The sequence below is a fragment of the Fibrobacter sp. UWB12 genome (assembly GCF_900142485.1).
Classification (GTDB): domain Bacteria; phylum Fibrobacterota; class Fibrobacteria; order Fibrobacterales; family Fibrobacteraceae; genus Fibrobacter.
In genome coordinates, this window is sequence record NZ_FRAZ01000008.1 from 1 (window position 1) to 212190 (window position 212190).

General features: G+C 46.3%; 176 protein-coding genes, 6 tRNA genes and 1 rRNA gene. 104 read left to right on the forward strand and 79 right to left on the reverse strand.

Annotation, left to right across the window (positions count from 1 at the left end):
- A 5S ribosomal RNA gene (rrf, locus tag BUA34_RS12255) occupies nucleotides 1–90 on the forward strand; the annotation flags it as partial.
- A 301-nt stretch (nucleotides 91–391) separates the two neighbouring features.
- Nucleotides 392–1330: a hypothetical protein gene (locus BUA34_RS12260; RefSeq protein WP_072830028.1), complete on the forward strand. Its 939-nt coding sequence runs from the start codon at nucleotides 392–394 to the stop codon at nucleotides 1328–1330.
- A 387-nt stretch (nucleotides 1331–1717) separates the two neighbouring features.
- On the opposite strand, the gene BUA34_RS12265 is transcribed toward BUA34_RS12260, so the two are convergent.
- A complete protein-coding gene (locus BUA34_RS12265) occupies nucleotides 1718–4138 on the reverse strand; it encodes a DEAD/DEAH box helicase (protein WP_072830031.1) in 2421 nt (806 codons plus the stop codon).
- A gap of 364 nt (nucleotides 4139–4502) precedes the next feature.
- Between BUA34_RS12265 and BUA34_RS12270 the strand changes: the two genes are divergently transcribed.
- Nucleotides 4503–4587, forward strand: a tRNA-Ser gene (locus BUA34_RS12270).
- Nucleotides 4588–5134: 547 nt separating this feature from the next.
- Here the strand turns inward: BUA34_RS12270 and BUA34_RS12275 are convergent.
- Nucleotides 5135–5207: transfer RNA gene (locus BUA34_RS12275), tRNA-Glu, on the reverse strand.
- Between the two features lie 259 nt (nucleotides 5208–5466).
- Nucleotides 5467–5539, reverse strand: a tRNA-Glu gene (locus BUA34_RS12280).
- 82 nt (nucleotides 5540–5621) lie between these two features.
- Between BUA34_RS12280 and BUA34_RS12285 the strand changes: the two genes are divergently transcribed.
- From BUA34_RS12285 to rpmB, 5 genes are all read left to right on the forward strand, one after another.
- On the forward strand, nucleotides 5622–7181 hold the full coding sequence (locus BUA34_RS12285; RefSeq protein ID WP_254794462.1) for an ATP-binding cassette domain-containing protein: 1560 nt from the start codon (nucleotides 5622–5624) through the stop codon (nucleotides 7179–7181).
- Nucleotides 7174–7812: a methyltransferase family protein gene (locus BUA34_RS12290; RefSeq protein ID WP_072830033.1), complete on the forward strand. Its 639-nt coding sequence runs from the start codon at nucleotides 7174–7176 to the stop codon at nucleotides 7810–7812. Before BUA34_RS12285 ends, BUA34_RS12290 begins: the two co-directional genes overlap by 8 nt.
- Nucleotides 7805–8983 (forward strand): glycosyltransferase N-terminal domain-containing protein, encoded by a 1179-nt coding sequence (locus BUA34_RS12295; protein WP_072830035.1) that lies wholly within the window; start codon nucleotides 7805–7807, stop codon nucleotides 8981–8983. The genes BUA34_RS12290 and BUA34_RS12295 overlap by 8 nt, the downstream gene beginning before the upstream one ends.
- Before the next feature lie 12 nt (nucleotides 8984–8995).
- Entirely contained in the window at nucleotides 8996–9928 is a 933-nt protein-coding gene (gene ispH, locus BUA34_RS12300; protein WP_072830037.1) for a 4-hydroxy-3-methylbut-2-enyl diphosphate reductase, read from the forward strand.
- Between the two features lie 67 nt (nucleotides 9929–9995).
- A complete protein-coding gene (rpmB, locus tag BUA34_RS12305) occupies nucleotides 9996–10217 on the forward strand; it encodes a 50S ribosomal protein L28 (protein ID WP_072830039.1) in 222 nt (73 codons plus the stop codon).
- A 218-nt stretch (nucleotides 10218–10435) separates the two neighbouring features.
- On the opposite strand, the gene BUA34_RS12310 is transcribed toward rpmB, so the two are convergent.
- Nucleotides 10436–11083 (reverse strand): 3'-5' exonuclease, encoded by a 648-nt coding sequence (locus tag BUA34_RS12310; RefSeq protein ID WP_014546603.1) that lies wholly within the window; start codon nucleotides 11081–11083, stop codon nucleotides 10436–10438.
- Complete coding sequence (locus tag BUA34_RS12315) at nucleotides 11080–11625, reverse strand: lysophospholipid acyltransferase family protein (protein ID WP_254794463.1); 546 nt, start codon at nucleotides 11623–11625, stop codon at nucleotides 11080–11082. The genes BUA34_RS12310 and BUA34_RS12315 overlap by 4 nt, the downstream gene beginning before the upstream one ends.
- 117 nt (nucleotides 11626–11742) lie before the next feature.
- Between BUA34_RS12315 and BUA34_RS12320 the strand changes: the two genes are divergently transcribed.
- Nucleotides 11743–11815, forward strand: a tRNA-Cys gene (locus BUA34_RS12320).
- A 127-nt stretch (nucleotides 11816–11942) separates the two neighbouring features.
- Here the strand turns inward: BUA34_RS12320 and BUA34_RS12325 are convergent.
- Nucleotides 11943–12584 carry a hypothetical protein gene (locus BUA34_RS12325; RefSeq protein WP_072830043.1) on the reverse strand — a complete coding sequence of 214 codons (642 nt, stop codon included), beginning with the start codon at nucleotides 12582–12584 and terminating at the stop codon, nucleotides 11943–11945.
- A 149-nt stretch (nucleotides 12585–12733) separates the two neighbouring features.
- Here BUA34_RS12325 and BUA34_RS12330 point away from each other — a divergent pair, with 149 nt between their 5' ends.
- Both BUA34_RS12330 and BUA34_RS12335 read left to right on the forward strand, forming a co-directional pair.
- Nucleotides 12734–13396 carry a DNA alkylation repair protein gene (locus tag BUA34_RS12330; RefSeq protein ID WP_072830045.1) on the forward strand — a complete coding sequence of 221 codons (663 nt, stop codon included), beginning with the start codon at nucleotides 12734–12736 and terminating at the stop codon, nucleotides 13394–13396.
- Between the two features lie 410 nt (nucleotides 13397–13806).
- Nucleotides 13807–14148 (forward strand): hypothetical protein, encoded by a 342-nt coding sequence (locus tag BUA34_RS12335; protein ID WP_139255942.1) that lies wholly within the window; start codon nucleotides 13807–13809, stop codon nucleotides 14146–14148.
- Between the two features lie 95 nt (nucleotides 14149–14243).
- On the opposite strand, the gene BUA34_RS12340 is transcribed toward BUA34_RS12335, so the two are convergent.
- Nucleotides 14244–15278, reverse strand: coding sequence for a CofH family radical SAM protein (locus BUA34_RS12340; RefSeq protein WP_072830049.1), 1035 nt, complete (start codon nucleotides 15276–15278; stop codon nucleotides 14244–14246).
- Between the two features lie 56 nt (nucleotides 15279–15334).
- On the opposite strand from BUA34_RS12340, the gene BUA34_RS12345 reads away from it, so the two are divergent.
- The 14 genes from BUA34_RS12345 to BUA34_RS12410 all read left to right on the forward strand — a co-directional run bounded on the left by BUA34_RS12345 (nucleotide 15335) and on the right by BUA34_RS12410 (nucleotide 30298).
- Complete coding sequence (locus BUA34_RS12345) at nucleotides 15335–16114, forward strand: transporter (RefSeq protein ID WP_072830051.1); 780 nt, start codon at nucleotides 15335–15337, stop codon at nucleotides 16112–16114.
- Between the two features lie 244 nt (nucleotides 16115–16358).
- Complete coding sequence (locus BUA34_RS12350) at nucleotides 16359–17798, forward strand: esterase (RefSeq protein WP_072830053.1); 1440 nt, start codon at nucleotides 16359–16361, stop codon at nucleotides 17796–17798.
- Nucleotides 17799–17894: 96 nt separating this feature from the next.
- Entirely contained in the window at nucleotides 17895–19232 is a 1338-nt protein-coding gene (locus BUA34_RS12355; RefSeq protein WP_072830055.1) for a hypothetical protein, read from the forward strand.
- A gap of 2 nt (nucleotides 19233–19234) precedes the next feature.
- Nucleotides 19235–20626 carry a hypothetical protein gene (locus BUA34_RS12360; protein ID WP_072830057.1) on the forward strand — a complete coding sequence of 464 codons (1392 nt, stop codon included), beginning with the start codon at nucleotides 19235–19237 and terminating at the stop codon, nucleotides 20624–20626.
- Between the two features lie 68 nt (nucleotides 20627–20694).
- A complete protein-coding gene (locus BUA34_RS12365; RefSeq protein WP_072830059.1) occupies nucleotides 20695–22158 on the forward strand; it encodes an ATP-binding cassette domain-containing protein in 1464 nt (487 codons plus the stop codon).
- A gap of 25 nt (nucleotides 22159–22183) precedes the next feature.
- On the forward strand, nucleotides 22184–22552 hold the full coding sequence (crcB, locus tag BUA34_RS12370) for a fluoride efflux transporter CrcB (RefSeq protein ID WP_072830061.1): 369 nt from the start codon (nucleotides 22184–22186) through the stop codon (nucleotides 22550–22552).
- 128 nt (nucleotides 22553–22680) lie between these two features.
- The gene (locus BUA34_RS12375; RefSeq protein WP_072830063.1) at nucleotides 22681–23268 is read left to right on the forward strand and encodes a DJ-1/PfpI family protein; all 588 of its coding nucleotides are present in this window, start codon (nucleotides 22681–22683) and stop codon (nucleotides 23266–23268) included.
- Nucleotides 23269–23417: 149 nt separating this feature from the next.
- Nucleotides 23418–24545 (forward strand): Mrp/NBP35 family ATP-binding protein, encoded by a 1128-nt coding sequence (locus BUA34_RS12380; RefSeq protein WP_072830065.1) that lies wholly within the window; start codon nucleotides 23418–23420, stop codon nucleotides 24543–24545.
- Nucleotides 24542–24838 (forward strand): DUF971 domain-containing protein, encoded by a 297-nt coding sequence (locus tag BUA34_RS12385; RefSeq protein ID WP_072830067.1) that lies wholly within the window; start codon nucleotides 24542–24544, stop codon nucleotides 24836–24838. The genes BUA34_RS12380 and BUA34_RS12385 overlap by 4 nt, the downstream gene beginning before the upstream one ends.
- Before the next feature lie 57 nt (nucleotides 24839–24895).
- The gene (locus BUA34_RS12390) at nucleotides 24896–25744 is read left to right on the forward strand and encodes a sigma-70 family RNA polymerase sigma factor (RefSeq protein ID WP_072830344.1); all 849 of its coding nucleotides are present in this window, start codon (nucleotides 24896–24898) and stop codon (nucleotides 25742–25744) included.
- 24 nt (nucleotides 25745–25768) lie between these two features.
- Nucleotides 25769–27490 (forward strand): tetratricopeptide repeat protein, encoded by a 1722-nt coding sequence (locus tag BUA34_RS12395; RefSeq protein ID WP_072830069.1) that lies wholly within the window; start codon nucleotides 25769–25771, stop codon nucleotides 27488–27490.
- A gap of 26 nt (nucleotides 27491–27516) precedes the next feature.
- Nucleotides 27517–29433, forward strand: a complete 1917-nt coding sequence (locus BUA34_RS12400) for a tetratricopeptide repeat protein (protein WP_072830071.1) — start codon at nucleotides 27517–27519, stop codon at nucleotides 29431–29433.
- Between the two features lie 7 nt (nucleotides 29434–29440).
- Entirely contained in the window at nucleotides 29441–29866 is a 426-nt protein-coding gene (locus BUA34_RS12405) for a septal ring lytic transglycosylase RlpA family protein (RefSeq protein ID WP_072830073.1), read from the forward strand.
- 195 nt (nucleotides 29867–30061) lie between these two features.
- Nucleotides 30062–30298 (forward strand): hypothetical protein, encoded by a 237-nt coding sequence (locus BUA34_RS12410; protein ID WP_072830075.1) that lies wholly within the window; start codon nucleotides 30062–30064, stop codon nucleotides 30296–30298.
- 70 nt (nucleotides 30299–30368) lie between these two features.
- Here BUA34_RS12410 and prmC read toward each other — a convergent pair whose 3' ends face one another.
- Both prmC and prfA read right to left on the reverse strand, forming a co-directional pair.
- Nucleotides 30369–31325: a peptide chain release factor N(5)-glutamine methyltransferase gene (gene prmC, locus BUA34_RS12415; protein ID WP_074209761.1), complete on the reverse strand. Its 957-nt coding sequence runs from the start codon at nucleotides 31323–31325 to the stop codon at nucleotides 30369–30371.
- Nucleotides 31326–31345: 20 nt separating this feature from the next.
- Nucleotides 31346–32413, reverse strand: a complete 1068-nt coding sequence (prfA, locus tag BUA34_RS12420) for a peptide chain release factor 1 (RefSeq protein ID WP_072830079.1) — start codon at nucleotides 32411–32413, stop codon at nucleotides 31346–31348.
- Between the two features lie 151 nt (nucleotides 32414–32564).
- Between prfA and BUA34_RS12425 the strand changes: the two genes are divergently transcribed.
- The 3 genes from BUA34_RS12425 to BUA34_RS12435 all read left to right on the forward strand — a co-directional run bounded on the left by BUA34_RS12425 (nucleotide 32565) and on the right by BUA34_RS12435 (nucleotide 36432).
- Nucleotides 32565–32939 carry a DUF805 domain-containing protein gene (locus BUA34_RS12425; RefSeq protein WP_072830081.1) on the forward strand — a complete coding sequence of 125 codons (375 nt, stop codon included), beginning with the start codon at nucleotides 32565–32567 and terminating at the stop codon, nucleotides 32937–32939.
- A gap of 152 nt (nucleotides 32940–33091) precedes the next feature.
- Nucleotides 33092–33886, forward strand: coding sequence for a tRNA (N6-threonylcarbamoyladenosine(37)-N6)-methyltransferase TrmO (tsaA, locus tag BUA34_RS12430; protein WP_254794465.1), 795 nt, complete (start codon nucleotides 33092–33094; stop codon nucleotides 33884–33886).
- A gap of 116 nt (nucleotides 33887–34002) precedes the next feature.
- Nucleotides 34003–36432: an HD domain-containing phosphohydrolase gene (locus BUA34_RS12435; RefSeq protein ID WP_072830084.1), complete on the forward strand. Its 2430-nt coding sequence runs from the start codon at nucleotides 34003–34005 to the stop codon at nucleotides 36430–36432.
- On the opposite strand, the gene BUA34_RS12440 is transcribed toward BUA34_RS12435, so the two are convergent.
- Both BUA34_RS12440 and BUA34_RS12445 read right to left on the reverse strand, forming a co-directional pair.
- Entirely contained in the window at nucleotides 36403–37473 is a 1071-nt protein-coding gene (locus BUA34_RS12440) for an SDR family oxidoreductase (RefSeq protein WP_072830086.1), read from the reverse strand. The genes BUA34_RS12435 and BUA34_RS12440 overlap by 30 nt on opposite strands.
- Nucleotides 37440–38012, reverse strand: coding sequence for an NUDIX hydrolase (locus BUA34_RS12445; RefSeq protein WP_072830088.1), 573 nt, complete (start codon nucleotides 38010–38012; stop codon nucleotides 37440–37442). The genes BUA34_RS12440 and BUA34_RS12445 overlap by 34 nt, the downstream gene beginning before the upstream one ends.
- A gap of 233 nt (nucleotides 38013–38245) precedes the next feature.
- On the opposite strand from BUA34_RS12445, the gene BUA34_RS12450 reads away from it, so the two are divergent.
- Genes BUA34_RS12450 through BUA34_RS12465 form a run of 4 tightly spaced genes read left to right on the forward strand, consistent with a single transcriptional unit; the run spans nucleotide 38246 to nucleotide 41780 of the window.
- The gene (locus BUA34_RS12450; protein WP_072830090.1) at nucleotides 38246–39061 is read left to right on the forward strand and encodes a TIGR02147 family protein; all 816 of its coding nucleotides are present in this window, start codon (nucleotides 38246–38248) and stop codon (nucleotides 39059–39061) included.
- A 12-nt stretch (nucleotides 39062–39073) separates the two neighbouring features.
- Entirely contained in the window at nucleotides 39074–39961 is an 888-nt protein-coding gene (locus BUA34_RS12455) for a hypothetical protein (RefSeq protein ID WP_072830092.1), read from the forward strand.
- Between the two features lie 17 nt (nucleotides 39962–39978).
- On the forward strand, nucleotides 39979–40896 hold the full coding sequence (locus BUA34_RS12460) for a hypothetical protein (protein WP_072830094.1): 918 nt from the start codon (nucleotides 39979–39981) through the stop codon (nucleotides 40894–40896).
- Between the two features lie 11 nt (nucleotides 40897–40907).
- Entirely contained in the window at nucleotides 40908–41780 is an 873-nt protein-coding gene (locus BUA34_RS12465) for a hypothetical protein (RefSeq protein ID WP_072830096.1), read from the forward strand.
- Between the two features lie 138 nt (nucleotides 41781–41918).
- Here the strand turns inward: BUA34_RS12465 and BUA34_RS12470 are convergent, their stop codons facing one another.
- Nucleotides 41919–43235, reverse strand: coding sequence for a polysaccharide deacetylase family protein (locus BUA34_RS12470; RefSeq protein WP_072830098.1), 1317 nt, complete (start codon nucleotides 43233–43235; stop codon nucleotides 41919–41921).
- A gap of 315 nt (nucleotides 43236–43550) precedes the next feature.
- Here BUA34_RS12470 and BUA34_RS12475 point away from each other — a divergent pair, with 315 nt between their 5' ends.
- From BUA34_RS12475 to BUA34_RS12485, 3 genes are read left to right on the forward strand one after another with little or no spacing between them, the layout of a single operon-like run.
- Nucleotides 43551–43871, forward strand: coding sequence for a GIY-YIG nuclease family protein (locus tag BUA34_RS12475; protein WP_072830100.1), 321 nt, complete (start codon nucleotides 43551–43553; stop codon nucleotides 43869–43871).
- 30 nt (nucleotides 43872–43901) lie between these two features.
- Nucleotides 43902–45128: a Rossmann-fold NAD(P)-binding domain-containing protein gene (locus BUA34_RS12480; RefSeq protein ID WP_072830102.1), complete on the forward strand. Its 1227-nt coding sequence runs from the start codon at nucleotides 43902–43904 to the stop codon at nucleotides 45126–45128.
- A gap of 18 nt (nucleotides 45129–45146) precedes the next feature.
- A complete protein-coding gene (locus tag BUA34_RS12485; protein ID WP_254794466.1) occupies nucleotides 45147–45932 on the forward strand; it encodes a hypothetical protein in 786 nt (261 codons plus the stop codon).
- A 31-nt stretch (nucleotides 45933–45963) separates the two neighbouring features.
- On the opposite strand, the gene BUA34_RS12490 is transcribed toward BUA34_RS12485, so the two are convergent.
- Complete coding sequence (locus BUA34_RS12490) at nucleotides 45964–47349, reverse strand: MATE family efflux transporter (protein WP_072830106.1); 1386 nt, start codon at nucleotides 47347–47349, stop codon at nucleotides 45964–45966.
- 84 nt (nucleotides 47350–47433) lie between these two features.
- Nucleotides 47434–48312 (reverse strand): GGDEF domain-containing protein, encoded by an 879-nt coding sequence (locus BUA34_RS12495; RefSeq protein WP_072830108.1) that lies wholly within the window; start codon nucleotides 48310–48312, stop codon nucleotides 47434–47436.
- A 342-nt stretch (nucleotides 48313–48654) separates the two neighbouring features.
- Between BUA34_RS12495 and BUA34_RS12500 the strand changes: the two genes are divergently transcribed.
- Together BUA34_RS12500 and BUA34_RS12505 are read left to right on the forward strand one after the other, a co-directional pair.
- Entirely contained in the window at nucleotides 48655–53370 is a 4716-nt protein-coding gene (locus tag BUA34_RS12500) for a fibro-slime domain-containing protein (protein ID WP_072830110.1), read from the forward strand.
- A gap of 97 nt (nucleotides 53371–53467) precedes the next feature.
- Complete coding sequence (locus tag BUA34_RS12505) at nucleotides 53468–53833, forward strand: SPOR domain-containing protein (RefSeq protein ID WP_254794467.1); 366 nt, start codon at nucleotides 53468–53470, stop codon at nucleotides 53831–53833.
- An 84-nt stretch (nucleotides 53834–53917) separates the two neighbouring features.
- Here the strand turns inward: BUA34_RS12505 and BUA34_RS12510 are convergent, their stop codons facing one another.
- Together BUA34_RS12510 and BUA34_RS12515 are read right to left on the reverse strand one after the other, a co-directional pair.
- The gene (locus BUA34_RS12510) at nucleotides 53918–57991 is read right to left on the reverse strand and encodes a hypothetical protein (protein ID WP_254794468.1); all 4074 of its coding nucleotides are present in this window, start codon (nucleotides 57989–57991) and stop codon (nucleotides 53918–53920) included.
- A gap of 94 nt (nucleotides 57992–58085) precedes the next feature.
- Nucleotides 58086–58955 carry a glutamate--tRNA ligase family protein gene (locus tag BUA34_RS12515; protein ID WP_072830115.1) on the reverse strand — a complete coding sequence of 290 codons (870 nt, stop codon included), beginning with the start codon at nucleotides 58953–58955 and terminating at the stop codon, nucleotides 58086–58088.
- Between the two features lie 165 nt (nucleotides 58956–59120).
- On the opposite strand from BUA34_RS12515, the gene BUA34_RS12520 reads away from it, so the two are divergent.
- Both BUA34_RS12520 and BUA34_RS12525 read left to right on the forward strand, forming a co-directional pair.
- Entirely contained in the window at nucleotides 59121–59708 is a 588-nt protein-coding gene (locus tag BUA34_RS12520) for a hypothetical protein (protein ID WP_072830117.1), read from the forward strand.
- A 6-nt stretch (nucleotides 59709–59714) separates the two neighbouring features.
- Nucleotides 59715–60281 (forward strand): 3'-5' exonuclease, encoded by a 567-nt coding sequence (locus BUA34_RS12525; protein WP_072830118.1) that lies wholly within the window; start codon nucleotides 59715–59717, stop codon nucleotides 60279–60281.
- 169 nt (nucleotides 60282–60450) lie between these two features.
- Here BUA34_RS12525 and BUA34_RS12530 read toward each other — a convergent pair whose 3' ends face one another.
- The 3 genes from BUA34_RS12530 to BUA34_RS12545 are packed head-to-tail and all read right to left on the reverse strand — an operon-like array spanning nucleotide 60451 to nucleotide 65419.
- Nucleotides 60451–61743 carry a glycoside hydrolase family 3 N-terminal domain-containing protein gene (locus tag BUA34_RS12530; RefSeq protein WP_083579787.1) on the reverse strand — a complete coding sequence of 431 codons (1293 nt, stop codon included), beginning with the start codon at nucleotides 61741–61743 and terminating at the stop codon, nucleotides 60451–60453.
- 13 nt (nucleotides 61744–61756) lie between these two features.
- Nucleotides 61757–64285 carry a DNA topoisomerase III gene (locus tag BUA34_RS12540; protein ID WP_072830124.1) on the reverse strand — a complete coding sequence of 843 codons (2529 nt, stop codon included), beginning with the start codon at nucleotides 64283–64285 and terminating at the stop codon, nucleotides 61757–61759.
- A 3-nt stretch (nucleotides 64286–64288) separates the two neighbouring features.
- Nucleotides 64289–65419 carry a glycosyltransferase gene (locus BUA34_RS12545; protein ID WP_072830126.1) on the reverse strand — a complete coding sequence of 377 codons (1131 nt, stop codon included), beginning with the start codon at nucleotides 65417–65419 and terminating at the stop codon, nucleotides 64289–64291.
- Nucleotides 65420–65739: 320 nt separating this feature from the next.
- Here BUA34_RS12545 and BUA34_RS12550 point away from each other — a divergent pair, with 320 nt between their 5' ends.
- Complete coding sequence (locus BUA34_RS12550; RefSeq protein ID WP_072830128.1) at nucleotides 65740–66450, forward strand: type 1 glutamine amidotransferase; 711 nt, start codon at nucleotides 65740–65742, stop codon at nucleotides 66448–66450.
- Nucleotides 66451–66732: 282 nt separating this feature from the next.
- On the opposite strand, the gene BUA34_RS12555 is transcribed toward BUA34_RS12550, so the two are convergent.
- Together BUA34_RS12555 and BUA34_RS12560 are read right to left on the reverse strand one after the other, a co-directional pair.
- Nucleotides 66733–68403, reverse strand: a complete 1671-nt coding sequence (locus BUA34_RS12555; RefSeq protein ID WP_072830129.1) for a LamG-like jellyroll fold domain-containing protein — start codon at nucleotides 68401–68403, stop codon at nucleotides 66733–66735.
- Nucleotides 68404–68464: 61 nt separating this feature from the next.
- Nucleotides 68465–70837 carry an Ig-like domain-containing protein gene (locus BUA34_RS12560; protein ID WP_254794470.1) on the reverse strand — a complete coding sequence of 791 codons (2373 nt, stop codon included), beginning with the start codon at nucleotides 70835–70837 and terminating at the stop codon, nucleotides 68465–68467.
- A 206-nt stretch (nucleotides 70838–71043) separates the two neighbouring features.
- Between BUA34_RS12560 and BUA34_RS12565 the strand changes: the two genes are divergently transcribed.
- Entirely contained in the window at nucleotides 71044–71979 is a 936-nt protein-coding gene (locus BUA34_RS12565) for a TIGR02147 family protein (protein ID WP_254794471.1), read from the forward strand.
- A 76-nt stretch (nucleotides 71980–72055) separates the two neighbouring features.
- Here the strand turns inward: BUA34_RS12565 and BUA34_RS12570 are convergent, their stop codons facing one another.
- Entirely contained in the window at nucleotides 72056–74695 is a 2640-nt protein-coding gene (locus tag BUA34_RS12570; protein WP_072830133.1) for a hypothetical protein, read from the reverse strand.
- A 126-nt stretch (nucleotides 74696–74821) separates the two neighbouring features.
- Nucleotides 74822–77212, reverse strand: a complete 2391-nt coding sequence (locus tag BUA34_RS12575) for a DUF4859 domain-containing protein (RefSeq protein ID WP_072830135.1) — start codon at nucleotides 77210–77212, stop codon at nucleotides 74822–74824.
- Between the two features lie 193 nt (nucleotides 77213–77405).
- On the opposite strand from BUA34_RS12575, the gene BUA34_RS12580 reads away from it, so the two are divergent.
- The 5 genes from BUA34_RS12580 (at nucleotide 77406) to BUA34_RS12600 (ending at nucleotide 83720) form a co-directional block, all read left to right on the forward strand.
- Nucleotides 77406–78257 (forward strand): TIGR02147 family protein, encoded by an 852-nt coding sequence (locus tag BUA34_RS12580; protein WP_072830137.1) that lies wholly within the window; start codon nucleotides 77406–77408, stop codon nucleotides 78255–78257.
- A complete protein-coding gene (locus BUA34_RS12585) occupies nucleotides 78247–79644 on the forward strand; it encodes a LamG-like jellyroll fold domain-containing protein (RefSeq protein ID WP_072830139.1) in 1398 nt (465 codons plus the stop codon). Before BUA34_RS12580 ends, BUA34_RS12585 begins: the two co-directional genes overlap by 11 nt.
- Nucleotides 79645–79761: 117 nt before the next feature.
- A complete protein-coding gene (locus BUA34_RS12590) occupies nucleotides 79762–80571 on the forward strand; it encodes a TIGR02147 family protein (protein ID WP_254794472.1) in 810 nt (269 codons plus the stop codon).
- The gene (locus BUA34_RS12595) at nucleotides 80571–81797 is read left to right on the forward strand and encodes a carboxypeptidase-like regulatory domain-containing protein (protein ID WP_072830143.1); all 1227 of its coding nucleotides are present in this window, start codon (nucleotides 80571–80573) and stop codon (nucleotides 81795–81797) included. The genes BUA34_RS12590 and BUA34_RS12595 overlap by 1 nt, the downstream gene beginning before the upstream one ends.
- A gap of 27 nt (nucleotides 81798–81824) precedes the next feature.
- Nucleotides 81825–83720: a glycoside hydrolase family 5 protein gene (locus tag BUA34_RS12600; RefSeq protein WP_072830145.1), complete on the forward strand. Its 1896-nt coding sequence runs from the start codon at nucleotides 81825–81827 to the stop codon at nucleotides 83718–83720.
- A 177-nt stretch (nucleotides 83721–83897) separates the two neighbouring features.
- Here the strand turns inward: BUA34_RS12600 and BUA34_RS12605 are convergent, their stop codons facing one another.
- Nucleotides 83898–85559: an Ig-like domain-containing protein gene (locus BUA34_RS12605; protein ID WP_254794473.1), complete on the reverse strand. Its 1662-nt coding sequence runs from the start codon at nucleotides 85557–85559 to the stop codon at nucleotides 83898–83900.
- 200 nt (nucleotides 85560–85759) lie between these two features.
- Here BUA34_RS12605 and BUA34_RS12610 point away from each other — a divergent pair, with 200 nt between their 5' ends.
- From BUA34_RS12610 to BUA34_RS12640, 7 genes are all read left to right on the forward strand, one after another.
- Entirely contained in the window at nucleotides 85760–86287 is a 528-nt protein-coding gene (locus tag BUA34_RS12610) for a YceD family protein (protein WP_014546668.1), read from the forward strand.
- A gap of 2 nt (nucleotides 86288–86289) precedes the next feature.
- Nucleotides 86290–86478 (forward strand): 50S ribosomal protein L32, encoded by a 189-nt coding sequence (rpmF, locus tag BUA34_RS12615; protein ID WP_014546669.1) that lies wholly within the window; start codon nucleotides 86290–86292, stop codon nucleotides 86476–86478.
- Nucleotides 86479–86492: 14 nt separating this feature from the next.
- Nucleotides 86493–87476: a phosphate acyltransferase PlsX gene (gene plsX, locus BUA34_RS12620; protein WP_072830149.1), complete on the forward strand. Its 984-nt coding sequence runs from the start codon at nucleotides 86493–86495 to the stop codon at nucleotides 87474–87476.
- Between the two features lie 328 nt (nucleotides 87477–87804).
- Nucleotides 87805–88533 (forward strand): 3-oxoacyl-[acyl-carrier-protein] reductase, encoded by a 729-nt coding sequence (gene fabG / locus BUA34_RS12625; RefSeq protein ID WP_014546671.1) that lies wholly within the window; start codon nucleotides 87805–87807, stop codon nucleotides 88531–88533.
- Nucleotides 88534–88580: 47 nt separating this feature from the next.
- On the forward strand, nucleotides 88581–88820 hold the full coding sequence (gene acpP, locus BUA34_RS12630) for an acyl carrier protein (RefSeq protein WP_014546672.1): 240 nt from the start codon (nucleotides 88581–88583) through the stop codon (nucleotides 88818–88820).
- A 211-nt stretch (nucleotides 88821–89031) separates the two neighbouring features.
- On the forward strand, nucleotides 89032–89844 hold the full coding sequence (rnc, locus tag BUA34_RS12635) for a ribonuclease III (RefSeq protein ID WP_072830150.1): 813 nt from the start codon (nucleotides 89032–89034) through the stop codon (nucleotides 89842–89844).
- 142 nt (nucleotides 89845–89986) lie between these two features.
- Complete coding sequence (locus BUA34_RS12640) at nucleotides 89987–91816, forward strand: extracellular solute-binding protein (protein ID WP_072830153.1); 1830 nt, start codon at nucleotides 89987–89989, stop codon at nucleotides 91814–91816.
- Between the two features lie 52 nt (nucleotides 91817–91868).
- Here the strand turns inward: BUA34_RS12640 and BUA34_RS12645 are convergent, their stop codons facing one another.
- Both BUA34_RS12645 and BUA34_RS12650 read right to left on the reverse strand, forming a co-directional pair.
- A complete protein-coding gene (locus BUA34_RS12645) occupies nucleotides 91869–92636 on the reverse strand; it encodes a hypothetical protein (protein WP_072830155.1) in 768 nt (255 codons plus the stop codon).
- Nucleotides 92637–92793: 157 nt separating this feature from the next.
- Nucleotides 92794–93624 carry a hypothetical protein gene (locus tag BUA34_RS12650; protein ID WP_072830157.1) on the reverse strand — a complete coding sequence of 277 codons (831 nt, stop codon included), beginning with the start codon at nucleotides 93622–93624 and terminating at the stop codon, nucleotides 92794–92796.
- 192 nt (nucleotides 93625–93816) lie between these two features.
- On the opposite strand from BUA34_RS12650, the gene BUA34_RS12655 reads away from it, so the two are divergent.
- From BUA34_RS12655 to BUA34_RS12665, 3 genes are all read left to right on the forward strand, one after another.
- On the forward strand, nucleotides 93817–99513 hold the full coding sequence (locus BUA34_RS12655; RefSeq protein WP_072830159.1) for a T9SS type A sorting domain-containing protein: 5697 nt from the start codon (nucleotides 93817–93819) through the stop codon (nucleotides 99511–99513).
- Between the two features lie 46 nt (nucleotides 99514–99559).
- The gene (locus BUA34_RS12660; protein ID WP_072830161.1) at nucleotides 99560–101188 is read left to right on the forward strand and encodes an SLC13 family permease; all 1629 of its coding nucleotides are present in this window, start codon (nucleotides 99560–99562) and stop codon (nucleotides 101186–101188) included.
- A gap of 298 nt (nucleotides 101189–101486) precedes the next feature.
- Nucleotides 101487–102527 (forward strand): hypothetical protein, encoded by a 1041-nt coding sequence (locus BUA34_RS12665; RefSeq protein ID WP_072830163.1) that lies wholly within the window; start codon nucleotides 101487–101489, stop codon nucleotides 102525–102527.
- Between the two features lie 85 nt (nucleotides 102528–102612).
- On the opposite strand, the gene BUA34_RS12670 is transcribed toward BUA34_RS12665, so the two are convergent.
- The 3 genes from BUA34_RS12670 to BUA34_RS12680 all read right to left on the reverse strand — a co-directional run bounded on the left by BUA34_RS12670 (nucleotide 102613) and on the right by BUA34_RS12680 (nucleotide 103886).
- A tRNA-Val gene (locus BUA34_RS12670) sits at nucleotides 102613–102686 on the reverse strand.
- A gap of 88 nt (nucleotides 102687–102774) precedes the next feature.
- Nucleotides 102775–103275, reverse strand: coding sequence for a hypothetical protein (locus BUA34_RS12675; RefSeq protein WP_072830165.1), 501 nt, complete (start codon nucleotides 103273–103275; stop codon nucleotides 102775–102777).
- Nucleotides 103276–103427: 152 nt separating this feature from the next.
- Nucleotides 103428–103886, reverse strand: a complete 459-nt coding sequence (locus BUA34_RS12680) for a DUF6941 family protein (protein ID WP_072830167.1) — start codon at nucleotides 103884–103886, stop codon at nucleotides 103428–103430.
- 71 nt (nucleotides 103887–103957) lie between these two features.
- Here BUA34_RS12680 and BUA34_RS12685 point away from each other — a divergent pair, with 71 nt between their 5' ends.
- Complete coding sequence (locus tag BUA34_RS12685) at nucleotides 103958–104830, forward strand: prepilin peptidase (RefSeq protein WP_072830169.1); 873 nt, start codon at nucleotides 103958–103960, stop codon at nucleotides 104828–104830.
- A gap of 14 nt (nucleotides 104831–104844) precedes the next feature.
- On the opposite strand, the gene BUA34_RS12690 is transcribed toward BUA34_RS12685, so the two are convergent.
- Nucleotides 104845–106146, reverse strand: a complete 1302-nt coding sequence (locus BUA34_RS12690; protein ID WP_072830350.1) for an efflux RND transporter periplasmic adaptor subunit — start codon at nucleotides 106144–106146, stop codon at nucleotides 104845–104847.
- Nucleotides 106147–106239: 93 nt separating this feature from the next.
- On the opposite strand from BUA34_RS12690, the gene BUA34_RS12695 reads away from it, so the two are divergent.
- The 3 genes from BUA34_RS12695 (at nucleotide 106240) to BUA34_RS12705 (ending at nucleotide 110241) form a co-directional block, all read left to right on the forward strand.
- Entirely contained in the window at nucleotides 106240–107169 is a 930-nt protein-coding gene (locus BUA34_RS12695) for a cation diffusion facilitator family transporter (protein ID WP_072830171.1), read from the forward strand.
- Nucleotides 107170–107594: 425 nt separating this feature from the next.
- Nucleotides 107595–108428, forward strand: coding sequence for an aldo/keto reductase family protein (locus BUA34_RS12700; protein ID WP_072830173.1), 834 nt, complete (start codon nucleotides 107595–107597; stop codon nucleotides 108426–108428).
- A gap of 544 nt (nucleotides 108429–108972) precedes the next feature.
- Nucleotides 108973–110241 (forward strand): hypothetical protein, encoded by a 1269-nt coding sequence (locus BUA34_RS12705; RefSeq protein WP_139255943.1) that lies wholly within the window; start codon nucleotides 108973–108975, stop codon nucleotides 110239–110241.
- Between the two features lie 94 nt (nucleotides 110242–110335).
- Here the strand turns inward: BUA34_RS12705 and BUA34_RS12710 are convergent, their stop codons facing one another.
- Together BUA34_RS12710 and BUA34_RS12715 are read right to left on the reverse strand one after the other, a co-directional pair.
- Nucleotides 110336–112528 (reverse strand): fibro-slime domain-containing protein, encoded by a 2193-nt coding sequence (locus tag BUA34_RS12710; RefSeq protein WP_072830177.1) that lies wholly within the window; start codon nucleotides 112526–112528, stop codon nucleotides 110336–110338.
- 312 nt (nucleotides 112529–112840) lie between these two features.
- Nucleotides 112841–113782 carry an aldolase catalytic domain-containing protein gene (locus BUA34_RS12715; protein WP_072830352.1) on the reverse strand — a complete coding sequence of 314 codons (942 nt, stop codon included), beginning with the start codon at nucleotides 113780–113782 and terminating at the stop codon, nucleotides 112841–112843.
- Nucleotides 113783–114353: 571 nt separating this feature from the next.
- On the opposite strand from BUA34_RS12715, the gene BUA34_RS12720 reads away from it, so the two are divergent.
- On the forward strand, nucleotides 114354–116489 hold the full coding sequence (locus tag BUA34_RS12720; protein WP_072830179.1) for a glycoside hydrolase family 9 protein: 2136 nt from the start codon (nucleotides 114354–114356) through the stop codon (nucleotides 116487–116489).
- Nucleotides 116490–116624: 135 nt separating this feature from the next.
- Here the strand turns inward: BUA34_RS12720 and BUA34_RS12725 are convergent, their stop codons facing one another.
- The 3 genes from BUA34_RS12725 to BUA34_RS12735 form a co-directional block, all read right to left on the reverse strand.
- Complete coding sequence (locus tag BUA34_RS12725) at nucleotides 116625–118112, reverse strand: hypothetical protein (protein ID WP_072830181.1); 1488 nt, start codon at nucleotides 118110–118112, stop codon at nucleotides 116625–116627.
- Between the two features lie 68 nt (nucleotides 118113–118180).
- Nucleotides 118181–119287, reverse strand: a complete 1107-nt coding sequence (locus tag BUA34_RS12730) for a serine/threonine protein kinase (RefSeq protein ID WP_072830183.1) — start codon at nucleotides 119285–119287, stop codon at nucleotides 118181–118183.
- A gap of 98 nt (nucleotides 119288–119385) precedes the next feature.
- The gene (locus BUA34_RS12735; protein WP_072830185.1) at nucleotides 119386–120225 is read right to left on the reverse strand and encodes an LOG family protein; all 840 of its coding nucleotides are present in this window, start codon (nucleotides 120223–120225) and stop codon (nucleotides 119386–119388) included.
- 111 nt (nucleotides 120226–120336) lie between these two features.
- Here BUA34_RS12735 and BUA34_RS12740 point away from each other — a divergent pair, with 111 nt between their 5' ends.
- A complete protein-coding gene (locus tag BUA34_RS12740) occupies nucleotides 120337–120549 on the forward strand; it encodes a DUF6812 domain-containing protein (protein ID WP_139255944.1) in 213 nt (70 codons plus the stop codon).
- 7 nt (nucleotides 120550–120556) lie between these two features.
- On the opposite strand, the gene BUA34_RS12745 is transcribed toward BUA34_RS12740, so the two are convergent.
- Nucleotides 120557–123130: a TIGR03960 family B12-binding radical SAM protein gene (locus BUA34_RS12745; protein WP_072830189.1), complete on the reverse strand. Its 2574-nt coding sequence runs from the start codon at nucleotides 123128–123130 to the stop codon at nucleotides 120557–120559.
- Nucleotides 123131–123258: 128 nt separating this feature from the next.
- On the opposite strand from BUA34_RS12745, the gene BUA34_RS12750 reads away from it, so the two are divergent.
- Together BUA34_RS12750 and BUA34_RS16225 are read left to right on the forward strand one after the other, a co-directional pair.
- Nucleotides 123259–124614: a GGDEF domain-containing protein gene (locus tag BUA34_RS12750; protein ID WP_072830191.1), complete on the forward strand. Its 1356-nt coding sequence runs from the start codon at nucleotides 123259–123261 to the stop codon at nucleotides 124612–124614.
- A 476-nt stretch (nucleotides 124615–125090) separates the two neighbouring features.
- Nucleotides 125091–125573 carry a type IV pilin protein gene (locus BUA34_RS16225; protein ID WP_072830193.1) on the forward strand — a complete coding sequence of 161 codons (483 nt, stop codon included), beginning with the start codon at nucleotides 125091–125093 and terminating at the stop codon, nucleotides 125571–125573.
- A 98-nt stretch (nucleotides 125574–125671) separates the two neighbouring features.
- Here the strand turns inward: BUA34_RS16225 and BUA34_RS12760 are convergent, their stop codons facing one another.
- On the reverse strand, nucleotides 125672–126874 hold the full coding sequence (locus BUA34_RS12760; RefSeq protein ID WP_072830195.1) for an ATP-binding protein: 1203 nt from the start codon (nucleotides 126872–126874) through the stop codon (nucleotides 125672–125674).
- Between the two features lie 92 nt (nucleotides 126875–126966).
- On the opposite strand from BUA34_RS12760, the gene BUA34_RS16195 reads away from it, so the two are divergent.
- From BUA34_RS16195 to BUA34_RS12780, 4 genes are all read left to right on the forward strand, one after another.
- Entirely contained in the window at nucleotides 126967–127092 is a 126-nt protein-coding gene (locus BUA34_RS16195; protein ID WP_256375031.1) for a hypothetical protein, read from the forward strand.
- Between the two features lie 327 nt (nucleotides 127093–127419).
- Nucleotides 127420–129132, forward strand: a complete 1713-nt coding sequence (locus BUA34_RS12770; RefSeq protein ID WP_072830198.1) for a glycosyltransferase family protein — start codon at nucleotides 127420–127422, stop codon at nucleotides 129130–129132.
- Nucleotides 129110–129766: a hypothetical protein gene (locus BUA34_RS12775; RefSeq protein WP_072830200.1), complete on the forward strand. Its 657-nt coding sequence runs from the start codon at nucleotides 129110–129112 to the stop codon at nucleotides 129764–129766. The genes BUA34_RS12770 and BUA34_RS12775 overlap by 23 nt, the downstream gene beginning before the upstream one ends.
- Nucleotides 129767–129839: 73 nt before the next feature.
- The gene (locus BUA34_RS12780) at nucleotides 129840–130037 is read left to right on the forward strand and encodes a hypothetical protein (RefSeq protein WP_072830202.1); all 198 of its coding nucleotides are present in this window, start codon (nucleotides 129840–129842) and stop codon (nucleotides 130035–130037) included.
- Between the two features lie 179 nt (nucleotides 130038–130216).
- On the opposite strand, the gene BUA34_RS12785 is transcribed toward BUA34_RS12780, so the two are convergent.
- The 6 genes from BUA34_RS12785 to BUA34_RS12810 form a co-directional block, all read right to left on the reverse strand.
- Nucleotides 130217–130609: a hypothetical protein gene (locus BUA34_RS12785; RefSeq protein ID WP_072830204.1), complete on the reverse strand. Its 393-nt coding sequence runs from the start codon at nucleotides 130607–130609 to the stop codon at nucleotides 130217–130219.
- Between the two features lie 95 nt (nucleotides 130610–130704).
- A complete protein-coding gene (locus tag BUA34_RS12790) occupies nucleotides 130705–130938 on the reverse strand; it encodes a hypothetical protein (RefSeq protein ID WP_072830206.1) in 234 nt (77 codons plus the stop codon).
- Nucleotides 130935–131411, reverse strand: coding sequence for a DUF3990 domain-containing protein (locus BUA34_RS12795; RefSeq protein WP_072830208.1), 477 nt, complete (start codon nucleotides 131409–131411; stop codon nucleotides 130935–130937). The genes BUA34_RS12790 and BUA34_RS12795 overlap by 4 nt, the downstream gene beginning before the upstream one ends.
- Nucleotides 131408–131620, reverse strand: coding sequence for a DUF3791 domain-containing protein (locus BUA34_RS12800; protein ID WP_072830355.1), 213 nt, complete (start codon nucleotides 131618–131620; stop codon nucleotides 131408–131410). The genes BUA34_RS12795 and BUA34_RS12800 overlap by 4 nt, the downstream gene beginning before the upstream one ends.
- 83 nt (nucleotides 131621–131703) lie before the next feature.
- Nucleotides 131704–132948, reverse strand: coding sequence for an alkaline phosphatase family protein (locus BUA34_RS12805; RefSeq protein WP_072830210.1), 1245 nt, complete (start codon nucleotides 132946–132948; stop codon nucleotides 131704–131706).
- Nucleotides 132948–134567, reverse strand: coding sequence for a hypothetical protein (locus BUA34_RS12810; protein WP_139255945.1), 1620 nt, complete (start codon nucleotides 134565–134567; stop codon nucleotides 132948–132950). Before BUA34_RS12810 ends, BUA34_RS12805 begins: the two co-directional genes overlap by 1 nt.
- Nucleotides 134568–134719: 152 nt before the next feature.
- On the opposite strand from BUA34_RS12810, the gene BUA34_RS12815 reads away from it, so the two are divergent.
- The 3 genes from BUA34_RS12815 to BUA34_RS12825 are packed head-to-tail and all read left to right on the forward strand — an operon-like array spanning nucleotide 134720 to nucleotide 137926.
- Nucleotides 134720–135865 carry a hypothetical protein gene (locus BUA34_RS12815; protein WP_072830214.1) on the forward strand — a complete coding sequence of 382 codons (1146 nt, stop codon included), beginning with the start codon at nucleotides 134720–134722 and terminating at the stop codon, nucleotides 135863–135865.
- Nucleotides 135816–136928: a glycosyltransferase family 2 protein gene (locus tag BUA34_RS12820; protein WP_083579789.1), complete on the forward strand. Its 1113-nt coding sequence runs from the start codon at nucleotides 135816–135818 to the stop codon at nucleotides 136926–136928. Before BUA34_RS12815 ends, BUA34_RS12820 begins: the two co-directional genes overlap by 50 nt.
- A gap of 11 nt (nucleotides 136929–136939) precedes the next feature.
- A complete protein-coding gene (locus BUA34_RS12825) occupies nucleotides 136940–137926 on the forward strand; it encodes a glycosyltransferase family 2 protein (protein WP_072830218.1) in 987 nt (328 codons plus the stop codon).
- A gap of 56 nt (nucleotides 137927–137982) precedes the next feature.
- On the opposite strand, the gene BUA34_RS12830 is transcribed toward BUA34_RS12825, so the two are convergent.
- The 3 genes from BUA34_RS12830 to BUA34_RS12840 form a co-directional block, all read right to left on the reverse strand.
- Nucleotides 137983–138783, reverse strand: coding sequence for a glycosyltransferase family 32 protein (locus BUA34_RS12830; RefSeq protein WP_083579791.1), 801 nt, complete (start codon nucleotides 138781–138783; stop codon nucleotides 137983–137985).
- Nucleotides 138783–139904: a non-hydrolyzing UDP-N-acetylglucosamine 2-epimerase gene (wecB, locus tag BUA34_RS12835; protein ID WP_072830220.1), complete on the reverse strand. Its 1122-nt coding sequence runs from the start codon at nucleotides 139902–139904 to the stop codon at nucleotides 138783–138785. The genes BUA34_RS12830 and wecB overlap by 1 nt, the downstream gene beginning before the upstream one ends.
- Before the next feature lie 144 nt (nucleotides 139905–140048).
- Nucleotides 140049–140981 carry a glycosyltransferase family 2 protein gene (locus tag BUA34_RS12840; RefSeq protein ID WP_072830222.1) on the reverse strand — a complete coding sequence of 311 codons (933 nt, stop codon included), beginning with the start codon at nucleotides 140979–140981 and terminating at the stop codon, nucleotides 140049–140051.
- Between the two features lie 32 nt (nucleotides 140982–141013).
- Here BUA34_RS12840 and BUA34_RS12845 point away from each other — a divergent pair, with 32 nt between their 5' ends.
- Nucleotides 141014–142075 (forward strand): polysaccharide pyruvyl transferase family protein, encoded by a 1062-nt coding sequence (locus BUA34_RS12845; protein ID WP_139255946.1) that lies wholly within the window; start codon nucleotides 141014–141016, stop codon nucleotides 142073–142075.
- Here BUA34_RS12845 and BUA34_RS12850 read toward each other — a convergent pair.
- From BUA34_RS12850 to BUA34_RS12875, 6 genes are all read right to left on the reverse strand, one after another.
- Nucleotides 142040–143242, reverse strand: a complete 1203-nt coding sequence (locus BUA34_RS12850; RefSeq protein WP_072830226.1) for a Coenzyme F420 hydrogenase/dehydrogenase, beta subunit C-terminal domain — start codon at nucleotides 143240–143242, stop codon at nucleotides 142040–142042. The genes BUA34_RS12845 and BUA34_RS12850 overlap by 36 nt on opposite strands.
- Entirely contained in the window at nucleotides 143239–144759 is a 1521-nt protein-coding gene (locus BUA34_RS12855; protein WP_072830228.1) for an oligosaccharide flippase family protein, read from the reverse strand. The genes BUA34_RS12850 and BUA34_RS12855 overlap by 4 nt, the downstream gene beginning before the upstream one ends.
- Nucleotides 144760–145169: 410 nt before the next feature.
- On the reverse strand, nucleotides 145170–146270 hold the full coding sequence (locus BUA34_RS12860) for a hypothetical protein (RefSeq protein WP_072830230.1): 1101 nt from the start codon (nucleotides 146268–146270) through the stop codon (nucleotides 145170–145172).
- Entirely contained in the window at nucleotides 146260–148224 is a 1965-nt protein-coding gene (locus BUA34_RS12865) for an AAA family ATPase (RefSeq protein ID WP_072830233.1), read from the reverse strand. Before BUA34_RS12865 ends, BUA34_RS12860 begins: the two co-directional genes overlap by 11 nt.
- Nucleotides 148221–148532, reverse strand: coding sequence for a hypothetical protein (locus BUA34_RS12870; protein WP_072830235.1), 312 nt, complete (start codon nucleotides 148530–148532; stop codon nucleotides 148221–148223). Before BUA34_RS12870 ends, BUA34_RS12865 begins: the two co-directional genes overlap by 4 nt.
- A gap of 27 nt (nucleotides 148533–148559) precedes the next feature.
- Nucleotides 148560–149573 carry a TIR domain-containing protein gene (locus tag BUA34_RS12875; protein WP_072830237.1) on the reverse strand — a complete coding sequence of 338 codons (1014 nt, stop codon included), beginning with the start codon at nucleotides 149571–149573 and terminating at the stop codon, nucleotides 148560–148562.
- Between the two features lie 437 nt (nucleotides 149574–150010).
- On the opposite strand from BUA34_RS12875, the gene BUA34_RS12880 reads away from it, so the two are divergent.
- A complete protein-coding gene (locus BUA34_RS12880; RefSeq protein WP_072830239.1) occupies nucleotides 150011–150334 on the forward strand; it encodes a type II toxin-antitoxin system RelE/ParE family toxin in 324 nt (107 codons plus the stop codon).
- An 8-nt stretch (nucleotides 150335–150342) separates the two neighbouring features.
- Entirely contained in the window at nucleotides 150343–151347 is a 1005-nt protein-coding gene (locus BUA34_RS12885) for a HigA family addiction module antitoxin (RefSeq protein ID WP_072830241.1), read from the forward strand.
- A gap of 72 nt (nucleotides 151348–151419) precedes the next feature.
- Here BUA34_RS12885 and BUA34_RS12890 read toward each other — a convergent pair whose 3' ends face one another.
- The 7 genes from BUA34_RS12890 to BUA34_RS12920 all read right to left on the reverse strand — a co-directional run bounded on the left by BUA34_RS12890 (nucleotide 151420) and on the right by BUA34_RS12920 (nucleotide 158152).
- Nucleotides 151420–152340, reverse strand: coding sequence for a glycosyltransferase family 2 protein (locus BUA34_RS12890; RefSeq protein ID WP_072830243.1), 921 nt, complete (start codon nucleotides 152338–152340; stop codon nucleotides 151420–151422).
- Complete coding sequence (locus tag BUA34_RS12895) at nucleotides 152341–153480, reverse strand: Gfo/Idh/MocA family protein (RefSeq protein ID WP_139255950.1); 1140 nt, start codon at nucleotides 153478–153480, stop codon at nucleotides 152341–152343. It abuts the gene before it with no gap.
- Nucleotides 153481–153576: 96 nt separating this feature from the next.
- Nucleotides 153577–154818 (reverse strand): ATP-grasp domain-containing protein, encoded by a 1242-nt coding sequence (locus tag BUA34_RS12900; protein ID WP_072830245.1) that lies wholly within the window; start codon nucleotides 154816–154818, stop codon nucleotides 153577–153579.
- Between the two features lie 33 nt (nucleotides 154819–154851).
- Nucleotides 154852–155985 (reverse strand): dTDP-4-amino-4,6-dideoxygalactose transaminase, encoded by a 1134-nt coding sequence (gene rffA / locus BUA34_RS12905; RefSeq protein WP_072830247.1) that lies wholly within the window; start codon nucleotides 155983–155985, stop codon nucleotides 154852–154854.
- Nucleotides 155986–156083: 98 nt separating this feature from the next.
- Nucleotides 156084–156569 carry a type IV pilin protein gene (locus BUA34_RS12910; RefSeq protein ID WP_072830249.1) on the reverse strand — a complete coding sequence of 162 codons (486 nt, stop codon included), beginning with the start codon at nucleotides 156567–156569 and terminating at the stop codon, nucleotides 156084–156086.
- 85 nt (nucleotides 156570–156654) lie between these two features.
- Nucleotides 156655–156728 (reverse strand) — tRNA-Ile (locus BUA34_RS12915).
- Nucleotides 156719–158152 carry a glycogen synthase gene (locus BUA34_RS12920; RefSeq protein WP_072830251.1) on the reverse strand — a complete coding sequence of 478 codons (1434 nt, stop codon included), beginning with the start codon at nucleotides 158150–158152 and terminating at the stop codon, nucleotides 156719–156721. Before BUA34_RS12920 ends, BUA34_RS12915 begins: the two co-directional genes overlap by 10 nt.
- A 158-nt stretch (nucleotides 158153–158310) precedes the next feature.
- Between BUA34_RS12920 and BUA34_RS12925 the strand changes: the two genes are divergently transcribed.
- On the forward strand, nucleotides 158311–159366 hold the full coding sequence (locus BUA34_RS12925; RefSeq protein ID WP_072830252.1) for a hypothetical protein: 1056 nt from the start codon (nucleotides 158311–158313) through the stop codon (nucleotides 159364–159366).
- 350 nt (nucleotides 159367–159716) lie between these two features.
- On the opposite strand, the gene BUA34_RS12930 is transcribed toward BUA34_RS12925, so the two are convergent.
- Nucleotides 159717–160847 (reverse strand): hypothetical protein, encoded by a 1131-nt coding sequence (locus tag BUA34_RS12930; RefSeq protein WP_072830254.1) that lies wholly within the window; start codon nucleotides 160845–160847, stop codon nucleotides 159717–159719.
- Between the two features lie 164 nt (nucleotides 160848–161011).
- Here BUA34_RS12930 and BUA34_RS12935 point away from each other — a divergent pair, with 164 nt between their 5' ends.
- The 4 genes from BUA34_RS12935 to BUA34_RS12950 are packed head-to-tail and all read left to right on the forward strand — an operon-like array spanning nucleotide 161012 to nucleotide 165577.
- On the forward strand, nucleotides 161012–161644 hold the full coding sequence (locus BUA34_RS12935) for a LolA family protein (protein ID WP_072830256.1): 633 nt from the start codon (nucleotides 161012–161014) through the stop codon (nucleotides 161642–161644).
- Nucleotides 161645–161661: 17 nt separating this feature from the next.
- Nucleotides 161662–163287, forward strand: coding sequence for a hypothetical protein (locus tag BUA34_RS12940; RefSeq protein WP_254794476.1), 1626 nt, complete (start codon nucleotides 161662–161664; stop codon nucleotides 163285–163287).
- Nucleotides 163284–164327 (forward strand): PorV/PorQ family protein, encoded by a 1044-nt coding sequence (locus tag BUA34_RS12945; protein WP_072830259.1) that lies wholly within the window; start codon nucleotides 163284–163286, stop codon nucleotides 164325–164327. Before BUA34_RS12940 ends, BUA34_RS12945 begins: the two co-directional genes overlap by 4 nt.
- Nucleotides 164324–165577 carry a DNA replication/repair protein RecF gene (locus BUA34_RS12950; protein ID WP_072830261.1) on the forward strand — a complete coding sequence of 418 codons (1254 nt, stop codon included), beginning with the start codon at nucleotides 164324–164326 and terminating at the stop codon, nucleotides 165575–165577. The genes BUA34_RS12945 and BUA34_RS12950 overlap by 4 nt, the downstream gene beginning before the upstream one ends.
- Nucleotides 165578–165678: 101 nt before the next feature.
- On the opposite strand, the gene mscL is transcribed toward BUA34_RS12950, so the two are convergent.
- On the reverse strand, nucleotides 165679–166128 hold the full coding sequence (mscL, locus tag BUA34_RS12955) for a large-conductance mechanosensitive channel protein MscL (protein ID WP_072830263.1): 450 nt from the start codon (nucleotides 166126–166128) through the stop codon (nucleotides 165679–165681).
- Nucleotides 166129–166215: 87 nt separating this feature from the next.
- Here mscL and BUA34_RS12960 point away from each other — a divergent pair, with 87 nt between their 5' ends.
- From BUA34_RS12960 to BUA34_RS12975, 4 genes are all read left to right on the forward strand, one after another.
- Nucleotides 166216–167085, forward strand: coding sequence for a DMT family transporter (locus tag BUA34_RS12960; RefSeq protein WP_072830265.1), 870 nt, complete (start codon nucleotides 166216–166218; stop codon nucleotides 167083–167085).
- Between the two features lie 25 nt (nucleotides 167086–167110).
- Nucleotides 167111–167722 carry a dephospho-CoA kinase gene (coaE, locus tag BUA34_RS12965; protein WP_072830267.1) on the forward strand — a complete coding sequence of 204 codons (612 nt, stop codon included), beginning with the start codon at nucleotides 167111–167113 and terminating at the stop codon, nucleotides 167720–167722.
- The gene (locus tag BUA34_RS12970; protein ID WP_072830269.1) at nucleotides 167722–168045 is read left to right on the forward strand and encodes a DUF3392 family protein; all 324 of its coding nucleotides are present in this window, start codon (nucleotides 167722–167724) and stop codon (nucleotides 168043–168045) included. Before coaE ends, BUA34_RS12970 begins: the two co-directional genes overlap by 1 nt.
- 338 nt (nucleotides 168046–168383) lie before the next feature.
- Nucleotides 168384–169394, forward strand: a complete 1011-nt coding sequence (locus tag BUA34_RS12975) for a hypothetical protein (RefSeq protein ID WP_254794477.1) — start codon at nucleotides 168384–168386, stop codon at nucleotides 169392–169394.
- Between the two features lie 141 nt (nucleotides 169395–169535).
- On the opposite strand, the gene BUA34_RS12980 is transcribed toward BUA34_RS12975, so the two are convergent.
- Genes BUA34_RS12980 through BUA34_RS12990 form a run of 3 tightly spaced genes read right to left on the reverse strand, consistent with a single transcriptional unit; the run spans nucleotide 169536 to nucleotide 174130 of the window.
- Entirely contained in the window at nucleotides 169536–172457 is a 2922-nt protein-coding gene (locus tag BUA34_RS12980; RefSeq protein WP_072830271.1) for a glycoside hydrolase family 44 protein, read from the reverse strand.
- Nucleotides 172458–172496: 39 nt separating this feature from the next.
- Nucleotides 172497–173087, reverse strand: a complete 591-nt coding sequence (locus BUA34_RS12985) for a ribonuclease domain-containing protein (protein WP_072830273.1) — start codon at nucleotides 173085–173087, stop codon at nucleotides 172497–172499.
- A gap of 59 nt (nucleotides 173088–173146) precedes the next feature.
- A complete protein-coding gene (locus tag BUA34_RS12990) occupies nucleotides 173147–174130 on the reverse strand; it encodes an acyltransferase family protein (protein ID WP_072830275.1) in 984 nt (327 codons plus the stop codon).
- Nucleotides 174131–174282: 152 nt separating this feature from the next.
- Between BUA34_RS12990 and BUA34_RS12995 the strand changes: the two genes are divergently transcribed.
- The 5 genes from BUA34_RS12995 (at nucleotide 174283) to BUA34_RS13015 (ending at nucleotide 178789) form a co-directional block, all read left to right on the forward strand.
- Nucleotides 174283–174528, forward strand: coding sequence for a TIGR03905 family TSCPD domain-containing protein (locus tag BUA34_RS12995; RefSeq protein WP_072830277.1), 246 nt, complete (start codon nucleotides 174283–174285; stop codon nucleotides 174526–174528).
- Nucleotides 174529–174555: 27 nt separating this feature from the next.
- Nucleotides 174556–174996: a very short patch repair endonuclease gene (locus BUA34_RS13000; protein WP_072830279.1), complete on the forward strand. Its 441-nt coding sequence runs from the start codon at nucleotides 174556–174558 to the stop codon at nucleotides 174994–174996.
- 123 nt (nucleotides 174997–175119) lie between these two features.
- On the forward strand, nucleotides 175120–176691 hold the full coding sequence (locus tag BUA34_RS13005) for a glycosyl hydrolase family 8 (protein ID WP_254794478.1): 1572 nt from the start codon (nucleotides 175120–175122) through the stop codon (nucleotides 176689–176691).
- 201 nt (nucleotides 176692–176892) lie between these two features.
- On the forward strand, nucleotides 176893–177846 hold the full coding sequence (locus tag BUA34_RS13010; protein WP_139255947.1) for a hypothetical protein: 954 nt from the start codon (nucleotides 176893–176895) through the stop codon (nucleotides 177844–177846).
- Between the two features lie 10 nt (nucleotides 177847–177856).
- On the forward strand, nucleotides 177857–178789 hold the full coding sequence (locus BUA34_RS13015) for a bile acid:sodium symporter family protein (RefSeq protein WP_072830285.1): 933 nt from the start codon (nucleotides 177857–177859) through the stop codon (nucleotides 178787–178789).
- Nucleotides 178790–178880: 91 nt separating this feature from the next.
- Here BUA34_RS13015 and BUA34_RS13020 read toward each other — a convergent pair whose 3' ends face one another.
- The 3 genes from BUA34_RS13020 to BUA34_RS13030 all read right to left on the reverse strand — a co-directional run bounded on the left by BUA34_RS13020 (nucleotide 178881) and on the right by BUA34_RS13030 (nucleotide 181066).
- Entirely contained in the window at nucleotides 178881–179615 is a 735-nt protein-coding gene (locus BUA34_RS13020) for an acid phosphatase (RefSeq protein WP_072830287.1), read from the reverse strand.
- A 59-nt stretch (nucleotides 179616–179674) separates the two neighbouring features.
- A complete protein-coding gene (locus BUA34_RS13025) occupies nucleotides 179675–180166 on the reverse strand; it encodes a hypothetical protein (RefSeq protein WP_072830289.1) in 492 nt (163 codons plus the stop codon).
- Between the two features lie 189 nt (nucleotides 180167–180355).
- On the reverse strand, nucleotides 180356–181066 hold the full coding sequence (locus BUA34_RS13030) for an MBL fold metallo-hydrolase (RefSeq protein WP_072830291.1): 711 nt from the start codon (nucleotides 181064–181066) through the stop codon (nucleotides 180356–180358).
- Nucleotides 181067–181126: 60 nt separating this feature from the next.
- On the opposite strand from BUA34_RS13030, the gene BUA34_RS13035 reads away from it, so the two are divergent.
- The 5 genes from BUA34_RS13035 (at nucleotide 181127) to BUA34_RS13055 (ending at nucleotide 185154) form a co-directional block, all read left to right on the forward strand.
- A complete protein-coding gene (locus BUA34_RS13035; protein ID WP_139255948.1) occupies nucleotides 181127–182074 on the forward strand; it encodes a hypothetical protein in 948 nt (315 codons plus the stop codon).
- A gap of 10 nt (nucleotides 182075–182084) precedes the next feature.
- Complete coding sequence (locus tag BUA34_RS13040; RefSeq protein WP_072830294.1) at nucleotides 182085–182489, forward strand: GNAT family N-acetyltransferase; 405 nt, start codon at nucleotides 182085–182087, stop codon at nucleotides 182487–182489.
- 67 nt (nucleotides 182490–182556) lie between these two features.
- Nucleotides 182557–183189 (forward strand): GyrI-like domain-containing protein, encoded by a 633-nt coding sequence (locus tag BUA34_RS13045; protein ID WP_072830295.1) that lies wholly within the window; start codon nucleotides 182557–182559, stop codon nucleotides 183187–183189.
- A 2-nt stretch (nucleotides 183190–183191) separates the two neighbouring features.
- Nucleotides 183192–183437, forward strand: coding sequence for a DUF3781 domain-containing protein (locus BUA34_RS13050; RefSeq protein WP_072830296.1), 246 nt, complete (start codon nucleotides 183192–183194; stop codon nucleotides 183435–183437).
- Nucleotide 183438: 1 nt separating this feature from the next.
- The gene (locus BUA34_RS13055) at nucleotides 183439–185154 is read left to right on the forward strand and encodes a beta-galactosidase (RefSeq protein WP_072830297.1); all 1716 of its coding nucleotides are present in this window, start codon (nucleotides 183439–183441) and stop codon (nucleotides 185152–185154) included.
- A gap of 52 nt (nucleotides 185155–185206) precedes the next feature.
- On the opposite strand, the gene BUA34_RS13060 is transcribed toward BUA34_RS13055, so the two are convergent.
- From BUA34_RS13060 to BUA34_RS13065, 3 genes are all read right to left on the reverse strand, one after another.
- Nucleotides 185207–186166 carry an ORF6N domain-containing protein gene (locus tag BUA34_RS13060; RefSeq protein ID WP_072830299.1) on the reverse strand — a complete coding sequence of 320 codons (960 nt, stop codon included), beginning with the start codon at nucleotides 186164–186166 and terminating at the stop codon, nucleotides 185207–185209.
- 3 nt (nucleotides 186167–186169) lie between these two features.
- Complete coding sequence (locus tag BUA34_RS15950) at nucleotides 186170–186343, reverse strand: hypothetical protein (protein WP_175545460.1); 174 nt, start codon at nucleotides 186341–186343, stop codon at nucleotides 186170–186172.
- 418 nt (nucleotides 186344–186761) lie between these two features.
- A complete protein-coding gene (locus BUA34_RS13065; RefSeq protein ID WP_139255949.1) occupies nucleotides 186762–187472 on the reverse strand; it encodes a hypothetical protein in 711 nt (236 codons plus the stop codon).
- A gap of 382 nt (nucleotides 187473–187854) precedes the next feature.
- Here BUA34_RS13065 and thrS point away from each other — a divergent pair, with 382 nt between their 5' ends.
- The gene (gene thrS / locus BUA34_RS13075) at nucleotides 187855–189792 is read left to right on the forward strand and encodes a threonine--tRNA ligase (protein WP_072830305.1); all 1938 of its coding nucleotides are present in this window, start codon (nucleotides 187855–187857) and stop codon (nucleotides 189790–189792) included.
- A gap of 341 nt (nucleotides 189793–190133) precedes the next feature.
- Here the strand turns inward: thrS and BUA34_RS13080 are convergent, their stop codons facing one another.
- Together BUA34_RS13080 and rd are read right to left on the reverse strand one after the other, a co-directional pair.
- The gene (locus tag BUA34_RS13080; RefSeq protein WP_072830307.1) at nucleotides 190134–192842 is read right to left on the reverse strand and encodes a TIGR02171 family lipoprotein; all 2709 of its coding nucleotides are present in this window, start codon (nucleotides 192840–192842) and stop codon (nucleotides 190134–190136) included.
- 107 nt (nucleotides 192843–192949) lie between these two features.
- Nucleotides 192950–193111 carry a rubredoxin gene (gene rd / locus BUA34_RS13085; RefSeq protein WP_072830309.1) on the reverse strand — a complete coding sequence of 54 codons (162 nt, stop codon included), beginning with the start codon at nucleotides 193109–193111 and terminating at the stop codon, nucleotides 192950–192952.
- 78 nt (nucleotides 193112–193189) lie between these two features.
- Between rd and BUA34_RS13090 the strand changes: the two genes are divergently transcribed.
- On the forward strand, nucleotides 193190–193873 hold the full coding sequence (locus BUA34_RS13090) for a 4'-phosphopantetheinyl transferase family protein (protein ID WP_254794479.1): 684 nt from the start codon (nucleotides 193190–193192) through the stop codon (nucleotides 193871–193873).
- A gap of 127 nt (nucleotides 193874–194000) precedes the next feature.
- Here the strand turns inward: BUA34_RS13090 and BUA34_RS13095 are convergent, their stop codons facing one another.
- Both BUA34_RS13095 and ybaK read right to left on the reverse strand, forming a co-directional pair.
- Nucleotides 194001–195131, reverse strand: coding sequence for a glycoside hydrolase family 16 protein (locus BUA34_RS13095; protein ID WP_254794480.1), 1131 nt, complete (start codon nucleotides 195129–195131; stop codon nucleotides 194001–194003).
- Between the two features lie 20 nt (nucleotides 195132–195151).
- A complete protein-coding gene (gene ybaK, locus BUA34_RS13100) occupies nucleotides 195152–195655 on the reverse strand; it encodes a Cys-tRNA(Pro) deacylase (protein ID WP_072830311.1) in 504 nt (167 codons plus the stop codon).
- A gap of 143 nt (nucleotides 195656–195798) precedes the next feature.
- Here ybaK and BUA34_RS13105 point away from each other — a divergent pair, with 143 nt between their 5' ends.
- Both BUA34_RS13105 and BUA34_RS13110 read left to right on the forward strand, forming a co-directional pair.
- Nucleotides 195799–196668, forward strand: coding sequence for a sensor domain-containing diguanylate cyclase (locus BUA34_RS13105; RefSeq protein WP_072830313.1), 870 nt, complete (start codon nucleotides 195799–195801; stop codon nucleotides 196666–196668).
- 25 nt (nucleotides 196669–196693) lie between these two features.
- On the forward strand, nucleotides 196694–197671 hold the full coding sequence (locus BUA34_RS13110; protein ID WP_072830315.1) for a Gfo/Idh/MocA family protein: 978 nt from the start codon (nucleotides 196694–196696) through the stop codon (nucleotides 197669–197671).
- A gap of 128 nt (nucleotides 197672–197799) precedes the next feature.
- Here BUA34_RS13110 and BUA34_RS13115 read toward each other — a convergent pair whose 3' ends face one another.
- From BUA34_RS13115 to rhuM, 3 genes are all read right to left on the reverse strand, one after another.
- Complete coding sequence (locus tag BUA34_RS13115) at nucleotides 197800–200274, reverse strand: glycogen/starch/alpha-glucan phosphorylase (RefSeq protein WP_072830317.1); 2475 nt, start codon at nucleotides 200272–200274, stop codon at nucleotides 197800–197802.
- Between the two features lie 127 nt (nucleotides 200275–200401).
- Complete coding sequence (locus tag BUA34_RS13120) at nucleotides 200402–201421, reverse strand: helix-turn-helix transcriptional regulator (RefSeq protein WP_072830319.1); 1020 nt, start codon at nucleotides 201419–201421, stop codon at nucleotides 200402–200404.
- Nucleotides 201422–201486: 65 nt separating this feature from the next.
- Nucleotides 201487–202389: a RhuM family protein gene (gene rhuM, locus BUA34_RS13125; protein WP_072830321.1), complete on the reverse strand. Its 903-nt coding sequence runs from the start codon at nucleotides 202387–202389 to the stop codon at nucleotides 201487–201489.
- A 214-nt stretch (nucleotides 202390–202603) separates the two neighbouring features.
- On the opposite strand from rhuM, the gene BUA34_RS13130 reads away from it, so the two are divergent.
- From BUA34_RS13130 to BUA34_RS13140, 3 genes are all read left to right on the forward strand, one after another.
- Nucleotides 202604–203263: a hypothetical protein gene (locus tag BUA34_RS13130; protein ID WP_072830323.1), complete on the forward strand. Its 660-nt coding sequence runs from the start codon at nucleotides 202604–202606 to the stop codon at nucleotides 203261–203263.
- Entirely contained in the window at nucleotides 203260–203934 is a 675-nt protein-coding gene (locus BUA34_RS13135) for a hypothetical protein (RefSeq protein WP_072830325.1), read from the forward strand. Before BUA34_RS13130 ends, BUA34_RS13135 begins: the two co-directional genes overlap by 4 nt.
- A gap of 108 nt (nucleotides 203935–204042) precedes the next feature.
- A complete protein-coding gene (locus BUA34_RS13140) occupies nucleotides 204043–205074 on the forward strand; it encodes a protein NO VEIN domain-containing protein (protein ID WP_083579793.1) in 1032 nt (343 codons plus the stop codon).
- 335 nt (nucleotides 205075–205409) lie between these two features.
- Here the strand turns inward: BUA34_RS13140 and BUA34_RS13150 are convergent, their stop codons facing one another.
- Together BUA34_RS13150 and BUA34_RS13155 are read right to left on the reverse strand one after the other, a co-directional pair.
- Nucleotides 205410–206363, reverse strand: a complete 954-nt coding sequence (locus BUA34_RS13150) for a hypothetical protein (RefSeq protein ID WP_072830331.1) — start codon at nucleotides 206361–206363, stop codon at nucleotides 205410–205412.
- 324 nt (nucleotides 206364–206687) lie between these two features.
- The gene (locus BUA34_RS13155; RefSeq protein ID WP_072830333.1) at nucleotides 206688–207311 is read right to left on the reverse strand and encodes a GNAT family N-acetyltransferase; all 624 of its coding nucleotides are present in this window, start codon (nucleotides 207309–207311) and stop codon (nucleotides 206688–206690) included.
- Between the two features lie 294 nt (nucleotides 207312–207605).
- Here BUA34_RS13155 and BUA34_RS13160 point away from each other — a divergent pair, with 294 nt between their 5' ends.
- The 4 genes from BUA34_RS13160 (at nucleotide 207606) to BUA34_RS13175 (ending at nucleotide 211868) form a co-directional block, all read left to right on the forward strand.
- Entirely contained in the window at nucleotides 207606–208682 is a 1077-nt protein-coding gene (locus BUA34_RS13160; RefSeq protein ID WP_072830335.1) for a histidine phosphatase family protein, read from the forward strand.
- A complete protein-coding gene (locus tag BUA34_RS13165) occupies nucleotides 208682–209428 on the forward strand; it encodes an NAD(P)H-binding protein (protein ID WP_072830337.1) in 747 nt (248 codons plus the stop codon). Before BUA34_RS13160 ends, BUA34_RS13165 begins: the two co-directional genes overlap by 1 nt.
- Nucleotides 209425–210966, forward strand: coding sequence for a sodium/proline symporter PutP (gene putP / locus BUA34_RS13170; RefSeq protein ID WP_072830339.1), 1542 nt, complete (start codon nucleotides 209425–209427; stop codon nucleotides 210964–210966). The genes BUA34_RS13165 and putP overlap by 4 nt, the downstream gene beginning before the upstream one ends.
- Before the next feature lie 155 nt (nucleotides 210967–211121).
- Nucleotides 211122–211868 carry a hypothetical protein gene (locus BUA34_RS13175; RefSeq protein WP_072830341.1) on the forward strand — a complete coding sequence of 249 codons (747 nt, stop codon included), beginning with the start codon at nucleotides 211122–211124 and terminating at the stop codon, nucleotides 211866–211868.
- Nucleotides 211869–212190 lie beyond the last annotated feature (322 nt).

The window sequence follows — 212190 nt, forward strand, 5'->3', positions numbered from 1 at the left end:
CACCCGTTCCCATCCCGAACACGGAAGTTAAGCCTCAGATCGCCGATGGTACCTGGCCCCCGGGCCCGGGAGAGTAGGTCGCCGCTGGATTCACGGGCCCCCTGAGCAAACGCTCGGGGGGCCCTTTCTTGTTTATACCGCTCGGCTCTATTGCAGGACGGGACTCCGTCTTCGCCTCGCTCTCGCGGCCACGGCGTGTTAGTACACGCCGCTTGTCGCTCACGGCCCTTGCCGAAACACGGCGAGCGGGGCTTTTTCTTTTTATACAGCACGTGGCGCTTCCCCGGGAATTCCCGTTCCCGCGCTGTCACCCCGCACCTGTTGCGGGGCCGCCCTGCACGGTTCCCCTTGCATACACGGTTCCAGTCGCAATTTTGTATATTCCGTACAAATGTCTAGACTTACCGCATACATCCTGTTCCTCTCTCTTTTCCTCCTTGCGGCCTGCGACAGCGCGAAGAAGGAATTCGAGACATTGAAAGAGGGTGAAATACTCATCGATGTCAACACAGAAGAGTATTCGCTGAATGGTAACGTTATCGGTAAGACTGCCACCGATATTTCCGCTTTTGATGATATATTTGGTGGTTTACTTGATGACAATCCTCTTCATAACAAATTGTGTGACTCAAGAGCAACGTTTCAAGAAGAAGCTTTAAGACGTGGTGAGCCTGCTGATGTCGCTGGTTTTGCCAAATTACATGTTGATGATAACCTTTCTTATGGGGCTTTCTATAACGCTTTCGCGTTAACGGTGTTTTGTGGATATTCGGTACTTAACATTGCGATTGGGGCTAATTATAAGGATGTTTTTCAGTTAAGTCTTCCTACAGTTGACTATATGTGGTGTGGTTTTGTTATTCAGCAAATGAAAGGTCTAAGATATAAGTATTTGCGTAACCGTCAAAGGTTATCGCTTGCTGAAATGTCAGAGATAGATGTTAAGGATAGAGGGTGCGTTGAAAATCATGAAACTTTGGACTTGTTATTGTCGTTTTATCGTACAGATGATGGCATCGCTTATGTCGTCAGTTTGAATGAAGCCTATTTCAGTAAGGGTAGCAGGTTTGATGGCTATAACTTCTATACATTTAATGATGAAAATGATTTGTGGAAGTTTATTGAAGATGTCCGTTCTAGAGTGGAACGCCAAACAGAAAAGAAGCCTGAAACAAAACAGGATAGAGTCTTAAGATTACTTATTGATGCCCTGGATGGTCCTAATAAAATAACGCTTGTTTTTGAAAAAGACGTGCTGATGAAAGATATTGCCCCCATAGTCAAAAAACTAAATACTTACGGGTATAGATTTGCTTTTGATTTGGATTAAAACTGCGCCATTATGCGGACCTGCAATATTTGGACTTTGAATATTCCAATTTACCACATTGATAAACTGTCCAAGAAGCATTCTGTTTTGTAGTTTATCCTTATCGTTCATGATTATACATTATGAAACGTAGACGAGCGATGTTGCTTGCCTAGGGTGTGAGGATAAGAACATGGAAAACAATGAAATCGAAATCAAGAAAGTTGGGCCAATTGTCGAGACCGTATGGGGTGTTCTTCTGTTGGTGTCTAGCTTTGCGCTGATTTTTATTGGCGGTTGAAAAATGATTAATATTTAAAGAGAGTCCGTTGTTGTTGGAAACGGGCTCTTTTTTTATTGGCATTTTGTAAATGCAAAAAAGGCGGCCATGAGGGTCGCCCATGTTTTTTAATGTCTGCCGAAGCGGCGAGTTTTGCGGAATGGCTTGTCGCCAAAGCTACGTTCGTCGTGATCCTTGCGGAAGGGCTTGTCATCGAACTTGCCAGGCTTGCGGTCAGCGAATTCGCGTTCACGGCGTGCCTTGCGGTTTTCGAACGGCTTGTCACCAAAGCGGTCGCCACCCTCGCGATTCTTGCGGAATCCACCACGGCGTTCTTCGTCGCGGAAGCCCCCCTTGCGATTGCGGTGGAAGCTGCGGCGTTCTTCGCGGCTAGCGTGCGGTCTTGTTCCCGGTGCAGGTCCCTCGGGCGGTTCGTCGGTCATCACGCGGAAGCGGGCGTCGTTGCCGCGAATGGTCATTTCAGACAAAATGTCGAGTACGTCTTGCGGGAGCGTGTTCGGGAGTTCAACGGTACTAAACTTGTCAAAGAGCTTGATACGGCCGATGTTGCTACTGTTGATATTTGCTTCACCGGCAATTGCTCCCACGATATCGCGCGGAGTTACGTGGTCGATGCGGCCAACGCCCAGATAGTAGCGCAAGAAGCCTTCTTCGACGCCGTTCAGGCCTTCCTTGCGTTCCTTACGCATGCGCTTCTGTTCTTCGCTGTTGAGGCCGAAATCTTCGCCATTGCCGAGAAAATCTCTGCCCGTGCGGACCTTTTCGCGACGTTCCTTCGGGGCTTCGAGCGGCGGGAGGTTCGGGAAGAGCGGCTGCTTTTTCTGGTACATCTTGATGACGGCGGCAGCGATGTCTTCGGCGGTCATCTCGTTGACTGTGCCGTCTTCGAGAACGACTCCGTCCTTCATATTGCAACCATCGGCAACGAGTGCGCGTACAAGTTCCTTGAACTGGTCAAGTTCACCGTAGCTCACGACGCTCTTCACTTTAGCCTTGAATGCATCAACGCGCTTCTTGCTAATTTGTTCGGATGTCGGCATTTCCATGGCTTCGATCGGCTGGCGGGTTGCCTTCTCGATGATTTTGAGCATGCGACGTTCACGCGGTGTCACGAAGAGAATAGCGTTTCCGCTACGGCCTGCACGACCTGTACGGCCAATGCGGTGTACGTAGGATTCCGTGTCGTACGGAATGTCGTAGTTTACAACGAGCGAAATGCGGTCCACGTCAATACCGCGGGCGGCGACGTCTGTCGCGACGACGATATCGAGCTTGCCCATCTTGAGGCGGTTGATGGTGCGTTCGCGCATGGACTGGGCGAGGTCGCCGTTGAGCGGAGCCACGTTGAATCCGCGGCTTTCGAGCTTTTCTGCCACTTCGGTGGTGTTCTGCTTGGTGCGCACGAAAATGAGTACGCCGTCAAATTCTTCGCCTTCCAAAACGCGGGCGAGAGCTTCAATCTTGTGTTCGTTTTTCACGAGCAAGTAGCGCTGGCAAATATTTTCGACCGTGGTCGTCTTGCCTTCGATGCGGGCTTCTTCGTATTCACCCAGGTGCTGGTCGATAATCTTCTTGACGCTGTCCGGCATGGTGGCGCTAAAGAGGGCGCGCTGGGCATCAGCAGGGATTTCCTTGAGGATGGTTTCCACGTCTTCCATAAAGCCCATGTCAAGCATTTCATCGGCTTCGTCGAGGACTATGGCCTTGACCGCTCCGAGCGAAATAGAACCGCGCTTGATATGGTCTATCAAACGGCCCGGTGTGGCAACGACGATGCTTGCCTTGCGCTTGAGGGCGCGCAACTGGATAGCGATATCCTGACCGCCATAAACCGGAACAACGCTTATGTTTTGCATCTTGACAGCGTATTGCTGGATGGCGTCCGAAACTTGGATGGCGAGTTCACGTGTCGGCGTGAGCACGAGCATGGACGTTTCGCGTCCGTTGAAGTTGATGCGCGAAAGGAGCGGGAGCGAGAATGCTGCTGTCTTGCCGGTACCTGTCTGTGCTGTTCCGAGAAGGTTTGCGCCCTGCAAAAGTGCCGGAATGGCCTTAGCCTGGATGGGCGAGGGCGTTTCGTAGCCTGCGAGCTTGACCGCGTCAAGAACTTCCGGAGAGAGACCGAGATCATCGAACGTTACCAAAGATTCATCGCCGACATCTTCTTCGTCTGCGGAGTCTTCATTTAAGGTTGCCGAATCAGTCGCGGCTGTTGCGTCTTCTGCGATTGTGTCATCTTCGGCTTGAATGGGCTTCTCTTTTGCTGCTTCACTTGCCGCTTCATCATCGTCGATAAATTCGACCTTTTCGCCTTCGCAAATCTTGGATTCTGCGCCAGCTTTGAGAACTTCGCCATTATCATCGACGATAACGCCGTTGGGATTGGTAGCGAGGAAAGCCGCTTCGTCGGCCTGGTCTTCGTCTGCTCCGCCTGCGATAGCGTTCAAGAACGCATCGGCTTCGAGATTCATGTTGGAATTGTTGTCTGGGTACAGATCTTCCGTATTGCTAGAAATATTTTCTGCCATAAGTCACCTTCGGGATCCGTAAACTTCATCTGCAGCGTTTGCCGCGTCATCACATTGCTCTGTCGAGCATTCAATAAGCCCCGAAGTGCACTCGCACTTATAAACCTGAAGTCTGTTGGGTCCCCTAATTTGTGCGCCAAATGTAGAAAATAAAGGTTTGAAATCAAAGGTTTTTAAAAGGCCGCTCTCTGAAATAAGTAAAATGGAATTTATGTTGCCATTAGTAGTGTAATTTATGGGATGGGTTCATTGCTTATAAAAAGTAATTTGTGCAAGGTTTTCTATAAAAGGGAGTAAAAGATTGTTGGAAATGGTTAATGAACATAGACATTTTAAATGAATTATACTATATTATGCAAACCTCGGAGAGATGCCAGAGTGGTCGAATGGGCCGGTCTCGAAATCCGGAGTCTGTCACAGGACCGAGGGTTCGAATCCCTCTCTCTCCTTGAAACAAAAAGCGAAGCCGTAAGGCTTCGCTTTTTGTTTCAAGTGAAATAATGGGTGGATGAGAACCCTCGCAGAGGGTTCGACAAACTCGCCGAGAGCGAAGCTAAAAACCAAAAAAATTCTCGAAAATTCATTTTTTCCTTGCTTGTTGCGTTTTTTTTCGGAATTTTTAAAGAAAATTTATACGAAAAAGTGGTGATTTTTAGCACTTTTTTGGTCAAAAAATGAATTTTTGTAATAAAAATGTATTCTTTTGAAAAAAATATGCTATATTTCTTACGTGAACGTATCAGAGGGGAGCTTTGATCTGTTTGCGAATATGCAAACGCAAATCCGCTTTTAAACGAAATAAACATCACGAGACAAGGAACCGTAAATACGGTTTTGGTGTATTTGGAGTTTATTCAAAAAGTCTCTCATTCCAACTCGTAAATTACTGTCGCCCTCCAATCGAGGGCGACTTCCCGTTTATAGGGCACGCGGCTTTTTCGTCGTGTTTGGCTTGTGGGTACAAAAAAAAGCCCAACCTTGCGGTTGAGCTTTTTATACCCCCAAGCGGTTTCGAACCGCTGTTGCGGGAATGAAAATCCCGAGTCCTGGGCCACTAGACGATAGGGGCGTTTTGTGTGGAGACAAATATAGGATTTTATAGAATAATGTCAAGGGTGGCTGATTAAATTTTTTTTGAGGAGGCTGCGCGGCATTTTGGAGTTGAAAAAAAGACCCATCTTTCGATGAGTCTTTTTATACCCTTTGATGCGGTTTGCTCGAGGGTAACGAAAAAGGCTTGCTAAAAAGCAAGCCTTTTCCTTATACCCTGTTTCGCGGTTTGCTCGAGGGTATAAAAAAAGAACTTGTCTTCCGACAAGTCCTTTTTATACCCCCAAGCGGTTTCGAACCGCTGTTGCGGGAATGAAAATCCCGAGTCCTGGGCCACTAGACGATAGGGGCGTTTTAGTGTGCGCCAAATATAGGATTTTGTAGAATTATGTCAAGGGTGTTTGTTTGATTTTTTTATTTTTCTCCCGTGATTTTGAAAAAAAGGCTGAAAAAGAATCTTTGGTGGTGCATTTTGCGCTTTTTGCCTGTGGCGCTCTTGGCGAGTGCTGCTGATGCTGCGTTGCTTTGGGGAATTCGCTCGTTTATGGGAATTCTTCAAGGTGAGACTGTGTTTTCGCTTGCGCAATGGTTGGCGCTGATGGTCGTTCTTTCTGTACTCCGTTTTGCCTTTTTCCTCTTGAAAATGAATGTTTCTGAAAAATGGCTTTTCGGAACAGGCGCTTATGTAATGGCCTGGTTCTTGTGGACTCTTCGGTCGCTTTCGCCGCGAGTGTTCCATACGCCGGAGGGGGATGCTAAGGTTGAGGCTGCTTATGAATCGACTCTAGTGTTGCAGTCCAATGGAGGCGTGTTTTTCCAAGCAGTTCAGGCCGTACTCCAATTGCTTGTGTTTTTGCCGGTTTTGCTCTATATCTCCTGGCCGCTTACGTTGTTCCTCTTTGTTGTCGTTGTACCTCTTGTGAGCTGGATGCAACGCTGCTTGCATAAGATGGGACCTGCAGAAGAAGGTGTTTTGACGGAACGCTCGAATTTTCGCGGCTCGCTTTATCTTGCTCGTAAAATTTTCCGTCGTTGGAGTTCCCGATTCGAACGTAAGGAAGTTTCAAATAATCTGGTAAATCAGTTGCGTGATCTTCGGGATGATGGCTTAGAAGTATCGTTCCGTAAGGGAACTTTATCGCTGGTGATGGAATCGGTATCGGTTCTCGCGATGATTTTTGTGCTTGCCTTTTGTGCACTTTTGATTTCGGAAGGCTGGATGGATGGGACGGGGCTTGTTTTGTTCTGCTCGGCCGTCCTCCTTTGTTATAAACCTGTGAAAGAATGTGCACGTGTAATGCCGCAGGCTCGTTCGGCGATGAGTGCGCTTCATGTTTTGGAAAGTTTCGAAGCGTTGCCTTCGAAAAAATCGGATTCTAGTTCGGTGAATTTCTGTTGCTCGTCAGATACCGAAAATTTGGAAATTGTCCATGGCGATTTTTCGTACGAAGGTGCTTTTGAAACACTGTTCAGCAATTTCTCTCTCTGCTGGAATACGAAAAAGCCTGTACTTGTACGTGGTCGCAATGGTGTGGGTAAATCGACGTTGTTGCGCTTGCTTGCTGGGCTAGAAGACTGGGATCATGGTAAAATTACTTGTTCTTTGTCTTTCAAAAATAATGTATTCTTTGTTGCGCAGGACTTGGAATTGCCTCCGCTTCACTTGTTGAAAAAACTTTTTGCACAAACAAATTCTGTTGCGGTTGTCGAATTTGCCCGTGCTGCCCGTGTTGATAAGATTATAGATAAAGAAGGAATGTCGGGCGGTGAACGTGCTCGTGTTGCTTTGGCCTGGGCACTTGCTTCTGATTGTGCTATGGTCTTGCTTGATGAACCTTTTGCGTCAGTAGCACTTGTAGACCGCGAACCTCTTTTGACGGCATTCCTCGATACGGCGGAACTTTTGCATAAATGGGTTGTCCTTGTAAGTCACGATGTTTTGACTCGTGAATTAGAACAACGTTTTGAAATCGTGGAGATGGATCATGCCTAGTGCAAAGCATGCTGTTTCTACTTTTATGTATCGTTTTCGCGGATATATTTTGGGGGTGATTGCTGTTGCTTTGGTATGTGCCCCTCCGAGTTTGTTTCCGGAACAATTCTGTATAAATGATTGTATCGTGGGCGTTTTTGTTGCGTCCCTGCTGTATGTGGCAAGTGCTCTATTGCGTGTTCGGAGTCGGCAGTTTATTGGCGAACATACTCGCGGTTACGTTCATGATGCAGATGCTCTGGTGACTTGCGGCCCTTATTCTTTGGTCAGGCATCCGCTTTATATATCCAATACCGGCTTTGCTCTTGGTGTTGCGTTTTTTCATTTGGGCGCATCGCTTTGGACTGTTCCGTTCATGGTTGTCGTTATTGCGTTTGAAGTTTTTCTTTCTCAAATTGAAGACCGTTTTTTGGAACAGAAATTTGGCGATGTGTGGCGTGCTTGGGCATTGAAAACCCCTGCGGTGTTGCCTCGCTTGAGTGTTTCGCGTGCTTTTTCTTGTGATTCAGTGCACGTTCCTCCGCAAAGAACCTTTTGGCAGGCTTTTTTTGCGGATTCCTCTACTTGGTTGTGGCTTTTGTTTTGTAATTTGTTACTTGTATTGAGAAAATTGGCGGCTTTCTATGTTTAAGGTAATGGACATTGCGCGTGAAGCTTTAGGGTCTGTAGCTAAAGTTGCAGCCAAGGTTCCTGTTATTGAAAAAAAATACCATGTGAAAGACCGCTTGCGTGGCCCGTGGCCTAAAGGTCCGTTCCTTTGGATGCATGGTGCAAGCCTAGGCGAATGTAAGATGCTTCTGAATGTGGCGAAGTATCTCAAGGAAGATTTGTCGAATTGTCCACGTCTTTTAGTGACAACGCAAAAAGTCGAAGTCCTTTCGTATATCAAGGAATCGGGTGCTGATGTTGCGGCGTGTATAGCGCCTGCAGATACGCCTACGACGATGAAATACTTTATTTCGTCTGTGAAACCGCTTGGACTTATCCTTGCCGAAAATGAACTTTGGCCCGGTTATCTCTCTTCGATGTTGCAAATTTCGATGCGCCCTTCCGTGGCCGTTATTTCGGGCCGTTTCCATAGGGCGATTCCTGGAATGGACTATTCGGCGATTGGCTTTGCGAGTATGCAAACCGGATCTGACCTTTCGCGCTTTTTTAGCGTCTCTGCGCGTGCGAACAATTCGCGCATGATGATTGGCGGTGACTGGAAACTTTTGCCGTGGGTGCGCTCTGGCGAAAACGTTTCGGCTCCTGAAAATCCGACTGTCGATACATCGTTTATCTCGATGCATATTCAGGAATGGGCAAGCGTTTACCGCATGATTGAATCGTCAATTAAGCGTCAGGAAGCGGTGGTGCTTGTGCCGCGTCGTCTTTCTGAAGTGGCCGATTTTCGCAAGTCGTTGTTGAATCAGGAAATTATCGTTGTTGACTGGCCTAAAGTGCAAAAGGGTGCTGTTTCCATCGTTTCGCAGTTTGGCGTGACGAAAGATGTTTTTGCGGTTTCTAAGTCGGCTGTTGTGGGCGGCTCGTTTGCGCGTGGCCTTGGAGTCCATGATTTTTGGGAACCTCTCCAGCGGGGCGTTGCCACTTGCGTGGGGCCGTATGCAGAAGGGCAAAAGGAAACGGTCGCGACACTTGTTCGTGAAGGCGTTATAGCTCAGTTGCAATCGACGGATGGATTCTCTCAACGGAATAAGCCCGATGTTCGCTTGGTACAGACTTTCCTTGCTCACGAAAGTGCGAAAATTAGCGACTCGTACCAGCAATTGATTGAATTTTTGAAAAATTTGTTAAAGTAAATTAGGTGAAGTATGAAAAAACTCGTTTTGGCTACCCCTCGTGGATTCTGTGCTGGAGTGGACCGCGCTATCCATGTCGTTGAAAAAGCAGTCGAAAAGTTTGGTACGCCGATATATGTGCGTCACGAAATCGTGCATAATAAGTTTGTTGTAGAAACACTCAAAAGCAAGGGGGTTGTTTTTGTCGATGAACTGGACCAGGTACCGGAAGGTTCCGTGGTGATTTTCTCGGCTCATGGTGTTGCCGAAAGCATTTATGAAGAAGCCGAGGCACGTCATTTGAAGGTGCTCGATGCTAGCTGCCCTCTGGTGCTCAAGGTTCACTTTAGTGCCAAACGTCATTTCAATGCCGGCCGCCATATTATTTTGATTGGACACGCTGGACATGCCGAAGTGATTGGAACTCTTGGACAGCTCCCGGAAGGTGCTATTACGCTTATTCGTAACGAAGCTGATGCCGAAACGGTGCAGGTTCCAGAAGGCAAGGAACTCGCCTACATTACGCAAACGACGCTCTCTGTGGCTGAAACGCGCAAGATTATTGATGCGCTCAAGAAACGCTTCCCGAATATTATTGGCCCAGAAGCGGGGGATCTCTGCTATGCGACGGGTAACCGTCAGGCGGCGGTCCTGGCGCTCTGTTCTGAGGTCGATATGCTTTTGGTCGTCGGGGCAAAGAACTCGTCTAATTCGTCGCGTTTGATGGAATTGGGGCTTGAGCAGGGCCTCCCAAGCCACTTGATAGCTGATGTGAACGACCTGGATTCGTCATGGTTCGATGGAATTGAAACGGTCGGACTTTCGAGCGGGGCTAGCGCACCGGAAGTGCTGGTTCAGGGTGTTGTCGATTGGCTGAAAGAAAAATTTGGGCCCATTGAAGTCCGAAATCTTGTAAAATTAGTGGAAAATACCAAGTTTAATTTGCCAAAGGCACTGCAAGATTAAACTTTAGCCTTGACAATTTTGAAATTTTTAGCTAAAATTGCTGCCTGTAAAAACAACGGAGTTTAATATGAGCCGCATTTGTGAAGTCACCGGCAAAGCCGGTCTCGTGGGCAACATGGTTTCCCACTCTAATCGTAAGAAGTTGATCAAGCAGCTTCCGAACCTCCAGAAGAAGCGCTTCTACATTCCTGAAGAAGACCGCTGGGTGACCCTCCGCGTTAGCGCTGCTGGTCTCCGCACGATCAGCAAGCTTGGTATCCAGGCTGTTGCTCAGGAACTCGGAATCTAATTTTTTAGATTAAAGGTTTGACGAAAGCCGCTATGCTCTGCATGGCGGTCTTTTGTGTATTTATTGACGTTGGCTTTGTCACCCCGCACTTGTTGCGGGGTCGCCTTTTTTATACAAAAAAGCCCCGGTGCTGAAACCGAGGCGGAGTTTGTAAAGAGGAGATTCCCGGTCAAGCCGGGAATGACAAACGCTTGTCGTTCGGGAATGACAAGTACTGTCTACTTCCTGATAAACTGCGGGACGCCTTTGTACTTGGCCATGGCCTGCATGATGCTGCCCATTTCCCATTCCTTTTCTTTCAGGCGGCGGCGGAGGAGGGCAACGAACACTTCCATGAGCATTTCGCAGTCGTACACGGAGCGGTGCATCTTTTCTTCATCGATGGTCATCGAGATTTCACCGCGCTTCATGAACATGTTTGCCATGAAACCGAGCTTGTGGTTTGCAAGTTCCGGCATGATGGTCTTGGAAATAGCAAGGCTATCGACGACGGGGTTGCCCGGCGTGAACTGCGGGTTCTGCTCGTAGGCGGTGCGCAAGAAGCTCGCATCGAAGTTTGCGTTGTGAGCGAGCAAGATGGAGCCCGGGCCGCAGAATGCGGTGAACTGCTTGAGCGCTTCGCCGACCGGAGGTGCGTTTTCGACCATCTTGTCGGTAATGTGGTTCACGTTCGTAGCTTCGGCGGGAATGAGCATGTTGGGCTTTACCAGCGTGTCAAATTCCGAGATGAGCTTCGGGACTACGCGACCGTTTTTCACTTCTACAGTGAACTTTACGGCGCCAATTTCAATGATTTCGTCTTTGCGGTTAACAAGACCAGTCGTTTCTAAGTCGAATGCGACGAATTTTGGAGGTAATGCGATCACGGCTGTGTTTCCTTATTTTGAATATTTTCGGGCAAAAGATACTTAATTTCGATGTCAATAGCTGTCAACGGGAGCGGAATTATGAAATTATCCCACCCGTTCAGTCGAAAATGCCTGCCGTACTTGATGCAAAAAAGCCAGAGGGGGCGCTCGCTTGCCTTGGAAAGCCAAAGCGATCCAGGTTTCACCTGGAGAGCCGGCCCGTGCGGGCCGTCGAGCGCCATGCCGACAAAGCGGCCTTCTTTGAGCGACTTGAGTAGGTGGCGGACGTTTGTTGCCCCGTGCGTGTCGGAACCGCGCGTGACTTCGTAGTGGAGTTGCTTGGCCGCTTGGGCGAAGAATTCCCCGTCACTAGATTCCGAGACGAGAATGTGGACGTTCTTGTCCTTGAAGGCTGCGCAGCTTGCGAGCAGGTCCTTGTGCCACAGTCCGAGGATGCCGGGCCGGAAGTCTTCTGGGACGCGAAGGCGGATGCGGAGACTCCTCATCCAGAGGGTGCCGAGCGTCGCAAGTAGTTTGGTCTTAATCGAGGGCTGTTTCACGCGTAAAAAATAGGTAATGGAGGGGGTCTAAACAATGAAAATGAAATTTTTTTGACTTTTTTTACTTTGCCCCCTTGTATAAGTTCAAATAAATACTTATATTGCGTCTGCAATTATGGCGACGTACCCAAGTTGGTAAGGGGCGAGTCTGCAAAACTCTTATTCGGCGGTTCGAGTCCGCCCGTTGCCTCTGAAAAGCCCTTCTGTGAAAGCAGAAGGGCTTTTTGTTTGTTTTCGCGGGAGTCGCGCATTCGGTAAAAAATATCTGCGTGCTCAAATAAAAATGCCCGCGCACTTAACGTGGCGGGCTGTGAAACTTATTCTGCCGGCGGAAGCGGATTCTTGCGGGGACGGCCGCGAGGACGCTTGACAGGCATTTCAGCGGCAGCTTCCGGGTGCAGAGCCTTGTTCTTTGCCATGAGCGCTTCGCGAATCTTTTTGGCGCGCTCTTCGATGCGCTGGCGTGCGAGGTCTGCTGCAGACACGATTACGGTTTTTGGTTTGTCGCCCGGTTTAACTCCGAACGAGCCCTTGAGGACGCGTCCAGAAGGTGGTTTGGGCGGTTCTGAAATGACGCTCTTGAGCACTCGTTTGGGCGGTTCTGTGGGCGTTGCTTGCACGGGGGCTTTCTTGACTTCGACATCTTCTCTCTTCGGTGCATTGGCGTGAATCTTCTTTAGGATGCTCTTGATTTCGGCATCGTTTTCAGATTCTTGAGACTTGGAAGAGTCTGCTTTGTTGTATTTGGCCACAAGCGAATTGAACTTGGCTTTTTCGTTTTGCTCTTTGAGCTTTTGGCGTTCTCGCTTGGACGGGCGTTTTGCGCCGTTGTGCTTTTTACCGATAAATTTTTTCTCTTTGCTTTCCGAGTTTTTGATGATTTCTTCATCGGAAAGACCACGCAGTTCGGGCGGAACTTCAGTGATTTGAAGAGCCTCTTTTCTAGTGGAATCAGTCATGATTTCTGGGTCTTTAAGCGGTTTTTAGCTTTGTCAAGGTTTTTTTTGCACTTTTTTTGCAAAAAATCTGAGAAAAATTTAAAAAAATTTGAAAAAAATGCTTGTCAAGGTCTAGAAAAAAAATTCTTTATGGACTATTTTTGGTGTACATGCTTCGGTTTACACAAGAAATATCTCTCGCTTTGCGCTCTATCGCTAATGAAGAAGAGTCGCATGAAATGTCTAAGAAGGCTAGGGAGCAATTTGAATTTCTCGGAATCAGATTGGTTCCCCGTCGTGAAGTCACGTACCCGATTTTCGACAAGTACCCGCCAAAGGACGGGGACGAACTCGTATCGAGGGTTGAGGACATGTGGGCACAGCCGTATAGGGAATTCCAGTACGCGGCTTGTGACTACCTGTTCCGTCATCGTGTGCTTCTCGGTGGCCAGCATTTGAATTTTTTGAAAAAGCTCATCAAGACTAGGGCTTGGCGCGACACGGTCGATACCCTCGCTTCTTGCGTTTTGGGTGACTTGGCGCTCCGTTTGCCTGCGCTGCGTACAAAAATTGCATCCTGGATCCGTGACCCGAATATCTGGGTTCGTCGTAGTGCAATCATCTTCCAGGTGCAGTACAAGGACCGCACGGACTGGCCGCTTTTGCGCCAGTTCTGCCTCACTTGCGCGAAGGACGACGACTATTACATTCGCAATGGCATTGGTCGTGCTCTTTCGGAATACGCACGAATTAATCCGACGGAAGTACGTCGCTTTGTCCAAGACAACGCGTTTGCTGAACAAACGGCTCAGGAAATCCTCCGCCTCATCTAGTAGTGGAAAAACAACATTTATAGAGACCCTCGCTCGGGGGTCTTTTTTTTATTTGCTTTTCTTTTCGCTTTTCGCCTTTTCCTTTAGCGGAAAGGCGAACTTGCCTTGAAGGACGCAACCTTTTGCACCGGGGTCACATTCCTGTTTGCGTTTTTCGCAAAACGTCTCGTTGAGGTATTTACATTCCCAGCTCATAAGAATCTCCTTCTTGAAAGAGGTGGTTGTGCTTGCTGCACATTATTAATTTAAACAAAAAGCGGGCAAATAAGCCTATAATTTTGAACTGAAAATGGTCTAATTAAAATGTATATTGCTTGTAAATGAAGAAAAAACAAGCGAAAAAATCGTACAAAGCGAAAAGTCTAGTGGGTGTTTGCCTTTTTTTAATACCTGCACTTTTTGTGTTTGTTGTGTTCGGAGTTCAAGTTGGTTACGATTTTATTGTAAATGATTTTGACGACATTAGAGAACATTTATCTATATGGTTCATTGTCGTATATTATGTTTTTATCGGTTTTATACTCTTTTTGATTTTGAACCTTAACCCGATAAAGATAAATGTTGATGGTGATGAAATTGAATTTGTCTATGTTTGCCGGAATAAAATCCGCGTGAATATTGATGATGTAAAAGTGCTGAGCTATGTGGACTATGGAAAAACGTGGTATGCCATAGTGCATGTGCGCATGCGATTGATGCGTATTTCTTCAGCGGAATTCCCGGCTTTGAAATTTTTGTTTGAAAAAACTTAAAACACTCGCCTTAGTCAAAGTGGCACTACTGACGTAGTGCGCTTTGTGGCGGCTCGGTCATAGGAAAATGTAAACATTTTCCTGCGACGCTCGCCTTAATCAAAGTTTAGACTTCGGCGGTAAGGGGTGAAACCGGCGTTTTTGATGAAATTTTCGGCTTGTTCGATGGTCGTGAGCCCGTGGTTCTTAAGCACGTTCTCTTCGATGACGATGCTGTTGATGTCATCGGCGCCAGCATGCAGCCCGAGTTCACCGAGCGAAAGTCCCATGCCAAGCAGCGAAACTTCAATGTGCGGGACGTTGTCGAGGTACAGGCGGCTAAGTGCGAGCAACTTGAGGTATTCGTCGCCGCGCACATGGCGGATGGGGAACTTGTCGGTCTGCGGCTGGAACGTCCAGACGACAAAGCTCTTGAATCCGCCCGCGATGTCCTGCGTTTTGCGCACGTATTCCAAATGTTCTATGACTTCTTCGGCGGTTTCGGCACTGCCAATGACGATGTTTGCACTGCCGGGGAGACCTTTCTTGTGGCAGGCGGCAAGTGTGTCGCACCACTGCTGCGCGGGGAGCTTCTTGGGGCTCAGAATTTGACGCATGCGGTCAGAGAGAATCTCGGCGCCTGCGCCTGGAACGGAACTGAGGCCTGCATCCTTGAAAATGTCAAGCAGTTCGTCGAGCGTTATCCCGTTGAATTCCGCGATGCGGACAAGTTCAACCGGCGAGAATCCGCGCACCTTGACGCCCAATTCTTGTGTGAGCATCTTGAGGACGTCGGTGTAATAGTTGAGCGGAATTTCCTTGTTGACGCCACCTTGCAGAAAAATCTGGTCGGCGCCTTTAGCTTTTGCTTCGATTGTCTTTTGGCGGATTTCGTCTAAACTCAAGACATATGCTTCGGGGCTGTGGGCACTTCGGCAAAAACTGCAAAAACTGCAAGTCACTTCGCAGACGTTCGTGTAGTTCACGATGCGAAATGCGGTATAACCCACGCGGTTTCCGGGGAGTTTTGCTTGGCGCACGGTATCGGCAGCCTCAACGACTTCTGTCCACGGCACGTTTCTCAAAATTTCGAGACCTTCCGCTTTCGTCAATCGTTCTTGATCAATAGCTTTTTTTAGCAAAGAATTCATTACATTGAATAATAGCAAAGTTTTGTATTTTTAAGTTGTAAGGAGGATACATTAACATGTTCAAAAAAATCGTTCTTGCGGGTACTCTCGCAACGGTTTCGTCTTTTGCCACTTGGGACTTGTTCCCGGTTCGTGAAAACCATAAGGGCCAGGTTAAAATCGGAGCATCTTTCTCTACGTATGAATTCGAAGACCGTGATTTCGGTGCTTTCGATGTTTATGCCGGTTTGCGAAGCTCTATATACCCCGGTTGGGAAATCGCGTTCAATGTTCCTTATCGCGTGTTTACGCACGAAAAGGGCTACGATGCGGAAATGGATGGTGTTGGGAATATCGGTTTTTCGACACGTTATCAATTTATCCCTTTTATGAACGCTTTTTTTGATGTGTCTCTCCCTGTTGGTGACAAGTCCTATAACGAGGATGACGATTGGAACTTCGATGTTGGTTTGCAATATTCCACGCAATTTAACGCATTGCTTAACTTCGGTTCTCAGCTTGGGTTCAATTTTGCGACTAAAGGCGAAAATGAAGAAGCTCCCATATCAATGAAAACAGCTGTAGAACTTGATTTTAAAATTATTCCAGAAGAATTTACTGCATACGTTGGCTTGGATTTTAATCTGTTTCTGGGTAGATTTACAGATCATGGTTACCAATATTCCCATGATGGAGGGGGTGTCTATCTAGGGCCCTATGCCGGTGTTACCTATAACTTTGAACAACTGGACATGCTTTCTGTTGATGCCTCGCTGCGATTCGGTAAATGTATCAACATGCATGATTACCCCGATAACCTTCTAATTGTTAATTTGGCTTTTTTACTCGATTTTTAAATGCTTGTTTTTCATTCGCGCCATTGACTAATTATCCATGATACTGTGTTTGTGCTTTGTGACTTGACTCACAAACGAAGATATATTACAAGTGGGTTTAGTTAGGAAGAACACTGGTGTGTTCATGCTTGGTTTTGTGCAGCCACGCAGTTACGTGGTGTATCTCCTTGCGTGTATCAAATCAGTTTGGAGGACTTGTCCCATCGGGAAAAAGAGTTAGGAATGATACAACAGGAGAACAAGTATGAAATATCTTGGTATGAAGTGTGCTGCGCTGGCACTTGCTTTTGCGGCATCGGCTCAGGCTTTTACGCTTACGGGTAAAGTAAGTGACGAAAGCGGCAAGGCCATTGAAAAGGCCTCTGTAGAACTTTTGAAGGAAGGTCTCAAGACGACGACCGATTCAAAGGGTGAATTTAAGCTTGCTAAGGAAACGATTGGCATTCACGCTGTGCGTCCGAGGCTCGGTTATGTGAGCGTGATGAACGGCGTACTTTCTTACTCTCAGAGTACAAATGAACCCGTCCGCGTGCAAGTTTTTGATGCCGTAGGTACCCGTGTCTTGAACGAAACCGTTTACGGCTCGGGCACTTTAGATATGCAGTCTGTCGTGCGTTCGCAGGGGGCGTATTTTGCCCGCGTGAGCGTTGGCAGTGCACAGAGCAACTTCCGTTTCACATCTAATGGCAATTACAAAGCCTCGTTCGGTGAAGCTGTTGCTCGTGGTCTTGCGAAAGAAGGCGAAGGCAACGAGCTTCGCGTGATTGCTACGGATTATGATACGTTGACAGTTGCTCTTTCTAACTTGGATACAAATGTGACGCTAAAGCTCAAAAAGACCGTCAAGCAGCCGGAATACGCTTACGGTTGGGGCCTCAAGAACGATCCAGTGCCGACTCGTGGTTGTGGCAAGGATACCAAGCTTGATTACAAGTATCGTGGCGACAAGCCCTACATTGATTTCAAGTGGAGTAAGGGCACGCGTACTGTGCGTCTTGATATCCCGAAGAGCTACAACAAGAACAAACCGTACAAACTCATTTTTGGCATGCAGTGCATGGGCGGCTGGGCCGGTGGCGTTCAGGACGAGGGCTACTATGGCTTGAAGCAGTTTGACAAGGATGAATCGGTTATTTTCGTTGCTCCGGAAGGCAATGGTAACCAAGCTCCGTGGGCACAAGATGACTACTTGCTCTTCGATGAACTCCTTGCATATTTCGAAGGTAACTTCTGCATTGACTCTTCACGCGTGTTCTCGACGGGCTTTAGCTATGGCTCCATGTTCAGTAACGGACTTTCCTGGAACCATCAGGATGTGCTCCGCGCTGTCGCCGTCTATGAAACTGCCGAACGCAACATTTGGCTCCCGCAGCGCAAGAATATGGGCGTTGGCTGGATGGGCGTGCTCGGCCTCGACGATAACCTCTGCACTCCGGAAATGGGACGTTCCGCTCGCGATATCATCTTGACGCTCAACTCTGAAGGAGGCAAGGCCAAGAATGAACGCGCCGAAGAAGCCCAGCGCAATGCTGCCCACAAGTGCTATGATTACACGACTGTCGAAGAACGTTTCCCGGTTCGCTGGTGCACACAGTCCGGTGGCCATATTTGGGACCACAAGGATCCGGGCCAACGAGAATCTTGGGTTCCGAAGACCACTTGGGAATTCTTCAATAAGTTCTAATTCATAAACATCTTTCCCCCTCACTTAGCTCTCGGTGTAACAGCCGGGAGTTTTTTGATTGCTATAATTAATCATTATTTGGAAGGAACTCTAAAAATGCGTAAGAAAAAGAATAATGTAACTGTTTTAAAGATTGTTTTGTCGATTGTAATAGCCTTGGTGGTGGCCGGTATTCGAATATATCTAGATAACAAATACTTTGAATATTGGGCGGTAGAGAACAAGGGAATGGAAGCCATGTATTTTTTTGAATCTTCCTTGGAATTGGAAAAAGGAATTTGGTGTGGGACAGGGCTGTCATATCTAGGGGCATTAAATGGAATTGAAAATGATTTGGAAATAGGTTCTGTTGTTGATGTGAACAACGGGAAATATCGATATGAAAAAGACTCACTTAAAGGTGACGAACGTTTAAAGTGGGGTGCGGGTGTTATAACTAGTAAATATTCGAAATATGATAGTTGCTTTCAGAGTATAAAACTCATTGAAGTGGATGATGCTGATTCTGTAAAAATTACGAAAATTGATAATGTATGGGGTGAAGCAACTAGATATATCGGAAAACGCCAAAATGCTATTGTGACGGAGTGCTCGGTTTGCAGAATGGAGAATGGCCTTTGTAAAGATACGATTTCTGTTGAACGAATCGAATTGAATCCAATATCAGGAAAGCGTGAAAAACGTTTTTATAAAACCAAGTATAGCGATAATACGGAAACATTCTTTTACGATAGTTTGGGGAGGCTTGTTGAAGTGAAAATGGATGAGAATGTTTATCGCTATGAACATTTTACGAATGATACGGCGGATCTTGATGTAAAAATGTTTGATAAAACAGGACGGGAGCTTGGCTTTTATAAGAGAACGTATAAAACGGATGAACGTCAAAAAACGGTTCAATACAAGAAAAAAAATAGCAACGAGGTAGTAAAAGAAATATATGAAAATGGAAAATTAAAGTTAAAAATTTCGGTTGAGAGTATTGCCTATGGTTTGATCGAAAATGTTTTTTATCGTTCAAGCGATGATTTTTACCGTTCAAATAATTTTAAAGCAACGTATTATGATTCTGTTGGTGCCGCCGTTTACGATTCATCTTATAGTGAACAAGAATATTTCTCTGACGAAAAATCTATAGCGATTTCGCATGTTGATAAGGTGAAACATGGAACCAATGGAAAAGTCGAAAAGATAGTGCATTATGAAGAGCCTTTTTATAGATCTAAGTCTAAATCTCCGTGGAAGTCTTTGGGGTTGAAAAAAATTGGAATTGACGAATTTAAATTTTATAAAGGGAATATTGAAAATATCAATGAGTGTAAAGAATCGTTAAATTTATCTAGGGGTTTTGAGGCGTTGTTTCTTAATCGTATGAAGGATATGAAAAAACAAAACTCGAAAAAATCGGACTCGTCAGATAATTCGCAAAAATAAAAATGCGTAAGAAGTTTGTCCTGAAAATCCTGCTAATCATTGCCGCTCCGTTTTTGCTTTTTACGGCATTTTGCGGTTATCACATTTTTCGCATGATTTCTCTGGATCCGGGATTCAACTTGTCGGGCGATAACTTTGCGGATCCTGAAAGTGCGCTTAACATGTTGCTCGGTTCAAGCTATTTGGCAAATGGAATTACTTGTGGAACGTTGCCAAGTCATTTGAGGGCTGATTATTTGGATCCGCTGGATTATTTGGAAGCGGGGTTTTCTGCGGAATATTTTTATCAGACGTATGATATCAATGAAAAACGCCTAAAATCTGAAATCACTCAACGATACGAAAAAGATTCGCTGGAAGGAGAACTTCGTTCGAGGTGGGGCAAGGGAACCGTAATTACCCAATATGTAAAAGAAGATAGTTGCTATCGCGCATCGAAAAAGATTAAAGCAGAATCTGCGGATTCTGCGGTCGTAGTCGAATTAGACAAACCGCTGGGTACATCCCATTTGTATGTGGGTAAACTCCAAAATGGAAAAATGACAGAATGTATTGTGTGTAAATTAAAGGACGGTCGTTGCGATAGTGTGATTAACGAAAGCCGGATAGAATTCGACCCTGTTTCGGGAAAATTGCTCAGTTCTTTTGTCAAAACGCGAGAGACCTATATCGAAGGAAGTTTGTATGAAGTGAAAAATGTTTATTCCGATAAGGAATCTTTCGATAGCTTGGGGCGACTTGTCGAATTGAATATGGACGGCAGGATCTTCCGTTATGAATATTCTTCAAGTGATACTGCAAATTACAGCGTGAAAATTCTTAATAAGTCGGGACGCAAGGTCGGCTTTTATAAGAGAAAATTTAAGGGTAATCGCGAAACGGTCCAATACGGAACGGACCGCCATGAAGAGGAAATTAATCGTTACTTTGAAAACGGAAAATTGGTCAAGGAAACCTCAAAGAATTTTGATTTTTACAGGTCTGTGATGTTCCGTGTAAAATTGTTTAATGTAACTGGCGACATTGTGCTGGATTCCGCTTTTTATGAAGATGCTTATTTCCCGGGGCTGCGTACGGATTCTTACGCTGATATCATCAAATGGGAATATGATGAAAACGGAAAACCCCAAAAATATGTGCAATTCGAGGAACATTTTATTAGACCGCTCCCGTTCGTATTTATCCCGCTACAGTCGGAATCAAGAAACGAGGTCGTAAGGTACGTGTTTGCCTACGATGATGATGGTCAATTGATTTCGATAACGGATGAAAGCGAAGATGAAATTCAGAAGGTACGGAATACATACCCGTATGGATTGCATCGGGTTGTCTATTCGAAGGGGAAACTCGAAAAAATCAAAGAGTGTAAAGAGCCGGAGAATCCGCAAGAATAAAAAAGTGACCTTTTGTGGGGGTGCCCTTTGTTTGCCATGGGGCGCCTCTTTTTTCTATCTTTGGGCGCATGGAATTCAAACGTTTTGAAGCTCTCATCGAGATGTTCCCGCAAGTGCAGATTTTCAGCACCGAAGGCGAAGACCTCGACCGAGTCATTACTCATTTCTTAAATCAGCGCGAAAAAGTCTCCACGATGTCGGAGGCTTTGCAACGCAAAATCCAGCATGCTCTTGCGCCATTCTTCCAGCAGCGCTTTATCAGCTTGCATGATGCCGAAGCACCGCTCGTGCGAAATCTGCTTTTGGACAAGAAGTTCTTTTTGCAGACGGACCGCTACATTGACGATATGGCGTGGCCGCTGACCGACCCCGAAAAGCTTGGCGAAGCTTTGAACATCGCTGACCTTGCCGAAGGGATTCTCGATCGTAAATTGTTGAGCCTTTCGAATGGTGAGTTGCGCCGAGTGCTCTTGGCCCGCATGTGGATGGAAAAGCCGGAATGGGTTTATTTCAATGACTTGTTTGGCGGACTTGATCCGGAGTACCGTGCGCATTTGGCAGGCTGCGTTGCTGACCTTGCAAAGCGCCCTGGCTTGAATGTTGTGGTGCGCCTCGCTCGCGAAGATGAACTGCTCCCGGAAATTCCGGCGTTTGTTTATGCGGACAAGACGTTCACGCAGTATGCGGGTGAACTCCCAAAAGCCGCTGCAACTCCGAAGTTCAAAAAAGCAGAACTCAAGGATTACGAAATTGTTGATTTGAGAGGCGGCGCGCATTGTCATCCTGAGCAAACGAAGTGCGTCGAAGGATCTCAAAAAGCTTTGGATTCTTCGACTTCGCCTAACGGCTCCGCTCAGAATGACACGGATGCTGAAATCCTCTTCGACCTTAAGCACGTGAATGTTCGTTTTGGCGATACGGATGTGCTCAAGGATTTGAACTGGACGGTCCGCAAGGGTGAACATTGGGCCGTGATGGGCGAGAATGGTGCTGGCAAGAGTACGCTTTTGGGCTTACTTACTGCCGACCATCCGCAGATTTACAACAACGACATTACGCTCCTCGGTGAACGTCCGGGGCATGGTCTTAATATTTGGGATCACAAAGCAAAGCTTGGTTTCTTCTCTCCAGAAATGGCACTCCAGTATCGCGAAGACTTGAGCCTTTTGGATGTGCTTTGCACGGGCTTTACGCCGAACCTCTGCCGTGCCGAAAACATCACATGGGAAGAGAAGGCGAAGGCGCGCGAATGGCTTACGTATTTGGGCTTTGAAGATACTTCGATTTCTATCCGTAAGATTTCACCGATTGACAAACGCTTGGTGCTGATGGCTCGTGCTGCAATCCGCCCGCCGAAAGTGCTGTTGCTTGACGAACCGACGCAAGGTCTTAAAGGCGAATATCGCGAAAAGTTGTTCCACCTGTTGCAATTGCTTTCAACGGAAACGACGCTCATCTTGGTGAGCCATTATGAAGAAGAATGGCCGCCCTGCATGACACATCTCCTTCGCATGCCGAAGTTCTCGTTGTAGTAGGTTGCTTTAAAAAGGTCCCGAAATGAATTATTTATACGTGGCAATCGGTGGTGCTCTCGGTAGCGTATTGCGTTACTTCCTCTCATTGGTGATTCCCAAGGTTGCGGGATTCCCGTGGCCGACCTTTGTCGCAAATGTCTTGGGTTGCCTTTGCATTGGAATTTTTTCGGGACTCTTCCTTAAATGCGGTAGCTTGTCGCCAAACCTCAAACTCTTTTTGGTGACGGGCTTTTGCGGCGGCTTTACGACGTTCAGCACTTTTGCAAACGAGAACCTTGCTCTCCTCCAAAGCGGAAAAGTCGGAATGTTCGCTGCATACGCACTTGCTAGCTTTGTACTTGGTGTTGCCGCCTGCGCTGCAGGCTTTTATATCGCAGGATTCAATCGTTAAATAGTTTGTTAAAATTTACAAACATGCGTGCTTTTTTATAACGTTAGATGTATTTTGTAAATTAATCATAATTTGATTGTAGAATACAAAATAACATTCTTAAAATAACGTTTCATAAGGAGTGCGTGATGGCAAAAGCTGCTAAAAAAGTTCTACTTCTCTGTGGTGATTTTACCGAAGACTACGAAACGATGGTTCCGTTCCAGTCTATGTCCATGCTTGGCTATCAGGTAGATGCCGTGTGCCCTGACAAGAAGGCTGGCGAAACTGTTGCTACTGCAATCCATGATTTCTTGGGCGAACAGACTTATTCTGAATCTCGAGGCCATAACTTTGCCCTTACGGCAGATTTCGATGCAGTGAATGTTAAGGATTACGAAGGCCTGTTCATTACGGGCGGTCGAGCTCCGGAATACATTCGCTTGAATCCGCAGGTCATCAAGATTGTGAAGGAATTTTTCAAGGCCAAGAAACCTGTGGCTGCTATTTGCCATGGTCCGCAGGTGCTTGCTGCTGCGGGCGTGCTGAAAGGATACAAGGCTACGGCTTATCCTGCTGTTGGCCCAGATATTACTCTTGCTGGCGGTAAGTATGAGGCTGTGAATGTTGACGAAGCTGTTGTGGACCGCAACTTGGTTACGGCACCGGCATGGCCTGGCGACACTGCTATTGTTCGCGAATTCGTGAAACTCATGGGTGCAAAAATCAAGATTTAATTTTTGCGCGCTTTTGTATTTTCATGGCGCAGAAAAAAAATGTTTTCTCCAAAATGACATGTACCATCGGTATATGTCTTTTTTGTTTTGTGAAAAAGTCTAAATTTCCGTCAAGAAAATCACTTCTTACAGTCTACTTCTAACAGCCTATGCAACTGAATGAACAAAATATTTTAAGTGCTTTGCGTGCAGTCCAAGATCCAGACTTGCACAAGAATATTGTAGAACTAAACTTTGTTCAAAACCTAAAAATTGAAGGCACTAAGGTTTCTTTCGATTTGCGTCTCACGACCCCGGCATGCCCGATTCGCGACCGTTTCAAGGACCAGTGCATTGCCATCGTGAAAAGCCTTGGTGCAACCGAAGTTGAAGTCTCGCTCACTTCTTCGCAGGGTCGCGTGGGCGAAGACAATTCCGCTGCAAAGGCTCCGCAGAATTCGCACATTGGCGAAGTTGCGCATGTGGTTGCAGTGGCGAGTGGCAAGGGCGGTGTGGGCAAATCGACCGTGACGGCGAACCTCGCTATGGCGCTCAGCCTTTCTGGTGCTCGCGTGGGAATTCTCGATGCGGATATTTACGGCCCCTCCATGGGTCTCATGTTTGGCATTGACAAGGCGCCTGAAGTTTTCGAAGACAATACGATTGCTCCTGTCGAAGCGAAGGGTGGCATTAGCATCGTCTCGATGTGCATGTTTGCAGACTCCGATAAGGCGACCATCTGGCGTGGACCGATGGTTTCGCAAATGATCCAGCACTTCATTCACCATGTGCGTTGGGGCAAACTCGACTATCTCCTTGTGGATTTTCCTCCAGGAACCGGTGATATCCAGCTGACGCTCACGCAGAATTGCCCGATGGCAGGTGCGGTTGTCGTGACGACTCCGCAAGAGGTGGCTCTCGCGGACTGCCGTAAGGGGCTTGCCATGTTCGATAACGTGGGCGTTCCTGTGATTGGCGTCGTCGAAAACATGAGCTATTTCATTTGTGATGAGTGCGGCAAGCATCACAATATTTTCCCTGCGGGTGGCGGTCTGAAAATTGCTGAAAAATGGGGCGTGCCGCTTATTGGCAAGGTCCCGCTAGAACCTGCTGTTGCGGGTTGCGGCGATGAAGGTACTCCTGCTGTGCTCCGTTATCCGAACTCCGAATCGGCGAAGGTCTTTATGGATACGGCAGAAACTGTAGTCCGCACTCTTGCCGTGTTTGAATCCGAAGGCGATGGAGTCCTCAAAAACTTCAATTACGATTTCGAACAGCTACCTGTGGAGGAAGTATGATCCAGCCAAAGAAAGTATTCAGGACAAAAGAGGGTAAACTTGGCTTTGAATGGAACGATGGAACTCGCACCGCATGCGATGTCCGCAAACTCCGCTTAGCTTGTCCGTGTGCGCTCTGCGTTGATGAACATACAGGCGAAAAGCTCTTGGACGAATCAACAGTTCCCTTGGATGTAAAGCTTGAACATATCCAGTCGATTGGCCGCTATGCAGTGGGGCTCTCTTTTAGCGATGGACATCGTTCGGGAATTTACCCGTATGATAAACTCAAGGAATTGACGAAATCTGCATAAAAAACCATATTTTAAACTGTCGATGGCGGTTTGTCCAAGACAAAAGGTGTTGTTTTTATGAGTGATTTTAACGAAGCTCTTTATTTTCGTGACTTGAATAGGTATCCTACGCTGACTCCGCAGGAGGAATCGGCGCTGTTGAAAATCATCAAGAACGGTGAAACCGAAGAAATTCGAAAGTCTGCCTTGCAGCGCCTTATCCGTGGTAACTTGCGATTTGTGGTGAGTGTTGCCCGCAAGTACCAAGGTCGTGGCCTTTCCCTTTTGGATTTGATTAACGAAGGTAACCTCGGTCTTTTCAAGGCGGCTAAGCGCTTTGATATGGACAAGGACGTGAAGTTTATCAGCTACGCCGTGTGGTGGATCCGTCAGTCTATCCAGAAGGCTTTGTTCGAACAGGTGGGCGCAGTCCGCATTCCGCCTAACAAGCTTGCTCTTGTAAATCGCTTCAAGCGCGCCTTGATGCAGAACGGCGGTGACTACGACAAGACCATCTCGATGGAAGAATTTGCTCCGTACGAACGCGACATCGTCGAAGTCATGGAAAAGATTGTTGATATTTCGCTCGATGCTCCGATTGGCGACGATGCCGGTGTTTCCAGTGCCGACTCCGTGAGTACGCTTATGGACGTGCTCGGTAGCGATGGCAATCAGGACGAGGACATGGAACGCGAAGAGCGCAAAAAGCTCATTCAGGAAACGCTTTCGTCCCTCCCGCAGCGTGAAGAAGAAATCCTCCGCATGTTCTATGGTCTCGATACCGTCGAAGATACGACCCTCAAGGACATTGGCGAAGATTTGAAACTGAGCCGTGAACGTGTCCGCCAGATCAAGAACAAGACTTTGCGCCGCTTGCAGAAGAGCAAGGAACACAAAGAAAAACTGGCTGACTTTTTGGAAATTTAATTAGAACTCTAAATAGGGATTCTGATGGCGAATACCTCATCTGCTTCTCGCACTGCGGCGTACCTTTTTCTGTTTTGCTTTTTTGGGGCGCTGATTGCGTATGGTGGGTACAAACTTTACAATAAATATGGTCCCTCAAAAATTGTAGTGGGGGAAATCCCGTTCGGGCTTGAATCTGGCACGTCTGTGCTGAATGGAGATGCTCCGAACTTCAAAGCCGATGTCGAAAGGCTCCCGGTGCAGGCTCAAGCCGAATTCCGCCGTGCAGGTGAACTCTCTCGTAGCGGGGCGACTAAGGCCGCTTATGAAATTTACGATGCGCTTGTACTTTTGTACCCGAATGTCGATGCTGCTGTTTGGGGCGAAGTCAATACGTTATTCCACATGGATTCCGTAACGGAAGTGATGCGCGACCGTGCCGAGCTTTTGATCGGGCGCCTGATGGCTCGTTACCCCAATACGGGAATCAGTTTTTATCTCGATAGCCGCAAGTCACTCCTTGCAGGGAATTTGACCGTTGCTGTTGAACTTGCAAAAATGGCAAGTAATCGCTCTCCGTCTATTTACGAAATCAGACTGTGGTATGCGGAACTCCTGCTCAAGAATGGAAACATGAGGGAAGCCGCAGGCGAATGTCGTGCTGCAATCAGTCTTTCTTCGGGCGATTCGCAACGTGCGTTTGAGCTTTTGGCCAAGATTTATCATGACGAAGGCGTGCTCGATAGTGCAGCCCTTGTTATCGATTATGCTTTGACGCAGTTCCCGCTTTCGTCGGATTTGCTTTTGTTGCGTGGACATCTTGCCGAATACAATGGCAAGTTCGATGAGGCCGAAAAGACGTACCAGCGCATTATCGCTTTCCGTCCTGATTTTGAAAAGGCCCGCCGCGCCATGGCGACGATTGGCGAAAAAACGCCTCCTGGAAAGAACGGAATGTACGCGGGGTCTTCTAGGGACCGTGCTCAGGTTGCATGCGACATTCTTGCTCCGCTCGTAGAACGTTACCCGGAAAACTTGCCGCTCCGCGAAGCGCTTGGAATAGCCTATACCAAAGGTCACATGTTTGATATGGCTCGCAGCCAGTTCAACTACATCCTCAAGAACGACCCGGAATACCCAGACATCAAGGCTCGCATCAGTGAACTTGAACAAGTCCGCAGGGCCGCCATTGAAGAATACAATAACGGCCTTACCGCTAACTTGAACCGCGCTGTGGATAGCCTTCGTGAAAACATGATGCCCGAAAAGAAACATGACTTCTCGACGAAATTGGGCCATTATCTTGTTCGTTACGGTGCATCTTCGCAGGAATTCTTTAGAAAGTATTCTCCGGCTAATTTTAAACAAGTGAAACGTTTTGTATGGCAGGAATCCTTCTATGAAAATCCTTACCACCATACCTATACGGTCGTCTTTGATTCGTTGAACCGCTTTAAGGAAGTTCATGTGGTTGTTTTTGATTCCGCATCGAATTCTAACCATTTGGGGGTTGCTCCTGAGATTTTCTCTCGTCTTCTCAAGCAGAATTCCAGAATTTCGGGAATCGGCAATAACACCGGTGAAACGGATTGTGGAAACGGCGTTGTCTTGGATGCAGCCGTTTGGGAAACCCGCGATAACTTCGAAATTTTGGCCCGCATTGTCGGAAAACCGGCCGAAGTTCGCATGGTTCGCCTCGATCGCAAAACTTTGCCCCCGTCAGGCATGAAACTTTGCGATTATCTGCCGCTTCTTATGGAATTTTAGCTCGCAATTATCTATTTTGTAGCTATATGTTCCGTGGTCGTTTTTTTGCTTTAGTTTTGTTTGCTGCGTTGTTGGAAGGTTGCACTTGCTGCGCCTACTTGAATCACATGTTCAATGCAGAGCGGCTATATGACGAAGCGACCGAACTCCGTACTGCGCGTTTGGATAGCGTCCCCGACGAAACTCAGTCTTACCCGGGCAGCGAAGAATCCCAGAAGTACGAAAAAATCATCGAAAAAGGTTCCCGCGTGTTGGAACGCTTCCCCAAAAACAAGAAGCGCACCGCCGAGGCCGTTTTCCTCATTGCGGAGTCTTACAGACATAAGGCCGATTGGCCCAAGGCTATCACCAAGTACGATGAATACGAACGTTATTTTGCCGATAACGATTCTATGCGCGCCGTAGAATACCAGCGAGCCTATTGCCTTTATCGTAACCAAGAATTCAATATCAGCCGTTTTGCGCTGGAACCCGTAGTTGCCGATAAGAACCACCCTTACTATTTTCAGGGTTTGAACCTCCTTTCGCTTTTGGATGAAAAATCCGAAGCGCCCGAGCAGGCGATTGCCGCTTTGGAAGCCGTGCTTGCCGATACAAGCGGAACTCCGTACATGAAGGGCAAGGCTCATTTCCGTTTGGCCGGGCTCTACTTCAAGATGGAAAATTGGGAAAAGGCCCACCATCATTATAATGCCAAGGAAATCGAAAACTTGAACGATCGCGAACGCCAGACGGCGGGCGAGCAGTCGGCGGAATGCCTTGTGAACTCGAAGGAATACCTCAAGGCCGCAGACGAATTCAAGCAACTGTACAAGAACGATGCTTATGAAAAGCAACGTGCAATTTACCTGGTCCGTATAGGTGAAACAACGCTTTGGGCCGGTCGCAAAGCCGATGCCTACGTGATTTTCAATAAGGTCAATACGGAGTATCCCAAGACGGAACCTTCTTCGCGCAGTTACTTTAACATGGGCGATTATGAACAGACGAAGACGCTGAATTACGACCTTGCCATGTCTTATTACGACAGCAGTTATATTGCAAGATCAATTAGCGAATATGGTAGAAAGTCCCGTGAACGTCGCAATGCATTGAGAAGCCTTGTTTCGATGCGTGACCGCAACGAGGAAATTCTCCAAAGCAAAGATTCTGTCCCCAATATGAAGTCGTTCTTCAAGAATGAGTTTATGATTGCGGAACTCTTTTTGCTCAAGCTTTCCGAAGCGGATAGCGCCCTTGCAAGGCTTACGAACGTGATTGAAAAGTCCGACGACACGGCAAGCGTGATGCGTGCTTCTTATGCACGAGCTTTTATCTATGATGAATTTTTGCATGATCCGGATACGGCCGAAGAACTGTACAAGGAAATCATCGAGAAATACCCGAATACGGATTACGCTAAGCAGGCCCAGGCAAATATTGGCATGCGCGTGACAATGAAAACGCGTGAAGACGAAGCTCGTGACCGTTACATGGAGGCTGAAAGCCTGTGGACGGTGGCTTCGGAAATGCCGGTGAACAAGATGGAGCTGGTGGACTCCGCTTATGCGACTGCATTCTATGCGTTTGACAATGTCTATAAGGACTATCCGCAGACTCAGTCCGGTGTGCAGGCTCTTTACATGAAGGCCGTTTATTTCCAGATGAATCCTGAAAGATTGGATAGCGCTGCTGCGATTTATCGATATCTTCGCGATCATCATGGTCAGACCGCTTGGGGCAAGCAGGCTGCTTACGTGCTTAATACGCGCCTTACGACAACGGATGATGACCTTGCCAAATTGCGCAAGCGTACTGCCAAAACTATTGAGAATTTGGATAGAAATTCTGCTAGATATTACGAAGAATTGAATGCCAAGCCCGAAGAAAAGAAGGCTGAAATCATAAGCAAAGAAGACGAAATCCTCGAGAATACATATAACAGCATGTACGATTTTGAATAAGGGTTGTATGCATTCTCTCCGTTTTGTCGTAATTCTTTTGTGTGTCATGTTCGCCTTTTCGGGGTGCAGTGGCGCCACTCACCGCAAAGGGTATACCCGCGTTACAAAAGCATCTCGAGTTCAGGAAAAGGCCGAAATAGGTTATACCTTTTCGGGTGATGCTAGTTTTTACGGTAAGGGGTTTGATGGCAAGAAAACTGCAAGTGGCGAAATCTTTGATAGGGATGAATTGACTTGCGCTCATCGAACACTCCCGTTTGGGACTAAGTTAAAGGTTGTCCGTGTTAAAACGGGGGCATCTGTTATTGTTCGTGTAAATGACCGTGGCCCTTATGCAAAAAAGCGTGTGCTGGATTTGAGCGAAGCTGCCGCAAAGGCCATTGGGCTTGATAAAGCCGGCCATGGACAAATCAAAGCTACAGTCGTAGAATAGGCGGCTTGTCACTACAGTCATCCCGCACTTGTTGTCTTTGACTACTTGCAGCTTTGCTGCTTAGTAGTCATGATCCGCGAATGGGGACGGGATCGCCTTACACATTTTTTTTGCGATTTGTTGAAATGTCAGCTTTTGACACCTTGTGATTCTATATTAGTGCTCGTAAAAACACTAAGTCACTGAAGGTGAAAAATGAAGCGCAAAACAGTTAAGGTCAATAAGCATGTAGTCGAAATCCCTGAACAGTCTCTTTGGGATGCTTCTTCGCAAGATTCCGGCTTTTCCATTTTCAAACGCCGCATTGGGGAACTGATGCAATTGAATGGCAATGACGATTCCGCAATAGACGACGATGATTTAATTCCGTTCTACCGCATGGGTGAAAGCGAAACGTTTGTTCTCTCCGCTCTCGGCTGCACCGGATACTAAAAAAGCGGCCATTGCCGCACGCATTATGACATGTCATTCCCCACTTGATGGGGAATCTCCAATGTTGTCGCTACTTTGCTTTATAGCTGACAAAGCGGATGTTGTTGCAGAAGTCTTTGTGAATCCCCGTGAATTCTAGCCACGGATATTTTTCTGCTTCGGCCTTGAGCATTTCGCCCTGTTCCGAACCGATTTCGAGCAAAATAGAAGCTCCTGGCTTGAGCTTGCCTTCGGTCTGCTGCAAAAGTTTGCGGACAAGGTCAAGGCCGTCAGCACCGCCGAACAAGGCGAGTGCAGGGTCGTACTTTGCGACTTCGGGCTGGAGCTTGTCTTTTTCGCTGTCCGGAATGTAGGGGAGGTTTGCGATAAGGCCATCAATTTTGGCAGAGGTGTCGCCAGCGACTTTCGCGATAACATCTGCGGTGACGGCGTTCAGCAAGTCGCCCTGGGCGAAGGTCAATGTGCTTGCTGCGGTTTGCGAGTCCGTCGGAGTGTCCGCGCTTCCAGCCGCGTCAGGATTGCCCGCGAGACCATTCGCTTCAGCGTTTGTACGTGCTAACGCAAGAGCGTCTTCGGAAACGTCTGTTGCAAGAACGCGTGCGCCCTTGATTTCTTTGGCGCAAGCAATTGAAATGGCACCTGTGCCGGTGCCGATTTCGACGATGAACGGATTTTCGATGCCTTTCAAACTGTCTGCCGCCATGTCAACGAGCGATTCTGTTTCCGGGCGCGGGATAAGCGCACGGCGGTCGCACTTGATAATGAATCCGCGGAAGCTGGTGTCGCCGATGATGTGCTGTAGCGGCTCACGCGTTGCACGGCGTGCAACCATCGTGCGAAGCACGTCCAGCTCCGCTGGCGTGAGCGGCTTTTCGAAGTTCAGGTACAAGTCCATGCGGTTCTTCATCTTGAGACCGTAGCTGATGATGTACTCGGCATCGAGACGTGCATCAGGAATGCCCTTCTTTTCAAAGAAGACCTTGGTACGGTTCAAAATTTCAAGAACTGTCATCTGCGGCTGTGGCATTGGACTTACCTCACGACCCCTTACGCGTTGAACTTTCCGAGCTTTTCCTGGGCGTTTGCCATCTGGAGACCGTTGATGATTTCATCAAGATCGCCTGTGACAACCTTGTCCAAGTTGTAAACGGTGAGGCCAATGCGATGGTCCGTCACGCGGTTCTGCGGATAGTTGTAAGTGCGAATCTTGGCAGAACGGTCGCCTGTACCCACGAGGGCCTTGCGGTTTGCCGCTTCTTCCTTTTCTTTCTTGGCGATGACGGCGTCAAGAATCTTGGAACGCAACATTTCCATGGCGTGGAGTCTGTTCTGCAACTGGCTACGTTCGGTCTGGCAGCTCACCACCACACCCGTCGGGATATGCGTCAAACGCACGGCGGAGTCCGTCTTGTTGATGTACTGACCGCCAGCACCCGAAGAACGGTAGGTGTCCATATGGATGTCGGCTTCGCGGATTTCCACGTCGACTTCTTCTGCTTCCGGGAGGATAGCGACTGTTGCTGCCGACGTATGCACACGGCCCTGCGTTTCCGTTTCCGGCACGCGCTGCACGCGGTGAACGCCACTTTCGAACTTGAGCGTTCCATAGACGCTGTCGCCTTCGATGAACACGCGGATTTCCTTGTAGCCTCCCACCGTGCCTTCGCTCAAGTCCTGGATGGTCATCTTCCAGCCCATCTTGTCGCAGTAGCCGCGATACATGCGGAACAGGTCACCTGCGAAAAGTGCGGATTCGTCGCCACCCGTTCCGCCACGAATTTCGAGCGTTGCGTTACGGTAGTCCCACGGATCCTTCGGCACCATCAAAATCTGGAGTTCGTCCGTCACTTCGGGGAGCTTCTTTTCGATCTCCGAAATTTCGGCCTTGGCCATCGCGACCATTTCCGGGTCGGAATCGCCGAGAGCGATCTTGTATTCTTCAAGATCGTCCATCATCTGCAGGTATTCCTTGGCCTTCAAAACAGCCTTTTCGATACCCTTGTACTGCTTATGAATCTTGTTGTAACGAGCCTGGTCACCGAGAACATCCGGGTTGCCGAGTTCCGATTCCAGTTCTTCGTACTTTTCAATGAGTTTTTTAGCCTTTTCTTTCATCGTGCCCAAATTTAGAATATTTCCCTTTTATTGACTTTTTACAAATTTTATATATATCCATATTTGAAACGTTAAAATTTTCGTAATAAGAATGTATCTTTTGGAAAGGAATTTTTTCGAAGTCTTAAACCATAATCACAAGGAGAAAAAAATGGAATACTTCAAAAACTGCATCCTAAAACATTATGCGGACTTTAACGGGCGTGCGAGGAGAAAGGAATATTGGTTCTTCGCCTTGTTCCAGATGATTGCTATCATTCTCGTCTCTATTTTGGGTGGCTTGGTGGACTATATTCTCGGAACAGCGGGCATTGTGTCTTCTGTTCTTATTGTACTGCTCTCGCTTGGCCTTCTTTTGCCGGCATTGGCAGTGCTCTTCCGCCGTTTGCACGATATTGGCAAGAGCGGCTGGTGGATATTCATTAGCTTAGTGCCTTGCATTGGCAGTATTATTTTGCTTGTATTCATGTTCTTGGATAGTCAACCTGGAACGAACAAGTACGGTCCAAATCCGAAAGGTGTTTAATTACAACGCTCCCCTCGCGGGAGCTTTTTTGCAAACTGTTGATTCGTCTATTCTGTCAAAGATTTCTCTTGTGGCGATCCTGATTTGGACGATTTAAAGCCTCGGTTTTGCCGGGGCTTTTCTCCTGTAGTGAATATTCTATATTTCCTTGCATGCAAATTTCTCCCATTGGTACATTTTTCGGCGATGCCGTTTACAAGTATGATGCTCCGCGCCAAGGGCGCCTTTTTGCTGGGCATCCTGGGCGCATTGTGCTGAATCCGGGACAGAATTTCGAAATGGCGCTTCGCGATCTTGATGGCTTTGAACGCCTATGGGTGATTTTTCAATTTCACGAAAATGCGGGTTGGCGACCGACAACGCGACCACCTGTACCGCCCAAGGGCAAAGACCGCGTGGGCACATTTGCAAGTCGCAGTCCTTACCGCCCGAATCCGATTGGACTCAGTTGCGTACGCCTTCTCAAAATTGAGGGTCTTACTTTATTTGTAGATGAAGCGGACCTTTTGAACGAAACTCCGATTCTTGATATCAAACCGTACATTCCGATGGCCGATGCATTCCCCGATGCGAAGGCGGGTTGGGTCGAAGAACAGGTCGGCGATTTGTGGGCCATCGAAAAATCCGATGTTTTTACAGCTCAAAATAGCTGGATTGCAGAACGCAGTGCGTTTGACTTGGAGAGCTTTGCTCAGGTGCAACTTTCGCGCGGAAATTTCTCGAAGGATGTCTTTGATAGCTCTCGCCGTCGTTTAACGGTTGACGAAAACGCAAAGACAGGAGTTCTTGCTTACCGCACGTTCCGTATTCATTTTTCCTATGACGAATCTTTACGCAAGGTCTGTCTGCAAAAAATCATGAGCGGCTACACTGCCGATGAATTGCAAAATGCAGAAGATAAGTACGGCGATAAACAGTTGCATCGGGGTTTTATCGAAAAATTCTAGTTTTTCCCTTAAAAAAGCGTTTTTTGAATGATTTTTGCCCATACTGGGGGGGGCAATACGGGCGAAAAAAGATTAGTTTTCTATTAGGTCGACCTAATAATGTCTGGGAGCGCATTATGGAAAATGGAAGTCTAATCACGTTTATCGCGTTGTCGATTATTGTTGTCGTTGCATCGCTATATGTGGGACTGGTTTCTTTGAAATCCAAAAAGAGCGACTTGAAGTGGATTACTGCTAGTGCGTGCTTTGGAGCCTTGTCGGTTGTCTTTTGTATTTGCCGAATCTTTTCCGATGAGAGTGGAGCGTTTATAACGCTATCGTCATTTAGCTTTACCAGCATTGCCGCTTCGATATATTTCTTTATGCTGTTCGTAAACGTTTACGCCCACATGGCTCGCGTTTATTGGATTCAACTTTTGCTTCGGTTTTTCTTAGTCGCGTTGCTTTTCGATGTGGTAATTTGGATTGTGAATCCGTTTTGTGGGTGGGCTTTGGGCTGCGAACCGAGTTCGGGTATTGCATTTTTTCAATCGGCTCACGAAGGTGCCCTTTATTATTACCATTTGATTTTGGCTCATTTGATATTCCTCTTTTCGATGGGAATGTTGTTCTATCGTTTCGTAAAAGCTCCGAAGGTTTTCAGAAAGCGTTATCAGGGCATAATTGTCTCGGTGCTGTTTTTTATTTTGCTGAATTTTTTACTCAAAAGATTTATTGAACTCGAGTATTCAATTCATTTTTACTGTTTGCTTCCGATAAGCGCGTATTGGTCTAGCCGGTATGCGGTAATGGATATCTTGAATTATTTTAAAGATAACGTGTTTGAAACAATAGAACAGGGAATTGTTCTGTTTGATTTTAAAGGTGCGTTGATTTTCCATAATGTCAGGTCAGAAAAACTTCTGGCCGGTATTTCGTTCGATGAGTTCCTGTCTCAAGATTTTTTTGTAAAATCCTGCAATGTTGAAATTCCTGATTCCAAGGATGTTTATTTTGCGCAATGCTACATTGACATAGATAATAAAATAAAACCGATGCGCATTGATTTTCACAGAATTAAAGACGGAAAAGGTCGTGGACTTGCAAATTTATTTGTTATCTCGGATCCTGCAGTGAAAACGGACTTGTTGACGGGGTTTAGCAGTTGGGATAGCTTCAAGAACTTTGCCGAGAAAGATTCCTTTGCAACGAAGTTACCTTTGACCATGATTGTTTGTGACTTGAACAACCTTTCTAGTTTGAATAACTCCAAAGGACGCGATGTGGGAGACCGCTTGTTGCGCAATTTGGCAGTGACTCTCAAGAATAATTTTCCGCAAGGTTCTTATTTTGTTCGTGGGGAAGATGCAAAACTTGTGGTGCTTGCGCCACGTATGAGTTTGAACTCTGTCGAACAAATTATGGCTCAAGTGAAACGCTCCATTAATTGCAAGTTACAGTATGCAGTTGATGAACTTTCAGCGAATAATTCTGATTTTGTTGTCGTTATAGAATCAGCCACGCAGACACTGAACCAGAAAAAACTGTTGGATAAAGGTTCTGCCCGTTCCGAACTTTTAACGTCGCTCGAAAAGGCTTTACAAGAATGTGATAGCGATACCGAGGCTCATGTTCATCGTACCCAGCGCATGGGGGCTGCTCTCGGAAAACGTATTGGACTTACCGATAAACAACAAAGTAGTCTTTCGCTCCTGTGCTTACTGCATGATATTGGTAAAATCGGTGTGCCGCTAGATATCTTGAATAAACCAGGAAAACTGACCGATGAAGAATGGAACTATATTAAAACCCACGTGCATAAGGGCTACCAAATTGCAAAGAGTTCCAAGGGCCTGAACGAAATTGCCGATATGATTTTGCACCATCATGAACGTTGGGATGGCAAGGGTTATCCGGATGGACTCAAGGAAGATGAAATTCCGCTGTTGTCAAGAATCATAAGCGTTGTCGATGCTTTCGATGCGATGGTAAGTAACCGTTCTTACAGGGCCGCAAAGTCTGTTGACGAGGCCGTTGCCGAGCTGGAACGTTGTTCAGGAACGCAATTCGATCCTTATCTGGTCAAGGAATTTGTACCGATATGTCGTGACATGGTCGGAAATGTTGTTCCCGACGAAGAAAAACTTAAAACTCCGGTGGATACGATTGTCGAAAAAACAAAAACACTGGTGCCTGACCACAGTGGCAGACATAATGTGCACAAAGTCGAATATAGCCGCTATGTGCTGAATTCGCGCAACGTTATCATAGATGTTGATGATAAATTTGAAAAAATTACGGGCTATTCTAGAGATGATATCAAGGAAAAAACGATGGAACAGCAGGATTTGGTTCCGGAAGAAGACCTGACGGAATACCTGTGTTTTGTATCGGAAACCTTGGCGAATAATCCTATAGCGTATTGTACGCATCGCGTTAAACGTAAGGACGGGACTATCATTAATGTTATTTGTGTTGGCAAGGTGGTGTACGATTCCGCAAGCCACGAAACGCGTTCTGAAATACTAATGTCGAATCTACAGGGGGTCAATCCCGTTGACGAGTAAATTTGTAATCGCTTCGTCGCTGCCCATTTTGCTTTTGTCTTTAATATTACGTCCAAAAGTCTTGTGCCAGTCGAAACTGTCGGGCACGAGCCAATCGAAAACAGGCCACGGCTTGATGAACCCTGGCGGCAATAGCTTGTAAAGCTTGCTCGAATTGATACTGATGTCGCCGACGCGCGGGGGCATGGGGCCGCCTTCGATTCGCGGCACGCCATGGAGAAGTTCTGCGGGGTAGCCGCCAACGGCATTCACGATTTGCCCGACGTTGTAAAGCGAAATGCGACGCGGCCCGCCGCAGTTGTAAATGCCTGCGGGAAATTTATGTTCAAGAATGTATTGCACGGTGCGGCAAAGGTCCGGGCCCGAAAGCGGGTTGCGAAATTCGTCCGTGAACAAGGTTGCCGGGCGACCGGGGCGGAACCGGTACGTAATCCAGTCAATGGCGCCGGCGCATCCGCCGGGCGCATAGTCCATCGGGAGCGGCACGCGCAAAATCACGGCATCGGGCTTGATGGCAGAAATCGCATCTTCAGCTTCTGCCTGGTGCTTGCCGTAATTGTGGATGGGGTCTTTCGGGTCGGTTTCGACGTAAGGGCGGTTTGGCTTTGTCTTTTCGTCGCCACTAAAGACCATGTCGGCGGAAATGCGGATGAGCGTTGCTTTGTAGCGGGCAGCGAATGTGGCGGCATCGACTCCTTGGCTGTAGTTCAAAAGGCGGCTGCGGGCTGGGTCGCATTCACAGGCTTTCAGCGCGCAGTTTCCGCTGGCGTCGATGACTGTGCCAAAGTGAAAACGCTCGAAAAGTTCGCCCAAGCGTTCCGTTTCTTCGGCGTCGATTCCGTAAACGTTGTCTCCAAAAACGCAAGGGTGTTTGATAGGGCGAACGCCGATAACGCCCGGCGCATTTGATGCTTTGGAAGGCGCATTCCCGGAAACGGTCACGCTGCCGTACAGTTTGTTGAAATGCCTAAAAAGCGCAAAGCCGGGAACGCCTTTCAGCCCGAGAATTAAGATCGGGAGGCGGATTGCGATAATTTCCACTTGAAGTAGCCTGCGATTTGAAGCGGGTGATTGAACGTACCGTCGGCAACTTTTGCCTGGAATTCCTCGTCTGTGTAGAGGAAAGTTTCGATATCTTCGGTATCATCAAAGTTTGTTTTGCCAAGGCGTTCCACGCCGTCGATAAACACCACATGGAATTTTCCACGATGCCTATCTGGATTCACCGGAAAAGAATCAAGATACATTGTCACCCCGGTCTTAGTGCCGGGGGCGCCTTTTACCCCGTACCCGCATTCTTCCTGTAACTCGCGGATTGCAGCCTTTTCTGGCGTTTCGCCTTTGTCAATAATCCCGGCAGGGAACTCAAGCGCAATCTTTCCCGTTCCGTGGCGATACTGTTCCGTCATGACCCACTTGCCTTCTGTGGTGCGAGCAAGAATTAAAACCCAGTCGGGTTGCCATAACGTATAAAAATCATCGATGACCTTGCCGTTCGGCAGTTCGCACGTTTCCTTTGCGACCTTCAGCCACGGCGCATCCACCAAAAATTCCGAATTTAACAGTTTCCACGGTTTCATACTCCAAATTTAGAAAAAAGCGTTGTCACCCCGCACTTGTTGCGGGGGCGCCTTACTCGGTTCCAATCTCACCTCTGATTCATCTGTATTCACTAGTGATTCATTAAATTTTAAAAATTTTCGAAATTTGCAGAATTTGCGAATTTCTGCTAAAAATCGAAATCTTTGTATCATTTTATCTATTGCAGGGCTATGTCGAATGAGGTATATTTGTGCCTGTAAGGAGGTCAAACATGAAACCGATAACAGAATATCAAGATTACCGAAAGTATATGCTTGATTATTTTGACTGGCGCAAAAGAACATCCGTGTTTTCTTGGCGCGAGTTTTCGAAACAGGCGGGGTTCTCTTCGCCATCGTATTTGAAACTAGTATGCGATGGGAAAAGTTCCCTGAGTCGCGTGGGTGTGCTGCAAGTGGCTGCCGCTATGGAATTGAGTGAATTTGAGTGTGAATATTTCAAGCACATGGTCGATTTCACGAATGCAAAAGACGATGACAAGAAAAAAATTGCCTTCCGCAAAATGGAAGAACTTGCGAACGAGCAGCATGCGCGTGTCTTGAATGCCGATGCGTTCGACTATTACGAATCTGCGGTGAATTCTATTGTTCGTGAACTTGCTCCGCTCATGCCGGGGGCGCTCCCAGGTGATCTTGCCAAAAAGATTAAGCACAATTTTACGGCTCAGGAAATCCGCGACTCGCTAAAACTTTTGGTGAAGTTGAATTTTCTAAAGACTAAAGGCGAAAATATTTACGAGCAGACGAATAAAGTAATTACTGGTTCTTGCGATTCCCTTGCACTTGCGCTTCGCTCCATGAACCGCCAGATGATTGATCTCGCTCGTGAAGCCATTGATAAAATTGATCCTGCCGAACGTAATGTTTCGGGTGTGACTGTTGGCGTCAATGCGGATGCTCTTAAGCGCATTACGGATGCTGTCAACGCTTGCCGCAAGCAAGTTGTTGACATTGCTAGCGAATGTAATAAAATCGATCAAGTCTATCGCTTGAATTTACAACTTTTCCCGCTTTCGGAAAAAGTGTAAGGAGGAAACATTATGAATATGAAAAAAATCATTCCGCTTTCGCTTGTTGCGTTGAGTGTCGTGGGGGCGTTAAGCGGTTGTTCTGAAAATCACGTTGCTGGTGCCGACATCCAGGATAATTCTATTTCGGATAAAAATGCCTATGATTCAAAGGCTATTCTGAAAAAAATGATATCCCGAGTGAAAGAACGTAAGTCTGAGGCTCCTATAGCAATTGTCTCTGATGTGGCTACTACACAAGTTTCGAACGATACTGCTTTTGTTGTAAATGTTTTGAAAAATGAGCTTGTTGAAGATTCTGTTACGGCTCAAGAAACATTTGATAACGTTGTTGATTCTTTGAAAAATAGCGGTGTATTTGTGAAAACGCCGGCTGTTGGAAATTTTGGGGATACAGTTCCTTACTTTAATGTGTTTTCTGGTGTATATCGCGATGAAAATAATGTTGTTCATGGCCCCATTGAACTGCTTGAAATGCATTTGAAACATAGATATGTCCTATGTGATTTAGCGCGTCTCGACAAGAGTTTGCTTGCTAAAACTGGACATTATGAATTGAATGTGCAGGCTGTAGAAGTGCCAACGGATGGCCTCCAGGCGCCAAGCCCCGCGAACGAGTACCGCGTAAAGAAATCTTTGATTATTTATGATTCTTCAATAGTGGAACAATTTGAAAATGATTGTTCTCTTGAAAATGGTTCCTTTGCGTATAGTGATTCTACCGCAACGTGCGCGTTTTCTGTTACACCAACCGAAGGCGATGTCGCTTATACGGACCCCTATTGGGAAAAATATGTATCGCAGGTTATAAACCGTTGTGTGGTTCCTGCTGATTCTTTAGACCTTTTAGAGCTTGATCTTTTTGATAATTCCGATAATTCGGAAGAGTCGGAACAATAATGTGAGGAGGAAACATTATGAATAACAAAAAAATCATACCACTTACGTTTGCTACGCTGAGTGTCGCGGGTGCGCTAAGTGCGTGTTCTGATACTGCCGTTGTCGGCGCTGATGTTCAGGGCAATTCGGTGGCTTTGAGTTCAAGCTCTGTTACTGAACCGGGCTCGTCAAATTCTCTAAATGGAATTCCGTATCTAAATGAAGAAGGAGCTTTGGCCGCTTTAAGAAGTGTAGGTAAAGGAACCGCAGTGACTTTTAGTCATGTGGCTGGTGAGTCTAGTTATCAAACGGATTCGGTTACGGCTCATGAATCTTTTGATAGGGCTGTTCAGACAATCCTTGATGTCGATCCAACTGTGCATCTTATTGATGAAGAACTTGTCGGTTATGATGCTTGGTATGGTATACATAAAATGAATCGTACAACCTACGTGGTAATGAAGGACGAGGAAGGTTTGGTTCATGGAGATATTCGTTTTAGTAAAGGTAGTATGGTTTTCCTTGAACGTGAAATAGACGTTGGCTGTGGAATTCCATATGTTGAAAAAAAAGACGGGAGCATTGTGCAAATGAGTTTCGAAGATTGCATAAATTCTGATGATTGCGATTTCAGTGGGGGATTTGGAACTCATTATGAAGTCTTTTTTAACGACAAATCGCATCCTTTCCATAAAGAACTTACTGCTATAAAATATTTGGTTACGATTGATTCTACTATCAAAGAGGAATTCGAAAAGGATTGCGCTCTCGAAAATGGTGTACTTGAATCTAATGATGATATCCAACAGGTTTGTTTAGTCAAGGCTGAATTGAAGGATGGTGTTGAAACTTACACAGATCCTTATTGGAAAAAGTATGCTACGTATATGATAGAACGTTGCGTATTAGCTCGAGACTTCGAGGAACTTATTAGCCTCCCTAAAAACTTTATGTAAAGGAGATGTTTATGAATATCAAAAAAATCATTCCGTTTTCGTTTGTTGCGCTGAGTGTCGCGGGTGCGTTATGTGCGTGTTCTGATACTGCCGTTGTCGGTGCTGATGTGCAGGGCAATTCGGTGGCTTTGAGCTCAAGCTCTGTTGTTGAACCGGGCTCGTCAAATTCTCTAAATGAATGGCGCTTCAAACGAGAAGAGACTCTGGCGGCACTTAGAAGTGTTAGAACAGGAACTGCGGTGACTTATAGTCATGTAGCAGGAGATGCCGATTATCAAACGGATACTGTGACGGCCCATGAATCTTTTGATAGGATTGTTCAATCAATTCTTGATTTCAATCCTTCTATACGTTATACTGAAAAGAGTTTTTCGGGGCTGTTGGATTCTGCAACCTACGTGGCAATGAAAGATGAGGAAGGTTTAGTTCATGGAGAAATTATATTTGAAGGTGGTGAACATGCGACTGAAAATCAAATAGAAGTTAAATGTGGAATTTCGTACGCTGTGGATGATGATGGAAATATCGTGCAACTTTTGACTGGCGACGAATGGTTAAAATATCATGGTTCCTTTGGGCCTATGTATGAAATTCATTTCAATTGGAAATCGCATCCAAATTATATTCCGAATAAAGCTGTTAAATATATGCTATCGGTAGATTCTACTACCAGAGAAGAATTCAGAAAAGATTGTGCTCTCGAAAATGGTGAGCTTTCTCACGATGACGATCTTCAAGTGGTATGTCTTGTTGAGGCTGAATTGAAGGATGGTGTTGAAACATACACAGATCCTTATTGGAAAAAGTACGCTAAGCATATTGTTGAAAGTTGTGTGTCAAGTCGAAAATTCGAAGACTTGTTTGCTGCAGACTTGTTTGAATGAGGTGGATTAATCCCATAGCTCCTTGAATAGAAAAACTCCCGCTCGGTTGAGCGGGAGCTATTCATGTTTACCCTATCAATAAACAAGAAGCCCGCTCCAATCGGAGCGGGCTTTCCCTAAACCACAAATTTTTTAGAACTACTTGATGTTTACGGCCTTGGCCTGGTTGCCGATTTTCACGACATACATGCCCTTGGCGCCTGTGTAGACCTTTTGCACGAAGCCGATGCCCTTCGTGGTGCGGACAACGTTACCGAGGCTGTTGAATACGGTAATGTTCAAGCCCTGTGCGCCCTGAACGGTGATATAGCCGCTTGCGTCTACGTATGCAGCGAGGTGGCGATCGTCAAATGCTTGCATCGGGAGTGCGCTTGTGCCGCTGGAACTTGATTCTTCAACCTTGCTAGAAGAACTTGCAGGCGGTTCAGAGCTGGAGCTAGATTCCGGCTTCGGAGCTTCACCGCCAGAAATCACGATGTCGCCTGCGTTCGGAACTGCGTCGAAGTAAACGTATCCACCGTCAATCTTGGATTCGAGCTTTGCATCGCCCTGTTTGACTTCGGCCTTGGAACCGTCATACTTCACACGGATGGAAAGCGGATAGTCGTATTTGGAAATATTGTCGGCGATGTTATGGGTGAGCTTGACGGTAATGTTTCCACCGCTGCTGCTTGCTTCGACCTTGGATGCTTTGCGTTCTTTGAGGTACATAGCGACATGGCCCATCGGGGCAACCCAGATGTCCTTATCGTTCTGCTGGGCCCACTTGAGGGCGCCATCGATGGCGTTGATATCCGTCGGCGAGTAGTTGGCGTTGCCGTTTTGCTTGCCCTGGAAACCATGGGTGAGGAATGCGGCCCAGCCGTTGCTCTGGATGACTTTCTGCATTCTGCCGGTAAAGTCGTTCGTGCTCTTGAGCTGGCCTTCGGCACCGGTCATAGTGGCAGGGACCTGGGCCCAGTTGGAGGGACCGTCCTTGCCCATTTCGTCGTTCATGCCCTTCCAGCTACCGTTGCAGATACGGCCCACGATGTAGTTCTGCTTGACTGCGCTTTCGTTAGGCACGTTGCAGTTCGGGTAGGCGACCGTGATGATGCCGTATTTCTGCTTGATTTTGCCTTCGATGGCCTTTTTTGAAGAGGCTTCTTCGCCACTCATGTTATTGCCGTGGCTATTGCTGTGGCTTGCGATTTCGTGCCCTTCGTCGGCCAGGCCCTGGAATCCGCTCCAGTTGGGGTTCCAGTTCACCACCACGTTGAAGGTAGCCTTGTAGCCATACTTCTTGAACATCGGACCAGCATCGGTCACGTGGCTCGGAGCACCATCGTCAAATGTGAAGGAAGCGGCGCCCTTGCGGAAGCCCGACCAGGTTGCAATTTCGGCATCCTGAGCGAAAGCAGAGCCTGCCGCAAACATTCCAACTGTAATCGCAGCGATAGAAATTTTGTTATTCATTATCCACACCTTTGAGAGTATATTATGTAACTCTAATCTAAGATTATCCATTTTAAATGGGCTTTGTAAATTTTCTTTTTGTTGTATAGTAGTGCAACAGCAGGCTTTGTCATTCCCGGCTTGACCGGGAATCTCCTCTTGTAGCGTTTTTGCATTGTCATTCCCCACTTGACCGGGAATCTCCTCTTGTAGCGTTTTTGCATTGTCATTCCCCACTTGATGGGGAATCTCCTTCTTGTAACATTTATTTATCAATAAATCTTGATCAATTTCTCTGAAAAAAGCGTGTTAAATAAGTAGGCATTAGGAGAAACAATGAATAATAACTATTACGTTTACATATTGACGAATAAATACAAGACTGTTTTTTATACTGGTGTAACTAATGATTTGCATAGAAGAACTCTTGAACATAAAATGAAATTAAATGAAGGATTTTCTGAAAAATATAATGCTGATTGCCTTGCTTACTATGAACTTTTTTTCAATATTACAGATGCAATAAAGCGAGAAGAACGGCTGAAACGATGGAATCGCAAGTGGAAGATGGAATTAATTGAAACGTTTAATCCTCAGTGGAAAGACTTGTTCGTAGAAATAGGAGATGCCTGCTCTGAGGCAGGCATGACAATGTAAATAGTTGTTCTAATAGCTATATTTCTCTCTATGGATTTGCAGTCGATTCTTTCCTCCGTTCTTGACGAAGTCTACGAAAAAAACGAATATCCGGCATTAGCCGCGCTCGAAGCCGAATGGTCCGAAACGCGCCCTTTCGAAGGGCTCCGTGTGTTGGTGGCGACCCCGATTTACCGCAATACGATGACTCAGTATCGCGCTCTTTTGGCGGGTGGGGCATCGCTTTTGGTCGGTTTTTCGGGTATGAACGATCCCGATGTTGTCGATTTTTTGAAAGATTGGGGCATTCCCGTCGTGACTCCGGCAGAAATGCTCGAAGCGGAGTCCCGTGGTGAATTTGTGGACTTGGTGCTCGACTGTGCGGGGCCTTTTGCCGTGCTCCACCCGAAAATTGGCTTTGTGGAACTCACCCGTTCGGGCGTACAGTATTATAAAGATGCCGAAAAACCGGTTTTTGTCGCCGATAGCGGCATCGTCAAGCGAATCGAGACGTCTTTAGGCACCGGTGATGGCTATTTCAGGGCGCTCGAAAAACTCGGTTTTGCTGGCGAAAATGTGTCCGGAGCTGGTTTCGAAGGGAAAAAATTAGTTGTTTTTGGCAGCGGTAAGGTTGGTTCGGGGATTGCCCTCCAGGGCGTGCGTCGCGGTTGTGCTGTTTCCGTCGTGACGGACCTGAATCGTGGACAATCCTCCGCCGCGCCTCTCGAAAAAACAGCTTCTTCCGCAACTCCCGAAACAATGCCCGCAGGTGATTTTTCGGCGGTTTTAGAGCAAAATGGTGTCAATGTGGTCGATTGCCATGACTATGCGACCGTCTCCGCGCTGATTGAAAAGGCTGACTTTGTGGTGACTGCAACGGGCATAAAAGATGCTCTTGCCGCCCCGGAACTTCAAAAATCGCTCCTTTCGACATCGGCTGTTCTTGCGAATATGGGCGTCGAAGATGAATACGGTGAAGCTGTTCCCGTCGAAAAGGTGCTCAATGCCAAAGGTCCTTTGAATTTTATTCTCGAAGAACCGACGCATCTCAAGTATATCGATACATCGCTTGCGCTCCATGCGGCCCTTGCCGAACGCTTGGTGCAGGAGGCTGCCGGCAGTACCCAAAGCGGTTCGGATTGCGCGGCTATTGATGAAGGTCTTCGTTTCCCTCCGCAAGAAATTGAACAGCGCTTGCTTACCATTGCCATTCAAAATGGTGTTATCGGCCCTGAAATTTGCAGCATGCTTGGCGGCATCCCCACAGAAATGGACTAAAATATGACCCCCGAGAACATGAAAAAGGTCGTAGACCTCTGCAATCAAGTTTCGAACATCACCTACGAGAATTTGACGAAAATCATCCGTCTGGAACAGACGGGGAGCGCGACAGGTGCGCGCAAACTCGACGATAGCGACCAGAATGATATCGATTCCTGGATGGGCGGGGGCACTTGCTTTAGCATGACGTGGCACATGTACCAAACACTCACGGACATGGGCTTCAAGCCGCGTCTTGTCATGGGGCACAAGCGCAAGGAACGTAACATCCACTGCGCGCTTATCCTCCCGGACCCAGATGCCCCAGACACCGTTCCGGGGTCACCACTCACGTTTAATTCCGAATTTTTGCTCGATCCCGGTTACTTGATTTTCGACCCGCTCCCGATGCCCCTCCCGCAGCCGTTTGGCACTGGCGAAGCCTTTTTCCCGTTTTCCCCGAACTGCGTGCGTCTCGTGCGTCCGACCATGGAATCCATGGAACTTTGGACGGGTGGCGCAGGCGCGCCCATGAAGCTTCGCTTCGAGTACCCTGTCGAAGGCGTCTCTGTTGAAGAATTCAAGCTCCACTGGAACGAAAGCTTCTATCGCGAAATGATGACCTACCCGGTCTTGAATCGCCTCGACCGCGAAAAGGGCGTGCAGTATTACTATCAAAAAGGCAATCTCGTCGTCCGTGATGCTACAGGCTCGAAAATGACGAAAATCGAGCCCGCCGACCGCGTCCAAACCCTCAGCGACATCTTCAAGCTCTCCCCGGACATCATCGAAAGAGCGCTGAAAATCCTAGAAAAAAGATAAGAGTTATGATGGGCGATGTGCCCTGATTAACTTACTTCAACTTTTTCAGTTCGTGCATCATCATTGCCATGCCGATGATGGCTGCACCTGTATCGGCAATGGGCTGTGCCAAGAACACACCTTTCAATTCAAAGTAGTGCGGTAAAACGAGCAGGAACGGAATCAAGAGAATCACCTGACGGCACGCGTTCAAGAACATAGCTCTGAGCGCCTTTCCTGTTCCCTGGAAAAAGTTTCCCGACACCATGCCAAAAGGAATCATGAAGAATGCTGCGGTGAAAATTCTCATCGCCCAAGCGGAAACTTGTTGCAATTCGAGATCGTTCGGGGCGAACGGGGCAACGAATGCTTCTGCTTTCCACATCACGGCGGCCCAGCAAATGAACATGAACGCGCCTGCATAAATAAACGAGAACTTGAGCGTTTCGCGAACGCGGCCATTGAGCCTAGCGCCGTAATTGTAGCCGATAATCGGTTGCGTTCCGTGGACAAATCCCAAGAGCGGAAGCACTATAATCGAAACAACGCTGTTAATGATGCCGAATGCCGAAATCGCCAAATCGCCACCCGAGAGAACTCCGGTCGGCTTGATGCTGATGTTTCCGTAAGTCGTGAGGCTCCAGGCGAGAATTGCGTTCATAAGGCTGTTGCAAATCTGCATTACCGAAGGCGGCAATCCCAAAATGTAAATCTTGCGGACGTAGGCGGCATGCAGTTTCATGTGGCGCCAGCGAATCTTGATGGGCGAAGACTTTTTTACGAAGAACTGCGTAATCAGGCTGCTTGCGACCAACTGCGAACAGATGGTTGCCCAGGCGGCGCCTTCGATACCCCAGTGGAACTTCATGATGAACAGCCAGTCCAAAATAATGTTGGTCACGGCGCCTGCGATTTCGCGGAACATGGCGGTTTTGGGGTGACCCATCGAACGGATAAAGTGGTTCATGCCGGGCGCGATTGTCTGGAATACGGCTCCGCACAGCAAAATGCGCATGTAGCTTTCGGCAACGGGGAGGGTCTGCTCGCTCGCTCCGAAAAGCTTGAGGAGCGGAGTCATGAAAACCTCGCCAAATGTAAAAGCGAGAATCGCCATGATAATCAGGAGCGAGAACGAATTGTTTAAAATGATGCTCGCCTGGATGTATTTCTTTTGCCCAAGGCGAATGGCAAAAAGCGTATTGCCGCCCACGCCCACCATCATTGAAAGCGCCATGATGAAAAGGCAGATTGGGAAGCAGAGCGTAATGCCTGCAATGCCCAAACTTCCGACGCCCTGGCCAACAAAGAATCGGTCTACAATATTATAGAGCGCGTTCACACACATGCTTATGATGGCGGGAACTGAAAACTGCAAGACAAGCTTCGGGATGCTTGCTGTGCCAAAAGAATTTAGGCGTTCGGAGTAAAATTCACTCATCGCGCCCAAATATAGCAAAAGGCGAGTGTAGCGCCAATACTTGTATTGGCATTACCGAGCCGAGCTATATTTTTACCTTTTTCGCTAGGGCGCAGCCACCTGGTTTTTCCCGCAGTTCTTGGCTACATACAGCAATTTGTCGCTTTGGGCGATAAGTTCGGTGATTTGAGTCACGTCGGCACCCTTCTGCGATGCAAGCCCAAGGGAAATCGTCACCGGGATAATCGTATCCATCCATGAGAAAATGTGGCGCTCGATGGTAAAACGCAATTTTTCGGCGCGCTTCTTGGCATCTTCTGGAGAAATATCGCTCATGAGCAGCAAAAATTCTTCTCCGCCGTAGCGGGCGAGCAGGTCGGAATCACGCTTTTCGTCGTTCAGCAACCGGGCCACTTCTTTTAAAATGAGGTCCCCGCATTGGTGCCCCCAAGTGTCGTTCACGTGCTTGAAGTTGTCTACATCGATCATCACGACATGGACAAACGTGTCGTTGCGGCGTGCAAATACAAGTTCTCCGGCCGAACGGTCCATGAATGCTTGGCGGTTCAAAATGCCTGTCAGCGAATCCATGGTCGCTGCTTCGTAGAGCTCACGGCTAAAAGCTTCTTCGCTCGGGTCCTTGTAGGCAACCTTTAAAACCATCTTGCCAATCTGAAGCCTGTTGTCGGAGTCGAGAATTTGCTTGTGGATGAAGTTCCCGTCGACGAACGTTCCATTTGTGCTGCCAAGGTCTTCGACCGTGACATTCTGTCCGTCAAACGAAAGGGAACAGTGCTTGCGGCTTACCAGTTCGTCTTCGAAACGAATGTCGGCATCTTGCCCGCGTCCGAGAATCACGGTCCCCTTTTCGAGAGGTATTTGTGCAAACGCGCTTTGCGGGTACAGAACTATTAAATGTGGATGAATGACCATCGGGTTAAACATGATGGTGTTGTCTTTATTGATGATGGTTTCATCTTCCATAATAATCCCTCGCGTTAGCGCTATCCCTATTTAAAATATAGAAGTAGTTTTAAGATTGGTTTGAAATAGTTTGAACTTTGAACTTCGAATTATCCATATAATACAGGCATGATACGCCTTGTTTTGTAAGTAGATTTTTACAATGTTTAAACAAATTTTCAAAACGTAAGTTTTGTGTTGAAAAGGTGTGAATAAAAGCACGGATTGGCTTACATAAATTTTTTTTCACATATCTTTACTAGAAAAAATTTCCTTTTTTCAATTAAAAAAGTAGATTTCATGCGGTGTAGTATATCAAGGAGGGTTTCTTCTTGATGTTCTGCGTGGTCAGAGAGAACCAAAATGGATAGAAATACAATGAAGAACACAATGAAATCCTTAAAATTATGGGTATTGGGCTGTGTTATGCTCTTTGCCGGTGCGCAAAGTGCGTCGGCTGCTCTTTCGGGGTGTGAGGGCACTGTTTATTTTAAACTGCCTGACGGCTGGAAAACTGCTTATGCTGTTGGCGGTGGTCAAAAAGCTAAATTTACCGAGAGTACCTATACAGGCTGGTTACAAATTTCCACCGCCAGCATTGGTGCTCCGAATGCACCAACAACTTTTTTCATCGAAGAGACTGGGGCAAACGACTGCAATAGCGGCCATTGCGCTACAAAGAGCGCTATTAATGTCAAGTACACGCAGTTTACTGAAACTGGTGTGAATGCGAATGGATTTACCTGCAAGGATTTTGGATCAAAAACCAACGAACTTTGGATCCAGCCGAGCTTCGAAGATGCAAATAAGCCATTAGTCCAGGGTGAACCGCCTGACGTCAAGTATTTCTATGTCTTCTTGCCGGATGATAAGGTTTGGAAGAGCTCTGTGCCGATGATTAGCGAAAACGGCAAAGATAAAGAAATGGATATCGATGCCGATAACTGCGGTTGGTATTACAGACGCTACGTGAATGAAGCGCTCCCAACTGAAGTCTATATCCATAGAGATGATGACGAAACGTTGCAGTATGCCATCGGTATGCAAGGTGAAGGTGCTGAAACGCTTGAAAAGATTGACTTGGACGGTTTGTTTAATGGTGTTTTCAATAGCGAACCGGGCTATAGTGGCGCATTGTTCTTTGTTGCTGACCAGAAGAAGGCTGCTGAACTTCCCAGCATAATGTCTGGGTGGTATGTTGAAAGACCGGCTATCAATGGTAGCTGCTCCTATAACCTTGCTGCTCGTATTTATGACTCCGATGCTAAGTTGCATCCGGCATTCTCTTGCTATAGTGGTCCTGGTGATGGCCCGGCTAATGACGGTTGCCAGAAAGTAGACCAAACGAATGCTGCTGCTGGTGCAAATCCGACTGTCGCTCTTAAGGCTATTTATGACTGTATCGGTGTGACTCCGGGCATTGTGGAATCGACTCTTGACCGCGCCACTAAGAAGCCGAAGCTTACAGCTGCTGGTAAAAGGTGCTTTATTGATGAGAAGTATTTCAACATGCTCTTCAATTACACTCCTGGTGTGAACGAAGTGACTTGCTTTGATATGCCGTTTACCCGTGCTGACGATGGCAAGTGGGAATTTGACTCTGACTTCTATACAAGCCCTGGTCTTGAAACCCCTGTTCAGGGTGGTTTCTACCCGGTTGAAGCTACCGATGAAAAGAAACTCAAGGATGCTGACTCTACGCAGCAAGCTGCTCCGTTAGCTCGTACAAAGCGTACTGCAGAAGGCCCTGTGTTCTATGGTCCGAATCTTCGTGAACTTCACCCGACTGAAAAGATTCCGATGATTGACGTGATTTGCAATGGCCCGGGTTGGAAGGGCGGTCATAAGTGCGATGGTCTCTTCGCTGATGGCGATGGCACCGAAGCCTTCTATACTGGCCTTAGCCCGGCTAACACTGGTGCTTGCGTCTTTGGTTGGAGCTGCCCGGATAAGGCTCCTGCAAATTGGGCATTCTTTGTGGATGGAACTGAAACTTCTGCTGCTTCGGGTAGCCCGCGTTGGAAGTCCGAAGAAGGCGGTAAGGGCAATGCCGGTCGTAACCAGCATTTCTGCTTCGAATCCCATGCTGAATTCCGCTTCAAGAAGGGACTCAAGTTCAGCTTCCGTGGTGACGATGACATTTGGGTTTATATTGATAACAAGCTTGCTGTGGACCTTGGTGGTACTCACCTTGCTGCTCCGGGCTATGTGGACTTGGATACGTTTATGCCCGAAGGCAAGCCGGATTCCACCTATGATATCGATATCTTCTTCTGCGACCGTCGTACTACGATGAGTAACGTCCGTATCAAGACGAACATGTTCATTGAACAGACCGTGGGTATTAAGGCCGAAGGTCACCAGAATAGCAACGAAGACTATAGGCTGACTGGTGGTAACAACAAGTTCAAGCTGAAGTATTCTCAGTCTGGTGGTGGTAGCTGCGCTGCCGCAAGAGGTACTGCAGTCGTGTTGGAAGGCAAACAGATTACGGATGCAGGCTATAAGATTACTTATACGCTCACCACTGATAAGAGTGGTTCTGACCCGACCAAGACGATTATTTCTGCAGAAGAATTCGAAGCTAATCCGGTTCAGTTAGATGGCATCATCGATGTCACAGAACCGGGTGAACCGATGATTAACGAAATCAAGTTGAAGAAGAGACTTACTCCGGATACGTACTATCTGCGCATTACGATTGGTACTGATGTCTATATTATGTCCTGGGAAATTAAGGGTAGCGTTGCTGTTGCTAACCGTGATGCCGTTATTGTTGACGCAACTGGTTACAAGAGCCCGGTGATGCCGTTCAAGGGTTCTGCAATGGCTACAAATGCTGCCGATGTTACGGTTGACCAGCTTATCCCGCTCTACATTGCTCCGATTACGGATCCGTGTGGTGGTACACCTTCTGCTACTTGCACCCAGCCGATCCAGTTGAGCGCTGCTGTTGGTTCTGAATATTCCTTGGATGTTAAGGACGCTGCAGGCAATGCTTCTACTCTGGTTACCTTCTACAAGTTGGAAAACGGACAACTTTCAATGGTTGACCCGGTCAAGTACAATCGTAAGATTGGTGCCGGTGGTGTTGATACCCTTTATGCAACTATCCCGTTCAACCAGTTCACGACATCTCAAAATGAGACTGTGGTCATCAGTGTAAAGGATAGTCCTTATAAGGCTACGCTCTCGTTCTTCGTGCCGACGATTGCGTTCGTTGAATCTGAAACGTCTTTGACTGTTAAGACTTCGGAACCGGATAACGTAACTCACTTGAAGTCCGAAGAAGTTGACTTCTACTTGATCGCTCTTGACCCGACTAAGAATAACTCTCCGTGCGGTGATGCTTGCAACTTTAAGGTGACTGCTGGTTCTGAACTCTCTAAGGGCTTGGAAATCCTTTATGGTCCTGATTCCACCGTTCACGTTGTGAATGGTCGTGCAACGGTTACCGTCAAGTCTTCTATGGTTTATGAATTGCCGACTTCTTCTGCAACTCTCCATGTGAAGGGCCCGAGTGCTACTATGATGCAGGCTAAGGTTGTCAACTTGCAGTTTATTGAACCGCCGGTTCCGACACCGCTCTTGGCCGATATCTTCGACGTCCATGGCGAACTTCCGGCTTCTTCGATGAACATCCCGGCTGAATACTTCAGCATGCAGACGGAATACCTCGATGGTATTGGTGACTCCCTTGCTATTTACTACTACCGTCCGTTTATCAACCACGAAGACTCCCTCCCGAATAAGATTGCAGTCTTCTGGGATGAAGATGAAAAGGATTCTGTGGTCTTTGAAAAGGCTGAAATTAAGGCTGGTACTGTTTGCGGTGCTGCTGCATCTCTGCCTGATTCTCTCTGCTTGCCGCGAATCACTCTCGGTGGCAAGAAGCTCTCCAAGAATGTGAAGACCTCTGGTAAGGGTAAGCTCAAGTCTTGGGCTACTTACACGGCTCGCGGTACTGTTGTGACGAACTTCTACTCTTGCGCAATTTATGACCGTATTGCCCCGATCATTGTCTCTGCAAGAGCTATGACCGAAACTATGGGCGGTGTTGACTTGGCTAAGCTCAAGATTGAATTCTCTGAACCTGTTCAGAAGACGACCGAAGGCGATGCTAAGGGTGATGCAGTTCTTTCCTTCTACATTAACAATGGAAAGCAGCCGCAGTTTACCGAATATATACCGCTGAACCCGGGTTCTTCGATTCCGCCTTCTACGAACTCGAACACTATGAATTTGCTTTACAGCGCAAATGGCTTGTTCCCGCAGTCTGGTGACTATATCCACTTCGGTAGCATTGCAGGTGTGGGCCTCTTTACGGACCAGTCTGACTATGCAACTTATCCTGGTGGCGATACTCTCCGTCCGGCTGATGATGCTACTTATGGTTGGAACATTGCTCCGGGCTATAATGCAAGTGGTCGTCTCCCGTCTCCGTGGGTATTGATCTCTGGTGATGTGAGTGCCTACGCTGTCAGAATCATTCCGTCCGCAATGGGTGGCATTCCGAGAACTCCGGCTGAAGCCGCTAACCTTGATGCGTTCGACATCTTTACCTACGACGCAAACAAGGATGACGACAACTTCAGAGCAGACATCCTTGCTGGTCAGGGCGAATTTGAAAAGTATGGCTTTATTCCGCATGGCTGGTATGTCAAGACCGATATGGGTGCCATGATCGAATCCAAGGAAGATTTTGTCAACTCCAACAAGAAGAACGTGTTCTTTGATTACGAACTCAGCTTCTTCACGAACTTGGGCTCTCATGTGGCAACAAAGAAGGGCCGCATCTTCTGCGATGACGACAAGAACTTTGAAGTCAACCAGAAGTACTACTTCGGTGGTGCAGGTCACAACTGCGTTGAAACCCGTAGGAACTTCTACATCGTGTGGAACATGAAGTCCGACAAGAACCGCCTCGTTGGTTCTGGCGCCTTCATCACCAAGCTCAAGACTTACGTCCAGCTTGATAACCACGGTAAGAAGAACAAGTTCGACAAGACCGAAATGTGGGGCGTCCGCCATAACGCAAAGACGATTGGCAGCTTCCCGGTCTACAAGGCCAATCCGTAATAGAGATCTTTAAGGTTTCAGAAAGCCTCCCTTCGGGGAGGCTTTTTCTATATTTCTATACATGCGAAAGTTTATAATTGCAGCTTCTTTATGCGCTATGGCTTGGGCCGGATCGCCAACTGATATGGACTCTCTTTTCCGCGGAAACGAGTACAAGCCGACGCTTAGTGCATCGCTCCGCGATACGACAAGCAATTCTGCAGTACCTGCCAAGGTCTCTGGCAAGAATGACAAGGGTGATGGGTTCTACATGCTCCAGTTCGAAGCTGTAGGCGATTTTGACGCCGCTCAGAGGCGCAAGGCTCAGCTCTCCGCTAGCACCGGCTATACCATCCAGGTCGTGTTCGATACGCCGTTCTACAAGCTTCGCGGCGGTGGATGGAACAAGCGCAAGGTCGCTGAGGACAAGGCTCGCGAACTCTCCGCGTACAATATCAACGCCTTTGTTGTAAAGATCCGATAAGCGCGTATAAAAGCGCTAAACGCACAAAGAGCAGGCTAGGCCTGCTCTTGTTGTTTTTTTAATTCAGAATAGCGCCGTAGGCGCCTACAGCACGCCAAGAATCTGCTTGATGCTGTGGTCGTCTAGCTTTAACAGCGCACGTTCCTCTGGGGGCACGTAAGCCATCTTGCGCTCGTTGTCGGGCCTCTTGGTGCGGTCTCGGAGCACAATCGCTTTGTTCTTGAGCGAGTAGAAGAATGGGCCTGTCTTGACAAATTGCTTTTGGTGCAGCGCTTGCTTGATGGCATCGCTTAATACGGCACTAATCTTGGGTGTCGCGTGTTCAACGTTGTGCAATTCCAGAAGTCTCTGCAACAATAATTCTCCATGGATCGGGGATTCGCTATCGACATAGAACTTTAGCTGTTCGATAAGCTTGTCCACCGGGAACTCTTGAAAGGGCAAATCGTCTCCGGAGCCTTCTTTTGCAAAGTGAACCACATTGTAAGGCTCGGCTTGAATATCGCTGTTCTGTTCCGCATCGTCAATAGAAAGGTCTTCTTGCGGTGGCGGTGCGACGCTCTGTTCAATTGCAATGGTGGCAATCAGATTTTCTTTTTCGTCTGCATTCGAAATGTTCCAGAGCGGAAGCCACATGGGGAGGACCTTCCAGCCGAGTCTCGTAAATGCATTCGGACGAGTGTATTCGCGATCTTCAATCGACTCGTTGTATAGTCCGTAGCTGCAATCGCTTTCGATTACTGCAAGGAAACGCTTGGAGTTGTTGGCGTCAACGATGACCGGCCCCACCGGTATGTTGCATGGGGCTATGTAGTCCTTAAACGCAATGGATTCAGCCTTGAGAACTTCTTTAATTTGTTTGTTGAACGGTGTGTCGATGACGTTGGTGGTGGCCGTTGCATTTTCGCTTGTGGACTTACTCTTGAGCGAAACAACCCATTCTTGGAATAGACCTTCTTTTTCTGTTAACTTGTCTGATTCTTCGTTGTTCAAGAACAGGCAAAGGCTCTGCTTTGCAAGTGTGGAGCCTATGGCGAGCTTGTGGCTTTCTGTAGCATTCGAGACATCGTCGATGTCTACGCAAACCAGAATTTCGTCACGGTATAAATCTACAGCGCGTTCAATGGTTTTGATGTAGAACTTGTTTTGCAGAGTTCCTTGGGTAAAGAACTTTGCAACGTTGGGATTCTTTTCTAAATGATTTTGTAGTGCGACTTCGATTTCTTTGCAAAGTGCCTGGCTAGAAGCTACAATTCCAAGTGTTTGGCTTGGATTCTTTGTCGCATGTTGGATAGCCTTTTCTGCAATGGCCGAAATCTTGTCGTGAACGACTTTTAAGGTCTGAGACTTGCCTGTTGTAATCGTTGAATTCGGGAATTGCGCAATTTCGTTGTTGTAAATTTTGTTATTTGCAAAACGGAACAACGCCGGGTTTGCGTATTGCATTGTATAACTGATAACGCGTGTAGGAATTCCCTTGCGAAGCGCTGCAGAAAGCACGTTGTCTTTAAAGAAAATCGATTGTGAAGAAACTTCCATATTGCAGGCGTCCATGGGGAGCGCCTCAAGTGTTGGCTCGCAGGGGTTTCCAAATAGAATGACTTTCTTGGAATTGAAAATTCCTGGCATGGCTTCGGCTATCGTCATGCAATCGGCATCCAATAGCAATGCGACATCAAATGATTCAAAGTCTGGATGGTATGATTGTGATAAAGTAACGATTTGCAATCGGGCGGGATTTTTTTCGACCGTTTCGTGCATGGCACGGAAGTTTGCGTTCGAGAATTGGTCTAGCAATGTTCTGTATTGCTTGCCCTGTTGCTTGCGGTTCTTCGAAGACGGGCTGAACAATTCCGGACATTCTGCGGTGGCCGCTTGCATTTGGCTGTTTGTCCATGAACGGGCAAATGCCATTGCAATGTCTTTACTAGCGTTCTTGGAATCCTTTACGAATTGCGCAAGATTTTCACATGGCGAATCGTTGATGTTTTCGATGTGCTCGCAAATCTGCAAGTAAACGTCTTGCTTGTCCCACTGGGTGGACCAACGCTCGATTTTATCTGTCCACAAATCAATATTTTGCGATTCCAAGGATTCGCTTAAATTGAGCGATTTGCTGATGCTCTGGAGCGCCTTTTGCAGTTCTTCGACGCTAGCCTGGATTTTGTCTAAATTCTCGGCAAACGGTTTGAACAAGTGCCATTTTGCAAGCAACTGCATCAGATAATCATGCTGGTCGCTGTTCTTGATTCGTGCGCGGAACACATAGTAATGGCGGATCTTGTTTGCTAAATCATTCCAGTCGGTCTTTTCGTATTTCCAGTCTTTACCGAACAGACGCGTGGCAAGTACAGAGGAATCTTTGTACTTGCGTCTATATTCTTGCATTTCGATAAGCTTGTCGATTTGCTCGATAAGCATGTCATCGGAGGTAATGCTCTTTGGATTCTTGAAAACGCTAAGCAAAATGCGCTTGGGTCTGCGGTAGTGATCCGAGAGCGACTTGAGTGCAGAATTGAGACTATCGTAAAATTCGTTGCGGGCTGCAACAATGTTTACGTCAATGGCATCTTCCAAAAAGATGTCGGAGCCCTTGCGGCGATAACTAGACCAACGGGCGCCTGCACTTGGCAAATCGTTGAGGTCATCTTGGTAGGCGATCCATCCGTTTGAATGGAGATTCCAGTCTTCAAGGCCCGGCATATCCTTGTCGAAATTTTTCTTGAAGACATTTATCAAAGTAAGAATGTCCGAAAGATTGAATCCATCGAGATAGAGCTTAGATTTGACGACGCTCTCGATGAATGGCTTGATGGTCTCGATTAAGTCTTTTGCTCGAGAAAGCTCTTCGCCAATCAAGTTCTTACGTTCTTTCGAAACTGCCGGCAACGTTATTCCTTGGAATGCGTTGTAGACTTCTATTCCGTTTTGTTCAAAAAATAGCTGCGTCATTTCTTCAAGGCTTGAATGTATTGCCTTGAATTTGTCATAACGGACATCTGCAATGTTCTTGAATAAGTCACTTGCAAATTTTGTCTTGACGGTTTTTAGTTTTGTAATCTCATCGAGCAATTCCGTGAGTGTAGCACCGCAGGGTTTGAGCGGGAAGTTGACGGAATCGTAGTACGTGACGAGTTTTGCACGGAGCTCGCTCAACGTGCTTTTAGTCGTATCGCGGTCGGGACCTTGAAACGAACGGAATGGCGGCTTCCAGGCGTTTTCAAAGTTAAACTTAGTGATGGCCCTACGGCTAATCACGCAGACCTTTTTCTTTTGCTGGATGAGCTCTGCGGCTATGTTTACAGCGGCTTTAGCCTTTTCTGCTCCTGGGAGCGTTTGGATGGCATAAGCTGAATATTTTTCATCTAGTGCATCGATGACAGCCTTGTTTGTTTGCGAATCCGTAATGTATGGGAAATAGTGTTCCGCTGGATTGAAAACGTGGTCGTAAGGTTCTTCGTCAAAGAGCGATGGCTGCGGCAAGAATCCTTCGTTTCCGATGGTCGCAATGAAAAATTCGTTATTGGCTGCTTTTGCGGTTGTCCAGCACTCGCTTGTGAGTTTCTTTTTGAGAAGAATTTTGTTTGTGCTGTAAAACGTGATGCAATAGCCGTTGCGTGTAAACTTCCAATCTGTTCTAGCTGCAATCTTTTTTTCGAGCGTGTCGAAAAATTTTTGGATGTTGAACGTCTTGTTCTTGTAGAAATCCGAGGCTATTGGGAACTTGATGTTTTTATCGAGCGATTGGAGCGCAATATTTTCGATAGGTGCACAATCTGAAATGGTTAATGTATCGTGCTCGGTATCGTAGGTAAGCGGGATAAGGATTGCTGGGGCGAGCATCTTTTCGCCGCACTTGATAAATCCCGTTGCCATGTACAGGTCTTGGTTGCAAAAGTCTTCGACTTTTGATTTTAGAATTTTACGGAAAGTCTCGAGATCTGCTGTTTGCCTTTCTTCGTTATATTTGGCAGAAACAGGGAAAAAATGCGCGAGAGTGCGAGGCTTGGATTCATTTTGCCAAGTCTCAAAAAATAGGTCTCCGTTGTCTAACAGCAGCGGGGATTGAAACTTGTTTTTTTGCGAGAAGCTGAGGAGTCGGTCTTTGGTTTCAAAGGCTGCTGCTTCTTCGCGAATTCTTTCTATGGTAGTAGACACAGACGTTGATGCCATACCATGAATATAAATTTTTTTTAACCCATGTGAATACTAGTTGTAGCCCGTATGTATGGATATAGCGTCAATGCTTTCGTTACAGGGGTGGGAGCGTGTTTGCCACGAGGGCGACGGCTTCTTCTAGCGAAAGGGGGGCGTTGTTTTGGGTGAGGTGCGCCTTGAAGCAGACTCGTCCGAAAAGCATTTCGGGAGTAATGCCGGCCTCTTTGTCTTGCCTTAAACTGTGTGCGAGCTCACGCTTGGAAAGTTTTTTATTGTTCTCGTCGACGATTAAGGGGTGGTGTAGGTAAATGGGGCGGTCTGTGCGTCCAAGGGCTTCCATTAAGGCGATTTGTCGAGCTGTAGAATTGCGGATGTCTTCGCCTCTCACGATATGCGTGATGTTTTCGTCGATATCATCGACACAGACTGCAAATTGGTATGTCCATTGGTTGTCCCGATCGCGGATAGGGAAGTCACCACATTGGAGTTTTGGATTTTCGTGAAAGTCTCCCAAACGGAGATCATGCCAGTCGATAACTTTATTTGGAACGATAAAGCGCAAATTGTGCGGAAGGGGGAGGCTGTGCGGTTCGTGCAAGCATTTTCCTTGATAAACGATTTCGCCTGTTTCGCTTTGCGGATTATCGGCAAGGAGTTGTTTGCGACTGCAATAGCACGGGTAAACTAACGATTTTTCTTCGAGCTTTTGGAGAGCTACTTTATAAACATCATTTCGTGCGCTCTGAATACTTTCTGAATCATGCTTGAATCCCAACCAAGCTAAATCTTCACGGATTCCTTCGATGTAGGCGGGTCGCGCACGACTTTGATCGTGATCTTCTATTCTTAAGTGGATCTTTAAGTTCCATTTTTTTGCAGCAGCCCACACATAAAGTGCCGAAAGTAGATGGCCTTCGTGGAGATAGCCCGTGGGGCTTGGTGCGAATCGAATTTTTCCTGACATATTGCTTTTGTATGACACATCACAAATATAAGTTGTAAAATTGTTACTAAAGTCACATATTTTTTATGAAAAAACATAAATATTTTGTTTTTTTCGTAAAATGCGATTTTGTTATATATATTATTGTCATTAAAGGGATGTGTATCCTTGGAAGACGGAGTAATTATGGGTGGAATGAGAATTCTTTCGAGAGCCTGTGTGGCTCTTTTCTTTGCCTTTGCAGCAAGTGCATTTGCAGAAGATGTTGTTGCAATGGCTTCTAACGGCTCGACTGTTATCTTGCATGACAATGGCCGTTGGGAATATCATCAGAACAACAGCAAAATTCGTGATGTGCGCGAGAGTGCAATTCCCGAAGATGCGAAGTTCAATGTGATTGTCGAATACGAAAAGCCCGAAATGGTGCGCAAGAACGTGCGACTTGCCATGGAGGCTGCTTTTGCGACTGAAGAAGAAATTCGTGACAGCTTGAGAAATGTACCGAAGGGCGGTTACATTTATTTTCAGGTAAAGACTTCACAAATCAAGAAGGGAATGCCTCGCAAGTTGACTTACTCCTTGTTCGATGGCAGCAAGAAACCTATATTTAAGAAAACGGTTTCTGATACCGAAGCGGTCCCGAGCGAACAGAGAGGAATATCGAATTTGCTCGTCGTTCCTGTGTATGGGCACCCCAAGTCCAACGTTATGTTGGCTCGTGTCGAGGCTCGTGACGGGATGGAGACGCTTGATATCGATATCCCCATTAGGTAATTTGCATTGCTAAAATTTGCGGTAGTCGATCTAGAAACGACCGGCGGACATGGTGAAGATAATCGAATAATGGAAATCGGAATCGCCCTGATGGACGGTTCCGAAATTGTTGGTACGTTCCACTCGCTTGTGGACCCCGGGCAGCCGATTACACCGTTTGTTCGGGAACTTACTGGCATCACTGACGACATGGTCAACGGCCAACCGCAATTTGGTGAGATTGCAGAACATGTGGCGGAACTTTTGCAGGACCGCATATTCGTGGCGCATAATGTGCAGTTCGATAACAAATTCATGACTGCTGAATTGAAGCGCTGCTGCATCAAGTTTAATCCTCCGAGACTTTGTACGGTTAAACTTGCGAGGAAAATATTTCCGGGACAACCGAGCTACAGTTTGCACAAACTCACGGAATCGTTAGGACTTCCGGATTTTAATCATCACCGCGCTTTGGACGACACGTTGGCTGCGGCTGCTATTTTGAAAGCTGCTTTGAAAAAAGTGGGCGAGGCTGGGGTGTTTAAAAATGTAGTGAATTTGTCTGTTGCCAAGAAACAGGCTATTAATAAGTAGTTGTTGGTCAATAGTCATTGGTTATTAGTCAATGGTTATTAGTCAATGGCTGTTGGTCTGTAGTTAGTGGTCGTTTGCTATTGCCCCCTTCACCATCCTGAGTGGCGATAAGTTCTATGCTCAGCCAACTGCGTGCGGAATCCCGGCTTGACCGGGAATCTCCTTTTTTCTACTTCAAAATTCCGGCTTTATATTTCAGCTTCAAGATACGAGCGGCGGATTCTTCGATGCGCTTCTTGTATTTTGAGTTCTTTTCGGAAAGTTCCATCATGATGTTGAGCATGTCCTTGGCTTTGGACGTGTAAGAAATCATGAGCATATCGTTGCCTGCATCGATGATGGCGGTGATGAGTCGCTTGAAGTCTTTATCGGGGTAGTTTTTGCGCGGTGGAATTTGCGTTTTGCCGCTTGCCCAGGCGCGAAGCGATGTGCCCCAGAGGTCATCGGTAAGCATAATCATGTCTGGGGAATACTTGCGGGCAATCTTGACGATGTTGGCGTCAAAGACGGCGGGGCGGCTGGAAATGCGCAAAAAGTGGACGCTCGACATCATCGTGACGGGGATGTCTTTGGAAAGAGTCCTGAAAAAGCTTATGTTCTGGTCGATTTTTTCTTTGGGCGATGCGCTGATGGCAATTTGATGGTCGCTGTTTGTCCAGGAATCATAACCGGGGAAGTGCTTTGAAACGCAGATGATGCCGTTGTCACGCATGCCATTGACGAATGCTCTTACTTTGTAAGCGTTTGTTGTGTCGTTTCCCCAAGAACGGCGGCTTTCTTCCATGAATGAATTGGACTCGCGATGGTCCTTAGACGGGTCCAAAACGGGTGCCAAATTCATGTTGATTTTGATGTCTTTAAGCGCGCGTCCGATTTTCTTTGCAAGCGTGTGAATTTTTGTGGAATCCATGCGGCGCATTTCGCGTGCGCTTGGGGTATTGTGCCAATGATCGGAATACGATGCCAAACGATTGACAAGGCCGCCTTCTTGGTCGATAGCGGTGAATACTGGAATTTTTAAGTTCGAGTTGATTTCTTCAACTTTGTGCAGGTAATTATCCGCTTCCTTGAGGTGCTTGCCGGTAATGAGCAATCCTCCGATTTCGTTCTCGATTGCAAATTCAGACGTTGTAAGGAATACCATAATCATTTGCGCCGCCTTTTGGCGGAGTGTCATGGATTCCCATAAGGGCATAAGAGCGTCTGGTAAACCATAAGGGTTTTTGCCGGACTTTGCAGCGGAAGAAGATTGTGCGATTGCTGAAGACGATTGTGCAATTGATGACGAAGACTGCACAAAACTTACAGAGTCTTTTATGGAACAAATTTGCGACTCGTTTTTGGGCAGAAGGGATTCTGTTAATGAATTTATTGGGGTAAAGCGGCGATCGGACATGTCGTCGGAAAAGGCTGCTGAAAAAGCTCCCAAAATTGTAATTACTAACAGAATATTTTTGTACATGCGGTAAAAACTGCTAACCACTAGTCTTCTTTGCAAAACGGCGCGGTTTGAATTCACGCGGAGGGAACTCGAACTTGAGCTTGCCTTTCACGAGTGTGAGGTAGGCGTCGAACAGGCGACGAGTCTTGTTGCTGCGGAAACCTTTGATAAGCGAGGTCTTTTCACCAGCGAGCAGTTTCTTGATGTCGTCTAGCGGGAGTTCCTTGCCTAAAAGAATCTTCGGGAGCGTGATGCCGCTTGGTTCCTTCTTCACATAGCTTTCGGAGACGTAGCCTGTGAGCGTTTCGTAAACGTCGGAACCGTCAACAGGCGATTTGCCGATAACTTCACCGAGTTCAATTTCTTCTGGCTTTTCGTCAAAGACAAATTCGATTTTGTTTTCGTCGTTTATGGTAAGAACGGCAGAAAATTCGGCACCTTTCTTGCTGCGGAAACCGGTCAGAGGGCCAATCTTTCGCTTTGTCAAAAGTTCGATGATTTCGCTTTCGGTGAGGTGCTTTCCGCCGACAATCTTGCGGATCACGATGCCATCTTCTGTTCTGTAACGGCTGACGGTTTCAAAAACCTTCTTGCCATTCACGGGGCTAAAGCTAGCTTCGTTTTCTGTATCGTCTTCTTTGAATCCCTTGATGTTTTTCACCATGGTCTTGGTCATTTCGACGATGCCGCTCATGAATGCTTCGCGCGATTCCTTGCCCTTCGAGATGAGGTCCATCTTGTATTCCCATTCGCCGGTGAGTTCCGGGCTAGTGAGGGCTTCGCAGTTCATGGCAGAAAGGACCTTGATGAGATCGAACGCCTTTGCGGTCGGAATCATTTCCTTGCCGTCGCGGATAACGTACTTGTCGCTCACGAGCTTTTCGATAATGGCTGCTCGTGTAGCCGGCGTTCCAAGGCCGCGCTCCTTCATGGCGTCGCGCAGTTCATCATCTTCGACGAGCTTACCGGCACTTTCCATCATCGAAAGGAGCGTGCTTTCGGTGTAGTGTGCTGGCGGCTTGGTAAAGTCTTCCTTGGCGTCAATTTCAAGCGTCTTGGCGGTGTTGCCATTGAGCTGTGGTATGTTCGATTCTTCGTCGGATTCCTTGCCGTAAATTGCCTTGAAGCCCGGATCCACAAGAATCTTGCCTTCGGTAATGAACGTTTCGTTTTCGACTGTCGTGATGCGTGTCGTGTTCAAGTACTGCGCTGGCGGGAAGAACACCGCAATAAAGCGCTGGCAAATCATCGTGTAGATTTTTTCTTCGGCTTCGGAGAGACCCTTCGGCACGACACCTGTCGGGATAATGGCGAAGTGGTCCGAAATCTTCGAGTTGTCGAAGACCTTCGGCGTGCGTTTGACGTAATTCTTGTCGAGTGCTTCTTGGGCGAACTTGGCGAGCGGGCCTTCGATTTTGCCGAGCGTTGCCTTTACCGGGGCCACGTAGTCTTCGGGCAAGCAACGGCTATCGGTACGCGGATAGGTCGTTGCCTTGTAATGTTCGTAAAGCGACTGGGCTATGGAAAGCGTCGTCTTGGCGCTGAATCCAAAGCGGTTGTTTGCTTCGCGCTGGAGCGTGGTGAGGTCATAGAGCTGACCGCATTTTTGCTGGCTCGGGGCGGTTGTCTCTTCGATGGAGCCTTTCTTCCCCTTGCACTTGGCGAGAATTTCTTGAGCGCGGGATTCGTCAAAAATTTGCTTGACGCGGTCCTTGCCGGTTTCTTTATCGACCATGAACCACTTGCCCTGGTAATCGGCGCCTGCGTTGTCGAAGGAGGCTTCGATTGTCCAGAATTTTTGCGGTACAAAGCGGTTGCGTTCTTCTTCGCGCTTTACGATGATGGCAAGCGTCGGGGTCTGCACGCGGCCGCATGGCGTAATCTGGAACCCGCCCATGGAACTGTTATACGCGGTGAGGCCGCGACTTCCGTTCATGCCTACAAGCCAGTCGGCTTCGCTACGGCAGAGGGCGGCGTTTCGCAAGTTCACCATGTCTTCTTCGGTGCGGAGATGCTCAAAGGCGTCCTTGATGGCGGCTGGCGTCATGCTCTGCATCCACAGACGCTTGAATGTCTTGCCCTTGAAGTTCCCCTTGAGAATGTAATCTACGATGTAATAGAAAATCAGTTCACCTTCGCGGCCCGCATCGCACGCGTTTATAATTGTCGTGACGTCCTTGCGCTTGATGAGCTTGCCGAGTGCGCTGAGGTGGCTTCTGGTCGTGGGGAGGGCAACGAGTGGGAATTTTTCCGGGAGCATGGGGAGCGTTTTCATGTCCCATGCCTTGTAACGTTCGTCAATATCTTTCGGGTCGGCGATACCTACGAGGTGACCTATCGCATGGCTTACGATGGTCGTGTCGCTTTCGTAATAGGCGGTTTCTTTTTTGAATGTTTTGGCGCCGAGTACTTTGACCAAGTCTGCTGCTACGCTCGGTTTTTCTGCGATAATAAGGGTCTTGCCCTCTGCAACCGGTTTTGCAGCTTTTGTTGCTGTCTTGGTGGCGGTCTTCTTTGTAGTGGTTTTGGTTGTCGCCTTAGTTGTAGTTTTAGTCGTTGCCATTTTTTATTTCCACTTGAATCGTCCGAACAGACCGAATAGTACGGCCAGTACGGTAAAGGGAGCGTGTATGAATTCAACCGGGATGCACCATTTGAGGAGGTGTTCCTGCTTGAATATTTTGAGCCCGCGAATAATAAGTACCATGTCGCCGACACTTTTTAACAAGAACGCAATTAAGGTGGCGACGAATATTTTAAAGCTGAAAATCGAAAGAAATGCGGTTACACAGAGCATCACGAGGAACATAAATACCATCGAGAGCACAAAGACGATTTTTGGAGTGTAGTAGATGGTCTTTGAAGCCCAACGTTTGCGCTGTTCCCAAAGTGCTTTGAGCGTTTCTTTGCCGCTAGTGGTGACGAACGTCGAAGGGGTAATGCAGTAACGCATGGCCCAGGGGCGGTCGGCTGCCAGTTTTTGCATCAGCAGGTCGTCGTCGCCGCTCTGGATTTTGATAACGCCCGTAAAGCCGTTTATGCTCTTGAAAAAGCTTTTGCGGTAGGCAAGGTTGTTGCCTGTACTTGTGAGCGGAAGGTGCATGGCGAGCCCTGCGGTCCCGGCTATGCGGTAAATGAGCGTTTCGACAGCCTGCATGCAAATGATAAATGGTGATTGGCTGTCGGTCGGAATATAGGAGTGCCCGGCGACAAGTTCAATCCCCGGTTCGAATTCCTTGATGATTCCCTTGATCCAGGAAGGCTGCACGATGCAGTCGGCATCCGTAAGGCAGAGAATTTCTCCGTTGCAGGCGTCAATGAGCTTGGAAAGCGCCTGTTTTTTGGGGCTTACACCTTCGGGAATGGAATCGATTGTAAGGATATGCAACTTGCTGAATTTGGCGGCGTATTCGGCAAGAATCTTCGGGGTGTCGTCCGTGGAACGGTCATCTGCCACCCAGACTTCCCAATCGCCAGCATAGTCTTGCGCTAAAACGGAGTCGAGCGTTTCGCGGATTCCTTCGGATTCGTTACGTGCCGCAATCAAGATGCTCACCTTTGGTAGCGGTTCTGGATCGGCATAGCCTTCGCGTACTCGTCCGAGTGCACGGTAGAACCGTACTTCTAAACCGAGATAGAAGAGCGCTAATATTGCCAAGAGACCGATGGCCACGTATGTCAAAATCGTTAGGAACATTTTTTCTTGGGCAAAATGTAATAACGTTTTTTTGAGTGTTTAAAACGCACTCTTAAAATCGCGGGGCATTTTTGCGTATATAATATAATAGTAAGTAACTGAGTGCTGAACGCGTGGGCAGTGTCCGAGTTGGCTCTGTCAAGTCAAACTGTATTTTTTTACGATTTTTACAAAAAAACTGCATTCCAACTGCATTTCCACTGCGGTCATGACCTCGGCTCTGTCAAGCCTTTTTGTATTACTGCGAACCTGCTGCGGCGATCCGACCGCCCAAAAAATTAGCCCGCGAGAAATCGCGGGTCTTTTTTATATTTGCGGTTATGGAAACCTATATTTTTCAGCATGTTGAATACGAAGGTCCGGGAGCGATTCTCCCCTACCTGCAGGCCAAGGGGCACAACGTTCATATCGTGCGCCTTTACGCCGGCGACCCCATTCCTCATGAAGACGACGTGGACTTCGCCATCTTGATGGGTGGGCCCATGAGCGTTCTGGACGAAACAAAGTACCCTCATTTTGTTCGCGAAAAAGAACTTTGCTGCGACATGGTGCAGCTGGGCAAGCCCCTTCTGGGAATCTGCCTCGGTGCCCAGATGATCGCAAGCGCCTTTGGCGCGGCCATCAAGAAAAATCCCGAAAAGGAAATCGGCTGGTTCCCCGTCACCTTCACCGGCGATGCAGTCGAAGAAATGAATTTGCCCGAAAGCCTGGACGTTTTCCATTGGCATGGCGAAACCTTTGACATTCCAGAACTACCGGGCATTGCAGAACCATTCGCCTTTAGTGAAGCCTGCCAGAATCAGGCATTCAAAATCGGCAGCGGAATCGCATTGCAGTTCCATCTAGAAGCCACGCCCGAATCCATGGAAAGCATGTTAAAGAACGGCGACGACGAAATCAAGGCAGGCATTGCCGCAGGTTTTGACTACGTTCAAAACCCGAAGGACATCCGCATTGCCGGTAAGACCGCCATGGGCCCCGCCAACGAATTGCTGGTAAAAATCTTGGATTACCTGTTGGAAGAAAAATAAGCAGGATGATTTTGAATAAAGGCAAATAGGTTCTGTGACCGTTGGCTCTGTCGGGCCAGACCGTACTTTTGGGTCGAAACTGCGAAAAAGCTGCGAAAATGACCCTTTGGCTCTGTCCAGTCATTCTGTACGGCTACGGAAACGCTGCGAAGTCGGAACCTGCCGAAATAGCCTAAAAACATCGGTCATGCAGCCGAAAAACAGTTTTGGAAGGGCTTACGGATTGAGGATTTTTTGCTAGCCGAGGTCGGGCGTACGGAATAGCCCGACAGAGCCTCCGAGTTATTTTCTCGCGGAAAGTTTTGGCCAGGAATTTTCGGGCATTTGATTTAAGTAGGTGAGGCGAGTCCAGGAATCGTCGCGGAATGCGCTACCGAGCATGAGCTCGTCCATTTTCCCGTTGAATCCGCCGATTTTAAAGTCTGCAAATTCTCGGTTGCCATCCCAATCGCTGCGGGTTTCTTCGGCTTCGATTTTAACGCCGTTGATAAAGAAACTTATTTGCGGTATGGAATGCTTGCTGAATGCAATGAAAATCCATTTGCCAGCTTCGATTCCTTTTGTGCCTGACGCCCACGTTTGTTTGTAACTTGCGGTGTCTGTGGCACCTTCATCGGCGGCATTTTCTGTGGCGATGTGATAGAATTCTACGACAAAGCCTTGTTCAGGTGAGTAGCGGAGTGCGTATTCATCTGCTTTTTCAAAGAGGGACTGTTGCTTTAGCGATTCGAGGTTGACCCACAGCGAAAAACAAAATTGCATGCCGTCAAAGGACAAATTAACCTTGCGGGAGGAATCTATCTTGGCGGAATTAGTTGCTGTGATAGATGTTGCTGCGTCAAGTGCAATAGATGTGCCGAGAACGCCGTCTGCGTTGAGATTTGCCACCGTTTCGGTTCTCGTTTCTGTGGCTGTTAGCGATCCGTCGAAATAGCCCTTTTCTGCATCGTCCTTGATGTCGGTTTCGCTATCGAAGTGGTACACGAGCGAATAGCTGCGGTTGGTCGGAAATACGTCGTGAGCGTAACCTGGTTCAAGCGCGTTGTTGAACGAAAGCTCTAGCGAGTCGGTGACGTTTAGCGAATCGACACTTACCCAGAAAACGGCTTCTTTTTCGTCAATGACTGAACTCGTGATTGGGAGCTTCTTGCTGCGTTTGCCGTCTTTTGAAATGCGTACAACTTCCCAGCGACCTTGCAAGTGGGCGAGTGAATCGATGCCGCTATTTTCGGCGGTCAGGCGGAGTGCAAGAGGAATGTCGCTTGCAAAAGACGAGAGCGTATCTTCGCCTTCGGGGAGTGCAAGTGGCGCGATGAAGGAGTATTCGATATGGGGATAGTTGACGAGCGTTTGGACTGTTGTATCCGATTTGACGTAGACATTCCCGTATTCCAATGTGTCGTTTTCTATATAAATTCTGAGGCCAAGCGTGTCGGTGGGCAAGCTGTCGATGGTGGCGACTTTCCCGTGGACGGTTACTTTGCGTAAAATGGTTGTTCCAGGGATTGTGACCACGGCAGATGTGCCGTCTTCAATGAGGCTGTTGAATGCGATTTCGACAGAGCCTGGAGCGCGGAGCGTATCGCTAACAGCGATGGAATCGTCTTCGGTGACGCTCACGTTCTGTACAAGAAGCCGCTTGCCGGATTTTTCGTGGAATGCTTCGACAGCATATGTGCCTGCTGGAATGGAATCGAGGCTGTAGTAGCCTGAGGAATCCGTTTTCGTGGTGTAGGCGGCGGGGAGCTCGCCTGAGGCTGCGTCAAAGTCGCTAGGGACGCAATACACGCGTGCAAATGCGGCGGGGTTGCCGTTATCCAAAAGGAAAATACCGGCGAGTTCCGGAGAACCCGTCTCGGCGCTGTTGCCTGCAATATGGCTGTCGGAGGAGCAACCTCCAAAAATTGCGGCGGACGCAATCGAAACAGCCAATATGTTTTTGCAGAACTTCATTGATACCAATATATATAAGATTTGCTAAAAGCGGGAGGGCTATTAATCGCTATAGTAATCGTTATTGGATATAGTGGCGTAATGTCTTGCCTGTTTTGGAGTATTCAATCACAATGACGTGTGCGGCGGGCATCTTGGCGGGCTTGCTGTTGCCGGAGTACAGCGGGCGTCCCTGAATGTCAAAGATGCGGTAGAAACCTGCTTCGGCTTCGGTGGCGCGCTGCATGGGGGAGGCGATGCTGGTTGTGCCACTGCTGCTAGATCCTTCGACTTCGCTCAGGATGACACTGGAAGAAGATTCCGCGACCGTTGTGCTTGAAGAAGATTCTGCGATTGCTGAACTGCTAACAGGTGCCTTGCTTGAGGAACTAGATTCTGCCGCACCTTCGACGGTGAACGTCACGTATTCCGACATCCATGTGAGCCCGGAATTGTCTGTCACGATAGCGACTGCGGAATGCGTGCCCGGCTCGAAACCGCTAGCGTTCACTTGATACGGCGCGGCGGTTGATGTTCCGACGAGCGTGTTGCCGACGTAGAATGCTACGCTTTTCACGGAGCCGTCGTTATCCTTGGCGTCGGCTTTTAAGGTCACGTCTGTGCTTGCAGTGATTTTTGCGCCAGCGGCAGGTGCGGTGAGCGTTACGCTTGCAGCCTTGTTGCTTTGACCAAATCCCTGGTTGTATTCAGGCATTTTGCCGTAGCGTCCGCCGACGCCCGAGAGGTTCGGAATTTCTTTCGGGAGGTCTGCGACATTGCGCTTTTCAAAACTGTAGCTCGGGTTGAATGTTTCTGCTTGCGGGACTCCGCTTTTCACGGTGCCGTTGTAGCGGTGCTGTTGCTTGGTGCCGTTCCCGAACGTAACTCCGCTAAAGTAAACGTAGCCGTTATCGCCCCATTCGGCGAGGTAGCCTTGACCATCGCTGATGTAGCTGTTTTCGTAGCGCACGTAAGCCTTGGCGTTTGCGCTGTGACCGTTTGCGCCTGCGACAAAGAAGCGGTTGTAATCGACGTACTGGTTGTACAAATGAACTTGCGAGCCGTTGTTTTCACCGGTGACTTTCGGGACGCGACCGTAAGTGTTGTGCCAGTAGTTGTTGGCGTAAGTTAAATGGGCGTCTTCAACGAGAGCCATGTAAGGGTCGGTACCCCAGCAGTTGTATTCGTTGGCTCCGTCAAAATCGAGATAACTGATGGTGGCGTTGTCAACAAATTCCATATCCATGCCATCGGAAATCCATTTGTAGCTGATATGGTCGGCCCAGAATTTGTCTACGTGCTTGCTGGCGGTGCCTACGGTTTCAAGGCCGTCGCCGCCTTCGATCAAGTGCGGGTTCACATCGTAAATGGCGAGGTTGCGGTAGATGTGGTTCCCAGAACCTTCGTTACTGCGCACGGCGATAGAAGCACCGCGCAGATTCGCACCACGGCCCATACCCACGAGGCTCTTGTTAGGCTTGGTGGTAATCCAGTTGCTCCACGCCTGCAGATTGTCCGATTCCTTCACGATTTCGAGTCCGGATTCACCGAGGCTCGCGCAACTGTTTTTCTCGAAGGCGATACGGTAGAACTTGTTCGTCTTGCCTGTCACGCGGTTCGTCTCGCCACAAGTCGTGCGGCACCAAGTACGCCCTTGCTTGTTCGCCTCGGTCACCGCATTGCGCATTTGCCTAAAGTCGTAAGTGCCTTCGGGCACGAGAATCGTGACCGCATCGTTGCTCTGCAAGTACTTGCGGATGCTTGCGGAATCGCTTGCAATGACGACTTTGCCTGCGTCGCCACCCGTTGTGGTGACACCGAAGCCTTCGGCCTTCACATTGAACGTGAAAAGGAACACTGCTGTTGGGTCGGATTCATCGCTTGTCCAAATCCATTTCGCTTGTGTGTTTGCGGCGAAATTTTCGAGCGCACCGCCACTCGGGAGCTTGTTGTTTGCGTAAGAAAGCGTTGTGGCGCCTCCCCATTGCGAGAGGTCGCGGCCCTTGTTTTTCCAGGAGTTGTTGCTGACAACGGGTTTTGACTTCCAGCTACTGCCGGAATAGTAAGATTTGTCGAGGTCGTCGATTTGCACGAGAACGCCCGGGGCGCCTTTGCCGTTCGCGCTCACGACAGAAATGGCGTTTTCGCCGGGCAGGAATGTCATCGGAATAAAGCGCACGCGGCCTGCTTGGTTGTCTTCAGCGAGGAGTGAACCGTTGTGGTAGAGCCTGTAACCGCCATCGGCGACAATCCAAATGCCTGGGCCTTTCCCGGCGTTGTACGTGGCGGCAATCAGCTGTGAACCGACTTTGTCGCCACCGCCGTAAGCGGCGTCGGACGGGAGCGTAACGACTTCAGAGGCTTGAATTTTTGCAGCCGCATCTGCCGCGTGTACTGCGGAAATTCCGAAAATTGAGACAACGCTTGCAAGAGCGATGTGACCAAAACCTTTCATACCCATTGTTCCTCACTTTTTTTTGCGATTACCCAACTTTTGGCTTGTTCCATCCCTTTATAGCAATTAAGCCAGGCGTTACGGGCTGGCGTTTGAAGCCCGTATTGGGGGTGATGGAAGACCGCAAGGCGGGCTGCAATCAGGGGGATTATTCCCCCATATTAATAATCTAAATCTTGCGGGGCATACCTCAAAGCGTTTTTATCGTGAAGGCGAATTTCTCGTTGTTTCTGGACAACGGGTATTTTGTCGCGGACTATCCTTTTTCGAGGGATTTTTCTTACATTTATGGCATGGGCGAAAAGAAACTAGGGAAAAAAATCTTCGAATACCTGGACTACCGGGAATTTTTGAAAGATTATTACAACGCAAAGAAGGAGGCGAACCCTGTCTTTTCGCTCCGCGTTTTCTCTGATAAAATCGGGTTCAAGGCCAAGGATTTCATTAGCCGCGTGATGAACGGCGACAAGAATCTTTCGAGCGCGAGCATCCCGAAAGTGGCTTCTGGACTGCGCCTGGGCAAGCACGAGACCGAGTTTTTTATTGGGCTTGTGAAGTTCAATCAGGCGGATACGATGGAGGAGCGCAATGCTGCGTTTGAAGAAATGCAGGCGGCGCTCAAGGTGGTGCGCTTTTCCGAGAAACAGCATATTCTCGGGCATGCGCAGTACATGGTGTATTCGCATTGGCGGCACCTGATTATTCGCAGTCTTATCGGCATGTTCGGTTTTGACGGCGATTACGAAGCGCTTGCGAAAATGGTCCACCCGCATGTGACGGCGGACGAGACCAAAAAATCGGTCAAGTTGCTCGAAGACTGTGAACTTATCAAGAAAGGGGATGACGGCAAATACGTGCTCACCGAGAGCGCGATTAGCACGGGGGACCGCACATCAAAACTTGCGCTGCGCGGTTTCCACCAGCATTGTCTAAAGCTTGCTGCGGATTCTATTGATCGCGACCCGCCGGGCTCGCGTCATGTTTCTGGGCTTACGCTAGGCATTAGCCAGGAAGGTTACGAACGCATCGTGGAGCGCATCAACGCCTTCCGCAAGGAAATTGCGATCATCGCCGAAGAAGATAAGAATTCAGATAAAGTTTTTCAGTTGCAATTTGCGCTGTTCCCTGTCGGCGGAAAATAATTTTTCTCTCTATCAAATCCTACAACGAAGCACCTCGGCGTTCGCCGAGGTGCTTTGGTTAGGTTGATGAGAATATTTAAAACATTACTCTGTATGGAATTTGCTTTTCGAAGCGGCGGCCTTTCAAGTCGTGGAAACCTTGCTTGCGAGGGAACAGACGTAAATCATTGCGTTTTGCCGCTTGTCGATTCATAATTGCGGTAGTTGTTGAATCACCGACTTCTGTGGAGTCTCCTGCAACAATAGTTGATATTGCGAGCTGTTGCGTCACGCCGATGTTGCGGCTAAAGGTGTCGCCAGCATTGTCCTTGAGCGTAAATTTGATGTAGCCCACGCCACCGAAGTTGTTGGCGAGTTTTATGGTGAGTTTGGATCCGCTCACGGTTGCGGTAACGCCTGTCGGAGTGTTCACGGTATAGGAGCCGTTGTCGTAGCCCTTGGTAAATTGAGCTAGGTCAATGACTTGGGTTTCACCTTTTGCAAAAGTATAGTGGGCGCGAGCCATCCATTCAAGATAACGTTCGAGTTCAGTCCAGCCGTCACCCAATCGGTCTTTGTTTGCGTCGCTAAAGTCACCGCTCTTGGATTTCGGATTGTAGCCGTACATATTTTCCCACCAGTCCGGGAGACCATCGAGATCGGAGTCGTAATCGTTTGCCCAGCTTGTGCTCGGATACGGTTCCCAGCCCTTGATATTCGCTGTGTCAACGGCGTCCGTTTCGCGGTCGGGAATTCCTTTGGTTTTGCCGACAGAACCCACGACGCTGTAAGTTCCGTTTTTGGTTTCCCTGATCATGCGCTGGTCATGATTGTCGAGAATGGGCATGGTTTGGCCTACATCGCTCAGCACGTCCTTGTATGCTGCCGATGCGCTTTGTACAGTGGCGTAAGAGGCGAAGAAAGGTTTGCTGTTCCATGGTTCCCAATCGAGAACTTGCCCGCCGCTCAGTGTGTATTCGCGTCCGCAGTTGTCGTTGTTCCCATTGCAAGTGAATGAACCGTTTGCAGCTTGCAAAATGTTGTTGTGGTAATAGTAAGCTTGCGAACCTTTGCCTGTTCCTTCAAATTGGGCGCGCAACGTATAGCCGTGAAGAGTTGTGCCTGCGCCTTCCTTGTAGTAGTTCCCGACAAAGTTTACTTCGTGCGCTCCGCCATCGGTCACGCGGCTTTTCCAGTTATAGACCACGTTGTTGAAAATGTCCAAACGACCTGCATAATAGCCGTTACCGTCTAGTCCGCCGCCAAGACTCCAGTTGCGCCCTGCGTTGTGCGCCAGCAAGTTGTGGTGGAAACTCCCGATGTCGCCGCCGATTGTTGCTGCGTATCCATGCCCTGTTCCTGCTGCATAATTTTGGTGGTCTGCGACATCCAAGGCTTCCGAAATCAAAGTGCGCTGTAGCGTCAGGTTTTTGCCGCCGCGACTGCTGAACGCTTCGTCAATTGTCCAGCTGATGCTTGCATGGTCCAGTATGCTGTGGTCGCCGCCGGTGAGCCCCATGCCGTCGTAAGTGGCACCGTAACCCAGGCGCACGCGCATAAAGCGGATAACCATATCCTTGCCCGTAAAGCCGATGGGAGCGCTCTTGATGGTTATTCCCTTGCCGGGAGCAGTCTGCCCCGCAATCGTCACGTAATCCTGATTGCAGACCAAACGACTTTTGAGTTGTATTACGCCTGCGACTTTGAACATGATGGTTCGTGGACCGATATCTGCTGTACACGCTTCGCGCAAACTGCCGGCGCCATCGTCGTTCAGATTTGTTACGTACACGACTTTTCCGCCACGGCCACCGACCGCGTTACGACCATAGCCCTCGGCTCCTTCAAACGCTAAACGCCCTGGTTTGAATGACCAAATATTTCCTGCTGTAACCGTTCCGTTCGCTTCAACTTCATCCACGCGCCAATAGTAGGTCTGCAATGGGTTTGTGTCCGAAACTTTGTATGTCGCTGCCGTCTGCTCGCCTTTGTAAACGTCGGCTGTCGAGGCTGTCGCCTTTAAAACCGTTGCAGAATCTGTCCCGAAATAGACGTGATGCTTTACGGCCGACTTCGCCGCCGTCCATGAAAGTGTCAAAGCTCCGTTTTCATGTGGTGCGTGGTAATCCAAATCCGTCGGAGAAGGGTTTGTTGCTTGTGCAGCCACATTGGGAACATTCAATTCAAAACCGTTTAGGGTAATCGTACTCGTGTTTAGCTTTATGGCAGTCGATGCGCTTGCGCCGCTCACGGAAAAAGTTACATACGCGATTGCTGATTCGGATGTCGAGAGCGCACGATTCGTGGGCTTGACCGACACCTGCTTCGAATTGTTCACGTAGACATCGATGCTGTTGCTTGCTGCAATTCCATCGACATTGTTCAGGTACAACAAGAGACTGTGCGTCCCTGCCGCAAGATTCGAGAAGGTGAGCGTAATCGCTCCGCCGCCTTCGACCATCACGCCGTCGCACACAAGGCGCGCATAGCTCGGAGACTGCACTCCGGCTTTGTACCAGTTCGCCTTGAGATTTCCGCTACCGGCAATTCCAATTTTTACACCAGAAATCGTCGTATCCTTGGAAGTGGCTCCCGAAACTACCCACGGCACATAATTCGGCTCTGTTACCTCGCTCGAATTGCGCCCGCTCATGTCGAAATCCACTTTGACGATTGGCGAACTCGCGAAGGCGTGCGCAGCAAGTCCCAAAACCAACAATGATTTAAAATATCCCATAACATATTCCCTGTGCATTTAAAAATACCCTCGATTCAACATCGAGGGTAGAACTCTTGAAATTTAAGGTTGTCCGTGGACTACGCTAGAACATAACCCTGTACGGGGGCTGCTTTTTTTGCTTGTTTATCTTGTGATGTTAATTGGTCTTGCTTCGCGGTAGCTGCCCGTTGTGATTTTCACGATGTAGGTGCCATGCGGCATTTGGCTCATGTTGAGCGAACGCGTGTGCGAGCCTGCGTTTTGCATACCCGTGATTTCTTGTGCGAGCAATGCTCCGAATCCATTGAATAGGCTTATCTTCACATTGTCTCGCTGTGGGAGCGTGTAGTAGATTTCGAGATTCCCATTACGGAGGGCTATGTCCATGTGTGTTGAAACTTTGTCGAGCCCATACATCAGAGCTGTGGTCTTTCCGCTTTCGTCACTGCCTAATCCATTGGTGATGTTGACCATGACTTTGAAAAGGACCGTTTTTCCGTTGTAAGAGATTCCCTGCGTAAAGTTAAATTTGTCACCATTGCTGACTCGGTTGGGGTAGTGGCCTATTGCGAGTGTACCGCTTGATAAATCTGTTTCGCTGAATATGTAGGCGGACTCGCCCCATTCCACCACCTTGCTGTCTTTACCAAACCAATGACCCGGAGCGGTAGCGGTACTGTTGGTCACCACGTTGCCGTCGCTTTCCTGGGCAAAGAATGTCGCCTGAGAAAGCGTCGCTGCAGTAAGTCCAAGCTTTTTTGCTACTTCGTCCACATCAAATTTTGCAGAAACGGTGGCGTAGTTGTCGTCAATCGGGAGTGTCGCTGTGATGTTGTATGTGGTTGCGCCGTCCGTGACGATTTTTGCGGAACTGCTGGAATTCGCGGGCATCTCGCTGCTGCTCGAAGATTCCGGCGATACGGAACTGCTCGAACTTATCGGCGCGTCTCCGATTTCGGGCCACTTGTAATCAAGCTTGAAGTCGTTGTAGTACTTGACGTTTGCCGCCCCTGCGCCGCTTACGCCTGCTTCGGGCTTCAGCTTATAATCGTAGTGCAACTTACGAATGCCCGTATTGCCGGTGTACTGGTAATCGGTATTCACGATGACCGCGAAAACCATCTGCGTGCTGTTCGTCGAAGATGGCGTCTTGTCCAGGCGAAGCGTCGCGGAACCTTCGCCCGTAATAGGTTCGCTGTACACAGGTGTACCGTCGGTCGCGCGGTAGCACAGCAAGAAATTCATGTTCTTGTTGTTGGAATTTGCGCCGTTCGGGTAGAAACTCACCGTCACTTCTTTAGCGCCGTTCTGCACTTTCAGCGGCACCACGTTCGAGCCAGACCAGCCCGGAGTCGTTTCCTGATTCGGTACAAGGTAACCGTTGTTTTCCGTCACCGTCTGGTAGGGCGTCATGGTCCAGGTGTAGCTTTTCCTGTTATTGTCCCACATGTCCTGTTCCCAGTAGGTGTCGCTTCCGAAATGCTGGTTCAGCAAATTCTTGATTTCGCCGGACCATTTTTTCATGTCTAGCATCGCAAGCCTTGCGCGAAATTCGGTAATGAGCCTGCGCACGCCCGCATCGCCAAGACCCTTGTCGAGGCCGTAAGTTTCAAGCAGGTACTTGGTCTTGCCATAAGCGTTTCCGTAAATCCAGCGGACAGCCCCCGTACCAATCCACGTGCCGATAAACGTCGGGAAGATGTTGCTGTACTGCGAGCCACCCAGCAGGTAACGCTGATTCTTGCCGGTCACGCCACCGCCATCGGCGCCGCCACCAGGGCCACCGAAAGTGCCGTCAATCAGCCAGCCCGAATAGGTTTCAATAGGCATAAACGGCGCAATAACCGTCGCCGCATTCAGAAATCCCATACCGCTGTAAACACCGTCGCGGTGGCTGAACATATCCTGCTGAATCCAGGTGTTACCCGCTTCCTGGAACCAGTGCGCATCCTTTGCGCCGGGGTAACCATTCGTCATCGAGTGGATTCCCTCGTGAATCATCGCATCCATCTGCGCCACACGATCACGGTAAGGGCAACTTGTATTGAAGCTATACAGCGGATAGAACGAAGCGGCCACGGCCGTGTAGCCCGCGACCCACGTCTGCCAACCGCCCGTAGTATCCGTCTTTGCGCCACCGGCACACGTACCCGAGCCGTAGTAATAAACGGCGCTGTACTGGCCTTCTTGCGCCTGGGCATCCGGCGCCCATCCCATCTCATTGTACAAATACTCAAAGTCAGTATCGTACTTCTTAAGAATCGAATCAATCGTCACATCGGTAATGCGGCTGTCGCGATCCTTGCCCCAATAAAACGCCCACCACTTACCGGCCTTCTTTCCGGTAACGCCCGAGCAATTGTTATTGAACTTGGTCGGCGGCTGGATATCGCCCAGATTCGATTTCGTATCGTAATCCAGGTCGCTGCGATAGCCGGGCCATGTGTAAGCATCACCCGACGCCGCATATACGTGAACACCTAGGGCAGCCGACAAAACGGCGCCCGGAATCCATCCCAAACAACTTTTTTGCATAACACACTCCATTTTTATGCTATTTAGAGAAATAATTTTTGGTGTGTCCTAATGCAAATTTTTAAGAAAAATGGAACGCTTTTCCGTGTTAGAAACGTGTAAATGTGTAAGAAAAAATCATTGACTACGATTATTTAACTATAATTTTGCTTAATTTATTGATTTTTGTGTAAAAATATTCTAGTTTAAAATCATGTGCATTGCGCTTGAACACTTGTTTGACTATGACGACTTCCGCAAGTTCCTGCAAGACTATTTTGAGGAACAGAAGAAAATGCGGTCGGTGTTTTCGCATCGATTTTTTGCGGCAAAAGCGGGATTCAGTAGCTCTTCTTATTGTCTGAATGTTATCCGTGGCCGTTTCAATTTGACTCCGAAATCCATCGAAAAAATTTCAAAGGCGATGGAATTCGAACCGTTGCAAAGGACGTATTTCGAAGCGCTGGTTCAGTACAACCAGGCGCAACAAATTGATGAGCGCGAAAATGCTTGGAATCAGATTGTCCAAATTCGCAAGCAGATTGAATTTACGCATGTCACCACGCGTGAACAGGGGTATTTCGAAAAGTGGTATTACCCGATTGTACGCGAATTGGCGGTGTCATCGGATTGGAAAGGTGACTTCCGTGTGCTTGCGCGTTCTGTTGTGCCGCAGATAACGACGGACGAGGCTCGCGATGCTGTGAAAAAACTGCTAGAATGGGGGCTCCTGAAAAAAGAGGGTGAACGCTATGTCGAAACATCGCAAATGCTCGATGCTTCGGAAATTCCGCCAATGGCTTTGCGACGAATTCGTCATGAGTATATGCAGCATGCGGTGGGTGCCGTAGAATCCATGCCCAAAGACGAGCGCTTTGCCGCATTCACGACTCTTGCGATGAGTGAAAAATCCTACAATTATGCGGTAGAGGTGCTGGAAGAAGCCCGCAAGAAAATTATTGCCCGTGCGGCAAATGATTCGGAAGTGGAACGCGTTTACGAAATGATGCTTGTGGCGTTCCCGATGAGCAAGAAAATAGGGAAGGAGGCGGAAAATGAAAAATAGACAAGTTTATCTAAAGTTGTCGCGTAATTGCGCTGCGTGCGTGATGTCGCTTGCGTTTTCTTTGACGTTCCTGGCTTGCTCGGATAGCGATGATGTGGCCGGTGGAGTGACCGATATCGGAAATTCAATTGCGGATTTGTCTGATACGCTGAGGTATTCCGGTGTAGTGCAGGACTTGCAGGGGCGTGCTGTTCCTGCTGCGCGTGTCGTTGCCTACTTGGATAATTCGAAAGAAATTGTGGATTCGCTTGAAACGGTCGCTGATTCTACAGGGTTCTTTAAGCTAGGTCCGATTCCAAGGATCTCGGCGAAAGGTTCTCCGCGTTTTTATGCGGAATCCAAAGGGCTGTCCGGTTTGCGTGGCGATGGACTCTCTGACGTAAGGTTGGATACGATTTGCATTGCTGCGCACAAAACTTTAAGCGGAAAAATCTCCGGGGCGACTTCTGGTTATATGCGCATTCAGGGAACGCATTTGCGTTCTCTTATCAGTGAAGATGGTTCGTTTGCATTTGATTCTATTCCGGCGGGCTATAGAATGGACCTTGTGTACGTGCAGAATGATTCGGCTATCGCTCAGTTCGAATTCACGGCGCTGGATTCGAAGGATTCGCTTAAGTTGCCTGAACTTTCGGTCAATGGGGAATGGCTTACGAGCAACGATATGCCTGTTATTGCGGATTACTATAGTTTCCATTATTACCTTCCGTATGATTATCCAGAAAATCTCCCGAATGGGTATGGCGACCCGGAAATTGAAGTTTATCTCGGCATGAACCGCGATATCAATGTGCTCAACCATGATTCTTCTGTTGCGGAAAACGTAAACTATGTAGATGGTTTGAGCGGCAAGGCGGTGCTTTTGGAACCGGGACAATTTATCGACTTGGATACGCTTAATCCAACGGGCGGCGACTTTACACTTTCGCTTTGGACCAAGTGGAATGGCCCCAACGGCGAACACCAAGTGCTGTTTAGCCAGCGTGAATATTGGAGTGATTCGACTTCGCGATTCCAGTGGCATTACGAGGTGAATAGCGGAACGTTTGCCGTAATGAAGGGTATGCCGGACTACCCTGGGGCAGTGTATTTCGGGGATTCGACTTCCGTGCCTGTCGGGGAGTGGGCTTTCCTTGTGCTCGTTTCCAAGAATCACAAGGTGAGCATGTATGTGAACGGTAAAGCGGTAGCGATCGCAGGTTCCGATGGAGCTGAATTTGCAAGGGAGTTCGTGCCGAACGACCTGAAACGCAGTGTTCCTTTCCGCATCGGTGGCGATGAAATCGAGACTGAAACTTGGAATGGTGTGATTGACGAAGTTCGCGTTGAATCAATCGCCCGTAGCCCTGAATGGATTAATGCCATGTATGAGCGGCTGAAGCCTTAAAATGTGTTTCCAAAAATTATGTATTTTGTAAATTATATATAAAAATTTACATTGAAAAATTGATAATAATTGCTTATATTTGGAAATATGATAGATGTTTCCAAAATTAGTGTATTTATGTATTTTGATTACCGCGATTATATTCGCGCTGTTTTGGAAACAATGCAGTCAAAGGGCCTTTCGCTCCGAGCGATTCAAGAAAATGCGGGTGTTTCCGGTTCTGCGTTTTTCAGCCGAATCCTAGATGGCTCACGCCCGCTGTCCATTGCGAATGCGAAAAATATCGCCAAGTCGTGGGGACTTCCCGATGATGAATCGGATTACTTTCTCGATTTGGTACGCTTCGGTAACGAAAAGAATGTAGATGTACGCGAAGAATTATTGCGAAAACTCCTTGCGGTCCGTGCAAATAATCAGGAATTTGCGTTGCAGGATTCTTCGCTCAAGTTTTTCGCGAAATGGTACTATCCCGTGTTGCGCGACTTGCTCCCGCTGCTTCCGCCAAATACGCCGGCGGAAAAAATAGGACGCATGTTTACGCCAGTGCTTCGTGCACCTCAGGTGGAAAGTGGTATTCGCTATTTGATGGAATCGGGATTCGTTACGTTAGATGAAAATGGTGTATATCGTGTGGAACAGCCTATTGTTTCAACTCCGCCTCGCGTGCGTTCTACGATTTTACGCAAATACCATCTAAAAAATCTTGAAGTGAATAGTGAAGTTTATGATCTGTTCACAAGTGATGACCGCAGCGTTACGAGTGTTACGTGCAGTTTGTCTAAAGAAAGCTTTGAAAAAGTCCGCGAAGAAATTGCGAAACTTCGCGAAAAAATTCTTGCGTTATCTCGTGAAGAGAAAAATCCAGACCGTGTTTGCCATGTCGGGTTTCAGTTGGTGAACCGCGCCAAAGTCAAGGAGGTAAAGTAATGTACCTCCGTAATGTTTTACGAAAACTGGCTTGGGTATTCCCTTTGGGTGTTGTGGCTTTTGTCGCAATCCTTTGTATTTCGCTTGTTGGCTGTAGCGAAAATTCTGACATCGCAAACGGCACGGGTAGTAATGCTGGTGAAACTGAAATTGCAGGGATTATCACGGCGACAAATCATGGGAAACCTTTGGTGAATGCGCTTGCTCGCGTGTGGATTTTGGACGAAGACTCCATGCATGTGGCGTATGAAGATTCTTTGGATAACAATGGTGTTCTTGAAATTAGGTCTACTGTTCTTGGTGAAAAAGCGCCTGTCCAGCTTTTGGAAACGCGTTCGGGCGACTCGTTATCTACAATGCGCTGGGTCAATCTCGAACGTAGTCCCGAACAAACCCTTTCTATTGCGGCAAGCGAATCCCTTAAGGGATCAATAACGAATAACGGTGCTGCTGTAGAAGGTGCAACTGTTTCCATTTTGGACAAGTCCGTCGTTACAGATGTAAACGGAAACTTTGAATTTAATGATTTGCCTGCGGGCGTGCATTACGCTTTTGTCGAAGGCTACTTCGGAAAGTTCTCGTACCAGATGGAAACCGGATTGAATGAAGGTGCGACAACGAACAACATTAATCTCGCAGATAGCATTTTTACGGTTGTCGAAGATTTTGAAAACTGGAAAAAGCAGACGTTTATCGGAAAAAGTTTTGGACAGGGCTGGTGGTTTATTTGCACAGACTCGTTGCAGGGTGGCGGAAGCCGTGTAAGCGCGGGTGTCGATAGTGAAAATCTTTTTGTTTCTGGTGATAGCGCTAAAAGCGGAAAAAGCTTGCACGTCTCATTTGATATAGATGAGGAAACTCCGGGGCATTATGGAGTTATCGGTTTTACGATTGGTGATGATTTTGATAAGGCTGAAATGTTTGCGTTCTATGATTTGCGTAAGGCGACTGCAATTTCGTTTGATGCCAGAGGTTCTGGAAAAATCTCGTTGCAGATTGCTAAACGCAGCGATAAAGGCGAACGTGAATATCACGAATCGTACTTTGTGACGCTTACGGAAAAATGGGAACATTTCACGTTTACGGCAGATGATTTCGATACAGAACTTATTGCAGTCAATGCAATCAACATTCTCGTTATTGACGATACCGAAATTTACCTTGACAATATCCGCTTTGACGGTATTTCGCCCAGTATGTGGCCGAGTCTCGGGATGCGTTTTTAAAATTCTTTTTCACGTATAGGAGAGAGTATGAAAAAGTCAAAAATGGCGATTGTCGCCTTGTGTGCGTTTGCCTTTGTGGGTAGCGCATTTGCAACAATTCAGCCCACGCGCGTAGGTCCCGTAAGTCAATACGGTGCTTTGCAAGCCGGCAAGAATTCCGCTGGCGAAGGCCGTATTTATGGAAGCGTGCAAGGCGTTAAAGATGGAGCCGAAGTTCAGGTGCGCGGAATGAGCCTTACCTGGAGTATCTTTTGGCCAAACGGAATGTCGTTCTACGGCAATTCCTTTATTGATTCGCTTGTAGGCGAGTGGAATGTTGAACTTGTTCGCTCTGCAATGGGTTCCGTTGGAAATTGGGGACAAGGGAATTACAAGACTCGTCCTGAATATTATTCCGCACAAATGGACACGGTCGTACAGGCGGCTATCAGAAACGATGTTTATGTTTTGGTGGACTGGCACAGTGAAGGTGGCTATTATAATTGCATTCACAAGGGTGTAAAACCGAAGTACGAATTTAACGATAATAAGGCTTGCTTTACGGCAAGTGATGCCGCGAAATTCTTTGGGACCATGGCTCAGCGTTATGGCAAATACCCGCATGTGATTTTTGAAATTTACAATGAACCTGTGAGTGAAAGTTGGAATGACCTCAAGGCTTATGCTGATACAGTTGTTCAGGAAATTCGTAAATATTCGGATAACTTAATTGTTGTAGGGACGCCGATGTGGTCTTCTGCGGCTGGCGATGCTGTTGCAAATCCCGTCGTTGACAAGAATGTTGCTTACACGCATCATTTTTATGCCAATATGCATAACATCAATGAAACATCGACTAGCCAGAATGCAAGCCCGAACAAGGCTATTGCTGCGGGTCTCAGTGTTTTCGTGACCGAATGGGGCTGGGTCGAAAAAGATATCAACGATGCCAAGACCAAGGCGAATGCCGATGCGTTCCTGAAATGGGTTGACGAAAAGAAACTTTCTACCGCCAAATGGGATGTCGAAAAACCGTATCTTGAAGATAATGATGACGACAACTATATCAAGGCGAACGTTCTTCCGCAAAAGACAACTTACACAAAGAACCTTGATTGGGCTTCGCAAATTAACGATGATCTCCCGTTTGCTCTCAAGACGACATCGACAGATGCTACCGGAGAATGGAGCTTTATTACGGATGTGAGCGGTAGCGATGAACAGGGTGACCACGGTAATTCTAGTTTCGAAGATAACTCCGAAAACGGAATGGTCAAGATGGATAAAATCAAGCTTGATACGGTCGGCACGGCTTTTGACTATGCACCCTATGTGAATGCCGATTTTACTTTTAGTTTTGATATTTCCAAGTGCAAAATGTTTAGCTACCGCTATAAAGGTACGAACCATCAATTTGTAGCCTATAGCGATTGGAATACGTCTACCGAAATTCTCGGTCAGGGACTTTGGGATTATCCGTTTGTCGGCATGCCTTATTCTCCGGAATGGACAACCGCTTATGTGGATTTTGGCTGGATGGTCAATAATGGCTGGCAGGCTGATGTACCGACAATTTTCTCTACAAAGTTGACGACGGCGCTCCGCTTTAGCGTTACCAACGTTGCGTTTGGCGATTATCTCTGGATTGATAGTCTCAAGTGCGTCGAAGATGTGTCCAATTACACGGTTATGGAAATCCCGGACGTTTTAAGTATCCCGACGGCGAGAATGGCTGCTCGCAATTTTGTTCGCGTGAATACTGACGGCTTGAATATCGTTGCGACGGGCGTTAAGAATGGAAGCCATTATTCGCTCTCCAATGTTCTTGGACAAACTTTGCGTGTGGGCGTGGCGAAAGCGGGCAATTTCTCGATGACTGCGCCGCGTGCTGGTCGCTACATTCTCCGCATTGGAAATTCTGTCTATCCGGTAACGGTAAAGTAATATTCATCTTTCTATCAAATCCTAAAATTGACTTTGCCAATAAAAAGCACCCAAGCCGAGAGTCGCGGGCAAGCTTGCTTGCCCATGACCGAGGCGCAGTGCTTAGAATTGACTTTGTCAATAAAAAGCACCTCGGCGTTCGCCGAGGTGCTTGATTATTTGAATCGATGAGAACAGTTAAAATAAAACCCTGTACTGAATATGCTTTTCAAAGCGGCGGCCTTTGAGGTCGTGGAACGTGTTCTTGCGCATTTGAGGCACGTTGCGGATTGCGCGCGCATTTTTGATCGCTGTTGTTGAATCTTGCGCAGTTTCGCTGGAGTCTCGCGGCGGATCGATAGCGCTCGCGGACTTTTCGACGAGCACTTCTATGCGGCCTGTGTATTCGGTGTTGTCGTTCCCTTTGACCGTGTACTTGAACGAGGCAAGTCCCTTGAAATCTTTGTCAGGAGTGAATCGGGCTGTATAGCCGTCTTTCTGTAATTCAACCGAGCCGTTTTCTGCAGCCGATACACTGTAGGTGGGCTTGACGCTTTGGAATCCGCGAGTGATTGTACGCAGGTCAAAATCGAGCGTTCCGTTGCCTTCGACTTGTGCATGCATGGCACCGAGCCAGTTGATGTATTTTTCAATGCGCACATAGCCGTCGCTTTCCTTGGTCATGGCGTCGTCTTTGGCGGTGTCGTAGCCCATGGCTTTTTCGAAGTAGTCGGGCATTCCGTCCTTGTCGCTATCTGAGGCTGCTTTTCCGGCAATCACTTCACCCCAGCCGTTGTTCGTTTTGATACCCATGGCGCCTACGGATTTTACGAGCGCGCCTTCCTTGCCGAGCGTGCCGACCTGGTGCCAGATAAGCGAATCAATGTCGTCGTAGGGGAGGACTCCGCTTTGCGAGGTGACGTAGCGCCAGGCGCTTGCCGCACTCAGCATCGGTCCTTTTGTCGTAAGCTCGTTCCACGGATTTTTCAGTTCTTCGCCAGGTCCCTGGTAGTAATAAATGCTTGTTGGCCCGCCATTGAGCACTCCGTCGCGGTTCTTGTCGATTAGGTTTCCGCTTGCGTAAATGCTTTGGTTTTTATCGACCTGAAACCACTCGTTTTTGCCTTCTGGACCATAGACAAAGTAGTTGTTCACGATGTCGTGCTTGAATTTTGCACTAGTGTGTGTCGTGAAACCGGCTTCGAAATTGTAAAGGATGTTGTTGACGAAAATGTCGTTGATTTTGTCAAGCGGATTTCTGTTGTGCGTATTCACGAAGGCGTTGTAGTACCACGCCCAAGTACCGTCAATGGATTCGATGTGGGCGCCGAACTGTTGGCCAATCGGGTTTGCAATGAGCGAATTCTGTACCGTGATGCCAGTGACACGGTAATCGGCGTTGTCCGAAGAGCCTCCGAAGTTATTCCACGGAGCAAGTTCTACCGAGCAATGGTCCACAATGACGTTTTTGGCATCGTAGAGGTTGAGCGCATCATCCTTGGTGCTGGCCGTGTTTTCGCCTGGGCGGATACGCAAGTAGCGGATAATGATGTTGTTCTGCTTTCCGGTCGAAAGTTTTCCACCGTGGATGGCAATGCCCTCGCCTGGGGCGGTCTGCCCGGCAATGGTGATGTTCGATTTGATGGAAACGGCGGTCTTGATGTTGATGATGCCGCCTACATCAAAAACGACAATGCGGTTCCCTTGGCTAACCGCATCGCGGAATGAGCCTGCGCCGTCATCGTTCAAGTTTGTTACATGGTAAACTGTACCCGCGCGGCCACCCGTTACGTTTGCGCCGAAACCAAGCGCTTCAGGAAACGCAAGCGGCTCGGCACTCGCTCCTATACACCAAAACATTGATAAGCTGAGTGCCGAAACCGCGAAATTTCGCTTAAAACCAAAAGAATATCCCATAAACAACCCTTATATTGCAATATACTGAAAAAATACCATTGTTTTGGTGAAATCAGCCTGCCATCATTATAAATGGTTGTCTATAGACAACGGTCGCCTAAACACTTGACCCCTTTCTTGCGTTTTACTACATTTGTGCCACTTTGAGAATAAATATCGCACAAAAACTTACTGATTCCGAAGACCAACGAGTGGTCTGGTCCCATGCCGACGCTCCTGAAATCTTCGACGAACTGCACCTCAAGGGCGATCTGGTAGCCGAGGTGCTGGTTAGCCCCGAAGGCAACGGCAAGTGCCTTGTGACCGGTACTATCTCTGGAGTGCAAACACTCACTTGTGTCCGCAGCCTGGATCTTTTTGACCGTCCGTTCGAAACCGAGATTGTTGTCGAGGTGGAACGCGGAGCATGCGCTGCACAGGAACTTCATGACGACGACGATGATGTTTTCGCCTATACGATTCCGCAGACACAGGACTTCGTAGATGTTTCCGAGTGCGTCCGACAGCTGGTGACCCTACAGGAACCCATTGCGCCCGTGAAAAATCCTGACGAAGATTTTATCTTTGTAACAAACAATCAAGCTGGCGACGGTGCCGATGCTGAAAAGCCGCTCGACCCCCGCTGGGAAAAACTCAAAGCTCTTAAGAGCAAAATGGAAAACAGGAGTTAAAAATGGCAGTACCTAAGAGAAAAACTTCGACCGCTCGTCGTGACAAGCGCCGCACCCACTGGAAGATGGAAGTGCCGGCTATGGCTACCTGCGATCATTGCGGTTCCGTGAAGCGTCCGCATCGCGTGTGCCCGGTTTGCGGCTTCTACAACGGTGTGGAAGTTGTTGACATGAAGGGTGCCGAAGCTTAATCTAGGAGGAATCCGTGATCAAAGTTGCACTGGATGCCATGGGTGGCGATTACGCCCCGAGTGTTTGCATTGAAGGCGCCGTTAGCGCAGTCAAGAAAAACCCCAATATTCATGTGGTTCTCTGCGGACCGGAGGCCGAGGTCAAGGCTTCTCTCGAGAAGCTTGGTTACACCGGCAATCAGATTTCCGTAGTTGATGCTCCGGACCTCGTGGCAATGGATGAACATCCTGTCATGGTGGTCAAGAAGAAGCAACATTCTGGCTTGGTGACTTGCGTTGCCTTGCAGAAGAAAGGTCTTGTAGACGCTTCCGTCAGTGCCGGTAACTCTGGCGCTATGATGGCTAGCTGCCTCATGATCCTCGGTAAGACTTGCGACGAGTTCTCTCGTCCGCCTATCGGGGTTGCACTTCCGACAAAGGATCGCCGCATTGTGTTGGTCGATGGCGGTGCAAACGTTGATGAACGCGCTTCCACTCTCGTTGACTTTGCCATTGCAGGTTCTGCATTCGCCGAAGCTTTCCTCGGAATCGAAAATCCGAAGGTTGGCCTCTTGAACATGGGCGAAGAAGAACATAAGGGCCCGGCTGTTCTCCAGGAAGCTTACCAGCTCCTCAAGTCCGCTCCGGTTAACTTTATGGGTAACATCGAAGGCCGCGACCTCATCGCAGGTAAGGCCGACGTTGTCGCGACTTCTGGCTATACGGGTAACGTTGTGCTCAAACTTTTGGAAGGCTTCTTCGAAATGCACCAGGAAATGTTCGGCACAATCGACACTCCGGCTGGCAAGCGCTTTGCCGAAATGTGGGACTACCGCGCTACGGGTGGCGCCTTGTTGCTTGGCCTCAATGGCATTGGCATCATCGCTCACGGCCGTTCCGACGCTCTCGCTATCGAAAAGGCTGTTGAAGTGGCTGCCAAGTATGCCGAAGCCGACGTTGCCAATAAGGTCAACGCTCGCCTCGCTGCAATCAAGTCCGAGGAAGCTCCTAAAGCATAGCTTTTGTCTGCATTAAGACTTTAGTTGCGATTAGACGGATCTAGTGAACGCTAGGTCCGTTTTTTTATTTGGTTCTTGGTCAATGGTCAATAGTTGTTAGTTTGAAACGCAGGTTTGTTTTTTTTGCATTCTATTCAAAGAGCATAGACTAATGACCAATGACTATTGACTGTACTCTAAACATCCTTCTGAAACTTTTTTTATCTTGAGTAACAAATAAATATGCTTTGGACGAACCGTCTGGCACTGGTGGTGTGACGGCTATTCTAAGCTTAAATCATTTGTATTCACCCATGACACTTAATGTCATACAGGAGGTCAATTTATAATGCCTACGAAGTCTATTGTGACTGGCGCATCTCGCGGTATCGGTCTTGCCATTGCAAGAGAACTTGCTGCTCGCGGCTCTGACGTTGTTCTTATTTCCCGTGGTGGCTGCCCGGAACAGGCCGAAGCTATTGCCAAGGAATTCGGCGTCAAGACGTTCACGTTCGCATGTGACGTGAGCAACTCCGACTCTGTGAAGGACGCTTTCAAACAAGCTATCGACGCACTGGGTGGCGTGGACTGCCTCGTGAACAACGCTGGCATCACCCGTGATGGTCTCGTACTTCGCATGAAGGACGAAGATTTCGATAACGTTATCGCAACGGACCTCCGCTCGACGTTCCTTTGCACCCGAGCCGTCCTCAGGACGATGATGGGCGCTCGCAAAGGCAGCATCGTGAACATTGCAAGTTTGAACGGTATCAGAACTCAGGCTGGCCAGGCCAACTATGCTGCTGCTAAGGCTGGCGTCATCGGTATGACCAAGTCCAACTCCATGGAATTCGGCTCTCGCGGCATTACGGTGAACGCTGTCGCTCCGGGATTCATCGATACGGATATGACCGCCGCCATGAGTGAAGAAACTCGTGCAAAATATGCCGCCCAGATTCCGCTTGGCCGCCTCGGTCAGCCGGAAGATGTTGCCAAGGCAGTCGCATTTTTGGCCTCCGACGATGCCAAATACATTACCGGACAGGTAATTGGTGTCGATGGGGGCTTGAACGCTTAACAACATTTTATTAAATTTGGACAAAACTTTTTCCCATGGAGAAAAAAATGAACGAAGAAATTTTCAAGAAGGTCACGGACGTGATCGTTGCTAAGTTGGAAGTCAAGGCTGAAGATGTCAAGCCCGAATCTGAATTCGGTAATGACCTCGGTGCAGACTCCCTGGACCGTGTTGAACTCGTGATGGCTCTCGAAGACGAATTCGATGTCGAAATCCTCGATTCCGACGCTGAAAAGTTCCAGAAGGTTTCTGACGTTGTTGCTTTCCTCGAAGCACACAAGAAGTAATCTAGTTTTACTTTAGCCCGCATCCGTTGGGCAAAGAATGAGCTTTGGGTCCCCGGTTCTGCCGGGGATTCTTTTTTTAGTCATTAGTAGTTAGTCAGTAGTCATTAGTTGCTTGTTGTTCGTTCTTAGTTGTTGCTAATAACCATTGACCAATGACTAATAACCAAATACTACATTTCATCTTGCATTTTAACCATATAAGGAGAATCTGTTGGAAGATCAAAATCTGCTCCACAAAATCCTAAAACTCTGGTTTCGCCAGAAGTCCGGTGACGGGCTTGAGGCTAAGCTTGGGTATAGGTTCCGCGATCCAGAACTGCTGGCTCATGCACTCGTCCACCGCTCGTTCCTTGTTGGCAAGGATGTTCCGTACGCAAGCAACAACGAACGTCTGGAGTTCCTCGGCGATTCCGTTCTCAACATGCTTACGACGGAATATTTGTACAGGACGTATCCGAGCGATCCGGAAGGCGAACTCTCCAAGCGCAAGAGCGCGATTGTTTCGGGACACGCCTGCGCCCAGTCGTCCAAGGAATGGAACTTGAGCGAATACGTGAAAATTGGAAAGTCCGAGGCCAAGATGGGCGGTCGCGGCAAGGAAAGCATCCTCGCCGATGCCTACGAAGCAGTGCTTGGCGCCGTGTATCTCGATGGCGGCCTCGAAGAAGTCCGTGCCATTTTGAACAAGTTCCATTTCCCGCGCGTACAAGAAATCATCAGTGCAACCGACTTTGTGAACTACAAAAGCGAACTTCTGGAATTTTGCCAGGGCAAGTTGCGCTGCTCTCCGGAGTACGTGATTGTCGGTGAAGAAGGTCCGGAACACCAGAAGGTGTTTACGGTCGAAGTCGTCGTGAATGGCAAATCGTATGCCCGCGGTCAAGGCCCGAACAAGAAGAAGGCCGAACAGGAAGCCTCCCGCTTGTCGCTTGAAACGCTCAAGGCCGAAGCTGCCGAAGCCGATGCTAAAAAAGCCGCTGCCCCCAAAGTCAAGCAACCCGCACACCACGTCGGATTGCCGTAGAAAAAGGTGTTAGGTAGTAGGTAGTAGGTCGTAGGAATAATATGTGCACTTCGTGCATCAAAAAAAGATGGCGAAGCCATGATTATAATCCTAAAACCTAACCCCTAAAACCTAATCCCTAATTTTATCTATCTTATCCCACATGAAAACTTTTTCCCTCCGTACTTTGCTTGCCGTCCCGATGGCGGCGGCTCTTGCTTTTGCTCTTTCCGCCTGCAATGAATCTGGCGATTCCAAATCCGGCCAATCTACGAAATCTTCGAAAAAAGGCACTCCTGTATCCGAAGCGGATTGCCCGATTCTTCCGCTAGATTCTACAGCGACTGGCGAATTTGACCCGATTGCATCTAAGGATGCTCGCGCTTGCGGCTCCATCACGCTTTGGGGCTCCGCCATGCCGAAGTCTTTCAACATGTGGGAAGACTACAATAGTTTCTCCGCTGAACTCATGAATATGATGTTCGAACCACTCGTGAGCTTGCATACCACCGAAGACCGTGAAGTCGGCATTCTTGCAGATAAATGGGAAGTTTCCGAAGACGGCAAGACGTTCACGTTCCATGTGGACCCGCGTGCCAAGTGGAGCGATGGCAAGTCCATCACCGCCGAAGACGTGCAGTTCTATTACGATGTCATCATGGACGAAAAGAACCTTACGCCGATTTTCAAAGTTGGTCTCAAGCGCTTTGACCGCCCTGAAGTTGTCGATAGTTTGACTGTCCGTATGACTGCCAAGGAACCGCATTGGGGCAACTTCTGGGAAGCGGCCGGCATGTTGGCGTTCCCGAAGCACGTGTGGGCAGGCAAGGACTTCAACAAAATCCGTTACGAGTTCCCGGTGGTTTCTGGCCCGTATATCATCAAGACGTTCCGTGAGGACCGCTATGTGGAACTTGGTCGCCGTGCCGATTGGTGGGGCTTCAAAAAGAACTGGAACCATGGCAAGTACAACTTCCAGAAAATCCGCTACCGCTTCATGAACGACCAGACGAAGGCGCTCGAAGCGTTCAAGAAGCAGGACTTCAACGCCTATGCGATTTACACGAGCAGCATTTGGATGAAACAGACCGACTTTGATGCCATCAAGAAAGGTTGGGCCGTCAAGCAGCGTATCTATAACAAGGAACCGATTGGATTCCAGGGCATGGCCATCAACCTCCGCAAGCCTCAGTTCCAAGATGTACGCGTTCGCAAGGCTCTTTCGTACCTCTTGAACCGCGAAGCGATGAACGAAAAGTACATGTACGGTCAGTATTTCCTTCTCAACAGCTACTATCCGGATCTGTGGGCAAATAACCAGAACCCGACGGCGCCTGTCTACAGCTACAATCCGGAAAAGGCCCGCGCTCTCTTTGCCGAAGCGGGCTACAAGGTGAATGGCGAAGGCGTTCTTGAAAAGGACGGCAAGCCGTTTGCAATTAACTTTATCACGAGCCAGGAAGACTTGCGCCACTTGACGCTGTTCCAGGAAGACTTGAAGAAGGTCGGTGTTGTGGCAACCATCGAACAGATGAGCCAGAGCACGCTCCGCAAGCGTTTGGACGATGCCGACTTTGACCTTTACTGGGTGAACTGGGGGGCAGGCCGCCTCCGCGATCCGGAAGCAAGCTGGATTTCTACAACTGCATTGGATAAGGGAACGAATAACCTTGCCGGCGTTCAGGATAAGGTTGTCGATAGCCTCATCAATTTGCAGAAGACGGAATTCGACCTCGCGAAGCGCAACGAAATCCTCAAGGCTCTGGATAACCGCCTCGCCGAAATCGTCCCGTACGTGCTGATGTGGCAATGCGACCACCATCGCATCCTCTACTGGAACCGCTACGGCACGCCCGAAAAGGTGCTTGACCAGTTCAATCGCGAAGATGCAATCCCGGTTTACTGGTGGGTCGACCCGGTCAAGTCCGCCGCTCTCGACAAGGCGATGAAGTCCGGCGAAAGCCTCCCGATTCCGGAGTATGACATTAGATAAAAAAGAAAAGTCCCAGCCTTAGGCCGGGACTTTTGTTGTTTTAAGTGTTCTATTAGAAACTTGCGGCGAATGCTGCTTCGATTGTTATAGGCACCTTGTCGTTGCCGTAGAAGTGCAAGAGGTAGTCTTCGCCAAAGCCGAACGTTGCGCTCACGTCAAACGAGAACATGTTGTTGATGGCAAATGTTGCGCCAACGTACGGGAATACACCTACGTCACCGCTTGTATCGCCAGACTTGTGACCATCATACTTCGGGTCGCCCAAAGCAATTTTGAGAATGATGCCGACATACGGAGAAACGACCTGGGAAACTTCCGGATCCAATTCTCCAATGAGTGTCAACTGCAGCGGGCCTTTGAACTTATCATCGCCTTCGGTATTGAAACCGAGTCCGATTTCAGAACCAAAGTCAAGGGTTCCGAATTTCTGAGAGTACTGGCCACCAAGATAGAAGCCAAAACCGTCATCGCTGATTCTGTCCTTGCCTGTCGGGAAGGTAAGGTCGAGGAAGGCGGCGAAGTTCGGGGCAATCTGGTAACGGCCACCGAAAGTCAAGTTGTGCATGCCATCGCCTTCGGTATCATGGCCATCCCAGCTGGTCTTCAGCGTGAAGGGGAGGGCTAACCAAAGTTCCAAGTTCTGAACCGGAACAAAGCGGCCCTTGAGCCCGAGGTCCCATGCCTTGCCCTTGTCCTGCATCGTGAAGTCGGTGTAGACCTTGACTTCACCGCTGTTTGCTTGCGGAACCGGGAACTGGCTGTAGGTTGCAAAACTGGATGTGGCGAGAATGGCTGCGCCCAGCAAGACTTGTTTTAACATATTAAATCTCCTTGTAAAGTTTTATTTTAATATAACAAAAATGTTACAAAAAGGTTATTTGAAAGAGCGAAAAAAATTCACTCAATAAAAAAAGCCAACCACGATGTGGGCTGGCTCACGTAATTTTCATGTTCTGCCAATGAGGGCAAAGAAACTATTAGAACTTGAATTCAACATCAAAGGTGAAACCGATAGCATCACCTTCCATTCCTATAGTGAACGGATCCTTTGACTTTTTCTTGATGTCTTCGCTACGTGCAATTATTTGGCCGTTGAGGGTTATGTTGCTGTTCACTGCAAAGTTAACGCCGATCCAGAACTTGAACTGGTTGGACCAGTCGTCATGCAAATCCACATCCTTGTTACCGTTGTCGTATTCAGACTTGAAAAGGCGCATCCAGAACTGACCGCCAAGAGCAAGTGTCAAAGGCATGGAGGGGAGGGTGTAGTCGAATTCGCCACCCAAGCGCAGTTCGAGGCCTCTTTCGACGTTATGGTGTTCAAATCCCCAGAACAAACCTGCTTCCGTACCAAAAGCCGCTCCCTTGATAGCTTCGATCTTTTGGCTGTGCTGAGCGCCAAAATAGAAGGACATTTCGTGGCGGCTCGGAGCCGTTGTGCCGAGCCCCTTAGCCTTGTCCTTGCCGATGGGGAGGTTAAAGTCCAAGAAGAAGTAAAGTTCCGGGTCCAGGGCGTAGCGCACGCCGATTGCCAGGTCACGCAGACCGCTACCGCCTTCAGCGCAGGCATCGCAATCTGTTTCACCCCAGAACTGGTAGCCGAAACCCTGTAAAGAGAGTTCCAATTGCGGCATAAGGTTCATTCGAGCGCCGACCTTGAGGCCCATTTGGGACCAGTCATCGTCTGTGTCGTAGTAAAGTCCGGCTTTGATGGAGCCTTGGTTGTTTTGCAAAAGAGGAAAGTAATCCCATGTTGCAAAGCTGGATGTGGCAATCGCTGCAGCGAGAAGAATAACCTTTTTAATCATCGTAACTCCTATGAAACGCCCTAACGGCTACAATCAATTTAGTAAACCTATAGCTCCGGGGCAATTAAATATTTGTAAGCAAATCGGCTATATCGTGTTTGTGGTCACAAATGATATTTTTTTCTTGCAGTCACGGTTGCGAATTTCTTCATAAAAATTATTTTTTACCATAGAAATTCCCAGAAGGTCGATATGAAGTATCTAAACCGTTTGCAAGTTCTCACCGCTGTGTTCCTCCCGATGTCCGTTTGGGCAGCACCGTTTGGTCCTATCACCCCTGACCCCGACGTTTATTTAAATCTTTGCTATGGTTCGGATAATACACTTTATTTGGAGCAGTCGGAAGTCGAGTGTGTTAAAAATATGCCGTATAGCATTGATGGAATTTCGGCGACTCTTACTTGCGTTGCTTCGGAAAAGATTGGGACCTCATTTTATGATGTGTTCAATAAAGTGCTTCGAATGTCTGGTGACGGCTTTACATCTCAATATAGGTGGAAATCGAGCGGCGCGAATGCGACTCAAATGCAATCTACGGTGTTGAAACTTGCTTCTGATATCGACTTGAAAGGAAACTGGGATGCTGAGGGGAATAGTTGCTCTAACCCGCATGACCTTCTTTATTTCTACGGGAAAACTTTAGATGGTCAAGGACATACCATTTCCAATTTCTGCCGAGTTGACAAGGGATCCATGGGCCAGCCGTTTGGATTGTTTGGTGAAATATCCGGAAGAACTATTAAAAATTTGAATATTTCGAATGTAACCTTTACTGTTACTGATAAACACACCGATCTGAGCCCTGCATCTACTGATGCTGGTGATTACCAAGCGGCAGGTGCTCTTGCTCCTACGATTTTTAGTAGTATAATTGAAAACGTCAAGTTGAAAGATATTTCTATACAGGCTCCACTTGCAGGTGGTCTTGCTGGTTTTATCGAAGGTTCGACCGTCAAGCACGTGTTTACTGATAATGGCTCTAATATTTCCATAACAAATGATAGACAAATTTTAGATGGTTATATCGGTAGCACTGTTTATACCGAATCCTATCCGAATAGCACCGTTTTTAAAGGATATAGATATGTATCCGGAGTACAGGAACAATACAAGGTTCTCTTGGGTGGCCTTGCAGGTGCCTCAATGTTTACAACCTTCCAAAATATCAACATAGCTGTTCAAGTCAAGAACAATGCGAATGTAGCCTTGTCTGGCTTGGGCGGCCTTGTGGGGCATTATGTTTATGCTCGTGCAACTAGTGAACCCGATGTTGTATTCAATGATATAACAATCCATGGTGTTGACGCAACTACGAAACTTATTGTTTCTGGTGGAACCGCGATGGGCGGCGTTTTGGGTGCTACAAAAAGATATGCTGAAAATAATTCTATCAAGGTAAAATTGATATTCAACAATGTCCATGTGGATGGGCTGAATATGCAGAATAGCAAAGTTTATATAAAAACTCCTTCAAATGTTCACCATGATTTGTATATGGGCGGCATTATTGGTAATAGTGGACTTTGCGGTGGCGGCATTCTTGAAATTTCGGAATCTACGGTCGAAAATATTTCAATTGATGAAACTTTGCCTGGAAATGCGACTTTCCAGTATTTTATTGGTGGCGTTGCGGGGTATGCTAGTTGTGAAAATATGAACAATTTTAATGATGACGTACAGGGCTTGACTCTTAAAAAAACAAATGCCAATGGCAGTATTTCGTTGAAAGGCGGTAAATCTAGTGGCAGTGGTGGAAAGGTTGGGTTGATAAATCGAGTTTCTGCCACAATAGGTGGCCTTGTAGGTGCTGCTGTTATATCTGTTGTTGAAAAAGCTGTTACGGAGAATAATTCCAGTGTCTCTATTGATTATAACGCCAAGAGAGTGTCTAGCGCAACAGAAGTCGATTCTGTGTTAGTCGGTGGTATTTTTGGTGCCGTTAGCATTTTCAATACTTCTATTGTTGAAATCGGCTTAACGAATTTGTCCTATAAAGGTTTAATCTCTGTTTTCGATGATGGGGTTACCTCTCGAATCGGAGGCATCATTGGTAAATTCCCGTTGCTTTTGTCAGGGGATCCTAGAATAACATTCGATGATGTTCATGCGGAAAGTGCCGGTAGTAAAGACTTGATAAAGTATACTTATAAGAGTGGAATGACTGAAGAAACTTCTTTATCCATGGGTGGCATTTGTGGTTTGTGCCATTCACCGAGGGTTGTCAGCGGCAGCACTGTTAAAGGAAACTTTGTATGGGATGATGAGAAGAGTTCTTCGACTACACCTGAAAAAGAAACGGATGTTGGTGGTTTGATTGGCTTGGCTCAGGGTAAGGCTGTTGTTTCGTATGAAGTAAAGAATAATTCTTTTGTGGGTGATATGTCGGCCGCATTTAATAAAGGCACTGGTAGGGCTGGCTATTTATTTGGAACTATGGTTGGTGATGGCTTCGGTTCTCAACCTCAAGTTATTTCGAATTTCCATTATGGTAGCGATAATGTTGGGGCTGTTGGTTATTTTAATAATTATGGAGAGTTCCGTAATGTCAAGTATTTTAATGAAGATGGATTCAATAAATTTGTAGCAAAGAACAATGTCCGTAATGCTACTGCAGAAAATCTGCAGGATGGAGAAAATGGCTCCACTTTAAACGGCACGGTTACGGCTTCTTATATGAAGTCTAAGGACTTTGCTGCTTTCCTGAACGGTCCATGGGAAGATGATGATCGAGTCTGGACATACGGAACTACTAGTGACTTCCCGTTTTTGGGCACCCCTGCGGTGTTTACCTTTACAGTCGTCTTTAAGGATGGTGACGGAGCTCAGATAGGGGAGGCGCAAGAACTTAGTTATGGTGCAGCAGCAGTAGCTCCGGATGCTCCGGTAGTTGCAGGTAAATGCTTTACAGGTTGGAGTGAGTCTTTCGACAAGGTCACGAAATCGATGGAGGTTGTTGCCCAATATAAAGCTGGTACTTGCACGTATGATGTTACGTTCAAAGATTGGAATGGAAACATTTTGGAGGCTGTGGCTGAGGATGGAACGCCGATTCCTAATCCTCAGCAAGTGGAAGAGGGCAAGTCTGCTATTGTTCCTCAAGGTCCTAAACATTCGGGAAATCGCTGCTTCCTTAAGTGGGATGATACAGATGCTCTTAATGACTATAAAAATGTGACACATGGGGGAATTGTTGTCACTGCGTTATATAAGGATTGTTATGAAGTCTTTTTCTATGGAATGGATGGTCATTTGATAGTTGATCTCAAGACGGAAGATGGAAAATCTTTGCTTAATCCGCAGATTATTGATAAGGGCAAGGCTGCAACCGCTCCGAAGGAACCTGAACCGACAGCCGATGGCAAGTGCTTTGCTTATTGGGATGAAGACTTCAGTAATGTGACTCAAAAGTTGCTTGTCAAAGCCCAATCAAAGCCATGCGAGTATACGGTCAAGTTTACCTATACAAAGAAAGATGGAACTACAGGTGAAAAAACGGAAGTTGTTGAGTATAATAAGTCTGCAACGCCTCCGAGTGCAGATGATGTTCTTCAGAAAACGGAAGATGGCAAATGCTTTACTGAATGGGATACAGATTTTACTCATGTGAAGGGTGGTTTGACAGTTCTGCCTGTATATGATGCTTGCAAATATACGGTGACATTCACTTATACAAAGAAGAATGGAACTGCAGGCGTAAAGACGGAAGTTGTTGAGTATAACAAGTCCGCAACGCCTCCGAGTACAGATGATGTTCTTCAGAAAACAGAAGATGGCCAATGCTTCTCTGATTGGGATAAAGACTTTGCTCATGTTATGGGTGATATGACCGTTGCTGCACAATATGAAACGTGCAAATATACGGTTAAATTCTATGTCATCAATGATAAGGGCGTTTCTGAACTTTTAGGTCAAGACGTTGTTGAACATGGCAAGTCCGCTACGGCTCCTGAAGCTCCAGCGAAAATGGGCGACTTGTGCTTTGAAACGTGGGCGCCTGGTTTTAGCAATGTGACCAATAAATTGGATGTGACGGCTAAGTATTCTGCCTGTAAGTCCTCCAGCAGTAGCTCTGATCAGCAGTCTAGCTCCAGTTCTTCTATTTCTAGCTCTAGTTCTAGCAGCGAAAACGCCTCGGAATCCTCGAGTTCTTCGAGTGTAGAAAATGGCGACAAGTCTAGTTCTTCTAGCGTTGGTAACGGTTCTAGCAGCAGTGCTGTCAATGACAAGTCTAGCTCTAGCGCAAGCGATATCTTTACGGTTGTTGCAAAACCGACCGCAAAACAAGACGGCAGTGCACTCCGCATGACAATCAACGATACGCTTCCGGATTCGCATGCCAAGGTGGATTACCACATTATTGTGAAGTCTGATGTAGGTACTTACCTCGATACGGTGGTCGATGGAAAAACGGTGGGTGACGTTAAGAACGGCACTTGGAGCTTGGATCCGGCCCCTGCAGGTGAATACAAGGTGCTCATTACGCTTACGAATGGCAAAGATTCCATTGTTGCCTACGATAGTATTTTCGTTGGCAGTACAGAAAAGCGAGTGGATCTGGTTTCGAATACCTGGCAGACGTATTCTCTGTACGCCTTCTGCAATGATAAGGGGGAAAATTGCAAGAACGACTTGAAGGATCGCTTTGCTCGTAAGGCCGAAATTAGGGCCATCGAAGAATGTCGCCAAATGAAGGAAGATCTTGCACGTTCGCCGGATGATGCTGACTTGCGTGAAAGCGTGGATGAAGTCTGCCGTGAAGCAATCGAATCGCAAAACGAAGTTGCAACATCTGTGTTCTGGTGGGATGAATCGAGTCCTATTGGCGATTACTGGCAGTATCGCAGATATGATGCCGATGATAAGTTCGATTCCACTCGCGGTTACTGGTACGGTTCTGTTGACGATGAACCGCTCATGCTCAGCTTGCAGACTCCGAACATGAAGGATGAAATCGTTTGGAAATTGGAAAACAAGTATACCGGTTGGAATTTGGTGGCTAACCCCTATGGTTGGTATGTCAAACTCCCGCAAAACGATGATGTCGTGTTCAAGAAGTGGAAAGCGGATATAAGTGACTACGACACGGTAAGTATACTTGGTCCTTATGAAGCTGTCTGGGCATACACCAGCAAGACTAGAGAATATCGTATTCCTTTGAAGGCTGCAATTGTTCTTGAAGGCGAAAAGAAGACCAAGGCGCTCTCCAAGAGCGCTATGTCCGAAAGTTGGAACCTCCGCGTTGTGCTTACGGATAAAAATGGCAAGCGCGATTATTGGAACGAACTGGCTGCGGGTAGTGTAGCCTCCTCGTTGAGTGAACCGCCTGCAGGCATGGGCGACCGCGTGAACCTCTCCATTGTCGAGGGCAAGCAGCGCTTGGCTAAGAGCGTCAAGAAAAACAGCGATGAACTCGAATGGAATCTCGAAGCAAGCGCTACGACAACTCGTGATGGCAAGTTGAACTTTGAAGGGCTCGAAAGTGTCCGCGCTAAGGGTATGCATGTCTTTGCAACGATTGGCGAAGAAACGTTTGAAGTTGTAAATGACCGTCCGTTGAGCGTAAAACTTTCTTCGAAGGCTAAGAATGTGTCTGTTCGAGTGACCAAGAGTGCAGTACCTGCTCAGGTGGCTAAGAATCTCATTTCGGGATTCCGCGTGAACCAGATGCAGAATGCTTTGAATGTCGGCTTTGAAGGTGTCTCGAAGCTTGCCGGTGCCAAGGTCAAGGTGAGTGTCGTGGGTATCGATGGCCGTGTGGTTGCTACGAGCGGAACAGTTGCTCATGAGGGCACGAACTCTATTTCGATGAAAAAGCCGAAACAGGGTGTCTATTTCGTTCGCCTCAAGGTTGGCAGCCAGAGTGCTGTTACCCGCATTATGGTCCGATAAATCAGTCTAGCCGAACGCAAGTTTAATTACTAAATTTGCGCTCGTTATGACAAAAGCAAAACTCATCAAACTCATTATTGCATCGGTGCTCGCCATCGCTGCCCTCTTCGTCCCGTACGAAGCCCTCGGCTTCGTTGGTGACCACGCGTTGAACACTCTCGAAATTCGCGTCATCGCAATCTTTGTGATGGCAGCCCTTTTCTGGATTCTTCAACCGTTTCCAATCTGGTCCACCTCCATGTTCGTCATCGTGTTGATGATTCTCACGCTTTCGAACTCGGCACTTATCCCGTTCCGCGTGGAAGGTGTTGAACCGCTCAAGTTCAAGGATATCATGGCAACGTTTGCCAATCCGATCATCATGCTCTTCTTGGGTGGCTTCTTCCTTGCTTCTGCCGCTTGCAAGTACAACATGGACAAGAACCTTGCCCGTGTGCTCTTGAAACCGTTCGGCAAGGACCCGAAGTGGGTGCTCCTTGGCCTCATGATCATTACTGCTGTGTTCTCCATGTTCATGAGCAACACCGCTACTGCTGCAATGATGCTCGCTATCCTCGGCCCGGTGCTCAAGCTCTTTGATGCCAACGACCGCGGTAAAGCTGCTTTTGCTCTTGCCATCCCGCTCGGTGCAAACATCGGTGGTATGGGTACTCCGATCGGTACGCCTCCTAACGCCATCGCTCTTGGCGCTCTCCAGTCCAGCGGCTTCAACATCTCGTTTGGCCAGTGGATGGAATTTGGTGTTCCGTATGTGATTGTTATGATGATTCTTGCTTGGTTCTTGCTCCTCAAGCTCTATCCGATCAAGATGAAGGAAATGAACCTCGATATCGAAGGTGCTGAAGGTTTTGACAAGAGCCCGCGCGCTATCATCGTTTACATTACCTTTGCTGTGTGCGTGATTTTGTGGGTGACGGGTAGCAAGGTTCACGGTCTTAACGACAACGTGATTGCTATGATCCCGATGGCTGTGTTTGCTTTGACGGGTGTGATTACTAAGAAAGACCTCAACGAAATGAGCTGGGACGTTCTTTGGCTCGTGGCTGGTGGTTTTGCTCTTGGTCTCGGTTTGCAGCAGACTGGTCTTGCAAAGGACCTCATCAACGCTATTCCGTTCAATACCTGGTCTCCGGTCGTCCTCATGGTCGGTTGCGGCTTCATCTGCCTCTTCATGGCAAACTTCATGAGCCACACCTCTACGGCTAGCTTGCTCGTCCCGATCTTCATCGTCGTGGCTGTGAGCTGCAAGGACAACCTCGCTCCGCTCGGTGGCGTGACCTCCTTGATGGTCGCTGTCGCATTCGCAAGCTCTCTCGGTATGTGCCTCCCGATTTCTACGCCTCCTAACGCACTTGCACACGCAACGGGTTACACGGATACGCGTGGCATGGCTATCACGGGTATCGTGATGGGTATCGGCGGTCTCGTTCTTTCCTGGATCATGATGTTCGGCCTTTCCAAGGTGAACTTCTTCGAAGATCCGGCTGACGTCGCTGTTGCTCCTGCCGCCGCCGCTGCCCCGGCTCCTGCCGCACCTGTTTATGCAAAGCCTGCCGAAGTTGCTGCTCCGGCCGAAACAATCGCTGAACCGGCCGCACCTGTTGCCGATAGCGCCGCTGTCGCCATCCCGGCTGACTCTGTTGCTAAGGTTGTGGTTGATTCCACTGCTAAGTAATTGAAATGTCACCCCGGCTTCCAGGTCGCTGAACTGGTATGCTGAGCCAGCCGAAGCGCCGGGGGCGCCATCTACGAAAATTCGCTCGGGTAATCCCCGGGCTTTTTTTGTATTCACTTCATCTATTTGTAAAAAGTCTTTCACAAATACCGGTGGTTTGAATAAGATATTATCTTCCAATGTTGTCTGTATAATCCCAAGAGGGGGTGATTTTTTATTCAAAATAACCCAAATGGGTTATTGTAATGTAATGTTGTTGTAAGTATTTTCTAAATAACTTAAACAAAGGAAAGATAAAATGGCTAAAAAACTGAAAAAAGCTGGAAAATTCTCTGTAAACGACTTGCTCCCGGGCGATATTTTAGTATTTAAGGGAGACATTGACGATGATATTAGTAAACTTATCATGAAGTTCACTGGTTCCGATGTGTCGCATGGTGCAATCTTTGTTCAAAATGAAGAAAGCGTCCTTGCTGAAGCGGGTCTTGAAGGAATTCATGCAACTCGAACGAGAGACGATTCTAGCGCTCGCGAAGCTTATGTGATGCGTCATAATAAGGCTAGTAAAAAGGGTGTTGAACCTGTTGTGCCGATTGCTAAGAATTATGTGCTCCAGGACTTGCCTTATCCGTTTTCTGATTTGATTCTTTTGGGCTTGATTCTTATCTTCAAGCAGAAGGTTACAAAACCGCTTGTATCTCGAGTTGTAGTTGAATTCTTGTGCTTGGTTGCTGCAGAACTCAAAAAAATCATCGAAGAAAAGAATACCCCGGGCAAGCATACGATGGTGTGCTCTTCGTTTGTTTACCAGTGCTACTTGGATGCATCCAAGAAAAATCCGGCTCTTAAGCTGAAGATTAAGGATGGTGGTGATGTCGGCTTTAAGGATCATCCCCTTATTGGTCGCAAGTCGAAGTCCTTCTCGCTCTTCGATATGTATGCCGATTACGTAGCATCGCATGAAGACGAATGTAAAAAGGACTTCAAGGCTAAAAAGCTTGAACCTGCAAAGAAGCTCCGTTCCAAAAAAGAAATTTTGGCCGATTTGGAAAAGCTTGTCTTAAATAAGGGTGCCGATAAGCTTCCGGAATTGACTCCTGAAACAATTTCTGTTCTCATAGATATCATTAATGCCATTAAGGATGTAATCCAAGCCTTGGTGACGTTCTTGAAGGGCGACCGAGTTTCGTTCTCCGAAATGATGAAGGTTGCAAGAGAACAACAGGCCATGTTTGTAACGCCTAATGATTTGGTCAAGAACGTGACTAACGCTACAAACGTTGGCATGGTCAAGCTTGGCCGTTATGGCGGTGAATACGACGACAACTGGAAAAAATAAGATTTAGCCCGCTTGGCGGGCTTTTTCTTTGCGATAAAATTCTATGCAATAAAAAAATCCTCGCTTTTCAGCGAGGATTTTTCAGTGGTCGATACAGAACTCGAATCTGTGACCTCTACCATGTCAAGGTAGCGCTCTAACCAACTGAGCTAATCGACCATTAAGGTAGCCCAATATTAGAAAAAGATTGGGCGCTTGTCAAGGGCGCTGGCCATAAAAATCAAAAAAAATCCCAGACGGGTCAGTATTACCGGTCATCTTCTGCAATCCAGTATTGCAACCGCCCTTTGAAGGTGATTGGAGGGAGACTGTCGTTGCAAACTCCCTGTCTGCAGTCTTTAAACTGCAAATTTAATGTAGCAGTCCACTTTATATCGTCTTTTTGGTCAATCGTTGCGTAATTGTCGTTGCCGACGAGTGGAGCCCTGGTCGTTGCTTGGATTTGTATCCATGTGTAGCTTGCTACAATTCCGTTTTTCCCGAGCTTGGGCTCGTTGACCATGATGTTCATTTGGTCTTTGCGTTCGCTGCGTTCCATGGGAACTTTAATCAGCAGGTAATGGTGACTGTTCCTGATGAATGGAATTTCGACATCGTTTCGTTCCAGTTCCTGCGTGATTTCGTCGCCACCGTTAATACTGTACTTGAGATAACCACCGCCTTTGACTTCCCAACTGTCGTTGATGCCGCTACAAGCGGTAAGGCCTGCAACGATGAACGGGACGAAAATTTTAAAAGTAGAGTGCATTTTATTAAGATAAAAATGATTGTTTAAAAACGTCATTCCGAGCGAAGTTATCCATTAAGGTATAAAATAGAAAAAACGCCGGGCATTGATGCTCGGCGCGTTTTAGAAGTAATACGAACCTTCCTACAGTTTATTGCCTGTTGGTTAAGTTGTTATGCTCTTCCGTCAACGGAAGAATCATTGGCCTGAGGCGGCTGGTTCTGCTGTGTAAGGCGCGGGTCTTCGAGAATGTACAGCGGGAGTGCTGCAAGTTCTTCGTTGTCTGCGACGAGGCGCACAATGTACTTGTCCGGACGCGTGAACTGCAAACGCTGCATGTTCAAAATCATGTTGACAGCGGCTGTGTCAAAGCCCGGAGCAACCGGCTGGAGTTCAATTTCGGACTGCATCGGCGGCACAATCGGGTGGCCAACGACATCTTCGATAGACAAGCTCAACTGATGCGTCCCTGCTTCGGCACGCTGGTAGCGCAAGCGGAATGCAGCAGAGCACTGCGGAATCACAAGCGGAAACTTTGAGAAAATGCGGTCAAATGCACCAAGAATGTTCATGCGTCCACCAATATCATTTGCAGTGGCGGCATCACAAATAGCGGCAATTTCAATATTCATTAAGGGATCTCCCAGTATTAGATAAATGTTTAACTAAATTATAATTATATTCGAAAAAAGACGAGGATTTTATGCAAGAAATTCCACTTTGGTACTGGTTAATCGTGTTTTTTGGCCTTGGCGCCTGTGTCGGAAGCTTCTATAACGTCATTGTGTACCGTATGCCGCGTGGAATTTCGCTTTTGAACCCTCCTTCGCATTGCCCTCTTTGCAAAAAGAGAATTCCAATCCGCTACAATTTGCCGATTGTCGGTTGGCTTTGGTTGCGCGGCAAGAGCGCCTGTTGCAAACAGCCTATTAGCGTCATTTACCCGATTGGCGAGAGTCTTTGCGGACTTCTGGGGGCATTTGCTCTTTATTCGGCTGCTGGTTTTGGGACAGACCTGACACGACCGGTGTTGGCGCCTGAAACTTGGGCGAACGCCGCAGCGATGTTCTGGCTTTTGCTTGGGGCTTATCCGGTATGCGCGGTGGATTGCAAGTATAAGCTCATTCCCGATTCCATCTCGGTGGGTGGGATTGTCGCAGGACTTTTGATTTCGCTTGTGCCGGGTGGTATTACGCCACTCCAGAGTTTACTCGGAGCGGTTCTTGCGGGCGGTGGACTGTATTTGCTTGGCTGGATTGCGACCAAAGTTCTCAAGAAAGATGCAATGGGTTTTGGTGATGTCAAGCTTTTGGCGGGTTATGGCGCCTTGATGGGCTTTACTGGTGCGGTGGAGACTCTTTTGGTAGCGGCTTTCCTTGGAATTTTTGTGATGGTTCCGTATGGAATGATTAAGAACAAAGCCGCAGAAAAGGGTGCAAAAAATAAAAATGCGCCCGAAAACGAAGAAAACGGGCAAATTCCATTTGGCCCGTTCCTTGCAATAGCTGCCCCGATTATTTATCTCTGGGGCTCAATGATTTTGGATGCTTATTTAAAGTATGTGCTTGGGGAATGACGTTGCTCTACCGACTACTTTTTCTTCTTTCCTGGTCTCTGTGGCATGAACGGGCTTTTGGCGTTTGGTTCGCTTGAACCCTTTGCCGAAACCGTTTCTTGACTTGTGACCACGGAATCTCCGACGCTCAAACCGCGCAAAATCTGTACGTTCACGCCGTCGCTAAGGCCTATCTTCACGCGGCGCGGAGCTGCCTTGCCATTGATGTTTATCCAAACATGGTCTCCTTCAAGTTTTGGCTTCTTGTGCTTTTTCTTGGCGCCTGTACTTGGTGCTCCACCCGGTCCCATGCCTGGAGGCGGGGGCGGGAAGTTGTCGCTTGCAACCGTGGAATCCGCAGTCTTGGGACGTTCCGGACGCGGCATATCTTTCGGGTCCATCATCGGGGTGCCTGCAGCCGGGGTGAACTTGAGAGCCTTGATCGGAATGGTTACGGCATCTGTAATCTCTTGCGTGACGATGGTGCAAGTGGCTGTCATGCCCGGTAAAAGTTTTTGTTCCGGGTTTTCGGCGGTAATTACGACCGTGTATGTCACCACATTGCTCGTTGTTGTCGGATTCAAGCGGACTTCTTGCACAGTACCATGGAATGTGTCATTCTGGAAGGCGTCGACTGTAAATGTAACGCGTTGACCGGTCTTGACTTGGCCGATGTCTGCTTCGTCAACTGCAGCCATGACTTTCATTTGGCTCAAGTCTTTTGCGATGACGAACAACGTCGGAGTGCTCATGGAGGCGGCAACGGTCTGACCTACATCGACGGCGCGTTTTAACACAACTCCGTCAATCGGGCTCTTGATGGTCGCGTAGCTTAAGTTCAGCTTGGCTTGTGCGACTTCGTTCTTGCGCTGCTCGACGGAGAGCTTGGCCGCGTTCAAGTTGTATTCGGCCTGTTCCAGTTCAACGGCGCTTGCGCTTTTGCTTTCGGCGAGCTTCTTGACGCGGTTGTACGTGCTTTGTTTGTAATTCAAGTCGTTTTCGGCACTCTTGTACGAAATAGTCGTCTGCTTTAACGTCGACTGCAACTTGGACTTGTCGAGTTCAGCAATGACCTGGCCTTTTTTGACCTTGGAGTTGAAATCGACGTTAATTTTGGCAATATCGCCAGAAACCTGCGTACCGACTTCCACTTGGTCAACCGGTTCAAGCGTACCCGTTGCCGAAATTGTCGTCTTGATGGTGTCTGTAACCACCTTGGTACTTATGAGGGCGCCAGCCTGGCTGGTAGCGTCCGTGTTGAAGAAGTACGATTTAACGCCGAGGGCAACGCCTGCCAAAACGGCGATAACGATGATGATTTTCAAAAGTTTTTTCATAAGCATTAGAAAAATAGAAACATTGATTTTTTATTACAGCAATTTTGATGAATTGTGGACGCATAAGGTTGCAAATTTTCTAGCTTAAAGGACATGACTCGCGTACGCAAAAAAGACGATAGTGCAGAAGTCCGTAAAGTGACTTGGGTGGGGCTCGGCTGGAACGCCACTTTGTCCGTTGCTAAGTTTGTCGTTGGCGTATTCGGGAATTCCCAGGCGCTTGTGGCAGACGCTATTCATAGCGCGTCTGATTTTGTAACCGATGTCGCGGTTATTGTGGGGAGCCATTTCTGGAACTCACCTCCCGATGCTGAACACCCTTATGGTCATAGGCGCTTTGAAACGGTAATTACTATAGGCATTGGTCTTGCTGTTGCCGCTGTGGGCGTGGGTATTGGCTATAACGCCATTTTAGCCTTGCTGTCGGGGGAGGCTTCGCACCCGGAAATGTCGGTGGCGATTATGGCTCTTGCCTCGATTCTTGTAAAAGAGATTCTCTTCCGCTATACACGAAATGCGGGTCGACGGATCCGCAGTCAGGCGCTTGAGGCGAATGCTTGGCACCACCGTAGCGATTCTTTCAGTTCGATTCCTGTGCTTGTGGCGGTCATTTTTGCCATTTTGCTTCCGCAATTGTGGTTTGCCGACTCTGTCGGTGCGCTCGTTGTGGCCTTTTTCATTTTACATTCTGCGATAGAAATTGCGGCTCCAGGCCTTCGACAGCTAGTTGACCGCGGTGCCAATCCCGAAGTTCTTTTGAAATTGAAAGATTTGGCACTTTCGCACCCGAAAGTCATCAGTTTACATGGGCTCCGTTCTCGTTATGTCGGGAGTGACTTGCATGTGGACGTGCACATTGTCGTCGATGACCAGATGACCTTGAAAGATGCGCATGATGTTGCCGAAGAGGTTGAGCAGTTGCTCATCGATTCTAACGAAAACGTTGTCGATGCCCTCGTGCACATTGACCCCTACAACGCCAACCGTGCTGCCCAAGGCGACATCAAAACAATAGAGAAATAGTTATTTAGTGCCTTCGGCACAGTTACTAGTTAATAGTTGGTAGTTACTAGAAGTTTCTACGTAAACATTTCAAGTAACTATGGTTATTGCGTCGTATTGTTTTTAAATGAATGTGTAAATGTTCGTCGAGAGAATAAAGCGTCGGCCAAGGTATTGTCTTCGCAGTAGCGTGCAAAACGAGAGTCGCGGGCGACTGCTTGCAGGCGCACATGACCGAGTGAAGCCGCTGACGCCGTAGGCGTCAACTCTGAGCTGGGGCCCCGCCCGCATGAAGTTCATTTTAAATTAAAAAGGCTTTGGGCGTAAGCCCATATCACTTTTCACACCAGTAAATATTCCAATGTGGTATTAGGTCTTTGGCGAAATAGCCTTGCCGTAACTTCGTTTCTAATTATATTAGTTTAGAACAAGCTGCGAGGTAGGATATGGTACTCGAAGAATTTTACAAGCTGAATAATGGTCAGCGAATCCCCAAAATTGCTCTAGGGACATGGCAAACCCCAAATGACGTGGCTGCGACTGCTGTTGCAACCGCTATTGATGCCGGCTATCGCCATATCGATACTGCTATTGCGTACGAAAACGAGGCTGGTGTAGGGGCCGGGCTCAAGGCCGCACTCAAGTCAACCGGGATTCATCGCGAAAGCGTCTTTATCACCACGAAAATCCCTGCCGAAGTCAAGAATTATGATGATGCGGTTCGCTGTATCCAGGAATCGATGGGTCGACTGGATGCGTTCCACATCGACATGATGCTTATCCATGCTCCTCGACCATGGGCCGAAATGGGTTCGACTTCTGGGAATCGCTATTTCAAGGAAAATCTTGAAGTCTGGAAAGCTCTTGAAGGGGCTTACGAGGCGGGTAAAATCCGAGCCATTGGCGTTTCGAATTTTGAAATTAGCGACTTGAATAATTTGCTGGCCGGTGCTCGCGTGATTCCCGCTGTGAACCAAATTCGCGTTCATGTTGGGCATGTGCCGACTGAATTGATTGATTTCTGTGAACAGAGCGGAATTCTGGTAGAAGCGTATTCGCCGAATGCTACAGGGCGCCTTTTGAAAGTGCCCGAAGTTTGTGCGATGGCTGAAAAATACCATGTTTCGGTGCCGCAACTTGCAAGCCGCTTTGTGCTGCAACTCGGGCTGTTGCCGCTCCCGAAATCAGTTCATGAAGAACGCATCCGTCAAAACGCCAAGCTTGATTTCGAAATTAATTCGAACGATATGGCCTCTCTCCTTGAAATTGATGGATTGTAAATAAAAATTATACTCAAAATTCAAAACGCATCAGAATGATGCGTTTTTTTGTATAAATAGAATTTTTTTTGAAATTAAAGAAATTTTGTACTTTATTTGCTTAAATAAATTAAATGATATTAAACTTTGTTTATAATAATTTATACAATCTTGTATTGAAAATGTAATTTGTTTGCGTTATATTATATGTACTGTTTAAAAAACAAAGGAAAAAGTAATGAAAAAAATATACTTGCCAATGATGCTTGCTGCATCATTTGGAATTGCAAACGCTACTCCAATGCCTACATATACAGGTAACTGTAACATTGATGGGTACGATCATTCAACTATTTGCGGTATTCCACCGTGGATTCATGTCTATGGAAGTCCCCTTGGTGTTTCTACGGATCATGCTTGCACCGATTATCAATTTTTTCACGGTTATGATGGCTACACTCCGGGTTTAGGCAAACCTTATGTAATTCATAACAATAAATCCCAATCGATTAATGGGTTTAAACTTTATTATTATTTTACGGCTCCTCCTTCACGACAATTTAATGTGAAGGTATATCGTTATCTTTATGCAGACAGAAACGATCGTGGTCGTGTGATGGTTGATAATTCTATTCAGCCTAATAGCATACAAATTGAAAACTTGTCCGAAACTCAGCACAGGGCCGTTCTTGATTACAGTAATGTGTCTATTGCTAAGTCAAGTCGCTTCCCTGCACAAGGTGGAATTTATATTAGGGTGGCTTCGACGGATTCTTATGGCATTGATGGGTATGAGCTGAATGGCTTTGTGATTGGATCAAAGTCAGGTACTGTTTTGTATGGCCCGGATTTGAATGATGAAGGAACGACAACTCTTCCTTTAACAGCAAGGCGAATTGGTGTTTTGACGGACGAATCGACGTGTCCTGATTATAGTATGATTTCGCTTGATGTGGAAGATTCGAATGATCAGACTTCTATCACTCATGTTGGTGGTGCCTCAGGAAGCCCTATAGGAGTTCAGAAGGCTGGGTCATATCTTCGTTTCAAGTATTGCGGACTTTCTTATAGCCGACTTCCTCAAGCCAGATTTGGCTATGCCGTATTGAAGCTTGATTCTGAATGCCCTGCTGGATCAGTTCCTATTATTCGTACCCATGATACGGAAGATTCTAATAATAATGACTCGTATACGGGTTATATATGGCCGAATTCTGTAGTTAAGGGACCTGCTCATACAGTACTGCAATATTGCTTTGTCTCGAGTAAGGCTGGCTCGTCAATCAAATATCCCTTTGAGAAAAAGTATGGTGTTTTTGCAAGTAATCGTGCTTATTATGGTGACGAAAATAATATTTCTGTTAGCAAGGTCTTTGTTGATGACGAAAACAATGGCAACCAAAATTCTTGGGACAGAAGTGGAGTTCCCCTCCATTTGCGCAGTTTGACTCAAGACGTTATGACTGGTTATGAAGATACTGAGTATTATGTTGCAAGATGGGTTGGACCTGAAAACGCTATGCTTTCTAAGTCTGCCGAAGTTGCTGATGTGCACCATTCTGTAAACAACTCGTATGTTGCAGCTGCTCCGCTTGCTCCGGCAATTAAGGGCTTGAACCGTTCTGCCGTAGCTGTTGAGCTCCAGTCTGCTGGTGACGCAAAGATTTCTATTGTCGGAATCAATGGTGCTGTTGTCGCTAATATTACAGAAAAAAATCTCCAGCCGGGCGTCCATCAAATCAAGTGGAATGCCGGGATGGTGCCGAGCGGTCGCTATGTCGTGAAAATTGAACAGAACGGTATGGTGAACGCCAAGAACGTTATTCTAAAATAAATAAAGTTCATTTGATTTGTGAAAAAGTGCCGCTCTAATGAGCGGCACTTTTTGCATCAAGGAGCCCTATGAAGGGCTTTTTTTGGAGTTTCTTTTACTTTATGTTTATGCGCTTGTAGTTGTTGCCCACTTTGACAATGTAAGAACCTGCGGTAGCAACCTTTACGCGAGTGTCGCTGCTGTTCAACTTGCCGTTCGAAATTACATGCCCGTTAATATCCATAATTGCGTATTGTTTTGCAATATTCATTTTTTCTGTGGTAATTGTAATTTCGAGAGCGCCAGATTTTGCAATGCTAAAGTTGTTTGTGATGCTAGCAGGAATTCTGCGTTCTGCGACAGATGTGGTACCTTTCACTTGGAGCTGCAAGACGTATTGATCGGAATCTATCTTGACGATTAAATAATATGTTCCTGGATTAAACGTTTCCTTCAGTTTGTTTTCATTAATTACGGGGCGCATTGGATTAGAAACGTCGAATATGCCGTTGAGCTGAATTGGGTTTGCTGTGAATTCTGCTTCGCTAATCAGAGTCTTTGTTGCATCGGTTCCAGTTTTGTCTGTAGTTAATTGGTAACGGATTTTCATTGTTTTCGGCGCGTCAGCGGTGTCGCAAACGATGGTCGTTGGTGTGCAAGAAGTTCCATCGCTAATGGCGCGGCAGACTTTATATGTGTTAAAATTGCTTACTTTTTGTGGGTCTGTGTTATATCGGCTATTTTCAACTCTAATACCAGAAGCAAATTTGGGGAATAGCATGCTTGTGCTGATTTTTAGGTCTCCAGATGTAGTACGGCGGTTGCAATAGAATATATCGATGTCGTAAAGTTCGCCGATTGTTGCGTTGGGCATAAACTTGTCTACATCTACGTAACCGGGGGCTGCAAGGTGAGTGCCTCCAATGTCGATGGCGAGTTTGTTATCGATGTAAACCCAAATATCGTCACTGCCGCTAATGCTGAATTTTAAACCGTTCTTGAATCTAAATGTAGAGTGCATTTCGGCGCAGAAATGTTGGTTGCGGCCTCCATTGCCTTCTGTGACGCTGACATTTGATGACCAACGGGGAACGCCTGCGGTTGCTTTAGTTTCTGAGCCTTCGGTAAACAGTGGCCAATTTGTAGGTGCCTGATCTGTGCAGCTCCAACCGAAAACGCAATCGATTGTGGAATTGATGCTCTTGAAGAATGTCTCGGTTTCGGCTGCGTCGGCGAATAATCCGTTGCAGTCGTGTCCTTTGTTCCAACCGGGGCCATTGCAAGTCAGGTCGAATACAGGGACGAATTCGGTGGAATCTATTTTGCGGAGCTTTTCGCCATGGAAAATGGGGCCTTCTGCATAATGCTTTGTACGAGCTGCGGGAGCGGGTACTTGATTTGCAAAGTATGATTTTACCAACTCGTTAGTTTTTCCTTCTACAGGGAAGAATCCTCCGGGTACGGGAATCCTAAGATTTGGACTTGTGAAATTGTCTGAATTGAATTCCCATTTGCCGTGGTTAGTGCGGGTGAATGGAATGTCGAAACAGGATGCTTCGTTTACGCCTTCGGTGTAATTAAACAATTGGTTGAAATACTTTTCGTCAATGAAGCATTTTTTGCCTGCTGCAGAAAGTTTAGGCTTTTTGATTGTTTTGTCCAAAGTGGAGTCGACAAGACCTGTTGTAACGCCTAAGCATGCGTTGATGGCTTCGAGGACTTTGGCTCTTTCGACGTCTTGCGCGGCTAATCCTGATTGAGCTTGACAACCTTCGCCGCCTGCAGCGTAGCAGGAGAATGACGGGTGCAAGCTTGCGTCTGTATCGTAAATAGTGGCTGCAAGGTTGAACGAGCAGGTGCCTGTAATCATAGGCCTTTCTGTGAACCAGCCTTTTGTAGCTGAAGGGAGCTCGCTTGCTCGATTTCCGTCTGCAACAAAATAAAGAGTGTTAATGAATGTGGCTTCGGAAGCGAAAACTTGAAAAACGTCGGCTAGAGGGATGGCTTGTAGAGAGTCGCTGTTTTCGCCACCCATGCCGATACTGTTTCTGAGTTCTTCGTCATCATCGGTATGGAATACAACTTTGTTTGGAATTTCTTCGTCGACGTATTTGCGGATGAACCATCCACAGTGATCGGGATCCGGCGTTAAGGCGTGGCTTTGCCCGTCTTCGTAAATCATTGGCGTGGAACTGTTCCAGGTTGCGTTGTCGGGCAAGAATACGTGAAGTTCACGGACTGTTTCTGCCCAAACGGTGGATAATCCTAACGCAATGATTGATGAGCCTACAATTCTAGTTAGTCTCATATGTTTCCTCCTTTGTATATAAATAATTTACTATGAAAATAAATTCTTTCAAAAAAGTTAGTTTGTTGCAAAAATCTGTTTTTATTCTGTTAATTGAAAATTAACGTACCGCCAAAGGCGGTCCGCGTATCATCGCTGTATCATATAAAGTATATGCAACATAGCGTTGCATTAAGACGAAAAAATCCCGTTCGTTTGAACGGGATTTCTTACTCGTGTCACCCCGGACTTGTTCTCTTTGACCACTTAGAGCTTTAGCTCTTACGTGGTCATGATCCGCGTATGGGGACGGGGTCGCCAATGTATTTTACTTTAGTCGTTAATCATGTGCTCGTAGAACTTACGGTACATGTCCTTTTCTTCGGTCTTGCGTACGGCAATTGCGTCTTGCGGATGGCGGTTGAGCATACCCGTAATCATCTGCGGGATGATGTAGCCCCATTCGTACTTGCTTTGCAACGGCAAGAAGAGTTCCTGAATGGCGTCGAGAACCGGGCGGAGATCATACTTCGGATTCTTGAGGAAACCGAGGAGGAGTTCCGTGGTGCAGTTTCCTGCGCCGCGGCCCATGCCGGATACGGAACCGTCGAGATAATCAACGTGGTTGATGATGGCCTGGATCGTGTTGGAGAAGGCGAGCTGTTGGTTGTTGTGGCCATGGAAGCCGAACTTCTTGTTCTTCACGATTCCCTTGTAGCGGGCGAGTTCCTTGTCGATGTCTTCTTGGTAGAAAGCGCCGAAGCTGTCGACGAGGTAAAGCACGTCGGCGTGGCATTCTTCGTTGACCTGGTGGAGCGCTTCATCGAGTTCCGGACCACGGTCGCGGCTCACGGCCATGATGTTGAGCGTCGTTTCATAGCCCATGTCGTGGAAGGCATTCACCATGCTGATGCCCTTGTCGATGTTCTTGACGTAGCTTGCCACGCGGAACATCTGGTACGGGCTTTCGGAAGCGGGCTTCACAGCGTCCATGTTGACGCGACCCACGTCGGCCATCACAGCCATCTTCATCTTGGAATCGATGCCGTCCTTGACCTTCCAGAGCAAATCATCGTCGCAGAACTTCCATGGACCATATTCCTTCGGGTCGAAGAGTTCCGGAGAGTTCTTGTAACCCATTTCCATGTAGTCTACGCCGGCTGCTGTGAGAAGGGTGTACAATCTACGCACGAATTCAAGAGAAAAATCGTGCTTGTTGACGAGGCCGCCATCGCGGATCGTGCAGTCGAGAACTTTAATTGTTTCGTAGTACATGTTTGTATCTTCTGTTTTTTGGTTATTGTAGTCTAAGACGTCGTTCTGAGCGATGAAATCGCGAAGAATCCAGTCATTTTTTCCTTGCCTCGCAAACATAGGTTTTGAAATTTGAATGGTCAATAAATTTTTTTAGGTTTCTGAAAAATAATTGTTATTTAACGTAAATTTTGCGTTAAAATGATAAGAAAAGGTCTTTTCACATTGATTTATGTGGATGCTTTGGGGTCGAAACCGCTCCGTTAAGAAGTTAATAGCTATAAAATCCCCTTAATAAATTGCAATTTTAGTTCGCTAGGAGAAGCCTTTCTGTAGGGCTAGAAGCGATTTATTTTATAATCTACGCTATAATTGCGTTGAATGTAACCCTTTGTCATTCCCGCGAAAGCGGGAATCTCCCTCTCGTATTAAAAGGAGATGCCCTCCCCATACGCGGATCATGACTACTAAGCAGCATAGCTGCAAGTAGTCAAAGACATTAAGTGGGGCATGACAGTTTTGCTTTGTCGTTCCATCTCGTATGAGGTTTATTTTACTTTTTTCCATAGCACCGCGAATCTATATTTAGCGCATGCGTATATATAAGCTTTCTCCGATTTTCTCGGCCGCGGTTCTTTTGAGCGCGGGCGTAGCCTCTGCTGAAACCAAGTTCTTCTACAACCAGGTCGGTTATGACGTTGGTCAACCGATTTCCGTGATTGTCAAGAGCGATAACCTCGCGGATGGCGCTGAATTTAGCGTGATGTCGAATGGCGCAGCCGTCAAGACGGGCAAACTTTCGGCAGGTTCAAATCCGGACAACTGGCTGAACAATGGCAAGTTTTACGTGGCGGACTTGACTGCCCTTGGCCTCACGGCGGGCAAGTACACCTTGCAGGTTTCCGAGAATGGCCAACCGCAAAATTCCGGCGAGTTTACGATTGAGGAAAATGCACTTGCAAAAAATACGCTTGCGACGGTTCTTGACTACTTCTACAATGACCGCGCGAACAATCCGACTGTCGAAGGTTGGGATAAGAGTTTGCCTGTGTACAAGTCCGATAAAAAGCTCGATGTGCATGGCGGCTGGTACGATGCTAGTGGCGATGTCAGCAAATACTTGAGCCATCTTTCTTATGCAAATTATTTGAATCCGCAACAGATTCCTTTGACCGTTTGGTCGCTTGCTTTTGCTTCGGAGCGCATTCCGAAATTGCTTTCTTCGACTTCAACCAAGGCGAAAACGGCGGACGAAGCCGCTTACGGTGCGGACTTCTTGGTGCGCATGCTCGACGAACAGGGCTTTTTCTACATGACCGTATTCGATAACTGGGGCAGTCCGTATTCGAGTCGCGAACTTTGTGCGTTCTCGGGTTCCGATGGAAAAAAATCGACGGATTACCAGACGGCCTTCCGCGAAGGTGGTGGCATGGCAATCGCAGCTTTGGCTACTGCCGCAAGACTCGGCCTTAAGGGTGACTTTACGAGCGAACAGTACCTCGCTGCGGCTGAAAAAGCTTTTGCACATTTGTCTGAAAAACAGAGCATTGGCGGCAATTGCGCTTATTGCGATGATGGCAAGGAAAATATTATTGACGACTACACGGCGCTTTTGGCGGCCACAGAACTTTTTGCAGCAAATCCAAAGCGCGAGTATATTGAAGCTGCTCGTAAACGTGCAAATCACCTGGCGGCTCGCGTTAGTGACGATGGCTATTTCTGGAGCGACGATGCTAAAACGCGTCCGTTCTGGCATGCGAGCGATGCTGGGCTTCCGCTAATTGCGCTTCTTCGTTTTTCCGAAGTTGAAAGCTCTATCAAGGGTGGTGAATTTGATGCGTGGATGTGTCTCGATTGCATTGGTTGCGGTTGCGTAAATTCGAATTTAGATGGAGCTTTCGATGCCATAAAATCTCACTACGAATGGCTTGTTAAAATTACGAATAAGGTTGATAATCCGTTCGGTTATGCCCGCCAAACTTACAAGACTCAGGATAAAATAAAAGATGGTTTCTTTATCCCGCATGATAATGAAAGCGGCTACTGGTGGCAGGGCGAAGACGCTCGCATTGCAAGCCTTTCGACTGCAATTTTGTATGCAAAGCAGGTTTTAGACGATAAAAACTTATATAAGGATGCGTCGAAATATGCTACGGATCAGCTCGACTGGATTTTGGGCAAGAACCCGTATGCGACTTGCATGATGTATGGCAAGGGAACGAAGAACCCGCAAAAGTATGATGGTCAGTCTGAGTATGATGCAACGCTTGAAGGCGGTATTGCAAACGGCATTACCGGCAAGAATCAGGATGGTTCAGGCATTGCTTGGACGGATGATGGTGTTGCTGCAGTGGGCTTTGATTCCATGAAGGAATCTTGGCAGGTGTGGCGCTGGGATGAACAGTGGCTTCCGCATAGCACATGGTTCTTGATGGCGCTTGTGGAACGCTATGACGAGGTGACGAAATCCGTGAAATTTACTGTCGGGCTCCCGAAGAGTATCGCCGCTGCTAAGATTGGCGTGTCGCTTGTGGGTAACACGTTGTCGCTGAGTTTGCCACGTTCTGTTGTCGGTGAACAAGTGAAGGTGATTGATTTGCGTGGACAAGTGCAAATGAAAAAGGTGGCGCAAAACGTGAACGAGACGATGGATGTAAGTGCGCTCAATCGCGGCGTTTACCTCGTGCAAGTCGGTACGCTACCTGCTAAGAAAATAATGCTGAAATAAAGTGTAAGGAGATTCCCGCTCGGAGGCGGGAATGACAATTGCAGATTGACATGTTTTGCGTGTGTTGTCATGCCCTGCTTGGCAGGGCATCGCCTTTTTTGTCTACTTCCTACTGTCTACTGCGACGAAGTCGCTCTAATTCGTGACTTTGAATTTCTTGGGGCCGGCGTAGGCTTGCTTTACAAGGATGTCTCGGCCTTCTTCCATGAGTTTCTTCGCTTGTTCGGCAAGCTTGTCATCATCTTTTTCCTTGATGACTTTTTCCAAGTGTTCCATTGCCGCATTTACATCAGCTTTTGTCTGGATGCGGAGCTCTGCGATGTCGAAGTGTGCACGGCGTAAAAGGTTTTCATCTTTTTCCTTGGTAATTCCTTTCTCGAGTAGTGCAATTGCTGCTTCGGGGATGTTCTTTTGCTTTGCCGTTGCACCCCATTCAATCCATTGCGTACTCGGGAATTCTGCATAGCAGCCTGCAATTTTGTTTGCTGCATCCTTTACATCTTGGAACTTGATGGGTTCTTCTTTTAACAGTGCCGTGAATCCGTATTGCAACAAACGAACTGCGTTTTCGTTTTCGCCATTGTTTGCGGCTTCCAATCCTTTGCTGATCATGTTTCGTGTGCGTTCACCGGGGGCTACAGAATCTTCTGCTTTTTGTGCAACTGCGGTTGCTTGTTGTGTGCTTTCTTCTACGCGATGAGGCATAAAGTAACCTGCAACTCCGCCCAAGGCAAAGAAGAACGGCGATTCTACAGCTACGGCGTTGAATATGCCGGGGTTCAAGAACCAGTCGATTGCCATACTTGCTACAAGTGCGAATTCCGAAATTTTGCAGATGTAAGAGGGAATGCTTCCTTTTTCTTTGTCAAACGTGTTGGCACCGAGCAAAAAGCAGAGCATCAGGCTCACGCCCATATAACGTTCTGTAGCAAATTGTGCAAAGAACGACGTGTTTACGAGCAAATCGACAAAGAACCCGCTTATAATTGCAATCACGATTGCGTATGCATAAACGAATAACGCGTTCCAGCGCTTTTCGAGCTGCATCAACGTGAACATGAAAATGACAACGAAGAAAATAAAGGACCATATACTCGGGATTAGTAAACTGCAAGTGAGTAAACTTTCTGTGTTGCCACGACTCGGAATGTAAGCCCAACGATAACGGATAAATTTATCGGTGTACTTGTTAATCCACTTTTTGAGTTCCGCCTCGTATTGCTTGTCGGTGGGGAATGAGCCGTGCTCCGCGGCATATTGCTCCTTTCCGCCTTGGTTTTCCCACCATTCGAGGAATTCGCCCTTCATTTCTTCGATGCGGTCCTCGATAATCGGGGTCGGGTTTTCGACTTTATAGCGTTCCTTGTAAAGCTCGAACTCTTGAGCCTTGATTTTTTCGTCGGGCGTGAGGCCCACGTTCTTGAATTCCTGGGCGCGTTCCTCTTGCCACCACTTGTCGAAAGATTCTTGGATGTCTTTTTCTTGACGCAACTGCTGGATCTTGGGGTCGAGCGTTGTCTCGAAGTTGAAAACACCAATGGCAATAATCGCCACGAATGTCAGATAGTGGTGGATTTTGAAAAAACGGAACGGTTTTAGAATTAGGCTCAATATTTTCTTCATACTAACGAATATAAACAAATCGTTAGTCGATAGTTAAGCAAGGGGCTTAAATGGGGGCAAAAGATGTGTTAAAATGTACGTTTACCGTATTCGTTCAGCTGATTCCACAAGAAATCGGTGTTCACGTCGCGGTAGCCGAGGGTGTTCACCTCTTCGCGGAGCTTGTGGGCGAGGGCGAACAAGTTGGGGCTCTTTTTCATGCGTTCGCTGGCATCGAAAGTGGTGAGCGCGTCAATCCAATCATGGATTTCCGGGAAACGGGGGTCGTTGAATACGTTTTCGCGGCCGTTCTCGATATATTCCATGTAGCGCTTGGTGATCAGGCGGCCTTCTTCGGTGTAAATGTCCTTGGCCTTGGGATAGAGTTTTACCCCGGTTAGGTATTCGTGCATGACGGCACCAAAGCTAAAGTAGTCGACCGCGTAGGAAATGTTTTCGCTAGATTGTGCAAGTTCCGGGGCGCTGTAGCTTGGCGAGAAAAGTCCACCGCCTTCGGTGACTGTTTCACGCATTTTAGCTTGGGCGTAGCCGAAGTCGCAAAGTAAAATCTTGTGGTTGTTCTTGTGCGCGGGGTTTTGGCAAAGGAGCAAGTTCTTGGGCTTGATGTCCTTATGCACAATTTGATAGTAATGGAGCTGGCTGATAGTATTGGCGAGGTAGGCTATTTGAGCTACTCGCTTTACGACTTCTTCTTCGGTGAGCTTGGGCTTGATGACCCTGTCGAGGGAACATCCCTTGATAAATTCCAGCTTGAGGTATGGGTGGCGGCCTGCGATGCCTCCGCCAAAAGTCTGCACTACGCCTTCGATATTTGTAGCGCGGATAAGGTTGTTGATGCGGATTTCGTCCTGAAATGCGCTCAAGAGCATGTTCAGGCGGTGCAGGCGGTTCTTACCGGGAGATGCCCAGTATTTGCAAATCTTTACGACGATTTCTTTTTCGTCATAGCGCTTTTCGTCGCGCGGGTGCTGGATCCAAAGTTTGGCGCGGTATAGCTGGTTCGTGCCTTCGAGCGAAAGAGGTTCGATGAGCTCGATTCGCTCGGCGTTGCCGTTGTGCTTAAAGTCCGGGTTATGGTCAAACCACCGCTGGTATTCTGCCATGGTGTAGTTTGGGCGTAACGCTAAATTGCGTGCCACCCTGTCCATCATTTCTGCCAAATTGTTCCAGAACATACAGAAAATTTAATAAAAAAGAAGATGCCCGCTCAGTGGCGGGCATGACAGAGAGCAAAGAGATGCCCGGTCGGAGCCGGGCATGACGAGGGTGTATTTTACTTTTTCTTGTTCTCGTCGGTGTGGCTTCGTGCGAATGTGACCTGCTCTTCGCTCTGTTCTTCGAGTCTGGAGGTGATGAAGTCGTAGGCTTCGTCGACCGTGTCGCAGAACTTGAAGAGCTTAAGGTCTTCGGGGTTGATCATGCCCGTTTCTGCAAAGAATTCCCAGTTGAGGGCTTTCTTCCAGAAGTTGGAATCGAAGATGACGACTGGCATTTGCTGTGCGTACTTATCGGTCTGGATAAGCGTGAGCATTTCGAAGGCTTCGTCGAGTGTGCCGAATCCGCCTGGGAAAATCACCAACGCACGGGCCATGCGCAAGAACCAGTATTTACGAATAAAGAAATAGCGGAACTGGAGGTTCAGTTCGTCATCAATATAAGGGTTGCAATGTTGTTCGAACGGTAACTTGATGTTCAAGCCAACCGAAGGCGTTCCCACGTCCGAGGCACCGCGGTTGCCTGCTTCCATGATGCCCGGACCGCCGCCAGTCATGATGGCGTAGCCGTGGTGACGCTTGTTGATCCACTTGCCGAGCTTGGCGGCAAGTTCACGAGCCGCGTTGTAGGAATCTGCCACTTTGGAGAGTCGGTCTAAGCGGGCAAGTTCCTTTTTGTCTTTGCAACCTTTACGGCGTTTTTTGATCTCGTCGGGCGGGAGAGTACGTGCCGAACCAAAGAATACGATAGAATTCTTTATGTCTTCTTGATCAAAAATCTGTGCAGGTTGGAAAAATTCAGAAAGGAATCGAATGGGGCGTGCTGCATCGCTTTCCAAAAATTCGGCATTGTGGTATGCCATTTGACCCGGAATCGGGTGGACTTTTTTCGGTGCCATAATAAACCTCTTTTTCGTTATATAGAGAATAATATACGATAAAATGGCTTTAGAGGCGAAAAAATAAAGTTTTTATCATCTTACTTGGAGTAACATTTATATATTAGGAGTATGCTAGTAAAAATGTGGACAGATAATTTTGTCATTACGGGCGAGATTGACACGCTGCGTGACGAACGTCTCACGGACTATATCCGTGAAAACAAGGATTTTATCGCAGTGACTCAAGTACGCGTTTGCGACAGGAATGAGAAGGACCTGTTCCGTACGCACTTCTTGAATGTCAGTACGAACCACATTGAAATAATTTTGCCGGCGGAATAAATGCCGGTTACCATTCAATGGCAATTTTCGCGACGAGGAATCGGCGTGCTATGTCGTCTGTTTTCGTCGGGTCAATATCGATACCGAGTAGTCCGGCGAGAATGACGAATGGGCTTGCGGTGGCGCCTTGGTTATTGCACATGACGCGCATGTAGATGGTGCCATCCTTAATTTCTAGCCCGCTAACCAATTCATTCAAATTCATCTGCTGACCGCGGTGGTTCGTCATGATAGGCAACTGCTTCTGTTCGAACTTTTGCATGAGGTCGGCAGGGATGTTTTCGGGCGTGTGGCGGTAAACGATTGCTTTCGGGAAATGCTTCGAGAGCTTTTCCTTGAGCGGTTCGATGTCCACGATTTCCATGCCGTGTGGGAACGGTGCGCTCAGCATTTCGATGGTCTTTTGTTTGCCTTCGGCGGAGATGTCGAGCGGCTGCAGCAATTCGACACTGATGATTTCGCAATAAGTTTCGAGCCCGAGCGGGAGTGCGCCCATGTTCACGATACGTGGCTTGGGGCTAAAGCCTTCGCTGAACTTGACGGGGATACCTGCACAGATAAACGTGCGCTCGAAGAACGAGATCATGTTGTGGTGCGGCAGGAATCGGCTGATGCCAGTCTTCTTGAAGGTAATCTTGTAGCCGTAGCTGACCTTTTGGCTCGGGCGACGGTCGGCAACGAGCTTCTTGATTTCTTCGGGGGTGCGGCTGGGCGCCTTGTGGCGCACAGGATCGTTCGCGAGAACGATTTCCTGGCCAAAGCCAGGAATGCCGCACTTTTGGCAGTCGCCCCACTTGCAGTTTGGCACTGGAGCAGACGTCGGGTCGAATGCTTTTTCCCATTCGCGGCGCAAGTACTGCTTGGACGTGCCTGCGTGGATAAAGTCCCACGGGAACACTTCATCCTTTTCGCGTTCGCGGTAGACCCAAGAGGTATCGTAGCCGCATTCTTCCCAAACCTGTAGCCACTTGTCAAAGTCAAATCGGTAACTATCGCTTTCGAAGATAATGCCCTTCTTGTAGGCGGCGTAAATGACAGGGCCGAGACTGCGGTCACCACGGCTGTAGACTGCCTCGAGGAAACTTGTTTCCCAAGCGGCCCAGTTGATTTTCACATTCGGGTGCTTGTAGAATTTTTCACGCACATAACGGATGTGACCGAGCGCCGTTTCTTTGTCCATAAACGGAGCCCATTGCAGGCCCGTGAACGATTTCGGGATGAGAATGCCGATTGAAACTGCGATTTGGATGCCGCGGTTGTACTTGCGACCAATCTTTACGAGATTGAAAATGAGCTCGCAGAATGCCTGCATGTCATCCAGGTTTTCGGTCGGGAACCCAATCATCGTGTAAAGCTTGATTTTGTTGAATCCGCTGGAGAACGCATGTTCGGCGGCATCATACATGTCCTGGTCGCTGATGGTCTTGTTGATCATCTTGCGGATGCGTTCGGAACCAGTTTCGGGGGCGAACGTGGCGCTGCGACCGCCCTTGAGCGCTGCAACCTTTTCAGCAAGACTTTGTCCAAAACTGTTGACGCGGATACTCGGAAGGCTCACGTCGACATTGTCGTAGAATGGGTCGTCGATGATGGAATCGGTGAGTGCTTCAACCGGCTTGTAGTCGGCGGTAGAAAGCGACAAAAGCCCAAGCTCGCGTTCACCAGTTGCCTGGATGCCCGCTTTGGCAATATCTAGAACGTCGTCCGGATTGAGTTCGCGGCATGGTCTGTACCAAATGCCGGCTTGGCAGAAACGGCAACCCTGCGCACAACCGCGCATCACTTCCACGCTAAAGCGGTTGTGGACAAGTTGCATATTTGCAATCAAGTTCTTGATGGGGTAGTCCTTCGGGTCGAGATACGGGATAAATTGACGGCGGACACCGTTCGTGTGCTCGTAAGAGCCTTTAGCGGGCTCTTTCGGAACGATAACTCCATATTCGTTTTTTACAACTTCGCGGAGGCTCGGTACATACACCCCATCTATTTTAGATAAATTCTCTAGAATCTCGGAACGCTTGAGACCAGCCTTGCGCCCTTCGCCCACACAACGTACAAATTCAACAATTAGCTTTTCACCATCGCCAATCATGAACGCGTCAAAGAAGTCGGCTACCGGTTCCGGGTTCCCCATGGCGGGGCCGCCCGAAACAACGATCGGGTCGCTCTCGGCACGGTCCTTTTGCCATGCCGGAATCCCCGCCAGTTCAAGTACGTACGGGACGTTCGTAAAATTCAGTTCGGTCTGGAGTGTAAGCCCTACGACCTCGTAATCCTTGACAGCCGTATAGCTTGCATGCGTGTAAAGCGGGATGTCGTACTTTTTCATCTCGGCGGCCATGTCGTCCCACGGAGCAAAGGCAACTTCGCAAAGCAGGTCCGGTTCGCGGTTGAGAACGTGGTACAATATGCGCAGCCCGTTGTTGCTCATGCCAATTTCGTAAGTGTCTGGGAACACGAACGCCATGCGAGCAAGCATTTTGCTATGGTCTTTGATGACGCTGTTTGCTTCGCCGCCCATGTAACGGGCGGGGCTTTCTACGGCGGGGAGTGCAAGAGCAAGTTTTTCAAGGATTGTCATGTAATTAAATATAGAATTAAGGAACCAAGACTTGTAATAATCTCTGGAATCGTGTTACTATATAAAATAGGGTGTTTTGCAGATTCCCTTATAGCCATACTACATAACATTTTAATATTATTTGTGTCATGAATATCGTTAAATATATCTTTTGGTTGGTCGCCTTTTTGATGGGCGTCATTGCTGCTTATGTAGTTCCCGAAGAAACGATGTCTTCTGGGGCGAAGTTTGTGTTTGTCGGAGCTTGGGGCGCTGTGCTCGGCTTTGTATTTTACACCGTCTGCCGTAGGCAGATAGAAGCAATCGAAAACGATTTTAACGAAGTGCTGAACAAGCCGCAGCCGAAGGACACGCAGTTTGTGTCGGTCCGCCTGCAAGAAGAAAAGAAAGATCCGCTCCCGCCGGGCGCCATCCCGGTCGCCGAGGCTCTCAAGCAGCCAGTGCCGGCCTCGATTAAAAAACTCGATACGGCAGCCCTCAAGGTTGGATTCCCGCTTGAATCCTGGAACGCTTTCAAAACGAGTGTCTTGCGCAACCGTCCGTTTACCGAAGTTATCGATGCCATGCAAAAACTTATGCCGGAACTTTTTCCGAATGCATCCGGCGTGCTTTATATGTACGGCGGTGTACAGACCGAACTCTCTCAGATTTTCCGCTTTGGCCCGAACGTCATTAGCGACGAAACGGTGACCCCTGCTGAATGTGCTAGCTTTAACGCCGGCGACATTGTTTTGACCGATTACAACTCTCCTGAAGTTCCTAGCGGCTGCACCCACTTGCACCACCGCCCGAAGGGCATTGCCGTGTGCTGCCCGATTGAAGGTCTCGAAGAACACTTTGGCATTTTGACGCTCCAGGTCGATAAACTCCCCGAAAACGAAACCAAGGAATACTGGCAGGCCAAGGTGAGCATCGTTGCTGCCGCGTTTGGTCTCTATGTGGCCAATCAGGACCTGAGCATGCGCTTTGAACAGCACAGCATCCGCGACTTGCTGACCGGTCTTTTTAACAAACGTTATATGGAAGAATCGCTCAACCGCGAAATCACTGCTGCCGTGCGTCACAAGTCGCCCATTGGTATTGCCATGCTTTACCCGGATGCCATCCCTGCCGTGCAGAACAAACAGGGCCGCCACGCCGTGGAACAGCTCTTCTGGGAACTCGGACAGCGCTTGCCGAGCTACATTCGCGGCGAAGATATTCCGTGCCGCTATTCCGATGACGTGTTCTGCGTGATTATGCCGGGTGCCGACCTCAATATTACAAGGAACCGCGCCGAACGCATCCGCAACGAAATCTCGCAGCTCCAGATTGCCTACGGCGAGGGCATTCTTGCCACAACGCTTAGCATGGGCGTAGCCGTGATGCCGACCCACGCAAACGACGCCGGATCGCTTATCTACACCGCCGAAGCCTCGCTCCACATGGCCATGCAGGCTGGCGGAAACCGCGTAGTGATAGCCGACTCCCTGATGAAGAAGTAAGGCTTTTAAAAAGAACCTTTGATAAAGGACTTCCTGTAAAGGAAGTCCTTTTTATATATAGTACTGAGTTCTCGCGATGTTCGCCGCTTTGGATTGTAGCCTTTCTTGCTGGCGGAGAACTAGTTTTTTCGAGGGAATCTTGCCAAAAGTAAAGGTTTGTTAACGAAAAATGCCGAAATGGACGTGACAAAAGTCACAAAATCATCATTTATATTCCAATTTGGAATATAAAAAACAGATGAAAATCCCTTTTTCGTAAAAAATTATCTATATATACTTCATCGGAAAGTTTGGTTAATATTTGCGAATTTTTGCGAAAAACGGCACTTTTGCTGACAAATAAACTAAGTCATGACACAAATGTGACAAAAGTTTGACAAAAGTATTGCTTTTCGAAAAAAAAGTGGATATATTACTGAATGTAAACGAGCAATAACGCTCAAAAAGAATGTGTAACAATAACAAGGAGATACACTATGAAGAAGCAAGGTTTTACCCTTATTGAATTGATGGTCGTGATCGTTATCATGGGCATCCTCGCAGCAGTCGCAGTTCCGAAACTCTTCGGTATGATTGCTAAGTCCAAGGCATCTGAAGTCGGTCCGGCAGCTGGAACCTACGTGAAGTTGCAGCAGGCATACTTCTCTGAAGCAAATCAGGCTGGTGGCTGGCAGTTGATCGGTTACATGGCTCCGGGTACCAATAGTCAAACGACTAACTTCAAGTATAACCCAGGCGAAATTGGTCCTAAAGAAAGTAACGCCCTTGCTTCTGGTACACCTAAGGGCTGGACTGCCGAGAATACCGCTAACTTGAACGAATGTCAGGCTGGTGTAAACTGGACTGTGTCTCTCAAGAAGGAGACTGGAACATCTCAGGATGACATTACCTTCATCGCTTCTGCAGGTGGTGCTGGCTGCGTCGCTCTTACTCCGACCTTCGATAAGATTGGTAAGTAAAAGCTCGCTGACATAAATATTCAAAAAGAGTCCTCCTTGGGAGGACTCTTTTTTCATTTATATGATAAAATACGAGCCGAAAGAGACTCTTTTAAAGACTATTGAATCGAACGATTGGACAACCATTCCGCCAAATCTACGATACGAATACCTTCGTATTGATAAGGTTCATGTTTTGTCCTGGCTATAACCATTTTAGGATATGCGTCGTTGATTTTCAAAAGAGGCGATACCTCACGATCAAAAGTACTTTCTGTGCTAATATCATCCGAAACCTGTATGTAGATTTTTTCATCTTTTTTCAAGGCGACAAAGTCTATTTCTTTTTTATAAAGAAATCCTGCATAAATCTCATAACCACGTCGAAGAAGTTCTATGGCGACTATGTTTTCATACGCCCTGCCATAGTCCATATTTTTTGTTCCAAGCCGAGCGTACTTAAAAGAATGATCTCCCAGATAATACTTGTCTTGTGACGCAAGGTACTTTTTTCCACGAATGTCGTACTTGCGAACTTTATAGAATGCAAACGCGTTACACAGATAACCCACATACGAGCCGATCGTTTTGTCATTAACGGGAACTTTACTACTAGTCAAAGCATCTGAAATGCTTCTTAGGGATGTTATATTGGATATATTGTCAGAAAGAAAGTCGCATAGCCGTTCCAATAAAACCTTATTCCGAATATTGTATTTTTTTACGATATTTCTTAAGACAAGCGAATCAAATACGTCCTTGATGTACTTATATTTATCCGTTGAATTGTTGTACACATAGGAACCGGCCATGCCGCCGCCCTTCAAATATCGGTCAAGTGCACCCTGAATATCTGTTAATTCATAATACCGCATAAACTCAACGAAGGAGAAGGGGAACATTTCTATAGCAAAGGTTCGACCGGTGAATAACGTGGAAAGATCGCTGCTTAAAAGAAATGCATTTGATCCTGTTATGTATATGTCAAATTTTTCTGTTGCATGCAAGCCATTAATTGCTTTTTCAAAACCTTTGCACATCTGAACTTCGTCAATGAAAACGAAATTCGGAACATTTTGTTTGTATTTTTTTTGAACAAAATCATAAAGCGCATGGTATTCTGCTAAAGGCTCTGATTTAGGATCGTTGAAATTCACATGAATTACGTTTGCTTTACGGTTCTCTTTTTTTAAACGCTCCATAAACATGTCCATTAGTTTGGACTTGCCACTGCGGCGAATACCTGTAATAACCTTGATGTCTGGAGTACCGACGACAGACAACAAGCGATTTATGTATTCGATTCTTTGGATTAATTTCATTAGGAAGCCTATTTCGTTATTTCGCAATAATAAAAATAATAAAAAATGCGAAACAAATTTAGCGTGGCTGTATTTTTTTACTTCATCACTACGTGAAGTTGCAAGACGCTTATGCAGGCGAAAGTAATCAGCTTGGCTCTTGGTCCCTCATTGGTTACTCTAGTCCGGGAACCTCCGCAGGTAGCGATACTACTAAGACCAATATCTTGGACTGTTAAAATTTCCGCAGGTAAAACTGGTGTTGTAGCCTATAAAGCTGAAATTCCTACAAATGCGGAAAAACTTACAGCCAACTTCACTCAGTTGAGCCACTAATTAAATTAAGCTTTAAAGAGTCGATGCAAATCTTTTAAAAGGACCTCCATTTGGAGGCCCTTTTTTGTATATCTGATTATTTCAATCTTCTAAATTTCACTCTTGACAATGCTTATAGGATTTGCTCATTTATGATTTAGTAAATCTAAAATGAGTAAAATATGTTTTGTGGTATGACATTTGAATAAATGGCTCGGTAATTTTGGAAAAGGCAAAAGAGGAAGTTGTCAATGAGAAATGTTTTTATATTTCATATTGTGAAGAAAAAAATAGATTTTCCCATTGCTATAGCAATTAACGTCCTGTTTTTTGTTTTATTTGCCTTTTTAGGCGTTTCACGTTATGGAGCTCTTGACGATTACTTTATGTCAACCGTGCTGACGGGGGCGTATGGTTCAGAATTTGACCCCCATTTGGTTTTTGTAAATGGGGCACTGGCCTATTGCTTGAAACCTCTTTATAATTTGTTCCCGAGTGTTGGCTGGTTCTATGTTTTTGAAATGTCGTCCATTTTTGGGGCTTTCACCCTATTTTCTTATAGCTTGATTCGACAATTGGGATTCCGTTTGGGTGTTCCCTTGGCAGTATTGTTGAGCTCTGTTGCTATTGAATTTTATGCATCTGTTTCTTTTACGATTTGCGCACCTTTACTTGCAGCGAGTGGAGCTATTCTATTTGTAAAAGGAAGTATTCGAAAAAAAACGTTGTGGTTAGCTGCAGGTGGTATTTTGCTAGTTCTGGGCGCGATGTTGCGCTTCCAGATGTTCTTGTTGGTTATTCCGTTTTTGGGAGCATTGCTTTTGTGGGCTCATTTCCCGTTCAAAATAGTACCGAAAAAAACGTTGATTGCTCTCGCTTTTTGCGGACTTGCTATTTATGGCATAAATACATTCGATGAAAATCTGTATAAAGATTCAGAATGCAAATATTATAAGGAATATCAATATAAACGAGCATTCTTTGGCGATGGCGCTCATTACGACAAAGAGGCTATATCTGATGAACTTGAAGAACGAGGGTTGAATTCGTTAGATTTCCAGTTGTTGTGTGCTTGGAATTTTTATGACACGCAGGTTTTTAGTGCTGATAGCTTAGATGCTATTATCAAAATTGCAAACAGAAACACCTATATCGAAAATAAAAAACGGTTGCCCGCAGCCGTCGCTATGGGAATTTCCAATGCTTTTACGCGGAATATGGCGTGGTGTTGGTGTTTTGTGTGCGTGCTCATTCTTTTATTTACAGAGAAAAAGTCTAGGTTGTACCCTTGGGTGTCGCTTGCGTTAGTGGTGGCTTCGTACATATATTTATTGCAATTGAATCGCCTTGTATCGCATGTTGAAATGGGAATTTGGCTTTATGCGGCCGTTATGGGAATCCCTCTTTTGCAAAGGGACAATGCTATTGTTGGTGTGCCTGGTAAAATTTCCAATCGTTTGCCGATAATAGTGTCGTTATTTGCGTTGGTGTTTTTGACGGGTACGATTCTTTCTTTGCCTAAAGAAAATCGGAATCGTGCTGTTTTTGCCGTGCCCGAAATGTCAAACGATTGGCGTGAATTTTTGGAGTATGCTAATGAAAATGTGAATAACGCTTATTTGCTTTCTTTTTATCAATATAAGGATCTTGGTTTTGTCAAAGACCCTCCGTATAGAGCCGCAATGCCTGGTAGTTGGCAAAATATAATCCCGATAGGATATTGGAATATCCATTTGCCAGGGATGAAACGTGAACTGGAAAAACGGGGTGTGGAAAATCCGTTACGCGATATTGTCAATAGCAATGTTTATACAATCGAAACAGGGAATAGTCCTAGTTATCAGTTGTTCTACAAAATCCATTATCATAAGAACTTGAAAGTGGATACGGTGCAAACGTTTGGTAATTTGATGGTGTTGAAATATCGCGAAGAGGTGAATAATGACAAAATCACAGAAGATTAATTTGGCGATATTTCTAGCGTTCATTGTATTTACCATTCCGCTTTCTTATGTTTTGGGTTCCGATTTTATGGGAAAGCAGGAAAAACCTTGGCACATGCAAGGTGCTGTTCACGAAGATTCACTATCGCAAGAATATCTCAGCAAATACAAAATTTTAGATAAAGTACCTGTAACGTTGCAGATAGAACGCCACAAAGAAAAACGTGTTTTGATTTTGATCGATGCTTGGGGCGTTCCGTTTGACGAACAAAAGCTAGCAAAAGAATTTGCAATATTTAAGGATGTTCCGCATGAATACGCTATTCATAAAAGGCTGAAAAATGTGACAAAACACGCAGAACTTGTAGAATTCCGCTCTGATTCCGCAGAATCGATTTTTGTTACTGATAAACTTATTAACTTGGATTCACTGTTGGAAAATTCGGACTATAAAACGATTGCTTTGACAATACATGATTCAAAAGAAGGTTCGGAAGAGAACTTGCGCAATGTTTTAAATGATATTGCCGAATTAATGAAAAAATTCCCTAATGTACAACTTATAGTGCAAGGGGCACATCGGTCAATTCTTGGAACTCCCGAAACACGCCGACAATATTACGCCCATTGGGTTCCGGTGGTAATATTAAATTGACTGTACTATAAATAATTATCGCAAAAATGTATATTATTGAGGACCGGATGAACTCTTAATCAAGCAGGCAAATATGAAAGATTTTCTCCATGCGTATAGTGACGCTATTGATGAAAGCTATGAAAAGGGACGCGATAATGAGCGTGCTGCAACAGCGATTGATATGCTTGCTGACAATGAACCTATTGAAAAAATCGTAAAATATTCGCATTTGTCCAAAGAAGAAGTGATTGAACTTCAGAAGACGATTGCGGCGAACACTGCTAAATAACAGGAATTAGCCGAATTTTTACACGCGAAGCCAATTCTTAAACGAGTTGGCTTCTTTTGCGTCTCCTCAATTCAATATCAAAAATGGTACTTAGCGCTTGTAATTAAAAAATATTACTTCATATACAAAAAAGGGCCTCCTATTGGAGGTCCTTTTAAAAGGTTCGCTATGCTAAGCTATTACTTACCAATCTTATCGAAGGTCGGAGTAAGAGCAACGCAACCAGTACCGCTATTTGCGCTTGCTGTTGCGGAAAAGACAACGTCAGCCTGGCCATTATTAGTTGCCGAACCAGCAGTCATGCCAATTTGCCAATGGTAAGTGCTACCATCACCAGTGCATTCATTGAGGTTTACCTTGTTAGCAGCCTGCCAACCAATCTTTGCGGAGGTTCCGAGTTCTGCACTACCACCAACCGCAATATCGGTACCTGGATGATAATTGAAATTTGTTGTCTGGCTATTGTTACCCGGAGCCATGTAACCGATCAACTGCCAGCCACCAGCCATGTTGGATTCAGAGAAGTATGCCTGCTGCAACTTCACGTAGGTTGTGGCAAAAAAGCGTACCACAAAAATCTAAAAAACAATTGTAAAACACCTAAACTTTGCAAGATTGTAAAGACGCTTTCACCGTTGCCGTTTTGGCGCAAAAATAGGTGGATATTTTAAATTTCAGTTTGAACTATTTTACCGTTCTTTAATTCGGAATCAAGCAAATCGTAATTGTAAGCGGAACTTTCCGAGCAAAGGCCTGTTGCCGGATTTTGGAGCAGCTCAAAAGTTTTTGAATTGTAGATGAGATTTAAAGCAGCTTGCAGTGAAAGCTTGCGTTCTTCCATTAGCCATTTGGCCATGTCGCCGACAATACCTTCAACGAGAAATTCTTGTTTAGGAGTCATACGCTCGGCCTCTTTTGCAAAAAGGATATCGCCTTGGGCGTTCTAAAAGCATATTGGTTATTCAGTTTACGAGATTTTAAACCATTCACTAATTCGTCTATTGTAATCACGTTAATTGCAAATGTTCTGAACAATGTAGCGATATCGTCGTTTGCCACAGGACCAATGATTAAGTCGAATTCATCTGCAGGATGCTTTTGTTTTCGACTTCTATTTGCCATCACAAACTCTGCCCATTCTCGATCTGGTTGTTCAAATTTTTTGATTTTTAATGATGATAGATCAGAATCGTCAAATTCAAAGGTGTTTACTATCGACTTGCCTCCAAATCTATCAGCTACTTTTTGCGACATTTCTCGAGCTTGCACTAATATTGTTGTTAAGTAAAAAGACTGCCCAAAATCCTTAAACGGTTTGCACATGGTTAAGTCTATTTTTTCAATATCGCAATTGGAACCGTGGTACAAGATCATTGAATCTGACCTCCGTTTCTTTGACAGATTGCTGTTAAATCTTCAATGGTGTCGTCAAAAGAAAGCAAATGCTCTGCTCCATAGTGCGCTTCTAAAAAATCCATACCTTTAAAAAGGCTCAGATAATTAAAAGCTTGCTTTACCGAAAGCGCTTTTGCTTTCGCGAATTCACTAATTGCAGCCACAGTCCATGTTATTTGCTTTTCCATATAGAGAAATATATAAAAAAGAACGAAATGGTCAAAGTATGCGACTTGAAAAGCGGATTTTCCTAACAGGTTGTCCCAAATACTCAATTCAATATCACAAATGGTACCCAACGTTTGTAAAAGCGTTCTTGGAATTTTATGGGTGAGAGAATTGGGTTGTGGTCGCCTTGAACAATGAATCTTGTTTTGGGGTGCTTACGCGCTAAATGAGCGATAGTCTGTAATGTTTGCTTCAATAGTTTCGTGTAGGTTGAATCTATTGCGCTTGCGTCGCTATTGTATATGCTTGAAAATCCTGGCAATGGGAATCTTGTATCGCAGGTGGTCCATGCAATAAAGTGCTTTTGTGTTGTGTCTGCTAGGATACTGTCTATTTTATTTGCTAAGGCGTTGTCGCTTTGATTGTTTCCGTAAAACGCTTCGTCAAAGCCAATGTTTGCTATGTATTTGTATCGCCTATGCATTAAACTGTCTTGGCCGAACAGGAACGTTGTTTTATAGCCGATGTCGGCGAATATCTTGGGTAAGAATATTGTGTCTTTGCGACCCAAGGAATTACGAGAAAATGACTGCATCAGGTCTTCGCGTTCGGCGGTACGGGTGCGGCTGTACATGCGATTATGTGCGCCGGCTTTTGTGGTGCTCTTTCCGAAAATATCCAATTGAGAATCGAAACGATTTATATCAAGAGGAATACCCCAACTTTCAACGAGGATAACGACGTTATTGCGAGAGGTGTCGATGAAATCTCTTGTAATTGTGACGGAGTCAGTAACGATATATTTGTTCTTGAATTCTTCACTGATGTTTGAACGAGAAACAGACTTTGCTGCAATTCGTTCGATGTAGTCAATGCTCGGTATTTCAGCAAGTGGCTGAGAAGGAAACTGGTTGCTTGCTGCTAGATGGATAAATAAAGCTGCAAATAAAATAAAGGATATTGTGTTGAATTTATAAGGCTTTATTTTCCAGACCATGGCAATGGAAAGCCCGCAGGTTGCAAAAGGAACTAGCCCATACCAACCGGTGCTCCAATTCTTGATAGCAAGCAGATTTTGCAAATCTATCCAAGCCACCGCAAACAATGCGAAAACGTTGATTGCGAGTGATAATATCAGAATGGATTGCTTCGCGTTTTTATAAAACGCTCGCAATGACGTAGTTTCGTTTGCTAATTTATTCTTGATGTAAATAATGAATAACAGTAGTGCAAAATATTCAAAGCCGAAAAGTCCTCGAATAATGTCTTGGCCTTTTTCGAAGGTGAGCAAAAAGGGAACAATTGTAATAAGAGCGCTTGCTATTAGTGGGTATAGGAGACGTTGCATTATTCGGCCTCCGTTGTTTGCTTTTGGATTGGGCTTACTAGGCGGTATTTATAGAATATCATTTCTCCAATGGCATTGATTGAGTCTATGGCTACGCTGTCGTAATAGTGGCGCTGTAAAAAGTCAACCAAATGAGGTTCGTTTAGAACAATGACGTTATCGTGTACAACATCGTTGATGGGATTGGTTATTCCGTAATCTTTTAGTGCTTCTGTGATTTCTGGCAGGTATGGAGTCCAATATCCAAAAGAAACCGTGTTACGATAGGAAGCAGTGGGTGAGGCAAGGTAAGGTGGGTTACGGTGGTGGCTGAAACGCATAAATGCGTTCATGCTCAGCAAAAACATTTTGTCTGGTTGCGAGTCGATGTATTCAAAGACTTTGTTATAGTCGGTAGTATCTTCAATAGCGAGTGTTTTCAGTTCTCCAGATGATGGGTTGCGGACTATTTCACCTGTAGTTGCGTATGTGTAGATGTTGAATAATGCAATGATCGTCAATGTTGCATAAATTATTTTTGATGGCAATATAAACTTGATTTGCCCAATTAGGGGAATGGCGAGTACCGCTGCATAAAGCCAAAATCCACTTTCGACGCGGTAAACCAAACGCCCGATATACATGAGATACGCCATTAACGAAAGAATTGCACCAAAAGAGCACCATAGATAAAAAAGTTTTTTCCGGTTGGTGCAGTATGCGATGATGCAGAATGTAAACCATGCCCAAAACATGGGGGAACGCAAAGAGTTCGATAGTGAGTTTAATAAACTGCGGGGGATTCTCCAAGATTCAATTTTATCTTTGTAAGGTGTGATTATGTCTGTATAGCGTTTGATGCTGTCAACGGAAAATACTTCTGTATCGTAAAAATTCCAGTCTGAGAGCATGTGATAATCGTTGCCGCTCAAACCGAGTTCTTCGGCATCTTCGTAAACGGCATTTTGGTTGTAACTTTTGTTGTCGGCTAAAGAAACGCGTGGCCCTTGGAATTTATTGAATGAATCGTATTCAGGAGACTTGTATATATTTTGATCGATAGAATGTAAGGCAAATGCTGATACGAATAGGATTACCAATCCGATAATTGTTTTACGCTTGTTTGCCCAACATTGCTTGAACATGAAAAGTAGGCAAATGCAGAAAAACGGCATGCCCATAAGGAATGCTTGCCAGCGCATTACGGAACCCCATAGCATTAGCAAAACGCCCAATGCAAAAGGAGTTGCTTTTAGAACGTCATTGCGAACCCCGTCAGGGGCGTGGCAATCCATTATTTTTTTTTCCGAAATAACTCCGTACGCGAACAGCAACATTCCTGCCGCGCTCAAAATAGAGGCGCACTGTGTAAATTGCACGACAAGATAAAAATCACTTGCGAAAAGTGCGGTAAATAGAGCTGCAAGTATCACGCCCCATCGTTCTCCACAACGTTGCAACAGTACATAACTAATGACGGTAAAAGAGAGGAATACTGAAAACATTTCGCCGATGTAATACCACCCGATTTTGGGGAACAGGTGGTATAGTGGTAACAGCGCATAGCCGTAAATGGCATTTACGAAAATCAAATGTGGGTTGTATTCTGTGCCCAGGGCGCCGGTGAGCCGGGCTGCCATAAAGTAATCATCGATGGCCCCAAATTTAAGGTCGCCAAAGATAAGGCAAAGTGCGAGAAAGAATAGATTAATAGCAACTGAAAAAATGAGAGCTCTTTTTATTGGCATGTGGAAAATATATATTATATAATTGAAGTATAGGTATTATTGTAATGTCAAATGTAATCTACACCTTGATAAACAGGGAAACGCCCCTTTGCGACTTCGTGATAGAAGGAGAGGGGGAACTTGAGCTTTGCAAGATTGTAAAGACGTATTCGCTGTTGCCTTTTTGGTGCGAAAATATCGATTCGTGGGTGGCTGAAAGAAGTGCTGCGAAACATCGTGCCCATGTGAACCGAATCTTGGAACTGTGTGGCGGAAAAACGAAGAGTGGTTTTATTGCGCTGACACATTGTCTTTCGCTGACCGACACGCTTTGGGTCAAGAGCGAACGAGAAAATGTTACGTGGAAAGATGTAAACTTGTACGAGAATAAATTTGATGAGGTTATCTCGAAACTCTCGTTCGATGGAAATGGTTTGTTTGGAATGCAGATGACGACCACTTCTCCGGAACTTACAACGGATGGTGCTTATGATAAATGCTGGTTGAATGAGCTGGATGGAATACATCTTATTAAAGCAGGAAGTTCAGGCGCAAGGAATGCGGGGCTAGAGCCTTATGGTGAGGTGCTCGCGAGCCAAGTCTTTGAAAAAATTTGCGATTCCGTGAAATATATTTTTAGAAGATTTGATGGTCGGGTTGTTTCGGATTGCAAACTTTTCACATGCCAGGAATTTGGTTACCGTCCAATAGCGTTGTTTTATAAGGAACGTTTGACGCTTCCACGACTGCTTGAAATTTATCGTGAGTTGGGTTGCGAAGATGCATTTAGGCGTATGGTTGTGGCGGATTGTATTACGCTCAATTCTGACCGGCATTTCGGAAATTTTGGATTCTTAGTGAATAACAAAACATTCGAGCGAACTGCAATTAATCCATGCTTTGATTTTAATATGGCCTTTGTGCCGTTGTCTGAAGAAGGTTTTGATTTTGGAAAGCATGTAGATGGATCGGATTGCGATTTTGACGAATACCTTTCAAAACGGGGGCCTGTAATTGGTAGCGACTACGTAGCTCCAGCTCGCGCGATCTTGACTCCTGAAATCAAGAAATGCGTAGAAGAAATCCGCGAAACATCGCTGACAGTCCCTTGCGATGAACGATTTACCGAAAAAAGGCTCTTGCAGATGAACATGATAAAGAATGTGCAATGCGAACGAATTCTTGGCTTTGATGCCAAGTGGAAATTTTAATTTTAAAATTATGCCTAATCCTTTGGTTTCTATTGTAGTTCCTGTTTACAATGCGGCGCAAACCCTTGAAAAGTGCGTTGGTAGTTTGACTACGCAGACTTTTGGCAAAATAGAGATTTTGCTTGTTAATAATGGATCTACTGATAATAGCTTAGATGTTTGCAAGAATATTGCTGCTAAAGATTCTCGTATAAAAGTTATAGACCACTATGAAAAAGGGGTGTCTACGGCTCGTAATCGAGGAATTGAAGTCTCTTCTGGCGATTATGTAATGTTTGTAGATGCCGATGACTGGATTGATACGAATGTCTGTGAAGTTTTTGCAAATTTGAATTCAAAGTACAATTATGACTTGTTCTGTTTTTCTGCTCAGTATAATAAAGGGAAGGAATCTGTAAAAACGTTCTTGTATGCGGAAAATGTAGATGTACTTAGTGCTCTTCAAAAAGAAGAGCTTCAAATTAAAGTGTTATCACCGCAGGCTCCAGTGTTGAAATATAAGGTGAATACGCGCTTTGCTGGCAGCGCATGTGGAAAATTTTATAAGCGGGAAATTTTAGAAAAAAATAATCTTTATTTCGCTGTGGAAACGATTATCAGCGAAGATTGCCTTTTTAACACGTTGGCTTTAGATAGCTTTCATAGAATAGGGTATACGAGAGATTGTTTCTATTATTATGAACAGCATGGCGATTCTGCTCAAAATAGTTATCGACCGAATAGCGATAAATATTTTGGTTTTGTTATAAAGCAAATGCAAAGGTGGCTGATAGAAACGCGTAAAGATCAAAGGTTTGTCGATGCTGCGAATTGTCTTTTTGTTCATTATTTATTTGGTATAATGAAAGAGGATATATTTCATAAAGCTAACAAGCTTTCCTTTATTACGCGAAAAAGTCATTTAAACGGAATTTTATCAAATAAAGTTTTTTATTACATTATCAATAGCGTGAATACGTCATATTTTTCTGTATCCGAGCAAATAGTTTTGTATCTGATGAAGAAAAAATGCTACTCTTTGTTGTCTCTTTTATTTTGGTTGTATTGTCGCAATGTTTTTTAAAAAGGTGTAATATGCATAATCCTCTTATTTCTGTTGTTGTTCCCGTATACAATGTCGAACAATATATAAGAGAATGCGTTGACAGCATTGTTTCTCAAACATATTGTCATTTGGAAATTGTTCTTATTGATGATGGGTCTCTGGATAATTGCCCTGTGATTTGTGATGAATATGCAAAAAAAGATAGTCGCATCAAAGTGATTCATCAAAAAAATGGGGGACTTGCGGAGGCGAGAAATGTTGGTATTGAAAATTCAAGTGGAGAATATATAACATTTATTGATAGCGATGACTATATTGCTTCAAATTACATTGAAATATTGTATAGGGGAATAATAGAAAACAATGCCGACGTATCAATAGCTTCGTTTCGATCGTTTGAAAAAAATAATACCGCTGTTATTGAAGATTCTTCTTGCCAGTTTGCAACAATATCGAAAAAAAGATGTTTTGAAAATTACACGTCTATTTTTACAAATCCTTTTGTCTCTGCTTGGAATAAATTATACAAAAGAAATTTATTTTTAAATATAAGGTTTCCAGAAGGGAAATTGTATGAAGATGCTTTTACGACGTATAAAATATTTGATGTCTCACAAAAAATTGTCTTCACTTCTTCTGTTCTCTATTTTTATCGATTAAACCCTGATAGTATTATGGGACAATCTTTTAGAAAGAAACATTTAGAAATGATAGACGCTTTTCGAAGCGGTTTCGATTATTTTGAAAAAAAAGATGAAAAAGACATATCAGAATTGTTTATTGCGCCATTGTTGATGCGTGAAATTTATTGCTGGTGGGGGGTAAAAAAACTTTTAAAAGATGATAAATTGGCGAAGAAAATATTAGGCGATTATAAAAAGGATTCTAAGAATTTAAAAAAAACAAATAATATAGGAATTCTTTGGTTCTTAATATTTAAAATAATAACATTTTGTCCATGGTTATATGTTTGGTACAGGAAATTAAGCCCCAGTTATATGGGGGATAGAAAATGAGTTTCAGCTGCAGAATACTTTGAATTTGCTTATTTGTAAGATGGCCATAATCAATTTTATTTCAATCGCCATCCTCCTCTTTTTTTTGAAAAATAAATAATTGTATTTTTTAATCCAGTTTTTTTTATTCGATATATTCCTATATAAATAATTATGATAAGTTTTGAAAAAAGGTTTTCTCCTAACTTTTTATAAATAGAAGAAATATCCTTGTTTAACTCTTTATCATAAGGTTCTACCCAACTTCCTGCAAAATGATGAATTGTATATGTGTTTTCTGTTAATGTGATTTTTCCGGTATTACAATTCTTTGGACAAAAATATTCGCTTGGGAAGAAAGTATAATTTGCCACAGTTTGGAATTTCCCATTGGATACAAATCCGTGCTTGAAACAATTATTTGTAATTCTTGTTACGTTTGTGGTAAAGTCAAGACTTCCATCAGTTTTTACAAAATGTTTTCCCTCATACTCGTCAAGCCATTCCTTAACAAGTGGGTGTGAATCGCGACTGGCCATCAGACCAGTCGGGATTTGAGTTGAAGATTCAAATCCCGACACTCCATCGTATTTTAAGAAGTCATCCAACGGCTTTAATACCTCAACATCAGTGTCCATATATATTCCACCTTCGGTATAAAGCGCGTAAAGACGCACTACATCTGTAACAAAAGCGAACTTTCTGTTTTCGTATGCTTCGCGAACATATGGATACATGTCAAGATCGAAATTCTGCTCGTTCCATTCTTTTATTTCATAATCAGGGCAATATTTTTTCCAAGATTCGATATATCGTTTAGCATCATCTGGAAGCGGTTTACCACCAAACCAGCAGTAATGTATTTTCTTTGGTATCATCAACTCAGTTCCCTTTTTAAAATATCCACAATTTGTTTACTTGTTGTTCCGTCTCCATAAGGATTCACCGCATTTGCCATTTTTTGATAAATGGCTGAATTTGTAAGTAAAAGTTCTACATTTTCAACTATAGCTTTGTAGTCTGTTCCGACCAGTTTTGCTGTTCCCGCATCAACACCCTCCTGACGTTCTGTAACATCACGCATGACAAGAACTGGTTTTCCAAGGGCGGGGGCTTCTTCTTGGATGCCTCCAGAATCGGTAAGTACAAAAAAACTTTTTTCCATGAGCCAGATAAGATACGGATAATCAAGAGGCTCTATCAAATACACATTAGTCTTGCTAGAAAGATATTTCTTGACTGGCGTGCGAACATTAGGATTGAAATGCATTGGATAAACAAATTGAACATCTGGATGGGCGTCAGCAATATGTGCTATTGCCTTACAGATATTTTCAAAACCGTCTCCAAAGCTTTCGCGTCTGTGACCTGTAACAAGAATGATTCTCTTTGAAAAATCAATAAAATTGAAAAAGGTATTATAGGTGCTTTCGTTTGAATTTTTGATTAAATTTAAGCCCAAATGAAGCGCATCAATAACTGTATTTCCGACCTTATAAACGTTTTTTGTAATTCCCTCTGTGTGTAGATTTTCTACTGCACGTTCGGTTGGGGCAAAGTGCCAGTCAGCAATATGCCCTGTAAGAATACGGTTTCCCTCTTCGGGAAATGGAGAATACTTATCACCGCTCCTTAAACCCGCCTCCAAATGTGCCACAGGAACTTTGTAGAAATATGAGGCTAGAGCCCCTGCAAGAACCGTCGATGTGTCGCCCTGAACAAAGACTAAATCAGGCTTTTCTTTTTCGAGACAATCTTGGAGTCCTAGCAAGCAGCCTGAAACTATATCAAAAAGCGTCTGATTCGGTTTCATTAAGTTCAGGTCATAATCACCGTTTATTTTAAAAAAAGCATTTATTTGATCAAGCATTTGACGATGCTGGCCTGTAAGACATACGATAACCTTAAATTCGTTCGGATTCTTTTGGAACTCTTTCACGAGAGGAGCCATTTTGATAGCTTCTGGTCGTGTTCCGTAAATGAATAATATTTTTTTCATTTCATGATCTCTTTACTTCTTGATTTTCAAAATATTAAGCGAACCTTTCGCGGCTTCTGTTTTTCTGATAAATGTAGAACTTATCAAAAAAATATCGTTCATGATGGTAAATATCAACTCCGTTTTTTATGAGATGATAAACGTTTAAACAATCTTTGAAATAATTGTATGCTGTAATTTCTTGAAATAAAAACGAATGATGAAATACATGTTAAGAATCCAAGGTTGTTTTGAACACAACAGAGTTCTTAAACTGGTCGGTTCAAATAAAGTAAAATCTGAATAGGTCAGGTATCCGTTTCTCAAAGCTTCCATTTTCACGTTAAAAGCGGCCATGTTAATGTCTGTTTTGAAACAACTAGGAAGAATTTTTTTTAGTTCATAAATGAATTTTTTTTGTTCTATATATTTTTCTATTGTGTAATTTCTTGTAATCGAATCATTGTTGTCTTGAACATAATGGTAGAAGGCTTTGGGTAAATAATTTATTTTAGGTTGTTGCTGAAAAAAGTTCGCCCAAAAAAGGACATCCTCACAATATCCCACATGTTCTGGAAATGCTGTTGGGTGTTTGTCGTAAAAATCTTTTCTAATGATTCTTAACCACACACTTCCAAGTATGTCTGCGTTGAGAATTTGACGTAGAATTGTTGATGGGGTTAATGATTTGGGCTTTTGTTTTCTTAAATATTTTTTTTTATTGACATTTACAAAAAAATCCATTGTTAAAATGTCTGTTTTTTGTTTATTTGCAAATGTATAACATTCTTGAGCCATGCTTGCTTCTATCCAATCATCGCTGTCAACGAAAGATAAGTATTCTCCAAGAGCTTGTTTAATTCCGTAATTACGGGCTGCGGAAACACCAGCATGCTTTCGTTTAAAGAACTTAAATCTAGAGTCTTTTTTGGTGTATTCTTCGCAGATGGAACACTCAGCTTCTGGAGCTCCGTCGGAAACAATAATAAATTCGCATTCTTGTAAAGTTTGGGCTACAAGTGAGTCTAAACACGCTCGCAAATATTCTAGCGGTACTTTGTAAACGGGAACAATAACGGAAACATTTATATCTTTCATATTGTTAATTGTTTAAAATATATATTTCTAGCATGAAAATAAGAATATTAACTCAGCCGTTAGGCCATAATATTGGCGGAATTCTGCAGAACTACGCTCTGATAACTGTTTGTAAAGCCTATTTCGATGACGTAAAATCGTTTAATATTCCTTTTTCAATTCCTTTTTTGTTTCCAATATTAAAGTATGGAGCTTGTGTTAAACGTCTTTTCATTAAGCTTTTTATTAATCATAATGTCGTGGTCCGTTGGTGGCTTGAAAATCGTATTCGGAAACCACAAAAAGGCGATTTGATTGATGTGGCGAGATTTAATTGGCTTTGCAATCATGATTTTAGCGATTCATTTTTTGTTTTTGGCTCGGACCAGGTTTGGCGCAAAGAAATGTCTCCGGACATTATGACTTTTTTTGGATCGTTCCTAAAAGATGATGTTCCCCGTATTGCGTACGCAGCTTCTTTTGGGGTTGATTATTGGCAATTTTCAACAGATGAAACAAAAAAAATTATTCCGTTATTGAAAAAATTTAGGGCCATATCGGTTCGTGAGGAAAGTGCTGTTCGTCTTTTGGCGGAACATGGTGTTGATTCACAATTGGTATTGGATCCGACAATGCTTTTGAAAGCAGATGATTATGCGCATCTGGAATCCGAGGTCAGCTGTGACTATGCAAAGGCAAATCACATATTTGTCTATTGTCTTGATGAACATTTAAATCAAAAAGACGTTTTATGTCAGTTAGAACAAACGCTAAACGTGCCACTCTTGTTGCTTAATGAGAAAAATTTACAAGTTGACATGTGGCTAAGTGCTTTGCGAACAGCGGAATATGTGATTACGGATTCTTTTCATGGAACCGTTTTTTCCATCTTATTCCATAAAAAATTTATTGTTGTGGCAAATGAATATCGTGGTTTGACTCGTTTGCAATCATTGCTAAAAATGTTTGGCCTTGAAAATCGATTGATAATGTCTTTCGAAGATTTCGATTGTGAAAAATTGGATGCTGAAATTGATTATAAATCTGTTGATGTTATTTTAAATCAAGAACGAGAAAAGTCACTTACTTTTTTGAGTGAAAGTCTTTCTTCTTAAAGTTTTTTGATAAAGATCCCATAACGTAATAACTATGGTACTTAAAAGTGTTTTGTAGAAAGGCTGATTGATTTTATACTTTTGAGCAAGTTGTTCTAGAGAATATTTGTCGAGAAATTCGAAAAATTCATCGCGTTTAGGATGTGATGGTGGTGTTTGTACAATGCATGGATTGCCTGCAATTGCGTAATCTAGTTTTGATTCGCATTGATTTATATCGTTTGATACGGAATCGAAAAATGTTTTGCCATGTTCTGTATTTATCAATATAACCGACGTTCCCTTATTATCATCCATCTGAGGGTGATGCATGATAATACCCCAATAATCTCCTAATGTAATATCGGCTATGCGTGGTAGTTTTCGATAATGGCAGTTTGCGCAAGACTTGTTTGAGAAAATATTGTTGAGCATTAGACTCATGAATAAAGACTTGGTATTACGAACGGAGATTGTTTTTCCTGATTTAAATAAGTGTGTTAAAGAATATGTATTCCAACCTTTTCTTTTGTCTCGAAAAAATATTTTTTGTAATGAGTCTTGTTGTTTTTGTTCGATTTCTTCAACATACTTCTCAAATACTTTTACGCTTGGCGTTCCGTGGCAAACAATGTCCACTGTATATAGATTAGGGGTATTTGCTTTGCTACCGAGAACGGCATAAAGTGCTGCGACTTGACAGGGCGTTCCTGAAAATAAGACCTTTCGACCCGATTTTAAATGGGTGCGAATTTCACGATATACAAATCCGACATCTGCTTGAACATATTTAGATCCTCGCAGTTTTTTCAAATCCGTCTTGTTATCAACAACGATGTGCCCGAAGCGGGTCGGAGCAGTTTGGGCAACACCGACAACCACGCCACCATCATCAAGAATCTTTTCGGCAAGTATGGTAAAAATTCCTCCGCTAGATGATTCTAGGCGGATGGATTCATCTTTGGCAAATGCAGCTATTGTTTGGGGTGTGCTGCTAGCAAGATTGGGATTGGTAACAATATTTGTCCATGGACATGTTCTTTCGCACAAACCACATTTGATGCATTTGCTAGTGTCTATTGTGGGACGGTAAAATCCTTCTTTATCGAGTTCCATTGAAATTGCATTATTTGCGCAAACGTTTGCGCATGCTCCGCAAGATGAACATTCTTCTACTGGGATGTTCATACAAATTTCCTTAACAATGATGATTTTGCTTTTAATACTAGGTCGCGTTCGTAGGAGTTCATCGAAAATTTAAAGAATAGAGGCACGTACAATGATAAATAGCATAAAATCGCAATAATAAGTTTGCTAACAGAATCTAATGAAATTCGTAATAGTATGTAGTAGCTTACGATACATAATAAAAGTGGAATAATAGACATTTTAAAAATTTCTTTCCAGAATTTAATAATATTTATTTTCTGTATTCTTTGGTAATAGACATTCATAACGATGCCTTGACCTATAGCTAGAGCTAGCGCGACGGAAATTGCGCAACCGATGCCTCCATATTTACGCGCAAGCGGAATTTGCAAGGCGAGGCTTGCTACCGAAATTCCTAAATATAGCAGACAGCGAAATTTCATTTGATTTCTCGCTTGCAGAATTATAATTCCCATGTTTTGAATCAATGGTATTGTAAGGGGTATGAAAAATAGTAGAGCTATGGTATAAGCCTGACTGTAACCCTCTCCGGCCCAAAGATTAATGAACTGTTGGCCGAATAAAATAAATCCAGATAAAATAAGGGCCATAACACAATATTGGATGCGGCCTATTTTGATGAATATATCAGAAATGATAACTTTGTTGTCGCCTTGAACAACTAGGGCTGTCATTTTTGGCAAAAGGACCCCGTTGATTGCCGTGGAAAAGTTCATGTAAAAGGTTTGGAGCTGAATTGCAATTGCGTATACTGCAACAACTGTTGTCCCTGCTATTGCTCCGAGGATAATCTGTCCGCTGCTCCAATAAATACAATCCATAATGGCGTTTAAGAATATCCAAAAAGAATAAATGGAAACTTCTTTAAGGAACGTCCATTGAAATTTGAAAAAGATTAACTTGATTTTCAAATTGTGCTTGCAATACCAAAGATTTATACCCAATGTTAAGATGTTGAATATTGTAGTGACTACAACCATAGCGATGGCTTTATAGCCTATATTCAAAAGAACAATCATTGTTGCTGTGTTTAATATGATGCGAACGATTGTTATCATTTTTTGGAACAAAAATTGCTCATATGCGGTAATGATTGAACTGAATAAACTGAAAGGGAATGTAATTGCAAGGTTGAATATCATTAACAGTAGAATGGTTTTCGTTCGCTCAAGTTCATTGATTGTTAATGACACATCAAAGATGCTTTCTGCGTTTAGATAGAGAATGGCTCCAATGAGTAAAGTAATTATACTTATCCCGCAATATAATAGGAAAAACATTCCGAACATTTGGTATTGTTCTTGTTGCTTATTTTCTGCTCTAAATTTTGCGGTGTAACGAACAATTGCATTGCCAAATCCTAAATCAAGGATTGTTAAATAGGCAATAACAGATGCTACTATTGAATATAGCCCATATTCAGATTTACCTAGCATTCTTAGCATAAATGGCGTGTAAAGTAACCCAACAAGGTTGTTGAGCGCCAAGGTTGCATAAGAAAGGATTGCTCCTATTTTGATTTGTGATATGGGCATGTTTGAAGGATTGCCTTTGTTATATCAGTATGTTTTGTTCTTGTTTCACGTTTGAAGCTATAATAGATAAATATAATATCTAGAATGGAGTGTCTATTTAGATGTCGCAAAAAGATCTGTGCCGAATCCTTTTTTATTCCCTTGTTTTTTTTATAAAATTCGCAGAATCTGGCTTTGATTGTTGATTCAAATTGTCGAGGCTGTAAGCCGCGTTTATTTTATAATCCGTAATAATGTCCCGAATACATCCTTGATACTACCCATACCCTTTGCTATCGCTAGACAAACCCTAAACCTTTGGGAGCGTGATAAGTTCTTGTACAGATTGAGCATTCGTGTTCTTGATCGTTGGTTGTTGTTTCGATAAGTCCTGTCTTTTGCAATACTTCGTATAGCAGAATGTTTCGGACTTAAGGTTTTATTTTCTGGGCTGTGGCGTCTAGTTGCTCGATGATGTCTTCTTTGAATTTGCGGAGAGGATATTGCTTGTCGCCTGCACCAAGAGGGATGCCGAGAATGGCGGCTCTGATGCGTTTGGTATAGGTACTGGCGATTTTTTGATAAAGGTTGTTTTTTTGTTTGTCATCAAGGCCTAAATCATCAAGATTGATTTTTTCATTAAGGATAAGTCGCGTAATTTCATCAATTTTAGGCTTTGAATAATTGCGATAGCGTGTAAAAAGGTCTTGAAGTTCGATTTTGTGCTCGTTGTATATTTCTTCAAGATGGAATGTTTTGATGGATTTGTGAGCTTTGGATTGTTTGTTGTGTATGCATTTTCCTGTTTTTAAAACATCGCAAGGTCTATCCTTGAAGAAGATGTGAGTGTTACTGATATCAAGAATGCTAGAATTTTCGGGGATTTCTTGAGCATATTTCGCTCTAAACGAAATATCCTTGCCAAAGTCTTCTTCGTAGGGATATATGATATTATTCTCTGCATTATTTTTGATGTTGTTGCAGATATGACAAGATGGAATAAAATTATAAATATTTAAGGACAGAAACGGATAAATGGATTTAGGATAAAAGTGATCTATTTCTGGCCGAGTTACACAATCTCTTGTTTCATCACGAACGGTAAAAACGTATTGACGATTGCAATAAGGACAAACCTCAACTTTTAATATTTCGCAGAATTTATATGCTCCCCACGTATTTTTGTTACGATTATCGAAATCGTTGTAACCAAAAGCTTCTAAGATCAAATCAGTTCTTTTTTTTATTTTCTTTTCATCTTTAGTTAGGTTTTTCTTTTTTGCGATGCCTTTGAGATTTATATTTGTTGAAATAAGTTTTTTTATGTCTTCAGATCCTCCAAGAATATAAGGGCGTATCTCTGTTTCGAAATTTTTCTCATCAAGACCAAGAATCTCCGAAATGTATTTTTTTCGAGTTATTTTTCGTCTGGGAGGCCTGATTATATTTTCAACCTTCTTAAGAAACCACTCCTTATGAAGCGTCTCTATCTTTGTTCGCGTGTCATTGTCCAATTCTATCTTAATCATCATTCGCCTCAATTTCTTCAATGAGACTACGAATGACAGGATCACCGATGAATGCTGTGATTTTGTCGGCCTGTTTCTTTTCGTCATCTGTAGCTTTTTTATTTTGCTTAATTCTAATAATTTCTTTTATTTTTTCTTCCGTTAAACATCCAATCGAACTTTTTAGAAAGAAGTTTTTTTCTAGAATATCATATATATTACTTGCGAAATTTTTTGATTTACTCGAGTTGCAATGCGTTATGCCAAATCTATGCCTGTCTTTATCATGGTCTCTTTGAAATGAAATCACATTTTCATTAAGAAAATCAGTTATCATGAACGGAGAATGTGTTGCGAGAATAATTTGAAATTTAAGTGGTGTCGAAATTATTTTTTCGTTAATTAGGTTGTTACTTATGATTTTTATTCCCTTTATAAAGACCGAAAGCCATTGTCGTTGCCATTCGGGATGTAAATACAAATCAACCTCATCAAGAAGTAAATGTATTTCATTGCGGGAATCCGTGTTTGCTGGTTTAGTTAGGGCACTATATAATCGGTAGAATAATTTTAAAAGAGCCGCTTCGCCTGAACTTAATGGTCGAATGAATTTGAAATCTAAAAAGGGCGTCAGTTTGGGAATAAGATCATAGATTTTATAGATGTCATGCAATTGTTGCGTATGTTGGTTTAGGTCAAAATAAACTTTATTATTATTCAGGTAGCCGAATTCTCCATGCTGAGAATATTTTGCAAAACCATTTTTATCTTCGATTTGACCATCAAATATTTTAATAATTTCGTCAATTTTTGCTTTGTAGTCGGGAAGCTTTTTCTCTTCCCATATTTTCGAATTTTTTAAATCAGGTTCATTTTTTTTATTGACTAACTTAGAAAGCTTTATGTCCACAAAAAAAGGTGCATAAGAATTGCTTGTGAAAGTTCTGTAATAGCAGGCTAATGCAGAAAATCTAAACTGTTCTGTAATGGGTTTTATATTGTCGAAAAAGTCAATGAAATTATCTCTAACATCTTTTTCTAATTCTTTTTGTTCCTCTTCACTTAAAATTTCTTCGCAAATTTCATTGATATTCTTATATTTTTCCCATTTCTTGTATTTTTCTGCTCTATAGCATTCTAGATTATTTTTTATAATATCTCCAGCAGAATTATTTTCTATATGATATTTGATAATTTCTTCTATTGCATTGAGAATGTTTGTTCTAAATACGGACATCTCAATGACTTGGGGTAGATTGAATAAATTCCAAAAGGCATTTGTATTGTCGCTATTTATTTTTAATAAGAAATCAATCTTCCTGTTTTGCTCCATTGTGTAATAGCATGATAGAGCGTCGGTTTCGTGATTTTTATAGTCAACAGATAAATTTCGATTGTTTAATGTCTCTTTATCTTTTATTAACAAAGCATCTGTTGTAATGTCACATGAGTCGGCCCAATCGCCCGTCAACGCTAAACTGTCAATTTTAAATTCTTGATCATCAAAACTTTCAGCATAACGAATGACATATGGAGATTTGTGGGGCTGAAAAAAAGACTGTTGATCATGGTCCAAATCCCAGTTTGCAGGTTTGCGTATTTTTTCATTAGAAAGTGAGGATTTTATTCTGATTTTTCCGTCGTCATTTAGATACACTAAAGTAAAATTGCTGATATTTTGAGGATCTATTAATCCGCTCGTAATAATTTGAAATAACGCAATGATAAAGGATGATTTCCCTGCTCCATTATCGCCAACGATGACCATTACATCTTCGATATTATCGGAATAGAATCCTATTTGGAAAGTGTCATTTCTGTTTCCATCAAGTGTTAAAATGCCATTTTCCCATTTATGCGAAATGTTGTATTCTGCAGAAAGTTTGGCTCCGAAATTAGAGAAAAGGTATTCGGTGTCTTTGCGGAACTCATGAAGAGGAATGTATCCATCAATCCAAAGATAGAGATATTTTTTCATGATCTTCTCATTGGGTTGAAATAGTTGTCTATTTCGTATTCTGTGAAGACCGTTTTTCCAGAAACACCCTTTTTCATGGTAAACCAGATCTTTGTTATGTATTTGCACTCGTTATCATACCAATCGTGATTATCCTCGTTTGAAGAATTATCTACGCTGTCAAGAAATGCAATCCATGTTTTTAAAATATTTTTATTTCCATAAAGAAATAATTTTGTTCGCAATTGAATATGTTTTTCCCTATTTTCTTGATAATTTTTTTCTTTGTTATCTAGGACACCATCTACTTGACCATCAATATTTTCCATCTTTTGCGTTCCTTGTTTGAAATAGCTTTATCTACCTTTTGGGAATACTGATTCATGCCAAAATTTAAAAGCCCTTTCATTTGTTTCGTTAATGTCTATTTCTTGATACCTTTCATGAATGATTTTGACAAGTTTTTTGATTAACTCACCCAATTTTAAGCATGATGCCGAAGCTACATGAAACTTTTTTTCGTCTTCAGTTGATTTAAATACGTCCATTGGAATATTCCATACAAGTTTTTTGGTGCTTGGATTATAAATGTACGGCGCATCTAAGGGTATGCTCTTGTTTAATGCTTCGTTGATATTTAAAATTAACGTTTCAAGTTCTTTGTCAAAAAAAATGAATAGTGGGTCTTTTATCTCGATATTAAGTTGTTGTTGAAAGTTGATGATTTCGTTGCTGACATATTTTGGACCGTTTTCGCAAAACGATTGAAGCTCTGAAAAAAAGAAATAGTTTAGGAGTCGTTCAAGTTTATTTGCGTCCCGGTTATGTTGAATATCTTTCGAATGATTCCTTTTTAAAATTTCTTTTTGGGGATTTTTGTCAAGTATCGAGAGAATCCCGTTATTCAGCTGTTCATATATACGCAACGTTTTCTGCTTGTTAGTTAGGCTTTCTGCGTCCTGAAAATTTAGACTATAACTCAGCGCTCTGTGGCTCCTTATGTCAAAGGGAAGGTTGCTTATGGGGGCATAGGCGGTGTTGACAATCAAAATTATCCGGTCCCAACCGAGAGTTGCTTGCGCAATCCCGAGTTCAAAAAGAACGTTGGGATTTGGGGTGGTCTTGGATGCTGCTCCGGCGTTAATTATTGTAACGTCGGCAACGAAAATATCCGCGTTTCGTATTTTTTCTTCAATAGTACTTGCGATGTCGGGACTTCCGCATCTTTCGGCGGTTGCTTCATCAAAAATGAGACTATTCTTTTTGCATATATCCCTAAGACAATTGCTGATTACATTGCGGTTGGTCTTGGCTCCTATATCTGATTGCCAAGAAAAGAATACTATAGGTTTGCTTTGTTTGGGTTGCATACTTATGGGTAATATAGATTATATGTTCCCCCAAAGGTTGAATTAGTTCGTTTTGGTCGATCAAATTGCTGAGTGTTTTCGCTGGGAATGCTTTTGCGTAAAACTAGTTGTCTCAAATGATGGTTGCTTGGCTAAATACAAAGTACACGAGCGAGTGTTCGAATATTACACCCGAGCCTACTCCCGCAGTGAGACAGGTTTCCCCCCTTTGATGTGGTTTATATGAATAACCTGCCGATTAGGGTCGCTTTTCTTTGACTAGTCCTGTTTTGGGGTCTAAACGTTCATTTTATTGATTTTCATGTTCAAAATGCAATATTCCCGAACGGGAAAATTTTGCTTGCTTATACCGGTTAATTTTTGAAAAATATTGCACCTCTTGCTTCTATTAAAATTTTGAATTATATTATAGGTGTATTAAAATTTTTGAGGTGAAAATGCAAGTTGTGTACGCAGATAGGGAATTGGCTCGCTGTGCAGGTGATAGGGCTTATGCTGTGCGAAAAATGGGGCAAAGACGGGCGGATGCTTATTCGACAAGAATAGATGCTTTGCATAGAGCGGTTGATTTAGATGCTTTGAAAAACGTGGCTGGTCGTTTTCATGAGTTAACCGGCAATCGTGCAGGTCAATGGGCTTGTGATTTGGACCATCCGTATCGTCTTATTTTCAAACCGGTTATGAATAGTGACGGAAATGTTATCGGATTGATTGTTGAACAAACTGTTTCTATTCTAGAAATTGTAGATTATCATGAGTAGGAGTATTTATGCAGGTTTATAGATGTGATGAATTAGCTGTAGTGACGCCGCCTGGGCGGCATCTTGCTGAAAAAATTGAAGAAATGGGCCTTGATGCCAATGATTTGGCAGCACGCATGGGCTACACGCCCAAGGCGGTGAATGACATTTTGCAGGGAAATTGCCGAATCACGCCCGAATCGGCCCTTTCTCTTGAAATGGTTACGGAAATACCTGCTGGGTTTTGGTTGCGTAGTCAGATGGCTTACGACGAATTTCTTTCGCGTGAGAAAATTAAGGCCTCGCTTATGGATCAGTCGCTTTGGAAAAAGTCTTTTCCAGAGGAACTTGATGTTCGCAATTGGGTCCGCAAGGGTGCTGATAAGGCGGATGATAAATCTTTAATGCCCTTGTTGAAGTTTTTTGCTGTGGCATCCCCGAAGGCTTGGGATGGCTACTATAAGAAAGCTCAGTTGAAGGTGGCGTTCCGTATTTCGCTTGCGGAGGTCAAGGATCCGTATGCGACTTCGGCGTGGATTCGCCGTGGCGAGATTCTTTCTGACCAAGATCCGATGGAAAAGTTGGGGCAACCTGCGGTGCGCAAAAAGCTTAAGGCGGCGCTCCCCGAAATTATAGCGTTTGCGGCTGCAAATAAGAAATTGCCAAAGCGCGAAAAGCGAATCACTTACTGGACGCCTGAGGCGGAAGTGGTTGACAATTGCATGACGGGTTTGCAGGAGCTTTGCCGCAAGATTGGTATTCGCGTGTTGTTTGTGCAGAATTTCAAGAGCTCGCCGATTCACGGCATGTATCGTTGGTACAAGGATGTTCCGCTAATCCAGTTGCATGACCGCTTTAAAAAGCGTGAAACGATGTGGTTCACGTTTTTCCATGAACTTGCGCATGTGCTTTACCATGGCAAGAAGGGAATCTGTTTGCAGAACATCGAAATCACGCACAACTATCCCGAAAAAGAGGATGAAGCCAACTGCTTTGCGCAGAAGTGCATGCTGGAGGCGGGTTTCGAGGTGTAGGATGTAGTCTTGGGGACTCGCAGTTTTTGAATGCTGCGAATATTGATGACTGCGTTTCTGATAAAGTTGTCCCTAGAACGTCCGCTTGCGTACTACGTATTGCGGCGACTGGTTGATGCTGATGTAGATTCGGCCGACGTATTCGCCGATGAGCCCGAGCAACAGCATAATCATGCCGCCGATAAAGAGTATGGTGGCAAGCATGCTGGTGTAGCCGATAGGAACTTCGGGGAACATCAGTTTCTTGTAAATGACAAAGAGGCCGGCAGCAAAGCCGATGACAGCGCAGATTAAACCGATAAATGTTGCGGCACGGAGTGGCTTTACGGAGAATGCGGTAAAGCCGTTAATCCAGAGTCCGAGAAGTCCTGCGATGGTGTAGCCGGATTCACCTTCGAGGCGGCGGCGGTGCTGGACTTCGACGTTGCCGAGGCTTTTGGTGGCGCGGAAAACGAGGCCACTGATGTAGGCGAATGGGTGGGGGTAGCGCACGATTTCATCGACGATGAACTTGCGCATGATGAAAAAGCTTGTGGTGCGCAGTGTTTTGGGCTGTCCGATGATTGCTTCGGCCATTTTCTTGTTGACCCATGTTCCGAAGCGGCGGAATAAATGTTGTTTGGCGTGCTTGTAGTAGCCGTACACAACGTCATAGCCTTCTTCTAGCTTGTCTACAAGTTTGAAGGATTCGCTGGCGGGGGTTTGACCGTCGTCGTCGAGGCTGATGATGTAATCGCCTGTTGCCTGGGCGTAACCTGCCATGAGGGCGGAGTGTTGCCCGAAATTTTTGGCGAGGCAGATTCCTTTAATGCGCGAATCGGCTGCGGCAAGGCGTTTGATAACGCTCCATACGTTGTCTGGACTGCAGTCGTTTACGAGAACAATTTCGTAGTTGGTGCCGGGGCGGGTTGCCACGGTGTCATAGATTTCTTTAACGACTGTTTCAATCGTATTTTCGCTACGGTAACAGGGGATTACAAAAGAGAGTTTCATCTAGAACCTTTGTTGAACGGATTCCCACTTGTTGCTTTGGGCTGACTTTGCGGCGGCTTGCATCATGGCGAGGCCTTCGAGCGATGTGCGGATGCCGCATACGTACTGGCTTGTAAAGCTGCCTTTGGCGAAATATTGCCCGAGGCAATCGGCGATGTCTTTGTAGTAGTTCGCGAATGCTTCGATGAATCCGGCGGGGTGGCCTGCCTTGAATCGGTTGTAGCGCTGCTGGTTTGCAATTTTTACATCGCCGGTGCGGTCGCGGAGGCTTACGTTTCCGCGAAGGTCGCATGTCTTGAGCGTTTCGGGTTCCAGCTGGAACCATTCGGCGCTGCCTTCGCTGCCATAAACGCGGATGCGGAGGCCGTTACGGTTGCCGAGTGCGGTTTTGCTGAACCAAATTTGTGCGCGGACGTTGTTCGTGTACTGCGCCAGTGCTCCAACGTTATCTACAATTTGCGGGAAAAGCCCAAATGTGGCTTGGTCGGCGACGATGTGTTCGGGGCGTTCGCCGGTTAAAAAGTAAATCATGTTGTGCAGGTGACTCCCGAGGTCTAGGGAAATTTTCGGGATCACGGTGTCTTTGAGTCGCCAACTTTGCGGCTTGGGGGGCTCGTTGTTGGCTCCCAGGCGCATAAAGCCTTCTTGCGGCATTTCGACTTGCACTTGCTGGATTTTTCCGAGTTTACCATCGGCGATGAATTGCTTGAGTTCGCGCACCATCGGGTAACCAGTGTAGTTGTATGTAGTGCAGAAGAAACCTTTGGTTTCGGCAACTGCTTTGGCGATTTCTTCGCCTTCGGCAACGCTAGTTGCAAGCGATTTTTCGCAAATGACAGGGAAGCCTGCCTTGAGGGCGTCGATGACAATGTCTTTGTGCAAATCGGTTGGGGCGAGGACCACGACAGCATCGAGTTTGCCTTTTTCGGAATTGAGCAAATCGCGGTAATTTGCATAGGTGCGCTCGGGGGCTACTCCCCAAGTTTTAGCCGTCTGCTGGTTTGTTTCTGTGTGGGTGCTGAAAGCGCCTGCAACAAGTTCAAAATGTCCGTCCATTTGGCTTGCGGCCTTGTGGACTTCGCCAATGGCGGAATTTATGCCGCCCCCGATAAATGCAATTTGGTAAGGTTCCTTCTTCATATTATGGAATATAGGATATTTCTTTTTGATTAGATGGCGGATGTGGTCCGCCATGGTGTTTTTAGTTGTCATTCCGGGCTTGACCCGGAATCTCCTTTATTCTACTATGATTCTCGCTAGTTCTGTCATTCTTGCGGTTTTATCTTGCATTTCGGCTAGCGAATTGAACTTGAAGAATACGATTCCTGCTTTGTATGTAAGCTTGTCTGTGATAAATTCACCGGGCTTGTACCACAAGAATTTTTCGATGATGTTCCCTTGGATTTCTGGTGCAAAAGTGACGTCGCGAACTATTCCTTTAATGGTTGCTCCGCATTTCGAGCTGTCGCCGGCTTGGCAATCTGCCATGATGCAGTGGCGTAGCCAAAAGCCTTGTGTCGGAACATCAACGATGCTGGAAATGTCCATGCCGGTTTCGGCCATCACGATGAATTTCGGGTAGTCGACACCTGTCGAGTACTTTACGAATTTGATGTAAAGGTCGCCAGGCGAGCGGCGACAAATTTCAATGATGACAGGCGTGCCGTCGGCTCGTTCGATGTACTGTATGTGCAAAATACCATCGACGAGGTTGAGTTCGCGGGCGATGCGCTCGCTGTAATCGCGGAGTTTTGCGAGCGTTTCGCCGTTAGATGTGCTTGGCGAGTTTGCGCCCGAGACCATGTACTTGTTGATATAGTATTGTTCGTTGTCGGCAAATGCGAATGCAACTTTGCCTTTTACGAGCATGGCGGAAAATCCGTGGTTTGTGCCTTCGACAAATTCTTCGACCACGATGTGGTCTTGCCGAGTGCGGCTTGTGGCGTCGCGGTAGGCTTCGTACGCTTCTTCGGGCGTGCATGCGCGGTGGATGCCTTTGCCTCCTGTGAGATCGACCGGCTTCACGATGATGGGGAAGGAGAGGGCGTTGTTGCCTGTAATGGCCGCTTCGAATTCGGCGGTATTTCGGATAACAACTGTGCGCGGCGTCGGGATGCCAAGGCGTGTTGCCAAGGCGCGGTATTTGTCCTTGTGGTGAATTTCAAGGCTTGTCGCGTAACTGTCGTGGCCTAGTAATCCTAGCTTTTCGCAAACGTAGACTGTAGAAAGTAACGCAAAATCATTGCATCCAGAACAAACTGCTTGTACCCCTTCGGACCGCGCGAGTTCGAGCATAGCTTCTTTATTGCTAAAATCTTCAAATACCGTCTTGTCGGCATGGGGGTGGCCAAGTCCATCGCGGTTGTTGCCTGTAGTTATCACATACCAACCGAGTTCCTGAGCTGCTTTAATTAGCGGAATTTCGGCATGGCTGCCACCTAACAGCAAAAGTTTCTTTTGTTGATTGCTTTGCTCCATTTTATTTCGCTTGTAATGACGTGTGTGTTCTTTTTACTTCCCGAAAAATTCCTTGACCTTGCTGCATACAAATTCGAGATCTTCGGGTTTTAGACCATAGAACATGGGGAGGCGCAAAAGGCGGTCGCTTTCTTTAGTGGTGTAAATGTCTTCGCCATGGAATCGTCCAAAGCGTTTGCCTGCTGGGGCGTTATGCAGCGGCACGTAGTGGAATACAGCGAGGATTCCATTCTTGACTAAGTGCGCGATGAGTGCGGTGCGTGTTTTGAGGTCTGCGACCTTCAGGTAGAACATGTGCGCGTTGTGCGTGCATTCTGCCGGAATGTACGGCAGCTGCAAATCACCTGCGTCTTCGAGCGGTTGCAAACGTTCATGGTAGGCGTTCCAGCTTGCTATGCGGTTGTCGTAAATCTTTTGTGCGTTTTCGAGTTCCGCGTAAAGGTAGGCTGCGTTCAGTTCGCTAGGCAAATAGCTGGAACCGAGTTCTACCCATGTGTACTTGTCGACTTCGCCACGGTGGAACTGCACGCGGTTCGTGCCCTTCTCGCGGATGATTTCGGCATGGTCGGCGTATTTTTTATCGGTAATGAGAATGGCTCCGCCTTCTCCCATGCTGTAGTTCTTGGTCTCGTGATAGCTGTAGCAGCCAAAGTCACCGAGCGCTCCGAGTGAACGTCCTTTGTATGTAGACATCATGCCTTGTGCGGCATCTTCGATGACGAATAAATCGTGGCGGCGGGCGATGGCGTTGATTGTATCCATTTCGCAGGCGACACCGGCGTAATGCACGGGAACAATGGCGCGGGTCTTTTCGGTAATCGCGTCTTCAATTTTTTTTTCGTCGATGTTCATCGTGTCAGGGCGGATGTCTACGAATACGCATTTGGCGCCGCGCATGGCGAATGCATCTGCCGTGGAGACGAATGTGAACGAGGGCATAATGACTTCGTCGCCGGGCTGAATCCCGCACAAAAGTGCCGACATTTCGAGTGCGTGTGTGCAACTTGTGGTAAGCAGTGCTCGTGCGGCTCCAGTTTTCTGTTCTAGCCAAGCATGGCATTTCTGGTTGAATTGCCCGTCACCGCAAATTCGGCCGCTTTCGACGGCTTTACGGACATATTCAATTTCTGGGCCAACAAATGGTGGCTGATTAAATGGAATTTTCATAACTCTATATTTATAATTATTTACATGAGAAATGCATAATTTCTCAAAAAAAATGCGAAATGCTGTTTTCGCGTTACGGTGCGAAAGGCTATTTGCTTTTATTCACCGGCTTTTGTGATTGGTGTTTCCGTTGTGCTCAATCTGCGGAAACTCGGAATCAAGGAGGCGAGACAGTTGGTTGCATCGTCTGTGGATGCCCAGTATTTCATGTCGTGTGGCGGGTTCAATTTATAGTTGACGAACCACTTTTTGCCTTTTTCGCAGTCGTTCAATGGAACGTTTGCTGCTGCGGTCCAGTTATGCACGGTTTGGTCTGCATCGTATTCGAAATTCGTGGTGCTCGCCTTGCCGGTGGAGTTGCCCGCGGGGGATTTGTAACCGATGTTGAACCAGGTCCCGCCTTGAGTGCGTTCATGGATGTAGGCTTCTTGCATTTTGATGTAAGTCCCTGCGGCCATAGTGATTTCGGTGGCTTTTGATTTTGCCATAAAACCGAACAGTTTTGGAACGGCGACCGCGGCGATGGTGCCCATGATTACGATTGTAACCATCAATTCAATAAGGGAAAATCCTTGCTTTTTCATGGTACTCCCCTGCTAAGCATTGCCATAAAAATAAGATATTTTTTGACAAAAAAATAGCACTATCTTTTGGAGATAGCGCTATTAGTGGGGCCTCCCGGACTTGAACCGGGAACCAACGGGTTATGAGTCCGCTGCTCTAACCGATTGAGCTAAAGCCCCAGCTCACCCAAAGTTAGTAAATATTTTGAAATTGTCTTCGCCCATTCGTAATGGAACCCGCTGTAGGCGTTCACTACGCATTTGTCCCAATCGGCGACTTCCGTGTTGTACACATTGATGGCGTCTTTTATACGACGTAACATCTGGTGCGGTGCGTTTGCGTCGTCAACGAGGAATGCGTTTGCTTCGCCAGCGGTCTCGAGGGTGTAGTCGGTGAGCATGCTTGCTATGCCAACGTTTATTCCAGTGAGCGGGAGCGTACCGGCGGCCATGGCCTTGAGGATAATCGAGGCGGACGGCTCCTGCAGGTTCGCTGCGAATAAAATGTCAGAAGCGGCGAGCGTGTCGCGCAATTTTTCTCTGTTGTTCGCTTCTTCGGAGTCGAACTGGAGGACGCGGACGTAGTTGCTGTACTGGTGCGAAACTTCTTGGTAGTAGTTCCATTCGGGGTGTTCCGGCGAAATGCCCACGATAATAAGGGCGTTCTGCTTTGCGATGTCCGAAAGGATTGTCGCAAGCGTCTCGGAGGCATTGCCCGATTCCATGTCCATGTGGCTGTAGATAATCAGTTTGTTCGAAAGATCCATGCCGAACTGGCGCCCGAGGCTCGCTTTCGCTCTGCGCTTTGCTTCTTTGATGGGGAGCTTTGCTTCGTCGTTAAAGTCCCAGAACTTGTAGTTCACGCCGAACTGGATACCGAGGAGTTTGTCTCTGTTGCGGTTGAGGAACCCGCTGAGCCCACCGGGGAGGTTCGTGTTAAGCATGGCGTCGCGGTAGCCCGACGACGGGAACAGCACTTTGTTGGCGTACAGAACGCCAGCCTTGAGGAGACTGACCTTGCCCCAGAATTCGTAGCCGTCCATGTTGAAGTCCTTGCGCGGGAGACCGATTTTTTCGATTTCGCTGGGCTGCACATGGAAGTCGTAGGTAATGTTATGGATGTTGAAGAAAAACGGGATGTTGTGGAATGCCTCTTGATAGACGGTATGGCAGAGAGCGCCGACGAGTGCTCCGCCCCATTCGTGACCGAGGATGGCCTGGAACTGGATGTCGCTTTGTGCGCAGTACGTGAGCACTGCCGAGGCGAACATGGCAAATCTCAGGTGGTTGTCGCTGTAGGGGAGGGAGTGTGGCGGGCCATAGACATAGGGACGCCCGAAATATTCCTCATTATATATATAGGTGTGGAGCGGGTCTTCGTCGGAACGCCATACTTCGAACGGCTTGTTCTGCAATGCCTCGACGCCTTTAAAAACACAATGATACTTGTCGGAGTCTATAATATGATCTTTGTAGAACGGCGAACAGGTGACAACTTGAGATCCGGCATTTGCGAATGCGGATGTCATGCAGTTCACAGCGGTCGCGAGTGGACTTGGTACCTTCCAGTTCCCCGCTTCTGGAGTTACGACGAGTATATTCATTGCTTTTTATACACTCCAAATAAAAATTTACCTATAAAAATAGGTATGTATAAATTTATTTATTTAAATTTCAACTGAAAGGGTGAATTTCATTTTTTAACCTGATAAAGAGTCCTTTTCAATATTTTCTGTTAAAAACTTCATCTGAAGGATACAAAATGAAGAAGATTTTCATTGCTGCTTTGGCTACCGCCGTCGCCTTGACGATGACTGGCTGTAAGGGTACGAACGAAAAGCGCGGCGACGAACACCTTAAGGAAGGCCGTTTCCGCAATGCAATCAACTCCTATCTTGAGGCTAAGAAGAAGGGCAAAATGTCCGATGAATTCTTTGACAATTTCACCCTCGCTCTCGTACGTGCCGGTGATATGGAAGCCAAGAAGGATTTGAGCAGCGACCTCATCAATAACTATTTTGAAAAAGCTGCATCGAATATCGGCAAGGTCAAGGAAGACGCTACTGTCGAAGAATACGTGAAGACTCTCGGTGAAATCGGTAAGCGCCAGGCAGCACAGGAAGGCGTAGACTACGCAACGATTATCAATGCATTTGCAAAGATCGACTCTGCAGAATCTGTCGCCAAGACCCGCCACATTGCAGAATCTGCCATCAAGAGCATCCGCGAAGAAACCGAAAAGCTTTATGTTGCTCGTAATTTGCAGGAAGCTACTTCTGAAGAAGATCCGGTCGTGAGCGAATACTTGCTCCTCCGCATGGCTGAAATGGCTCCGAATAACGAACAGGTCAAGGCTGCTTTGAACAAGAGCCGCAAGGCCACTCGTGGTTACTTCCTCATCTTCGGCGAAAACGTTCCGGATTTGAGCGGTAAGCAGCGCGTGGACAAGTGGGGCTACGTGATGGCCATGCCGACAATCAAGATTACCAAGAACTCCCTCTCTGGCGAACTCCAGTTCTGGGCTTCGACGGGTAACAACACGGAACTTGATCCGTCCCTCATCAAGCTTGTTTCTACTGAAGGCAAGGAAGTCTTTGCAAAGGGCAATACGGGCTGGTGCGAAGCTGAAGTTCTCGTTGGCAAGAAGGGCGACGAAAAGATTGAAAAGAAGCAGAAGAAGTTCAAAGGCAAGGGCAAGTTGATGAACGAATTCCAGTGCTCTGTGAATGTAAGCTTCTCCTTCCCGGGCGGCTTTGTTCCGGACTACATCGAATACAAGGACCAGTACGGCATTGGTCGTAAGTACCTCGGTCACTAATTCGTAACGGAATTAAAGAACTTTTAAGGGCTCGCCGCGGATGCGCGGCGGGTTCTTTTTTTGTGCGGTGATAGGGGCGCGTGCATCTCCGTCACCTTGAGACCCGTTAGGGGCGAAAGGTCCAGTAAAATCTTGACGTGCAAAAAAAATCCCCGGCAGTATTGCCGGGGTCGCCTTTTTTATCCGAGAAGGTGATGCCGGCACTAGGCCGGCATGACAAAGAGTCTGCTATGATGGTTTCGTCCAAAGGTGTGGAGATACAAAAAAGTCCCCGACGGGTGTCGGAGACTTTTAAACGCTTGTATTTTCCTGAGAGGAAAGCGCCCGTTCAGGGACGGGCGTGACAAATGCTAGAAATCGGCGTGTGCGCTCATACCGAGAGCAAACTTCGTCTTGCCGACGACCGGGTTCTTGTTCTTGCTGAAGTTGTAGCCGAACCAGAAGGTAACGTTCGTGTTGATGGTCGGGTAGAGGTAGAAGTTCATGCCGAGGAATTCGAATTCGTCCTTGCTGATTTCGGAATCCGGATCGTGGTATTCAAAGCTTACGCCCAAGGAGAACTTCTTCGTGATGTTGAAGCTCGGTTCGATGGCGAAGAGCATTTGGTCTTCGGTAAAGATTTGCGGTGCTGCGGTGTATCCTTCGCCTTTGTTAACGATAGCATAGAAGTAGTTGAGGCCCAAGTTGAAGATGCTGTAGTTCAAGCTCGGCTCCACAAGGAAGGAGTGAACGGCTTCGCCCTTGTACGGGTGGATGCCATAAGCGGCATAGACGCTATAGTTGAGGGTTTCGAGGCTCTTGGAGTAGTCGAGTTCTGTACCGAAGAAGTAGGTGTAGCCACGACCGACTTCGGAACCGAATACCCAGTCCACGCTCGGGGTGATGGTCAAGTGTTCGTCCGGGCGGTTCAAGAGCTTAAGGGCGTAGGTACCGAACACGGCAATTGCTGCCTTGCTGTCATCGGTAGCGCCAATGTAGAACTTACCGTCGCCAAACTTGTTGTTGCCGACTTCCACACCGAAACCGCGGAGGCTCTGGTCGCGAGAGATTGCTGCATAGCGGCTCGGGTCACGCCAGAAGTAGTAATTGAATGTACCTGCGTTGTAGGTCAAGTCACCGAATACGAGGCTTACGTCTTGGAACGGCTTCCAGCGGAGTTCGACGCCATCGAAATTGAATGCGGTATAGCGGTCATTGTCGCTTGTGATTGCCGTAGAGCGGGCGAGACCGTGACGGATTTCAGCAGCGCCTTCGCCGTTAGTGATATTGCTCTTGGTATTCGTGAAAACGGTTACAGAAACGTTTTCGTCGAGGTTTGCCGTCACAGACAAGTCGATGTCCTGGTTTGCGGCGTTAGTGGGGTCAAAATCCCTGTTGAAGTAGCTAGCGAAGTCAAAATCGACATTACCGTGGATTTCGATGTCGGCGGCCATGGCAAAACCGGTAGCGGCAAGGGCAATCGGCAAAATGAGTTTACGCATACAATCCTTCCAAAAAAAGATTTGTTTGAATTTTACGTGCAAAAGATAGAAATATCTTTGATTTGAAACCAATGTTTTGTTCCTTGAAGCTCAAAAATACGGTTATGCTTCGTCTTAGTGGCTTCAGTTTTGTAAATTTAGTAGCGTCTTTAAAAGAGGTGGATATGAAATTCTCCCCCCGTTTTTTTGTTTTTTTATCGCTTGCCTTAGTGCAAGGTGTTTTTGCGTTGACCGCGGACCAGGTTTTGGACAAGTCCAAGGCTTGGTTCAAGTCGGGCAAGGCCTGGAGCCTCAATTTTAGGGCGCAGATGTTTCAAGTGGATTCCCCGGATGTGAATACGCAATCGGGAACGCTTGTTGTCGCCGAAGGGGACAAGTTCAAGCTTGACCTTCTGGGAATCAAGTTTTACAGCGATGGCGAAAGCCTTTGGCAGTGGAATGTGGAACAAAAGCAAGTTCTTATAAAGGCTGTGGAAGATTTGTCGAGTTCGCTCCATCCGTCGGAACTGTTGTTCAAGTATCTGAACTGCAAGGCGCTCGAAATGAGCGAAGGCGAATTTGCCGGAAAAAAGCTTTGGGTGCTAAAACTCGACCCTGCAAAGTATGCGGGGCAGTTTACCAAGATGGAAGTTTGGCTATCGAAAACGGATTATTCGCCGGTGAGACTTTTTACGGAAGACCCGTCGGGTAATGCCACGTGGTATGGCATTCTGGACATGAAGGTGGTCAAGAAAATTTCTAATGATGATTTCAAGTACAAGCCTGTTGCAGGTGTTGACGAAATCGATATGAGGTAATCGTGAAATTGGGCAAAATGAAATCAGTCGTCGCGAGTCTCTTTGTCGGGGGTGCCTTGTGCGGGAACGCCTTGGCGGGCGAAACGCTGTTCAGCAACTATGTGTATGCGGTTGCCCCGGCAGGCGAATATGGAAAGTTGTGGGCTTTTTCGCGCGACAATTCTTATAGCGGTGTAACGCTTTTGAATTTTACTGTTTCGGATAAAGGTTCTATTGTAACTGAAAAACCGCAGCAGGAAAAGGTCTCGGATACATTGACTGCCGTGCAGGATGGAATTTTTGAAGATGATCTTGCCGAGCGTAGGCGTATTCCTGCGGTGTATGCGGGCTCAAAGCTTGGTCTTTTGCTCCCGATGGTTGCGATGAACAATGATGACCGCTACTTGCAACCGGCAGGTTATTTCTCTATACGCGACTTGAGAAATATTGTTGAATATCCGGTCGATGTCCCGTCTGCAGCGGATGCTCTGGAAAAGCCGATGCAGTACGCGATGAGTGGCTTTGCATACGATTCAACGAAGCAGCGTTTGTGGATTGCTCGTGGTGCCTTGGGCGTGATGGTTCACGACATGTCCGGAAAAAACGGTGCAAAAGATACGACGTTTGTCCTGAATGCAACGTCGGGTGAACTTGAGGAATTCAAGAAAGATTCTGAACTGGATTTGAAAAAGAATCCTGAAATTTTCGATGTGCGTCTGCACCCCAAGACGGGCGATCTTTGGCTTGCAACGGCTCAGGGCGTTTGGGTCAAGTCTTCGAGCGGTTTAAAGAACGTTTCGGAATCGTTGAAATCGTCCCGTGTGACGGGCCTTTGGATGGGTGGTGAACCGCTCCAGATTATTGCCGAGACAAACTCTAAGAAGGACGACAACATCAATGGCGGGCTTTGGCGCCTGTATGGCGAAAAGGCAAAAGATTTTTCAAAGGTGGATTTCTTGGATACCGCAGGCAAGGTGCAAAAGAAAGATATCTATGATGAATCGGATTACACCGTAGGCGATGTCGCGTTTATTGGAAAGACCGCTTTTGTGCTTGTCCGTGCCGTTGGCAGTAGAATGATTAGCGGTTACCTCAAGCTGGATTCGCTTGGTGCGCATGCTTGGGAACAGGATGATGATGGCAAAAATCAATGGCTGTACGGGTACGAAACGGGAGCGACCGACCGCAAGATGACGATTATGTCGATGTGCACGTTCCCGCTTTCGAAAAACCGCGTGGGGCTTGCGATTGCGACCGAAGGTAACGGTGTCTCGGTATCGGCGGATTCTGGAAAAACTTGGAGTGTCATTTTGAATCGCGCAAAGCTCGACAATAACTTGGGCTCTGTACGCATGGTGCCTTCGGTGATTGCTCCGGGTGACGGTGACAGCGATGTATCGCTTGTTTCGTATAAGGTGGGGCGCGAATCTAAAGTGACGATTGAAGTGTTCAGTTACGATATGCGCAAGGTGCGTACGATTGTGAAAGACGCGGTGCGCAATGCGGACCCTTCACGTAGCTCGAATCCGAAAGAAGATTTTTGGGATGGTCGTGACGATCACGGCAAGGATTGTACGATGGGTGTTTACTACGTCAGGGTAAAGGATAACCATGGGCATATTGGCTGGGGCAAGGTGATGACGCTTGGAGGTAACTTCAGATGATTAAAATGAAGAATCTTGTAGTTGCAGCTTTGGCGGTCTGTTCCTTTGTTGGTTCTGCGGTGGCCGGCCCCTTTACGAAAAAGTCAGAATTGGGCGGTTTTGATGGCTTTGTTGAACGTATGGGCGCTGGCGTCCGTGAAATGGGTCGTGGTAACACGGGCTCTGCCGATACGGCATCGATGCCAGGTGCTTACTGGAACCCGGCATTGCTTGGCTTCCGTGAAAATCTTGGCTTTACGATAAATTTTGAAAAGCGTGACTTGGACCGTTTGGGCGGTTCCTTGGGTGTCGAAGGTAAGGTCGGAAAGCGCATGGGCATGGGCTTTGCTGTGCTTTATCGTGGCGATACGGATTTCAAGGTTATTGATAATGATGACCAGACTTTGGGTGAAGCGGAACCGTTCTTTACGATGTTCTACTTGGGCTTTGCTTTCCGTGCAACACGTCAGGATGCATTTGGCCTTTCGCTTTCGATGAGCTACGACAATTTGGATATTGCCGAATTTTATGATGGCGTTGAAGAATCGTTCCGCAGCCCGGTGACGATCAACTTGAGCTGGTTCCGCCAGTGGAATCGCAAGTGGTCTTCGTCTGTGGTAATCCGTAATTTAAGTTTCAGTAAGAATTTGTCTGCGAAGTGGACGAAAAACCCGAGCAAGGATAATTCGCTTGCATCAACAGAAGGCGTGCGCCCGAAGGTGTTGCAAATTGGGCTTGGTTACCGTTCGCAAATTATGGGCAAACCGGTTTATGCTTGGATGGAAGCTATCGATTATCAGGTGGCCGATACGCTTTTGGCGTTTGACCCGCAGCTCCATGTTTGGACGGGTCGCGTAGGCTTTGAATGTGAAGTTATTCCAAATGCTACACTTCGCGTGGGTATGGATGATTTGGACTGGATGTTTGGTGCCGGTTACAAGTTCGATATCCACATTGGCCGCAAGAAATATCCGATTGAAGTGAACTATGCGTTCCTTTACGAAACTCGCGCGGGTATTTGGACTCCGTTTACCCTTGGTTTGAGGGGATACCTTCCTTGATTTCTAAGGTGTTCATTTCGAAGGTGCGCAGTCTGGAATCGATGGACTGCAACTTCGATGCTGGCATAAATGTAATTTGTGGGCCTAATGGTTGCGGCAAGACGACGATTTTGGAATCGATTCACTTGCTGGCTCAAGGCTTTTCGTTCCGGTCGCGTGACTTGCGCGAACTTATCACGTGGAAGAATAATGAACTGATTTTGCGTGGCGAGTTTGAAGATGAAGGTCGTTCGAGAACGCGCGCATTGCGTGTTCACTCGCGAGGGAGTGAAGTGCGCGAAAACGGCGAATCGCTAAAATCTCCGACGGCTTTTTTTGGAACATGCCCGGCTGTGATTATGCAGCCTTCGGATATTGAACTTTTGCGCGGCGGGCCGGAGGTGCGCAGGCATTGGCTCGATGAAATTCTCTGTTACCGTTCATCGGCAAATGCGCAGGTCTTGCGTCGTTATAAGCGAGTTTTGCAACAACGTAATAAGTGGCTCAAGGAGTTTAAGCAAAACGGTGCTGCTGTTGGTGGCGAGGATTTGTTCCGCGTTTTGACGCAACAACTGATTGATCTTGGGGCTAAACTTTGGGCGGCGCGCATTATGCTCTCCAAAGAAGTTTCCGAAATTATCACGCGATATTACCGCAAGCTTTCGGGCGGTGTGGATGAAATCACTTGTGCGTACAAGAGTTCGATTCTCAAGTCGCTAGATGCGCTTGATGTTGCGGATTCAATGACGGACGAGATGATGGATGAAATCCCGGCGGGCGCGACTGTTGCTAGCGAAAGTGGTGTTGGAATTGCTTGCGGGGAGTGCGCGGAAAGTTCAAGTTCTGTGAATGCTGATGGAAATGCCGCGGATGGCTCAGATGCGCCTAGTGAAGAAATGCTCCGTAATGCGTTTTCGCGTAAGCTTGCGGATTTGGAATTCGTGGAACGCTTGCAGGGCATGACGATGGCTGGCCCGCATCGTGATGATTTGGCTCTTTGCGCTTCGGGTTACGAGATGCGTTCTGTCGGATCGCAAGGGCAGTGCCGCTCGGCTGCGGTTGCCATGCGCTTTGCCGCGGTAGATGTGGCTTCGCGCTACCTGACAAAACCGATTTTGCTGTTGGACGATATTTTTGCAGAGCTTGACGTAAACCGCCGTGATGCGGTGGCGTCGCTCATTCGCGAAAAGCAGTGCCAGGTGGTGATTGCTACGCCGCAGGCGGAAGATCTGCCGTTTAAAGCGGATGTAATGATTCAATTGAAGATTTAGCTGAAATGGTGACCCCGGCTTGGTGGCCGGGGTGACAATACAAAAAAACGCGCAAGGGATTGCGCGTTTTTTGCACCGGGGCGTTGCGGGGCCCTTTTATATTACTTGTTCTTGAGCAAGTCGCGAATTTCGGTGAGGAGCTTTTCTTCGGCGCTCGGTGCTGGAGGTGCTGCCGGTGCTGCTGCGGCTTCTTCTGCTTTTTTCTTACGCATGTTCTGCATAAAGCCGAGGAACTTCTTCATCATGAGGAACACGGCGAATGCGACAATGAGGAAGTTGAGGACTTCACCGATGAACGTGCCGTACGGAATGGCGATGCCTTCGGAGGTTGTGTAAACGAGGGTCTTGATTCCTTCGCCGGCGTTCTGGCCACCGCACTTTGCAATGACTGCTGTGACGAGCGGCATTACGATGTCGTTCACGAAAGAGTTGACGATTTTACCGAAGGCGGCACCGATGATGATACCGATGGCCATGTCAACGATATTGCCCTTGAATGCGAATGCCTTGAATTCTTCAATGAGTGAAGCGGCTTTCTTTTTGATGCTCATTTTATTTCTCCTTGTTGGAATGTTTTATGTTTAAATAATTAGAAAAACCTTTAAAGTTTGGCATGCAATTTTTAAATTTGGCGCGCTATGTCATGGTTATTATTGGCTTTTGCCTCCGCTGTATTTCTCGGTTTTTACGATTTAGCCAAGAAAAAATCTGTTCAAGATAACGCTGTCCGACCGGTTCTGTTGCTTTGTAGCGTTTTTTATGCGCTGCTGATGCTGCCGGTGCTTTTGACCGGGCATTGCGAGCCGCTGACTTTGCATGACCATCTGTTTTTGATGGTGAAGTCGGTGATTGTCGGCGGAAGTTGGCTTTTCACGTATAGCGCGATAGCCCACATGCCTCTCAGTATTTCGACGACGATTCGTGCGCTTGCTCCTTTGTTTACAATCATGATTGCGGTGGGATTCTTGGGCGAACGTCCGCAGGTGATGCAATGGGTTGGTATTGCGGTTTGCATTTGTTCGTATATCGGGCTTAGCCTTGCCGGGCGCAAGGAGATGGGGCACTTCTTTAGCAACGGCTGGGTGGTGGCCATGCTCTTGGGGACGATTCTTGCAGCTTGCAGTGGAATTTATGACAAGTTGATTTTGCAACGCATGAACTTTGAACCTTTGACGGTGCAGGTTTGGTTCAGCATTTACATGTGCGTGGTGCAGTTCTTGACGACAATGTTTACATGGTACCCGACTCGTAAGAAAACGACTCCGTTCCAGTTCCGTTGGTCTTTCTTGGCGGTGGCGGTCCTTTTGATTGTGGCGGATCGTTGTTATTTTTTAGCTGTAAGCGATTCGAGTGCGTTGATTTCTGTCATTACAGTGCTGCGTCGTTCGAGTGTGTTCATCAGTTTCTTGGCGGGAATTCTTATATTCAAGGAACGCAAGAGCAAAACGAAGTTTTTTGCGATGTTGGGCGTGGTGATTGGACTTTGCCTGATTTCGCTAGGGCGTTAGCGCTGGTGCAAAAGGCGGGGGCGGTATGCTAAAGATTGGAATTACGGGTTCTATTGGTGCGGGCAAATCCTTTGTAGGGAATTTGCTACGTGCTCGTAATTTTCTGGTGCTTGATGCCGATCGTAAGGTCCATGAACTTTACAGGGATTGTGCTGAACTCCGTGCAGAAATGGCAGCGTTCTTTGGCGAAGCATGTTTAACGCCGACAGGTGTGAATAGCGCTTTGATTGCTGACCGCGTTTTTGCGGATGCTTCTGCTCGCGAAAAATTGGAAAAGATAGTTTATCCGTATTTGACTCGCTCGGTTGCAGAATTTTTCGCAGGGGATGCTGTGGGCGTTTCTAATGAGAATGCTGCGGACAAGTGCCGTTTTGTAGAGGCTGCGCTTTTTTCACGCGCTCCATCGCTTGTTGAAATGCTGGATGAAATCTGGATTGTCGATGCACCCGAAAGCGTTCGATTGCAACGCCTTGTCGCTCGCGGACTTAGCGAGAATGATGCTGCTCGACGTATTGAAAATCAGCGTGGCGCCTGCGCACCGGAACTGTTCCCAGGCAAGCGGATTCGTGCAATTACGAACGATGGGGACCGTTTTCGCGTGGAATCGCAACTGAACGAGTTGTTGGAGGTTTTATAATGATGCCTTATATTCACCAATTTGCAGGTTTTTTGCGTGTCCACCTGACTTCTATTTCTGTGGGGTTGGTGGCAACGCTTCTTATTCTTTACGGCTCTTACATTAACGATTATTTCAAACGGATTACAAAAAGCTTACCTTTTGTAGTTCGCTTTGCGTTATTTGTTGTTCTTTGCAGCGTGGGTTACGCTTTTGCTAGCTCGCAGCTTGTTCGGCTTTTAAGGCTTGGCTTGCGCCAACTTTCGGATTTTCCGCTGATTTGCGTTGTTATCGGCAGTTTTGTGCTTTTGGCGTTCCTTGCAAAAAGAGAAAAAGATATCTAAGCGGCCTGTTTGTGTAGTGGTATGATTTATATCACTATGTAAAAAAGTATAAAATGATGTTTTTCTTACATCTGAGCGGTCCCCTTTTTAAAAATCTATCTTAAGATTCAGAAAAAAACAGAAGGGTATTACTATGCAGAAAGAAGATATCATCGTATTAAGGCAAGTCGTGATCTTTTCTTTAATAGCCATTGTTCTTGGCTTTATTTACGGCTAGTATTAAAAAATTGGTGTAATATGGTGTAAAGCTGGTGCGGTATTTACTGTGCCGGCTTTTTTTGTATGCAAAAGATGTTATATTGTTCTTTGCTTGTAAAAGTTTAAAAAGGGATTGAATAATGCCAGCCGAAATTAAAATTCTTGAAAGAGCTGAAATGTATCTGAGAAAGCTTTCTTGCGGAGTGAATCCTCTGACTGAGGAATCCTTGCCAGAAGGGGACGCATGCCGACAGGACCGTATTAGCAAGTGCCTGACTTATGTGGCCGATTATTTAAAGCAAAAAGTGATGCCTGTGATGGAACGTCAAGAAAAGGCTAAGGCACCGAAACCGCCGAAAATCTTGAAACCGCGCATGGTTCGTGATGCGGCTGATAAAGAACTTGTCTTTACTCCTGAAATGTTGTCTAAGTTTGAAGTTTCGGAAGAACCGGTTTCTGTTTCGGGCATTGTTCGTCGCTTGAATTTCTTAATTCCGCAGGATAGCGGAATGATGCCGCTTGTTTATGCGGATGTTGCCGAAGTGCTTTCGAAAGAGGGCGTCCTTTTGAAACAAGAAGGCGATAAGGGTAAAGATTTGAATTTGCCGACTCCGCATGGCGAAGAACTTGGCTTTGCTCGTGTCGAAGCCGATATTCGTGGGCATCATTCTGTTTATACGAAATGTAATGTTGATGCACAGAAGTTTATTTTAAATAATATTGACAAATGTGTTGCACAGGCAAATGAACGTTTGGCAAAGCGCAGGGAACGTGCTGAACTTGGTGAAACGGGTCGCGTTGGCAAAGAAAAGTTCCATGTTACAGATGATCAAATCAAGAATTATCCAGCAGATGAAGCTCCGGTGCCGGTAAGCGAAATTGCAAGGCGCTTGAATGATTTGCTCCCGCAAGATTCCAACGTCGAAAAGATTTACTTCAAGACGATTCGCGATTGGTTTGTGTCGCAGAATTATCTCGAAGAAAAGAAGAATGCGCTTGGAAAGATTTTCTTTGTGCCGACGGAAACGGGGTCGCAGAATGGTATTGTGACGGAATCTCGCGTGGGCAAGAACGGCGAAAACTATGACGCGGTTTTGTACAATGGCGCAGCGCAGAAGCTCGTGCTCGACCACGTGAACGAACTCGCGTAATTAGTCATCCTGGAGCCGAAGGCGATAGGATCCATAATATGAAAAGCGCCGTCCCTGCTTATTGCAAGGACGGCGTTTTCGTTATGCAGTCATCCCGGCCCTAGTGCCGGCATCACCATTCACGTCTCGAAATACAGATATTTACCTGAGTCTGCGGAGCCCTCTGGGCATAGGAACTTCCTTACCATCTTCGCCAAGCAAGTAGATGTTGTCGAGGTTGATGAATCCCTTGCCGCTGTGGCGGGCGCGGAATGCGAAGTTCTTAATTTTGGTCGGGTCGAGCTGCGGAATTGTTTTGCCCCAACCTTCTTGTTGCATGTTTTCCCAGATGAGCGTGTCGCGGACCCAGTTGCCGCGAGTGTTCTTGAGGCGAATCATAAATTCATCGTAGTCTTCGACCTGGCTCGACATGATTTGCAGTTCGATGTAGCCTTGCGGATTGTTGTGCGTTGTGGCGTAATCGAAAACGATGCCGACCGATTTTTTGACTTCTTCCGGGACGGTGTAGTAAGCACCGGAGTAGTTCGGCCAGCCAAGTTCAGGAGGCTGCTCCACGATAAAGTCGTGACGGATATAACCACCGAGTGGCGGATTGCCGTTGATGATTTTTGCATCCATGGACGTGGCGTTGTCGCCATTGACGACCGGGAACCACGATACGTTGTCTAAACCGTTATCGAAGTTCTGCATGACGCTTGTGGTGCGGTATGCACCGCGAATGCGGAATGGAACTTTGAAGGTTGCTTTCTTTTTGTTCTTGCCGATAAGCGTAATCTTGAGTTCTTGGGCTTCCTTGATAACTTTATCTGTGACAGGAATTTTGACATGGAAACTTTCGATAGAAGAATTCCACTTGCTATCGTCTGGCGTAGCATGAATTGTGAGCGGTTTCTTTTCCCATTTGTCAATTTGAATGTCGGCTCCTGCGAGTTCCCCGCCATCTTGTACAGCAGTCACGAAGAGGTCGAGCGTATCGCCTGCGGTCATGACCTTCTTTTCGAGCGCTATGGCGAGCACTTCGGGGGCGTTGTTTGCCTGTGCAGGCGGGTTCATGCGGACGACAACTGTTCCGAACGGAGGAATTTCGATGTCGGTGTTTTTGCCTTCGAGACGGCGACCGCTCGGGCCCATTTTCGGATACGGGAATGCGTTTCTTTGGTCGCCAATCCACTTGAATTGATCTTCGCCGAATACGTCAACTTCTACGCGTGCATTGCTCGGTTTTCTCTTTTCGCTCTTGCGGTCAACCTGCACAATTTGCTTGGTGTCGGTGAGGTTCACGAGAAGCACGTTGCAGCTGTTGCCTTTGCAAATGGCGTAAGGAACTACATCTGCGGTAGTGCTCTTGACAGGAACCACTGCGTAGCCGTTTTCGAGGAATCGTTTGAATGCCATGTAGACACCGAAATATTCTGCGGTTGGCTCAAGGCTTGCCCAGCGGTTCCATGAACCTTCTTTCAAAAGTGCGGTCATGCTGATGGTACCCCATGTGTGGTCAGGACCTTCAAATACGTTGCCGAAGGCGTCCCACGGGAGCGCTTGGAAACGGTCACCGAAGCGGACGGCGTACTGTGCGAATATGTTCGCGATGCCGGCGGCTTGCGGGTAGTCCATCCAAATTTGTGAGCCTTGCACGGATGTACTGAATTCCGAGAGGAATACGCGGCGCTTGCCTTCGAGGTACTTGTTCATCCAAGCGTTGAGCGTGTCGGCATTCTGGGCTACATCAAGGCTAGCCTTGAGCATGTCCTTGGCGTTCAAGTTTTCGGGGGCCCAGTACGGATAAGTGTGCAAGTCGACAACATCGAGATAGCGCTTGCCATCGGCTTTTTCTGCTTCTCCGACGATGCGCAAGAATTCGGCCATCCAGTATTTTCCATCGTTGAGGCCGGCGCCTTTTTGTAACATCTTGTGCGTGCTGAATAGCGGACCATGCAAGATGATACTTGGATCAACAGCCTTCATGGCACGAGCGTATTCGATAAAGCGGGCTGCATATTGCCTTGCCGAAAGCGGACCGGATTCTTCCCATTCGCCATCGAGTTCGTTGCCGATTTGCCATTGCTTGATGTTGTATTTTTTGACTTTATTTGCGTACTTGACCCAGGCGGCTGCTTCTTTGGACGTGCCTGTGCCTGCGTTGACGCAAATAACGGCTTGAGCCTTTTGACCGTTCACCAGTTTCGGAAGCTGGTTGATGTAGGTCATGAATTCTTCGAAATGCCACTTGATATTAGTCCAGTCGGTGCGCGGCTTATCGCCGTTGCGGGTGGACATGGCAAAGAACTTGTAATCATTCCCGGCGAGTAAATCGTCAGAACCGCTGTAGAGCTTCATTTCACGAATTTGCACGCCCTTAGACGGCAAGTCGGTTGTCTTGAACTTTACGGCAACGTAACGTGCTCGCGTTGTTGGAAATTTGTACTTGGTTTGGTTACCCGTAACCTTGACGGTGCCCCATCTCTTCAACTTGTTTTCTGCATGCTGATGAACGCCCGGATAATCGGCGTAGTCTTCGGTCCAATACGAGAGTTCAAAAGATTTCGGGCGGAGATTGCCCCAGTCGATGACGATGGAATCGAGGTCTTTCTTTTCAGGGAACTCGATGACAATCCAAGGCGGATCTTTCGGGTCGAGGATTTCTCCCCACCACATGGTGTTCATGTTGTTATCGGCAAGGTGGCTGCGACGAATGAATCCGTAGTTGTCCTTGGTAGTGCCACGGTAAATTGTTTCGCCGAGAAATCCTGGTGCCCAGTCTGTGTCGCTTGGCGTCCAAAGACCAGTGCTGTCGTATTTGCCGGCACCGTTCCAATGGTAGTCATTGCTCAAGCTCCCGTTCGGGAAACGGAAAATCGTGTAGCCGCCATCGACGAGGGCTGGCGTCATGTCGTAATAGCGGGAGGGCGGGTTCCAGATGGCAAGATCTGCGCCCATCATGTTCTGCTTGTTGATGACGATACCGGGATGGGTGTCGTCGATTTCGATGGCGTTCTGAGCAGCGAGAGCGGAGGTAGCAGAAATTGCGAATGCAGTGCTGTACAAAAGCTTTTTGAATTTCATAAGAACTCCTCGAGAGTGGGGTAGGTTCGTCGTAAAAATTTACTGAATTTCTAGCTTGCTAAAAGTTTCGTAATGGTCTGCGGTATAGTAAATAACGCAATCGCTTTGATAGACGAGTCGCTTGGTGCCGCGATTCTTGGCGGAGTATTCAACATCGGCTTCGTGATAAGAGCCTTCTGGCAAGGTCGCATGATAGTTGCTTGCGTTGGAGGCATAATTATTGAATTTGTCGCCACCAATCATCACGCCGATAGTTGTCCACGGGTTGAAATTCCACTTTTCGAAGGTCTTGCCGGTCTTGGATTCGTAAAGTTTTTGACCCTCGTTTTTGCCCACGTAATTGCTTGGCAGCTTGTCGAACTTGCACAAGTACGCGGCAACGGAATCACGTGTGGTGTATTTGCCGGATTCTTGAACGGCTTTAAGGATAGAAGTGAAATAGTCTGCTTGGTTAAACGCATCTTGTGCACAAATGATATTTCCGCATTCATCGTGTGAATATTTATAACACTGTATATTGTCGTAAGATACCTCTTTGCAGTTGTCCTCTGGTGCAGACGTTGTGCAGGCAGTTACAAAGACAGAAATTGCAACTGTGATGTATAGCTTGAAAAATTTCTTTAGATTCATGTTTTAAAATGTAATAAAAGCGGTTTTGCAACACGGACTTCGTGCAACCTCGAATAGCGTCAAGGCCTGATTCTGATGTTGGTTCTTCTTGACAAGACTTTTTTATTGACAATGTACAGTAAGTATGCTGCAAAAAATGAAATGAGCATGGTGAGAATATTCGAAGAATCCTTGTCGAGAAAGTCTATAAAATCAAAAAATAATTTGTATATAAATATGTGGCACAAATACAATTCTAATGACATTAGCCCAAAGACGGTAAATATTTTATCAATAGTTTTGTATTTGTCAAAAAATATTGCAAGAAGTATGCACAGAACGGGAGTTATGATAATGTAAGGGAGATAGGCTAGGGAGCAAGTTTGCAATGCGTAGAAAAAATAGGTTTGAAATATAACTAAAATAATTGCAGCGACAAACGCGGCGGTCAATCCAATTGTTTTTAGTTTTTTGCTGAGTTCAATATTGCAGCCGTCTTTTGCCCAGTGACCAAAAATAGCGCCTATGAAAAATATGGGGATTCTTGCGTAAGTTAAAATGATGAAACCCCCGTAGTTCTTGTTGTTGTAGCAAAGAATACAAGTTAAGGCGTAGATTAACATTAAAGAAAATCCTGCTCCGATAAAATAGAAGGATGCTTTAATTCCGTATTTCTTGAATAACTTAAAGTAAATTGGGTATATTGCGTATAAAAATAAAATGCAAGAGATAAACCAAGATTCGTCACGATAACCAATCCAATAGCCAAGTGTTGTTGCTTTGCAAATCAATGAGTAAATAGCTCTGGTGCTAAAATCCATTTGTGCTAAGAAAACAACGCTTAGTACAACCCAAAATTCTGGAACGATACGGAAAAACCTGCTCTTGTAATATTTCTTTAAATCAAAATTTTTTCTAGATAGGGAATAGTAAAGACCGAAACCGGATAAAAATAAAAAGATATCCACACCGCCATAACCAACGGACCTGATAAAATCAATGACGGCCAAATCTGTAGGAACGCGCAAATGAAACAGCATAATCCATAATATGGCAAAGCCCATTATGGCACTTCTGTGTTTTGATATTAATTGAAGTATACTGTTCACTTTATTAATATACTCGTTTTTATGAAATAACGATATCAGTTCTTTTGTGAAAAGTGTAAATAATCTATATTCATGGTATGTTTAACGCTTGTCAAGCAGGTTCTCGGATGGAAGAAATTTTCAATACTAAAGGCACGTGTGCCACGACGATTCAATTTACGCGCGATGGCGATAAAATTCGTAATATTCGTTTCACGGGTGGCTGCAACGGAAATCTCAAGGCGATTGCAAAACTTTGTGAAGGTATGACCGCCGAAGATATTGCTGCAAAATTGCTCGGTAATACATGCGGTGGCAAGCCGACATCTTGCGCCGACCAGCTCGCTAAAGCTGTTCTCGGTCGCGAACCGTAATTTACCGATGGCCCACGCATCAGGACAATGAAACGCCGGCGCAAAAAACGCTCTTCTATGAACCGCTCGCAGATGATGCAGGCGGTTCGTTCCGAAGATACAAAACCGGAAATGTTGGTGCGCCGAGCGCTTTTCAAGGCTGGTTTTCGCTACAAATTGCACCGGCGCGATTTGCCGGGGTCGCCTGATTTATTTGTACTGAAATATAGTGTGGTCGTGTTTGTAAATGGTTGCTTTTGGCACCAGCATGGCTGCAAATTTACGAGTCGCCCTAAAAGTAACCCAGAGTTTTGGAATACAAAATTTGACAATAATGTTGTACGCGATATCAAGACGAATTGGGAATTGTCCTTGCTCGGTTACCGCGTGGTGACTGTTTGGGAATGTTCCATTAAATATGATTTTGACCGCTCTATAGAACGTCTCAAAGCTTTTATCGAAAGCGACGAAGAAACGATTGAAATTTAAAACGTCAAAAAATTGCATTTTTTGACAAATTTTGGCGTTTAAAACAATACAACAAAAAAAACTTTGCATAGACCCAATTGGGATTAGTTGCTTATATCTTTTCTAATAACAATGAGGAGTACTATGAGGAGTTCAAAAATAATTCCATTTTTGACCGTTTTCGGTCTGTTTGCATTCGGGGCTTCTGCCGTAGCTCAAGAGTCAGCTACTGCGGAAAAAACCTTCCCAACCCAATTCTTCGACAAGGATGGAGCCTATTATGGCCCGGATTGCGATGAGACCAATTACAAGGGCGCTTATTACACAGGCGATTACACAAGCCCTTTCAAGACGGTCCTAGGCAAAACCGATGAAGATATACAAAAGAAGTTGGACCAATTGTGGAATCACTACTTCGGGGGACAAGCGGATAAAACAGTGTATTACGAAGATCGGGATGGCGGGTACATTGTTGATATTAACAATAATGATATTCGCTCCGAAGGAATGTCGTACGGCATGATGATTGCGGTGCAGACGAACCATAAAGATGAATTCAAAAAACTTTGGAATTGGGCCAAAAGTCATTTGTGGCACGATCCCGCCAGAGGTGGCAACGGCTATTTCTCTTGGCAAGCGAATCGTGATGGTTCTACACGTGATCAGGGAAATGCGCCCGATGGCGAAATCTATTTTATGATGTCGCTTTTGTTTGCTGCAAACCGTTGGGACAATGCTGACTACATGAAGGACGCGCAAACAATTTTGAAAGCTTGTTGGAAAGGCAATGGCAATTCTTTGTATAGCGAACAGTCCTATATTGCTACGTTCCAGCCAACTGATGGCAACAACACTTGGGGCGATGCTTCTTACAGTTTGCCGGCATTCGTTGATTTGTTTAGCCGTTGGTCTGATACCAATAAGGATAAATGGCAAAAGGCAACAAAGGCTACGCGAGACCACATTTACAATTCCGCAAACTCTAAATCGGGATTGTGCACCGATTACAGCAACTTTGACGGAACTCCGCATTATGCGTTTGGCAATAATTCGAAGCGATATTCGTTCGATGCCATTCGCTGCCCCATGAATTATGGCATGGATTACTATTTGTTCGGCGCGGATGCGGAACGTCAAACAAAAATTGCGAAGCTCATTACAGATTTCTTTGAAAAGGATAATTACAGACATGGCCATTTTGAATGGGACGGCTCTGATCCGACAGGCGCGTTCACGATTGGGCAGGCAGGCGCGAATGCCGTGGCGACTTACGCCTTGCTCGACGTACCCGAATACAAGGATTTGGTCAAGAAGGTATTACAGAAGGCGTGGGATGCAAAGCCCATCGTAGGCAACGAACGCTACTATGACGGTTTGGTGCATTACCTGGCCATGCTCCATTTGACGGGAAACTTCAAGATTTGGAAACCCAAGCCGAAGAATGTCAAGGAAAAAACGGAACCTGCAGGCAAATACAATGGCGCTACGTATAAAGAAGGCGATACCATTGACGCATTCGAAGATTGCGAACTTTACAAGATTACGTTTGTCAAGGCCGCCGAAGAGAAAAAGGATTCTACTGAAGCCATTCGCAATGTAGTTCTGCGGAATAGCGAGTACAAGATGCAGCGCGATTACAACCTCAAGGGCTGCAAAGTTAATGGTGAAAAAACTGCTCGCGGTGCTTACTACGGAAGAATTGTTCCGGTAAAGTAAATGTATCGGTGAACTGCGCGCATCGTGAAAAAAAACTGCGCACGTTGCAAATGGAAATGCGCGCGATGTAAATGAAAATGCGCGCAAATTTGATCGTTATCCCCGAATGAACCTGTCTTGAGTGGCAGTCGAAGGAATCGGGGACTTCTTTTTTATAAAAAAGACTATTTTTTAATGTACTTGCGAGAAAAGGGAGGAATTGTGAAAATAAGATTCAATACAGTGTTCTGTTGGCTATTGTGCTTTTTTGTTTTTCCTCTTTGTGCCGCCGCCCAAGAAATTACGGCTCTTGGTTTTGTTGAAGATAAAAAGGCTTACGAACATGATGGAGATTATATTCGCTTAGCATTCGTAAGGACAGATAAAGGGTGGTCTCCGTCGTGTGATTTTACCGAAGGTGACAATGCGGGTGGAATTTTTAAAAACATAAAGTCTTGTTCGCATAAAATCATGAAACAATCATGGCAAGTGATTAATGCCGACGGAAAGCGTGTGGATGCAGGAACGTTGGAGTTTATGCGTCGCAAATGGAGTGAAATCGGACTTGCAAAAAGTTCCATTTCGTTAGAAAATAAAATTCAATTTGATTCTTTAAATCGCATCCTAGAAACCTGGAAAGAAAATGGAAAAGGGATGCCGCCGTTACTTGCGGTTCCGCTTGGAACGAATGTCGAAAAAATAGAACCGGTTGCGATTGATGGTTCTGTTGAACAAAAAATAAAGGATAAACTTGTAAAGCAATACTTTAGAAAGAAACGGACTATTTGCAAATGTGATTATAACGAAAATCTTATCTCTGAAAGAGATGCCAAGTCAAGCGATGTCGTTATCAAACCGTTAGTAGGGTACAAGGATAACGTATCTTTTTATGAAGTGCTTATCCCGGACACTTCTGGTTGCGGCATTATGGATGACGAAATGGAATTGATGGCCGTAAAGAATGGCAAAGTCGTAAATCTTACGGAATCATCTGGAATGGCAGATGATCGCCCGACTACAACTGCAATGACCCTTTTCAATAGATATGTCATTTCAACGAAAAAATTGCAGGATACCGTATATGTGTTCTTTGCGGGTGGTTATAATATTGACGGCTACGTTCTGCTAGATTCTAATTTGAAAGTAAAGGCTGTAAGCACCTGGAATTATCATTAGGAGAAACTTAATGCACATTCTTGAAAAGATTAGTGAATTTGTTGGCAAGTGGATGGCTGTTGTCGTGCTCGTGATTGCGGCTCTTTCGCTGTTCATTCCGAAATCGACACTATGGATTGAACTCTCGTGGGTGAATTACCTGCTGATGGTTGTGATGTTTGGCATGGGGCTTACGCTCAAGCTGAGCGACTTTGCTCTGGTGTTTATGCGACCCAAAGAAATTACGATTGGATGTGCGGCGCAGTTTATCGTGATGCCGGCTCTTGCGTTTTTGCTCTCCAAGATTTTTGGCCTTGATGCAGCGCTGATGGCGGGTGTGGTTCTCGTAGGCACGTGCCCGGGAGGCACTTCGAGTAACGTTATCACTTACCTTTCGAAAGGGGATGTGGCGCTCTCTGTCGGTATGACCAGCGTGAATACGCTGCTCGCTCCCGTGCTGACTCCGGCAATTACCTATTTACTGCTCCGCACGACGGTGAACGTCGATGTGATGGCAATGTTCCTTTCCATCGTGAAGGTCGTCATCGTGCCGATTGCGCTGGGGTTTGTTATCAACAAATTCTTTGGCAAATGGACAGCGCGAGCTGTGAAGGTTTTGCCGCTCGTTTCCGTGATTGCGATTGCGATGATTGTTGCGGCCGTCGTTTCGCATAACGCTGCGAAGATTCTTTCGACCGGTTTTATCGTGTTCGCGGTGGTGATTTTGCACAACCTGCTCGGTTACGGCTGCGGCTTTGGCCTTGGAAAATTGCTGAAATTCTCGACGCCCAAGACAAAAGCGCTTTCCATCGAAATCGGCATGCAGAATTCTGGGCTTGCCACAAGCCTTGCGGCGACTGCGTTTTCTTCGCTGGCGATGGCAACCGTCCCCGGTGCCATATTCTCTGTATGGCACAATATCTCCGGCGCAATCCTCGCGAATGTTTATCGTAGAAAAGAATAAAAACTCGGTAGAGTTAAACGTTACGTCCCTCTGTCATGCCCGCCTTGAGCGGGCATCTCCCTTTTATGACTAAAAGTTAAAAAGTTTAAAATTACTTCTTCTTTGCAGATAACTTCTTGAATTCGGCACGAGCCTTTTTCATGTCGGCAAGGAACGTTTCGTCGTTGTGCAAACTTGCAAACGCTCCTGAAACAAGAACCTTGGAGGCATCAACATCGCTTTGCCAATGGAACCCGGCGATTACGCGACTTTGACCCCATTCATAGGCGTACTTCAACAATGCGTCTTGCGCAGCGGGGTTCACCTCGACCAAGAGCAATGCCATTGACCAAGCGCGAACGGTATGTCCCGACGGGTAGGAGCCATTCGTTCTCAGCCGCTCTTCTTCGGCAGGGACAAGAGTCGATTCGTTGAAGCGGTCATAGGGGCGGCGCCTCATGTAATGCCTCTTGGGCAGGCTCCCCACCTGCTTAAGCGTCCGGATTCCGCGTTCGAGCATGTTCATGATGGCGGGCGTCTTCTTTGCCGAAATTTCCATGCCAAAAGGTTCGCTGAACATCTTGGCCATGTCCTCGATCGTTTCTACCGCCTGCGCCACGGCCAGGGCGGCACGTGCGGAATCCGCTCGCATTGCCTTGCCCCACATGTATTGCGAAATATCGTACATGAACTGGACGGACGTTGTTTCGGGCGGTGCAGGGTAGAAGTTGAGCGCGTTCGGGAGCGCGTCTGCCTTGACGTATGGCTTTGCGTCTGCCGCAAAACTGCAAAGAGTTGCTCCGCAAATGGCAAGAGCGAAAACAGATTTTTGGAGAAGTGTAATCATATTTTAAAGATATATTTTTAGAAAACGCGTGAACGTTTATTACAGTAATGAAATGCGCACTAATCGCGTCCGTAAAAAAGCTGCGTGTTGCGATGCCATGCTACTTTACGATAAGCAGGCTCCAACAGCGAATCGTTTTCGTTCATAAAGAACGTGTGCTTTTTCGTGCACATGGACACCAATTGCACGCAATAACGCGCAGTCGCTTCTGTGTGGTGCTTTCTGTGGAAGCACGAAAGCGTAAGCAAGTGGTCGTTTTCCATCGCTTTTTCAACAGCGCCACGATAAATGCGGGGGAGGCTGCACCCGCGAATCCAGACCGCAAACGCTCCGTTCGCAAGCGCGATATCTAAAATGCGACGCTCCGCATCCGAATGGAACGTGCCCACAAGACATTGATGATATCGTCCCATTTCTGTGGCCCATTGCTCCAGTCGATAATCATCTGCGTCAAAATCTCTCGACGCGAAAACACCGATTTTCGTTTCTGGCCCATACCACAAGCGTTTTGCCCCTGCTGTGTTGATGCCGATAAGTTTGATTCTGTTCATGTTTTTGCTCCCTTAAAAAATAAAGACCGCCCCGCTTGCGCGGACTGCGATCTAATAACATCACCTTTTCTGGTGCTAAACGTAATATACAATTAAAATTTGAGAAAAACAAGGTCAAATAAAACGGTCAAGTATCGGACGATATATCACTTTTAATAATCGGATAGACCGTGTGAACGCCACTTGTCACTATAATGGTCGTAATTTTATTTTATCTATACTTTTGATAAATCTTTTCAAATCGTTCACGTCAAACGGTTTGCCATGCGATGGATAAATTTTGGCGGGATTGAAAGCAATCATCTTTTCCCATGATTTGCGGTAATCTTGCAGATTTTCTATCCAAATGATATTGCGCTTGATACTAGGAAATCCGTTCATGGCGGCATCACCGCAAAATAGAATTCCTCCTTTCAAAAGAGAAATATGGTCTGCGGTATGGCCCGGCGTCTCAAAGGCTTGAATCGGCAAATTCAGATTGCGAAATTCTTGCGAATCAGTGGTAATCAAACGATTTAAATATTCATCTTTGATTGGCGGGAACTTGTGTCCAGATTTTCCGAACAGTGCGAACAGCTTGCAGAAAATGTAGGCGAGCATGCTTGAACATCCGCCTTCGAAAGAATTTTGCCCGCTTTTCAGTCGCTCGATTGCTTTGGGGTGCAAAATCACTTTTGCATTTGTGATGGCAAGAACTTTGTTCAAAAATCCTGCGTGATCGTCGTGCGCATGTGTTAAAAAAATGAATTTAATTTCGCTTGGCTGAATATTGAGCTTTTTGAGGTTTCTTTGAAAACGCGCAAAACCATTCTCGTATCCCGTGTCAATGAGAATGTACCCTTCATCAATTGCAAAAAGATAATTGTTGACGACCCGATTGCCAATATTGTAAATGGTCATGCAAGAAATATAGTTATATTCTATATTATTACACGCTCTTAGTCTATTTGTTTATAGTGCATGAACTTTACAAGAATTTTCACACTCTTGATTATAATGCTTCTGTTGCCAGTTTGCTCAATTGGTGAGGAAGTTTCCGCAATTGGGTTTGTGGAAGACCCCAAGGCGTATGAACATGATGGATATTATATCCGCTTGGCGTTTGTTCGTACGGATAAAGGATGGTCTCCATCGTGTGAGTTTCTCGAAGGCGAAGATGCTGGTGGAATTTTCAAAAACATAAAGTCTTGTTCGCATAAAATCATGAAGCAATCATGGCAAGTGATTAATGCCGATGGCAAGCGCGTCGATGCAGGAACATTGAAGTTTATGCGTCGCACATGGCGTGAAATTGGACTTGCAAAAAGTTCCCGTTCCCTAGAAAATAAAATTCAATTTGATTCTTTAAATCTCTCTCTGGAAACATGGAAGGAAAATGGAAAAAGGATGCTCCCATTACTGGCGATCCCGCTTGGAACGAATGTTGAAAAAATAGAACCCATTGCAATGAATAGTTCTGCTGAACAAAAAATAAAGGATAAACTTGTAAAGCAGTATTTTAGAAAGAAACGGACTATTTGCAAATGTGATTATAACGAAAATCTTATCTCTGAAAGAGATGCCAAGTCAAGCGATGTCGTTATCAAACCGTTAGTAGGGTATAAGGATAACGTATCTTTTTATGAGGTACTTATCCCGGACACTTCTGGTTGCGGCATTATGGATGACGGGATGGAATTGATGGCTGTAAAAGGTGACAAAGTTGTAAATCTTTCGGGAATGTCTGGATTCGCAGACGACCATCCGACTACAACTTCATTGAGCCTTTTCAATAGATATGTCATTTCAACGAAAAAAATGCAAGATACTGTATATGTGTTCTTTGCAGGCGGCTATAATCTGGATGGCTACGTTCTGCTGGATTATGAATTGAATGTGCGCGGAATTAGTACGTGGAATTATCATTAAGAGAAAAAAAATGAGCATTACTTATAAAAACACTCACGACTTCTCTGAACAAGACTTAAAAGACCTTTTCCTCTCTGTCGAATGGTCCTCGGGACATTTCCCTGACAAGCTTGTCGTTGCAATGAAGAACTTCAAGACTGTCATCTCCGCCTGGGACGGCAATAAACTCGTCGGCATGATTTGCGCTATGGATGATGGCATTATGAATGCGTATGTGCATTACCTGCTCGTGCGCCCCGAATATCAAGGCCAAAGCATTGGAAAAATCCTCGTCGATAAAGTTCACGAAAAGTACAAGGATTACCTCCGTATTGTCGTGGTCGCCTACAACGAAGAACTCGCCTTCTATGAGCATTGCGGTTTCAAGAAGGCGGATGATGCAAGTGCAATGTTTATTACGAGTTTGTGGACATAGGTGGAAAAACGTCATTGCGAGGAAACGTAGGTGACGCGGCAATCTATGGATTAAAAAAGGAGAAAATATGCCATTTGATTTTAAAAAAGAATTCAAGGAATTTTATCTGCCGAAGAACAAACCGGAAATCGTCACGGTGCCGAAAGCGAACTTTATTACTGTTCGCGGCAAGGGTGACCCGAATGAAGAAGGTGGTGCTTATCAGCGTGCGTTGAACGTACTTTATGCGGTTGCATACACTCTTAAAATGAGTTACAAGACGGACTATAAAATCGAAGGCTTCTTTGAATATGTCGTTCCGCCGCTGGAAGGTTTCTGGTGGCAAGACGGAGTCGATGGTGTTAATTACTCCGACAAGTCTTCGTTCAATTGGATTTCTGCAATTCGCCTGCCAGATTTTGTAACGCAAAAAGATTTTGATTGGGCTGTAGAAACAGCAGCGAAAAAGAAAAAACTTGATTGCTCGCTCGCAAAATTTGAAACTATAGACGAAGGTCTGTGTGTACAAATGATGCATCTCGGTTCTTATGATGATGAACCCGCTAGCGTAAAGCTCATGGACGATTTTATTGCGAAAAATGGCTACGTGAACGACATAAATGGCGACCGCCTTCATCATGAAATTTATCTTTCCGATCCGCGAAAAACTGCGCCAGAAAAGTGGAAAACTGTGATTCGCCATCCGATCAAGAAAGTGTAAAAATGGACGACAAAAAGATTCTGCTCGACAATATCGAAAAAGTCCACACGACTGAAATGGGCGTGGACCGCATCAAGCGTAATCTAAAGCTTGGTGATATCGATGTCGTGGAATTCTGCAAAGGCAAAATTCTAGATAGCCGCTGCAATATTTACAAGCAGGGCAAAAACTGGTATTGTGAAATTGACGGTATCAAAATAACCGTAAACTCGTTCAGTTATACGATTATAACTGCGCATAAGGTGTAAAATGAAAAGATTCGCGTTGCTTGGAGTGCTTGCTTTTGCTGCTGTTGGGATCGTTGCTTGTGGTGACGATGGAAATGGTGCTGCACCTGTGAGTGGCGAAAATAGTTCGTCGTCTGTCGCGGAATCTTCGGCGACGGTTGTTGAATCTTCTTCTTCGATTTCGTCAGCGGCTGAATCCTCGGCGGCAATGTCCTCATCGGTGGTTGCGAATTCGAGTAGCTCGGTGGCACAATCTTCGTCTGCGGAAATCTCGTCGAGTACATCTGTCGATACGCTCAGAATCACTTATGCACTCAAACCTTTTGATGGGCCGCTGGCCAACCCGCACAAGGGCTTTACAGTCCCGACGGAAGGTACATGGGTTTTTGTCCCTGAATTTGAATATGGCCCTTACGGTTCCTTGAACAATAGGGCTTGGGACTTGGTTACTTACGGATCCGGTTACCAAAAGTGGAATAAATTAAATCCTGCCAAAGATGTTTACGATTGGACGGAACTAGACAAGTTGTTGGATGCGCTCGCGGAACATAACATGGGCTATGCGCTGCGCGTGCTTCCGTATTCGCCGTCCTTTGTCAAGGGCAATGACGCGCCTGAAGAAGATTACGACTGGACTCCGAAATTTGTTTATGAATCGGGTGCGAAGAAAATTACCGCCACTGTGCAGTGGAACGGCTACCGCGCCACGGTTCCCGTTTGGGACGATCCGGTTTATTTGCAGGCGGCAAAAGATTTTGGAACCGCCTTGGCGAAAAAGTACGATGGCGACCCGCGAATCGAATACATCGACATACGTTCTTTTGGCGAGTGGGGTGAATGGCACGCTTCGCACCTGAACGGCAGCGAAATGCCTTCGGAAGCGGTTCAAATAGAGATGTTGGACCATTATGCATCCGTATTCAAAAAGACCTTGTTGGTTTTGCCATCAAGCGGTATGGGGAATGTCTATACGCATGCGCTTAGCCTCGGCATCACCAAGCGCGATGATGGATTCATCAGCATTCCCGGCAGGCCCGACTCGTTGGTGCGTGCCTACGAAGCCAACTTGCCGACCATCGCCGAGAACCAAGCCGGTTACGCCACCATGCTCAACAACAATGATATCATTCCCGGTGGGTATCTCAAGTGGACGCCGCAGCGTTGGGTGGATGCCATCACGACGGCTCATTTGACCTATTATGTGCTAGATCAGGATAGCGACGAAGGCTACAAATTCTACAAAGAAAACAAGGCTCTCGCCGATTCCATGAGTAAAGTGATCGGGTATAATTTTAGAGTTGTGAGTGCGGAACTTGTGAGCGTTACGGGTGGTGCAAGGAACGCAGCGGAGAATGCCGCGAATGCTTCTATTGCAAGTACTGCCGCGACGAGCATGCTGAACATAACTGTAAAAAATACAGGCGTGGCTCCATGCTTCTTTGATGTGTACCTAGTTGCGGAATTTGTCGATAGTACAGGAACTGCATTGGCTCAGCTCGGAAAAACGTTGCGCATTCCTAAGGGAACCTTTAAGGATGGAATGTCGCAGAAATTTTCGTTCTCCGGCAACCTCCCTGCTGATGGTACGGCGTCATCGGATGCGTCTGCGCAAACCACCATTCGCATCGCGCTTTCCCTCTACGAAAGTGAAGATGCCTTTAAGAACGGCAAGAATCCCACCGTTCGTTTCGACAACGACGGCCTTTTGCAGAATGCCAAATTGCTGCTGAAAGAGTGATGTTCAAGGTCACAATTTGTGACCTTAAAGTTTTAGGAAAGAACAACATTCATCATCTTAGATTTGCTAAAATCATGGGAATTAGCATCTTGGGGTCATCCATCTTGCTAAAGGCAAAGCATTGTTTACCCAAGTCCTTCAGTGAAGCACCGATGAGATAAAGATCCTTGTTGTCGATAATCAAAAAGCGGTCGTGCATCTTTTGGGTATAGTCCATAGATGCTGTCGGATACTGCTTATTGAACTGTTCAACATCAGCCTGCCGTAATTCCGCTTTCGGGTGCGTATAAATCTTGACCGAGACATTCTTTTGCTTTACAGACAATCTCTCCAAAACAGATAAATCTACATATCCGTCAATAAGGACGATTTCTTTTTTTACCGTCTTGATGATGTTCTGGAAGAATGCGTAAGCATCGAAAATTTGTCCCTTGAAGAAAACGCCTTCCTTCGCCTTTTGAGGTGACGAATCCAACACATGGAATATCTTCGAAAAGTTTTCGTCAATCTTCCTGAATTTAGTTTCATGCTCCAAAAATTTCGCATCGACCTTATTTTCTACCGCATCCAGGCGACTTGCAATTGCGATGTTCCTATGCAAATAATGGCGCATCTGGACAAAGGCATTCATAATTTCAATGCTGACCTTAATCGCCTTTTCGCTACGAAGAACCGCCGAAAGCATGGCAACGCCCTGTTCCGTAAAGGCATAAGGGGCATAACGTAATCCTTTTTGGTCTGATTTGGAGGTCGCAAATTGCGACCTCCAATGCGCGAACTCCTCGTTATCCAATTGGAACATAAACATTTCAGGAAATCTTTCGCTATTTCGATTTACCTGTTCTTTCAAGCGCTTCGTTTCCACGCCATACAACTCCGCAATGTCTCGGTCAATCATTACTTGAACATCGCGAATAACCACAATTTTGCTCGCAATTTGCGAATTGGCCAATTTGGAGGTCGCAAATTGTGACCTCCAAACGGTTTCAGATTGGACAATATTCTTTTTCATTTTTTATCCTCTCGGATAGCGCAATTTCGTTCCACACTTAGGGCAACGCAGAACAAGTTCCTTAAGCCTTTTGATTTCGGCATCCTTTTCTTCCAGCACCTTGGCGAAATCTCCGATAGCGTTTTGCCCGCCAAAATTCGGCCCGCCATTAAATTTTCCGAAAACATCTTCAAACATGATTACTCCTTATAAATTTTGGTTAAACATCGCCATTGGGCGATATTTTGACAGGCCGTTGCGATTACGCTAAAAAAACAGCGCACAACATGCCCTTGCTTATTTGTTATGTATTGAAAATTTCCACGCCCTGCGCGGAATGGGATGATCTTGCAATCCTGTTGGCGGGGGCTTTCCCCGGCGTTACCTGGCACCCGCCTTGGCGAGCGCTCTCGAGTAGGTCATGTTCCTACCAGCTATCCAACAGGACCATCAAGAAAGTTGATGGGCCCCGCCGCGAATGCACGTACGGACCCAAAGGTCTATGTCGACTGTCACGAGGATTATCGAATATTAGCTACAATATATACAAATAGATTGTCGAAGTCAAGGGGCTTCCACTTTCAATTTGTTAAATGTCCCGTAACGCCCTGCGGCTTTACCCTGAGCCAAATAGACCTAGTTGAACAAAGAACCTGTATTTGAAATCTTCGGCGAAGTTCTTTTCGAAACGGATTCCCGTGTCCAGAAAATATCCCGTTGTTCCTCTAGAGGGTTTCATTGAAAATCGTAAACTTAAATCGTTTGTATAAGTAAAGCTGCGCGCATGGAAGCCTTCTTGAATCACATGCGTTGTAAAATGGTTTTGGTCGTTAATACCAAGCCATGAACCCGGTACAAGGGGGATGTAAACCATTCCGCACCAGATAAAGAGTGGTGCCAAAACCAAAAAGCCAGGGCCATCTGATTCGGAACCCGTTATTTTCCTAGCAACGGCATCAATTCCATTGAAAAGAAACCATCCTCCTGCGGCAAACAGGGCGTCATCGGAAGCTCCGAAATCGTCAACCCTTAAATGGAGGGGCTCGTATCCGACATGGATACTATATCCATCTGTAATATTGATTGGTAAAACGTCAAGAAAAGTAAAAATGGAAAAGTCAAATACATTAGGTGTCGCATAGCCGGCACTAAAACCAAGAGCTCTGGGCATGTAACGCTCGTTATGATGTTCGAGCATTTTGTCCAATTGTTCTTCTTCTTTCGAGGCGTTTATTTCTTGGGCCATGACATTGTTGCAAAAGCAAAGGACGATAATGCCTGCAATTCGCAGCAAAAATCGTTGAGTTTGTATGTGAAGTACTGCCATGCATTTAAATATAACAATGGAGTTGGAGTCTTAGGGGTGTCCCCTAGGCGAAGGGGTTGCGGAAAACGCCGAAGGCGGTTGAAGCGTGGGGACAACTGTCCAAGGCGAGAGTCGCGACAGGTTACTTGCAAACTGGCATGACCGAGCCGAACAGTTGGGGATTGAGCGCAGCGAAAGACCAAGGCTTTCCCCTCCCTTTTTGTATGGATTGCTTCGCGACGCTCGCAATGACGTTTTTCGGGTCAATTTTCGATTACATTCCCTAACCACTAATCACCAACCACTAGCCACACTAATAGTCTTTTTCTATCTTACCGCGCACCGCCAGATGTCGTATTTCTGGGGAACCGGGCGAGAACCGCCCATGAAAAAGGAAATTATTATGTCTCAAATCGAACTCACTTTCCCCGATGGCTCCGTACGTTCCGTAGCATCGGGCACAACCGGCCTCGAAATCGCAAAGAGCATTTCTGAAGGTCTCGCACGCAAGGCTCTCGGCGTTAAGCTCGGTGACAAGGTCCTCGACCTCAAGCGCCCGCTCACAGAAAGCGGCGCTATCAAGATCATCACCCCGAGCAACGACGATCCGGATGCATTGATGCTCCTCCGCCACAGCTGTAGCCACGTGCTCGCCGAAGCTATCTGCGACTTGTTCCCGGGCACTAAGCTCGCTTACGGTCCGGCTATCGACAAGGGTTTCTACTACGATTTGATGACACCGACCCCGATCCAGCAGTCGGATTTCGAGCGCATCGAAAAGCGCATGAAGGAAATCATCAAGGAAGACCGTCCGTTCGTGCGTTGCGAAGTCAGCGCCGAAGATGGCCTGAAGCGCACTGAAGGCGACAAGTACAAGACCGATAACGCTCAGCGCGCACTCGCCCGCGAAGGCAGCGACGGCACGCTCAGCTTCTACGTGACTGGCGAACCGGGCAAGAACTTTGAAGACCTCTGTGCCGGTCCTCATGTGCCTTCTACTGGCAAGCTCAAGAATTTCAAGGTGCTTTCCATGTCCGGTGCTTACTGGCATGGCGACCAGAACAGCGACCAGCTGACCCGTGTGTACGGCACCTGCTTTGCCGACAAGGAAGGTCTCGAAACTTATTTGAAGTTCCTCGAAGAAGCCGAAAAGCGCGACCACCGCAAGATCGGCAAGGAAATGGACCTCTACCACATCGAAGACCATTCTCCGGGCATGGTGTTCTGGCACCCGAAGGGCACCAAGATGGTGAACGCCCTGAAGGACTACATCCGCGGTAAGATTGACCGTCGCGGCTACCTGGAAGTGATCACGCCGGAAATCGTGAACAAGACTTTGTGGATCAAGTCCGGCCACGCCGACAAGTACAACGAGAACATGTTCAAGACGCTGGCTGGCGACGTGGAAATGGCTGTGAAGCCGATGAACTGCCCCTGCCACATCCAGATTTTCAATACGGGTCTCCGCAGCTGGCGTGACCTTCCGATGCGCCTTGCCGAATTCGGTAAGTGCCACCGTTACGAACCTGCCGGTACGATGCACGGCCTGATGCGTGTGCGCGGCTTTGTGCAGGACGATGCTCACATCTTCTGTACCGAAGATCAGATTGCAAGCGAAGTGGCTGACTTCTGCGCCCTCGTCAAGGAAATCTACCACGACTTCGGTTTCGACGAAATCGTCGTGAAGTTCTCCACCCGTCCGGAAAAGCGCGTGGGTTCCGACGAAATTTGGGACAAGGCTGAAGCCGCCCTCGCCGAAGCAACGAAGCTCGCTGGCCTCGACTACATCCTGAACCCGGGTGAAGGTGCCTTCTACGGCCCGAAGCTTGAATTCACGCTGAAGGACAGCCTCGGACGTGACTGGCAGTGCGGTACGATCCAGGTCGACTTCAACCTCCCGCAGCGCCTTGGTGCTGAATATGTCGGTAAGGACAACCAGAAGCACATTCCGGTGATGCTGCACCGTGCCGCCGTGGGTTCCATCGAACGCTTCCTCGGCATCCTTATCGAAGAATTCATGGGCGATTTCCCGCTGTGGCTCGCTCCGGTTCAGGCCCGCGTGCTCCCGATTTCCGAGAAGTTCGTTGACTACGCGAAGTCCGTGGAAAAGGAACTCGTGAACGCCGGTGTCCGTGTGGAAGTCGACGAATCCAACGAGAAGCTCGGTTACAAGATCCGCCAGTGCGAACTCCAGAAGGTGCCGTACCTCCTCATCGTCGGTGAGAAGGAAGTGGCCGATGGTGTTGTGTCTGTCCGCCGTCGTAAAGAAGGCGACAAGGGCAGCATGACTGTCCAGGCCTTCCTCGACATGACCGCTGACGACAGAAAAGTTGTTCGCTAATCAATAACTGATTACAATTACAAACGTAGGCTTTCTTTGAGCCTACGTTTTTTTGTGCGTAAGCGTAAGGAAGGCGATTACCGCCCAAGCCGAGTGTCGCGACGGGGTGCTTGCACACCGGCATGACCGAGGCGAGCGGGAAGGACTCCGAAGGAGTCCCCAAGGGTCAGATGACCGTTGCCCAGTTCCTCGAAATGACTGCAGAAGACCGCAAGGTCGTCCGCTAGTCAATAACCGAATGTCTTTCGCAAACGTAGGTTCCTTTGAGCCTACGTTTTTTTTGTGCCGTTTTCCTGTAAAATTGACATGCGTCTGTACGAAGATAATTGACCGGCATCCCCTTATTTCAAATCAATTTTAAGCGCTTTTATGAGCGAATCTAAACGATTTGTGAATTTTTTAGCTCCCGTGTCCGAAAGATGGTCGCAGTTGAGGGCGTCAATGTCTTCGTAATCGTGATTTCCCATCTTGTTTTCGTCCATCAATTTAAAGTTCGAGTATTTTTCTTCGTACTTTTGAATTTTTTCAATCATTTCCTTCGCGACTGAGCGACGGAGCCCATATCGCCCGAATGCCCCTGTTTCCTTGTAGCCGGGGGATTGCGGGAAGATGACTCCGATGATGAAAATATTATGTTCTTTGGCTTCTTGGATGAATGCTTCCACTTCTTCGAGCAACATATCGGTGGGGTGCTTATTTGCAATGTCCATGTATGTGGAGTCCACATAAATGGGGCTTCCTTGCCATCCTTCGCCGGGGCCTTCGACATGGCCAAGCATCTCTTGTTCCGTTTCTCTGATTTCGCTGTTTTCGCCGTAGGAATCGCGTGTGAGTTCGTATAAGCCTTTGGGGTATCCTTCGGGCCAGAATTTGTGAGATTCGTCGTAAACGAATCCGGGAGAGTGAACAAAAATGAGATCCCAGAAACTGGGCATTTCGTAATGACGCCAAAATAAAATGTCTAGGTCAAGCGAGATAACCGCAACTTTGAATTTGGGTAAAAGGTTGGCTCCATATCCAAAGAAAATTCTTCTTGCAACGGACAAGTCTACTGCGGCATTGGACATGTTGATTGAGAAGATATTTTTGTTCTTGTTTAAAATGATCGGGTTGATGCCTGCCCATGGTCTAGAGGAACCCGAAATTAAAACATTGATGGAATCGCGGTGCTTGTAAAGTAATTCCAAATCGTAGCGGGTCATTGTTGTGCTCATGTCGCCTGAGTAGGGACAGTTGAGCTCGTATTGCCCGGCACTGTCAACGTCCAATGATGTTTCGAAATTCTGGAGTTTGCCAATCCAAAAATATGGATGCCACAGTTCCGTGCCGTTTGCAATTTCTGTAATGCTGGAATCGTTTGTATTTACCAGGACAATTTTAGGATGTTCGCCGTTTATGTTTGTGAGTGTTGCAACTGCAAGATTTTCGCTGTTGTGTACCCATTCTGTATGGTCGAATGTGTAGCCTTTCGGTGCAGGAATCATCTTTATAAGTTTGCCTGTGCTATCGGCAATCAATAACTGTTCGTGGGTAGTGTACTTGTGTCCCGAGAATTCCTTTCCGGTGTTTCCGCCAAAGTCCAAGAATAAAGTCTGCTTTGTCAATTCAGAGAAGGAGGCGTTGCACGCTTGTTCTTTGTTGTACCAAATTTCGTTCTTGTCGTTGATATGTGCACGGAGCAATCTTGCTCCCGAGACGGCGAACTTTTCGTCGGTGCTGAGGCCTCCATTGAATGTCCCGTCAAGAATTTTTCTTGGCTTTCCGAATTTTCCGCCAGCAAAAGGAACACTCCATGTAGCTTCTTTTTTCCATGCCGTTTCATCGGAATTATTTTCGGTGCTTGACACATAAACGATTTCGGTGTCGGCTCCGACTACGCGCCAGCGCGGAATTGCAGCGCTTTCTACATCGAGCTTGATTTTGTCGGCTTCAATGGAATCGAGTCGTTGAACGTAAAGCGAGGAATTTCCAGAAATACCCTCGTACTTTGTTGAAAATGCAACAAGGTTCCCGTTGGGCGAAAGCGTGGGATGGTAGGCGTCAACCGAGTCTTCGATTTCTTTGACAGTGGGCGTTCCGTTTGCAAAATTGACAAAAGCAATGTTTCCTGTTTCGTCATTGCGGAAAACGAGTTTGTTCTGGTATGTTTTCGTCGATTTTTTCAGCAATGCAGATGTCGTGAGAACATTGATGGGTGATGCTGTGGCAATGCCCTTGGCGTTCATCCAAACTGCGTCAGGAATTTTTCCGAAGGCGAGTCTGAATCCAACATAGTTGGCCTTGGTTGATGAAGTGACTGTATAAACATCTCCGCGGTTGTCAAGTAACGTTGCCGCGGCTTCATTTCGGTAGCTGCCGCCTTTTACGACGCGCTCTCCGACATTTCCACCATCCGGTGCTCCTGCATAGTTTGTAATGGTTGTGTCGTGGAGAACACCCATCCAGTCGTTTACCCATTCCATTGCGTTCCCAGCAAGGTCGCAAAAATCGCTTTGGGATTCTGCTGTACAGGGCTTATGTAATTTGTAATCGGAATTGTCTGCGTTCCAGCCTTGTTTCGGATCCCATTGTTTTGAGGCAACTAAAGTCCACTCGGCTTCGGTCGGAAGTCTGTAGGCGTCATTTTGGGCATTGAATGTGTAACCTGCTAAATCGGTGCAATGTCCTTCAGAATCAAAAGTTGCCGCGGTGTAGCTGTAGGCTGTGTCCAGTTTATCGTTTTTGCTTTTTTCGTTGGCGAAAAGCACTGCATCGAAAAATGTCACGTTGGTTACAGGCAATTCGGGATTGTCGCATTTTATTTTCTTGATGAACTTTGTGAAATCACCACAAGTGACTTCGTGCTTGTCAAGAGAAAAATCGTATGTGAATTTAACAGTCTGTTTTGGACCCATCTTGACCGATGCGTTCGTTGCGTTTACGCGCATCATTCCGGCGTGGTTGTTGTCGCTGCGTATGGAAAATTCGTTAGAATTGCTCGAAGATGTTCCACTGTCGGAACAGCAGACCAATAGACTTGCGACAAAAAACAACACAGACTGTTTTTTCATAAAACCGAATCCTGATCTAAAGGGTTATATAAAAATACAAATTTTGAACAGGTCAAAAAAGCCGGGAAGCTTTATGCACCCGGCGCATCAACAAGTGAAACTTTCAATTATCCTTCTTTTGCGAATTCTTCTTTGCCGACACCGCAAATGGGGCAAACCCAATCTTCCGGTAAATCTTCGAAGGCGGTACCCGGTGCTACTCCGTTATCGGGGTCACCAACTGCAGGGTCATAAACGTAACCGCAAGTTTCGCATTTGTATTTGGCCATGATTTTCTCCTTGCTTTATAGTGCTTTTTTTAAACTATATAAATAAAAGAGAGAACGTTAGATTTTTATATTTTTTTTGTGCTTGAAACGACTCGAATTTACATTGCCGATATTTCTGTATTGAAGGATGCTTCCGTTTTTGAAAGTTTTTTGAAAAAAGTTCCTGAATATCGTCAAAAAAAGGCAATGTCCTTTAAATTTGAAAAAGGTAAAACGCAGTCGTTGGGCGTTGGAATTTTACTCAAAATGGCTTGCGAAGAATCTGGTTTTTCGGGTGCTGATGAGCATATTGTGTATGGCGAAAACGGAAAGCCTTTTTTCGCTGATTTCCCGGATGTGCATTTTAATTTGTCTCATTCAGGTGAACGCGTGATGTGCGTTATTTCGCCTTTTGAGGTGGGCTGCGATGTCGAAATTATAAAGGGCGACCGTGGCCGCCTTGCCGAACGCTTCTTTAAGCCTGAAGAATCAGCTTGGATCAAACATTTCGAGACACTTGAGGCGCAATCCGAGGCGTTTTACAGGTTGTGGACTCTTAAAGAATGTTATATGAAAGTAACGGGACGAGGCATGTCCCTTATGCCGGACATGTTTGCGTTGCATGTGGATGAAAACGAGAATGTTTCGCTATTTCACGATGGCGTGCGTCCGGAATATGCGTTCCGAGAAATCGACTTGCATGACGGCTACCGTTATGCTTATTGCATAAAGAACAATGGCAAAGACGCTCCGCAAGAAGTGAAGCGTGTAGATTTGTTTTAAAACGATTTCTCTTGCTCAGTCATCCCGGACACCGTTCTCTTTGACTACTTGCAGCTTTGCTGCTTAGTAGTCATGATCCGCGAATGGGGACGGGATCGCCTTTTTCCTATTGTCTACTTTCTTCCGTTTACTGGCTAACTCTTATATAATCGACGAGCATTTCGTTCGGGAACTGTGAATCGTCTACTTCAAAGCCGGGCCAGTTGCCTGCTACGGCAACGTTCAGCAAGAAGAAAAATGGCTTGTGGAATTCTTCGGTGTCTCCCTCATTGCCCTCGATTAGAATCTCATGGTACATGAAATCGTCGACGAACATGCGAATGTATTTCTCGTCCCACGTGAATTTATATGTGTGGAACTGCGTAATGTCAAGTTCGAATTTCTGATCGCGGTAATTGCCGGTGTTATTTTCGTAGGTGGCATATTCGGCACCGTTTGCCCAATGGTTTGTGCCGTAGATTTTGTTTTCACGGTTGACCGCTTCAATGATGTCGATTTCACCGCAGGCGGGCCATCCGACGGTGTCGAAGTTTTCGCCGAGCATCCAAAATGCGGGCCAGATTCCCTTGCCGGTTGGGAGCGCAATGCGGGCTTCTACAGTACCATATTTGAATGCAAACTTGCCTTTGGTAAGCATGCGTGCGGAGGTGTACTTTTGACCTTCGTAGTCTTCTTTTTGCGCGCGGATGTGCAAGACACCGTCCTTGACATAGGCGTTTTCCTTGCGGTCGGTGTAGTATTCCCATTCATTATTGCCCCAGCCGCTTGCTCCCGTGCCGATGTCGAATGTCCATTTGGTGGGGTCAATGGATTCACCATCGAATTCATCGTTCCAGAGGTATTGTGCAGTGGGCTCCGCACTGCTTGAAGATACCGCTTCCGCGCTGCTCGAAGAACTCGTCACGGCGGGCTTAGACCCGCCATCGGAGCTACTAGACGATGCAGTTTCAATGCTACTTGATGATTGAACAGCTATGCTGCTTGAAGATGCCGCGGAGCTTTCAATTACGCTTTCGCTAGAGCTCGAAAGGAGATTCCCGCTCGAGGCGGGAATGACAAAGGACGAACTCGTTTCAGCGGGAATGACAGAAGAGGAGGACTCCGCGGAACTTTCGATGGTGTTTTCACTAGAGCTTGTTTCTGCGGGAATCGGTGGTTCGCAGATTTTGTCCCCAGAACATGCGGCCAAAGCGGCAATTCCTAATAGGGCGATTCCCGTTGCGAAACTTTTGAGAATTACTTTGTACTTATATGCCATAAAACCAACCCCTTACTTTTTTACTTTGCGTCCGGATCTTCCGGGTGGACACGTGCGATTACGCCAACCGTTGCTCGCGTTGCCTTGATCAAGTCTGCCGGCGCTACTTTCAACTGCAGACCACGTTCGCCTGCGCTCACGTAAATGTACGGGAACTGCATCGCTGTTTCGTGAATGAAAATGGGGAAGTTCTTCTTGAGCCCGAGCGGGCTGCAGCCGCCACGAATGTAACCTGTCAACGGGGTCAAATCCTTGAGCGGAACGGTGTCGATTTTTTTGTTGCCGCTCACCTTGGCTGCCCCCTTCAAATCGACTTCGAGATTGCCCGGCACAACGCAAATAAGATAACCTATCTTGTCGCCATGCACAAGAATCGTTTTGAAAACCTGGTTGATATCTTCGCCCAAACTATCGGCCACATGCTGTGCTCCAAGGTCATTTTCGTCAACCTTGTATGGGATTAGTTCGTATTGAATCTTCTGTCTGTCCAAAATGCGTGCGGCATTAGTCTTTTTGATTTCCATAAATTCCTCAATAGCGGGTATTTTACCCTTGAATATTCCATTTTCAAATATAAATCTTTGGAGTGACCGGTTGCAATAGTCCTTAGTGAAAGCTAAATTAAAATAGTATGGTTGTATAGTATTTGGTGTAGAAGGAGTATTCTATGGACGTGATGAAGATTGACTATGACTTGTTCAAGAAAATCTTGAAAGAGATTCCGTCGAATATTTTCTTCAAGGACACCGAATGCCGTTACGTTTTTTCGACGCATTACTGGCGCCATCTTCAAGGAGCCGAGGATCCGTCGTGGGATATTGCCGGTAAGACTGACCTGGAAATCCGTAAAGATAAAGAAAATGCGAAACTCGCGATGGAACAGGATCGCGAAATCCTTCGCACGGGCAAAGGTACGCAGTACGTCATTGAAATTAATCAAGATGGCGTGACGGAATTTTTGGAACTTATTAAGAATCCGGTTCGCGATGACGATGGCAATATTATTGGTATTGTCGGTCTTATCAACAACGTAACCGAAAAAGTTTTGCTTGAAAAAAAACTTGAGATGTATGCCCACACTGACATGCTCACGGGCTTGTACAATCGAAATTATTTCGAAGAATGGGTTTCAAATTCTGTCAAGCCTGAAATGTGCCCTATGTGCGTAATTTCAGCGGATTGCGATGGCTTAAAGAGTACGAACGATTCGTATGGTCACGTTATTGGTGATGAACTGATTCGTTTGACTGCATCGCTGTTCCGCGTGGTGCTCCCGGAAAAGGCGGTGATGTTCCGCGTGGGTGGTGACGAGTTTTTCCTTGTGCTTCCGAATACGACGCAAGAGGAATGTAAAAAGTATATCGATAACATGAATGAAGTTTCTCGTGCGCTGCTCTTGAAGGGTAAGCCAATTTGTGTTTCGTTTGGCTCTTGTGAAATCCAGTCGCCATCGCTTAGCTTTATGCAAGCTATGGAAATTGCAGATAAGCGAATGTATATGGAAAAAAGTACGAAGAAAGCTGAACAGAAAGAGTAATTGACGTTTGAACGATAGAAATTCCATGAAAAAAGAATACAAGGCGGTGCTATTTGGTAATGGCACCATGGGCGAACGCCATCGCAAGTTTTTTGAATATTCCGGTGTACGTTTTTTAAGAATTTTTGATTTGGACGATTTGGATAGCGCCGGCAACATGCGTACTTCGCTCGTTGATGAATTTATTTCGAATGAAAAAATTGATTTTGCCGTGATTGCGTCTCCGGCTACAACGCATTACCAGTATGCAAAGCTTTGCCTTGAACGGAATATTTCGGTGTTCGTGGAAAAGCCGCTTGCAACGCTTGGCGAACAAGCGCAAGAGCTCGCGGATTTGGCTATCCGCAATAACGTGATTTTGTTTGTAGCGCAGTCGGAATGTTTTAATTCGGTGTTCTTGAACTTCCGAAAGCATTTTATGGCGGAACTCGGTGACGTTAAGAATGCCGCCCGCAATTTCCGAGATGAAGTACGCTTGAATGAATGCGCTGAATTGAATAAGTGCGCGAAATCCCCGTTCCGCTTGGAATTCCGCCGTGAACACAAGTATTCAGCGCGTTGCCGCGATGTGAACGTGGCGCTAGATTTGCTAGTGCATGACCTAAGCCTTTGCCTTTCGATGTTCCACTATGATGATTTGAAAGTGGAAAAGTTCACGATTTCAAAAAATGAAGACCGTGCGCAAATGCAAATAAGCATTGTAAAAGGTGCGCATGCTGGGGCTGAACTCGACTTTATTGTAGACCGCAATAGCAATGTCGATGTGCGGACGATCTCTGTGGAATTTGCAAGAGGAGATGGTGGCCCATCATGCGATTACTCGGTGAGCCTTGCGCCGCATAACGAAAATGGCGAAGTTATTCACATCTCGGATTCGCTCGAAAATGAGCACAAGTTCTTTTTGAAGTTAATGGCCGGAGCCTGTTCTGAATGGGGTAGGCGTGCTGCGCAAAGCGCCGCGAACGCCGTCAAGCTCGCGACAATTTCTACAGCGTCATCCTAAACGAAACAATTATTCGTCACTAAAAAAGTCCGCGACTTTCATCGCGGACTCTTCTGTAATAACGTTTTAACCTGCGTCTACTTTCGTCTTTCGTCTGTAGGACCGCAGGTCCGTTCTTTCGTCTAAGCTTACAGCGTAATGCTGCACGGCTTGGCGTTCCAGATTTCTTCGGCGTACTGCTTGATGGTACGGTCTGAGCTGAACTTGCCCATGCGAGCGACGTTGAGGATTGCCATTTCTGCCCAGTGCTTCTTGTCCTGGTAAGCTTCAGCAACCTTCTTCTGCATATCCACATAGCTGCGGAAGTCTGCGCAGAGCATGTACGGGTCATGCGACAGGAGCTTTTCAGCAATGTGCTTGAAGGTTTCCGGATGATCCGGGCTGAAGAAGCCAGAAGCGATAAGGTCAATTACGCGGCGGAGATCGTCGTCATGTTCGTAGAAGTCGCGCGGACGGTAACCCTTGGCGAGAAGGTCCGTCACTTCTTCAACAGTGAGGCCGAAGATGAAGATGTTGTCGTCACCGACTTCTTCCTTCATTTCCACGTTAGCGCCGTCGAGCGTACCGATGGTGAGAGCGCCGTTCAAAGCAAACTTCATGTTACCCGTACCCGAAGCTTCGGTACCGGCGGTAGAAATCTGTTCGGAGAGGTCTGCGGCCGGAATGATCTTTTCGGCGAAGGACACGCGGTAGTTCTCGAGGAACACCATCTTGAGCTTGCCCTTGCATGCCGGGTCTGCATCGATGATGCTTGCCACTGCGTTTGCAAGACGGATAATCTGCTTAGCCATCCAGTAACCCGGAGCGGACTTACCGCCAATCATGATGGTACGCGGCATGATTTCCTTGCCGTCCTTCACCTGGATGTAAAGGTGGATGGCGTGGAGAATGTTCAAGAGCTGGCGCTTGTATTCGTGAATACGCTTGACCTGCACGTCGAAGAACGTGTTCGTGTCGACATCGACATTCTGCGTTGCCTTGAGGTACTTGGCAAGGCGTTCCTTGTTCTGCTTCTTGACCGCCATGAATTCCTTCTGGAATGCTGCGTCCTTGGCGAACTTTTCGAGCTTCTTCAGATCGTCCAAATCCTTGACCCAGGATTCACCAATCTTAGAAGAGATGAGTTCGGACATAGCCGGGTTAGCCTTGCGGACCCAGCGACGCGGCGTCACGCCGTTTGTCTTGTTGTTGAACTTTTCAGGCCACAGTTCGTAGAAGTCCTTGAAGAGCGTCGTCTTCAAAAGGTCGGAGTGGAGTGCTGCCACGCCGTTCACAGCAAACGAACCCACAATGGAGAGATATGCCATGCGGACCATCTTGCAGCCGCCTTCTTCGATAAGGCTCATGCGGGCGAGACGGTTGTTGTCGCCAGGCCACTTCATGGAAACCATGCGGAGGAAACGTGCGTTGATTTCGTAAATAATCTGGAGGTGACGCGGCAAGAGCTTTTCGAACAAGCTTACCGGCCACTTTTCAAGAGCTTCCGGCATGAGCGTGTGGTTCGTATAAGCGAACGTGTGTGTCACGATGTCCCAAGCTTCGTCCCATTCGAGGTTTTCAATGTCGAGGAGGATGCGCATCATTTCAGCGATAGAAATTGCCGGGTGCGTATCGTTCAACTGGATGGCGACCTTTTCCGGGAAAAGCTTCCAGTCGTTGTTGTGGAGCTTCTTGAAGCGCTTGATGATGTCCTGCAAGGAGGCCGAGCAGAGGAAGTACTGCTGCTTGAGGCGCAGTTCCTTACCGTTCATGGAGGAGTCGTTCGGGTACAGAACCTTCGAAATCGTTTCAGAAAGTTCCATGTCCTGCACAGCGGCGATGTAGTCGCCGTTGTTGAAATAGCTGAGGCCGAAATCGTCGGCGGACTTCGCGCTCCAGAGGCGGAGGTTGTTCACCGTATTGTTCTTGTAACCCGGAATCGGTGTGTCGTAGGGGAGGGCAAGCACGTAGTCCTTCGTTTCCCAGCGGTTGCGGAGACGACCGTTTTCGTCCATCCAGCTCACCACGTAACCGTAGAACGGAACCTTGATGGCGTTTGCCGGGCGGGCGATTTCCCACGGGTTCGGAAGGCGCAGCCAGTTGTCCGGCTGTTCTTCCTGTTCACCGTTCACAATCTTCTGGCTGAACATACCGTATTCGTAACGGATGCCCATACCCGTTGCTGGGAGTTCGAGCGTTGCCATGGAGTCGAGGAAGCAAGCGGCCAAGCGGCCAAGACCGCCGTTGCCGAGACCTGCATCCACTTCCTGTTCGCGGAGTTCTTCGAGCGTCATGCCGATTTCGTCAAGAGCTTCCGTCACGGCGCTTTCGACGTCGAGGTTCAACACGGAGTTGCCGAGCGTACGGCCAATCAAAAATTCGAGAGAAAGGTAATAGACGCGCTTGACGTCTTTTTCGTAATAGGTATTCTGTGTCTTGATCCAGCGGTCAACAAGACGGTCACGCACGGCGTAAGCCACGGCGAGGAACTTTTCGTGGTCCGTCACCGTGTAGTTGCTGCGGGCGAGCGTGTGGTGGATGTGATCGGTAAATGCCTTGCGGAAGGCTTCCGCGTCGGTACCGAGCACTGTGATATCACTTGCGTTCTTGGTTGTTTTAGCCATAAATCTAACCTGCCTGGTATTGTTTATTCAATCCAAGGAAAAGTTTAGAAATTTTTACGAGATTTGCAATACGTTAATTCTGTAAACCATAGTTGTAAGCCTTTTCAGGATATGTAAATGATGTGGGCTATCTATGGGAGTATGTGCTGTGGAGGAAGTATGAAAATTCGTTTAGGCGATTGCGGAGAGAATAAGGCTTGATGACTTCGGCGGAATCTGCGTACGAAAGAACCCAGCGGTATAGTAATTCGTTCGCTTCGACCTTCATCGTGACGCGTAATTGTCCGTTCTTTAGCTCCTCGACTTTCATTGAGCGGTGGAACGGCTTTTCATCAAGGTAGAATTTGGCGCTTGGGTCGAAAATTATTTCGACATCTTCGGCTTTCGGGTCTTGCGTGCCTAAAATGGCGGAACCGAGCATGACGCGCTTGCGGAGCGTTTCAATAACTTTTGGATTTTCCTGGAATGTTTCTTTGGTGAGTTCGATGCTCTTGATGCGACGGAACTTGAGAACGTACGTCTTGCCTGGATTGCTTTGTGATTCGCAGCCGATGTAAATCTCGTTTTGATAAATGATGATCATCAGCGGAATGCGCACTTTCTTTTCCACTTTTTCAGGAGTGGCGTATTCCACCAAGATTTTACGGTGGTCGTGAATGGCTCGCAAAATGGTCTTGAGTTTGTCGCTCGCGTCTTCCTCGAAATTAGGCGGTGTCCCCATAAAGAGAATTTTTGTATTCAGGGCGTCGGAAACTTGCTGGAGCGCCTTTCGTTCGCTTGCTGGCAGAGTCTTGTTGATCTTTTCAAGCAATGCGAAAATCAGTTCGCTTGTCGCGGGGTAGATGTTGGCAATGCGCTGCAAGAATACGAAATGCAGCATCGTGTTTTCGAAATTCGGGAACAGCAGGCGGTCAGCCGTCTTGATGGCGGACTGATAGGCGAATGAACGCCCTTTGCCGTGCGTTTGTATGTACGCTCCGTTGTTCATGGACACGAGAAAGCTCATGTCGCGCTGCACATTGCGGCGTTCTCCCTCTGGAATCTGCAACACTTCCATCAAATTACTGATGGAATAGCTCTTGTCTGGATTCGAAATCAAGTGCGCAAAAAGTTGAACGGTACGTTCCCCGCGAGTTTTCTCTGCCATAATAAACCTCTACGGATTAATATAAATATTTATCGTGACAAATGGTGACATGATGTGTGGCAAATTTACTTTACCATTTTGAGCAAGTCGTCTTTGGTTATGAACTGTAATACAGAAAAAGCTGTTAGCGAGTTCCCTAAATCCTTGATAGAAGTACCAATATGGTAAATCGTATCGTCAATGATTATAAATCGGTCGTGAACTTCACGCATATTTCGCAAATCTACATGAGGCAATTGTCGATTAAGCCTATCGCATTCGGCTTTCATTGTTTGGTTTATGCGGGCTGAATAGATAATTGCGTTTACTCCAGGGGCTCTCTTGAACATAAGCGACAAAACTGTATCGTCTGCAAATGGATCAATGATGATAATTTCTTTTTGGGCGGAACGTACTAGCTGTACTGCGAATTCATAGCCGCTCCAATAAGCTTTTGCTTGTAGCATGCCTTCTTTTGGCGGAAGCTTCGCTTTTACGAAAAAATCTACCTGTTTTTCGAGATTTATCATGCGTGAATCAAGATTTTCCAGCTTGTTTTCGTGAGAAATAAGGCGCTGGTTCACGCTGAACCCTTTAAGCATGTGCTCTTTAAGGATTTTGTTTGCCCAACGGCGAAATTGAGTACCACAAATTGAGTTTACTCGATAGCCTACGGAAATTATCATATCAAGATTGTAGAAAGGAATTGATCGTGAAATTTTTCTTCCACCTTCTGTTCGAACTTGTGCAATTTTTGCACAGGTTGAATATTCTTCCAATTCTTTGGTTTGGTAAATATTCTTGATATGTCTTGTGATGGATGTTCGGTCTGTACCAAACAACTCCGCCATCTGCGCTTGAGTTAGCCAAACTGTATCCTGTTCTACGCGAACTTCTATATGAAATTCGCCCCCTTCTGGCTGATATACGATGATTTCATTCTTTTCACCATCGGCGTTGTTGATGACTGCAATCTGATGATTGTTCATCCTTTTCTCCTTCCCCCGCGGACACGCAAAAACAGCGAGGCTTTAAAAAACTGTGAAATGCTCGTATGAGCACTAGAAATGTAAATCCGTAAATGACAATTGTCAAGAGCTGCGAGAAAAAATTTCCCTATACTTAAATTACGACATTATTTGTCGCAGTAAAATAGTATTTTTAGCGAATAACAATTTTACGAGAAAACTTAAAAGAGGCTTTATGAGAGGGCATTACATCTATCAATTGGCGGCGACTATCCTGCCGAACGGCTTAGGGCACGATACTGTCGTTCACGACTTGGGTGTTTTTACATCACTTCGCACCGCTGAAAAAATTATGCGCGAGTATGTTACGGAAGGCGACTTCTATTGCCCCGTCTACAGTTTTTCCATTATGTTCCTCCCGGTGAACGATGATTTGGAATATGAGTCCGAACGCCGAATCAATATCTATTCGCCTGCGGGTGAATTACAAATTTCGGAATTCAACATGATTTCTTGCAATGGCGCTTGGAGTAACCGATTGAATATTGACATCAGAGCCATCATTGATATTGGACCGTTTAAAAAGCCGTATTTTGTTCTGTACAATCATTGGCGTCGTGGGCTTGCGACCAAGTGCGCCCGCATTTCTTTTTTGGAGCCTAAATACGAACTGGGTGCATCGTACAACAAATCGGTTTGGTTCCTGGATGAAAATGAGAAAAAGATGCTCGTCAAGTTTTTGAAATCGGGGAAACATTTTGGTTTTGAACCAAAACCATCAAATAATTGGCGGTGTGCCATTGGAGCTTTCAACAACGAAGTCCAATGCGATGACGAAAGTCGCTTTTTACCTTATGACCTCCCGATTCCCGACTACACAAAACTGGAGCCATGATGACTAGAATTTTATCACGTGCACCGCGGTGGGATATCCTCGAAAAATTCTATCGCGTTTTCGATAAAGGTCGCAAACGCGGCTGCGTTGAACAGTGGCAAAAAGAAATGCCCAAAAGCCTTTTGGAACAGGAACTATTCGATACCAAAATTCACATCGAATTCCTGAACGACCGTCGAGAAAAATTGAACAAGGAATTCCGCTGGACATTCGCAAACATGAAAAAGCTAATCACGATTGACCAGCGTATTCGTGAACTCAATAACGAAATCAACCGCACCTTCAACGCCACGAAAAAGGACATCGCTGGGCTTGTCGCGCAAAAACACGAGTGGTATAAAGAATACGAACTCGAAGCCGAAATTTGCCCCGCAAACGATTGGAGCATCATGGGCGAACACGAATATATCAGCGATTTACTTTTCTGGTATGTCAATTGGGATGCCATCAACATTCTTGCAAATACAAACGAAGATCATCACGAACGCCACAAGGCTTACAATGTTCCTGCCTGGAAGCAGATGATGCTTATAGACAAATTTGTTGAAGGCGGCGTCACTTGGGAACTTGATGCTTTGCTCTATGATACCGATGCGAGTTTGTACAGTTTCAAGGATGTTGTGCGGTTCCGACCGGAACAATTTGAAGTGCGATATAAGTTGAGCTTTTGATAGTGAATGCGTTGAGAAACTACAAGTTGGAATAAGAATCTTTGTTTTTTGATGAATATGAGTATAGATTTAAAAGAAGGCTTGCTTTTAAAAAGGGGATGATGAATTATGAAAGAAAGTAATAAAAGAATCAGAATGATTGCTGAAGAACTTGCAGACCAAATGATTGAAGTTGCCGTTAAGTATGCTAATAAGTGGGGCCGCACGAGTGGTGTTGGTTTTGTCACGATTTTTAGTCCGAAGTGGACGGGTATTACCGTTATGGATAGAAACCAACTTGTTAAGCACCTCGAAAAGCAGAAATCTAACTTGATTAAGATTATTGAAAATGGCGGGTTTGTTGAAAAAGGTGTTGTTGAAGGACCTATTAAGAAGGGCACGAAATTTGACCTTACTAAAGGCTTTCCTGAAAAAGTTGTGTTTGACATTTACCTCCGTAACTTAGTTCGCCTCGGCATTGCTGTTTCTAGGAAAGATGGTGAAAAGGTTCTTCTTGATGTGTTCAACAAGATCATGTACTTCAGGACTGGCGGCGGTGATCTTGTTTCTAAGGAAAATGGAGGTATTTCTTCTAAAATTTCTGCTATTGCTCGTTTCACTCCGACTAATCTCAAGCCTGCTTTCCATGATGGTATCACTGGTTGGGAAAATATATTCAAAAAATTGGATAAAGCTGCTAAATTAACAGAAAAGTATGAATTAAATGACGAGGATGAAAATGAGAATCTAGATGCTACTGCATATGTTCCGGTACTCCCCCCAAAAAAATATACTCCGCCAGAAACAGAAATGAAAAAAGAGATTGAGGATACTGCTGTTAAAATAGCATCGGAATATTATGAAGAAAAAGGTTTTTCTGTTAAAAGCGTGGAAAAAGAAAATTGCGGATGGGACTTGACTGTTATTAAAGGTGATAAGGAACGCCATATAGAGGTCAAGGGGACAAGCCGGAATGATTATCATTTCTTCTTATCCAAAAACGAATATGAAAAAATGATAAGCGATCCTAAATGGCGACTTTTTGTGGTGAAAAATGTACTAGAAGATCCTGAGCCGGATTGTATTGTTATTCGTCGTCAAAATGTTGAAAAGCTATTCGACTTAATTCCTTTTTGTTTCGAAGGAACGTGGAAGGAGTAGGAAATTAAATCATAGTGCATTATGCAATAGAATCAATTTCAGTTGAATCCTGAAAAATGAAAATTTATCGAGGTCAAATATTTTGACCTCGATACAAATTCTCATGGCGCCCATTTTATAAAATTAAATCTATTTTGAGAAGAAATCCTCTTCTATAATTTCGAAGGCTTTAGGCTCGCTTTGTTTTACATACCATGGTCCGTAATGTTTTGTGCCTAACGATATGTCGATTGGAACTGATAAATTTAATTCCTTAATGCAATTAATATTTTTTTCAACAATGTCGTTAACGCCATCCCAAGCCAAATATACTTTTTCATCTAAAATTGAAATTATTAGGTCGCAATCGTCTGACATCTGTTGTAGATAGACGGATTCGGCAACTTTATTTGGGAGTATTTTGTTCTTTCTGCACAAGACTGAATTTTTGCCGAAGTCACGAAGTTGTTTTTTGGGGTATCTCCATTACAATAAATGGTTATGTTGTTGTAAGCCTTTGATTCTAGGTATTTTTGTATGAGTATATCCGTGTCATCGCTATCGCCAACGAGAATTTCGTCTTTGTTTTTGATGATGTAGTCAAGAATCGTTTTGGCAAAATTGGGTAGTTCAGCAAAGGATTTTCCGTAAACAAAAATCTTTATGTATGATCTTTTTCGTAAAATTGTTGATTCCGCCAAGTCTTGCAACTGATAATAATTCCGCGAAAAGATGTAATCAATTTCAGGAATGATTGCTGCGTGGATGTTTTTGTGCTTGTACGATTTAAGGTGTCTTGCCAAAGGCGCTGATGGGTCGAATTTTCCGAAAACGAACGTCATCATTTCTCCTTCATAGTTTTGGACGCTTCGACATATTTTTCTCGTATAGTATGCGAGTTGAGGGTTGATTAGCAAAAAACGACTAATCTGAGGAAAGGATGTGTGCCCTAAGCATCCAACGGTAGCTCCTTGAGAGATGCCTATGAAATAAATCTTGGTCGCATCGGTGATTCCGATTTCTGACGAGACGATACATGCGAGTTCAGCCATTTGATCACTGCATGATGATGATGGAGCCACATTGCTCGGAGATGGTGTCGATGCGCTCACTACCGTGAATCCGTATGAGTCTCGCAGTTCGTAGGCGAACTGTATGTATTCACTTTTGTAGCCATAAACGGAATCTTCTAGATCTGTTTTGATTATAAGAATTTTCTGATGATCACGACCAAAGATGATTCCGTAATCTATTTCGTTGTTAGATATGTGTGTAATTATCAAATCAAAGGATAAATTTGATTTTTTCATGGGTTTTCCTTTTTGTTATATCTCTAAAAATAGACATTTACTGCGACAAATAATGTCGTAATTTAAAGAAAGTGAAAAATAGAATTTTAGGAATTTGCAAAATATGCAAATTGCTTTTTTACTTCTAAGGTGTAAAATTTGCGCCTTAGAAAAGAAATTTGATAATTGTTAATAATCAAGGTCGAAATTTTCGGCCTTGAACCCCAAAAAACAACTTGAAGTCAAAATTTTTGACTTCAAGTTGGGTGGAATACTTGTGTTGCAAAAAATCTTGATTTGCAAAAAAATGCACATCAAGATTTGTTTCTTGTTGGGCGTTTTCTATTACAATTGTCCGGGGAGTACTAGCTTTTCCTTAGGCGGGAAGTTTGCTTCGTACTTCTCGAATTCTTCGGGCATTCGTTCGGTTACGAAGTAGCCCTCGGGGTCTTTGTACGAGCCCGTCACTCCGTCCAAGAATCCCTCGTCGAGTTCCTTGCACAAAAAATATGGCGCGTCGCTGTTCGGGTCGTCGGCGTAGCGGATGCCCTTGGTGTAAGCGGGCGTAAATCCGCTCTTGCCGTAGAATCCGATGTTCCCGACGATGAGCAGGCAACCTGCGCCCATCTTGCGGGCGAGTTCCATGGAATAGTCGAGGAGCGCCTTGCCGTATCCCTGTCGCTTGTAGTTCGGATGGATGCTGATGGGCCCGAAGGTCATCATGCGGATTTTGCGTCCGTCGTCGGCATCGATTTTCGACCACGCGTACATCACGTGTCCGATAATTTGTCCGTCAACTTCCATGACGAGCGAGAGTTCCGGGATAAAGCTTGGGTCGTTCCTGTAATGGTGGAGGACAAAATGCTCCACGCAGCCGGGACGGTAAACGTTCCAGAATGCTTCTCGGGTGAGATTTTCGACGATTTTAAAGTCGCGCGGTTGTTCCGTGCGGATTGTGTATTTTTTCATTGTTTATCTCCAAAATTTTTGTGTGAATAGGCACAATCACCTTGGAAGACCGCCTTGAAAACATTCGTCTTCCAAGGCACTAAACAATGAACCAGTATTTACTAGATAACATCCAGCCTCTGATAAAAGTGATGCCCTAAATATACATAGTTTTGCCGTGTTTGGGGCGAAAATGCGCTTTTTTCAGACAATTCACGAATTTTAGGTGTTGTTGTGTCGTGTTTATGAAACTTTTACGAGGAAATTTTTCGGAAAAATCTAAATTTCAATGTTAGTATATGAGGATTTTTGAATATGAAAAATATTTCCGCTAAGTATCTTGTGAGCGCCCTTTTTGTCGGGCTTTGTATGTTTGCCGGTTGTGGCGACGATTCGTCGAACTCTTTCCCGGCTGCTCCGAATACGGGGGCCGTTTCTTCGTCTAGTGTAGATCAGCCGCAAAGCCAAGCTGGCGATACCCAGTCCTCTTCTAGCGAAATTGATTCGAACCCCATTGCTAATGCTTCTAGTTCTTCGGAGACTGCTCCTGTTGTCACGACAAGCTCGTCCGATGTCGCTTTGTCGTCGAGCTCTGCCGGGACTGTTGTGAACGGTCCGTTTACTTTTGCAACGACTCCGGGTACACTTGCTTTGGCTCCGGATGCCGATGGCTTCTATGATATGGGCGATGTCTATAAGGCTGTGCCCAAGACTAGCAAGATTGCTTTTGTGATTCGCCATTCCAAGCGTCAAAAGAATAATTTGGGAACAGAATCGACGCTGACTCCCATTGGTATTACAATGGCTAAGACCCTCGGTGAAAAGCTGGTGGGCGATGAATCGTTCTATTATGCTTCGACAAACTTCTTGCGTACCCGCGCAACTTGCGAAAACATTGCCGCAGGCCGTGGCGAAACCGCTGAAGTCGTGACGTGGGATGGCATTAATGGTGGTTATTTCTTGACCGTGCCTAGCGATTCGCTGGATGCGCTTGTCTCTAAGAAGGGCGGAAATCCGAAGTTCATTGCGCAATATTCTTATGGCGTTCCATTCTCTTATGCCGCTACGATTGGCGCAACTCTTTCAACTTATTTCTACGATTTGTATCCTCGCGGCAATCAGTTCGTGAACGAAGTTATTGTAGCGAACATGCCGAATTGGAAGCGCGTGAGTGTGCTTGTGAGCCATGACATGTTGGTTGAACCGCTGATTGTGTTTGTCTCGAATCGGACCATCAATTTGAAAGCTTATGAATCTCCGTTCCACTGGGTCAACTATTTGTCGGGCATTGCCGTGATTGTTGATGAAGCTGGCGCAGTGACGGCACTCCCGGTTCGCGGTGATGCGGTTGGCTGGATGATTCCGAGCCAAGAAGTGGACGAAGGTGTTTAATGAAAGTCGCTCTTCTTGGTTCAACAGGACTTATCGGGAAGAGCGTCGCTCAGTTGCTTTCCCGTTTAGATGACGTGGAATCTGTTTTTTGCCTGGTGCGTTCGGTCCCTGACTTGAATGCGTTGGGCATTTTTAATGGCGTATCGAAGTTCAATTTTGAGGCGGTGGATTTTAACGCACTTTTGAGTGCAAGGCCCGAAGAGCAATGGGCGTCTAGCGTTTGCAAGAACTTTACCGGCTGCGATGCGGTGATTTGCTGCCTAGGGACGACGCTCAAGCAGGCGGGGAGTAAGCCCGCTCAAGAAAAGGTCGATTTGCGTTTGCCGCTTACGCTTGCAGCCCTTGCGAAGCGCCAAGGCGTCAAGCATTTTCTGTGTGTGAGCGCCATGGGTGCAAATTCCCATTCGCCGTTCTTCTATAATCGCCTAAAGGGGCAACTCGAAGAAGGCCTCACGATGATGGGCTTTGATTCTCTTACGCTCGTCCGTCCGTCGCTCCTCCTCGGAAAGCACAAGGACAAGCGCTTTGGCGAAGAACTGATGCAAAAGCTTTTCGGGGCGCACCCGGAATGGGTGCCGGCGCATTTCCGCCCGGTGCCTGCAGAGACTGTTGCCGCGCATCTTGTGGCGAACATGCTCAAGCCGCCCGTAGACCACGTTTGTGCAACCGATGGTGTAAAAGGCAAGCGCATTATCTATAACCGCCAATTTTTTAATTTTTATAAAAACAATTCGGAGGTCTCATGACGTTAGTCGTCTTTATCCTTTATTTGCTAATGATGCTTGGCATCGGAGCATATTTCTCTCGCAAGGCGAACAGCCTGAACGCCTATTACCTTGGCAACCGTGGCATGAACAAGTGGGTGGTTGCCATGTCCGCCCAGGCCTCCGACATGAGCGGCTGGATGCTAATGGGCCTTCCGGGTGCCGTGTTCGTGAGCGGTTTTTCCGAAGCTTGGATCGGCATTGGCCTTGTCATCGGCACGTACTTCAACTGGAAAATCGTCGGTCGCAGGCTCCGCAAGTACAGCCATTTCTGCGGCGACTCGATTACTCTCCCGGACTTTTTCTCGAACCGTTTCCGCGACAATAAGGGCATCATCCGCGTGATTGCCTCGATTTTCATTCTCGCGTTCTTCTTGTTCTACACAGTCTCGGGCTTTGTCGCCTGCGCTAAGTTGTTCGGAACTATCTTTGGAATGAACTACACGACGGGCCTTATCCTTGGTGCAGTCGTGGTGGTGAGCTACACGTTCATGGGCGGCTTCTTTGCCGTATGCTGGACTGACTTTATCCAGGCTTCGATGATGCTTGTCGCGGTCCTCGTGATTCCGCTGATGATCATGAGCGGCTCGGGCGGTTTTGCCCCGACGATGGATGCGGTGAACGCTCAGAATCCGTACTTGATGAGCCTTTTCACGAACGCAACGACGGGCAAGTCCATTGGCCTTATCGCGCTTATTTCTAGCCTCGCTTGGGGCCTTGGCTACTTTGGCATGCCGCACATCCTCGTGCGCTTTATGTCCATCAAGAACGCCGAAGAAATCAAGGATTCTCGCCGTATCGCCATGACTTGGGTGATTATCTGCCTTGCTGCAGTCGTGATGATTGCTCTCCTCGGTCGCTATTACGTGACGGCACACGGCATCACCGTGGATGACCCGGAACGCATTTTCATGATTCTCTGCCAAGCTCTTTGCCACCCGGCCATTGCCGCCATCCTCATGGCTGCTATTCTCGCTGCAATCATGAGTACTTCCGACTCCCAGCTCCTCGTGTCTGCATCCGCTTTCAGTAACGACCTCTATAAGCACCTGTTCCGCAAGAATGCAAGCAACAAGGAAGTGATGTGGGTGAGCCGCGGCGTGGTTGTTCTCATTACGCTTATCGCCGTGATTGTCGCTATGCAGGGCGCTCCGAGTGCCGATGGCGTGAAGCATGGCAAGAGCTTCCTTGATGTGGTGATGAGCCTCGTGAGCTTTGCTTGGGGCGGCTTCGGCGCGACCTTTGGCCCGATTATGTTGCTCGCACTCTTCTGGAAACGCACGACTCTCGCTGGCGCTGTCAGCGGTATGCTCGTTGGTGGCCTTACGACGTTTATCTGGAAGTTCTACCTTTCCGGATTCTCCGCCGAAATCTTCCAGATTTATGAACTCGTGCCGGGCTTTATCCTCTCCTTCGTTACAATCGTCGTCGTGAGCCTTTTGACCAAGGAACCCTCTGCCGAAATCCAGCTGGAATTTGACAGGGTCGAAAGCACTCGCCTGAGCGATATGAAACTGTAATTAGTCAATCAACTGCTATTTGAATATTTAGCCCGGTTCAAAAGGACCGGGTTTTTCTTATTTGAAAAAGTATAATGAATTACTTTTCTGTAATTTGTTTGTTTTGTATATTCCCTGATGAAAAAATTAATTCGTTAGAAAAAAGGAGATTTTATATGTTGAAAAAGGCTTTCCTTGCTGCAACGCTTTGTGCGACTGCAAGCTTTGCAACTTGGGACAAGTTCCCTGTCCTTGAAGACCACAAGGGTGAAATCATAGTCGGTGCTGAATTTATCAAACAGGGTGAGCCGATGCAGCTCACGCCTTATGTCGGCTCCCGTTATACGGTCATGCCGAATTTGGAATTGGGCGTGATTCTCCCGTATTATGTGAATTTGAACATGAACAACGAAAACGGCCTTGCGAATCCTATATTTATGGCTCGCTACCAGTTTTTGCCGATGATGAACGCATTCTTGGATGTTCGAGTCCCTATAAGTAATGACCCCTACAATAACAGTGAATGGTCCTTCAATTTTGGTGCTCAGTATTCCCAGAATCTTGGCGTTGTAGATTTCGGTGCGGAATTGAGCCTTAAAGTGAATACTAGAGGTGATGACAAGGTGTCTCCTCCGTTGAGGCTGAATTTTGGCGCTGAGGCCGATTTTAATTTGGGAATTCCATTGACCCCGTTCATCGGTGCTGATGGGCTTATGATGATTGGCAAGTTTACTCATGAAGGGGAAAATTTTGGCAGGAGCTATACAGGAGATATGGCTGTTCTCCCTTATGCCGGTTTGAAGTATGCGGTCAACTCCAATGTCTGTGTGCAGGCTTCTGCGAAGACGGTGTTTGGCAAAGAAGAAGTGGTTGGCTCGGATACCCCGATTATAGCTGACCTCAATCTCAAAATGTCTTTCTAGAAATAGGTGGGAGGGGGAGGCTTCCCCCTCGCTTCAGCCTCGGCTTACATTGTCACCCCGGCCTCTGTGCCGGGGTCGCCTATTTCTGTTGTGAAGATCGCGCCGAGTCTTTCGCTACCCCTTCTAACGGGCTTCAGACGCCAGCCCGTAACGCCTGGCTTAAATCGCGCCCCATGAGGTCTCGGGTCCTCGTCCGGATTACGATATAAAAAAGAAAACCACCTTTGTGAACCGAACCCCGAAAGTTGGACAGTTTAAAGTTAGGATAAAATTGAGTTATGAGTCCGGTATTGTACCGGGCTCATTCCTTTTAGGCGCAGTT

Excerpts from the sequence above, each read along its gene's own strand:
- BUA34_RS12470 (WP_072830098.1), bottom strand. The coding sequence starts at position 43,235 with ATGAATAACAAAATTTCTATCGCTGCGATTACAGTTGGAATGTTTGCG.
- BUA34_RS12605 (WP_254794473.1), bottom strand. The coding sequence starts at position 85,559 with ATGTTTTGGTGTATAGGAGCGAGTGCCGAGCCGCTTGCGTTTCCTGAA.
- BUA34_RS12725 (WP_072830181.1), bottom strand. The coding sequence starts at position 118,112 with ATGAAGAAAATATTGAGCCTAATTCTAAAACCGTTCCGTTTTTTCAAA.
- BUA34_RS12990 (WP_072830275.1), bottom strand. The coding sequence starts at position 174,130 with ATGGGCTTTGCCATATTATGGATTATGCTGTTTCATTTGCGCGTTCCT.
- BUA34_RS12865 (WP_072830233.1), bottom strand. The coding sequence starts at position 148,224 with ATGAAAAAATATCTCTATCTTTGGATTGATGGATACATTCCTCTTCAT.
- BUA34_RS13135 (WP_072830325.1), top strand. The coding sequence starts at position 203,260 with ATGATGACTAGAATTTTATCACGTGCACCGCGGTGGGATATCCTCGAA.
- BUA34_RS13000 (WP_072830279.1), top strand. The coding sequence starts at position 174,556 with ATGAAACGCCGGCGCAAAAAACGCTCTTCTATGAACCGCTCGCAGATG.
- BUA34_RS12860 (WP_072830230.1), bottom strand. The coding sequence starts at position 146,270 with ATGATGATTAAGATAGAATTGGACAATGACACGCGAACAAAGATAGAG.
- BUA34_RS12520 (WP_072830117.1), top strand. The coding sequence starts at position 59,121 with ATGGGTGGAATGAGAATTCTTTCGAGAGCCTGTGTGGCTCTTTTCTTT.
- BUA34_RS12530 (WP_083579787.1), bottom strand. The coding sequence starts at position 61,743 with ATGTACAAAAATATTCTGTTAGTAATTACAATTTTGGGAGCTTTTTCA.
- BUA34_RS12885 (WP_072830241.1), top strand. The coding sequence starts at position 150,343 with ATGCAGGTTTATAGATGTGATGAATTAGCTGTAGTGACGCCGCCTGGG.
- crcB (WP_072830061.1), top strand. The coding sequence starts at position 22,184 with ATGAATTATTTATACGTGGCAATCGGTGGTGCTCTCGGTAGCGTATTG.
- BUA34_RS12875 (WP_072830237.1), bottom strand. The coding sequence starts at position 149,573 with ATGCAACCCAAACAAAGCAAACCTATAGTATTCTTTTCTTGGCAATCA.
- ispH (WP_072830037.1), top strand. The coding sequence starts at position 8,996 with ATGAAAAAACTCGTTTTGGCTACCCCTCGTGGATTCTGTGCTGGAGTG.
- rpmF (WP_014546669.1), top strand. The coding sequence starts at position 86,290 with ATGGCAGTACCTAAGAGAAAAACTTCGACCGCTCGTCGTGACAAGCGC.
- BUA34_RS12260 (WP_072830028.1), top strand. The coding sequence starts at position 392 with ATGTCTAGACTTACCGCATACATCCTGTTCCTCTCTCTTTTCCTCCTT.
- BUA34_RS12685 (WP_072830169.1), top strand. The coding sequence starts at position 103,958 with ATGCAAGAAATTCCACTTTGGTACTGGTTAATCGTGTTTTTTGGCCTT.
- BUA34_RS12490 (WP_072830106.1), bottom strand. The coding sequence starts at position 47,349 with ATGAGTGAATTTTACTCCGAACGCCTAAATTCTTTTGGCACAGCAAGC.
- BUA34_RS12890 (WP_072830243.1), bottom strand. The coding sequence starts at position 152,340 with ATGAAACTCTCTTTTGTAATCCCCTGTTACCGTAGCGAAAATACGATT.
- BUA34_RS12660 (WP_072830161.1), top strand. The coding sequence starts at position 99,560 with ATGACAAAAGCAAAACTCATCAAACTCATTATTGCATCGGTGCTCGCC.
- BUA34_RS12380 (WP_072830065.1), top strand. The coding sequence starts at position 23,418 with ATGCAACTGAATGAACAAAATATTTTAAGTGCTTTGCGTGCAGTCCAA.
- thrS (WP_072830305.1), top strand. The coding sequence starts at position 187,855 with ATGTCTCAAATCGAACTCACTTTCCCCGATGGCTCCGTACGTTCCGTA.
- BUA34_RS12700 (WP_072830173.1), top strand. The coding sequence starts at position 107,595 with ATGGTACTCGAAGAATTTTACAAGCTGAATAATGGTCAGCGAATCCCC.
- acpP (WP_014546672.1), top strand. The coding sequence starts at position 88,581 with ATGAACGAAGAAATTTTCAAGAAGGTCACGGACGTGATCGTTGCTAAG.
- wecB (WP_072830220.1), bottom strand. The coding sequence starts at position 139,904 with ATGAAAAAAATATTATTCATTTACGGAACACGACCAGAAGCTATCAAA.
- BUA34_RS12800 (WP_072830355.1), bottom strand. The coding sequence starts at position 131,620 with ATGGAAAAGCAAATAACATGGACTGTGGCTGCAATTAGTGAATTCGCG.
- BUA34_RS12825 (WP_072830218.1), top strand. The coding sequence starts at position 136,940 with ATGCATAATCCTCTTATTTCTGTTGTTGTTCCCGTATACAATGTCGAA.
- BUA34_RS12295 (WP_072830035.1), top strand. The coding sequence starts at position 7,805 with ATGTTTAAGGTAATGGACATTGCGCGTGAAGCTTTAGGGTCTGTAGCT.
- BUA34_RS12455 (WP_072830092.1), top strand. The coding sequence starts at position 39,074 with ATGAATATGAAAAAAATCATTCCGCTTTCGCTTGTTGCGTTGAGTGTC.
- BUA34_RS12980 (WP_072830271.1), bottom strand. The coding sequence starts at position 172,457 with ATGAAATTCAAAAAGCTTTTGTACAGCACTGCATTCGCAATTTCTGCT.
- BUA34_RS12450 (WP_072830090.1), top strand. The coding sequence starts at position 38,246 with ATGAAACCGATAACAGAATATCAAGATTACCGAAAGTATATGCTTGAT.
- ybaK (WP_072830311.1), bottom strand. The coding sequence starts at position 195,655 with ATGGAAATCAAAAAGACTAATGCCGCACGCATTTTGGACAGACAGAAG.
- coaE (WP_072830267.1), top strand. The coding sequence starts at position 167,111 with ATGCTAAAGATTGGAATTACGGGTTCTATTGGTGCGGGCAAATCCTTT.
- BUA34_RS12560 (WP_254794470.1), bottom strand. The coding sequence starts at position 70,837 with ATGAAAGGTTTTGGTCACATCGCTCTTGCAAGCGTTGTCTCAATTTTC.
- BUA34_RS13095 (WP_254794480.1), bottom strand. The coding sequence starts at position 195,131 with ATGGCATATAAGTACAAAGTAATTCTCAAAAGTTTCGCAACGGGAATC.
- BUA34_RS12475 (WP_072830100.1), top strand. The coding sequence starts at position 43,551 with ATGAATAATAACTATTACGTTTACATATTGACGAATAAATACAAGACT.
- BUA34_RS13045 (WP_072830295.1), top strand. The coding sequence starts at position 182,557 with ATGCCATTTGATTTTAAAAAAGAATTCAAGGAATTTTATCTGCCGAAG.
- BUA34_RS12435 (WP_072830084.1), top strand. The coding sequence starts at position 34,003 with ATGGAAAATGGAAGTCTAATCACGTTTATCGCGTTGTCGATTATTGTT.
- BUA34_RS12650 (WP_072830157.1), bottom strand. The coding sequence starts at position 93,624 with ATGATTAAAAAGGTTATTCTTCTCGCTGCAGCGATTGCCACATCCAGC.
- BUA34_RS12870 (WP_072830235.1), bottom strand. The coding sequence starts at position 148,532 with ATGGAAAATATTGATGGTCAAGTAGATGGTGTCCTAGATAACAAAGAA.
- BUA34_RS12920 (WP_072830251.1), bottom strand. The coding sequence starts at position 158,152 with ATGAATATACTCGTCGTAACTCCAGAAGCGGGGAACTGGAAGGTACCA.
- BUA34_RS12645 (WP_072830155.1), bottom strand. The coding sequence starts at position 92,636 with ATGTTAAAACAAGTCTTGCTGGGCGCAGCCATTCTCGCCACATCCAGT.
- BUA34_RS13065 (WP_139255949.1), bottom strand. The coding sequence starts at position 187,472 with ATGGCAGTACTTCACATACAAACTCAACGATTTTTGCTGCGAATTGCA.
- BUA34_RS12985 (WP_072830273.1), bottom strand. The coding sequence starts at position 173,087 with ATGAATCTAAAGAAATTTTTCAAGCTATACATCACAGTTGCAATTTCT.
- BUA34_RS13115 (WP_072830317.1), bottom strand. The coding sequence starts at position 200,274 with ATGGCTAAAACAACCAAGAACGCAAGTGATATCACAGTGCTCGGTACC.
- BUA34_RS12480 (WP_072830102.1), top strand. The coding sequence starts at position 43,902 with ATGGATTTGCAGTCGATTCTTTCCTCCGTTCTTGACGAAGTCTACGAA.
- BUA34_RS12935 (WP_072830256.1), top strand. The coding sequence starts at position 161,012 with ATGAAATTCTCCCCCCGTTTTTTTGTTTTTTTATCGCTTGCCTTAGTG.
- BUA34_RS12730 (WP_072830183.1), bottom strand. The coding sequence starts at position 119,287 with ATGTTCTGGAACAATTTGGCAGAAATGATGGACAGGGTGGCACGCAAT.
- BUA34_RS12595 (WP_072830143.1), top strand. The coding sequence starts at position 80,571 with ATGTACCTCCGTAATGTTTTACGAAAACTGGCTTGGGTATTCCCTTTG.
- BUA34_RS12750 (WP_072830191.1), top strand. The coding sequence starts at position 123,259 with ATGAATATCGTTAAATATATCTTTTGGTTGGTCGCCTTTTTGATGGGC.
- BUA34_RS12930 (WP_072830254.1), bottom strand. The coding sequence starts at position 160,847 with ATGCGTAAACTCATTTTGCCGATTGCCCTTGCCGCTACCGGTTTTGCC.
- BUA34_RS12680 (WP_072830167.1), bottom strand. The coding sequence starts at position 103,886 with ATGAATATTGAAATTGCCGCTATTTGTGATGCCGCCACTGCAAATGAT.
- BUA34_RS12405 (WP_072830073.1), top strand. The coding sequence starts at position 29,441 with ATGCATTCTCTCCGTTTTGTCGTAATTCTTTTGTGTGTCATGTTCGCC.
- BUA34_RS12580 (WP_072830137.1), top strand. The coding sequence starts at position 77,406 with ATGTGCATTGCGCTTGAACACTTGTTTGACTATGACGACTTCCGCAAG.
- BUA34_RS12690 (WP_072830350.1), bottom strand. The coding sequence starts at position 106,146 with ATGAAAAAACTTTTGAAAATCATCATCGTTATCGCCGTTTTGGCAGGC.
- BUA34_RS12540 (WP_072830124.1), bottom strand. The coding sequence starts at position 64,285 with ATGGCAACGACTAAAACTACAACTAAGGCGACAACCAAAACCACTACA.
- BUA34_RS12805 (WP_072830210.1), bottom strand. The coding sequence starts at position 132,948 with ATGCAACGTCTCCTATACCCACTAATAGCAAGCGCTCTTATTACAATT.
- BUA34_RS13160 (WP_072830335.1), top strand. The coding sequence starts at position 207,606 with ATGAAAAATATTTCCGCTAAGTATCTTGTGAGCGCCCTTTTTGTCGGG.
- BUA34_RS12815 (WP_072830214.1), top strand. The coding sequence starts at position 134,720 with ATGTCAAATGTAATCTACACCTTGATAAACAGGGAAACGCCCCTTTGC.
- prfA (WP_072830079.1), bottom strand. The coding sequence starts at position 32,413 with ATGAAAGAAAAGGCTAAAAAACTCATTGAAAAGTACGAAGAACTGGAA.
- BUA34_RS12410 (WP_072830075.1), top strand. The coding sequence starts at position 30,062 with ATGAAGCGCAAAACAGTTAAGGTCAATAAGCATGTAGTCGAAATCCCT.
- BUA34_RS12485 (WP_254794466.1), top strand. The coding sequence starts at position 45,147 with ATGAAAAAGGTCGTAGACCTCTGCAATCAAGTTTCGAACATCACCTAC.
- BUA34_RS12710 (WP_072830177.1), bottom strand. The coding sequence starts at position 112,528 with ATGAGACTAACTAGAATTGTAGGCTCATCAATCATTGCGTTAGGATTA.
- BUA34_RS16225 (WP_072830193.1), top strand. The coding sequence starts at position 125,091 with ATGAAGAAGCAAGGTTTTACCCTTATTGAATTGATGGTCGTGATCGTT.
- BUA34_RS12365 (WP_072830059.1), top strand. The coding sequence starts at position 20,695 with ATGGAATTCAAACGTTTTGAAGCTCTCATCGAGATGTTCCCGCAAGTG.
- rpmB (WP_072830039.1), top strand. The coding sequence starts at position 9,996 with ATGAGCCGCATTTGTGAAGTCACCGGCAAAGCCGGTCTCGTGGGCAAC.
- BUA34_RS12445 (WP_072830088.1), bottom strand. The coding sequence starts at position 38,012 with ATGAAACCGTGGAAACTGTTAAATTCGGAATTTTTGGTGGATGCGCCG.
- BUA34_RS12820 (WP_083579789.1), top strand. The coding sequence starts at position 135,816 with ATGTGCAATGCGAACGAATTCTTGGCTTTGATGCCAAGTGGAAATTTT.
- BUA34_RS12840 (WP_072830222.1), bottom strand. The coding sequence starts at position 140,981 with ATGAAAGATATAAATGTTTCCGTTATTGTTCCCGTTTACAAAGTACCG.
- BUA34_RS12585 (WP_072830139.1), top strand. The coding sequence starts at position 78,247 with ATGAAAAATAGACAAGTTTATCTAAAGTTGTCGCGTAATTGCGCTGCG.
- BUA34_RS12735 (WP_072830185.1), bottom strand. The coding sequence starts at position 120,225 with ATGGCACCGAAAAAAGTCCACCCGATTCCGGGTCAAATGGCATACCAC.
- mscL (WP_072830263.1), bottom strand. The coding sequence starts at position 166,128 with ATGAGCATCAAAAAGAAAGCCGCTTCACTCATTGAAGAATTCAAGGCA.
- BUA34_RS12425 (WP_072830081.1), top strand. The coding sequence starts at position 32,565 with ATGGAATACTTCAAAAACTGCATCCTAAAACATTATGCGGACTTTAAC.
- BUA34_RS12325 (WP_072830043.1), bottom strand. The coding sequence starts at position 12,584 with ATGACTGATTCCACTAGAAAAGAGGCTCTTCAAATCACTGAAGTTCCG.
- BUA34_RS13055 (WP_072830297.1), top strand. The coding sequence starts at position 183,439 with ATGAAAAGATTCGCGTTGCTTGGAGTGCTTGCTTTTGCTGCTGTTGGG.
- BUA34_RS13040 (WP_072830294.1), top strand. The coding sequence starts at position 182,085 with ATGAGCATTACTTATAAAAACACTCACGACTTCTCTGAACAAGACTTA.
- putP (WP_072830339.1), top strand. The coding sequence starts at position 209,425 with ATGACGTTAGTCGTCTTTATCCTTTATTTGCTAATGATGCTTGGCATC.
- BUA34_RS12640 (WP_072830153.1), top strand. The coding sequence starts at position 89,987 with ATGAAAACTTTTTCCCTCCGTACTTTGCTTGCCGTCCCGATGGCGGCG.
- BUA34_RS13175 (WP_072830341.1), top strand. The coding sequence starts at position 211,122 with ATGTTGAAAAAGGCTTTCCTTGCTGCAACGCTTTGTGCGACTGCAAGC.
- BUA34_RS12290 (WP_072830033.1), top strand. The coding sequence starts at position 7,174 with ATGCCTAGTGCAAAGCATGCTGTTTCTACTTTTATGTATCGTTTTCGC.
- BUA34_RS12355 (WP_072830055.1), top strand. The coding sequence starts at position 17,895 with ATGCGTAAGAAAAAGAATAATGTAACTGTTTTAAAGATTGTTTTGTCG.
- BUA34_RS12655 (WP_072830159.1), top strand. The coding sequence starts at position 93,817 with ATGAAGTATCTAAACCGTTTGCAAGTTCTCACCGCTGTGTTCCTCCCG.
- prmC (WP_074209761.1), bottom strand. The coding sequence starts at position 31,325 with ATGCCACAGCCGCAGATGACAGTTCTTGAAATTTTGAACCGTACCAAG.
- rd (WP_072830309.1), bottom strand. The coding sequence starts at position 193,111 with ATGGCCAAATACAAATGCGAAACTTGCGGTTACGTTTATGACCCTGCA.
- BUA34_RS12350 (WP_072830053.1), top strand. The coding sequence starts at position 16,359 with ATGAAATATCTTGGTATGAAGTGTGCTGCGCTGGCACTTGCTTTTGCG.
- BUA34_RS13165 (WP_072830337.1), top strand. The coding sequence starts at position 208,682 with ATGAAAGTCGCTCTTCTTGGTTCAACAGGACTTATCGGGAAGAGCGTC.
- BUA34_RS15950 (WP_175545460.1), bottom strand. The coding sequence starts at position 186,343 with ATGTTTGAAGATGTTTTCGGAAAATTTAATGGCGGGCCGAATTTTGGC.
- BUA34_RS12795 (WP_072830208.1), bottom strand. The coding sequence starts at position 131,411 with ATGATCTTGTACCACGGTTCCAATTGCGATATTGAAAAAATAGACTTA.
- BUA34_RS12720 (WP_072830179.1), top strand. The coding sequence starts at position 114,354 with ATGCGTATATATAAGCTTTCTCCGATTTTCTCGGCCGCGGTTCTTTTG.
- BUA34_RS13050 (WP_072830296.1), top strand. The coding sequence starts at position 183,192 with ATGGACGACAAAAAGATTCTGCTCGACAATATCGAAAAAGTCCACACG.
- rhuM (WP_072830321.1), bottom strand. The coding sequence starts at position 202,389 with ATGAACAATCATCAGATTGCAGTCATCAACAACGCCGATGGTGAAAAG.
- BUA34_RS13060 (WP_072830299.1), bottom strand. The coding sequence starts at position 186,166 with ATGAAAAAGAATATTGTCCAATCTGAAACCGTTTGGAGGTCACAATTT.
- BUA34_RS12385 (WP_072830067.1), top strand. The coding sequence starts at position 24,542 with ATGATCCAGCCAAAGAAAGTATTCAGGACAAAAGAGGGTAAACTTGGC.
- BUA34_RS12495 (WP_072830108.1), bottom strand. The coding sequence starts at position 48,312 with ATGGAAGATGAAACCATCATCAATAAAGACAACACCATCATGTTTAAC.
- BUA34_RS12715 (WP_072830352.1), bottom strand. The coding sequence starts at position 113,782 with ATGTACTACGAAACAATTAAAGTTCTCGACTGCACGATCCGCGATGGC.
- BUA34_RS12945 (WP_072830259.1), top strand. The coding sequence starts at position 163,284 with ATGATTAAAATGAAGAATCTTGTAGTTGCAGCTTTGGCGGTCTGTTCC.
- BUA34_RS12760 (WP_072830195.1), bottom strand. The coding sequence starts at position 126,874 with ATGAAATTAATCCAAAGAATCGAATACATAAATCGCTTGTTGTCTGTC.
- BUA34_RS12555 (WP_072830129.1), bottom strand. The coding sequence starts at position 68,403 with ATGAAGTTCTGCAAAAACATATTGGCTGTTTCGATTGCGTCCGCCGCA.
- BUA34_RS12880 (WP_072830239.1), top strand. The coding sequence starts at position 150,011 with ATGCAAGTTGTGTACGCAGATAGGGAATTGGCTCGCTGTGCAGGTGAT.
- BUA34_RS12830 (WP_083579791.1), bottom strand. The coding sequence starts at position 138,783 with ATGATACCAAAGAAAATACATTACTGCTGGTTTGGTGGTAAACCGCTT.
- BUA34_RS12745 (WP_072830189.1), bottom strand. The coding sequence starts at position 123,130 with ATGACAATCCTTGAAAAACTTGCTCTTGCACTCCCCGCCGTAGAAAGC.
- BUA34_RS12790 (WP_072830206.1), bottom strand. The coding sequence starts at position 130,938 with ATGACTCCTAAACAAGAATTTCTCGTTGAAGGTATTGTCGGCGACATG.
- BUA34_RS12570 (WP_072830133.1), bottom strand. The coding sequence starts at position 74,695 with ATGGGATATTTTAAATCATTGTTGGTTTTGGGACTTGCTGCGCACGCC.
- BUA34_RS12855 (WP_072830228.1), bottom strand. The coding sequence starts at position 144,759 with ATGCCCATATCACAAATCAAAATAGGAGCAATCCTTTCTTATGCAACC.
- BUA34_RS12390 (WP_072830344.1), top strand. The coding sequence starts at position 24,896 with ATGAGTGATTTTAACGAAGCTCTTTATTTTCGTGACTTGAATAGGTAT.
- BUA34_RS12975 (WP_254794477.1), top strand. The coding sequence starts at position 168,384 with ATGCCAGCCGAAATTAAAATTCTTGAAAGAGCTGAAATGTATCTGAGA.
- BUA34_RS12545 (WP_072830126.1), bottom strand. The coding sequence starts at position 65,419 with ATGTTCCTAACGATTTTGACATACGTGGCCATCGGTCTCTTGGCAATA.
- BUA34_RS12400 (WP_072830071.1), top strand. The coding sequence starts at position 27,517 with ATGTTCCGTGGTCGTTTTTTTGCTTTAGTTTTGTTTGCTGCGTTGTTG.
- BUA34_RS12465 (WP_072830096.1), top strand. The coding sequence starts at position 40,908 with ATGAATATCAAAAAAATCATTCCGTTTTCGTTTGTTGCGCTGAGTGTC.
- BUA34_RS13025 (WP_072830289.1), bottom strand. The coding sequence starts at position 180,166 with ATGAACAGAATCAAACTTATCGGCATCAACACAGCAGGGGCAAAACGC.
- BUA34_RS13020 (WP_072830287.1), bottom strand. The coding sequence starts at position 179,615 with ATGATTACACTTCTCCAAAAATCTGTTTTCGCTCTTGCCATTTGCGGA.
- BUA34_RS12675 (WP_072830165.1), bottom strand. The coding sequence starts at position 103,275 with ATGCACTCTACTTTTAAAATTTTCGTCCCGTTCATCGTTGCAGGCCTT.
- BUA34_RS12375 (WP_072830063.1), top strand. The coding sequence starts at position 22,681 with ATGGCAAAAGCTGCTAAAAAAGTTCTACTTCTCTGTGGTGATTTTACC.
- BUA34_RS12775 (WP_072830200.1), top strand. The coding sequence starts at position 129,110 with ATGACAAAATCACAGAAGATTAATTTGGCGATATTTCTAGCGTTCATT.
- BUA34_RS12395 (WP_072830069.1), top strand. The coding sequence starts at position 25,769 with ATGGCGAATACCTCATCTGCTTCTCGCACTGCGGCGTACCTTTTTCTG.
- BUA34_RS12740 (WP_139255944.1), top strand. The coding sequence starts at position 120,337 with ATGCTAGTAAAAATGTGGACAGATAATTTTGTCATTACGGGCGAGATT.
- BUA34_RS13015 (WP_072830285.1), top strand. The coding sequence starts at position 177,857 with ATGCACATTCTTGAAAAGATTAGTGAATTTGTTGGCAAGTGGATGGCT.
- BUA34_RS12515 (WP_072830115.1), bottom strand. The coding sequence starts at position 58,955 with ATGTCAGGAAAAATTCGATTCGCACCAAGCCCCACGGGCTATCTCCAC.
- BUA34_RS12265 (WP_072830031.1), bottom strand. The coding sequence starts at position 4,138 with ATGGCAGAAAATATTTCTAGCAATACGGAAGATCTGTACCCAGACAAC.
- BUA34_RS13155 (WP_072830333.1), bottom strand. The coding sequence starts at position 207,311 with ATGAAAAAATACACAATCCGCACGGAACAACCGCGCGACTTTAAAATC.
- BUA34_RS13005 (WP_254794478.1), top strand. The coding sequence starts at position 175,120 with ATGAGGAGTTCAAAAATAATTCCATTTTTGACCGTTTTCGGTCTGTTT.
- rffA (WP_072830247.1), bottom strand. The coding sequence starts at position 155,985 with ATGAAAATTCCATTTAATCAGCCACCATTTGTTGGCCCAGAAATTGAA.
- BUA34_RS13140 (WP_083579793.1), top strand. The coding sequence starts at position 204,043 with ATGAAAGAAAGTAATAAAAGAATCAGAATGATTGCTGAAGAACTTGCA.
- BUA34_RS12505 (WP_254794467.1), top strand. The coding sequence starts at position 53,468 with ATGGCTTGGGCCGGATCGCCAACTGATATGGACTCTCTTTTCCGCGGA.
- BUA34_RS13130 (WP_072830323.1), top strand. The coding sequence starts at position 202,604 with ATGAGAGGGCATTACATCTATCAATTGGCGGCGACTATCCTGCCGAAC.
- BUA34_RS12995 (WP_072830277.1), top strand. The coding sequence starts at position 174,283 with ATGGAAGAAATTTTCAATACTAAAGGCACGTGTGCCACGACGATTCAA.
- BUA34_RS12665 (WP_072830163.1), top strand. The coding sequence starts at position 101,487 with ATGGCTAAAAAACTGAAAAAAGCTGGAAAATTCTCTGTAAACGACTTG.
- BUA34_RS12960 (WP_072830265.1), top strand. The coding sequence starts at position 166,216 with ATGTCATGGTTATTATTGGCTTTTGCCTCCGCTGTATTTCTCGGTTTT.
- BUA34_RS12780 (WP_072830202.1), top strand. The coding sequence starts at position 129,840 with ATGAAAGATTTTCTCCATGCGTATAGTGACGCTATTGATGAAAGCTAT.
- BUA34_RS12590 (WP_254794472.1), top strand. The coding sequence starts at position 79,762 with ATGTATTTTGATTACCGCGATTATATTCGCGCTGTTTTGGAAACAATG.
- BUA34_RS12695 (WP_072830171.1), top strand. The coding sequence starts at position 106,240 with ATGACTCGCGTACGCAAAAAAGACGATAGTGCAGAAGTCCGTAAAGTG.
- BUA34_RS12850 (WP_072830226.1), bottom strand. The coding sequence starts at position 143,242 with ATGAACATCCCAGTAGAAGAATGTTCATCTTGCGGAGCATGCGCAAAC.
- BUA34_RS13030 (WP_072830291.1), bottom strand. The coding sequence starts at position 181,066 with ATGACCATTTACAATATTGGCAATCGGGTCGTCAACAATTATCTTTTT.
- BUA34_RS13035 (WP_139255948.1), top strand. The coding sequence starts at position 181,127 with ATGAACTTTACAAGAATTTTCACACTCTTGATTATAATGCTTCTGTTG.
- BUA34_RS12900 (WP_072830245.1), bottom strand. The coding sequence starts at position 154,818 with ATGGAGCAAAGCAATCAACAAAAGAAACTTTTGCTGTTAGGTGGCAGC.
- BUA34_RS12910 (WP_072830249.1), bottom strand. The coding sequence starts at position 156,569 with ATGAAAAAGCAAGGATTTTCCCTTATTGAATTGATGGTTACAATCGTA.
- BUA34_RS12550 (WP_072830128.1), top strand. The coding sequence starts at position 65,740 with ATGGAAACCTATATTTTTCAGCATGTTGAATACGAAGGTCCGGGAGCG.
- BUA34_RS12895 (WP_139255950.1), bottom strand. The coding sequence starts at position 153,480 with ATGAAGAAGGAACCTTACCAAATTGCATTTATCGGGGGCGGCATAAAT.
- BUA34_RS13080 (WP_072830307.1), bottom strand. The coding sequence starts at position 192,842 with ATGAAAAAACAGTCTGTGTTGTTTTTTGTCGCAAGTCTATTGGTCTGC.
- fabG (WP_014546671.1), top strand. The coding sequence starts at position 87,805 with ATGCCTACGAAGTCTATTGTGACTGGCGCATCTCGCGGTATCGGTCTT.
- BUA34_RS13105 (WP_072830313.1), top strand. The coding sequence starts at position 195,799 with ATGGACGTGATGAAGATTGACTATGACTTGTTCAAGAAAATCTTGAAA.
- BUA34_RS12845 (WP_139255946.1), top strand. The coding sequence starts at position 141,014 with ATGAAAATAAGAATATTAACTCAGCCGTTAGGCCATAATATTGGCGGA.
- BUA34_RS12970 (WP_072830269.1), top strand. The coding sequence starts at position 167,722 with ATGATGCCTTATATTCACCAATTTGCAGGTTTTTTGCGTGTCCACCTG.
- BUA34_RS12925 (WP_072830252.1), top strand. The coding sequence starts at position 158,311 with ATGAAGAAGATTTTCATTGCTGCTTTGGCTACCGCCGTCGCCTTGACG.
- BUA34_RS13110 (WP_072830315.1), top strand. The coding sequence starts at position 196,694 with ATGAAAAAAGAATACAAGGCGGTGCTATTTGGTAATGGCACCATGGGC.
- BUA34_RS12345 (WP_072830051.1), top strand. The coding sequence starts at position 15,335 with ATGTTCAAAAAAATCGTTCTTGCGGGTACTCTCGCAACGGTTTCGTCT.
- BUA34_RS12940 (WP_254794476.1), top strand. The coding sequence starts at position 161,662 with ATGAAATCAGTCGTCGCGAGTCTCTTTGTCGGGGGTGCCTTGTGCGGG.
- BUA34_RS12360 (WP_072830057.1), top strand. The coding sequence starts at position 19,235 with ATGCGTAAGAAGTTTGTCCTGAAAATCCTGCTAATCATTGCCGCTCCG.
- BUA34_RS12600 (WP_072830145.1), top strand. The coding sequence starts at position 81,825 with ATGAAAAAGTCAAAAATGGCGATTGTCGCCTTGTGTGCGTTTGCCTTT.
- BUA34_RS12330 (WP_072830045.1), top strand. The coding sequence starts at position 12,734 with ATGCTTCGGTTTACACAAGAAATATCTCTCGCTTTGCGCTCTATCGCT.
- BUA34_RS13150 (WP_072830331.1), bottom strand. The coding sequence starts at position 206,363 with ATGAAAAAATCAAATTTATCCTTTGATTTGATAATTACACACATATCT.
- BUA34_RS12575 (WP_072830135.1), bottom strand. The coding sequence starts at position 77,212 with ATGCAAAAAAGTTGTTTGGGATGGATTCCGGGCGCCGTTTTGTCGGCT.
- BUA34_RS12770 (WP_072830198.1), top strand. The coding sequence starts at position 127,420 with ATGAGAAATGTTTTTATATTTCATATTGTGAAGAAAAAAATAGATTTT.
- BUA34_RS12500 (WP_072830110.1), top strand. The coding sequence starts at position 48,655 with ATGGATAGAAATACAATGAAGAACACAATGAAATCCTTAAAATTATGG.
- tsaA (WP_254794465.1), top strand. The coding sequence starts at position 33,092 with ATGCAAATTTCTCCCATTGGTACATTTTTCGGCGATGCCGTTTACAAG.
- BUA34_RS12340 (WP_072830049.1), bottom strand. The coding sequence starts at position 15,278 with ATGAATTCTTTGCTAAAAAAAGCTATTGATCAAGAACGATTGACGAAA.
- BUA34_RS13120 (WP_072830319.1), bottom strand. The coding sequence starts at position 201,421 with ATGGCAGAGAAAACTCGCGGGGAACGTACCGTTCAACTTTTTGCGCAC.
- BUA34_RS12810 (WP_139255945.1), bottom strand. The coding sequence starts at position 134,567 with ATGGCAGCCCGGCTCACCGGCGCCCTGGGCACAGAATACAACCCACAT.
- BUA34_RS12460 (WP_072830094.1), top strand. The coding sequence starts at position 39,979 with ATGAATAACAAAAAAATCATACCACTTACGTTTGCTACGCTGAGTGTC.